The following is a 230,686-nucleotide window of genomic DNA, read 5'->3' as shown; positions in this document are numbered from 1 at the left end:
AAATCTGTTGTGGTTCTTTTAATATGTTTAGGATAAGAACCCATTAAAAAACAAATTTTATTTTCTGCCTCGGTAATCTGTTGTTGTATTTGGTATCTAGAACTTTGGTTTTTTAAAACCTCAGCTTCAAAACGCTTTACACCTAACTCTGTTGCCCTAGCAGCTTGTTTTTGCAGTTTAACAATTTCTAGCACATTTTTTTGAATAGCTATATTCTGGTCTATTATTTTAAGCTGATTATCTAGAGCTAAAAGCTCATAATAAGAAGATGCAATTTCTGAAACCAAATTGGTAACCATAAAGTTTTTACCTTCTTCACTTGCTAAATACTCTAACACAGCAGCTTTTTTAGAGTTCCTTAGTTTTTTCCAAACATCTAACTCCCATGACGCAACTGCTGCTACCTGATAATTAGGTAAAGGCTCTGGAAATTCTTCTCCTTCTTTAATATCTGTATTAGCATCATTAGCACCTTGACTGGTATAACGCCCAACTTTTTCTACCTCTGCTCCTGCCTGTATGTTTACAAATGGTAAATACTCACCTTTTCTAACCATAATTTCATTTTTAGCCACCTGTACTTCTTGTAGCATAATATTTAATTCTTGGTTATTAACTAAGGCCGTATCTATAATTGCTTTTAAATGAGGATCAGAAAAATACTGATCCCATTTCATAACAGCAGAATTTACAGTGTCTGTAGTTGCGTTATTATATACAGTTGGCACTGTTGTATTTTCATTTTTTATTTCTCTTGTAGGAACACAAGAATAAAAAGCAAACACACAAATAACACAAACTAGATAGGCTTTTTTATGCCTAAGCACAGTTTTATATTTATTTATTATCTTCATTTTTAGCTATTAATTTTTTCAAAAGTTGATTTATTTTCTCCATACGAGCCTTCATTCCGCTTTTACTTTCACTAGCTCGCATAAACTCTTCAGAAGCAGGCACTGTATCTTCATCCTTAATAAGACTACGCCCATCTGCCATTTTTGCAAAAATGTAATACAAACCAGGTATTATTAATACACCAAATAAAGTCCCTAAAAGCATTCCTCCTAAAGAAGAACCGCCTATAGTTTTATTTCCTATTGCTCCTGCTCCTGTAGCAATAATTAGTGGTATTAACCCTGCAATAAATGCAAAGGATGTCATTAAAATAGGTCTAAAACGTGCTTTTGCACCTTCTATAGCTGCTTCTAGTATTGTAGAACCTTGATTTCTTTTTTGAACCGCAAACTCCACAATTAACACTCCGTTTTTACCTAACAAACCAACCAACATAATCATACCAATTTGTGCATAAACATCATTAGAAAGTCCCATTATTTTTAATAAAAAGAACGAACCAAAAATACCTACAGGTAATGATAGTATTACGGCTAAAGGCAGTAAAAAGCTTTCATACTGTGCTGCCAACACTAAGTATACAAACACTAATACAATTGCAAAAATGTAGATAGACTCGTTACCTCTGCGTGCCTCATCATAAGACAATCCTTCCCACGCAACATCATAACCATGTGGTAAAGATTCTTTTGCTACTTCTTGTATTGCTTTTATAGCATCGCCACTAGTATAACCAGGAGCCGGCAGCCCCCTAATTGCAGCAGAATTGTATAAATTGTACCTAGTAATTTCATTAGGACCAAGTGCTTTTTCAATCTTCATAAAAGCAGAATACGGTACCATTTTACCTTCTTCACTCTTTACAAAAAGCTTTTCTAAATCAGAAGGCAAACCTCTGTACTCTGGTGCTGCTTGGGTATATACTTTAAAAAATCTTCCAAAACGTATAAATCCTTGCTCATAAGTACTACCAATTAAAATGTTTAAGTTTTCCATAGCCGCACCAATAGACACCCCTTTTTGCATAGCTGCTTTATTGTCTATTTTAAGTTTATATTGCGGATAATTAGCTGCATAAAAAGTAAACAAGCCACTTAACTCCTTACGCTTTCCTAAAGCTTCCATAAAGTTGTTGTTTATTTTCTCGAACTCATGATAGTCTGTACCATTAGTTTTATCTAACAAACGCATAGAAAAACCACCAGAAGAACCGAAACCAGGGACTGCAGGCGGCTCAAAATACTCTATAACTGCACCTAAATTTTTGGTTTCTTCCTCTAGTTCTTCCATTATTTCATGAACAGAATGGTGGCGCTCTGACCAAGGTTTTAAGTTTATTAAACACGTACCAGCATTAGAACCACGACCCTCTGTCATTATTTCATAACCTGCTAATGATGAAACAGATTGTACACCCTCTGTTTCTTCACATATGGCTTGTAGTTTTCTGGCAACTTCATTTGTGCGTTCTAATGTAGAGCCTGGAGGAGTTTGTATAATGGCATAAATCATCCCTTGATCTTCATTAGGTATAAAACCAGCAGGCAAAATTTTACTGGTATAAACGATACCTGCGCAAAATATTGCCAAGACGCCAAAAGTTAAAATTCTACGAGCTACAATTTTATTTAAAATTTTTACATAGCTACCTGTAAGTCGTTCAAAGCCTCTGTTAAACCAATCTATAAACTTATCTACTGCCGATTTTTTTCTTTTACCATCATTGTGCTTTAATAACATTGCACAAAGTACTGGCGTTAATGTTAAAGCAACTAATGCAGAAATAACTATTGAACCAGCCATTGTTATAGAAAACTGACGGTAAAACACACCAACCGGACCTGTCATAAAAGAAATAGGAACAAAAACCGAAACCATTACCAATGTAATTGCTATAATAGCACCACCAATTTCTCCAACAACACTTTTAACAGCCTTGTAAGGTGTTAAATGTTCTTCTTCCATTTTTGCGTGTACGGCTTCTACCACAACTATAGCATCATCTACCACAATACCAATTGCCAATACCAGTGCAAATAGGGTTATTAAGTTTATAGACAACCCAAATAGTTGCATAATAAAAAATGCACCAATAAGTGATACTGGCACGGCTATAATTGGAATTAAAGTTGACCTCCAATCTCCCAAAAACAAGAACACTACAATAGCTACAAGAATAAATGCATCTCTAAGCGTATGTAATACTTGTTCTATAGATGCATCTAAAAAATTAGAAACATCATAACTAATTTTATAGTCTATACCAGGAGGTAAATCTTCTTTAAGCTCTTTCAGTTTATCTTTAACTGCGTCTATTACATCACTCCCGTTACTACCAAAGGTTTGCTTTAATACAATAGATGCAGATGGCTTACCATCTAAATTAGAGTAGATATCAAAAAACTCACTTCCTAACTCTACATCAGCAATGTCTTTTAGCGTTAAAATTTCTCCTTCTTCATTAGCCTTAATAATGATGTCTTTGTATTGATCTGGCTCACTATACCTATTTTGGTATACCAATGTATATTCTAACGCTTGTGATTTTTTACCAGAACTTCTACCAATTCTACCTGGTCTGGCCAAAATACTTTGGTCTTCCATTGCTTTTAAAACCTCTTCTGCAGAAACATTGTATGCACGCATACGATCTGGTTTTAGCCAAACACGCATAGCGTACTTACGGCTACCTAAAATTTTAGCACTTGCAATACCATCTATACGTTGTATTTCTGGCACCATTTTGGTGTAAGCATAGTTGTAAAGAAACTTTTCGTCTGTATGTTTTTTATTACTGTACAAGTTAACGTACATAAGCATACTAGGTTGTACGGGAGTAATAATTACACCTTCACGCTGTACCAATTCTGGCAACAAAGGCATTACTTGATCTACACGTGTTTTTATTTTAACAACAGCCTCATTGGGGTCTGTACCAGGCTCAAAAATTACACGTAAAGTTCCTTCACCGGCACTTGTAGCATCAGAAGCTATATAACGCATACCTTGTACACCGTTTATAGAAGTCTCTAAAGGTATTAAGGTAGATTTTACCAACACATCTGCACTGGCACCAGGGTAAGCAATAAAAATATTTACAGTTGTAGGTGCTATTTGCGGAAACTGGGATATAGGCAATTGGTTTATTGCTAACAGTCCTGTAAAAATAATAATTACAGAAATTACAATAGCCAACACAGGCCTTTTTATAAATTTACTAAACATATTTTTATAGTTCTATTTTGTAATTATTCTGCATACAGGTCTAGTTCTTTTAGTACCGTATTTGGTTCTAAAAACTTGGTATGTATTTTTTCGTTATTTTTTACCATACGCAACCCTTCTAGCAGTATTTTATCTTTAGTAGAAAGGCCTTTGCTAACAATAAATAAGTTAGGTAAGGTAGCTTCAATTTCTATTTCTCTTTGCTTAACCTCACTATTAGCATCTATAACATACACGTAAGTTTTATCTAAAATTTCAAAAGTTGCTTTTTGTGGTATTAGTAAGGCGTCATCATATGGAACAGACATAAGTACACTACCAGTTTCACCGTGTCTTAATATTTTATCTGGATTAGGAAAGGTTGCTCTAAACGCAATGTTACCAGTTTGGTTATTAAACTCACCCTCTATAGTTTCTACTATACCTGTTTGGTTAAACATTTTATTGTTTGCCATAACCAACTCTACTTGTTTAGCTCTTGCTTTACCCGTATTTGTAATGTAGTCTAAATACTCTGCCTCTGGCACATTAAAGTATACCCACATTTTACTGTTATCTGACAGTGTGGTTAATTTTTCTCCTTCATCTAAAAGACTACCTTCTCTAGCTTCTAAATGATCTACAATACCATCAAAAGGAGCTCTAATATCTGTAAAACTTAAATGGGTTTGTGTTAAAAACACCTCTGCTTTAGCTTTATCATATTCTGCTTTAGACATTGCTAATTCATTTGCAGAAACCACATTACTATCTGCTAGTAGTTTTGTGTTTTTGTATTCTATTTCTGCTACTTCTGCTTCAGCTTTTGCTTTTTGCAAATCTGCCTGATACACGTTTGGCATTATATTAAAAAGCTTTTGACCTTTTTTTACAAACTGCCCCTCATCTATAGAAATATGTTTTAAATACCCTTTTTCTAAAGCACGTATTTCTATATGCCTAATAGAGTGTATTTGGCATACGTAGTCTTTTTTAATAATGGTGTCTTCTTTAACAGGATTGGTAACAAGAAATTTAGATTCCTCTTTTTTTTCTTCTTTTTTAGACTCACAGCTGGCAAAACAAAGCACAAGCAATAGGCCTATGAGTGTAGAAGTTCTCCTCATAATACGATTGATTTTTTAAAATAATTGATTGTTAATACGTGTGGCAAAAACGCACAGAAAACTATACGTATATTACCGCTATGTCCTTAGACAAAATAAATAATGGTGTGGTGTGTAAGCAGTATTAGTAAGTGGCTACTGCTTTATTGGTTTTCTATATAAGTAGTACTTGGTACTTTATATAAATTTTTAAAACACTCCCTAAATTGGTGTGTAATAAATAATGTGTTTTAGTAAGTAGTGTAGATGGTAAACCTAAAATTTGAGCAGAAAAAAAGGCAACTTTAAAATTGCCATTGTTATTACTTAATTTTTTAGGCGTAACATTTTCTGTTACTTCTTCTTCATTTGCCTCTGTTAGCTCTGTTGCAAAATGACTGTGTTTATTTAGTACAGACAAACCTACATTCTCTATTTGCTTAGTAACAGAATCTGTATTGGTTGTTTGCTGTAAAGTACCACTATTTTCTAATGAAACATTAGCGTATAAGCTACCCAACATTGTAAAACACAATGCTAATAAAAGAGCAGTCTTATTTTTTAGTGATACTGTCATACAGAATGCAAAATAATGCGACAGATATTTACTGGACAAAATTTTACTGTTAATAAACGTTAAAGGTTTATTTATTTTTAAATAGGCACATTACAACCAATTAAAAATTGATTGATTATTTTTATGATTATAAATGGATTTATTTAACACAGACATACAAAAAAATATACTTCCTTTTGATGGCGAAGTGTATTATTACGGAGCAATAATGCCAACCAGTAAAGCTCAAGAGTACTACAGTTATTTATTTAACAATATACAATGGGAGAATGATAAAGCTGTTATTTTTGGAAAAACCATAACTACTAAACGCAAAGTAGCTTGGTATGCAACCAACCCATTTAGTTACACCTACTCTAAAATTACCAAAACAGCCCTACCGTGGACAAAAGAGCTACTAGAACTAAAAAAAATAGTAGAGGAAAAAACCGGAGAAACATTTAACTCTTGCTTGTTAAACTTATACCACTCAGGAGAAGAAGGTATGGCTTGGCATAGTGACGGTGAAAAAGATTTAAAAGAAAACGGGGCAATAGGGTCTTTAAGTTTTGGGGCAGAACGTAAGTTTAGTTTTAAACATAAAGAGAACAAGCAAAAAATAGATATTAATTTAGACAGAGGAAGTTTATTGGTAATGACAGGTACTACTCAAAAAAACTGGTTACACAGACTACCACCAACAAAAAAAGTAAGTACACCCAGAATAAACTTAACGTTTAGAACAATAGAGAATTAACATAAAAAAAAGCCTTTCAGTTTCCTGAAAGGCTTTTTATTTGTACAGGCGGAGAGACTCGAACTCTCACACCTCGCGGCACTAGATCCTAAGTCTAGCGTGTCTACCAATTCCACCACGCCTGCATTTTCAAGTAGCAATTTTGCCAATTGGGTTGCAAATATAATGCAAAAAATCAATTTTGAAATACTTAATTATAAAAACTTCTTTTTTTTGTACATTTATACTTTATCAAAAACATATTATGCAAGACGTAAAAAGCTTTATAGATAGTAATAAAGACAGATTATTAAATGAACTTATAGAACTTCTAAAAATACCATCTGTTAGTGCAGACCCTGCTTATGCGCATGATGTACTTACAACTGCAGATGCTGTTAAAGATGCTTTAGTAAAAGCAGGTTGTGATACCGTAGAAATTTGTGAAACTCAAGGTTTCCCTATTGTTTACGGAGAAAAAATAATAAATAAAGATTTACCAACGGTATTAGTTTATGGTCATTATGACGTGCAACCAGCAGACCCAATTAACCTATGGGACTCACCACCATACGAGCCTGTAATTAAAAAAACAGACCTACACCCAGAAGGTGCAATTTTTGCTCGTGGTGCTTGTGATGACAAAGGGCAAATGTACATGCACGTAAAAGCCTTAGAATTTATGGTAAGTACCAACCAACTACCTTGTAACGTAAAGTTCATGATAGAAGGTGAAGAAGAAGTTGGTAGCGTTAGCCTATCTACATTTGTAAAAGAAAACAGAGAAAAACTTAAAAACGATGTTATTTTAATTAGTGACACTGGTATGATTGCCAAAGACGTACCATCTATAACAACAGGCTTAAGAGGTTTAAGCTATGTAGAAGTAGAAGTTACAGGCCCTAACAGAGATTTACACTCTGGTTTATACGGTGGCGCTGTTGCCAACCCAATAAATATACTAACAAAAATGATTTCGTCTTTACATGACGAGAACAACCATATTACCATTCCTGGTTTTTATGACAACGTAGAAGAATTATCTGCAGAAGAACGCGCAGAAATGGCAAAAGCTCCTTTTAGTTTAGAAAACTATAAAAAAGCATTAGATATAAATGCTGTTTACGGAGAAAAAGGATACACCACTAACGAGCGTAACTCTATACGCCCTACTCTAGACGTAAATGGTATTTGGGGTGGTTACACTGGCGAAGGTGCAAAAACCGTAATAGCAAGCAAAGCTTACGCAAAAATATCTATGCGTTTGGTACCAAACCAAGACTGGGAAAACATAACAGAATTGTTCTCTAAGCACTTTACAAGCATAGCACCACAAGGTGTAACAGTAAAAGTAAACCCACATCATGGCGGACAAGGTTACGTAACACCTATAGACAGTGTTGGTTATAAAGCAGCATCTAAGGCATACGAAACTACTTTTGGCAAAACACCAATACCACAACGTAGCGGTGGTAGTATACCAATTGTCTCATTATTTGAGCAAGAGCTACAAAGCAAAACCATATTAATGGGCTTTGGGTTAGATAGTGACGCAATACACTCACCTAATGAGCATTTTGGAATTTGGAACTACCTAAAAGGTATAGAAACTATTCCTTATTTCTACAAGAATTTTACAGATATGAGTTCTTAATATCACATACATAACACAATTTAAAAGTTCGTTTTTTAATTAAAACGGACTTTTTTTATGCAAGCAATTATATTAGGGCGTTCCTACGGGCAGGCTATACGCTACAAGTCCTCGCTACGCTGTGGGCTTTTCACTACTATCCTTAACGCAAAAAAATGTTAGCACCTTACAAATACACCATAATGCACTCATTTTAAAACATTCACAAAAAATAATTTGACTCTACACTTGTAGAATTCATTTTTTTGTTCTACGTTTGTAGAGAACATTCTAAATATGTAGAATTATGCAGTTGTCAAAATCAGAAGAAGAATTAATGAACCACCTCTGGAAATTAGAAAAAGCATTTTTAAAAGATTTGCTAGATCAGTATTCAGATCCTAAACCTGCAACCACTACTGTGGCTACAATGTTAAAACGTATGGCAGACAAAAATTTTGTAGCCTACAATCTATACGGTAAATCCAGAGAATATTATCCGCTCGTAAAAAAGAAAGCCTATTTCTCTAAACACGTAAACGGCTTAATAAAAAACTTTTTTAATGATAGTGCATCGCAATTTGCATCGTTCTTTACTAAAGAAACCAACATAACAAAAGAAGAGTTGGCACATTTAAGAGAGCTAATAGACCAAGAACTAAAAAATAAATAGTTATGCTTATGTACCTATTAAAATCTACAGCTTGTTTAGCAACTTTATTCCTTTTTTACAAACTATTTTTAGAAGGGCAAAATATGCACAAGTTTAAACGTTTTTACTTACTAGCTGCTTTAGTTTTAAGTTTTGGTATACCACTAATAACGTTTACAACATACATGCAAGTACCAATAGCAATTTATAAAACACCATTGGAGTATGGCAACATAAACACTACAGAAACTATTGTAGAACCTACCAATTACTGGTCCTACCTAATTTGGAGTATTTACGGCTTGGGTGTTTTAATTTTTAGCATAAAATTTATTAAAAATAGCACTAACCTATTTTTAAAAATAAAGCAAAATCCTAAGCAAAGACTAGAGAACCATACTAATGTACTGTTAACTGAGAAAACTACACCCCATACTTTTTTAAGTTATATATTTTTAAATAAAAAAGCTCATCAACAAAAACAAATACCAAAAGAAGTGTTGCTGCATGAAATTACACATGCAAAGCAAAAACACTCTATAGACGTATTACTTATAGAGGTTTTACAAGTTGTATTCTGGTTTAATCCGCTTATCTATTTTATAAAACACGCTATTAAATTAAATCACGAATTTTTAGCAGATCAAGCTGTCCTAAATCAGGGTGCGGACACTGTTAGCTACAGAAAAATTTTACTCGCATTTTCATCAAATGTAACAGAGCCATATATGGCAAATTCAATTAATTATTCATCAATCAAAAAACGATTTACAGTTATGAAAAAAAGAACCTCAAAACGGTCGGTTGTATTAAGAAGCTTGCTACTTATTCCTTTAGCAGCATTGCTTTTTTACAGTTTTAGCAACCAAAAAACAGAAGAAATTTTAGTAGACACTCAAGCCTCACACGCGAATAAAAATGCAGGTAAAGGTGCCTCAGAGAAAATGATGCAAGAATATCGTACATTTTTCAAAAAATACAACAATGCAAAGAAGAAAGTAATAGATATGACGTACTATCAGCGTATAATTGCCATTTATGATCTAATGACCAATGAACAACGTGCAACCGTTACAGACCATAAAACAATTCTAAAATTCCCTAGCGTAGATTTAAAAAATACTACAAAAAAAGCACCAACGCAATCGGAGTTTAATTCTTGGAAAAACAAAGAAAACTTTGCTATTTGGATAGATAATAAACACGTTCCTAATTCTGTATTAAACAAGTATTCGGCATCAGATATTGTACATTTTAACAATAGCTACGTATACAAAAATGCACGTAGCGCAAAGTTTCCGCAAGAACACCAAGTAAATTTATTTACCAAACAAGGCTTTACTAATACGTATGTTAAGGCAGATGTAAATACATATAATAGCATACTACAAAAGTATAATAGTGAGTTACATTCATTTAAAAAAAATAGCGAAATTTCTAACGATGATTTAGAAATAAAAAATGTTCAATTAAAAAAACTTTATGCTGAGTTTAGTAAAGAAGAAATAAAAAAATATAATATTGTTTTCCCTGAAAGTATCCCTGTTAAAAATTCTGAACACTTAGGTTTAGTTATAAAAGAAGAAAAACAAGATCCTTTAGAAACCTATAAAAAAGAGTACAACACATATGTAACCTTAACTAAACAAGAACCACATTATATACATAGATCAGAAGCTGAGAAAAAGAAAATTGATGATCTTTTTACGCTTTTAGGTAGCATCTACTTTAGCTTAAGCAAAGAAGATAGAGCTAAAGTAAAAAGAGTAAAAGCACCTATTTTACCATACGTTATACTAATTAGAAATGGCAAAACAGAATACAAAAAAAGAAGCGAGTTAACAGAAGATGATAAAAAATTATTACCACCTCCACCTCCACCACCATTACCTCCATCAAATAACAAACAAGACTCTAAAGAACTTGCAAAAGCCAGAGCTGCTTTTAAAAAAGATGCCTATGAATATGGTTCTGCTGTTGGTGAATACAGAAAAGAAGGTAAAGGAACCAGAGAAGAATTAAATAAGTTGTATAAGAAAACAATGAAAAGCTATGAGAAATGTAGCGCTTTAATTAAAAAAGAAAAAGGAGCAGCCCCATTACCACCACCGCCACCTCCTGCTCCACCAATAAAGGACTAATTATTCATAATAATGTCTTAAAAAGTAATAAAAAGCCTCATTTAGAGGCTTTTTTTGTAACAAATCATTGCAAAATGCGTTCTTATAGGTACATCAATCATCAAAAAAAAGAACACTTATGATTAAACGTTTTTTTATACTCTGCTCCGGAGCAGACACTGCTATACTAGAAACTTGCTCTAACGGTGAGCAAAACAAATACGCTGGTATTGGCGCAACTGTATTTTTTACTGCTGTTATGGCTTTTATAGCCAGTGCATATGCATTGTATACTGTTTTTGATAATGTTTACTACGCTGTTTTTTTTGGACTTGTTTGGGGCTTACTTATTTTTAATTTAGACCGCTTTATTGTTTCTACCATTAAAAAAAGAGACAATTTTAAAAGTGAATTGTTACAGGCCACACCCCGTATTGTTTTAGCTGTTATAATAGCCATTGTTATTTCAAAACCTTTAGAAATGAAGATTTTTGAAAAAGAAATCAATCAGGTTTTATTAGAACAAAAGAATGATTTAACGCTTGCAAACAAGGAACAAATTGCATTACAGTACAGTCCTAAAAAGGAAGTCATTCATCAATCTATAGAAAAATTAAAACAAGAAATTACAACTAAAGAAGCAGAAACAAATGCGCTTTACAACACTTATATTGCCGAGGCAGAAGGAAGGGAAGGTACTAAACTGCTAGGTAAAGGACCAGTTTATGAAGAAAAAAGACAAAAACATGATGCTGCCTTACAAGAATTACAAAAGCTAAAAGAAAACAATGCCGCAAAAATTACTACGCTAGAAGAGCAAGCAGTGGCATTAGATACAGCATATGCTGCCTCTGTTAAAGACTCACAACCCATTATTGATGGTTTTGATGGTTTAATGGCTCGTATAACGGCTTTAAACAAGCTACCTTGGCTACCATCATTCTTTATATTTTTATTGTTTTTAGCTATAGAAACATCTCCTATAATTGCAAAATTATTAGCTCCTAAAGGAATGTACGATTTTAAGTTAGAGGAAGAAGAAAGTATTGTTAAAACCTGGGTTACACAGAAAGTAGAACAGCGTAACACTTTAATGCAAACAGATGCGGCAATAAATAAAAAAGTATATGAAGATATTGAACAAGAAAACGAAATTTACAATTATAAAAAACAACAAGCAGAAAAGTTGTTAAAACAACAAACTGACGCTTTCCATAACATACAAGCTAAAAACTTGTAATAAAAAAAAGAGGCTAGTTTTACTAAACTAACCTCTTTATATTTTAAAGTACAATTACTTAATTAGCAAAGTACACGTATATTGCTACCACTATTAAACAAATAACAATACCTATTTGGTTTACGTATTTGTAAGGCTTAATTTCTACTTGCTCTGTATATTTTTGCTCAAAAGCAGTTTCTCTTGGTTTTATTTTACCAATAGCCAACATTATTAAAGAGTTTACTACACATAAAATAGCCATTACGTGTAAAAAGTGTGGGTATGCATCTGCTTCTACTACAGCTAATGCATCTGCACTAGTAACTCCTGCTGCTTCTGCTTTCTCTAAAGCAGAGCTCACAAAATATGGTTTCATTAAAAACTGACTTATAATATACAGTAAAGATCCAGATATAATACCAACCTTTGCTGCAATAGCTGGTACTCTTTTAGTTAAAAAGCCAATTATTATAACAGAAAAAATTGGAATACTATAAATACCGTTTACTTCTTGTAAATAACCAAATAAACTACCTGCATTTGCTATAAAAGGCGCAATAAACATTGCCGCTAAAGCCAATACAATACCAAATATTTTACCGTTTTTAACAACTTTAGTTTCACTAGCTTCTGGGTTTATATGTTGTTTGTAGATGTCTAAGCCAAATAAGGTTACAGAACTGTTTAAAACACTATTAAATGAACTTAAAATTGCACCAAACAATACTGCTGCAAAAAAGCCAACTAAATAATCTGGCAATACTTTACCAACTAGTAGAGGGTATGCGCTAGAAGAATCTATTTTACCTTCAAAAATATGAAACGCTATTATACCAGGTAAAACTAAAATTAACGGTCCTAATATTTTTATAAAAGAAGCTAGTAATAGCCCTTTTTGTCCTTCTGCTAAGTTTTTGGCTCCTAAGGCTCTTTGTATAATTTGTTGGTTTGTTCCCCAATAAAAAAGGTTAACCAACATCATCCCTGTAAAAATTGTAGAAAAAGGAACTGAGTCTGTTTTAGTACCCATAGAGTTAAATTTCTCTGGATTTTCTGTAGTTAAAATAGATAAGCCATCTATTATACTACCATCTCCTATATACATTAAACCAAAAACAGGAATTAAAATACCACCAATTAACAATCCTATTGCATTAATAGAATCTGATACCACAACGGCTTTTAAGCCTCCAAATACAGCGTAAATACCGCCAATAATACCAATACCCCAAACACATAACCATATAGATGCAGTGTGACTAATTCCTAGGTTTTCTGGCACATTAAACATTCCGCTTATGGCAACAGAACCAGAGTATAAAATTACGGGTAATAATACAACTACGTAACCTGTTAAAAACAAACCAGATGTTATTGTTTTTGTAGTAACATCAAAACGTTCTGCTAAAAACTGCGGTACGGTTGTTAAACCACCTTTTAAATACCTTGGTAATAAAAAAATAGCAGTAATAACTATTGCTATTGCTGCTAACGTTTCCCAAGCCATAACAGACAAACCATCTGTATAAGCATCAGAATTTAAACCTACTAGTTGCTCTGTAGAAAGGTTTGTTAGTAAAAGAGACCCAGCAATAACACCTGCAGTTAAACTCCTTCCTCCTAAAAAATATCCATCAGAAGAGTTTTCATTAGTTTTTCTTGTAGCCAAATAAGATATAACGGCCACCAAAACTGTAAAGCCCACAAAGGACAGTAATGTTAATAACATAGTGCTAAATAAGTTTGGTTTAAGCTTATAAATATATTGGAATAATTTGTGTATAAAAAATAACACAGACATCATTTATATATCTTTTGTTATAAATTTAACCGAAAACGATGTAGTTTAACTTAAACTTTAATGTAATTACCAAACTATTGCTATTTTAGAAATACTTTTTTTTAAAAGCACGTAACAATTAATAATAGTAAACGTTACTATAAAGTAATCTTAAGAAAATAAATGATGAAGAAAATTGCATTACTACTTATGTTATGTCTTGGTTTTACCGCCACAGCACAAAAAATGCAAGTAACCTATAAGTTTAGCGAAAAATATGCAGACAGATACAAATACTCTAATTTACTAACAATTGATAATGATGGTGCAGATGGTACCATACTTGTACGCTCTTACTACACTGGTTTAATATTAAAACCAAAAGGGTATTATATAGAACACTACAATAAGAATTTAGATTTGGTAAGCGAGTTTAATTACAAGCTTAAAGATAAAGACTTTGTAAACGGTTTTATAAGCAATGGGCAATTATATCTTATATTTTTAGAATATAACTCTGGTAAACAAACTTATGATTATATAGTACACCAAAGCCCTTTAGATAATTTTGCATTTACTCAAAAAACAATTTTATCTGTACCTTCTAAAGAAGTAGATAATCCGTTAGATAAAAACTATTATAACCGTAATTTTTCATCGGGTTTTACAACTTCTGTATTGTTTAATAAACGTAAAGATGCTTTTGTAGTTAGCGCTCACTTTAAAAAGGCAAAAGATAATCAGCATTTTATATATGTTTTTAATAACAATCTAGATTTACTAATTACACACGATTTTTCTGCAGAAGTAGAAACTAAAAACTATGCTTTTGAAAGCGTAGAAATAACAAAAAACAAAAAAGAGGTATTTTTAGTTGCCAAAGCTTATTTTAAAAAGAGGCGTTTTTCTGCCTTAGAGCGTAAATTTCAATACGAACTTTTAAAGGTTTCTGAAGAAGAAAGGGTTATGAAAACTTTTGATGAACCTGGTAAGTTTTTAGAAGCTTTAAAACCCATACTTACAGACGAAAAATTTGTATGTGTAGGCTTTTATGCCAATAGAAAAGATAACAGATACAACGGTTTAAGTTACTTTAGGTTAGATGAAGGTTCTTTAGATGTAAAAGACAAAAAATTTATTCCGTTTTCTGCACAATTTATGGCAGACAAATTTGGTAAAGAAGAAGATAATAAAGAGGTAAAAAACTTAGTATTTAAAAATGCAGAAATTGCTAGTGACGGCTCTATACTTTTTAACGCAGAAGAATATTTTGTAACATCGGGTTACCAAAGTAATCCTGGTGGTGGATCTAGAGTTAGAATTAGTAGATACCATTATAATGATATGGTTGGTGCTAAACTTAGTGATGATGGCGACCTTATTTGGGTACGTAACATTAATAAGTCTGAAGTAACTCAGGGTGATGGCGCATATGCATCATACAGTACATTTACAAAAGGAGACAATACTTACTTTTTTATAAGCACAGCGGCAGAAAATCCGCAATTAATAAATAATGAGCGTTTGGTATTTAGACAAGGTTTAAGCAGAAACAGAAACATATTTTTAATTAAGTTAGATGCTAAAGGCTTTATGACCTATGAAAAAATAATAGATAGTAAAACGGCAAGGTTACCTTTAATGGTTTCTAAACCATTAACCAATAAAAATAACATTTTGTTTTACGCTAAACGTGGCACAAAAAAGCAGTTGGTAGAAGTAGCTTTTTAGAAAAACAAAACTTATAAATTACAATCCTCTTGTTTTTAGCAAGGGGATTTTTTGTTTTCCAAATTCAATTAAAATAGGATTTTTTCCATATATTTGGAAAATATCCTATGAGTGAAAAAGAATATATAAAAGGTCGTGGTGCACAGCAAAATTCTCATAACAAGTTTCTAAAACATATTTATGAAACACGTGATGACTTTTTAGAGTTTTGTCGTTTAGAGGGTGAGGAAGCAGATAATAACCGCACCCAATATATTCCTATTTTTCCCAAAACAATAGTAAACAAAGTTACCAGTCCAGATATTAGTATGGCTTTTTCTATGAATCCGTACCAAGGTTGTGAGCACGGTTGTATTTATTGCTATGCAAGAAACTCTCACGAATATTGGGGCTACAGTGCTGGTTTAGATTTTGAACGTAAAATTTTAATTAAAAAAGATGCTCCAAAACTACTAGAACAAAAACTAAAAAGTAAAAACTGGGTAGCAAACACCATAATACTATCTGGCAATACAGATTGTTACCAACCTGCAGAAAAAGAGTTTAAAATTACACGTGCTTGTTTAGAGGTTTTTTATAAATACAGGCATCCCGTAGGTATAATTACCAAAAACGCATTAATACTTAGGGATTTAGATATTTTAAAAAAATTAGCTAAACATAATTTAGTTGGGGTAAATGTATCTGTAACCTCACTATCTGAAGAAACTAGAAGAATACTAGAACCAAGAACCGTAAGCATTAAAAAAAGACTAGAAACCATAAAAATATTATCAGAAAACAACATTCCTGTAAATGCAATGCTAGCTCCAATAATTCCAGGTATAAATAGTCATGAAATATTACAATTGGCCAAAGCTGTAGCAGATAACGGAGCACTATCTTTTACTTTTACAGTTGTACGTTTAAATGGAGCTATTGGTCAAATTTTTACAGATTGGATACACAAAACACTACCAGGCAAGGCAGAAAAAGTACTACACCAAATAGAAGCTTGCCACGGAGGTAACTTAAACGATAGTAGATTTGGAATACGTAGTAAAGGAAACGGAGTTGTTGCTGAACAAATACATAGTTTGGTAAAAATAGCCAAACACAAATATTTTAAAAACAAAACATTTCCTAAGCTGAACAACACATTATATGAACAACACAAAAACGGACAGTTTACCTTGTTTTAATTAGCCTCTAGGTTTAACTATTATTTTTTTTACCAATAAAAACCCAACAAAAACTGTAGTTAAAGCAACTATTAATTGCATACCATTAAAAACATAATAAGTGTCATAAAGATTAAAACTCATTGTATTATCCGCAAAAATATTAGCCAATATTAAAGCTAAAAAAACTACAAGGGTACTTTTAAATTTCATATTTAAATATTTTTTATTTAGGAAAAATACTACAAATATAAATGCAAAACAACAAATTGTTTAAATTGAACAAACCTTTATATTAAACAATACTATTTTAAAAATTCATTTTATTGAAAGTTTTATACCGTATTTTCGTCTAACAATACAATAATATTAAAAGATAAAATAGTTATGCAAATACATATATGGTCAGATATTAGATGCCCGTTTTGTTACATTGGCAAACGTAACTTTACAGCTGCATTAGATAAATTTCCGCACAAAGATAAAATTACTCTAGAGTGGAAAAGTTTTGAGTTAGATCCTAACTTAAAAACGCAAACAGATATTAATGCTATAGACCACTTTATGCAAAGCAAAGGTGTAGACGAGGTTAATGCTAAAGGTATGTTTAACAGAGTTACAGAAATGGCTAGTGGTGTTGGTCTTACCTTTAAAATTGAAGACATTGTTACCGCAAATTCTTTAAACGCACACCGTTTATTGCAATATGCAAAAACAGTAGGTTTTGCTGATAGTACTAAAGAGGCTTTGTTAAAAGCACATTTAGAAGATGGTAAAAATATAGATGATATAGCGTTTTTAGTAAATACAGCTATCTCTGTTGGTATGGACAAAGCTGCTGTTGAAGAAATCTACAAAACAGATGCTTTTACATACGAGGTTAGGCAAGACGAAATGGAGGCCAAAAACCTTGGTATTAGTGGCGTTCCTTTTTTTGTTTTAAATAACAAGTACGGAGTTTCTGGCGCACAACCAGTAGAAGCTTTTACTGAAGCTTTAGAACAAGCTTGGGAAAAACACCAAAAAGAGTCGCTTACTGTTTTACCAACAACAGGCGGAGAGTCTTGTGATGTAAATGGCAATTGTTGTTAATTTTTAATTACAAACAAATAAAAAGGCGCTATTAGCATTTACTAATAGCGCCTTTAATATTTTAAAACACTTTTATTTCAGTTCCCATCCTTTTCTGTAGTCACGAGAAACCCACTCGTTAGCCATATCAAAATTTGTAACCTTCATATTAGCAGCGTCCCATTTTATGGTACGTCTACCAGGGTAGTTATAAGGATCCCAATCTCCTACTTTTTTACCCGCTTTTAATGTTTTATACTGGTATGCTTTAATAGCTAAATTACCCATAAGAACACCCTCGGTTAATGGTCCGGCTTTAGTTACAAAATCTGATGATGCTACTGTACCATTTAAGCAACCCTCTACCCAGTTATTCTGGTGCCCTGCAGAACCACCCTTTATTCTTGGTAATGTTTCTTTTGGCTTGTTAAACATACTATTAACATCTGCTGGCAACAATCTAGGGTTAGCAGAATACACATCTGTTACAATAATGCCTTTTGTACCGTGAAAAACTACGCCACCATCTCCGTTTCCTAATTTTTCGCCATCTGCCAATTCACTAGGAATATCTGGCATAATTCCACCATCATACCAATTTAAGTCTATACTTCCTTGGTTGGGCGCATCTACTTTTAAACGGACTACAGATGAAGGCGGACAAGAGCTAGAGTAATCTGCCTCTACAAAATCTCCTACCCAAGTAGTTGTACAACTAGCTTCTGCTTCTGTTGGTGATCCTAAACCTAAAACACTATACGGAGTTTCCATAATATGGCAGCCCATATCACCTAAAGCTCCAGTTCCAAAATCCCACCAACCACGCCATTTAAATGGCAAATAAGCAGGGTTATAATCTCTCATTGCTGCTGGCCCTAACCACAAATCCCAATCTAACTCTTTAGGAATTGGGTGTCCGCCTGCTGGTGTTTTTACACCTTGTGGCCAAACAGGTCTGTTGGTCCAACAATCTACTTTAGTAACATCTCCAATTACCCCAGCATCTATCCACTCTTTAGCTGTTCTACTACCAGGGCTAGATGCTCCTTGGTTACCCATTTGGGTAATAATTCCGTTCTCTTTAGCTACTTTAGTCATTAACCTTACCTCTTCAATATTGTGCGCCAGAGGTTTTTCTACATACGCGTGTTTTTTTGCACGCATAAAAGGTAATGCTATGGTAGCGTGTGTATGGTCTGGTGTTGCCACCATAATAGCATCAATTTCATTTAAATGCTTATCATACACATCTCTAAAATCTTTATATCTTTTTGCTTTAGGATGTAATTTATGACTGGCAGCAACTCCTCTTTGGTCTACATCACAAAGGGTAACAAACTTAACTTTACCCGTATCTGTAAGTTCTTTAATAACAGATGATCCTCTTCCTCCTACTCCAAATGCTCCTATGTACAATGTATCACTAGGAGGCACGTGGTTTTTACCAAGTACAAAACTTGGAACAATAGAAAATGCAGCGGAAGATGCAGCCACATTTTTTATAAATTTTCTTCTTTCCATAAATTAAGGTTGCTTATAGTTTACTGGTTGAAGATACATAAAAAAAGCCAGCAACTGTTTTGCTAAAAATGTTAAAAGAAGGACTATAACGTTGTAGTAAAACTTATTATAGTTTACCGTTCCATTCGTTATAAAACTGCTCTAAAAATGCAATCATATACAAATGTCTTTGCTCTGCTAGCTTTGCACCACTTTTGGTATTCATTTTATCTTTTAAGAGCAATAATTTTTCATAAAAATGATTAATTGTTGGTGCTGTAGATTTTTTATATTCCTCTTTGGTCATATTTAAATTAGGAGCAATTTCAGGGTTATACATTTCCCTGTTTTTAAATCCGCCATAATTAAAAGCACGCGCAATACCAATTGCACCAATAGCATCTAACCTATCTGCATCTTGCACCACTTGTAGTTCTAAAGAGGTAAAAGGTTTTGCTGTAGTTGCATCATCAACCTTTAAACTACTCTTAAAAGAAATGTTTTCTATAATTTTTACAACGTGATCTATAATTTTTTCATCAACCTGTATAGATCTTAAAAAATCTGTTGCCATTTTAGGGCCAACAGTTTCATCGCCATTATAAAATTTAGCATCGGCTATATCATGTAGTAGTGCCCCAAGAGCAACTACCAATTGGTTTACAGCTTCATCTTTAGCCAAAAGCATTGTGTTGTTATACACACGTTCTATATGAAACCAATCATGGCCACCTTCTGCACCTTCTAAAGTTTTTTTTACAAAGACTTTAGTTTGTGCTATTATATCAGAATTTATCATTTAAAAGAAGTTACACCAGCGGTTACTGTTTGTTCTACTTGAGCAATTATATCATCTGCATTACCTTTTATTTCTACAGGTGCGTGTACGTCTATTGTAAAATGACTGCCTAAGCCATATGGATATTTCCCATATTTTAAAAGTTTCCAAGAATTGTTAATGCTTATAGGAACAATTAAGGCTGATGGTGCATTTTTCATAAGAATTTTAAGTCCCATTGGCTGAAACCGTTTAGGGTGCCCTGTTCTACTTCTGGTACCTTCTGGAAAAATTACTGCACTACGATTGTGTTTTTCTATGTATTTACCAAGTTTTGCAATTTCTGTAAGTGCTTGCCTAGCATCTTTGCGGTCTATTAAAACAGAACCTCCGTGCCTTAAATTATAAGATACACTTGGTATGCCTTTACCCAACTCTTTTTTGCTTACAAACTTTGGATGATTTTTTCTAAAGAACCAAATAAGTGGCGGAATATCGTTCATACTCTGGTGGTTTGCTACAAATATAATAGGCCTATCTGTAGGTATTTTGGTCTCTTTTTTAAACGAATAACGCGTACCTAAAAAGTGTGTACTACGCATTAAAAACCAGTTTAAAAGACTAACGCTTTTTTTATGAGCAGTGTAGCCAAATACATTGTAACAAACCCATTGTATAGGATGAAAAACGACTAATGAAAGTCCAAAAAATAAAAAATACAATGCCGTTAACGGATATGATATAAGTTTTTGCATGCTACAAAAATAAAAAAACCGCTCCTTGTTTAGAGCGGTTTTTTAAGATAATTTAAATTCTATTAATTAACAGAATTCGTTGTATGCTTCTTTTAAGTTTTCAGCAATCATTTCAGCTGGTCTACCTTCAATATGGTGGCGTTCTATCATATGCACTAATTCTCCGTTTTTAAATAATGCCATACTTGGAGAAGAAGGAGGAAAAGGAACCATTAGTCCTCTTGCTGCATTAACTGCTTCTGTGTCTACACCTGCAAAAACGGTAACCGTATTACTTGGTTTTTTATCGTTTAATAAGCTCATTTTTGCGCCTGGTCTTGCATTAGCAGCAGCACAACCACAAACAGAGTTAACCACTACCAAAGTAGTACCTTCTGCATTTATTGCTTTTTCTACAGCTTCTGCTGTGAATAATTCTTCAAAACCTACAGAGGTTAAATCCTCTCTCATTGGTTTTACTAATTCTGCTGGGTACATATATTTTTATTTTTTATGTTAATAAGCGTTCTACAAAAGTAACCAATTTGTCGCATTTTTCTACAAACCTTAACTTTTCATTTAATCTTAACGTTTATCTTTGAAAAAATTTTTAGAAAAAAGTATGTTAAAATGGTTATTTGCAATACTAGGCAGTGTATTTTATAAAATTCCTGGTGGTATTGCTGGTTTTTTTATTGGTAGCCTTTTAGACAATCTTGTGGGTAGCAAGGCCAATAAAAGTAGAGGTTCCGTATTTAATGATATGACTCGCCAAAGTGTGTCTCCTGCAGATTTTGAAATGCAATTAATATCTCTCTGCTCTATAGTTATTAAAGCAGATGGCAAAGTAAGTAAAACCGAGTTGGATTACGTACGCCAATATTTTGTACAGACCTACGGAAAAGAAAAAGCTAACGCTATTTTTAGAACCTTTAATGAGGTAAACAAAAAACACGAAATTTCTGCAAAACGTATTTGCTATTACCTAAATCAACGTGTACGTTATGAAGTTAGGTTGCAGTTAGTACATTTTTTATTTGGCATTGCACAGGCCGATGGTTCTGTAACCGCTGCAGAGGTAGAAGTTATTAGAGATATTGCAGCCTACTTTAAACTAGGCAAAAGAGATTATGAAAGCGTAAAAGCAATGTTTGTAGCATCTGCAGATACTGCCTATAAAATATTAGAGATTGACAAAAGCGCTACAGATGACGAGGTTAAAAAAGCCTATAGATCTATGGCTAAAAAATACCACCCAGATAAGGTTGTTACCCAAAACGAAGCAATAAAAAAAGGAGCAGAAGAAAAGTTTAAAGAGGTACAAAAAGCCTATGAAACTATACAGAAGGAACGCGGTATTAGCTAACAAATTTTAATTATTATTTATACATAATTTATGGAACAGTTTTTATTTTATATTGGTTTAGGGCTAGAGCACGTATTAGACCTTAGTGCTTATGATCATATTTTATTTTTAACCGCTTTGGCTATTCCTTTTTCATTTAAAGACTGGAAAAATGTATTGCTTTTAGCTACCGTATTTACAGTTGCACATTGTTTTTCTTTAGGCTTATCTAGCTACGGTTATGTAACACCAGACGTAAGTTTAATAGAGTTTTTAATTCCTGTAACTATATTTATTACTGCATTATTTAATATCTACGCTGCAAAAAACAAGCAAACCTTAGCCTCTGTAAAATTACACGTTATAGCTACGGCATTTTTTGGATTAGTGCACGGTTTTGGATTTTCTAATTATTTTAAAATGCTAATGGCAGAAGAAGATAATAAGTTTACACCACTACTTGGGTTTGCAACTGGTATAGAAATGTCTCAGATACTAATACTAATTTTAGCGCTAGCATTAACTTTTGTAGTTGTAAACTTATGTAAAGTAAAACAATGGTTATATGCTATAATTGCATCTGTAATTGTGTTAGCTATTACAATACCAATGCTATTAGATACGTTTCCTTACTAAAAGGTATTGTGTTAAAATTATCCTTTATTGATTGTGTGCGTTAGCTAAAGCCTGTATCTTGTGGCCATTACAATAAAAATGAAAGACAGTAAACAAAGAAAATACGATGAAGCTTACTTACGTATGGCTCAAGAATGGGGCAAATTATCATACTGTAAACGTAAGCAAGTTGGTGCCATAATTGTAAAAGATAGAATGATAATTTCTGACGGATACAATGGTACCCCAACTGGTTTTGAAAATATTTGTGAAGATGAAGAAGGCTACACAAAATGGTATGTTTTACATGCAGAAGCTAATGCAATATCTAAAGTAGCATCTTCTACACAATCTTGTACAGGGGCAACTTTATACATAACGTTGTCTCCGTGTAAAGAATGTAGCAAGCTAATACACCAGTCTGGCATAGTACGTGTGGTATACCAAAATGCATATAAAGATGATTCTGGTTTAAAATTTCTAGAAAAAGCTGGCATAAAACTAACCCATTTACCCCTGTAAAAGCTGCAATGAAAAATAAAATGTATTACATATGGCCCGTTTTAATTGCTGCAGCTTTAGCACTAGGCATTTTACTTGGTGGTAAGTTAAACTTTAACGACTCACCAGAGCGTCTTTTTACTACAAACTCTAAAAAAGACAAACTTAACAGGCTTATAGACTACATAGATTATGAGTATGTAGACGATGTTAATACAGATAGTATTGTAGATGTTACCGTAAATAATATTTTAGGCAAATTAGACCCACACTCTGTTTATATTCCTAAAAAAGAAATGGCAGAAGTCTCTGAAAGTATGAAAGGTGACTTTGTAGGTATTGGTATAAATTTTTATATGTACCAAGACACTATTTCTGTTATAAAAACAGTAGAAAATGGCCCTAGTTATAACAAAGGAATAGAAGGTGGAGATCGTATTTTAAGAGCTAACGGAGAAGAATTGTTTGGCAAAAAATTACCTAGTGGTAGTGTTGTAGAGCAATTAAAAGGCAAAAAAGGCTCTACCATAGATTTAGAAGTTTACCGTAAAAAAGAAAATCGCACATTTACAGTAACGGTTAAAAGAAATACCATACCATTAAAAAGTGTAGACAGTTATTATATGCTAACTAATGACATTGGTTACATAAAAGTAAATAGGTTTGCAGAGTCTACCTATAAAGAATTTAAAACAGCTTTAAAAGCGTTGCAAAAACAAGGAGCCACAAAACTCACCTTAGATTTAAGAGACAACCCTGGTGGTTACTTAGGTATTGCAGAACAAATGGCAGATGAGTTTTTAAAAGATGGTAAACTTATTTTATTTACTAAAAACAAAAAAGGTAAAATTGAAAATGCATACGCTACAGACAAAGGTAGTTTTGAAGACAAGCCTGTTTATGTACTAATTAATGAGCGCTCTGCTTCTGCTAGTGAAATTGTTGCTGGTGCATTGCAAGATAATGATGTAGGTACAATTGTAGGAAGACGTTCTTTTGGCAAAGGACTAGTACAAAGAGAAATGGATTTAGGAGATGGCTCTGCTGTACGCCTAACAATATCTAGATATTATACACCAACAGGAAGATCTATACAACGCGATTATAAAAAAGGTAATGTAGATTATTACCAAGAGCTAATGAAGCGTTATGCTAACGGAGAAATGCGTGAAGCAGATAGTATTAAAGTAGCAGATTCATTAAAATACACTACTCCAAAAGGTAAAACTGTTTATGGCGGTGGTGGCATTATACCAGATGAGTTTGTGCCAATAGGTGATAATGAGCAAGAGGCTATTATAGATTTAGATAGTTATGGATTTTTATCATACTTTACTTTTGAACATTTAGACAAAGACAGGTCTAAATATGATATGTTTACCCGTGATGAATTTATTAGAGATTTTAAGGTTGATGAAAACTTGTTTGTAGAGTTTATTACATATGCCAAAAAAAATAATATCTCTTTAGATTTTTACAAGTATGAAACTAGTTTAAAAAGATACTTAAAAGCCACTTTAGCAGACCAACTTTTTGATGCCAATGCTTATGCCAAAATCAAAAGTAAATCAGACCCAATGCTACTAAAAGTGTTAGAGCTTGCTAATGAAAATTTTAAAGACAAAGATTTAGAAACTACAAATACTCTAAACAACTAGTTTAGTTAAATTACAAAGCTCTTTTTTTGGTATCTTGCATACTATGATGGAGATACTACAAAAGCAACAAACGTTTTTTAAGTCGCAGCAAACTAAAAATATAACTTACCGTAAACAAGCTTTAATAAAACTTAAGCAAGAAATTACCAAAAGGGAAGCAGACATTTGTGATGCTATTTATGCAGATTTTAAAAAACCTAGGTTTGAGTCTATGGCTGCAGAAACTCAATTTGTACTAGCAGAACTTAACTACGTTATTAAGCATCTTAAAAAGTGGGCTAGACCAGAAAAAGTTTCTGGTGCATTATTAAATTTTCCTTCGTCAGATTGGTTGTATAAAGAGCCTTATGGCACTGTGCTTATTGTTGCTCCTTGGAACTACCCTTTTCAATTAGCAATTGCACCCTTAATTGGTGCTATTGCAGCTGGTAATACTGCTGTTATTAAACCATCAGAAATTACTCCAAATACATCAAAAATAATAGTAGAAATTATAACTGCTGTTTTTAGTGATGCCTATGTTGCTGTTGTAGAAGGTGGCGTAGAAGTCTCTAAAAACTTACTAGCCCAAAAATGGGATTATATTTTTTTTACGGGAAGTACCAAAGTAGGAAAAATATTTTACAAAAACGCAGCTGAACACTTAACACCTATTACCCTAGAACTTGGCGGAAAAAACCCAGCTATAGTAGATACTACCGCCAACATAAAACTAGCTGCTAAACGTATAGTTTGGGGTAAATTTTTAAATGCCGGACAAACCTGTATTGCTACAGACTACATTTTAGTACATAAAGATGTAAAAGATAAATTAATAATAGCTTTACAAAAAAGCATAGAAGACTCTTATGGTAAAAACATAGAAGACTCTAGTGATTATGCACGTACAGTAAGTAAAAACCACTTTAACAACTTAAATGATTTACTAGAGGGACAAGAAATTATTTTTGGTGGACAAACAAATGCCAAAGATAATTATATGGCCCCTACGCTTGTAAACGAACCTAGTTTAGATAGCAAATTAATGCAAGGTGAAATTTTTGGCCCTATTTTACCAATTATTGCATATACTACAGAAGAAGATATACAAAAATATGTTTTAAACTATGGTAAGCCCCTTGCTACGTATGTATTTTCTACAAACAGAAAATTTCAACAAAAAATAATAACCAAATACAGTTTTGGTGGTGGTGCAATTAACGACACTGTTATACATATAACCAATAAAAAACTACCGTTTGGTGGCGTAGGTTCTAGTGGTATTGGCGCCTATCATGGTAAAACTTCTTTTGATACTTTTACGCACCAAAAAGCCATTATAAAAAGAGCCAATTGGTTAGAGGCTCCTTTGAGGTATCCGCCGTATAATTTACCACTAAAATTAGTAGAAAAAGTAAAGCATTTATTCTAACTAAAAAAGGGGAGGCAAAATTTAATTGCCTCCCCTTTTTGTGTGTTATTATCAGTTTTTGTTAAAACTGGTATCTAATACCTAATGCTATATCTAAATCTAAATCATCAGAATAGTCATCATTAAATCCTAATTCTGGTCTCATATCTAGTGATAAAATTAAAGGAAAATCAAAATTATATTCAATACCTATATCACCAGCTACCAAAGCAAAAGTACCATCATTTTCACCAGCATCAAAAGATCCAATACCTGCACCAGCACCAACAAACCAGTTAAAATTACCATCTAAAGGCATAACCCATTGGTACAAACCAACTAGTTTAAAAGCATCTACATCATTAGAATCTCTCCATCCTAAATCAAATTCTAATCTATTATTTTCAGATAAATAGCGCTGGTAAGATATTTCTCCACCAAAACCATCATTATCACCAATACGTAATCCTATAGCGTTGTCTGCAATAGATTGCGCTTGTAAACTACATACAGTAAGAGCTAAAATTGAAAATAAACTTAATATCTTTTTCATTGTTTTATGTTTTAATTATTAAATATACGGTGTTACCACCAAAAAAAGACAACACTAACGTTGTCTTTTTGTACTAAAATTATGTTAATTTTAGTTATTCGTTATCGTCTACGGCATCATCTATCTCATCTCCAACTTCCTCTACTCCTTCTTCAATTCCGTCTCCAACTTCTTCTACTCCGTCTTCAATTTTTTCTCCTGTAGTTTTAGTGTCTCTACAACTAGTTAATACTGTACCTAGTGCAAATGCAAATACTGCAAAATATGCTATCTTTTTCATTGTTGTTGCTTTTTAAAAATTAATATTCTCGTTTATTTGTGTGAGTTTAGGTGTGCTAAACGTTTCTTTTTCTTCCAGTAATTAATGACACTACAAAAAGTATCAGAAATAAAAAGAATAAAATTTTAGCGATACTGGCAGCACCTGCTGCAATACCTCCAAATCCTAAAACTCCAGCTATTAAAGCTAGAACCACAAACGTAATTGTCCATCTCAACATAATATTTTTAATTTAAAGGTTAATACTATTTTTTGTGAATACTTAAATTCTATACAGCAAAGATGAAGCTTGTTTAGAGATCTTCTTAACACAATCAATGCAATTCTTAACTCATTTAAAAACAAGTAAATAAATGCAGTTATATATATAATAGGTATAATTTTTCACTATTTGCATTTGAGTCAATAATCTATTTAAAAGAGCAAAGCTAGCTTGGTTGTTATGGGTAGTTTTGTATAGAACAAATAAGCATAAAGAGTAGATATTCTATTCTTTAACAATTAATCTAAACCCCACAAACCTTATGAATTATTTAAACATTAGCGACAACAAATTAGTACCTGTAGTAGGTGAATTAAATATGCTATTAGCAGACTATAGTGTGTATTATCAAAAATTAAGAAGTTTTCACTGGAATGTTTTAGGTCAGAACTTTTTTGATTTACACGAGAAATTTGAAGAATTATACACAGATGCTAGAGTAAAAGTTGACGAAATAGCAGAAAGAGTCCTAACACTAAGGTACCACCCAGTGAGTAATTTTAGCAAGTACTTAAAAATATCTTCTATAAAAGAAGTTACCCCTTTAATTACTGATAAAGAAATGGTTGCTGAAATTTTAAGTGATCATCAAAAAATATTAAAACAAATGAAAATTACTATTGAAGCTGCAGAAGAAGCTGGTGATGAAGGTACAATAGATATTATGGGGTCTTACATTGCAGATTTAGAAAAATCTAGTTGGATGTTAGACGCTTGGCGCAAAAACACAGAAGACCAATTAAAAATTAGAGCCAAAGAGCTTACCTCATAAGGTAAATTGTTTAACCACAATTATTAACCTTATAAATCACACCACATGAACGACAAAATACAAGCTTCTTTTATAGACATATATGATAAAATTGAAGGCTGGGTAACTGCATTAATAGAAAACTTGCCTAACATAATAGTAGCCATTATTGTAATGGTAGTATCTTATTATGCTGCACGTTTTGTAAACAAATGGGTAGTTAAACTAGCTTCTAAACGCATACCACAAGATAGTATTTCTAACCTTATTGGGCGTATTAGCGCAACTGCCGTAGTATTGCTTGGTTTATTTTTAGCATTAGGTGCAATGGACCTAAGCAAAACTTTAAACACATTATTGGCTGGTGCTGGTATATCTGGTTTAGTTATTGGTTTGGCATTGCAAGGAACTTTATCTAACCTCTTATCTGGTGTGGTTTTATCGTTTAGAAAAAAAATAGAAATAGGAAACTGGATAGAAACAAATGGCTATTCTGGAGAGGTTATAGATATTAACTTAAACAGTTTAGTACTTAAAGAGTTTGATAATAATTTAGTGGTTATACCTAACAAAACCATTATTGAAAACCCCTTTAAAAATTATTCACTTACCACCCGTATGAGAATAGTTGTATCATGTGGTGTTGGGTATGAGTCTGATTTAGAATTGGTGAAAAAATTAACCAAAGAAGCAATTGGAGAGTTATATAAGGATGATGATGACTCCGAAATAGAATTTTACTATACAGAATTTGGAGACAGCTCTATTAATTTTATTTGCAGATTTTGGGTAGATGCACAAAACGCAAAAAACAAGTTAGATGCTAAAAGTGTAGCCATAAGAGCTATAAAAACCAAATTTAATGCCAATGACATTAATATACCGTTCCCTATTAGAACATTAGAGTTTAATAACAAATTAAATATAAACTCTCCTCAAAAATAGTTTGTTGGTTTATACACAAAATACAAACAAGCTTATTGTTGTTGAGTAGGTGATTATTCAACGTTTATTTGTTTGGTTTGTGGTGAAGAAAAAGGCTTCTTTTAATTAAGAGGTCTTTTTCTATTTTTTATAACCAATACAGATTTCATAATAAATTCATAAATACAAAAACGGTATGTATGTACTTATTATATTTGTGTTTAAGCTTATGATAAAGACAAGTAAACTACAATTTTCATATTCATCAGAAAACAGCTTTAGTTTTCCAGATATTTCTTTGCCAAAAGGAGAGCATTTGCTAATATTAGGCTCTTCTGGTGTAGGCAAAACTACTCTTTTGCATTTATTAGCTGGTTTACTACCTGCAAGCTCTGGTAGTATTACTGTGGGTAACACAGAACTCCAAAATTTATCTAGAAAAAAACTAGATGCTTTTAGAGGTAGAGAAATGGGAATTATTTTTCAGAACGATTATTTTATAAATGCACTTTCTGTTGGTGAAAATTTAGAATTACGCCTGTATTTTCCTGATAAAAAAAAGGATTCTGCTAGAGTAAAAGAATTAGCAGAAAGACTAGGAATAAGCAACTTGTTACATAAAAAAGTAACTGCATTAAGTGAAGGTCAACGCCAACGTTTGTCTATTGCTCTTGCATTAGTAAATAAGCCAAACATAATTTTTGCAGATGAACCTACTGCTAGTTTAGATGATGAAAACTGTGAAAAGGTTGTTACATTACTAAAGGAAGAAGCTAGTAATAGCAATGCAAATTTGCTTATAATTACCCATGACCAAAGAGTAAAAACAATGTTCAAAAACCATTTGTATTTATGAATCTTGTAAAGCTCAGTTTTAAAAATTTAATTTCTAAACCGCTTAATGCTTTATTAAGCTTACTGCTTTTAGTATTAAGTGTAGCCTTGGTTACCTTTATGCTTCAGCTAAGCGCACAAGTAAAAGGTAATTTAGATAAAAATATAAAACCTGTAGACCTAGTTGTTGGCGCCAAAGGTAGTCCACTACAATTGGTACTTTCATCTGTATTACATATAGATGCTCCTACAGGAAATATAAAATTAATAGAAGCAGAAAAACTCAAAAAAAGTAGACTTGTAAAAGCTGCTGTTCCTGTTTCTTATGGTGATAATTATAAAGGTGTACGTATTTTAGGTACAGAAACTAGTTACTTAAAATTATACAATGCAGAGTTAGCAACGGGTGAGTTGTTTAGTAAATCACAGCAAGTAGTTTTGGGTAGCGAAACAGCAAAAAAATTACAACTAAAATTAGGTGATACCTTTTTAAGTTCTCACGGTTTAGCAGACCAAAATTTAGAAGAGCACCACGGACACCCATTTAAAGTAGTTGGTATTTTAAAACCAAGTGGCAGTGTAGTAGACAATTTAATTATTACAAATTTAGAAAGTATTTGGGATGTACATAGCCACGCTGATGAGCATAGTGATGATGAGCACCACCATCATGAAGAAGACTTAGAGGTAACCTCACTACTAATACAATTTAGCAACCCAATGGCAATGATGCAGCTGCCAAGGTATATTAATGACAAAACCAATATGCAGGCTGCATTACCCTCTTTAGAAATTAACCGTTTGGTTAAGTTACTTGGTGTTGGCGTACAAACAATACAGCTTATTGCTATTGCCATTTTATTGGTTTCTGGCTTAAGCATCTTTATTAGTCTTTTAAAAGCCATTAGAGAACGCAGACAAGAATTGGCTGTATTGCGTACTTACGGTGCTACAAGCGCACAATTATTATGGCTGGTTCTTTTAGAGGGCTTATTTTTAGGCTTTATTGGCTATGTTATTGGTTGGGTAATTGGTAGAGTTGGCCTCTGGGTAATATCTAACTACGCACAAAGCAGTTATGGTTATACATTTAATTTAGCAACTCCTACCAAGTGGGAAGCTATATTATTAGCTGCAACTTTAGGCATTACAGTAATAGCATCTGTATTTGCATCACTATCTGTTTTTAAACTAAACGTTTCTAAAATTTTATCTTCAGAAAAATAAAATTGTATTTGGAACAATTATTGGATTACTATCTTTGATAAAAATTACAACTATGATAAAAAAGCTAAGCCTTATATTTCTTTTTATATTCTCTGCACAATTAGTTTCTGCGCAAGCATTATTAGATTGGGAAGATATGATACAAGGTGTAAATTATACCACACCAGAAGGCGGTGCAGAATTAGGTGAGTTTTTAAAACCTACTTACAGCAAACAAATGCTAGCTTTAGAAGGAAAAGAAATTTCTATTACAGGATATTTTTTAGTGTTAGAAGGACAAAAAGATTCTTTTATGCTATCTAACAATCCTATGGCATCATGCTTCTTTTGTGGCAATGGAGGGCCAGAAACTATTATAGAATTGTACTTTGACAAAAGACCTAACTTTTTTATGGACGATTTAATATCTGTAAAAGGAATATTAAAACTTAACAGAGACGATCCAGACCACACGTATTACACAATAGAACACGCAAATGGTTTCACCATAAAAATGTAACACATATTACATGTTAACACTACAAAGCTCTTTATATAATTAAAGGGCTTTTTTTTACTCTTTTTCTATATCAGTTAAAGATTTAATTGCTTGCGATACTCGTTTTTTAATTTTCTTAGGAAATTAGTCTTGGTGAAATTTACGCCAATACTACACAAACTATGACAAAAAAAAAGAGTAACATATTAAAAATTACCATAGCTACAATTGTATTGTGCTTAACTGCTCTTTTAGGTACTTATTTATATGCCAAGCATACAATAACACAACATTTACAGTACAATTTGCCTCCCCACATTAAAGTAAGTTACAATAGCATAAATATTAATATTTTATTAGGTAACATTACTTTAAATAACATTGTTTTTAAAGAGTTAACTAAAGATAGTAGCAAGATAAAAACACTATTAAAGGCACAAAAAATAGCGGTTAAAAACATTGGCTACACCAACCTATTAATACACAAAAAGCTTGGTGCAAATAAACTTACTATATACAACCCAAAATTAACCCACAACACCCAATTAAATACGGCAGAAAAATCTAACAAAACTAAAAAACACGGAATACTAGCCAAGCCTATTACTATTGCAGAATTTAAAACCACAAACGGCACAGTAAATTTTATGACCAATAAAATTGATACCACTGCTGCCGCAAAACGTATTTTTATTAGCTTAAAAGGTGTAACGATAAACACAAATAGCACTTCAAACAAATTACCAATAACGTATAAAAACAGTAGCATATCTGCCCAAAAATTGCGTGCTAATTTAGGCCAGTTTGAAGAGCTTTTAGTTGATGAATTAGATGTTAAAAACGAGTCATTTACCGTTAAAAATCTTCTGCTAAACACCAAATACACTAAAAAAGAATTATCCCAAAAAATAAAAACAGAACGTGACTATGTAAAGCTTAAAGTACCCAGCATACACATAAATAATTGCAACTATAGTTTTGCAGGTAATAAAGTACTCATTGGCATAGCTAACTTTACTATTCATAAACCAAACCTAGAGGTATATAGAGACAAATTAATTGCCGATGATTTTAGCTACAAGCCAATGTATAGTAAAATGCTAAGAGATTTACCCTTTAATTTAGCAATTACTAGGTTAATAATTAATCAGGGAAAAATTGCCTATCAAGAAAAATTAGAACAAAACATAACTCCAGAAAAATTAACTTTTACAAACTTAAATGCAACCATTTCTAATCTACAAAATCATAAAAACATTAAAACGGTTGTACACACAAACTCTTTACTAATGGGTAAAACACCTTTAGAGTTAAATTGGAGTTTTAATACCTTAAAAAAAACAGACTTTTTTAAGGCTTGGGGAAATTTTAAAAATTTAGATATCCCTAGCATAAATCCTTTTTTAAATACCAACCTACGCGTTAAAGCAGAAGGTGATATGCAACGCATGTACTTTACCGTTAGCGGCAACAAACAAACTGCTCTAGGAGATTTAAAAATAAACTACAACAACTTTAAGTTTAAGGTATTAAAAAAAGACAGACTAGGTGTAAATAAGCTATTAACAAAACTAGGAAACTTATTAATTAAAAAAGACTCTAGGCAAAACCCTACCAACTTTAGGTACGGAGAAATTGAAGTAGAACGCAATACAACAAAATCGTTTTTTAACTATTTATGGATTAATATTAATAACGGACTGCTAGACGCTTTAACCGGAAAAGGCACAAAAAAGGAGTAAAACACCACAAAAAATAAAGTTTAACACACAAAAACAAACAAAATGGGAGTAATTGCAACAGATAATAATAAAGTAACTTTAATATACAATTCAGAAAATAGCATAGGAAAACAAACTATTGGCTATGTAAAATCTGCAGAAAAAGAAGTACTTACCATAGACAATTCTAAAACAAAAATTACTGGCACACAATGGGCAGAAATTGCAGATAAACTAAACATTAATATATGCGATTTAATAGATCAAGACCATCCAAATTTTATAGAAATTTACGGTGAAGACAAAGTAGATATTACTACTGATGATTGTATTAAAGTGCTTCAAAATAGCCCAGAAACACTAGCCTACGCTATTTTAATTAATGCAGATAAGTTTTATGTAATTAAAACACCATCAGATGTAGAAAAGCACATCAAAATTAAATCTAACAACAATAACCAATAACATAGTGAGTAAGCGTAAAATATATAAAAAGAAAAGGTATGTAATACCACTAACAATACTAACTATTGTAATAGTGGCACGCCTACTTTTACCTACGCTTGTAAAAAATTATGTAAACAATGTTTTAGCAGAAATACCAGGGTATTATGGTCACGTAAAAGATATAGACATTTCTTTAATTCGCGGTGCATACGTAATTAATGGTTTGTATTTAAACAAAAAAGAAGCCAAATCACAAGTTCCTTTTATTGCTGTAGATAAAACAGATATATCTATACAATGGAGAGCTCTTTTAAACGGTGAAATTGTAAGTGAGTTGTATTTAACTAAGCCCAGTATAATTTATGTTTTTGAAGATCATAAAACTACAGACAGTACAGATATAGAAGATTGGTCTAAAGCATTAACAGACATAGTTCCTATAGATATTAACCACTTAACTATTACCAACGGAAAAGCTGCTTTTGTAGAAATTAATACTAGTCCTAGTATAGATTTACATTTAAGAGACATAAATTTACAAGCAAATAACCTTAGAAATGTTGTGCAAAAAAAGCGCAACCTACCTTCTACTATTAATGCCACGGCAGTATCTATAGGAAACGGTAAATTAAAACTAGACGGTAAAATGGATTTGGTAAAGCAGATTCCTAATATAGATGTTTCCTTAGCTTTAGAAAATGCAAATGCAACTGCCTTAAACAATTTTACAAATCACTATAGCGGCATAGATTTTAAAGAAGGTAACTTTAATTTGTATAGTGAAATTGCTATTGCAGATGGTTTTTTAACTGGGTATTTTAAACCTATTTTAAAAGACGCTAAACTTATTAGTAAGGAAGATGGATTTTTTGAAACCCTATGGGAAGGTTTTGTGGGCTTTTTTAAGTTTATATTAAAAAACCAGAAACAAAATACATTGGCAACTAAAGTTCCTGTAGAAGGAGATTTAACCAATGTAAAAACTAAAATACTACCAACAGTAACCAACATTTTTAAAAATGCATGGATCTCAGCTTTTAAAGGTAAGGTAGATGATAATGTTGCCTTTAAAGATGCAGAAAAAGGAGCCGATAAGAGTAACGAAAAAAAGAAAAAGAAGTAACTTTATACTAGCAATAATTTAATGCTTTGCAGCAAAGAAGAACTTTTATCTTGCTTAATTTTGAAAAGCAAAAAGTACTAATTTTTTAATTATCACAACTATGAGCAATACAATAACAACTATAAATCCGTTTAACGGAAAAGATATAAAAACATACAATTTACATACAAAACAAGAAATAGACTCTGTTTTACTAACAGGAGAGAAAACGTTTAAAAGTTGGAAAAAAACCAGCATTAAAGAACGTACTTCTTTATTAAAAAAATTAGCCAAACAATTAGAAAAAAAACGCGAAGATTTGTCTGCTTTGATGACCGCAGAAATGGGAAAACCAATAGCACAAAGTAGAGCGGAAATAGATAAATGCGTTTGGTTATGCGATTTTTATGCTAAAAACGCAGATAACTTTTTAAGTGACGCTATTATAGACACAGAAGCACAAGAAAGTTTTATTAGTTATGATCCTATTGGTGGTGTGCTAGCAGTAATGCCATGGAACTACCCTTTTTGGCAAGTTTTTAGATTTGCTGTTCCTACGCTAACTGCTGGTAATGTTGGTGTTTTAAAACACGCTGCAAATGTAACTGGTTGTGCATTAGCCATACAAGATTTATTTACAGATGCTGGGTATCCACAGGGTTGTTTTCAAACAATAATTGCAGACCATAAAGCAACAGAATCTGTTTTAGAAAGCAGTTTTATACAAGCTGTTAGTGTAACTGGCAGCGAAAAAGCTGGTAAATCTATAGCTAGTATTGCTGGTAAAAACCTAAAGAAATCTGTACTAGAATTGGGTGGTAACAACGCGTGTATTGTGTGGGATAATGCAGATTTAGATACCTATATACCAACTATGGTAAAAGCTAGGTTTCAAAACACAGGACAAAGCTGTATTGCTGCTAAGCGTTTTATTGTTGAAGAGGGAATATATGATGAGTTTTTAGATAGGTTTAAAAAAGAAGTTGAATCTTTAAAAGTTGGAAACCCTGAAGATGATGAAACTTTTATGGCTTCTATGGCTCGCAATGATTTGGCTGAAGAATTAAAAAAACAAGTTGATGAGTCGGTACAAAAAGGAGCAAAAGTAATTTTAGGCAATACGCTTAATGGTGCTAATTATGCACCAACCATACTCACAAATGTTACAGAGGATATGCCTGTTTTTAAGGAAGAAACATTTGGACCAGTAGCTGCAATTACAAAGGCAAATAATAAAGAACACAGTTTAGAGCTTGCAAGCAACTCCAGATTTGGATTAGGAGCTATGTTATTTACAGAGGATATAGATGCAGCCAGACAAGCAATAGACAAAATTGAAGATGGTGCGTTTTTTGTAAACGAAATGGTAAAATCTGACCCAAGATTGCCTTTTGGCGGCACAAAGGCCTCTGGTTACGGCAGAGAATTGTCTAAAGAAGGTATGTTAGAGTTTGTAAACAAAAAGACCGTTTACATTAAATAATATAACTTAAAAAATATAACAAGCTTCAAGCTAAAGGTTTTACCAATAGTTTGAAGCTTTTTTTTAGTAAAATATCAGTCTACAAGTTGCTTAATTTTAGCTGCTAATTTCTGTAGATTATCTTCATTATAGCCCATAGAAATATAAACAACCACTCCATTTTTATCTATTATATAGTTTAGCGGTATTCCTTGCTTTCTATAGCCACTGTAAAACTCATTTTTAGGATCTAAATATACGTTAAAGTCTACTCCTCTATCCTTAAGCTCGGTCATTTTTTTAACTACAGTAGAGCGGTTTTCTCCAACAGAGACTGGTATAAACACAAAGTTTTTACCAGTATTTGGTTCCAAAATAACTTCTGGTATTTCATAAAATTCTCGTAAACAAGGTACGCACCAAGTAGCCCAAAAATTTAACAATACTACTTTGCCCTTTAAGTCTTCCCTTTTTAAAACATCTCCATTTATATCTTCTAGGGCAAAAGCAGCAATAGTATCACCAACTTTAATTTTAGAAGCAGATACCGCTTCTTTTTTTGCAACTTTTACTTCTTTACGTTTAGACTTACTCTTAACTAGCTGTTTCTTTTTATTGGCTAATATTTCTTCATCAGAAAAGGTTTCTATTTTCATTACAAAGTTGTTATCCAATCGTTCTTTAAAACGTTTTACAATGGCTTTTTTCTCTTTTTTAGAAACACCATTATGCATTGCTTTTATCTTATTTTCTTTTTGCAAAACCAAAAGGTATTCTTCTGTTACTTCTTTGCCTTCAACAATAAAAATCATTTTTGGCTTGGCTATTTTTTTATCTTGTGCAATGGTATTAAATGTACTTCCAAGACATAAAAAAAGTACAGAAACACAAGTGTATTTCTGTACTATATTACATATTTTCTTCATTTTTTACTTTAAAGTTATTTCAATAACACCATCTCTACCTCTAGAACCGTATTTAGCTGTTGCACTTTCATTTTTCAAAACATTTATAGCCTCTATATCTTCAGGATCCATCATACCAACATCAAAAGGTTTAGGAACTTCTTGTCCGTTTACAACAAAAAGTATGTTAGAAAGCTGATTGTTATTTTTAGCCTTAAATCCAACCGATACAACACTTTTGTCTTTTTCCTTCACAGAAAAATAAAAATAGAAAGGCTCTATACCCCACTTTTTCTCTTTTTTGTATGTTTCTGTTGCGTTGTCTTTAGTTTTATATGTAGCAGATATGCTTGTTATCTCTCCCTCATCATTACGTTTAACATCACTAAAAGATAAAGTTACACCTTCCTTTTTTGCGTCTTTACTAAAACCTGCTAAATCATTAGCTGTAGTAGTAGGTAATATGTCTATGGTTAGCAATTTTATTTTTTCTTTACTTGTTGATCCTACAAAAGAAAAATTACTAGATTGTGCTTGTACATTTGACCCTAACATACAAATTAGTAATGCAATAGCTACTGCACTAATTTTTATTTTTACTGATTTCATTTTTTGTAACATAACTGTTCGTTTTTAATTGATTAAAGATTGATTTTTATTTTTTTGTTGTAATTTCTACCACACCATTTTCTCCTTTTTTACCAAACCTATCTATAGCAGATTGACTCTTAAAGATATTTATATGCTCAATATTTTCAGGAATTAACAGATTCATATCAAAAGAACTTGGCATTACCTCGCCATTTATAATTATTAAAGGTTTTTTACTTGTTAAATAAGAATTTTTAGGTGTTTTGACTTCACGTATTGGCGTAGTCATAGAAACAGGAGTAATAGTAGCTTGCGCATTATCTTCTATTTGAAAATTAAATGTGTTAGACACTTTTGCCTGCTTTTCTTTTGATTGCACATGAGCAGCTTTAGCTTGTTTTTTAGCTTTATTTTCTAAAGTTTTAACAGAGTCTTTTACTCTTATAGTTTTACTATTTTCAACAACTGTTATTTTAGGAGTCACACTAACTAAGTCATTAGAAACAGATTTAGATTGGGCAATAGTTTTTGTATTAAATGCAACAACAGCACAAAACAACATTGGTATTACCAACCCCATTTTTAGTATGCTTTCTTTTCTGGACTTGCTTTTGTTGAGCATTACAATACGTTTTTTAACTAGTGAATTAAAAAATGTATTGGTTACTGATAAAGATGCCATACTATGTACAGACTGTTGCAATAACAAATACTGGTATTCTTTTTTATTTTGATGAGATACAATTGCATCATCTACAAGGTACTCTAAGTTTACAGAAACCATTTTTTTGTACCACCAAGCAAACGGGTTTGCCCATTGCAATACACATAACAAATGTGTAAGTAACATATCTAGAGAGTGTTTTTGCTTAGCGTGTAACTCTTCGTGCTTAATAATTGTTTTAAGCTCATTTGCTGTGTGTAAACTTGGATTGTAAACTATGTAATTAAAAAATGAAAACGCACTGGTATCCGCAGTAACCTCAATCATTTTATATTTACCTACTCTTGTGCTTGTTCCTTTATTAATTAAACTAAATAAAGATGCTAGTTGCACTAAAAATCTACCTAAGAAAAATATACAACCCATAGCGTAAACAGTCAAAATTACCAACCACCAATTTATATTTTCTACTGATGACTGATTGACAACCGTATTGGTTAATTGATTAAAATCTACAACAGGAGTATTTACAAAAACTACCTTGGTTATAATTAAAAAAGGAAATGCCATTGCTACAAATATACCCGCTAGCAAAAACCATCTTTTAGCTTTAAAAAATGTTTCGTTACGTAAAAACACCTGAAAACAAATAAAAAATAAGGCTATAACCAAACTACTTTTAGCAATAAAAATTAAATACTCCATTATTTATTGTTTTCTATATGGTTAATAATCTCTTTTAGTTCATCTACGCTAATTTTATCTTCATTAACAAAATTAGACACCAAACTCTTGTATGAGTTGCTGTAAAAGTCTGTAATTGCCCTACTCATAAATCCTTTTCTGTACACTTCTTTCTCTACTATTGGGTAGTATTGATGAGTGTTGCCGTATGCAGTATGACTAACATATCCTTTTTCCTCCAAATTCCTAATCATAGTAGATAGCGTATTGTAATGTGGCTTATCTTCTTTAAATTCTGCCAAAACATCTTTAACAAAAGCTTTTTCTAGCTTCCACAAAATTTTAAGTACTTCTTCCTCTTTGTTTGTTAACTTTTTCATATTGTATGTATTACAACTCGAATTTATCAGAAACCAAACTTAAACCTATTTTTTTAGTTATGCAACTATTTTTATAGTTAATAAACTAAATAAGTAGTTTTAAATCAATAAAAACAAGTAAAGGCTACTCTTTTAGGAGTAGCCTTTACTTTATAAAATTATGTGATTGTTAGTTTAAAACTACCAAATACGTACTCTTTTTTCTGGAGCAACATACATAGGATCTCCTTCTTTAATATCAAATGCTTCATAAAAGGCATCAATATTTAATAAAGGTTGTACCGCTCTAATCATTCCTGGAGAATGCGGATCTGTTTTTACTTGGTTACGTAAAGCCTCATCTCTAGATTTAGTTCTCCAAACAGTAGCCCAAGACATAAAGAAACGTTGTTCTGCTGTAAAGCCATCTATATCTTCTGGTCTTCCGTTTTCTTCAAATAATAGTTGTAAACCATCATAAGCACCTAAAACACCACCTAAATCACCAATATTTTCACCTAAAGTAAATTTACCGTTTACATAAACGCTATCTAACACCTCTAAGTTACTGTACTGTGCAGCTAAAGCATCACCTCTTTCTGTAAAAGCAGCTAAATCTTCATCTGTCCACCAGTTTTTAAGGTTACCATCTGCATCAAAACGAGCACCACTATCATCAAAAGCATGAGATATTTCATGACCAATTACAGCACCAATACCACCATAGTTAACAGCATCATCTGCTGTATAGTTATAAAAAGGAGGTTGTAAAATTGCAGCAGGAAAAACAATCTCATTGTTCATTGGGTTAAAATATGCATTAACAGTTTGCGGAGACATTCCCCACTCACTCTTATCTACTGGCTCTCCAATTTCTGCAAAGTTTTTATCTCTACCCCATTTAGCCACAGCTGTCATATTCTCAAAATAAGATTTATCTGCAGCTACTTCCATAGCAGAATAATCTTCCCATTTGTCTGGGTATGCAATTTTTACAGTGAATTTGTCTAATTTTTCAATTGCTTTAACCTTAGTATCCTCGCTCATCCAATCTAATTTCTTAATTCGGTTTTTATAAGCGGTAATTACATTAGCAATCATTTTCTCTGCCTTAACTTTTGCTTCTGGCGGAAATTTAGCATCAACATATAATTTACCTAAAGCCTCACCCACTGTACCGTTTACAGTTGCTAAAGCACGCTCATCTGCTGGGCGTTGTTTTTTAGCGCCTCTTAAATACTTGCTGTAAAACTCCCAACTAGCAGTTTCTGTAGCTGTAGTTAACCTACCTGCAGCACCGTTAAAAGTGTCCCATTTTACAAGAGTTTTTAAATCTTCAATAGGTGTGTTTTTTAATAATTTATCTAATGCAGCTGTGTACTTTAGTTGTGTTACCAAAATAGTATCAAACTCTTTTGTCATTCCTAAATCTGCAATCATTTTTTTAACATCTAAAGAAGATAGCATTGCATCTGTTTCTGCAACAGTTTTAGGGTTGTTAAAGTTTCTTGCATCACGACTCTCTACTTTGTCTAAACGAGGTTCTGCCAATTTAGTTTCTAAAGCTAAAATAGTTACAGCCGCTTGGTCTGCATCTTCTTTAGAATCTCCTAACATTTGTAACATTTTAGAAACGTACTTTTTATACTGTTCTCTAATTTCTTTAGACTTACTATCTTGTTCTAAATAGTAGTCACGGTCTGGTAAACCAAGGCCAGCACCACCCATATAAACAGCATTCATTGCAGAGTTATTTAAATCTGCACGTACACTAAACCCAATAAACGGAGAAGAAACCGCTGGATTTTTTGCTAGAACTGTTTGTAAATCTGATAAGTTTTTAACTTCCTCTATTGCTTTTAAAGCAGGCTTTATTGGGTCTATACCAGCCTTGTTTCTTGCTGTAGTATCTAATTTTGTTTCAAAAATAGCTAAAGCTTTAGCTTGGTCTGTGTCTGCACCGTACTTGCCACTTTCTTTAGCATCTTTAATAATTTCTAAAACATCTGCATCTGTAGACTTACGAAGTACAGAAAAACCTCCCCAACTAGATCTATCGTCCGGAATTTCTGTATTCTTCATCCAACTACCATTAACATAGTTGTAAAAATCTTGCTTAGGATCCACATTGGTATCCATATTCTCCAGTACAATACCAGGAATTTTTACTACTTCTTTAGTTTCTGTTTCTGTTGCTGCTGTTTCTTTTTTACCATCTTTACAAGAGGTAACCGTCAAAGCACCAACCAAACCTACCATAAGTAGTGATTTGTTAGTAATTTTCATTGTTCTGTTTTTAAGAGTTAATTAGTCCTTAGATTCTAAACAAGTTAGCATCTACACAAAAATAACAAAAAGATAAAATAAAGCGCTATATAGTATGTTAATTACATTTTTAATACTTACTTATTGTATTTAAATAAAAGATTATCAATGATTTTTGCAACTACTCTATATTATACAAGCAACAATTATCATTAAAAAACAGTATTTTTACTTTTTACAAAACAAACAGTTTTTACATTAGATTTATGAAGAATGATAAAATAAAAAATGTGTTTAAAGAAGGTGCAATATCTAGCGCTTTTATTGGCGAAGCTATTGCCAAGCACCAAAGCAAAACACAAATTGGTGCGCACAATATATTTTTAGGTCAGGTTAGAGCAGATAAAATTGATAACAATACCGTAAAAGCTATAGAATACACTGCTTATGAAGAAATGGCTAATCTTAAATTTCATGAAATAAAAGAAAATACCTTTTCTAAATTTAACATTACTTGTATGCACATTTACCATAGTAAAGGCATTGTAAATGTTGGTGAAATATGTTTGTTTGTTTTTGTTTCTGCTCCACACAGGCAGGTTGTTTTTGATGCGCTTAATTATGTTGTAGAAGAAATTAAAGCAGAAGTGCCTGTATTTGGCAAAGAAATTTTTGAAGACAGTTCTTACCAATGGAAAGTAAATAAATAATAATGGTAGATATTACACACAAAGCTATTACGCTTAGAACAGCTGTTGCACAAGCTGTAGTTAAAGTAAGTTCACAAGCAACTATAGATGCTATTAATACTAAAACTGTACCTAAAGGAGATGTTTTTGCTATGAGCAAAGCTGCTGGCTTACTTGGTGTAAAAAAAACACCAGAATTATTGCCAGATTGCCACCCTTTACCAATTGAGTATACAGATATTAGCTACCAAATTAATGATCTAGAAATTACAGTGTTAATTACGGTAAAAACAAACTACAAAACTGGCGTAGAGGTAGAAGCCATGCACGGCGCAAGTGTTGTGGCGTTAAATATGTACGATATGCTAAAACCTATAGACAAAGGCATAGAAATACACCATATAAGGCTTTTAAAGAAAACTGGTGGTAAGTCTGACATTACCAACACGTAAAATAACACTTACTACAATTTACATGCAATTAACTTTATTGGTTTTGCATTTTTAAGATAATAAACTAATTTTAGTAACTCGCATACTGCGTGTATTACAATTCTCTAAATATATTAGTTATGAATAATCTTAAACGGGTAATTGTAGATTTTAAAAAGCTAACTCCCGAAGTCTTAAAATTATTGGTAGAGCGTTATCCGGCAGGATATGGCGATAATGATATTATTGTTTTTAAAAACGCCAAAAATGAAACCATAGAAGCTGTAGAAGTATTAACTAACAACACTAAATACCTTGTGAAAATTAGTGCCAAGCTAGAGCATACTATGGAAAATTATGACGAGGATGACTATGAGGACTTTAGTAATGATAACCCCACAGCCATCCCAGACATAAATTTAAACTCTAGTAATGATGAGTAATTTAGTTCGCTAAATTCTTTAACATTGTTTCTGTGGTTTTTTCTAAGTCAAATTCTGCTTTCCACCCCCAATCTTTTTCTGCTGTAGAAGCATCAATACTTTGCGGCCAAGAATCTGCTATTTCTTGTCTAAAATCTACATTATAATCAATTTTAAACTCTGGTATTTGTTTTTGTATGCTTGCAGCAATTTCTGTTGGCGTAAAACTCATTGCTGCTAAGTTGTATGATGAGCGTTCTTTTATGTTTTCTGCTTCAGTTTCCATAATAGAAACAGTAGCTCTAATAGCATCATCCATAAACATCATTGGCAGTTTTGTGTCTTCAGACAAAAAACAAGTATATGTCTTGTCCTCTAATGCTTTATGGTATATTTCTACTGCATAATCTGTAGTTCCGCCACCTGGCTGTGTTTTCCAACTAATTAACCCTGGGTAACGCAAACTACGTACATCTACACCATATTTACTATGGTAATAACTACACCAACGCTCACCAGATTGTTTACTAATACCATAAACTGTACTTGGTTCCATTATAGTATTTTGTGGTGTATTTTCTTTTGGCGTATTAGGTCCAAAAACTGCAATACTAGATGGCCAAAATATTTTATTAATTTTTTTGTCTTTTGCTAAGTTTAAAACATTAAAAAGAGATCCCATATTTAAATCCCATGCACGCATAGGAAACTTTTCTGCAGTAGCACTTAACATAGCAGCCATAAGGTATACCTCTTCTATTTCATAATGCATCACAACATTTTCTATAGCCTTATAATCGGTAGCATCTAAAAGCTCAAAAGGTCCGCTAGACATAAGATCCTCACCACCCTCTCTAATATCACTAGCAACTACATTATCGTTACCATGTTTTTCTCTTAAAGCTAAAGTAAGCTCTGTACCTATTTGCCCACAGGCACCTATAATTAAGATAGATTTTTGCACAATAATTGGTGTTCTAAAGTTAGGCTACAAAGATATATTTATTAAATTAACTTTAGTGGTAATTACATATTTACTACTTATTTAACTAAATTTATAAATGAATTGAAAGTGAACAAACTTCTTATCTTATTCTTTTTTTATACTTTCGTCTTATGAAGAGATTTTTCCTTTTTTTTATATTGATTTTTAGCGTTATTTCTTGCAAAAATACCAAGAAAGAAACCGTAAAAGAAGCGCAAGTTTTAGATGAAATTACTTTTAATGCTAAAAAGCTACCAAAAAAAATAAAGCTAGACCCCAAAGTAATTCCTGTTTTAGAAAATTGGCAAGAGTATAAAGATTTTAATACTGCCATAGATGGTATGTACAAGGCAGAAAATGATGAAGACTTACGTTTAACTTTAGACCAAATTATTGAAGCTCAAAAAAAGTTAGAAAAATCTGCTTATCCTGAAGAGTTTAACAAACCTCATATTAAAAGTAGGCAAACTGTTGTTAAAACCTACACCTTAAAAACTAAGGCAGCAATAGAGTATAGTTTAGATGTTTTAGAACCAGCCTCTGAGCTAATTGTTGCTTACAACAACTTTAGAAACCAGTTTAACATTATTGCTAACAATACTTTAGACACTAATTTAATTTTAGAAAATGAATAAAAAGCTATTATTACTTATTATGCTAGTTGCAAGTTTACAAGTAACTGCTCAAAAAACTGAAATTAATACGGTTGTAGATGCTTGGCATAAGGCTGCCGCCGATGCTAATTTTGATACTTACTTTGGCTTAATGACAAAAGATGGTGTTTTTATAGGTACAGATGCAACAGAAAACTGGCAAAATAAAGATTTTAGAGCTTTTGCTAAACCTTATTTTGACAAAGGAAAGGCGTGGAGTTTTACGGCTCTAGAACGCAATATATATCTAGATAAATCTAAAAAAATTGCTTGGTTTGATGAGTTGCTAGATACCCAAATGGAGATTTGCCGTGGTTCTGGTGTTCTTAAAAAAGTAAAAGGAAAATGGAAAATAGCTCACTATGTTTTATCTATTGCCATACCAAATGATAATGTTAGTAAGGTGGTTGAACTTAAAAAAGATAAAGACCTAGAGCTAAAAAAGCAATTAAAACAAAAATAAAAGCTAAAAAATATAAGACAATAAAAAAAGGAGTGCTAACAGCACTCCTTTTTTTATTCTATAATGGTACTATTATTTTTTAGGTGTCTCTACATCTGCCTTTCTTGCCTCAATAGCTTGCTTGCTTAAGCTAGCCAAGTTAAAGTTAGGCGCAATTGCTAATGCTTCATTAATTAATGCCAAAGCAACATCTGGTTTAGACTGGTCATTGTTATACTCAATTAATGCTTTTAAATGTAAAAAAGCTGCTTTAATAGGCACTTCATAAGGTTGTTGTCTTTCATAAAAAGCATATTTCATATCATCTTTAGCATTAGCCAAACCATACTCAATATTAACTAAAGCACCTGCCTTGTCTCCTGTTTGTATTTTTAAATCTGCCAACTCATACGCTAAAAAAGTATTAGGTGTTCTTTTGTTTAAAATTTCAAACTGGGCTATAGCTCTTTTTACATCTCCTAAAGCTTTTAAAGCTAAAGCTCTTACTTGTACAGCAAGGTTAGAGTCACTGTCTTTTGTATCTACACCAATTACACGCAATGCTTGCATATTTTGGTTACTGTTTACATATAAAAATGCCAAAGTATCTTTACGTGCCTCACTAGGTTCCAAAACATTTAGGTGTGTAATGGCATTAATAATACCTTGTGTATCTCCTTGAGACTTCATTTGCTTGTAAAACGCTTTATAATGCGTTAATAAGTCGCTCTTAGTTTGTGCACCCATACTTACCGTAAAAAGCAACACAACTGCAATAATTATCTGTTTCATTCTCATATTTTTAGTGAGTCAAAACTATAAAAATTATTCAAGTAAACACTAAAAAAACATACAAGGAAGGTTATAATACTAAAAAAGCCCTCTAAAGAGGGCTTATAGGTTAAATTTGATAATAAGATTTGGGATCTTTTTATATCATTTTTATGAAAAGGCCAGATTTGGGAAAAAAGGCGTTTTAATATCGTTTGTGCAATTTTAAAATTTAGATTTTTACAACCCTTATTTCTTAATTACAGTGTAAAGATATGGCGAACCTTAAAAGTCTGGCAAATTATGTTGTGAACATGCTCTATTCTGTTGTATAAAAAATAAGCGGTTCATTTTATCCGATAAAGTGCGCTTTTCTAGATAAATAGTAATTTATTTACGCTAACATTTAATATTCATCTAAATGCTCTGGGTATAAAAAGTTGTTGTAAGGAAAACGCGTTACGTGTATGTCTCTAACCTCATCATAAACCCTTTTTCTAAACGTATCTAAATTTTCATTATTTAATGCAGATATAAACAAAGCCCTATCGCCTACTTTCTGCATCCACGTTTTTTTCCACTCTTCTAATGTAAAATGTATTTTGGTTTTTTCGGTTACCAAATCATCATCATCTATAGTCTCATGTGTAAACTGATCTATTTTATTAAAAACAATAATAGTTTTTTTGTCATCAGCCTTAATTTCTTCTAAAATTTTATGTACAGATGCAATGTGGTCCTCAAAATTAGGGTGTGATATGTCTACAATATGCAATAACAAATCTGCCTCCCTAACCTCATCTAAAGTACTTTTAAAACTTTCTACAAGTTGTGTTGGTAATTTTCTAATAAAACCTACAGTATCACTTAATAAAAATGGCAAGTTCCCCAATACAACTTTACGTACAGTAGTATCTAATGTTGCAAATAGTTTATCTTCAGCAAAAACATCACTTTTACTTACCACATTCATTAATGTAGATTTACCTACGTTTGTGTAGCCAACCAAAGCAACTCTAACTAAAGCTCCACGGTTACCACGTTGGGTTTCCATTTGCCTATCAATTTTAGACAGTTTCTTTTTAAGTAACGTAATACGGTCACGTACAATACGCCTATCTGTTTCTATTTCTGTTTCACCAGGACCGCGCATACCAATACCACCTTTTTGACGCTCTAAGTGTGTCCATAAACCTGTTAATCTTGGTAAAAGGTATTCATACTGTGCCAGTTCTACCTGTGTTCTAGAATAGCTTGTTTGCGCACGTTGGGCAAAAATATCTAAGATAAGGGTTGTTCTATCTACTATTTTACATTTTAAATGGCGCTCTATATTACGCTGCTGGCCAGGTGTTAGCTCATCATCAAAAATAACAGAACCAATTTTATGTTCTTCTACATACTGTGCAACCTCATCCATTTTACCACTACCTATATATGTTTTAGGATTGGGCTTATCTATTTTTTGTACAAAACGCTTGTAAACTTCTCCTCCGGCAGTGTAGGTTAAAAACTCTAGTTCATCTAAATATTCTTTTACCTTTTGCTCTGTTTGTGTGCTACTTATAACTCCTATAAGTACCGCTCTTTCATATTCTACGACTTTCTTCTCTAGCATATGTTTAATTTATAATGCAAATCTAATCAATACTTGCTAAGCTATTTTTGTATTTTAGCATCTAATATTAAAAAGTAAACACTTTTTTTACTACTTTAAAATAAAAAAATAAGATTAATTTGGTAACAATTGCCTTTTACAATTTAGAAAATCTGTTTGATACTATTGATGACCCCACAACTTTAGATGATGATTTTACTCCTAAAGGTGAAAAAAGATGGACAAATAATAGGTACAAGAAAAAGGTTTTTAAACTCACAAAAACCATATCGGAAATAGGAACACATAACACAAAAGAACCTCCTGTACTTATTGGTATTGCAGAAGTGGAAAATGAAAATGTTGTTAAAGACCTTGTTACTAATAGTAATTTAGAACGTATAAATTATGATTACGTGCATTATGATTCTCCTGATGAGCGTGGCATAGATACCGGATTAATTTACAATAAAGATTATTTTACGGTTTTACATTCTGAGCCTATACACGTACATATTATAAACACTAATGGCGATGTAGATAATACAAGAGATATACTTTATGTACACGGTAAATTAAATGGTGAAGAAGTACACGTTTTTGTAAACCATTGGCCATCTAAAAGAGAAGGCAAAATTACTACAGATTATAAGAGAATTGAAGCTGCAAAAGTGCTTATTAACTTTATGGCTAAAATTGAAGAAAAAAATCCAAACCCTAATTACATAGTTATGGGTGATTTTAATGATAGTCCAAAATCTGATAGCATACAAACATTAATGGATACAAATAAGTTTTACAACCCCAGTGAGCATTTACTAACTTTTGAGAAAGGGAGTGCCAGCTACAAGAGAAAATGGAGCTTATTTGATCAAATAATTATATCTCATAGTTTTTTAAATTATGAAAAAGGAACGCATAGTTTTTTAGAAGCTAATATTTTTGATGAGCATTTTTTAACCGAGTTTGACGGCAAGTTTAAAGGCACACCATTTAGAACATATGTTGGCCGTAAATACGTTGGTGGTTACAGTGATCATTTTCCTGTTTTTATACAGCTTAAATACAATGAGTAACTAGTGGTTTACACTCGTTTAATTTCATCATCTACCAATAAGTCCTCATTGCGTAGCCTAAGAAAAACTTGGGCTATTGCAATAACATCCAATTCGCAATACTTTACAATACGGTCTATATTATTATCTATATAAAAAACATCCCTAACCATACTACCATCAATATCCTCTTTAGGTGATGGTACACCAAGCACATTGGTCATTAGCTTTAATGAAGTGTAATGCTTAAAGTCTCCAAATTTCCAAAGTTCCATAGTGTCTATATGCGGCACCTCCCAAGGTTTTTTACCAAATAAATTAAGTTTTGGTGGTAAATCTATACGGTTAATAACCATACGCCGCGCAATGTAAGGAAAATCAAACTCTTTACCATTGTGTGCGCACAAAACGTATTTAGGTGATGCAAAATGCGTGGTTAACAGGTTTTTAAATTCTTTTAGCAGAATATCTTCTTCTCCAAAAAAAGTAGTCACTCTAAAATTACGTACATCTCCTTTAGTGTTAAAATACCCTACAGATATACATACTATTTTACCAAATTCTGCCCAAATACCTGCCCTATCATAAAATTCTTCAGGCGTAAAGTCGTCTTGCCTTTTATAGGCTGTTTTTTGTGCCCATAGTTCTTTTTTTTCATCTGTCATTTGGTTATAATACTCATACTCAGGCACTGTTTCAATATCTAAAAAAAGCACATGTTCCAGATTAATTTTATGAAGCATAGTTATGGTTTAGTGTTAAAAGAAAACTGAATATAAGTATAAATAACCGTTTATCGAAATATACTATTCTTAGTCAATAAAATCTTACAAATACAGTTAATTAAAAAAACAACTTACATACTTATGAAATTAAAATTATTACCATTGGCCTTAATTGCTGCAACATTTTTTTCTTGTTCTAGTAGTGATGACACCAATAATGTAGATGATACAGAAAGTTCTGAAGAACAAAACACTAACTGTAGTGAAATTGAGAACTATGTTTTTATTGAAAAAGATGGTCTTATTAGCGTGGAGTTTGAAAACGCTGTGTTTACAGATAACTGGACTCAAAAAAATGACGGGAACAACGTATCTGGAAAAGGATATATGGTTTGGGAAGGAGATCAATACTTAGGAAAACCTGGAGAAGGTTTGGCTACGTATAGCATTAAAATTACCAATCCGGGTACATACCGTTTTATGTGGAAATCTGCCGTAAAAAAAGGAGATAGCGGATCTGACCATAATGATACTTGGTTACGTTTTGCAGATGCAGATGATTTTTTTGGCAAAAAAGAAGGTAGCACAGTATACCCAAATGACACAGGTAAAACTCCAAACCCTGAAGGATCTTCTAAAGACGGTTGGTTTAAAGTATACCGAAGTGGTAACGATTTAGATTTTAAATGGCAAGCAAGTACCTCTGACAATGATAGTCATCCTATTTTTGTAACCTTTAACAACGCTGGTACATACACTATGGAGGTATCTGCAAGATCTTCTGGGCACGCTATAGATAAATTTGTTTTATTTGAAGAGAGTATAAAACAATCTGACGCCACAGCAGATGATGTAAAATCTAGTGAAATTACGTGTAAAAACTAAATACTTATTATAGTAGGTAAAGGAGTCAATTTTTATAAGTTGACTCTTTTTTTATTTTAAAATAAAGAGGTTTGTGTAACAGGACTCTCATGCTCTAACAACCATTTTTTACGGTGTAAGCCGCCTGCGTAACCTGTTAAAGAACCATCACTACCAATTACTCTATGACAGGGAACCATAATCCACAAGGGATTTTTACCATTTGCAGCTGCAACAGCTCTTATAGCTTTTGGATCTCCCAAAATTTTAGATAATTCTAAATAAGAATATGTTTTACCGTACGGTATTTGTAAAAGCGCATCCCATACTTTTTTTTGAAAATCTGTACCAGCAGGATTTAAAGTTAAACTAAACGTAGTGCGTTCTCCTCTAAAATATTCTTGTAGTTGGTAAACAGCATCTTCAAGCACTTCTGGAATTACTTCCGTTATTTCGCCATCATCAAAAACAGAAATTACAGAAAGTCCGTCTTCATCGCCTTCTAATTTAGCAATACCTAACGGAGTCTTTATGTAAGCTGTTTCTATCATTTTGTATCTTCAGCAGCATCTGGTTTTGTTTCAGAAGTATCTGTTTTACCATCTTCTTCAACAATTAGCCCCATTTTTTTAGCTCTGTTCTCCCAATTTTTTCTGGCCAGAGATTGTAGATCCGCAATATGGTCGCTCTCATCCATAATCTCCATTCCTAACAAAGTTTCTATAACATCTTCCATAGTAACCAAACCACTTACGGAGCCATATTCATCTACAACCAAAGCAACGTGTTCTCTCTTCTTTATAAACGTTTCAAACAACTGCGGAATAGGTGTATTACGTTCCGTTGCTAAAATTTCTCTTTTTATACTAGACAAAGGAGAATTCCCGTTTTTATTAATAACCTCTTCTAATATATTATCTTTTAATACAAAACCAGTTATATTATCTAAAGAGCCACTGTATATTGGAATTCTAGAAAAACGCATTTTAGGATTAGCTTCATAAAACTCCCCTATTGTAGCTGTTTCTGCCGCAGATTTTAAAACCGTACGTGGCGTCATTATATGCTTGGCTAAAATTTCATCAAACTCTAATAAATTACGTATAATTTTAGATTCAGATTCCTGAAAAACACCTTCTTCATGTGCAATATCTGCCATAGTTGTAAAATCTTCTCTACTTAACACACTACCGTGGTGCTCTTTACTTCCAACTAATTTAGTAAACACTTGCAATAACCAAAGTAGGCCTGTATATTTTAAAATTAAGACCATTATTTTTAATGCCTTTGTTGTAAAATTTGCTAGTTGTTTCCAGTACGTTGCACCAATAGTTTTAGGTATAATTTCTGAGGCTACTAATATTAAAATTGTCATTAAAGTAGACACAATACCAACCATTAAATCTTCTGTAAAAGTAACGCCAAAAACACTAGTTGTTGCAGTACCATACATTTCTGCATAGGCAACTTTTGCTTGTACACCCACTAAAATTGCACCAACTGTATGTGCAATTGTATTTAATGTTAAAATAGCAATTAACGGTTTATCAACATCTTTTTTTAAAGCCTCTAATTCTGTTGCAAAGCTTTTACCCTCTTTCTTTTTAACGTTTATAAATGTAGTAGTAACACTTAATAAAACCGCCTCTAGTATAGAGCACAAGAATGAAAAGAATACCGAAATAAATGCGTAAAATATTAAAAGACCCATAGTATATGATTAGATTACGAAAATAGCAAAAAGTTAGCAGTTCTATGTAATTAAAAATTACTAGTAAAGTAATACTACTTTGTAAAATATCAAAAATAAAAAAAACAGGGTATAATAATTTACATTTTAAATTTTGGCTTAACAAAATAGCGTTGTTTCTTTTTTGTTCTGTAAATAGTTAAGGTAGCCATAATGCACCAAATTAAATTAGAAACAAATGATGGTATAGCATTATAATAATAGCAGTTTATGGCTATTAAAAGTGCTCCAAAAAGATTTAAGTACTTAGCATAGTTAACGTACTTATTGTTTTCTATAAGTGTAATCCCATAAGCAAGGATTAAAAAGCCAGAACCTGACCAACCTAATACATCAATTAACAATTTCATTTTTACTAATTTGTTTCATTTATTGGGGTTAAATTATGAAGCAAATTTGCGCTATCAGGAGTTATGTATTATGATACAAATACGGCTAAAAATGGTAATTTTACGCCAGTAGTATTTTTTTTCTAAATTCGGTTGGTGTAAAGCCTTGGTGTTTTTTAAAATATTTTACAAAATTTGTAGGCTCCTCAAAACCAATTCTGTAGCCAATTTCTTTTACGCTATCCTCTGTGTGCACTAGCAAACGCTTTGCCTCTAATATTACCCTGGCATCTATCATTTGTTTAGGCGTAATATCCATTACTTTTAATGTAGCTGCATTTAAACGTTTTTGAGTTACGTTTAGTTGGTCTGCATACTTGCTTACCGATTTTTGCTCAATAAAATTTTTATCTAACAAGTCTCTAAACTTAATTACGCAATCTATATCTGGCCCCTTATTTATTTTTTTACTATGCTGATTTTGCCTTTCTCTTTCTGATAAAAGTAAAATATTCTGAAGGTAATTTCTAAGTATATCAGATTGGTAATTATCTATACTCGCCCGTAGTTCTTCTTCTATAAATTGAAAAAGACCTGTATAAATAGATGTAAGTTTGTGCACTTGTATGGTAGAGATAGAATACAGATCGTTAAAAAGCATGTTACTTCTTAAAAACTTTGTGTCTTCATCGGTCTTACAAAAAAAGTTATCTGTAAACAGTAAAACTACACCCTCTACTGCCACATCCGCATCAAAACATTGTACACTATTTTTATCTACAAATAAAATTGAGTTTGGTTTAATGTCTATAGGGTTAAAATCTACCATATGTTTGGGATTTCCTTTTTTAAACCATATAATTTGATAAAAATCTGCTCTGTGAGGAACTATTAAATCATCAAAAAAATTGTTGTACAAGTCTGCAAGGTTTACCAACTCAAACTCTTGTGGCAAACCTTCTTTAAAACCATGTTTTTGAATTACTGATGGTGTAGACATCTATTTACAACTTAAAAACCAAAAGTATGGTATTTTATGTTAGTATTAAAACATTACTAACGTTGTAATATAATGTGGTTGCTTTTTACTTATACTTAAGTTGTAGCATTTTCTGAGCGTATCTTTTTCCTAATTCTCGTACTCCGGCAGAATTAAAATGCACGCTATCTTTACGTGCCTCGCATTCTTTAGAAGAAATAATATGTGCAGTTGGGACTACACTTGGCAATGTATTAACTATTGGATTCATACTTGCACATTTACCTCCTTGATCTTCGTGTACCATTTCACCAGCCAGCAAAGGTACTTCTGCTGCGTTTAATGATAAATCTGCTAACATATTGTTGTAGATAGTAGCTACGTAAGATGGCCATTTTTCATCACCTGTATTGCTTTCTCCTTGGTGTAAAAGAATACCTTTTATAACACCTCTCTTTTGCGCTTGCTTAGCCAATTGTATTAAATGGTTATATGGGTTACCGCCATATGCTTTAATTTTATCTGCAAACCAATCTTCTTTATAAGTATCATCATAATTGGCATAAATTTCTTTATCAAATAACCTAATATCAGATCCGCCAACAGCAACATTTACAAGACCTATACTAATACTATCTGCTAAATTGTTAACCATTGTTTTGCCAAAATAATCTGCAGGAGATAAACCTGTGTAACATTGAGTTAAAGGAGCTACAGCCGTATACCATTCCCCTTTTTTTCTTTTAAGATTATCACAATCTAAAGACTGTAATACTTTAAAACGGCTGTTCTCCAATAAATCTTTCTTTTGTATAGTTGCAGAACCTTCCATATTAGACTGCCCAAAACATAAATAAATATGAAAATTTGGATTAAAATCTAAACTACTATCCTTTGCAATAGTAGGTTCTGTATTTTTAGTGTTAAAAGTAGTTGTAGTTAATGTTGCTGGTAAAAATGCAGTGTAAGAAGTAAACAAAAATGCAGCTAAAGCAATGTATTTTATAAATGTAAATTTCATTGTTTCAATATATTAAGCACCAACAATCTTAATTATTAGTTAACAACGAATGTAAAAATTTTAACAATTAAAAAATTAGTAAATTATGCGATATATTGATACTTTCATGAAAAAAAAACAAAGCGTAATACTAGTTTTAAAACTCATACTACGCTTTTAAAAAAGATAATTTGTAGCTTAATCTAACAACCCTTTTGTTTTGTCCCAAAGACCTTCACCCTGTTTTAACAGCTCTTCTCCTGTTTTCTCTAAATTTTCAGAGCTTGTATACTTATTGTAATTTTTTATAAAGCTGTTAAAATTTTCTATAGCAGTAAACATTTCTTTAGTGTGTGGTACGTTTTGCTCTTCCATTAACTTTTGCCAATCTACCTCTGCTAAAAGAGACAGCATATATTTGGTTGCTATTTTGCTTAAAAAGTATTTATCATAAAAACCGTTTAATACTTTACCTGGCTCTCTATTTTTTACATATACTATAGACTCACCTAACCTTTCTTTTTCTTTAGCTGAAAGCAAATCACTTGTTTTTAATTTTTTTAAAGCAGCTATGGCTTTATCATTTTTTTCTTTTTTAAGATATAAGTAAGACTCTATAGACCAAATTACCTCATTATCTAATCCTATTTTTTTTGAGTCTTCTAAAAACATTTCAAAATCTTCTAATGCACGTTCTTCATCTATATCTCGTTCCATCATTAGCCTATCAAAACCTCTAAATAAATGATTTAAAGAGTGCAAACCAATATGGGTTTGCTCATTATTTAGATTTCCCCACTGGAACATAGCTCTTGTGTATGGCAAGTCTACACCCTCATTAGCATTTAACCAATCTATGTTTCTAGATATTTCATCTTCAGATAAGTAGTATAGTTTTTTCTCAAAAAATAAAAAGCCTCTAAAATATTGCAAAAGTGTTTTTATTTCAGAGTCTGGCAGCAATTCTGGTTTAGTTTTAGAACATTCATACAAAGAGACCTCTTTACCAATATCTCTACTTAAAATAACAATTGCACTTAAAACTGAATGCTCTATATTCTGCACATACTCTTTTTCTTTACCAGCTAAAATTTTTTTTCCTTGTGTATTAGATGCATTAAAAGCTTCTAACAATGTAGGAAACTCATCCTCATCAGTCTCCATAATAAAGTTTTCCATTTTTTTGTAATCTCTATAAATAGAAATGTAATCTAAAACAGATAAACTCTCTTGGTCATTAGAGTTGTACTTAGAAATTTTAGAGAAAACCCTATCTAAATCCGACTTAAACTCTGCAAATTCTGGAGAAACAGTGTCTTTTGCCACAGATGCTCTAATTAGTATTTTTCCAAATTTATAGGATAACACCTTGTCAGAGTCTATACTAGCTACAAGAGTTTTTTTGTCTTTAGCCAACAATTCTTCATCAGTTTTATCTCCGCCAAAACAGCTATTAAATAGTATTACAATTAATAATAGTAGTAGGTTTTTTTTCATAGATAATTTTTAAGATTGATGCAGTAAGGTGTAAAATTAAAAGAATAGTTTATACAATTATACCCTGTTAAAAGGGATTATTAAAGTTTACCTTCTCTTAGCTTATCAGACAGCTGACTTAAACCTATTACATTACTTATTTCTCCATTTTTAACCACAAATAGATCTTCACATAAAAGTTCACAATTCTGCTTGTTAGTTAATATCATATATGTATGAATGTCTATAAATTGATATATATGTTTGGTGTCTAGCAAATAAGAACAAACATAAATAAGCCCTTTTCTTGGAATAGAAACCAATAGCTCATTAGAGTTTAGCATTTTGTGAGCCTCTAACATATGTTTTCTACTCAATATTTTTTCACTTGAAAGCGGAGTAATTCTGGCTGATAAAATATCATACTCATTTTTTTCATCAGTGAAATCCCAATACATAAAAGGCAATTCTAAATTATCCAAATTGGTTATGCTATGTTTATCAAGCTTTTTAAAGTCTTTTTCAGTTTTATTACTTGTTTTTAAATGAAAAACATCTATTTCTCCGTTTGCATGCTCTTTGCTTTTATCCATCATTACAAAAGCCTGTACAGTAGGAGCATAAATATCTTCTGATTCATAAAAAACCGAAACTAAATCATCGGTCAAATCTATTTCTTTTGTTTTTTTAGAAACCAAATACGGATAAACCATTGTATAATCCATTTCCAAATTATCAGTAATAACTTCTTTTTCAAGAGTTCTTGCTTGTGTATTAGCTGTGGGCTTTTTACGCAAATTTGTGGGTTCTGCAGGGCCAAGTCCTAAAATATTTCTTAAAAACTGTATCATATATATTGTGTTAGCACATTAAATAAGGGTATTAAACAAGACTAAACTATATATTTTTATAGGACTGCTATAATACGCACCTATTTCCGAAAGGTTTTAACCTTTATTCGTAATAAAAAATTGCATATTATAATGTATTACAAAAAAAGGCTTGCTAAAAAGTGTGTTGTACTTTTTAGCAAGCCTTTATAATTTGTATTTAAAAAATTACCCTAAAATACGAATTGCATCTTTAGCAAAGTAGCTTGCAATAATATTTGCACCTGCTCTTTTTATTGCGGTAAGTTGCTCCATAACTACTGCATCATGGTTTAACCAACCTTTTTCTGCTGCTGCTTTAACCATTGCATACTCACCACTAACTTGGTAAACTGCCACTGGTACATCTACCTCATTTTTAATTTCACGTACAATATCTAAATAACAAAGTCCTGGTTTTACCATTACAATATCTGCACCTTCATCAATATCCATTTCTGTTTCTCTAATGGCTTCAAAACGGTTGGCATAATCCATTTGGTATGTTTTTTTATCCTTAGGTATATCTTTTTCATCTACTGGTGCAGAGTCTAAAGCATCTCTAAAAGGGCCGTAAAAAGCAGAGGCATACTTTGCACTGTAGCTCATAATACCAGTGTTGTAAAAACCATCATCTTCTAAAGCTTCACGTATGCTTAAAATACGTCCATCCATCATATCACTAGGTGCAACAAAATCTGCTCCTGCTTCTGCATGTGACACGCTCATTTCTGTAAGCACCTCAACAGATTCATCATTTAAAACCAACCCATTTTCTATAATACCATCATGGCCGTAAGAAGAATAAGGGTCTAAAGCAACATCTGTCATTACCAACATATCTGGACAAGCGTTTTTTACTGTTTTAACAGCACGTTGCATTAATCCGTCTGGGTTAACAGCTTCTGTACCTTTATTATCTTTTAAATTATCGGGCACTTTTGCAAAAAGTAAAACCGACTTTAAGCCCATTTTCCAAAGCTCCTTTACCTCATTTTCTAACAAATCTAAACTATACCTAAAATAATTTGGCATAGACGGTATTTCTTCTTTTATAGCTTTACCTTCTACCACAAAAAGTGGTACTAAAAAATCATCTGGAGATACTATGGTTTCACGAACCAAAGAACGGATTGCCTCGTTACTACGCAATCTTCTGTTTCTAATAATTGGATACATAATTATTGTTTACTTTAGTAGTGTCAAAGTTACTTAATATCAACCAAAAATACAGAAACCAAGAGCCTTCATTTGAGTACTATTAACAACATTTTAAAATTTAAGTTTACTTGGCGTACCTATCAGCAAAAATTCTTAGACAATTTTGATACGCATATTAACGACAAGCACCTACACGTTGTAGCGCCACCTGGATCTGGAAAAACAATTTTAGGCATAGAAATGCTTAAAAGAGTTAACCAAACTACCTTGGTATTATCACCTTCTTTAACCATTAGAAACCAATGGAGAGACAGAATGCTTACCTTTTTTTTAGAAGATAAAAGTTATACAAACTACTCTTTAAACATAAAAAAACCAAAGCAAATTACCTTTACTACCTACCAGGCTTTGCACGCTTTACATAAAGATTTTAACAAGCTAGACAACCCTAAAACTCTAGTTAACTTTATAAAGAAAAACAACATAAAAACTATTGTTTTAGATGAAGCACACCACCTAAAAAATGAGTGGTGGAAATGCTTATTTGAAATTAAAAAGGCAGATGACATAACGGTAATATCGCTAACCGCTACACCGCCTTACGATAGCGAAGCTAATGAGGTAAAAAAATATTTTGATTTATGCGGACCAATAGATGATGAAATTGTGGTTCCTGATTTAGTTAAAAACGGAGACTTATGTCCGCACCAAGATTATGTGTATTTTTCTAAGCCAGATAAAAAACAAATAGAAAGTATTGTTACCTACCGTGAAAACATTTTAAACTTTATAAATACACTTGTAGATGATACTGAGTTTACCAACATTTTACAAGAACATCCGTTTTACAAAAACACAGAAGAAGAGCTAGAAAGTATATACAACAAACCACTATTTTACTCTTCTTTAATTATATTTTTAAATGCAGCAAAAATAACTGTTCCAAAAGAAAAAATAGCAATTTTAGGTTTTAAGGATGATAAAATTGAGTTTCCAAACTTAAACTACAACTGGCTACAAGTTTTACTGCAAGAAATGCTGGTTGTACAACGAGATTTACTTTTACCTTTTGAACAGAAGCTACATACCATTGAAAGGGATTTACGAAAAATTGGTGCTTTTAGTAAAATGCGAGTAGATTTTGTTGGTGTTGAAGATTTGTACAGAACATTAGCCAATAGCCCTAGCAAATTAAAAAGTATAAATGCCATTATTACTGCCGAAAGTGATAATTTAAAAGACGATTTAAGAGCTGTTATTTTAACAGATTTTATACGAAAAGAATTTCTGTATTTTGATGGCTCTAAACTTGAAGAATTAAATAAATTAGGTGTTGTATCTATTTTTCAATACTTACGCACACAAGGCAAACATAAAGAACAACTAGGTATTTTAACTGGCTCTATTGTAATTTTGCATAAGAGTGCCCTCATCAATTTAAAAAAAATAGCAGCCCATGCTATATTTACTGTAAAACCTTTAGAGGCAGATGAAGATTTTGTTATTATAACTTCATTTACAAAAGGGAAAAACACAATAGTATCTGCAGTTACAGCGCTTTTTGAAAACGGAACCGTAAAAATACTAATTGGCACAAAAGCTTTACTTGGCGAGGGTTGGGATGCTCCTGCAATTAACACCTTGGTATTGGCGTCTTATGTTGGCTCGTTTGTATCATCTAACCAAATGCGTGGTAGAGCTATTAGAACTCAAGCTGGCAATAAAAACAAAACTGGTAATATTTGGCACTTGGCTTGTTTAGATCCTACAGATCCCGAAGGTGGTAAAGATTTAGAAAAACTAACCCGCAGATTTAATGCTTTTATGGGTGTTGCTCTAAAAGGAGAACCCTACATTGTTAATGGTTTAGATAGGTTAGGTTTACCTTTGCAATACTCACCAGAAATAAACATAGAACAATTAAATAAAGATACTTTTGCCATTGCAACCAAAAGAGATTTAATTGCCACCAGATGGAAAAAAGCAATTGGTAAAGGAGATGTTTTTATTAGAGAATTAAACATTTTATACCCTTACAAAGAACCTTATACCAAACAAAAAAAATTACGCAGTGTAAACGCTAGTAAATATCTTTTTTTAGAAGTGCTAGTTGGTACATTTGCTATAATACCAGAGTTTATTTTAAAAAATGTAGGCATACTATTAAGTAAGGGAGTAATGCAATTTATATCGCTATTTTTTGGCGCTATTTTTTTAGGTTTCATACCTAAAGCATACAAAGCACTAAAGCTTTACTTTTTATTTGGCAATATGGAGCGTAAAACACAAAAAATAGCACAAGCTGTATTACATTCCTTAGTGGCATTACAAAAAATAACAACACCAATAAACAAAATTAAACTAGAAACCGACCGGTATAGTAATGGTGTTTTTGCATTTTACATAACAGGCGTAACTACTAATGAGAGCTCTTTATTTATTACTGCTCTAGAAGAAATTATTGCTCCTGTAGACAATCCAAAGTATTTAATAGACAATAGCTCTTGGTTAAAAAGAAAATGGAATTTGCGAACCTATTACGTTGTACCTACCATTTTCTGTAAACGTAAAGCAGAAGCCAAAAGATTTCATTTTTATTGGGAAGAATTTGTTGGTAATTCCTCCTTAATATATACCAGAACAAAATACGGCAGACAACAACTAATTAAAGCAAGGCTAGCACATATTGTTTATCAATTTAAAGATGCTTCTAAAAAAGCCATTACTTGGAGATAATTGTTAAAACAGTAAGACATTTCTTAAATTACACACTTAATTATGTAACAATTTAACAACTAAGGTTACTAACCAATTAATATCAACAAAACTTAAAAATATTACATATGCTATCTATTAAAGACCTTAACAAAACGTATCCTAACGGAACAAAAGCATTAAACAATGTAAATTTAGAAATTAGCAAAGGTATGTTTGGTCTTTTAGGTCCAAATGGCGCTGGTAAATCTAGTTTAATGAGAACCATTGCCACATTACAGTTAGCAGATAGCGGTAGTATAGAGTTTAATGGCCTAGATGTTTTTAAAACTCCTGAAGAATTACGCAAAGTATTAGGTTATTTACCACAAGATTTTGGTGTTTACCCTAAAGTTTCTGCAGAAATGATGCTAAATCATATTGCAAAAATAAAAGGAATACAAAATAGTAGTGAGCGCAAAGCATACGTAGCAGATTTGCTAAACAAAGTAAACTTATACAAGTTTAGAAAAAGAAATTTAGGAGATTACTCTGGTGGTATGCGCCAACGTTTTGGTATAGCACAAGCATTAATTGGTAATCCTAAATTAATAATTGTAGATGAGCCAACTGCTGGTTTAGATCCCCTAGAGCGTAACCGTTTTCATAATTTATTAAGCGAGTTGGGAGAAGATGCTGTAGTAATTTTATCTACACATATTGTAGATGACGTTGTTAACCTATGCACAAATATGGCAGTTTTTAATGAGGGGCAAGTACTGGTACAAGGGCACCCAATGGAATTAACCAACTCTTTAAATGGTAAGGTATTTAGAAAAAGTATTCATAAAGAAGAAATTGCTGAGTATGAAGCCAATTACACCGTACTATCATCATACCTACGCAGTGGCAGCCTAAACATTAATGTTTTTGCTGAAAGCAACCCTGGTGAGGGTTTTGAAGTTATAAGCAACACCTTAGAAGATTTTTACTTTTACAGTATTAACCAAATGGCTAACCAAACTGTGTAATTATGAAAGAAATATTTTTATTTGAAATAAAGTACAGGTTACGCAGACCAGTAACCTACATCTACATTTTTTTAATGTTTATAATTCCGTGTTTACTAGCGTTATTTAGCTTAGATTCTGGCACAGCACAATTTGTAAACAGTCCTAGCTCTATTGCCAGTGTTTTGGGAGCATTAAGTATGCTTGGTTTGTTTTTTTACGCTGCAATTATGGGCGTACCAGTATTTAGAGATGAAGAACACAAAACCGCACAAACCTACTTTACATTTCCTGTAACAGAAAAAAACTATATTCTTGGTCGCTTTTTAGGTAGTTTTACTATTGTAACTATTATGAATATTGGTGCCGTATTAGGCACTATGATTGGTATTGGTATTGGAGCTTTATGGAACAGACCAGATTATGGCGTTTATACAGCTTTTGATATCACATCTTACATACTCCCTTTTGTATTTTTCTTAACGCTTAACTCATTATTTATTGGCGCATTATTCTTTAGTCTAATGACATTTTTTAAAAGAATGTCTATTTTGTATTTAGGCGGAATTTTAATTTTTATACTTAGTAATGTTGCTGGTACTTTATTAAGCAATTTAGATAGTCAATGGTTAAGTATTTATGTAGATCCTTTTGGCTCCGAAGCGTATAAATACATAAAAAAATACTGGTCTATTAACGAGGTTAACACCTTGTACTTACCAATGTATGGAGAGTTTTTAGTAAACCGCTTACTATGGTTAGCTATTAGTGTTGGTATATTTTTATTTACATTATTTAAATTCTCTTACCCAAGCTTTTTAATACCTAAAAAGGCTAAAAAATTAAAAGAAGATAATAGCACACCACAAACAACAATTGCTACAAATAGTATAAAACAAGTATTTAGCAACAAAGCTATTTGGGGTAATTTATGGTCTTTAAGTAAAATTGAATTTTTATCTATTGTAAAAGAAAATGCTTTTAGAATACTTATTCTGGTTGGTATTATTTTCTCTGTATTTATTGCAACACAAACTACGCAAACCTACGGCACACCATCTTTACCAATAACCCGTTTTATGGTACAAGAGTTAAGCTCTGGGCTGTTAGTTTTTTCCATTATTATACTGGTTATTTATGCTGGTGAAGCGGTACACAGAACAAGAAAAAGTAAAACATTTGAATTTTATGACGCACTACCAGTAACCAACGCAACATTATACATCTCTAAAATTATTGCACTTATAGGCGTAGCTGTTGTACTTACATTAATTACAATTCTAGTTGGTATGTTATATCAAACTTATAATGGCTATTTTAATTATGAGTTGGGTATGTATCTTACATTTAATTTTGCTTACATTTTTCCGGCTTACATTACAACAGTATTGCTGGCGTTTTTTATTCACATATTGGCAAACAATAAATTCTTAGGTCACTTTTTAGTTATTGTAATTTCTTTAGGCTTACCGCTACTAATTACCTTAGTTTTTAAAGTAAACAACCCATTATTTCTTTATGGCGGTGTACCTGGTAGCTTTTTAAGTGATTTAAATGGCTTTGGACATTATTTAACAGGTAGTTTTTGGCTAAATCTGTATTGGGTATTATTTAGCTGTATTTTAGCTGTAGTTGGCTATGTTTTTTGGAGCAGAGGATTTTACTCTTCTTTTAAAGAAAGGCTACGCCTTGCTGCTAGTCGTTTTAAAGGAAAAACAATAATTGCTTTTGTTGTATTTAGCATTGGCTTTGTTGCTGTTGGTGCATATAGCTACTATAATTTACAAGTTTTAAACAGTATAGGAAGCGCAGACTACAGCAATAAAATTGCAGCAGATGCAGAAAAAAAATATGCCAAATACATAAACAAGCCTCATATACAAATTATAGATTTAAAGGCTAAAGTAGATATTTACCCTGAGGAAAGAGACGTTTATGCAGAAGGTAATTTTACTGCAGTAAATAATTTTGATACTCCAATAGACACACTTTTAATGGAAGTTAAATTTGGTGTTGCAGATACTAAAATAACTAAGGTTGTATACAACGGTAAAGAACTACAACCATTTTTAAAAGATAGTATTTACAGGTTATTTATATATAAATTACCGCAACCTTTACAACCAAAGGATACTGCTTCTTTAGTTATAAATACTAGAGCTATTACCAAAGGTTTTTCTAACGGACTAGAAACAAATGTGTTAAATAACGGCTCTTTTTTTAGAGATGATATTTTCCCTTCTTTTCATTATGAAATTGCTTTAAACGACAACGGTACGCGTAAAAAATATGGGTTAGAAGAAATGGATTATCTGTTGTCTCCAAGAACAGATAGCATTGCCTTGCGTAAAAATTTATTTAATGAAGATGCAAATTATATGAATTTTGAAGCTACTGTAAGCACCGCTAAAGGGCAAACAGCTATTGCTCCTGGTAACCTTATTAAAAAATGGGATAAAGACAATAGAAGTTACTTTACTTATAAATTAAGTGAAAAAACAGATTATTTCTTCAACTTTGCATCTGCTGCTTATGATGTTAAAAAGGATAACTGGACAGCCCCAAGCGGAAAAAAAGTAACTATAGAAATTTACCATTCTCCTAAACACAAGAAAAATTTAGAACACTTTATTAATGGCATAAAAATATCTTTAGATTACAACTCTAAAAACTTTTATGAGTATCCGTACTCTATTATTAGAATTGTAGAATTCCCTGCATACTCAACTTTTGCACAGTCTTTTGCCACCACAATACCATATTCTGAAGATTTTGGTTTTGTAGCTAACTTTTCAGAAGCAGAAGATTTTAATTATGCGTTTAGAGTAACATCTCATGAGGTGGCACACCAATGGTGGGGACATATTGTAACTCCTAGTAAAACCTCTGGATCTAATATAATTTCTGAAACCTTAGCAGAATACGTGTCATTAATGACAATGAAAAAAGAGTATGGAGAAAACGGAATAAAATCGTTCTTAAAAAATTCTTTAGACTCTTATTTAAGTGCACGCCAGTTTAGTTTTAAGCCAGAACGGTCTTTACTAAATGTAGAAACTGGTCAGCATATTTGGTACCGTAAAGGTTCTATGGTTATGTATGAATTACAAGATGTTATTGGCGAAGACAAAATTAATAGTGCCCTAAAGCAATTTTTAAACGAGTATAAATACTTTAACAAAGGAGTGTATGCTACATCTGAAAATTTATATGATGCCATTTATGCTATAGCACCAGACTCTTTAAAATATAAGGTTACTGATGGTTTTAAAGAAATTGTTTTGTATGAAAATAAAGTTGTAAATGCTAAAACCAAAAAATTAGACAACGGAAAATGGGAAACTACTTTTACTGTAAATTCTTCTAAAATTTATTATGATGATAAAGGAAAAGAAAGAGAAACTGACACTAAAAAGAATTTAGTTGACATAGGACTTTTTGGACCTGATATTAAGAATGATGAGAATGTTACCATAAAAAATCCTTACTATTTTGAATTAAAATGGTTGGCACCAGGAGACAATACATTTACAATTGTAACAGATAAAAAGCCTGAAAAAGCTGGCATAGATCCTTACAACAAACTAATAGATCGTAAATCTGGCGACAATTTAAAAGACGTATTAGAATAACATAAAAACACTTTTTACTCTATAAAAAAACGCTCCATATGGGGCGTTTTTTATTTCTTATAAACTCCCACTATAACAAACTACATAGTTTCTTGTAGCTTAATATGTTTTTTAAATATGCCTTTAATACTGCTCTTTAACCTAAAAACAGAGAATATTACCACAATATAAGATTGTAGCAACTTATAGTATATACAATTATACCAGGTAGTTGGTTTTGTAATTTTCACCATAAACAATACAACAATATAAAAAAGAGACATTTTTGTAAAACCCTGTTTTACTTTTTACCGTAGGTAAGGTTGAAACAGAAATTTAAAACACTTATAAATGAAATTATCTAAAGTATTAAAATCGACATTATTAGCAGCAACACTTTTAATTGGAGCAAACACTTTTGCACAAGATAAAATGATGAAAGCTGAAACAAAAATGGTTGGTGGCGCAGAAATGTACCCAACAAAAGATATTATAACTAACGCTGTAAACTCTAAAGACCACACAACACTTGTTGCTGCCGTTAAAGCTGCAGACTTAGTAAAAACATTACAAGGAGAAGGTCCTTTTACTGTTTTTGCACCAACAAATATGGCTTTTGAAAAATTACCAAAAGGTACCGTAGAGACATTATTAATGACTGAAAACAAAGCAACATTACAAAAAGTACTTACCTACCATGTAGTTGCCGGTAAATACTCTGCTAAAGACATTATAAAAGCAATAAAAATAGGCAAAGGAAAAGCTGAATTTACCACTGTTGCTGATGAAAAACTAACTGCAATGGTTACAAACGGTAAAGTGCAGTTAAAAGATGTTGCAGGTAATATTTCTACAGTTACAATTGCAGATGTAAACCAATCTAACGGCGTTATACACGTAGTAGATACCGTTATTTTACCAATGAAATAGTTTTTTTATTAGTTTAATTGATTGTTCCCCAAATGTAAAAAGGTGTCTAAAATTACTTTAGACACCTTTTTTATTTCAATACTCTAATATAACTTTTTATACTACACCCATTCTTTAGGTGTTTTTAAAACCTGAAGCAATTTTTCTTCTTCACTACCTTCCTCTGGAGTATGATCATAAACCCATTGTACATGTGGCGGTAAACTCATTAAAATACTCTCTATACGCCCGTTTGTTTTTAGCCCAAACAACGTTCCTTTATCGTGCACCAAATTAAATTCTACATAACGGCCACGTCTAATCTCTTGCCAATCTCTTTCTTCTTTGGTATAAGGCAATTCTTTTCTTTTTTCTACAATAGGCACATAACAATCTAAAAAACTATTGCCTACCTCAGTAACAAAATTGTACCAATCTTGCATAGACATAGCGTCTGTTGCTTTACAATAATCAAAAAATAAACCACCAACACCACGCGCTTCATTTCTGTGTGCGTTCCAAAAATACTCATCACAACGTGCTTTGTATTTAGCGTAAAACTCTAGATTGTGCTTATCACAAGCAGTTTTACATACGTTATGAAAATGAGTAGCATCTTCATTAAACAAGTAATAAGGTGTTAAATCTTGCCCACCACCAAACCATTGGTCTACAATGTTACCGTCTGTATCATACATTTCAAAATAACGCCAATTTGCGTGTACTGTTGGTACCATTGGGTTTTTAGGGTGTAATACTAAGCTTAGTCCACAAGCAAAAAAGTTAGCATCTTCTACACCAAAATACTTTTGCATACTTTCTGGTAACTTTCCGTGAACTCCAGATATATTAACTCCACCTTTTTCAATAACAGCACCATTTTCTATAACTCTGGTTCTTCCTCCACCGCCTTCTGGACGCTCCCAAATGTCTTGCTTAAATTTAGCATCTCCATCTATAGCTTCTAACTTAGTGGTAATAGTATCCTGTAATTCTTGTATATAGTTATAAAACTTATCTTTCATTATATCATAAATTTTTAAATGTCTTTTATAAATCTTGTCTACTAGCTACTACTTTATTGCTATCATTAATTAAATATGCATCGGTTATTGCTAAAAATAAATAATAGAGAACCCCAAAAAATAGCGGAATTTGTGGTTGACTAACAAACAAACCAGTAATTGTAAGATCTTTATAAAAATTAGATTTTGCTAAAAAATCTTTAGTTAAACCTAGTTCTGGAATTACAGATTGTATTAGTAGTGTTCCCAATAATAAAAAAAAATAACCTATTACAGAAATAACAGACTTTAGTATTAATTCATTTTTCAACTCTTGTTTAACATTAGAAAAAGCATAGCGCATACGATTAAAAACTACAACACAATACAGTATTAAAATATCATTACCTTCTATAAAACTATTAAAAGCAAGAGCAAAAGCACCATATAAAGGTACTAAGAGAAATAATGATGTCCGCTTAGGTAAAAAAGCCATAAATAAACCAGAATGCACCATAGCAAATTCAAAAGCCATAAGGGTAACATATGATAATATTTTAGTAGCATCAGTAATGTTTGGCGTGTACCAAACTACAAATAACTTATAGGCAAAAATTACATTTAAAACTATAGCTCCGTACCGAAAAGGTTTATCGTATTTCTCAATAATACTCATTTATTATTTTATAAGTGCATTTATCTAAACAAAGCATATCTCTTAAAACCATACTATTTTAAATCATTGATTTATTGTAATAAGTTTCCTTTTCAAAATCTCTAATATTAATAGCTATAAAAGGGATTTCTGGGAATAACTGGCTTAATTTACGTGTTATTTCTTTTGATAAATTTGCTTTTTGCTCCTTAGTTCTACCCTCCATAATGTTAGCAAAAACGTGAATAAAAGGTTTTTGCTCACCTCCTACCAAATAGTGCTCTGCAAAAGGGTTTAAACGTACTTTTATATCTGCTTCATCAAATAAATTAGAAGCTACTGCTACAGCGTGTATTGATTGTAAAACCTCCGCTGGATTTTGCAGTTTTAAAATATCACTAGAACAATCTATAACAAAGTGTGGCATACTAATTATTTTTTAATAGTTAAAGTATCTTTCTTTAAAATTTCTACTGTTTTTAATGTTGCAGCAGTAACAGACAAAGGCAAAACAAGAATAATACCTACTAATGGTACAAACAAAAACAGCATAAAAACAATACCATTACCTATAGCTAAACCTCTATTTTTTTTAACAAAAGCAACACTCTCTTTGTAGTTAAAATGGCGTTCTAAAGTATAGTCCATATTACCAAAACCTGCGTAATATGCTTGCATTAAAAACAGTAACACTGTAGAGACTACCCCAATTACTGGTATAAAACCAAGTAATAGAATTGGTATTGTAAATAAAATTTCTTTAGCTAAGTTTCTTACATTTATGCGTATACCACGCCATAATTGCTCACTAAAAGTAGTGTTTGTATGGCTATGTGCCGGTATACCTGTTAAATGTGCCTCTATTTTTTCTGATACAGGACTCATAAAAGGTGCAGATAATGCCATTACAATGTGTTTGTATAACAATAAACCTATTACAACAATTACTGTTGCGCCTATAAAGTTAGAAACTGCAGTAAAGGCCTCTTTGCCCCAATCCCAAATCCAGATTTGTGCTATAAAACCACCAATACTACCAGACAACCAAATAGCTAACAAAACAATTATTGCTGCTGTTAATACGCTAATTAGTACAGGAACAAGAAAATATTTCCAAAGTTTTAGCTTAGAAATTAAAGCAAAAGTACCAGCATAGGCTTTTATTCCTTTTAAGATATTTTTGAGCATTTGTTATGTTTTAAAATTCTTAAAAACTAAGATACAATATATACCATATTTGCAGGATATAGTTTTATGTCTTTTGCATTTGCAATTTTTTCGGCTACCTTACTTTTTTCAAAAATAAAGTTTATTAATTCCGATTCCTTTTTGTCTGCATAATTAAAAAAATAAAGTCTACCAACAGCATTGTTCTGTAGGTCCATTAGTTCATCTAACTCATTATTATTAGTAACTTTTTCATACAAATCGGTTACTTTTTGAGCCCAAAACACACTTTTTTGCTTGCTTTTTGTGCGTTTTAGTGAGTAAGTACACAATAGAGCATTCCACACTGCGTGTCTAAACGCATTACCTTTATTACTTTTACCGTGCCCACCTGGATAGTAGGTATTGCAAAGAGCAAATGTTTGTTTTGTTGCTTTTATACTAGGAACCAATAATAACGGATGTCTTAAAAACAGCAAAGACAGTTTAAAAAACTGTCTTACACTTAAACTTTTTATTCTGGTCCAGACTTTCACTAATTAGCTTTATACTCTTTTACAGCGTCTATAAATGCTTTTGCATTTTCTAACGGTATGTTTGGCAAAATACCGTGACCAAGGTTTACTATATACTTATCCTTACCAAACTCATTTATCATTTGGTGCACCATTTTTTTAATATCTTCTGGTGGAGATAATAACCTAGACGGATCAAAATTACCTTGTAATGTAATATTACCTCCTGTTAAGTAACGTGCATTACGTGCAGAACAAGTCCAGTCTACACCTAATGCAGATGCACCAGATTTAGCCATATCACCCAATGCAAACCAACATCCTTTACCAAAAGCTATAACCGGAGCTTCATCTTTTAAGGCATCTATAATTTGCTGTATGTACTGCCAAGAAAACTCTTGATAATCTGTTGGTGATAACATACCTCCCCAAGAGTCAAACACCTGAACAGCGTTAACACCAGCCTTAACTTTTTCTTTAAGGTAAGCTATTGTAGTATCTGTAATTTTTTGCAATAATTGATGAGCTGCAACCGGGTTGGTAAAACAAAATTCCTTTGCCTTATCAAACGTTTTACTACCTTGCCCTTGTACGCAGTAACATAAAATTGTCCAAGGAGAACCTGCAAAACCAATTAAAGGAATATCATCATTTAACTTCTCTTTTGTCATTTTAATAGCATCCATAACATAACCAAGTGTGCTGTTTATGTCTGGTACAATAACAGATTCTAAATCTTTAGAAGTACGAATAGGGTTTGGCAAATAAGGCCCAAAATTAGGTTTCATTTCAACCTCTATATTCATTGCCTGTGGAATAACCAAAATATCAGAAAATAAAATAGCAGCATCCATACCATATCTACGTATAGGTTGCACTGTTATTTCTGATGCCAACTCTGGTGTTTGGCAACGCGTAAAGAAATCGTATTTTTTCTTTATTTCCATAAACTCTGGCAAGTATCTACCTGCCTGACGCATCATCCAAACTGGTGGTCTGTCTACGGTTTCACCTTTTAAGGCTCTTAAAAATAAATCGTTTTTTATCATATCCTCTCCCTAGCCCTCTCCGCAGGAGAAGGAATTTATTTAACTTAAACTATATTTTTTAATAAACAAAAGCTAAAAACTATTTATAATGCTCGTTTACTAAATCTATAACACTTTCTACAGTTGGTAGTTTTGCTACTCTAACATCTGCAAAATGTTTTTTTGCCTCTGCTGCTGTTGTATCTCCTATACAAAAAGCAATTGCATTGGCTTTATTTTCTTTTAAAAAGCTTTCTATACCAGACGGACTGTAAAACAATACAGCCTCTACAGTGCTTGGCACCTTTTTGGCATCAAACTTTGTTTGGTAAGCTTCTATTTCATTAACTTTAATATCATTTTTTTCTAAAATAGAAGGCATATCATCTAACCTTAAATTACCAGAAAAATAGGTTATTTCTTTTACCGCTAAATTAGCTACTAAATACTCTGCTAATTCTTTTGCTCTTTTTTCAAAATGTGCAACCGGACCAATATTGTTTTTTATAAAACGTCTGGTTTTACGACCTACACAGTAAATATTATTAAACTGAAGCTCTGACCCTGCGTAATTAGTTAGTACAGATTCTACTGCATTTTTACTAGTAAAAACTACATTTTCAATCTCTTTTTTAAATACTCTTGGTGGTATTCTGTTAGAACTAATTTTTATAAAATCACTACTTTCTGCAGCAATACCATTTGCTAACCTATCTTTTTGGTCATTAGTTAACAATTTGGTAGAAAAAACAGTGGTTTCTTTATTAGCACTGTGTAAACCTTCCATAATATACTTACCACCACGTTCTAAAACGTGTTCTGCAGCTTCTATTGCCAAGTTATTATGATCGCCTAATTTTACAAGTCTGTCTACCTCTATTTTCTTAGTTCCATCTGGACTTAGTAATACGGCTCTAAAAATTACTTGTTCGCTTTTTATGTATGCCAAAGCACCAATTGGAGCAGTACAACCACCCTCTAACCTATTTAAAAAAGTACGTTCTATTGTTGTACAAATTTCAGTTTCTCTATGGTTTATTTCTTCACAAATAGCTAAAATTTCTTCTTCGTCTTCTTTTGCTGTAACCATTATTGCACCTTGTCCTGGCGCAGGAATCATCCAATCTAAATTAACAGCTTCCTCTGGTCGTAAATTTAATCTACCAATACCAGCGGCAGCAAATATTGCTCCGTTCCATGTTTCAGAATCTTCTAATTTTTGCAAACGTGTATTTACATTACCACGTATATCTTCTACCTTATGAGTTGGGTAACGGTTTAGCCATTGTGCTTTACGGCGCAAACTACTGGTAGCAATAACACCATCACGGGCACCTAAAAACTCTTCGTTATTTTTATATACCAAAGTGTCTTTAACATTACCACGTTCTAAAACAGCTGCTTGTACAATACCTTTAGGCAAAACAGTTGGCACATCTTTTAAAGAGTGTACTGCAATATCTATTTCTCCTTTAAGCATTGCTATATCTAGGGTTCTAGTAAAAATACCCGTAATACCAAGCTCGTACAAAGGTTTATCTAACTCTAAATCTCCTGCAGATTTAACAGCTACTATTTTAGTTTTAAATCCTAGGGTTTCTAATTCTGACTTAACTCTGTTTGCCTGATACAATGCAAGTTCACTATCTCTGGTACCAATGCGTATTATTTTGCTCATTTTGTTGTATTCACTTCTAATTGAAAAACTTTCTGTATTAAGTCTAAACTATTGTTAGCGTCTGTATTTTCATCTTTTAAGTGATTGGCAAACTGCTTTGTAATTTTCTGTATAATACGGTCTGTTATAATATCTGCCTCTTCTAAGTTAAAGTTAGCAGCCTTTTTGCTATGAAAATCTAGCTCTTCTTCTTTAATAGTATTTAGCTTTTGCTTTAATGCCTTAATTACCGGAGCAAATTTGCGGGTCTCTAACCACTTTATAAACTCGGTTTTAATTTCATCATTAATGGCTTCTGCTTGTGGTATAAACTGCTTTCTTTTTTCTAAAGTTTCATCAGTCATTTGAGATAAATGATCTAAATGAATAAGCGACACATTATCTAACTCCTCTACATTATCTGCCACATTTTTAGGTATAGAAAGATCTAAAATTAATAGTGGTTTTTTTGTATAAATTAACTCTTTAGAAATGGTTGGTTGTGCAGCACCAGTGGCAACTATTAATACATCTGTATTTCTAATTTCTGCCTGTAAATCTCCATAATCTTTAACCACCAAATTAAACTTACCAGCAACTTTCTCTGCCTTGTCTTTAGTTCTATTAATTAAAGTAATGTGTGAGTTTTGTGTGTGTTTTATTAAGTTTTCACACGTATTACGCCCTATTTTACCTGTTCCAAAAAGTAAAATATTCTTTTCTGATATATTAGGTACGTTTTTAATAATGTATTGTACAGATGCAAAAGCTACAGATGTTGCTCCGCTAGATATTTCTGTTTCGTTTTTAATACGCTTACTTGCCTGTATAACCGCATTACATAAGCGCTCTATAAAAGGGTTTGCTAAATTGTGTTTTTTAGAACGAACAAAACTTTGCTTAAGCTGACTTATAATTTCAAAATCTCCTAGAATTTGACTGTCTAAACCTGTACCAACTTTAAATAAATGGCTAATAGCATCGTTATTTTTATATACATATGCTACTTCCTGAAACTCTTCTACAGTACCAGAAGCATTATCACACAACAATTTTATTAATTGAAATGGATGCTTTGCAAAACCATGCAATTCTGTTCTGTTACAAGTAGAGGTTACCAACAAACCATCTATACCTTCTTCTGCCGCCTCTACTAGCAATGTGTTCATTGCTTTTTCATCTAAACTAAATTTGCCTCTTACTACTGCATCTGCCTTTTCATAATTAAGACCTATGGTGTAAAAGGAACTATGTTTAGAAATATGATAATTCTTCATTGGGAATTTTTCAAATCGGTTACAAAAATAATTCTAGCATTAGAATAAAAATAACGCTAGAAGAACAATAAGTATCGATTACCGCTTTTTAATCTCTTATTTACACTAAAAAGAGGCTAAATGCTTATATTTGTTATGGTAACAATGAATAGCTCTTTTCTATTTAGAAAGTTTCTAAATAGAGTGAAACTGTAACAAAATTTAAAATGGAAGTAAAAAATACCGCTCAAGGTTCATTTGAAGAAGTACTAATTGAAGATGGTTTTTATGTACTTAAAATACAAAACGATAGTATTGAAAATCAAAAAGTTGAACGTGAAATAGACAGCTCTTTCATACAGTTTCATTACTGCTTAAAAGGCAACGGAAAGTTTATTTTTAATGACAGTAGCTATGCTTTAGAGGTTTCTGAAGAAAACTCTCTTTTACTTTACAATACACAAAAAGATTTGCCACTAAACCTAGAGTTAAGCCCTAACTCTTGGATGGTATCTGTGGTAATGACAATTCGTAAATTTCATTCATTATTTTCTAAAGAAGCAGATTACATTCCGTTTTTAAGTTCAGATTTTCAAGATAAAAAATACTACTCACAGGAAAATGTGAGTCCGGCTACAGCAATAGTTCTAAGTCAGATTATGAATTACAATCTGCACTCTTCTATAAAAAGCCTATACATAAAAGGCAAAGTTTATGAGCTTATTGCTTTGTATTTTAACAAAAGTGAAGATGCAGATATTGAGCAATGTCCTTTTTTGGTTGATGAAGATAATGTACAACGAATTAGAAAAGCCAAAGAAATTATTATTGCTAGAATGGCAGAACCACCAACATTAGCAGAATTGTCTGATGAAATTGGCTTGTCTTTAAAAAAGCTAAAAGAAGGTTTTAAACAAATTTATGGCGACTCTGTATATAGTTTTTTGTTTGAGCACAAAATGGATTACGCACGTAAAATGCTAGAAACCGGCCAACATAATGTTAACGAAGTTGGCTTAAAAGTAGGTTACAGTACTGCAAGCCATTTTATAGCTGCTTTTAAAAAGAAATATGGCACAACACCAAAAAAATATTTAATGTCTTTAACTAACGGCTAATTTAAATTGGTCTTGCAACCATAATACCAATGTTACTTTTTATGTTTTTAAGGTAATCTACTAATGGCATTTTTGTAATCTCTACTTCCATAGATCCTGTAGAGGCATGCAACATATGTATACGCCCATCTTCTGCACGTATAGCAATACCTGTATGCGTAACATCTAAACCATTAATAGAGGTTGCTAGCGCAATAATATCTCCAGATTGTATTAGGTGTTCGTTAGCTGCAATATCTTCTTGTGACAATACACAAAACTCTTTCTGTTTAAGTGCAACTTCTGTTTTTAATATGGTGTTATAATTTGCATCATCTTTTAAAAATGGATATAAATCTCTGTGTGTACCCATAAAGTTAATTTCCTTTTTAACAATTTTACCACCAATTTTATTGGTAATATTTTTTACCAATCCCTTAGTTTCATTGTTAGAAATCCACTCTGTAAAATAATGTAACCTAGACCCATAACCATCTAAATTACCATCTCTGTATCTAATTTTTTTTAAGGTCGAAGTAAATGAAGGAAAATACAAACTATCTGCTCTAGAGATTAACCCAAAAGCAAGTACATTCTCTACAAAAGTGGTACAGTCTAAACCCTGAAGATTAACCACTAAAGATTCTTTTTCTCCTATTTCTAATGTTTTTGCAACATATGGTATTTTTAAAAATGTTTTACCAATAGCAATTAAAGAGTCGCCAAAAGTAGTTGCCTTACTCACTAATTTTATTTCATTAATTTTATTAGCAAAAGCCACGCTATCTTTAGGAGAACACGTAATATGTTGTGCATTACAAAATACACAACCTGCAAGTATAAATATTAAAAAAAATTGTTTTTTCATAGCTAGTAAAAGTAACTAAAGTTTAGTAATTGTAATACCCAAATTGCGTATTGTATGCATTAGGCCTGTATACTGCTGCACGTTTTCTATCCTTTAAAATAAACTCTTCTGTAACCATATCTATAACCTCATCCTGACTATAAACATCTTCAAAATTTCTTCCTTTATTTTGATAAAAAGGTTGTACACCAATTTCATTGCTTTTTGGATAAACTATAAGGTATATTTTTTCAGTTTCATCATAACTAGTTTTTTGTGTAAACTTGTAATAATACCCAACATAATTAGTGCCCTTGTACATCAAATCTTTCTGATTAATAAAATCTACCGTATACTTATTTCTATTGTACTTGTTACGTAGGTAAATTAAACTCTCTCCCAAGCTTTCTTGTGTGTAATAATCTTTAGGAAATACTTGTAATTTTTTAGCAACTTTAAGCTTATCAAAAAGTAATTTTCTGCTTGCAGGTTTGGCTGCTAAAGAATCTAAAATACCATTTGGTATAGATGAATTAGACCTAGCTAACAAAGCTACATAGGTTGTTTTAACGGCAGCGTCATTACTTAACAATAGTTTTGTATAAAACCATTGCACTTCTTTTTCTTTACGAAAAGGAAAAAGTAGTATTGTATAATCTTCTAACGTGTTATAAGTAAAATTTCTTGAGCCAAATACACCACTAATACCATTTACCTTGTCCTTGCCTAAATGTCTTTTAAGCTGAATTTTAGCATCATTTAAAATTTGCTTTTTATATTTTTTATAGGCGCCAACTTTTATGTGAGAATGCAATTGCAAACGTGCTAAAATTGAAAATATAGGCGCCTTGTATTCTTCTATTGCACTATACTCTAAAATTTTAGGAAACAGTTGTTTTGCTAAAGGCAAACTATCTAAATACGGTTTAAATATGGTGTTAATTTCATAACTATTACCCACCAAAGGCAAATCTTTAGACATTAGGTCTAACAATGTTTTTACAGATGCCTCATTGGCTTTAGCCGCTACTGCTTGTAATATTTTAGTTTGGGCGCTAGAGTTGTTATAAGAGTCTTCGTAAAAAGTAGTAAAAAACGGCACAACCCTGTTACTTTTTAGTTTGCCCATTTGCTGTATTAAATGAGATTGTATTTTCTTTTGACTGTCATTAAAATCAAACTTAGTTACATAATGTACTAAAGAATCTAAGTGTTTAGGTTCAAAATTTATAAAACGATATCCATTAAGAGCAATACTATCATTTTCACGCAGAGCTTTAAAAAACAAAGGTGTTTTATCTTCTAAAAACGATTTACCAATAACAGTATCTACAGGGGTAAAATTATTAATAAATGTTGTCACATATTTGCTAGATTTTTGAGTGGTGTCTACAACTGCCTTAATCTCATACAACAAACCATCTTTAGATATGTTTCTAACAAAAATACCTCTTGTACTTGCGGTATCTGTTAAAATTAAATTTAACTGCTCATAGCCCTCTGGGGTTGTAGATTGTTGTTCTTTATGAATTAAAAAGCTCTTTTTCTTGTATATTTTTTTACGCAATGTCCAAAGAGAGTCTACACTTGGTAACATTAAAAAATCATGTGCCTTGTTTACAGAAACACTAACCATTTCTCCGTTATTATTTTGGTAGATATTGGTTTTGGTATACGGGTTGTATTCTTTGGGCTTTTTTCTACCATTATTAAAACTGTAGTTATTTACCGAAAAATTAGGTGGCTTAACCGTAGATTTTGTGGTAAAGTACAACGCAGTATCCTTTACAAAAGTAAACTCCTTTTTATAAGTTGGACTCTTTAACTCTAAAGAATTAAAATAGGTGTTTGCTACGGTAGAATCTGTGCTAACCGTGCCTAGCAAATAATAGTTTATGCCGTTTACAACAGATTTTAAAAATAATTTTTTACCAGAAACAGAATCTAAAACTGCGCTAGAAACAAGTGATTTATTTTTAGTGTCTTTATACTTAGGTTTAATTTTTAGTTGCTGGTAAAATCGTTTTTGAATTTGCTTAAGCTCAAACGTATCTTCTTCAATAAAACGTAGATCGTTTTGTACTACTCTTTTAAGAAAAAAGTAATCGTCTGTAGCCTCATCTACACCTTGCACCAAACGACTTCCCAACCTATATTTATTAGGAAAAATGTAATTAGATGGCATTTCCACAGAAAAATCTTTAAATCCGGATGTAACTTTTGCCTTTTTTAAAACATCTTTTTTTAACTTAATGGTATTAAAAATAGTATCTGAGTATTGTTGCACATAAGTACCTTCACCACCCATTTTAAAAATGATAATTTCTAAAGGTGTAATGTAAATTTGGTAGCGTTGGTGATCACCATTTTTAAGTAAGTTTTTAATTTCAAAAAACGGAACACCGTCTTTTTCTAGCATATTTTTCTCTAAAATTTTACCCGGAATATTCTCAAAAAGCAACTCGTCAATTTTTTTAAAATCAAAAGTTCTATCGTCTTTTAAATACGAGAAAGTAGGTATACGAGTTATCATTACATAACTACCGTTAGCAAGGTCTGGCACTATATAACTGGTTACATTACTATCTGTAACAGCATACATTTTATTAGGCAACATTAAAGAAAAAGCCTCATCATCTGGCGTTTGCTCCTTATAATTATTTTGCCTAAAAGTTTTAACTATTTTTTCTTTTAATTGTCTGCCTTTAAATCCAGACTTAGAGGTTAACGGCTTTACGGTATATCCTTTGCTACGCAACAAAGAAATTACACCATTATCTCCAGGTAAATGAGCCGCACCAATACCAGTAAAAACCTTATTAGTTTTTAATAATGTATCTAACTTATTAACCATATTCTGGTTGCGTATATACAGCATATTTTTTAAATAATGATTGGTATACATACCAGAGTCTAAGGAGTCTATTAAATTTATATTACGCTCTCTGTAAGCATCTTGCAATAAAAAATCCATTCCTTTTTGCTGCATTTTTTTTAGCAGCCAATCGTCTGGTTTGTCTTTCATTGCATTTAAATTTGCCCTACCCACTAAAATTGTAGATTCATTTAAATCTTCTAATGCAACTATTTTTTTGTTAAACTTTTGTCCTGCTTGGTATATAAACATATCTAAATATGTTTCCTCCTCAAAATCTTGAGCAAAAGAGCTGGTTCTGTACAACAATCCATTTAAAATACGATCTTCAAAAGCAAGGTAAGATCCCACCTGCTCTACTTCAGGATTCATCATCATAAATGAACTTGCGTAAAATCCCTTAGGAACGTAATTGTAACGTATGGCATTTTGAGAAATATCTTCTTCTAACCACGTAGCTGGGTCCGACTCTAATGCAACTACATCACTTTTTAATAACGATTCGTAAAAAACATCATCTAACCTAAACGCCACTTTTTTACTTACATGCATTGTTCCGTACAAATAAGAAGTTTGTTTTAATCCGTTACCAGAAATCTCCCAAAGCAAACTGTTTTTTTCTTGTGCATTACCAAAACAAAGAAATAACAGTAAAACAGAACAAATAAGAAAGCGCATAAATAGTATTTTTATAAAATAACAACGTATAATTTAGTTGTAAGTTGCATTAAATATAATTATCGCAAAAAAAATACACACTAATTAACGTTACATTATGAAGATAGTAAACTTTTAAAAATGATTATAACTATTAAAGAATAAGTATAAATTATAACCAAAAGTGTTAAAGTTGAGCAACAAGCCTTATTTTTGCATTTCTAAAAAGATACAGTTGTGAAAGGAGTTTTATTAGTAAATTTAGGATCACCAGATAGTCCAACACCTAAAGATGTTAAGCCATATTTAGATGAGTTTTTAATGGATGAAAGGGTTATAGATGTACCTAATTGGTTACGTAATATTATTGTACGTGGTATTATTTTACGTACCAGACCTAAAAAATCTGCTGAAGCATATAAAAAAATATGGTGGGAAGAAGGTTCGCCACTTGTTGTAATTTCAGAACGTTTTACAGACAAGGTAAAAGAACACACCAAAATGCCTGTTGCTTTGGGTATGCGTTACGGTAGTATGACTATTAAAAACGGATTGCAAGAGCTTAAAGATAAGGGCGTAGATGAAGTTTTATTAGTTCCTCTATATCCGCAGTACGCAATGTCTTCTTTTGAAACCGTTGTGGTTAAAACAATGGAAGAAAAAGAGCAGCATTTTCCTGAAATGAAAATAACTACGCTACAAGCTTTTTATAAGAATGAAGATTATTTAAAAGTACTATCTAACAGTATAGCAAAGAGCTTAGAAGGTTTTAATTATGATCATATATTGTTCTCTTACCACGGTATTCCAGAACGTCACATAAAAAAATCAGATCCAACTAAGTTTCATTGTAAAATAGATGGTTCTTGCTGCGCTACCAACTCTGTAGCTCACAATACATGTTACCGTCACCAATGTTATGAAACTACAAAAAGAGTTACAGCTCTTTTAGGCATACCAGAAGATAAAATAAGTGTATCATTTCAATCTCGTTTACCAAACGACCCTTGGTTAAAACCGTATACAGATTTTGAGTTTGAACGTTTTCCTAAAGAAGGTAAAAAGAATTTAGCTGTAATTACACCAGCATTTGTTGCAGACTGTTTAGAGACTTTAGAAGAAATTGCTATGGAAGGTAAAGAGCAATTTACAGAAGCTGGCGGTGTAGAGTACAAACATATACCTTGTTTAAACACAGATGAAAACTGGGTTGCTGTAATGGCAGACTGGGTAAATAACTGGGAAAAAGATGGTAGCTTACCAAGCTAAATAAACTAGTGCACTAATGGAAGAATATTACCTGTATATAAAATCGCTTCACTTAATTTTTGTAATTACGTGGTTTGCTGGTTTATTTTATATACCAAGGTTATTTATTTACCATATTGAAGCCAGTTTTAAACCTTCACCAGAAAAAGAAATATTAACAACACAGTTTAAATTAATGACCAAGCGTTTGTGGTACATTATTACTTGGCCATCTGCAATTTTGGCTGTGTTATTTGCCCTATTGCTACTTATAATTAACCCATCATTTTTACAACTGCCTTGGATGCACGTAAAACTTGGGTTTGTTTTTTTACTTATTTTATATCATTTAAAAAATCATCAAATAGTTAACCAATTACAAAAAAACCAAATAAAGTACAGCTCTAAATTTATGCGTATTTGGAATGAAGCTTCTACGCTTATTCTTTTTTCTGTGGTGTTTTTAGTTATTGTAAGAAATGCTATTAACTGGGTTTACGGTGTACTTGGCATTTTTACTTTGGCACTACTTTTAATGCTAGGTATTAAATTATACAAGCGCATTAGAAGTAAAAATCCTAATGCATAAATTGTACTACCAACACAAACCACTAGTGCATTAATTTCTTTGGTTATTAGTTTTTTTCGCTATTTTTAGAGAGACTAATTACAACCAAGAACATTATGAAACTCAATCACCTAAAAAACAGCACGTTTTTGTTGCTGCTTTTATGCATTTCTCAAATTTCTTTTGCTCAAAAAAGAAAACAAAAATCTACAACAGACCAATACCCAGAAGCTTTATATAGCAGTATGCAATACCGCTTAATTGGACCCTTTAGAGGTGGCAGATCTGCGGCAGTAACTGGCGTACCCAACAAACCTAACTTATTTTACTTTGGAGCTACTGGTGGTGGCGTTTGGAAAACCGAAGATGGCGGAAGAAGCTGGGGTAATATTTCTGATGGCTTTTTTGGCGGTAGTATTGGCGCTATAGAAGTTGCACAAAGCGATCCTAATATTATTTATGTTGGTGGTGGAGAAAAAACACTACGTGGTAATGTTTCATCTGGTTATGGAATATGGAAAACTGAAGATGGTGGTAAAACTTGGACCTCTGCTGGCTTAAGTAAAAGCAGACACATACCACGTATAAAAATTCACCCTAAAAACCCTAACATTATTTACGCTGCAGTTTTGGGTAACATATACAAGCCTACAGAAGAACGTGGTGTTTATAAAAGTACAGATGGCGGTAAAACGTGGCGTAAAACACTATTTGTTAATAGCAGTGCAGGCGCTGTAGATTTAACGTTAGACCCAAACAATCCTCGTGTTTTATATGCATCTACGTGGCGCGCAAAAAGAACACCTTATAGTTTAAGCAGTGGCGGAGACGGTTCTGCTTTATGGAAAAGTACAGATAGTGGAGAAACTTGGACAGAAATCTCTAAAAACGAAGGTTTTCCTAAAGATACATTGGGGATTATTGGCGTTACTGTTTCGCCTAAAAACTCAGAACGTGTATGGGCAATTGTAGAAAACAAAGAAAAAGGCGGCCTATACCGTAGTGATGATGGCGGTAAAAAATGGACGCAAGTAAACCAAGAACGTAAATTACGTCAACGTGCTTGGTACTATACACGTTTGTATGCAGACACAGAAGATGTTAATACTGTATACGTACTTAACGTGCAATACCACAAATCTACAGATGGCGGTAAAACGTTTAGCACATTTAATGCACCACACGGAGACCATCATGATTTATGGATAGCTCCAGAAAATCCAAAGAGAATGATTATTGGTGATGATGGTGGCGCGCAAATTACCTATGATGGTGGCGATACTTGGAGCACTTACAACAACCAACCTACAGCACAATTTTACAGAGTAACTACAGACAATGCATTTCCGTACAGAATTTATGCTGCACAGCAAGACAATTCTACCATACGTATAAACCACAGAAGTGATGGGCGTTCTATTAGTGATAATGACTGGGAGGAAACCGCAGGTGGCGAGTCGGCACATATTGCTGTAGACCCAACAAATAATGACATTGTATACGGTGGTAGTTATGGCGGATTTTTAACTAGAAAAAACCATAAAACAGGTACAACAAGAGCTATAAACGTATGGCCAGACAATCCTATGGGATATGGTGCAGATGGGATGAAATACCGTTTTCAATGGAACTTTCCTATACTATTTAGCAAACACAACCCTAAAAAACTATACACCTTCTCTAACCACGTACATGTTACAGAAAATGAAGGTCAGTCTTGGAAATTATTAAGTGATGATTTAACTCGTAATGACCCTAGCAAACTAGTTTCTAGTGGCGGACCAATTACACAAGACAATACAAGTGTAGAGTACTATTGCACCATTTTTGCAGCTAATGAGAGTCCGCTTAAAGAAGGTTTACTTTGGGTTGGTAGTGATGATGGCTTGGTGCACGTATCTAAAAACGGTGGCGAAACTTGGGAGAATGTTACACCTAAAAATATGCCCCAATGGTCTATGGTAAATAGCATAGAACCTTCTGCTTTTAATGAAGGTACGTGCTATGTAGCTGCTACAAAATACAAGTTGGGCGACTTTGCACCTTACTTATACAAGACTACAGATTACGGACAAACCTGGACAAAAATAACAAACGGTATAAACAATGAGCACTTTACACGTGTAGTGCGCGAGGATCCTAAACAAAAAGGATTGTTATACGCTGGTACGGAAACAGGAATGTATATTTCTTTTAACGATGGTGCTAGCTGGAAACCTTTTCAGTTAAACCTACCAATTGTACCAATAACAGATTTAACAATTAAAAACAACAATTTAATTGTTGCTACACAAGGTAGAAGTTTATGGATTTTAGATGATTTGTCTGTATTGCATCAATTAGATGAAAATACAAAAAATGCAACATCAATATTATACAAACCAAAAGATACTTATAGAACAAAAGGCGGTAGCAGTAGCAGACCATCTAAATTAGCCGGAAGCAACCACCCAAACGGTGTAATTACGCATTTTTATATTAACAAACTAGAAGAAAACGATAACGTTAAACTAATCTATTTTAATAAAAAAGGAGATACTTTAGCTACGTTTAGCAATAAGGCCAAAGAAAAAAACAAGAAATTAAAAGTTAAAAAAGGAGGCAACACCTTTGTGTGGGACACGCGCGGAAAGGGAGCCGAGAAACTTAAAGGTATGATTTTTTGGTGGGCTAGTTTTAACGGACCAAAAGCAGTACCTGGAGATTACAACGTACAATTGGTGGTTAATGGCGCTACACAAAGTAAAGACTTTACCATTGTGCCAGACCCAAGAGCAGAAGCTAGCATTGCAGATATGCAAAAGCAGTACAATTTTATAACAGAGGTAAATGAAACGGTAAACAAAGCACATACTTCTATTAAAAAAATGCGAAAAATTACAGCACAACTTTCTGCTTTTGAAAAACAATATAAAGATACTGAAGCAACAAAAGAACTGGTAGAAAAAGCCAAAACAATGCGAGAAAAGCTAGAGAATATAGAAAAAGAGCTGTATCAAACTAAAAACAGAAGTAATCAAGATCCGCTTAACTTTCCTATAAAATTAACCAACAAATTAGCGCATATAAACAGTTTAATTGGTTTGGATGATTTTCCGCCAACAGACCAAGATATTGCCGTTAAAAATGAACTAACAGCAAAAATTAACACACAACTAACTGCTTTTAATAAGGTGTTAGATGATGAAATAACCGCTTTTAATACTGCCTTTAACAACCTAAAGTTAAATTATTTATTTGTTGAAGAGTAGGCATATGTAACCCTAAATAATGTTCTAATGACACATCTATCAGAAGACGCGTACAACATAGGATCCTATAAAAGAAAATATGCGTTTGCAGAATACCCTTCTGTAAAAATTTACAAATCTTCTGATGGTAGGTCTTGGGGCAATCATCTTTTATTTGGTGATTATATAAAAATTTTAGATACCAAAATTGTAAATAATAGAGTATTTGCCAGAAGCAGAAATACCAATGGTTGGGTAAAAGTAGATGAACTTAGAAAAGAAAGGTTATTAGAGGTTAACTTTGTAGATATTGGCCAAGGAGACGGTTGCCATATTGTTACTCCAAATGATAAACACATACTTATAGATGCCGGAAAAACGGATAATATGAACCGGTATTTATCATGGCGTTTTAATTTGTATGACCGTAAATCTCCCTTATCTTTTCCGTTCACAACAATTATTAGTCATTCTGATGCTGACCACTACCAAGGTTTTGGGTATGTTTTTGACAATGATAAAATAAAAATAGACACTATTTACCATAATGGTTTAGTAGAACGCCCTGGTGCTAACAGATTAGGCACTAAAAAAGATGGATATTATACAAATGTAATAACAACTACAGCGCAAATGCTGCACTTAATTACAGACGCTAAAAACAGAAAAGGTGCAGGTTCTACCTATTGTAAAACACTGTACAAAGTATTAAAACATAACCCTAATGTTAGTTTTAAAGCGTTAGACATTAGCGCTAATTATTTGCCCAATTATAGTAAAGAAAGCACTGTAAATAATACTAAAAACTCAATAAAAATATTAGGGCCAATTACTAAAAAAATTGAGGGTAAAGATGCACTAAAAAGTATTAACAATTTAGGAAAAGATAAAAACGGACACTCTGTTATTTTAAAGTACGAGTTTGGTAAGTCTAAAATTCTTTTAGGAGGAGATGTTAACACAGAGTTTGGCCAAATACTACAAGATTATTACAAAAATAATGCTCAGTTACATGAATTACAAGTAGATGTAGCCAAGGCTTGCCACCATGGCAGCAATCATTTTCATTATGGCTTTATACAAGCAATAAATTCTAGTGCCACAGTAATATCTTCTGGTGATGATGAAAGTTATGCTCATCCAAGGCCAGATACTATTGGTGCGTTAGGCAAATGTGGTTATGGAGAAAAACCACTTATTTTCTCTACCGAATTGGCTAGGTCTACAAAAGAAATAACGTATATTAAACTACAAGGTATTTCTAAAATGTTTGAAGACTTAAAAATCATAAAAAAGAACTATAAAGAAGAAACCGAAGAAGCGCAAAAAAAGAAGTTTTTAAAAAGTATAAAAAAAATTAATAAAGAAATAAACTCGTTTTTAACCAAATACGGAATGATTAACCTTAGAACAGATGGTGAGCGTATGATAATTGCCCAAAAACTAGAGCGTAATGCAGGACATAGCAAATGGGACATACACAAACTAAAGTATTCTAAAACTACAAAAAGGTTTGAGCAAGAATAGTATTTTTACGTGTTAAACCTTATTTAAAAACAAGCCTTATTTAAACCAAAAAACAATGAACCTAAACCAGGTAACTGTACCCTCTTTAGATTTAACAAAGTCTATACCGTTTTATGAAAAATTAGGGCTAAAACTAATTGTAAAAGCATTACCGCATTACGCAAGGTTTGTGTGTCCAGATGGCAACTCAACTTTTTCTGTTCACCAGACAAAAGAATTGCCAAAAGGAGAAGGTATTTATGTTTATTTTGAGTGCAAAAACCTTGACGAGCAAGTGAATGCTATACAACAAAACGGAATTAATTTTGACCTACTACCAACAGACCAAAGTTGGATGTGGAGAGAAGCCAGGCTAAAAGATGTAGATGGAAACCAACTGATATTATTTTATGCTGGTGAAAACAGACTAAACCCACCTTGGAGAATAGAAAACTAAATTACAATTTATACAAGCCTCTTTTTAGAGGCTTTTTTATTACACTAGCACCAAAATATAAGTTTAGTAATACAACTATATATCACTTGGTTTGTACCACAAAAATAATTACTATATTGTAAGAAAAATAACTAAAACATACTGCCATATGTGCGTTTACATAACCCTATTGGCGAAATAAACGCAATAAATTGCGTTTATTAACTAGTTGTGCCCAATTAAAACCAAACTATGCCAAGACAATTTGAAAATGGAATAAAAGCTACCTACAAACATCAAGGAGTTAAATATTTTCCATTTAACTCTGAGCCTGGAACTTCTTATGTTTTAACTTCTGACCCTTGGGCATATTTAAGAGCTTGGATTGACCAACAAATAAATAGTACACAAGGAGACAAAAAGAAGAGATTAATTAAGGCAAAATACTTTTCAGAACAAGCCGAAAGTTTTCAAATTGCTGCGGAAAAGACAAGATTACCAACTAAGGCGACTCTTTGTTATTATTCCTTGCTGAATCTGACTAAAGCTTTTCTATCTGTAAAGGGTCTTGAATTAGAAAAGAAAGAAGAAAGTCACGGAATATCTTTAGGTCATAATCCTGACGAATTAACTGTTTTTGGTCCTCTTCAAAATTGCACTAATATATTTCTCGAATTTTCTAAGCATTTAGGAAAACCTATTACTGGAAAGCATAAGGTGAATATAAAAGACATTATTTGTGACATTCCAGAAATTCACGAACTAGGTTTTACTTTAGGGAAAATTTCACAAAGAAAATATCTGCCGGTAACCATTGACTTTTTGACCAATGAAGACAAAACAAAATTGTTTACGGAATTGAGCTTTAGAAAAGAAAATGATGCAAGATTACAAATTGATAAGTTTTACAAAAACAATAGAAAAAAGTACTTCAAGCTAAGAGAGACAGAAGACAACGGAGATTCCATTTACAGAAGTACTAAAAGAAAGAATTATACTCACGCGAATTTTCCTCGTATTTACAAAAACATCTGTAAAGAATACAAAGAACTTGACATATCAATACTACTTACAAGAGACGGTTATAAATACTATGTGAATTTAAAACCAAATGCATATCATCAACTTGCGAATTTATTAATGATGACGTTTTATATGGGAAGTTTAGCAAGGTATCGACCGACAAAAACCCAAGAAATTTTAAGTGGAGAAATGTATCCATTAATTACAGAAATAATAGACACTTGTCCGAGACAGTTTCTTTACAAAATTGTTAGCTTGATAACGGAAAGTGTTTGTGCTGTTCCGAAAGCAAAAATATAACTGGGCACAACAATGTATAAAAAAAATAGGGCAAAAAATGCTTAATCGAAAGGTCTGTGTGTATTTGCCAAGTTGCCAAATTTTTAAATTTGGTATATTTAAAACGAGAAAAGATAAATAACAAAATTTAAAAATTCGGCTTTAGCTCAATCAGAAAAGTAATGTATACAACTGCCCTACTTTTCTTATACTAGACCGTTGTACACCATTTGACAAAACCTATGCGAAAAATTATATTCCTGATTTTAATTTTACAATCTTCACTAACTTCTGCACAAATTCAGCAATACTTTTTTGTAGATGACGTGGAAGTTGTTGAATATCTCTATGTGAAAATTTGCATTGGAGAAAATGGAGAAACTATTTCTGTGACTGAAATTCCGGAAAGAACTACTTACAAAAACAAAGATATCATTCAACAGATTATAGAATATCGGAAAGAAATTGATTTTTTACCAGGAAGTAAATTTAGTAATCAGTGTTTCGACTATCCATTTACTATTGTGAATTCCAAATATGAATCGATAAAAGAACTGGACTCAAATTGTGTTGTGGATTTTGGAAAAGGAAAATATAGATATATAAACCCTGAATATAGAGACGTCAAAATAAAAAGACGGAAAAGAAAACAGATTGAGAAAACAAAAGATTCAAAATCCGTTTATAAAATCGAATGGATTTCACCTTGTAATTATGTTTTGACCTATTTAAAAGTTTCAAAACCTAAATACGAATATTTAATTGGACAAAAAATAGATGTCAAAATTATTGACGTTCTTGAAAATGGAAATTATGTCTATTTTTCAAATTTATCTGACCGAACTTATGGATTTGAAGAAATGGAAAAACTATAAAAAACGGTGTACAACAATGTATAACCGCAATTACGGCGGATTCGACTACGTCCGAATCCACTCGGAATTGCTAACGTCTGTGACAAACCGAAAATTAACGCATATTAACCCGTAACTGCCGGTTATACGAGACCGTTAGGTGTCATTGCGAAAAAATAAAAATATGAGCTTATTCAAAAAATTATTTGGAAAATCAAAAGAAATCGAAAGAGAAGAACCGACAGTTCATAACCCCACAGAGGAGGAACAGGTGGTTAATCGAAAAAAAGAAACCAAGGGCGAATCGGTTAGAATACTCCCAAGAATCAAAGTGGATTATTCACACGAAATTTATAATGACGATAAATCAAAACCATTTACAGGAAATCCTATGCCAAATGAAATGGAAATACCTGAAGACCAAAAACCAATTGTAAAATCCTTGTATGAAGATTTGATTCTTTGTTTTGCCGTTGACCAAGGGAACAGCTACAAAATCCTTCAAAACGAAGTCTTTAAAAAGAATCCGAATCTTAATGAAGATTTGCTTCAACAAATAAGTGTGAATGCCTTAATTGAAGAAATAGGTGAACAAATAAAAATGAATGGTGATCCTGAACATATAATTATGGTAACTGCTGGTGGAAATTTTGAAGCCGCAATAATCCTTTTAGATAATTTCTGGCAACAAATTCACCAACTAATTAATGGGAATGCTATAATATCTATCCCTGCAAGAGACTTGCTTTTTATTTGTAGAGAGGGAAATCAAGAAGCAATTCAAAAATTGAGAGAAATCACAAAAGGGTATTTTGACAATCCAGAAATTCAGGGACTTTTATCAAAAGCGTTGTATCTGAAAGAATCGGGAAAAAGAGAATTAAAAATCATAGAAAAAACATTTTAATAAAAAAGAATACGACACCTAACAATAAGTATGATCGCATATCTGCTCGTACCTCGCAGAGACGACGACATACTATCATCCGTTAGGCATAATTATAAAAAAATATGGAAATAAAAATAATACTTTACGGAATTTCAATTTTTACTATTATCACAGGTAGTTGGATACTTTATTATGCAATTAAAAAATGGAATCCAGATTTTAAACCTAAAAAGTTAACAGCAAAATTACTAAGGGAAATATTAGGTTCAAAAGGTTCTCAAATCTTTAGTGGCATAATGGGCGGTATTTTAATATTATTTGGTATTACTCTTACTTATTTAATGTTAACAAAAGATATGCGTAGTAAAAGTAATAAATACGCCAAATCTGAATGGATATTGATAACCAAATTTGATGGAAAAAATCGGTCTGTTCTTAATTCTAAAATAGAAATTGAAAATAAAAAAATTTCTAGAATGGGAAAGGAACATTTAAAAGGCTATCAGCAGATAAGTTTTAAAGATATGGGAATTGATAAAATTCCAGACTTTGTATGGGACATGACTAATCTAGAAACACTAGATTTAACAAATAACGAAATTTCTAAAATACCAAATGAAATAAGCAAACTTACAAAGCTAAGACGTCTAATTTTAACTGGAAATAATATAGAAAACAAACATCTTAAAGAACTAGAAGAATTAACAGGAGCAGAAATAACTAAGCCTAACAATACCTATAAGTAATGCGGAATTTGTTGTTTAATCTAAAGTAAGCGTATATTTACTATGTCCGCAAAATCTTTTGGATTTTGCTCTGGTGAAAAAATATAAATCAAAACAAAAAGCTTTTGCTAGGTGCGAAGACGGAAACAAAAAGGTTTCCTTGCCTCCGCACTACTCATAGCTGAAACGTTGTGTGTAAGTTGAGAAAACTCATCGTTTAGAACAAAATTCAGAAAATGAAATTAAAACTTTACCATAAAATAATTCCGATTTTGACAATTCCAGTTTTTGGGATTTTCGTTGTTTTTTATGGCTATCAATTCTTGTCTACTATGTCTGACAGTAATGGACTTTGGGGAAATATGTATAGTTATTATGATTTATCCAAAACACAATTTGCGATTTATAAATTAATTGTAACTCTGATTTTAATTGGACTGATTTTTTCTCAATCAATATTTCTGGTTATTAAGAATATAAAAAAACTGAATAAAACCTTTGTGATTATGGCTGTGTTAATCGGATTTTGGATTATTGCCGAAATTTATATGCAGACAAAATTTATTGGAAAAGGTTGATAACGGAATGAATAAAAAACGTTACACAACAATGCATAACCGCAATTACGGCGGATTCGACTACGTCCGAATCCACTCGGAATTGCTATAGTCAGTGCTAAATCGAAAATTTAAACATAAAAACCCGTAACTGACGGTTATACGAGACCGTTGGCATTCATTGACACGAAACGCAATATGAACCAATAAAATCGGAATAATAAATGAAAAAAATAAAATTACTTGGTTTCATAGGCTTAATTGGATTTTTGCCTTATTTTATTGATTGCCCATATTATTTAAAATATTTCAAACTTTTCTTTTTCTTCTTTTGGATAGAAGCAGTTTATGAATTCTTTACTAAAAAGAGAAAAACAGAATAAAATAATTGAACTCGGAATTAAACTAGTTTGCAGAATTGAAAACTGAATTGATAACCAAAACCCGAATTGAAAGCGGAATTTAGCAAATTGCGGAATTGCTCACTCAATCGGAATTGAAAAATTTACGGAATAAAATAATGACCGAATTCACTCAAACGCAGGAAAAACAAAAAGTTAGTTAAGTCGAATAAAAATAAGTCGGAATAAAAATAAGTCGGAATAAAAAACAACGAAATGCCAACAAAGTACTGTGGTAAAAAACAAGTTAAAACTCATTAATTATTAACTAAAATACTTCTATAAAAATCATCATATATTAGTCCTGATTTTGCAATAGCAAAGGCTTAGTGCTCGCCTACTTACGAATCCCGAAGCGTCGGGACTCGCGGATTTTCTATTCGGTTTTTATTTACTAAATTGGGGGCTTAAACACGCCACTAACTATATACATAAACGTTAGTAATTATAATAAATATTATGAATTATAAAAATTTACTAAAATATAGTTTAACCATCCTACTATTAATATCACTTATTGAAAAATTATATGTATGGATTTATATATATGTTTTAGAAGAATCAATATATTTTCATTTTATTATTTTAGAAATTTTGGCTATATTATTTTTGATTTTTCTAGCTATAAAAAATAAAAAATTGAAACCTCATTAAATATAAATTTTAATCACACATTAAAATATAGTCTTCTTTTTATTTTATTTACTTCATTTTTTGAGAAATTTTGCTATTTAATCCTTAACATTCAAACGCCTAAAAGCGTAGGTTTTTTTCAATTACTTTTTAACCCAATTAATACTGGAATTATTTTTTCATTTTGCTTAGTTTTTCTAATTCTAAAAATCAGAAAAACTAAAATTTCATTTAATGTCTTTTTAATTTATATACTAACTTTTATTATTACAAACTGTGTTTTAAAATATGGAAATGATTTAATTTTTCATTATTTAAATAAAATCATACATCCAGTAAGTCAAACCCAGAAAGCAGAAGTTGGATTAATGAACTTAGTAACGAATTTTAGTGGAGGTGAGACTTTTGAACGTCCTTCGTTTAATATTATAACTGAATTATTTATATATCCTTTTGACAATATAATATTTTCATTAAAGAGTTTTAATATCACAATGTTTTTAACTTCTATTTTATATTCTAAGCTCATCTTATCTACTTTTATTATATTCTATTACAGTTCATATGTTTTATTTGTAAATCATAATAAAAAAGGCTTATACGCTTTAATCCCAATTAAAAAAGATTTAATCTTTTTAGAAATTACCAAAAAGCCATTATGGTGGCTTATTTTATTATTAATCCCATTCATTAGAATAGTCCCCAAATATCTTATCAATGTAGAATTATCTAAACTATATCAAAAAAAGAATAGTTATTCTTATGGAATGACATTAATGCCCTGGTTATTTTATGGAATGGTAATATTGAATGATAAAACAAAATAAAAAATTCGGCTCGTGCTAAATCCGAAAAGTTAGCGTTTATTTATACGCTCCGTTTCATACACAAAACCGTTAGCAAAAATTATAAAAAATAAAATCTCTTGAGCTACATAGTTTCAATAACTAGAAAGGACATTCCAAAAATTGATAAAATTGCATGGGATCTGCTAGAAAAGCTTGACCTTAGAGAAAAGAATAAAAAGCCTAGACAGGATTTTGTGACTTTAATTCAAAAATTCACATCTAAATACCCTTGTATTTCTGAATTATCAGATGAAAATATTGATGATGGAATTTGGAGCGATGGTCCATTAATTGATAATGCTGGACACGACATTACCATTCTTGGATTGACCTATGAAAAGGTAGACGAGGTTCTTCCTTTTTTAATTAATACAGCAAATGAGAATGGATTTGTGGTTTTTGATAAACAAACTAATATTATTCATCGCAGTAATGATAATAAACAGAGATGGATTTGGGCTTTGGCTATGATTCTTTCAATAGTTGTTTTTCTATTATTTATACCTAATAGTATTTATAATCTTTCTCCACTAATATTTTCAGTACTTGGTACTGCATTAACAATGTTTTGTTTAATTCAAACTTTTTACAATTTTAGAAATATTCAAGATTATCACGACAGAGTTGAGCACGGAAATGATATGAAGTTTAAACTTTTAGCTATTTCATCTATTCCCCTGTGTTTTATACTTTATATGACTTTTATAATGAATTTTACTTTTAAAAAATCAAATGATATCTCCCAATATGGAATAAAAACTAATGGCACAATAATATCAACTAATATTACTAAGATAGTAAGAAAAACAGGGACTGGCAAAATTTATTATGCTAAAGTCAAGTTTATAACCGAAGACGGACAGACTATAATTGCCGAAGAACAAATTAATAAAGAAGAACATAAAAATCTTATTATTGGTCAACAAATAGAATTGAGTTATTCTGGCAAAGACCCAACAATAGTGGAACTCAAAATAGAATAAACTTGCAAATAACTATTGCTAACAATCCTTAAACGTAATACGGATTTTTGAGCTAAAACTAAACAATAAGCTTAACTCAACCATTATACACAAGCTAAAAAATTAATATGCTAGAAAGTTTATTATTCATATTTCTAATTTTTGTTGGAGGAATAACCTTAATAATTTCTCTAATTTTTATACTAATTGGGCTTAGCAAGAAATCTTCTAAAGTAAAAAAGATAGGTTACGGCATAGGAATTGTTTCAATTTTATGTTTTGGACTAATAGCTTTATACTACTTACTCATTTTACCATCGTTGCATAAAAATCAAATGGATGACTTAGCTGGGACTTACCAATTGTATGACTCTTCCAAACAAATAATTGCTAAAAAAGAGTTACATAGTCAATACCCAGAATTAATTTTATTAGCGGACGGAACTTATAAATTTGATGAAATCGAAGGTGTTGGACTTCAAAAAAATGGAACTTGGAAAACGGGTGGCATAGATGGAATGTTAGAGTTTGATGTTAAGCAAGGAAGAGAATGGGCAAGTCCTTCAGGAGACGAGAATGATGCAACTTTGACCTTTGAATATCAAAATAACCAAGATGATCGGGAGAACACCAAACTAATTGTATTTGTAAAAAAATAGGTGTAAAAAAAGCCTGTGTACAACACAACCTACAAACAATACTAACCTCAGACCTGCTCCCTCAGTCTCCTATCAGTTAATTTTTTAACACCGAATATAAATTGAAAAACCACGAATATATATTGGTGGTTACTTTAGTATAAAATAATCTTAATATTTAGACTGTTATAAATTTGAAAAGATTACAGTTATGATTAAGAGTACTCACATATTAAGCCTAGTGTTATTATTTGCTTCTTTTTCTTGTAAAAAAGTCATTACCCCACAAAAGAACCAAATTAGTAATGAAAAAAAAATATTAGCAAACGATGAAGCTTCTATAATTAGTGCGGCCAAAATAGCAACAAAAAACACAGTAGATTTAGACATAATATCTTCAAAAGGAGTATCTATTATGAGTAAGCATATAGTTACATTTGATTATGGTCATGATAATTTTTTAGATGCGCTAGTGTTTTGGGGGTTTAAAAACAACTCAGACAATTCATTTTATAAGTCAAAAATTTTATTCTTAAGAAATAATGGAAAAGAATTGATAGCTACAGATTCTTTAACTTATACAAGCAAATACATAATACCTTCCCAAAGCAAAACCTTTTACTCTAATAGAGGTGATGGTATTATAATTGAAAAATACTCTTCTGATGCTTACGGAAAACTATCGGATACTATTAGCAGCAGAGGAATAGTTATTTATCTTAGAAATTCATTATCCCTTGATCGTATATCAACCAACGATATCAAGTTCAACTTTACAAGAACAAACCATTGGAAATACGTATCAGCAAAAAAAGGTCTTTATTGCAGAGATCAGCCTGGAAAAAAAGGAAAAGTAATTCATACATTAAATTACGGAGAAGCTGTAAACGTTATCCGAAGAACAAATAAAAAATTAACAATTTATAATGAGGATATAAATGAATACATTACTGGAGACTGGGTGTGTATAAAATTAAATACAAACAGTACATATGCTACTGAAGGTTATGTTTTTAATGGTTATTTAACAGACGATAATCCTAATTAAAACACAGTAATTAATTAAAGTTATTGCTAATATATTAAGGCTTAAGTATAAAGATCAAAAACCAGTGAGTGATTTTGGGCCATTCTTTGATACACCTTCAAAAATTTTAAAATGGAATGGAGATGGAACATTTAGCGAATAACGTTTGCTAATAACGTGTGTAATTAATTGCTAGTTCTAACCCATATACAAATCCCAAAGCGTATGGGCTCGCCGACTTTCTGCATATTATTTATTTGTTAACTTTAGTGCTTAAACTACATAAACACATTAGCACACATAAATATGAGTGAAATTCTTAAAAAAATTAAACTAGAAATTGATAACTACGCAAAGGACTCTAATTTAACTGAATTACAAATAGTTGAAAAATTAGAAAAACACTACTTTAATAAAAAAGTAAACGATAATTTAAAACTGTACAAAAAAGGGAAGAAAAAGGTAAGTGACATTACAAAGGATCTGAAAATATCTCCACGAAAATTTTATGCAATTTTAGAAAAGAAGAAAATAGAACACAAAAAGTACAATAAAGGCTAAAAAACTGAGAAAATATAGGAACCTAAAAAATGTTGATTTAGTATACTTGCGTATTCTCAAAGTTTAGAATAACAATACATAATGCCAGAAAACAAAACTATTTTTTATCAATCTAAAAAAGAAAAAGTTATACGAATACTTGTGTTTACTATTCTTCTACTCTTTTTTATAGGATTATCAATACTCTCTTTAACAATGTTTATGAGTTTTTTTGATGGCAAAACTATAACTGATATAAAATCTATATTTTTCTTAATATTTATCTCTATTATATTGCTTTCTCCTGTAGTAATTTCAATTTATTTACTGCTATTAATATACAATCAGTTTAAACAAAGCAAAGTAATATGTGAAATTGATACTAACACTATTTACGTTTCTGACTATACTATCTGGATAAAAAAAACAAGAACCATCCTTAAAAAAACCACAATTCCGATTGCTGATATAAAAAGTGTAGAAACTAAAAAAGTACTTTTTGAAACAATTATAAAGTTAGATTTTACTCTAAATAAATATAACACGCTTAAAGGAGGTATAAACTCCACTTTAAATAGAATCTCTGCTAAAGACAAAGCATTTTTTAAAAACAAAATTGAAGCTACACATAATAACAAAAACATATGAATGCGCTAATATTAGACAAAACATTTACCAAAGAAAATTTTACTATAAATAGATTGCCAACCGCAGAGTATGACAATTGCATTTTTAAAGAGTGTATGTTTACCGAAGCTTTTTTGTCTGATGTTAATTTTGTAGAATGTACGTTTATTGGCTGTGATTTTACCAATGCAAAAACCAAGAACACCTCTTTTAACAACACAACTTTTAATAATTGTAAGCTCTTAGGAGTACTGTTTAACAGCTGTAATCCTTTTTTGCTATCATTTACCTTTACAGATTGTAATTTGCAGCTAGCATCGTTCTATACGCTTGCTATTAAAAAGACGATGTTTAAAAATTGTAACTTAGAACAGGTAGATTTTTCTATGGCTAACCTAACCCAGTCTAGTTTTGATCGCTGTAATTTAAAGAATGCTATTTTTGATGATTCTAACTTAGAAAAAGCCGATTTTAGAACCGCTTATAACTATACTATAGACCCCGATAATAACAACTTAAAAGGTGCTAAATTCTCTAAAAATGGCTTAGCTGGTTTGTTAACTAAATACAAGATTAGTATAAGCTAAATTTAACATAACAGTTTTATTTGTAACTTGTTAAACATAAAACCTTTTAAAAATTACATATAAATTTGGAGACTACTTGTTTAGAATGCGGAAAAAAACTGGTTGGTAGAGCAGATAAAAAGTTCTGTGAAGATTATTGCAGAAATGCCTACAACAATAAAATTAATAAAGACAGTAAAAACCTAATTAGAAACATAAACAATAGGCTGCGTAAAAACTATAGGGTTTTAGATAGTTTTACTTTAACCGAGGGAAAAACCAAAACTACACGTACTAGGCTTATAGACAAGGGGTTTGACTTTGAGTTTATAACAAACACCTACACCACCAAAAAAGGAACTACCTATTTTTTTGTATACGACCTTGGCTATTTACCCTTAGATAATGATTATTATATGATTGTGAAACGCGAGTAGCTCTACTCCTTAAACAAAAAATGGTTTCTGGGGACAGAAACCATTCATAAAAAAAGAGAAATCATAAGGTACGCTATTTATAATTTTGCCCATTTAACTTTAATGCTGCAATTACTACATCTTTTCTACTAATTTGTCCAACTAAAATATCATTTTTAAGTACAGGAAGTCTGCGCCTATTGTGCCTAACAAAAATACCAGCTGCATCAAAAATACTTATGTCTGGAGAAATAAACTCTACATCTCTAGTCATAAAATTTTCTACACTTTTGTTTAGTATTGGCTGGTTAAAGTAACGACTCTCCGAGATTTGTTTCATACAATCTGCCTCAGAAATAATACCTACTAAAAATCCATTATTATCCAAAACCGGTCCACCAGAAATATTGTGCTTGGTAAACAGCTCCATTACTTCTAAAATAGATTGGTCTGGTTTAAACGTTATTAACTTTTTAGTCATATAGTCTTCTACTAAAATTGGTGCTTCAAATTCCTTTTTAACGGTCTTCCGCACTCCTTGAAAGCTTTTTATTCCCATAATATTTGGTTTTAGGTTAATCTTAAACTTAGTGATTTTTAATGAATTATCTAAATAAATTGCGTTAAAAGCATCAAATTTGTATAATTTTAAGGTATCAATTTAGAAATACGTAACAAAATGAACAGAATATCAAGAATTTTAACCTTAATACTTTTACTATTAGCAACTTACCTAAGTTTTGTTACTATAATGCCAACATATAAACAAGATGGTAATGCTTCTACAACATTTTTCTCTACAGATAGAGCACTAAAACACGTTGCTGAAATTGGTAAAAAACCACACGCAATTGGCTTTAAAGCCCACGCAGAGGTAAAAAATTATATAGTAGAAGAACTACAAAAATTAGGGTTAAAAACCACTGTACAAGAAGGCTACACTGCTGGCGATTGGGGTAATTTATCTTATGCAAGTAACATTTTAGCCAAAATTAAAGGCAAAACAAGCGATAAGGCTTTGTTGTTACTGTCGCATTATGATAGCAATCCGCATTCTTCATTAGGCGCTAGTGATGCTGGTAGTGGCGTAGCTACTATTTTAGAAAGTGTACGCGCCTATTTACAGGAAAATAAAACACCCAAAAACGATATTATTATTTTATTTTCTGATGGAGAAGAACTTGGTTTAAATGGAGCTGAATTGTTTGTAAACAAACATCCGTGGGCAAAAGATGTTGGTTTGGTTTTAAATTTTGAAGCTCGTGGAAGCGGTGGACCTAGTTATATGCTTATTGAAACCAACCAAGGAAACAGCAGACTTATTGAAGAATTTACTGCTGCAAACCCAGAATATCCAGTTGCAAATTCTTTCGCTTATAGTATTTATAAAATGCTTCCTAATGATACAGATTTAACTGTTTTTAGAGAAGATGCAGATATACAAGGTTTTAATTTTGCTTTTATAGATGATCATTTTGACTACCATACCGAAAAAGATAATTATGAGCGCTTAGATAAAAAAACTTTGTCTCACCAAGGAAGCTATTTAATGCCGTTGTTACAGCATTTTGCAGATGCAGACTTATCAACCTTAAAAACCAATGAAGACGCTATTTACTTTACCGTTCCTGTGTTTAAAACAGTGTCCTATCCTTTTAGCTGGATTTGGCCAATGTTTGCCATTGCTGTTCTACTATTTATAATACTACTTATATTAGGTTTTAAAAATAAGAAACTAGATGCCAAGGAAATTATTATTGGCTTTGCTCCGCTACTTATATCCTTACTTATTACGGGCGTAGTTGGCTATTTTAGTTATACAGTTTTAAAAATTATTTATCCACAATACAATGATATTCTACACGGTTTTACATACAACGGTTACACCTATATAACTACTTTTACCCTAGTAGCACTTGCTGTATGCTTTTACGTTTACCATAAATTTAAAAAACTAAAAACACCAAATTTAGTAGTTGCGCCAATTTTTATATGGCTTGTAATTTCTGGTATGGCTGCAGTATTTTTAAAAGGCGCCAGTTACACAATAATACCTGTATTTGCTTTATTAGCTTCTTTTATGATTGTTAGCAACCAAAAAAAACCAAATCCTTTTTTACTATTCTTTTTAACCCTACCGCTATTAGCCATATTTGCACCTTTTGTAAAAATGTTTCCTGTTGGTCTTGGTTTAAAAATGTTGGTTGCAAGTACTGTTTTAACAACACTTTTATTTGTTGCTATTACGCCAATATTTGGCTTTTACAAACATAAAAACAGACTTGCTTTACTTTGTCTATTGTTAAGTTTAGGTGGTTTTGCAATGGCACATTTAAAGTCTAACTTTACAAAAGATAATGCCAAACCTAGTAGTTTACTTTATGTATTAGACGCCAACAGCAATACTGCTAAATGGGCTACTTATGACAGTTATTTAACAGAGTGGACGGCACAATATGTAAACAATACAAAAACAAAACCACAGCAATTGGCTAGCAATACAATTAGCAGTAAATACAACTCTAACTTTACATACGTTACTAATGCTCCAATAAAAAATATACTTGTACCTAAAATTGAAAAAACAGTTGATACACTTATAAATAACCAAAGACATTTAAAAATTTGTATTACACCACAGCGTAAAGTAAACCGTTTAGATATTTATAAAAATAATGTAGCTTTAGCAAAAGCCACAGCAAACGGAGTACCATTACCAAATTACTCTTTATTAGATACTACAAATAAGTTTATAACCCATTACATTAGCAATAACAATTACACAGAAATTAGTTTAATTTTGGAGCCCAATGCACCTTTAGAACTTACTTTTTACGAGGCCTCTAATGATTTGCTAACCAACCAACATTTTAGCATACCTGCAAGACCTGTAAATGAAATACCAATGCCTTTTGTTTTAAACGATGCAATACTAATTACAAAAACAGTAAAATTTTGAAAAACAAAATAGCCGTATTTGGCTGCGGATGGCTGGGTTTACCTTTAGCCACTACATTGCAAAAGCAAGGATATAAAATTAATGGCAGTACTACTACTAAAGATAAATTAACACTATTAGAGCAACAATCTATAAATTCTTTTTTAGTTGATTTAAATGATAATGACTTTACAACACAATTAGATGCTTTTTTGAGCAATGTAGATGTGCTTATTATTAATATTCCACCAAGAATGAAAACTGGTGACACAAGTAGTTACCTTACTAAAATGAAGCTAGTACATAAACATAGTAAACTAGCAAACGTTAAAAAAGTAATTTTTGTAAGTAGTACATCTGTATACGGAGATTTAAATGGTGAAATAACCGAAAAAACCACTCCTAAACCCCTAACAAGCGCTGCAAAGCAATTGGTTGCTATAGAACAGTTGTTTTTAAACGATACAGGCTTAAAAACAGCCATAATACGTTTTGGAGGCTTAATTGGTAATGGTAGACATCCTATTTTTCATTTGGCAAAAAAAGACGAAGTAAACAACGGCAATTACCCTATTAACTTGATAGATATTACAGACTGTATTTCAATTATAGGGCTAATAATAGAAAAAAACTATTGGAACGAGATTTTTAATGCAGTGTATCCTTACTACCCATCAAAAGAAGAATACTATACACAAATAGCTAATACTAAAGGACTTAAACCACCTGTATTTACACATAACAAAAGCAACTCCGGGAAGAAAGTTATTTCTTACAATTTGATTTCTGTTAAATTTTACAATTTTGTGACATCAGTTTAAGATACTTTCACAACACTTTTTTAATGTTTCACAACAAAGGCATAGACCAAGTGTTAATTATAAACGCTGATTAACAGGCTTTTGTAGATTATTTGGTAAATTAGAGGTATCAATTAATCAAAAAATATAATGAAAAATACAGATATTAAATCAAGGATAGAAAACAACATCTATAGTTTAATTTCTTCTACATGCTCACAAAGAATAGATGATAAATCTAGAGCTTTACATATAGCAATTATAAAAAAACATTACAACGCCACAGATGTAACTATAGACTACTTTAGAAAAAGGTTAGATATGGATTTGGTGATAGACGATACATTTTATGATCCTAATACCATAAATACTTACATACCTACTTTTAAAGCTAATTTTTATTATTTAGACTTACAAGATTTTTTAAAATCTTGTATTGAAAGAGATGACAGAAGTATTGCATTTTATGCTAGTTTATTACGCTCTCTAAATTTTTTGGACGAACATCATAAACTACTTAAAACCGCTTGACAATTTACTTATATATAGAAAAGAAAAAAGACCGCAATTGCGGTCTTTTTTTATATTTTATAGTGTAGTAACTACAGTGTATTAAAATGCATAGTTTAAACCTAACATCCAAAACGATTGTAACTTATTGTCTACATCATCAAAAGACGTTGCTGTAGCAGGAGTTTGAGCTAAAGAGTAGTTTAAAGCTTCTTGTTTATTGCTTCTTAAGCCAAAGTCAAAACCAACACCAATCATTTTCCAAAGTGTGTACCCAAAAGAGTTTGTCCATGTTACGTTAGACAAGTCCGAGCTTTTATAGCTTTGAAACATTGATAAGTTAGACTTAAAGTTTACTGCACCAATTTTTTTAGTGTAATCTGCAACTATTTTAGCACCTAAAGACGACTCAAAAACAGCGTCGTTATCTGCAAACACAAAGTTGTAGTTTAATGGGTGTATTACCACTACTAGATCTTGTATTGGAGTCCAAGTAGCACCAACACCTAAATCTAAGTAACCAGGGTTGTTAAAGTTATTTAAAATAGTAGTTCTGTATTCTGCTAAACCAGAAATTGCAAATTTCTCTGATAATTTACGACCGTATAACGATGTTAGCGTAAAAACATCTGTAGTACCTTCAAACTTATCACTGTCGTTAGGGTTGTCCTTATCATCTAACTTTACCCAAGCAAGGTTTACGTTAGCAGAGTTTCTCCAGAAAAATTTATCTTGTTTAAGGTTAGCATAAGCATTAACAGTAAAACCAATATTACCAGAGTTGTTGTTAGGAGAACCTTGAGCGTACCAGTTATCAAAACTAGAAATAGTACCACCAATAGTACCAAAAGCACCCATTTTCCAACCTGGCATAGCGTCTAACTTAGCCTGTATAGCACCTATTCTTGCTTGTATAGCGGCAACAGAATCTTTTTTAACCGCTTGTTCTGCTTTTAATTCTTCTTCCGTTTGCGCAAAAGATACAGTTGCAACAAATAATAGTGCAGCTGTTAAAACAATTTTCTTCATTTTATAGTTTTTTTAATGGTTTAATGAAGCGCAAATGTAAGCATAGTTCTTTAAAATAAAAACCAACTTCTATTTTCTCTTGTATAGAGGCACAGAAGAACAGGCCTCTCCATACATGATACTTTTAGCGTAAGACTGCATTTTTGCTGTAGCCCATAAGTATGCATTTGGCGGCACTGGCTTGTTGCTACACCCCTTAATAATAACTGGTTTATCTTTATAAACAGAAAAATCTAAGTTAGCTATAATAGTCTGGTAAACAGAAGAATACAACTCCTCTAGGTTTCCTTGTACTATATATTTTGCATGTGGTTGTAGCTGCGTAGTAATTAACATATATGCCCAACCAGGCACTATGGCATCTGTAGAGCAATACAATGCTACATAAGCATTATTATATTGCTCCCAATTGTGCTTTGCAATATGTTCTCTAAAATCTTTTTCTTTTAAAATAAAGCCTTCAAAAAGCCAATCTTTTATATCTAAAAGCACTTTTTCTTCCTTTGGAAAGTAATCTTCCAAATCAAAAGTAACAAGTTTAGAACTTGCCACCCTATTTATAATTTCATTAGACTGTGCCATATAGTAAGATTTAAAAACCAGAAAATTTAGCTACTAATTACAAAAGTCCAAGCTCTAATTTAGCTTCTTCACTCATTAATTCTTGTGTCCAAGGCGGATCAAAAGTAATTTCTACCTCAGCACCTTTTACAAGGTCTAAAGATTTAACTTTTTCTTCTATCTCTACAGGTAAAGATTCTGCAACTGGGCAGTTAGGAGATGTTAATGTCATAAGTATTTTAACATCATTATCTTCATTTACAAAAACATCGTAAATTAAACCTAGTTCATATATATCTACAGGAATTTCTGGATCGTAAATAGTTTTTAAAACCTTTACAATATCTTCTCCTAATTGGTGTGTATCTACTGCTTCACTCATAACTTATATAATTGTTACTTGTTGTTATTTTAATTGCGTTTGGTATGCAATGGCGTACATTTTTATTTGCTTAATCATACTTACCAAACCATTTGCTCTTGTAGGAGACAAATGTTCTTTTAATCCAATTTCATCAATAAAACTGGTATCTGCATCAATAATATCTTTAGGGTGCTGCCCACTAAAAGCACGTATTAAAATAGCTATAATACCTTTTGTAATAATGGCATCACTATCTGCGGTAAAAGAAAGTTTATCTTCTTCTAAATCTGCATGTACCCAAACTTTACTTTGGCAACCTTTTATAATATTGTCATCGGTTTTGTATTGCTCATCTATTAAAGGTAATGACTTGCCAAGATCTATCATATATTCATAGCGTTGCATCCAGTCATCAAACATAGAAAACTCGTCTACTATTTCTTCTTGTATTTCTTTAATTGTCATAGTTCCTTTTTAATTTTACAAAAAGCCGAAGCGTTTATATTTAAAACAAAAATACGATAACAAAAGTGCTTATCAAATTAGCGTGTAGTAATTAACTTTTTATTGTAGCATTGCTACTGCTCTTTTTACACCAGCAACTAAAGTATCTACTTCTTCTTTTGTATTATAAAAGCTAAAGCTAGCCCTTACAGTACCTGGTATTGCGTAAAAATCCATTATTGGTTGTGCACAATGGTGGCCTGTACGTACTGCAATACCAAGTTTATCTAAAATAGATCCAATATCATATGGGTGAATGCTACCTGCGTTAAAAGATATAACAGATGTTTTTTCTAATGCTGTACCGTAAATTTTAAGTCCGTCTACCGTTAATAATTGCGTTGTTGCATACACTAGCAACTCATGCTCATAATCTGCAATAGCACTAAAACCAATAGCATTCATATAATCTAAAGCAGCACCAAAAGCTATACCACCGCAAATGTTGGGTGTACCAGCCTCAAACTTATGTGGCAAATCTGCGTAGGTTGTTTTATCAAAAGTAACCTCAGCAATCATTTCGCCACCACCTTGGTAAGGAGGTAGTTTATTTAACCACTCTTCTTTACCGTATAACATACCAGCCCCTGTTGGTCCGCACATTTTATGTGCAGATACAACATAAAAATCTACACCTAAAGCTTGCACGTCTGCTTTTATATGTGGTGCAGCTTGTGCGCCATCTATTAAAACAGCTGCACCAACATTGTGTGCAGCGTTTATAATTTCTTTTATAGGATTAACTGTCCCTAAAGCATTAGAAACGTGGTTACAAAAAACAAGTTTTGTTTTATTAGATAGTAACTCGTAATACGCGTCTAGTTCCAATTCACCATTAAGGTTCATTGGTATTACTTTTAAAACCGCACCAGTACGCTCACATAGCATTTGCCAAGGAACTATATTAGAATGGTGTTCTAATGCAGATACAATAATTTCATCTCCCTTTTTTAATAGTGATGAAAAACCATTTGCAACAAGGTTAATACCGTGTGTTGTACCAGCAGTAAAAATTATTTCGTGCGCAAATTTAGCATTAAAATGATGTTGTATTGTTGCTCTAGCTTGCTCATACTTATCTGTAGCTTCTTGAGAAAGTGTGTGCACACCTCTATGTATATTTGCATTGTAACCACTGTAATAGTCCACAATAACATCTAACACCTGTTTTGGCGTTTGTGATGTTGCTGCATTATCTAAATACACTAAAGGTTGCCCATTTACAGTTCTACTTAAAATAGGAAAATCTTTGCGTATTGTTTGGATATCTAGGGTTGTTTTCTGCATAATTTTTTAAGCTATCAGATTGTATTTTTTACAAGTCAAAACCTAAATTAACACCTAATTTATTAGCTATTAATTTATTAATTCTAACTTTTAATTCTGGTATACGTACGCTTTCTAATACGTTATTTGCAAAGGCATACATTAGTAATGCTCTTGCTTCTTTTTTAGGTATACCTCTAGACTGTAAGTAAAACAAAGCTTCTTCATCTAACTGGCCAATAGTACAACCGTGAGAACATTTAACATCATCTGCAAAAATCTCTAATTGTGGCTTTGTGTTAATAGTAGCTTTATCACTTATTAATATGTTGTTATTTTGCTGAAAAGCATTTGTTTTCTGAGCAATTTTATCAACTATAATTTTACCGTTAAATACACCTGTAGCGCTGTCTGCATAAATACCTTTATAATCTTGGTGACTCTCACAATTTGGCTCTATATGGTGTACTAATGTATGGTGGTCTACGTGTTGCTTATCTCCAATAATTGTAATACCCTTCATTGTAGAATCTATACGTTCTCCGTTCTGATAAAAATTAAGGTTATTACGCATTAATTTACCTCCAAAAGAAAAAGTGTGCACTTTTACGTGGCTTCCATCTTTTTGATCTACGTAAGTGTTATCTATAAGAGATGCAGAATCTACATCGTTTTGCACCTTATAATAATCTACAATTGCATTTTTTGCAGCAAAAATTTCTGTAACACAGTTTGTTAACACCTCATTACTAGTTAAACTCTGGTGACGCTCTATAATTTGCATTTCAGAATTTTCTTCGGCAATAATTAAGTTACGTGGTTGCAACATTAAAGCAGCATCATTACCTGTAGAGAAATGTATAATCTCTATTGGTTTTTTTGGTACTTTATTTTTTGGGATGTAAATGTATGCACCCTCTCTACTAAATGCAGTGTTTAATGTAGTTAAAGAGTCGTCTTTAGAAGCTACTTTATTAAAGTAAACATCTATAACAGCCTTATACATTGGTTTAGTTAATGCTGCACTCATTAAACAAATATCTACACCATCATGTGTAGTTTCAGACAAGTTAGAGCTATACACACCATCTACAAATACTATTTTATAAGTATCTATTTGATGTATAAAGTATTTTTTAACATCCTTATACTCTAAAGAACTTTCTTTTTTAGGAAAGATGCTAAAATCTATTTTTTGTAAGCTGTTTAATGAGGTGTATTTCCAGGCTTCCTCTTTTTTAGAAGGAAAACCTTTAGTTTCAAAATTTTTAATAGCCTCTGTACGTACATCGTGCACAGGGTTGTGTACGTCTACGTTATTCTCGAACGCTAAAAATGAAGAAACTAATTTATCTTTTAAATCCATATTATTTAATATTGAGTAGTAAGTAGTAGCTAATGCACAAGTATTATGCATTAAAAGAATTAACTTATTACTTTTTTAAACTGCCGCTTCCTGCTTAATCCAATCGTATCCTTTTTCTTCTAACTCTAAAGCAAGTTCTTTAGTTCCAGATTTTACAATTTTACCATTGTAAAGTACGTGTACATAATCTGGCACTATATACTCTAACAAACGTTGGTAGTGTGTAATAACAACAATAGCGTTGTCTTTACTTTTTAGTTTGTTTACACCATTAGCTACAATACGTAAAGCATCAATATCTAAACCAGAATCTGTTTCATCTAAAATAGCAAGTTTAGGCTCTAACATTGCCATTTGAAAAATCTCATTACGTTTTTTTTCACCACCAGAAAAACCTTCGTTTAAAGAACGAGATAAGAATTTACGGTCTATCTCTAACAACTCAGACTTATCTCTAATAAGTTTAAGCATATCTTTAGCCGGCATATCTTCTAAACCTTTTGCCTTACGAGACTCATTAATAGCCGTTTTCATAAAGTTAGTTACAGAAACACCAGGAATTTCTACTGGGTATTGAAATGATAAGAAAACACCATTATGAGCTCTTTCTTCTGGAGAAAGATCTTCAATGTTTTCTTCATTTAAAAAGATATCTCCTGCTGTAACCTCGTAAGTTTCATTACCAGCTATAACAGAAGCCAATGTACTTTTACCAGAACCATTTGGTCCCATAATAGCATGTACCTCTCCAGAGCCAACCTCTAAATTAATTCCTTTTAGTATTTCTTTGCCATCAACATTGGCGTGTAAATCTTTAATTTTAAGCATTTTATCGCTACTTTAATGTTCTTTATTTTTCTTTTCTTTTTTAGGGTATTTTTTTATCAATTTAAAAACACCCAGCGTTTCTTTATTAGAGAAACATGTTTATCCTACAGAGCCTTCTAAACTAATTTCTAATAGTTTTTGTGCTTCTACAGCAAATTCCATTGGCAACTTATTTAGTACTTCTTTACTAAAACCGTTTACTATTAATGCAATTGCTTTTTCTGTATCTATACCACGTTGGTTACAATAAAAAATTTGGTCTTCACCAATTTTACTTGTTGTAGCCTCATGCTCTATCATAGCCGATTTGTTTTTAGTCTCTATGTATGGGAACGTATGTGCACCACACTCATTCCCCATTAAAAGAGAATCGCACTGAGAAAAGTTACGTGCATTTTCTGCACGACTACTTACTTGTACTAAACCACGGTAACTATTTTGAGATTTACCTGCAGATATACCTTTAGAAATAATTGTACTCTTGGTGTTTTTACCTAGGTGAACCATTTTTGTACCAGTATCTGCTTGCTGGTAATTGTTTGTTACTGCAATAGAATAAAACTCTCCAATAGAGTTATCTCCTTTTAAAATACAAGAAGGATATTTCCATGTTACTGCAGAACCTGTTTCTACTTGTGTCCATGATACTTTTGCGTTTTTCTCGCACAAAGCTCTTTTTGTTACAAAATTATAAACACCACCTTTACCCTCTTTATTACCAGGGAACCAGTTTTGTACTGTAGAGTATTTAATTTCTGCGTCATCCATTGCAATTAACTCTACAACGGCTGCGTGTAATTGGTTTTCGTCTCTAGATGGCGCAGTACAGCCCTCTAAATAACTTACATAACTCTCTTGGTCTGCCACAACCAAAGTACGCTCAAACTGACCCGTACCTGCTTGGTTAATTCTAAAGTAAGTAGAAAGCTCCATTGGGCAACGTACGCCTTTAGGAATGTAACAGAAAGACCCATCTGTAAATACAGCCGAATTTAATGCTGCATAAAAGTTATCTGTAGTTGGCACTACAGTACCTAAATACTTACGCACCAACTCTGGATGTTCTTGTATAGCTTCAGAAATTGGCATAAAAATAATACCTTTTTCTGCTAATGTTTTTTGAAAAGTAGTGGCAACAGAAACAGAATCTACAACAATATCTACTGCAACATTTTGCAATTTCTTTTGTTCGTCTATAGAAATACCTAGCTTTTTATACATTTCTAACAACTCCGGATCTACATCATCTAAAGTTTTATTAGGATCTGCTTTTTTAGGGGCAGAATAGTAACTTATTGCCTGAAAATCTGGTTTTTCATAATTAACATTTGCCCAATCTGGTTCTTCCATTTTTTCCCAAACACGGTATGCTTCTACACGCCAGTCTGTCATCCACTTAGGCTCATTTTTCTTTTTAGAAATAGCTACAACAATTTCTTCACTTAATCCTATAGGAAAAGTATCAGACTCTATATCGGTATAAAAACCATATTCATACTCTTTGGTTTCTAGCTCTTTCTTTAACTCTTCTTCTGTATATGCCATATCATCTTAATTTGCTAACAAAAACATTATTTTATTAGCTAATTTTTAAATCTTTGCTTTTATATTTTTAATCATTGTTTATAACGAAAAACTTTCGCCACAACCACATGTTCTTTGTGCATTTGGATTATTAAACACAAAACCTTTTCCGTTTAATCCTCCAGAATACTCTAAAGTAGTTCCTACTAGATATAAAAAACTTTTTTTATCTACCACAATTCGTACCGCATTATCTTCAAAAACCTTGTCTGTTTCTGTTGTAGTTTTATCAAAATCTAATTCGTAAGATAAACCACTACATCCGCCGCTTTTAACACCAACACGTACAAAATCTTTTTCAGCATTAAAACCACTTTCTGTCATTAAATCTATGACTCTCTTCTTTGCTGTTTCTGAGACTTTTATCATACTAATCTTAATTTAAATTAGACCTAAGCTCAAATTTCTTTTGGTTTAGTTCTAAACAATTCACAAATATAGTGTATAAGTAGGGTTTTACCATACATCCTAACATTATTATAACGAATGATAACATAAGATTTCTCTATTTACCAAAAAAGTTAATCTATATTAAGATTCTTTTATGTGTAAAAAACACATTTTGTATAATATCCTTATTATTTTTGCAGTATGTTAGACGATAAAAATCCAAAGAGAACATCTCTTGAACAATTAGGCGAATTTGGTTTAATTAACCACCTTACTAAAGATTTTACTTTACAGCACAAATCTAGTATTAAAGGTATTGGTGATGATGCTGCTGTTATAGATTTTAAAGATAAGAAGACTGTAATTTCTACAGATTTACTGATTGAAGGCGTACATTTTGATCTTAGCTACGTACCTCTTAAACATCTGGGTTACAAGGCTGTAATGGTAAACCTGTCTGACATTTATGCGATGAATGCTACCGCAACACAAATTACGGTTTCTATAGCGGTATCTAACAGGTTTCCGTTAGAGGCTTTAGAAGAATTGTATAGTGGTATTGCACTTGCTGCAAAAACATATAATGTAGATTTAGTTGGTGGTGATACTACCTCATCTACAAAAGGAATGCTTATTAGTATTACTGCTATAGGCCAAGCTAATGAAGAAGACTTGGTTTACAGAAATGGTGCTAAACCTAACGATTTGCTTGTTGTTACAGGAGATTTGGGTGCTGCTTATATGGGACTACAAGTTTTAGAGCGCGAAAAAGAGGTTTTTAAAGTAAACCCCAACAACAATCCAGACCTATCTATGTACACCTATATTGTAGAACGACAATTAAAACCAGAAGCTCGTAAAGATATTGTGCCTTTACTTAACGCTTTAGAGGTTAAGCCAACTTCTATGATTGATGTTAGTGATGGTTTATCTTCAGAAATTTTACATTTATGCGAGCAAAGTAATGTAGGTTGTAATTTGTATGAAGACAAAATACCGTTAGACCCAACTGTTATTAGCTCTTGTGAAGAGTTTAAAGTAAACAGCACAACTGTTGCCTTAGGCGGTGGTGAAGATTATGAATTGCTTTTTACTATAGACCAAAAAGAATTCCCAAAAATAAAAGGGAACCCTAACTTAACTGTCGTAGGGCATATGACAGATAAGAATGAAGGTGTTCACTTAATTTCCAGGAATAATACTAAAATTCCGATAACCGCGCAGGGCTGGAACTCTTTATCTGAAGAACAATAACACTAGGCCGCGTGTTGCGGTGCGTGTTGGTGTTTTTTCTTGTATACTTTTTGTAATGTGTTGTTAATGTCTTCTAACTCTGGTGTTAGTGCAGACAAATTACCTGTTACATCTGTAGTAACTTGTTTTTTACAGTGTATACACTCGTACTCATTTATATGCGAAGTTACTTTTTTTGTTACTGCATAATAATGACCAAAAATTCCGCAACATAACGCGTTAAAAACCGAACTAGAAGTGGCTAAAAATTTTTTCATAGCTTGTAGGATTTAAACAATGTTTGGTGGGGACCAGGCACTGATATTTATATTATTTTTTTATGATGATTGTTAACCGTTAATTACCATCATTTTTTAATTAACGCTCTGGTGTTAAAAATATTGAGTCTTTGTTAATTTTTTTTAACAAAAAACAATTTTTTCGATGAAATACATAAAATTTTATGAACAACTAGCCGTTTGTCGATAATTTAGAATACACTATCTTTCCCTTTTTAATACAATATGTACCCAATGAATAATACCAAAGAAACTCTAGTATCTGCTTTTGCATTGTTTTCGCTCTTTTTTGGTGCCGGAAACTTAATTCTTCCTCCCTTTATAGGGTTTAACTCTGGAGAATTATGGTGGGTAATGGCCATAGGTTTTTGCTTATCTGCAATACTAATACCAATACTAGGCATTTTTGCCCATGCAAAACTACAAGGCACTATTTTTGACTTTGGCAAAAAGGTTTCTAACACTTTTAGTTTGGTGTTTTCTATATTAATTTACTGTATTGCAGTAGCACTACCCTCTCCCAGAACAGCATCGGTAACGCATGAAATTGGTATTGCTCCTTTTTTTAACATACCATCTATATACACCAGTGTAGTTTATTTTGGTTTGGTTTTAGTATTTGCACTTAACAGATCTAAAATTTTAAATATACTAGGTAAGTTTTTAACTCCGGCAATACTCTTAATTTTACTTGCCATTATAGGCATTTGTGTATTTAGTTTTGATTTTACCTTTGGAGCATCAACCGTAAAAAGCCCATTTACAGATGGTATATTAGAAGGCTACCAAACTTTTGATGCTATTGCAGCTGTTGTTGTAGGTGGCGTATTAATTATCTCCATTAACCTAAAAAATAAAGATATATCTTATACAGACCGTAAAACACTAATAAGAAACGCTGGTATTTTTGCTGGTCTAGGTTTACTATTTGTTTACGGAGGTTTAATTTTAACTGGTGCATTAATGCATTCTAACTTTAACGCAGATATTAACCGTACAGATTTACTAAACGGAATTAGCAGAACTCTTTTAGGCAATGAAGGAAACAAATTTTTAAGTATTTTGGTAAGTTTAGCTTGTTTTACTACAGCTATTGGTATTGTTACTGGTACTGCAGATTTTATAAAAGGCAGGTTTAACAACTCTAACAAAGCGTACACAATTACAGCTATTATAAGCTGCGTACTGGGTATTGTTATGGGCCAATTTAATGTAGACTATATAATTGTTGTTGCCATACCCGCTTTAATGTTTATTTACCCAATTACTATAATTTTAATAGTGCTTAATGTTTTACCAGATAAATATACAGCACCAAAAGTATTTAAGGCAGTAGTATATACCACCATTTTATTTAGCGTTCCAGATTTTTTAAACAGTATTGGCATTACTAGCGTTGCAAAATTTACAGCAGCATATTTACCCTTAAGCACATATAGTTTAGCTTGGGTACTACCAGCGACTATTGCATTAGTTATAGGAAATTTAAGCTCTGAAAAAGCCACAACGGTATAATTTTTGACTATTATAAAAACTGATACACATTTGGTTACCATACCATTTGTTTTTTTAATAATTTTACAAGCGTATGAGCTGTATTTGTAACCACTTATTAAAAAAATGCTTATTGCTATCAATATTGATTGCAAGTTTTGGCTATGCCCAAGAAATAGAAAATAGTGCAGATGTTTTTTTAGAAGAATATTCTGATGATTTTCAGGAGGCTTTTTTTGAAGGGTTAAAACAAAAAGGAATAGAAAACTATGACCGTGCTGTAAACAGTTTTTTAGTATGCCAAAAAATAGAACCTAAAAATGCAGCAGTAGCTAATGAACTTGCTAAAGCATACCTAAAAAGCAAACAATATAGCTTAGCACAAGAACAGGCCGAAATTGCTTTAGATGAAGACCCAAATAATATGTGGTATTTAGAGAGCCTATATATTTCTTTAAAAAAACAGTATAAAAACGTTAGTAATTTAAAGGAAATTGTGCCTTATAGTAATTACCAATTAAAAGAAAACTTAGCCCACTTACTGTATTTAAAACAGAACTACAACGAGGCTAAAAATGTACTTGTAGAACTAAATGATGGCGCTTTTAAAGAAGATTTAAGTGCAAAGTTACAAGCTGCAATAGACCACAGAAAAGCAAATACCAATAGTTTTACGTTTACAAGCACTACAGTTACCAATACTCCAACAAAAAAAACCACAGCTAGGCAAACTACTAGCAACAGCAGTAATTCTGCCTTTAATTACAAAAGCAGACTAAAGTTTACCCTAAAGCAAAAGAACTATGTTTTTTTAGAAACCACAGCAAAAGAAGCGCTAGAAGCTTATCCTTCTCAGCCATATTTTTACTATGCCTTAGGAACTGCTTATAACGGCAGAAAAAAACACAGAGCAGCTATAGAAACTTTAAAAATGGGTTTAGATTATGTTTTAGATGATATACGCCTTGCAGATAATTTTTACAGGGAAATTGCCGCTGCATATACCGCAATGGGCAACCCAGCAAAAGCAAATATGTACTTGGCTAAAGTAAAATTTAAAAAATAAAAAATGATAAAAAAGCTTCAAACAACACCCAAAATACTTTTAACACTTATTGTTGTGTTGTTTTTTGTCTCTTGCAAGTCTAAAAAAGTTATTGCAGAAGGCACATCAACCTTAAAAAAACTAAACACAAAAACTGTGGTAAAGAACCACTATGCAAATACCTTAGATTTTAAAACGCTACGCGGTAGACTAAAAATAGACTATACAGATGGTACAGATACGCAAGGCTATACTGTTAGTTTTAGAATGGAAAAAGACAAAGCAATATGGATAAGCGCAACACTTGGTGTTGTTAAAGCCTACATTACACCAACAAGAGTTAGTTTTTACAACAGATTACAAAACGAGTATTTTGATGGAGATTTTACATACTTAAGCAATTTACTAGGCACAGAGTTGGATTATAACAAGGTTCAGAATTTATTATTAGGCCAAGCTTTATTTGATTTACGTAAAGAAAAATACAATACCGTAGAACTAAACAACCAATACCAATTGGCTCCTAAAAAAGCAAATAACCTTTTTAAAACATTACTACAAATAGAACCTAACAATTACAAGGTTGCAGGTATGCAACTGTCTCAGCCTTTAAAAAATAGAGTTTTAAACGTACAGTATAAAAACTACCAAGTAGTAGACAAAAAATTAGTGCCAAATATTATAGATATTTACGTAAAAGACCAAGATAAAACAGATACTATTGCACTTACTTTTAAAAACATAGAGCTTAATAAAAGTTTTAGCTTTCCTTATAAAATACCAAACGGTTTTAAAGAAATTGTTTTAGAATAACACTACTATTTATGCGCCACATTACGTTTTTTACATTATTTTTTTCTCTGCTATGCGGAAGTTTTTTGGCTGCACAAACCAACCAACAAATAGCATTAGAAAAAAAGCGCGCACAGTTACAAAAAGATATTAGAGCTATAAACCGACTTTTATATGCTGAAACTAAAGAAAAAGGTAATGTTTTAGAACAAGTAGAGAGTTTAGAGCAAAAAATAAATGCACAACAACAGCTTGTACGCATTACCAACCAACAAAGTAATTTACTTAACAGACAAATAAATGCTAATGTGCGCAACATTGGCACATTAAAAAAAGATTTGCTTACCTTAAAGGAAGATTATGCTGAAATGATACAAAAATCGTATCAGAACAAATCGCAACAAAGTAGGTTGCTATTTTTACTGTCTTCCGAAAATTTTTTACAAGCCTACAAGCGCTTACAATACATAAAACAATATACAAATTACAGACAAGAACAAGGAAAATCTATAATTGCTAAAACAGATACGCTAAAATTAAAAAACCAAGATTTAATAGATCAGCGTAAATTAAAAGAGCAATTGCTTAAAGAAAACCTAGCTACTAAAAAAGAATTAGAAAAGGAGAAAAAAGCTAAAGACGCACTTTTAAGAACAATTAAAAAAAATGAAAGCAAATACACCGCTAGTATTAATAAGAAAAAATCTGAAGCACGTAAAATAGATCAGCAAATAGAAAAACTTATACGCTCTGCCATTGTTGCTACAAATAAAAAAACAACTGGCAAAACCACTACAAAAACTAGCAGTACAAAATTTGTATTAACACCAGAAGCTAAAATTGTTGCCAACAATTTTACTGCAAATAAAGGCAAGCTTATTTGGCCCGTTGCAAAAGGCTTTAAAAGTAAAGGATTTGGCGTATACAAAGATGCCGTTTACCCAGGTATTAAACACCAAAATAATGGTGTAATTATAGCTACAGACAAGGGCTCTAAAGCACGCTCTATTTTTGAAGGTGAAGTTATTGCTGTACTTGCTGTACCAGGAGGCAATAAAGGTGTACAAATAAAACACGGTAATTATATAACTACCTATTACAACCTATCTACCACTTATGTAAAAAAAGGCGATAAGGTTACTGCAAAACAAGAGATAGGAGAGGTTGCTACAAATAAATTTAGCGGACAAACTTTACTTAAGTTTTACTTATATAAAAACGTTAGTAAGTTAAACCCAGAAGAATGGATATACCAGTTGTAATACCAGTTTAATAACTGCACACAAATTACTTTTCAATTTTAATACTCCAAGGACTGTATGTTAATTTATCCATATAATCTTGTTTTTGTATTATTAGCATTTTATCTATGCCCTTTTCCTTTATTGGCAAATATCCGTACTCATAACAAAAAAAATAAGTCCCTGTTTTAAACGGATATATGTGCGTAAACAAATCTACCCTATAACCAAGTTGCACTAAAACCTCCTTTTTAACTGTACCTTTTCCGCTTGGACAAAAATGCGCTAACAAGCTTCTGTTTTTTCTTAACGCACTATTTATCTTTTGTATACTTATTTCATATAACGGTCTGTTTGTATTGTGGTACGTACTTCTGCATTCTGTATCACAAAACTTTTTATCGGACCTACCCACAAGCTCTTTATTACAGGATAAACAAAATTTCATTTTCATAAAAGTATTATTAGACGTTTATACACGTATATAAACGCTTAAATATAAGATTTTTAACTCTATTTTATTCATTTTTACACAATGAAACCTAATACAATAGCTACACAATTACTAAAGACTGAAGAAACAAAACCAGATTATGCGCTGGCTATGTCGTTAATGCATCAGAAATTATTGTTAAAAAACTACAGCAAAAACACTACTAAAACTTATATGCATATGTTTAAGCAGTTTTTAACATATATGTATCCTATGCCTTTACACCAGGTTTCTACTGCTCATATTATGTATTATCACAAAGAATTAGTTACTAAGCAAAACGTATCTGCATCATACCAAAACCAAAGTATTAACGCTATTAAATTTTATATTGAAAAAGTATTAAACTTACCCAAAGTACAATATGATTTTTGTAGACCTAGAAAAGCTAAAAAACTACCTAAAGTACTGTCTTTACAAGAGGTAGCTGACATTATAACGGTCACAAATAACATAAAGCATAAAACCATTTTAAAGATGATATATGGTTGCGGATTAAGAATATCTGAATGCGTAAACCTTAAAGTAGAAGACATAGACTCTAACAATATGCGTGTATGGGTAAGAAACGCAAAAGGTAACAAGGACAGAATTACGTTATTATCACCTACTATGTTAGCGCAATTACGTGCATATTATATAGTATACAAACCTAAAAAGTGGTTGTTTGAGGGCGCAGATGGAAAGCAGTATAGTGCCTCTAGCATACGACAGGTATTTAACAGATCTAAAAAGAAGGCTAGAGTACATATGCCCGCAACAGTGCACACCTTAAGGCATTCTTTTGCTACACATTTATTAGACGCAGGCACCAATTTAAGGTACATACAAAAATTATTGGGGCACAACAGCTCTAAAACTACAGAAATTTACACCCATGTTAGTACTACTAATCTTATAAATATTACAAGCCCTTTAGATATGTTACCTAAATAATATATATTTGAAAGAGAAATAAACGCAATAAACTGCGTTTACTAACTAGTTGGCAATAATATAACTGAACACAACGAAAAACAGAATAAAATGAATAAAACTAAAATTCTTAAACATCTAATATAGACAGCATTCGGAATTATTTGCGGAATAAGTTATTATTCTAAATCAAAATTTTATATGCTTACAAACGGATAAAAAAATTGTCGGAAAATGAAAAAAATACATTTTGGGAATTTAGAAAAAAAAGGACGTTGGATAATAATAGTAATAAGCATTATTGGATTATTATTTATCATAAATGGAGCATTTGAATTTGTTGAATTTGAAAACCCAAAAACTAATAAATATTTGAACGTAATCGGATTTCTAATCGTTTTTGGTATAAGTAGCCAAATGTTCTGGTATCAAAATTATGTTCAATGGAATAAAAGAGGAATCTTAATCAGGATAAAATCCTTCTTTGGGAAAAACATAAAATTCAAAGAAATAAAATCATCTGAATTGAATGATAAAAAGTTGATTATAATAGAAACTTATGGAAATAAAATTGAGATTGATTTAAGTCACATAATAGAATCTGACATTGAAAAATTAATAGACATAATAAATAAAAATACTATTGCCAACACCGTGTATAATTAATTGCTTTGGTCGTTGCTTATTTGGAAAATTCTTTCGGAATTTTCTTGCGTTCGTTTTTGTTTACTAAATTAGTTGCCAAAACACGCAACTAACCATACACAATCACGTTGGCAATAATTAAAAAAACAAAACTATGGGAATAAAAATTGGAGACATTGACATTGCTCAACAAACGTTGGACAACGAATTTAGATTAGGTGTTCTGGAAAAACTATTAGAACATATAGTTAATAGAAATCCGAATATTAATAAACCTGACCAAAATCAACTGAATCAATACAGAAAAGAAGTAATTGAAAAATTACAACAAAAATATCCGAATAGCGGAATAGAATTTAAAAAACAATAATATGGCTGACCTGAACATCAATACTGCTGATGGTCTAATTGAGGCAACCATAAAAGCAAAACAAGAAACATACTACCTCGTTACTGAAGACAATTTGAATTCCTTAAAACATAAAAGTCTATTAAGCGACCTTTTTATTTTATTAGCATCACTTTCTTGGGGAGCATATTTTTCAGTTTTAATTACTATCAAATCGAATATTGCGAATTTGACACCTGAAAAACCTTCTAATGAATTTCTACAACCTTTGATAACACTTCAAAACGTGTTTTTATGCGCTGGAATTTTATTTACTGGATTGGCGATTTGGATGTTTATCACATCTTTCAATCAAATAAAGGATATGAAGAAAGGAAAACTGGAAGTAAAATAACTATTGCCAACACCGTATATAATTTATTGCTAGTTCTAGCCTACTTACGAAAATCCTCGCGGATTTTCTATTCGGTTTTTATTTGCTAAATTACGTGCTAAACCACGCAACAAACCATATACAAACACGTTATCTCTTATTTGAGAAAAAACTTTTCGCTCATTAAAAAAGACAGTTCACTCATTTTGATTTTTATGATTAATTGTCAAAGAATACATTTGACAGAAAATCATTAGAAATGAAAATAATTACAATCTTACTTACGATTTTACTATCGATTTCTGCAAATAGCCAAACCGAAAATTTGGAATTATATTTAACAGAAGATAGCGATACTCTATTTTGGAAAAGGTATCAAGACGATGATATTAAAGTCTTCAAATTACCTGAATTAAACACTAAATCGGAATTTGTTTTTAGAAGTTGGAATCCTGGAAGTTTACTCGAAATCACCAAAGACAATGATTCTATAAGTGGTAAGATAATATATTATGTTTTTGAGGTTTGGGAAGACGATTATAAAGCGGACACGTTTATAAAAACGTATTTACTGCCAAAATCAATCTCTGAAAATTTGTACGAATACATATCAAATAGCGGAATTCAAAAAATACCGAGTGATAAGTATATTAAAGATTGGCAACAAGGATTTGACGGAATAACACATATTTACGAACTGAAAGAGAATAATAACTACTCTTTTAAAAACTTTTGGACACCAACTTCACAAAAGGAAATTAAAGAAGCGGAATTTATAATTGAGTTTAATAAAAAAATTGGAGAAATTGGAGAACTCGAAAAATACGGAAAGGATTTTGTCGAAAAAATTCCGTTTATAAGCTATAAATATTCTGGTTCAGCTTATGCTATCACAAAACCGCCAACAAAAAAGGAATTACGGAAATATAAACGTGAACGAAAAAAGAAAAAGCGGAATAAAAACAAGAGATAACAATGCATATAATTTATTGCTAGTTCTAGCTTGCTTACGAAAATTCTCGCGAATTTTCTATTATGTTTTTATTTTTTAACTTGGTTGCTTAATCACGCAACAAACCATATACTAAATCGTTGTAGTGCATTAAAACGACACCACAACACTATATATAATTAATAAAAACACTAGTAATCACTTCCATAAAACAAAAGCATCATAGCTTGTTGCCTAATTCCAAATTCTCGTGTCAAATTATTATGTTTTGATAAGTCGTAGTTTTCACATCTATTTGCCATTTGCTCACTATCAAAAGTTCTAGTCCTTCCTTGTATTCGACCATCAATAGCAAAACTTCTTATCACATTAGCAAGGTCTTTTAAACTGCTGCTTTTGTTAACTGCTTCGTACTTTTCTAATTCTGTCATTTTAATTAAATTTATTGTTAATATTCCGTGTTTTTACTAATCATATATTTTAACGTTGTGTGTAATTTGAGCAATGAAGCAAACGATAACCAAAAGTGACAAAAATTTAAAGATTCTGAACAAGCTAATTGTGAACGGATTTTACAATGGATCTGTCGGAACTGAAAAGTTCGAATTAATGCGGAATCGTTTTCCTAACAATCATAGAATAATCGGAATTGTGAATGACAGAGGGAATTACGATTTGAAATTTGACTTTAAGTCACCAATGAATATTTTAGCTAAAGTTTTACTCGGACTTGGAATTCTGACTATAATAGCTTCTCTGATTAAAGGAAATTGGATTTTGCCAATCGCGTTGACCATTTTCGGACTGATATTCTTTGCGGATTTTAAACTAAAAGAGAAAAAAGAAATAAATCGTTTGACTGACAAAATATTGGAATTTCATAAATCGGAATATGAATAAAAACTACACACAACAATGTATAACCGCAATTACGGCGGATTCGACTACGTCCGAATCCACTCGGAATTGCTAACGCCTGTGCCAAACCGAAAATAAATGCTAATTTAACCCGTAACTGACGGTTATACGAAACCGTTAGGGCTAATTTCCAAAACAAAATACTTTATGAGTAATAAAACACATATTGAGAAAACAGGAGCCGAAACAAAATCAATTGGATTCGATTTTCAATACTACTTTTTCTTGTGGAAATTATTAACCCTAAATAAAGGAGAGTCTGTTGGTTTAGAAGTAAAAGATGATGTACACACTGAACTAAAAAATGATATTAATATTTTTTATCAAGTTAAACACTCTATTCAAAAGAACACAGCAGGTGATATCAAAAATATGACCGCTTCTGATATTGATTTATGGAAAACTCTATATAATTGGGCGAAAGTAATAAGTGATGAAAATGACAACAGAAAAGAAGTAAAATCACAATTAGAGTTTGTTCATAAATCACATTTTGTGATGTGGAGTAATAAAAATCATAGCTCTAAAAATCAAATTCTTGATAATATAGAAAAACTAAAAAACAAGATAATTTCTATTGATGATTTCATCAAAAACATCAAGGAATTTGAGAAAAAATCAGGAGATGACACAATAAAAAATTACATTAAAGAATTTTTACTTTTAAATAAAAATGTTCTTAATAATTATATATCAAAAATCACTTTTGAACTAGGTGAAGATGAAATACTTCAAAATTGTAAAGACGCAATAGAAACAAAGTTCATTCCAAAAAATAAAGTTGATGATGTTTTTGCAAAAATAGATTCAAGAATAAGAGAAGATAATTTTATAGAAATTAAAACTGGTCATAAAATTCAAATCAGTTTTGAAGATTTTCAGAAAAAATACAGAAAGTATTTTAATAATACCCGAACAGAAAAGCTACAAATTGTACCTCTAACAATCGATTTACCCGATAAATTAGAAAGTCAAATATTCATTAAACAATTATTAGAGATTAATGATATTGAAATTGATGAAATAGATTTGATGGCTAAATTCACACGTTTTAAACTTAATCTAGAAAACAATATTGCTCATTGGTATAAAGAGGGAGAAATAACTATTGAAGAGATTAACAGTTACCGAGATGAAGCCAAATTGAAGTGGTTTAATAAATTTAGAGCTCTAACTAAAAAATCAGATTTTAATGATGAATTTAGTTTGGATATTTTAAATCATCTAAGAGAAGTAAAACTTAAAATTGATGGTCAAGAATTAAGTACTGAATTGAGTAATGGTGAATTTTATTATTTATCTGATTTACCAGAAATTGGATGGAAAAAAGATTGGGAAAAACATAAAAAATGAATTTAGAAAACTATAACAATATTGGAATCACCTCTATAGCCATAAGCTCTGTTTTGTCTTTATCTAAAGAGCTCTCTATATCTAAAGCTTTACTTATTATGCCTTTATTTACAAGCAAAGCCTTAACAGCACATTTATCGAGAAAAACAACTGAAATAAAAAGTATTGAAAAATTAATATCTGAAAAAACTCCTTTATTTTCAAATTTTAATAAAAGGTATTATGATACATTAGCTAATTCACTAAATGCAATACAACTTTTAATTGAGACTAATAGCATTTTAATTAAAGATGGTAATTTAATTAATAATCAACAATTTAATTTTGAGAAAACTATGGGTAAAAGAGCTGATAAAATAAATTTAGCATCTAAAAATGTATCAAAATTACTGAATGAAAACACTGAAAAACTTTACTTAAATCTTAGAATAGAATTATGAAATATTATATTGAAAAAATAATTCTTTGGCTTAAAAATGGAAAAAAAAGAGAATTAGAGTTTAAGCCTAACAAGGTTAATGTAATTACGGGAGATAGTAATACAGGAAAAACAGCTATTTTAGAAATAATAGATTATTGTTTTTTTTCTAGTAAATCAACAATTTCAGAAAGTATTATTAATGAGAATGTTTCTTGGTATGGTTTAAAAATAAACATAAACGATAAAAAATATACCATTGGAAGAAAGGCTCTATTTGAAGGAAATGTTTCAAGTGAGTATTATTTTTCATCTATAGGTGAAATTCCTTTAAAGATTCCAGAATCAAATAATACTGAGGAAAATATAAAATCAATAATCGAAACTGAATTTAGCATAGATAAAACAGTTTCATTTCCTATTGGTTATGGAAGTAATAATATTAAAGTAGGTTCTAAGATTTCAATACGATATTTTTTGATGTTTAATACTATTTCTCAAGACCTCATTACAAACTCACAAGGAATATTTTTTGATAAACAAAATGAATCAAGATATAGAGATGCATTACCAAGAATTTTTGATATTGCTACTGGTATAGAAAAAATTGAAAACATACTCAAAAAAGAGAAAAAAGTAGAATTAGAAAAGAAACTAGCAAAACTAAAACGTAAAGAATCTGAAATATCTAAAAAAACAGAATATTTTCAACGAGAACAAAAAGCATTAATAAAAAAAGCTAAAGAATTTTCCTTAATAAACCCTGACACAGTTGAAAAAGAAGCCGTAGGTGAATTATATGAAGTTGTAAATGGTGCTATAATAGAAACTGGAACAGGTGTTGAAAGAGCAAAATTAGAAAAAGAAAGAAATATCATTAAACGAAAAATCAAGAATTTAAAAGATTTCACTAATGAATATTCTATTTTCAAAAAGAATCTAACGGATGTTGAAGACAGTTTAAAACCTATAACTTTTATTCAAAGAGAAACAGACAAAATAATTAAAACAGGTAATTTCGAAAGTCTTATTTCACAATTATCCACCGAGCTAAATGAAATAAAAGAAGCTAGAAAAACAAAAACTCCAATTGACAAACAGGTTTTAGACGAAATTTCTCAATTAACCACACAATTGTCTTCTTTAGAAGATAAATTAGAATCCTTACCTAAGGAGAATAAAGTTTTCGAAAATGAGAAGGAAAAATATATGTTTATAGGAGAAGTAAAAGCCAAAATAAACTTATACTCAAAATCAGACTCATCTCCATCAGTTTCTGTAAAAACAGAAATACAAAAAATAGAAGAAGAACTAGAATCAATAATAATTACTGACACAGAAACAAAAAGAGAATTAACAATAAAATTAATAGAAGAAATTATACGAGAGTATATGAATACTGTTGATAAGGCAATGGAAAACTACAAAGATTTTTTACCTGTATTTGACTACAAAACTAAATCTTTATTATTAAGAAAACCGAAAACAACTTTTCATGAAAATGTTGGAAGTAGTTCTAATCATATGTTTTTACATTTATTTTTCTCATTAGCAATGCACGAAATAATTTTTAAAAACGAATCTCCTTATGTAGCTCCATTTATAGTTATTGACCAACCGAGTAGACCTTATTATGGTGATGATGGAAAAACAAGATTGGATAAAGACCATAGTGATGATTACAAAATAACTCAGGCTTTTAAATTATTAGATAAATTCATTGAAGAAAGAAACGAAAATGGAGGTGAATTCCAAATGATTGTATTTGAACATATTTCAAAGAATTTATTTAAAAATTTGAAAAATGTTTACCTAGTCGATTCTGAATTTAAGAATGGAAATGCATTAATTCCCAAAAAAATGATATAAAAAACTAGCCCTAACAACGTATATAAAAAATAGCGGTATAGTCGCTTAATCGAAAGTAAATGAATAAATTAAAGGTCAGTTATAATACGAAAGGTTCGTGCTAAAAATCCGCTACTTTTCATATACAAGACCGTTGGCAACAAGCTGAAAAAAGATTCTGGAAAATTTTATAATGGACGAAAAAACAAGAGAAATATATGAAAAGTATGGAATAAATCCAGAAGAACGCGAAATCGAAAATCGAAAGATAATTGAGGAACGCTACAATAACATTGACTCTGAAAATAAAGCATTTTTGGATAGCCTTTTTAAAAAAGCATTAGAAGAAAACTTTGAACATTTTAAACATTATTTACGCAATCCAAGATTCTACTACTTTACGGATTTAAAATCAACAATCGGAGAAATTGTTAAATGCTTGATTACTGAATCGCATACAGCAGCAATAACGCTGACAAATCATTTTCTAGAAAGAATATTAAAATTAGCATTAATTCAAAAAGCTTCGGGGACACAACCTAAAAAAATTACGGATTGGAATAAGACTTATTCGGTATCTGATAAATACTCGAATTGGAAAATGGGAGCGACAATCAAAAAGTGCAAAGAACTAAAAATCATTTCTAAAACGCAGTTTAAAGAATTGACAGAATTTCAAGAAACTATAAGAAATGGATTTTCTCATTACGACCCTAAAAAGATTTTAAGAGATTCCGAAAACACTATTGACTTAATTGACAAATCAGATTCGGACAGTAAAAAAATTGTAGGACTGAATTATAAAGAAATCCCAACATTACAAAATTTCTTCGTTAGGGAATTTGCCCGAGATAATTCAGAAGAGTATTTTGATTATGTTTTCAATTTAATATTGAGTATTGAAAAACACTTTAAAATCGAATATTACAATAATGCAAAATAAAAGCCAGTTGCCAACAATGTATAACCGCAATTACGGCGGATTCGACTACGCCCGAATCCACTCGGAATTGCTAACGCCTGTGCCAAACCGAAAATAAATGCTAATTTAACCCGTAACTGACGGTTATACGAAACCGTTAGCTTTAATGCATTAGCAAGTTTGCGAAAACAGAATTCTGAAACAGAAAAAGGACTTTTTAATTAAGAAAAACAGACAACAAAAAATAAACAAATGGAAACAGTTAAAAGAAATTTCATAAAAAATCCAACAAGAAAGAATTTGATTTTATTTACACTATTGTGGTTTGTAGGAATATTTTTGTTGACATTAAGCATAACTGATATATTTTCTGAAAGTTTTTTTCAGAAAAAGCATATTATGATTTACTTTTTAATGATAGGCTCAACAATAGCAACAGCCAAAATTCAAATTAATTATTGGAAAAACAAAAATCTAAATTCACACTCAAACGTAGAATGAAAATCACAACGGAATTGAAATGCCAATTAAAATAAGCACTAAAAGCTAACAATATATAACCACAATTACGGCGGATTCGACTACGTCCGAATCCACTCACAATTGCTAATGTCTGTGACAAGCCGAAAAACGTTAACTTTAATCCCGTAACTTCGGTTATACCTAACGTTGTAAAACATTTGAATGAACCAACAGAAAATAAATAACGTTTTTGGACTTGACTCAAAAGAAAGATATGGATACCTATTGAGAAAAGTAGCTGACTTTGAAACCATATATCTTATTTCTGATGATGAAGATAAATATGTTATGATAGGCTCAAATGATTTGAGTGTTATTCCTGTTTGGCCTGAAAAAGAATTTGCGGAATTATTTCTAACTGACGATTGGAAAAACTATAAAGTTGTTGAATATGATATTCACGACTTTATGGAATGGCTAACTGATTTGGAAAAAGAAAACGTGGAATTAGCAGGATTTCCAAATTCGGATTTTAATACTATTCACGTTTCTGCTGTGGATATGAAAAATCATCTCTTATTTGAATTAAGCCAATATGAATAAGAATAATCCTGAACTGATTAAAGAGGCAAAAAATAATCCGAATGGTTGGGTTTATGTTTTGGACAAAGAATTTGAAGGAAAACAAGAAGTTCCACCCGAATTCATAAAAGGAGCCTGGAAAGTGGATGAAAAAGGAGAAATAGTTGGAGAATTTATGTCGAATCCCAGTTATCGAGGAAATGGAAAATAAAAAACGTTTTACAACAATGTATAACCGCAATTACGGCGGATTCGACTACGTCCGAATCCACTCGGAATTGCTAAAGTCTGTGATAAACCGAAAAACGTTAACTTTAATCCCGTAACTTCGGTTATACCTACCGTTGGCAATAATTAAAAAAACAAAACTATGGGAATAAAAATTGGAGACATTGACATTGCTCAACAAACGTTGGACAACGAATTTAGATTAGGTGTTCTGGAAAAACTATTAGAACATATAGTTAATAGAAATCCGAATATTAATAAACCTGACCAAAATCAACTGAATCAATACAGAAAAGAAGTAATTGAAAAATTACAACAAAAATATCCGAATAGCGGAATAGAATTTAAAAAACAATAATATGGCTGACCTGAACATCAATACTGCTGATGGTCTAATTGAGGCAACCATAAAAGCAAAACAAGAAACATACTACCTCGTTACTGAAGACAATTTGAATTCCTTAAAACATAAAAGTCTATTAAGCGACCTTTTTATTTTATTAGCATCACTTTCTTGGGGAGCATATTTTTCAGTTTTAATTACTATCAAATCGAATATTGCGAATTTGACACCTGAAAAACCTTCTAATGAATTTCTACAACCTTTGATAACACTTCAAAACGTGTTTTTATGCGCTGGAATTTTATTTACTGGATTGGCGATTTGGATGTTTATCACATCTTTCAATCAAATAAAGGATATGAAGAAAGGAAAACTGGAAGTAAAATAACTATTGCCAACACCGTATATAATTTATTGCTAGTTCTAGCCTACTTACGAAAATCCTCGCGGATTTTCTATTCGGTTTTTATTTGCTAAATTACGTGCTAAACCACGCAACAAACCATATACAAACACGTTGGCAACAAGTTAAAAAATGAGAACTCAATTGAAAATAATAATCCTAGTTTTGACAATCGGAATCTCGAATTTGACATTCGGACAGAAAACTCAAAAACTTCCGAATAATGAACTGCGTGAAATTATTGGATTAGCATTAAATCTTCCTGAATTACAACAATATTTCCATATTGACTCGCATCCAGAAAGGTTACCAATAAAAATTAAAGAATTCGGAGAAATAAACTCAACTAATTTAAGTGGAATTGAAAAATTCGGAACTGAAATTCTGATATTAAAAAATGAAGAAATAAGTCGAAAAGAAATACCTGATTATCTAAATATCGCCGACTGGACTCTTGTTGATAATCTTTTACGACTTCAGCTGAATTATCAGATTGAGGGAATTACCGTAAACTATATGTTTGAGCGAACTGACTCAAAATGGAAAATAAAATCTGCCGAATTATGGGAAGAATAAAAACCAGTTGCCAACACCGTGTATAATTAATTGCTTGGTCACTGCCGACTTACGAAAATTCCGCTGGAATTTTCTATCTGTGATTTGTTTGCTAACTTAGTTGCTTAACCACGCAACTAAACATACACAAACACGTTATCTCTTATTTGAGAAAAAACTTTTCGCTCATTAAAAAAGACAGTTCACTCATTTTGATTTTTATGATTAATTGTCAAAGAATACATTTGACAGAAAATCATTAGAAATGAAAATAATTACAATCTTACTTACGATTTTACTATCGATTTCTGCAAATAGCCAAACCGAAAATTTGGAATTATATTTAACAGAAGATAGCGATACTCTATTTTGGAAAAGGTATCAAGACGATGATATTAAAGTCTTCAAATTACCTGAATTAAACACTAAATCGGAATTTGTTTTTAGAAGTTGGAATCCTGGAAGTTTACTCGAAATCACCAAAGACAATGATTCTATAAGTGGTAAGATAATATATTATGTTTTTGAGGTTTGGGAAGACGATTATAAAGCGGACACGTTTATAAAAACGTATTTACTGCCAAAATCAATCTCTGAAAATTTGTACGAATACATATCAAATAGCGGAATTCAAAAATACCGAGTGATAAGTATATTAAAGATTGGCAACAAGGATTTGACGGAATAACACATATTTACGAACTGAAAGAGAATAATAACTACTCTTTTAAAAACTTTTGGACACCAACTTCACAAAAGGAAATTAAAGAAGCGGAATTTATAATTGAGTTTAATAAAAATTGGAGAAATTGGAGAACTCGAAAATACGGAAAGGATTTTGTCGAAAAAATTCCGTTTATAAGCTATAAATATTCTGGTTCAGCTTATGCTATCACAAAACCGCCAACAAAAAAGGAATTACGGAAATATAAACGTGAACGAAAAAAGAAAAAGCGGAATAAAAACAAGAGATAACAATGCATATAATTTATTGCTAGTTCTAGCTTGCTTACGAAAATTCTCGCGAATTTTCTATTATGTTTTTATTTTTTAACTTGGTTGCTTAATCACGCAACAAACCATATACTAAATCGTTGGCAATAATATAACTGAACACAACGAAAAACAGAATAAAATGAATAAAACTAAAATTCTTAAACATCTAATATAGACAGCATTCGGAATTATTTGCGGAATAAGTTGTTATTCTAAATCAAAATTTTATATGCTTACAAACGGATAAAAAATTGTCGGAAAATGAAAAATACATTTTGGGAATTTAGAAAAGGACGTTGGATAATAATAGTAATAAGCATTATTGGATTATTATTTATCATAAATGGAGCATTTGAATTTGTTGAATTTGAAAACCCAAAAACTAATAAATATTTGAACGTAATCGGATTTCTAATCGTTTTGGTATAAGTAGCCAAATGTTCTGGTATCAAAATTATGTTCAATGGAATAAAAGAGGAATCTTAATCAGGATAAAATCCTTCTTTGGGAAAAACATAAAATTCAAAGAAATAAAATCATCTGAATTGAATGATAAAAAGTTGATTATAATAGAAACTTATGGAAATAAAATTGAGATTGATTTAAGTCACATAATAGAATCTGACATTGAAAAATTAATAGACATAATAAATAAAAATACTATTGCCAACACCGTGTATAATTAATTGCTTTGGTCGTTGCTTATTTGGAAAATTCTTTCGGAATTTTCTTGCGTTCGTTTTTGTTTACTAAATTAGTTGCCAAAGCACGCAACTAACCATACACAATCACGTTCTAAAACATTAAAACAAATGAACAAAAATGAAAAATAAATTTATTCTAATATTGATTACATCAGTTACTTTTTTAAGTATGACATATAAGAATTTAGAACCTGTGAAGTGCTTAGTTGGAGGCAATAATAGTTTATTTGATGTACACCTCAAAATAAATGGAGTAAGTATTAAAAATGGATATGTGGGTAATCTTAAAATTATGAATGAAAATCACCCCTTAAAAGAAGGGTTAGACAATATGCCTTCTTTTATGAAAGATGAGCTTGCTTTTATCCTAAAAGAAGGTGAAAACAATATTGAATTAGAATTTAAAAGAAATGGAGGTAGCTATGAAAGCAATGGACAATTTACTTTTTCATTGACCCGTTCAAGTTTAAACATTCCTCTTTATTATTTTTCAAGTCGAAAAGATTCTGGAAAAGTAACTTCAAAGTTTTATATACAGGATAAGAAGCTAAAAGAAAATTATACCAGTCTAGGTAATACAGATGCTTCATTTATTGCTTCTGAAAAAATTAATTACTTCCAAGCTTTTTTAAATGATGAAAGTTTAATGTCTTTTGGGGGTACAAGTGGAATTACTGATTTAGATTTAATTGAAGATAATAACAAGTTAGAAATCAAATATAAAAGTGCATACGAAGGTGAATTCTCATATTATATTAAAACTCCTAACTTTACTAAAAAAGTAATAAAAAACATATCTAAAGACCAACTTAATAAAACAATAGTTGATGTCTACGAGTTTAAAAAGTGAAATTAAAAATAACGTTTTACAACGCTGTGTATAAAACATAGCTAGTAAGTGCTAATTCGATTGGTTTGGAATTATTTACTAAGACCGCCAAATAGAATATTATGCGATAGCGAAATGGTCTATTTTGGCTTTTAAAAGAGAAAATTTAAAACAAAATATAATCCCGAGGCTTCGGGACGGCTCTGTGTCTATCCGAAAAATTAGTGTCTTTTTGCACGCTACGTTTCATACACAAATACGTTGTAGCCAATTAGAAAAAAGAGACGAGTGAATAAAAAAACTTTAATATTGATTGTAAGTATATGGGTAGTTCTGACAATCGCAAACTACTACTTTGTTCCATACTTCATTGTTGCACTCGAATGGCTGGCTCTTTCTCTGATTCTTTTTATATGGACAATTGGGCAAATAGTCAAACTAATTAAGGAAAGAAAGAATTTAACCCGACAAAGAATTGCGTCAGTTTTTGTCATTTCGACTTTGTTCCTATTAACTTTCTTTCGACAACCTGTAAATCAAATTATTGAGAATGCAGATTGGTACATATTCTACAACAAACGGACAGAAGTAGTGGAACAAGTAAAGAACGGAGAATTAAAGCCAAATGTGAGTTGGAACGGATGGGTTTGTGAATTGCCTTACGAATTTCCTGTAATATCTAATGGCGGTAATGACATTGGAATTTCTATGAATGACAGTACGAATGAAGTGACCGTAACATTTTGGGTTTTCAGGAATTTCTTCAGTGCACCTTCAACTCATTTTGTATACACAAATCGACCAGAAGACATAAAATATTACAATGACCTTATTGAACGAAATCCTGATGACAATTGGAAAATTGAAGAAAATTGGTATCGGACATTTCACGAATGAAAAAATAAAAACTGGCTACAACAACACCTATACGCAATGCCCTTCGGGACACTGCGCATAGCCAAACCGTTGTACCACATATGACCAAAACATTGCGAATTACAAAAATCATATTGACTTTAATCGGAATCTTGACTTTAAATTCCTGTTGGAATAATCCAGGCGAATCTGAATTAATAATCGGAAATTACTTTGTGGAATGGAACGATTTAGTCGCTAATAGAGCATTAGTAGAAAAAACCGAAAAAGATTCGCCATATTCAAGTGGAATTATTTCTAATTATGTTTTCGCGGTTGGAAATAACTCTGATTTTATAATCGCTAAACAACATCCATATTTGAATGACTTAACCATCACTAAATATTTCATAATTGACTTAAAGAAAAGAGAAAAAACAAATGAAGATGGAATTTATGGACCAATGGACAAACAACAATTTGACAAAAAGTCAAAGGGCTTAAATATATCAGAATTGGATTTTGACCAAGTGTATAATGAAAACCCTAATTGAAAAAATACGTGGTACAACAATGTATAACCGCAATTACGGCGGATTCGACTACGTCCGAATCCACTCGGAATTGCTAAAGCCTGTGATAAGCCGAAAAACATTAACTTTAATCCCGTAACTTCGGTTATACCTACCGTTGTCATTAATTATGAAAAAAAATCTAGTGCTAATATTATTTTTGAGTTTATTCTATCTTTCTAGATTGAGTTCACAACAATTAATCGATTATGAAGATATATATCTTGAGAATAATTTAGCATATAAATATAATGATGAAAAATTATTCTCTGGAATTGCTCAAATTAAAAAGAAAAATGGTCAAATTTCATACGAATTAGAATATGATAAAGGTGTTATATTAAGTCAAAAAATATACGCGAGAAAAAAAGATAAAGGACTTCTGCGTGAAATAATATATGACCCACAAAAACCATATAAAGAATTAAAACAACTTCGTTACTTTTCTGATGTTGAAGAAACTAAATATTTTGATGATAAAGGGAAACGTAAATTAATTGAGCAAAGAAGAAATGGTTTATTATTTTACAGTTGTGAATATCTAAATGGAAAGAAAAATGGACGTCAAATATGTTTCAATGATGACGGAACTAAAACAATTGTTGAATTTAGTAATGGAAAAAAATTAACTAATGACAACAAGGGCTATAATTAATACGCAAGGCTTGGCCTTTTCGATAGAGGTTTTGTATTTGAATGTCGCAAAACCTTTTTTATTTCCTTGTATTACTTAAATTTACAAGCAAAACAAAAGGTTTCGCTTGTGAACAGCCCGACGTCTACGACTTCTTGCAGCGCACTAACCATAGCCGAAACGTTACCCATAAGCTGAACCAACCATTGAAAATACTGCTTCACATAATAATTATCACTTTTTTGACTGTTGTAACTCAAATAGGTGGAATAATATATTTGATTGCAATTTTGTTGATTAAGAAAAGTGCGGAAAAGAAACGATTGAAACGGATTGGAATTTTCGCAGTTCTATATTTACTCGCAACATTTTTAATCGTTCCAAATATCGCACCTATTTTCGGACGTGAAAAAATAAAAGAAACGGAATTTTTAAAAGCTCGTTCTTTCTTTTATAAACTTGCGAATAGAAACTATGTAAGACCTGAATTGAACAAATCAATTGGACAAATAGCAACCAAATTTGAGAGACTAAATGCAGGAATAAAAATGGTTTACCTTGATGCTAACTTCCCATTCATAAACAAATTTCCACTTCTGCCACATTTGAGCCATAACGACGGAAAGAAAATTGACGTTTCTCTGATTTACGAGAATGACAACGGACAATTGACTAATAAAAAACCATCAGTTAGTGGATATGGTGTTTATGAAATGCCAACCGAAAAAGAATATGACCAAAACGCTGTTTGTAAGAAAAATGGAAATTGGCAATATGATTTTCCAAAATATCTGACTTTAGGCACAATAAACAAAGACATTGAGTTTTCCGAAAAAGGAACTCGACAATTAGCAGAATTGATTTTAAAACAAAAAAATATTGGTAAATTGTTCATCGAGCCACATTTAAAAACTCGATTGAATTTGAACAATGGAAAAGTACGATTTCACGGATGTCAAGCAGTTAGACACGATGACCACATACATTTCCAACTGAAATAATTAAAAAATGCCTATGGGTAACAATGTATAACCGCAATTACGGCGGATTCGACTACGTCCGAATCCACTCACAATTGCTAAAGTCTGTGATAAGCCGAAAAACATTAACTTTAATCCCGTAACTTCGGTTATACCTACCGTTAGGCACAATCCTATGCTGAAAAATATACTTCTAGTCCTACTCTTAAATTTATGCTTCTTTTCCTTCGGACAAAAGGAACAAACGGACTTAAGTGATTTCTTTTCAAAATCTGAGATTAAGGACTTGAATCTAGTTACTGACTTTTTTCAAGCGGAACTTTGCGGAAATGCGGACTGGACAAAATTTGGGTCCTGTATTGCCGAATCTAAAGAGGACTTAGTGGACTGGAAACAAAATTACCTTGAAAAGAAAATTAGTTGGAGAAAACAGAAAAAACTATACTCAAAAATATCTGATTCAACCTTTAAGAAAATTTGGAGTCTTTGCAAGACTTGGAGAACAATTGAACCGAAATATGAATATAAAAGCATTTGTTTCAGTCAGAACAAAAAATTCATTGGATTTGTTAACTTTTTAGCGGAATCAAATCCTTCTTTGGAAGGGTATGGGGATAAATTAGAATTGGTTGGTCGCTTCACACCAACGGACGAAATATTGTACACTTTACATAATTTTCCGGACGGAACGGATTTGGACAACAGAGGGATTCAAATATTATTAGCCATTCACTTTCTGACAGAAAATGACCAAGCGAAAAGGGACAAGAAAGCAATCCGACTTAAAAAACGAGACACAAGAAAAATGGAACGAAAACAGAGACGGAAAAATAAATAAAAGACTGTGCCTAACACGGTGTATAATTAATTACGGGCGGAATTTCCACTTGGAAATTCCTGCAATCAATTATCTTTAGAGTCAGACGGACATTTTCCGTTGGAAAAGTCCGCAACTAATCATACACAAACCGTTAGCTACAATTACTTACTCATATTTAAAAATAAAACTGAACTGAATTTGAAACTGAAAAATCCAAATATTTTATTATTGATTAGTATATTAATTTTCATTATCGCTTGTAGCCAAAAAAATTATTGTACGAATGGTAATTGCGGAGAAAATTGGAGTGGATTGGCTGTTTTAATTTCTGGAATATTTGGAGTTTTTATTGGAGGAGCTTGTATATCTTGGCTCGCAAATCCATTAATCTTAATTTCGTGGTTGACATTTAAAAAAACTAAAATTTCTTTAGTAATGAGCATTATTGCTTTATCTTTTGGAATGAGTTTTTTATTTTTTGATGAAATAATAATAAATGAAGCAGGACACTATGGAGAAATAACAGGATATGAAATTGGATTTTACTTATGGAACTTAAGTTTTGTAATTATGATTATCCGAAATATAATTAGTTTGAAAAACAAAAAAACTGTAGCTAACAATGTATAACCGCAATTACGGCGGATTCGACTACGTCCGAATCCACTCGGAATTGCTAATGTCTGTGACAAGCCGAAAAACATTAACTTTAATCCCGTAACTTCGGTTATACCTACCGTTAGCTTTAATGCATTAGCAAGTTTGCGAAAACAGAATCCTGAAACAGAAAAGGACTTTTTAATTAAGAAAAACAGACGACAAAAAAATAAACAAATGGAAACAGTTAAAAGAAATTTTGTGAAAAATCCAACAAGAAAGAATTTAATTTTATTTACACTATTGTGGTTTGTAGGAATATTTTTGTTGACATTAAGCATAACTGATATATTTTCAGAAAGTTTTTTTCAGAAAAAGCATATTATGATTTACTTTTTAATGATAGGCTCAACAATAGCAACAGCCAAAATTCAAATTAATTATTGGAAAAACAAAAATCTAAATTCACACTCAAACGTAGAATGAAAATCACAACGGAATTGAAATACCAATTAAAAATAAGCACTAAAAGCTAACAATGTATAACCGCAATTACGGCGGATTCGACTACGTCCGAATCCACTCGGAATTGCTAACGCCAGTTCTTAACCGAAAATTATTAACTTTAAAACCGTAACTGACGGTTATACCTACCGTTGTGTGTAATTTGAGCAATGAAGCAAACGATAACCAAAAGTGACAAAAATTTAAAGATTCTGAACAAGCTAATTGTGAACGGATTTTACAATGGATCTGTCGGAACTGAAAAGTTCGAATTAATGCGGAATCGTTTTCCTAACAATCATAGAATAATCGGAATTGTGAATGACAGAGGGAATTACGATTTGAAATTTGACTTTAAGTCACCAATGAATATTTTAGCTAAAGTTTTACTCGGACTTGGAATTCTGACTATAATAGCTTCTCTGATTAAAGGAAATTGGATTTTGCCAATCGCGTTGACCATTTTCGGACTGATATTCTTTGCGGATTTTAAACTAAAAGAGAAAAAAGAAATAAATCGTTTGACTGACAAAATATTGGAATTTCATAAATCGGAATATGAATAAAAACTACACACAACAATGTATAACCGCAATTACGGCGGATTCGACTACGTCCGAATCCACCCACAATTGCTAAAGTCTGTGATAAGCCGAAAAACATTAACTTTAAACCCGTAACTTCGGTTATACCTACCGTTGTACACAATTCTATGCATATCAGAAAATTAATCGTTAGCCTAATATTAATTCTTGCCTTTTTAGGTTGTAAAACTTCGAATAAGCAAACCCAAGAATTAAACACAACTAAACTCTATGGCAAACAACCCATTTCATATGTCAACGATTATTCGGACTTATTAAACGAGCAGGAAATAGCTGAACTTGACACATTTCTGAGGGACTACGAGAAAAGAACTACTCGCGAATGCATATTAGTCGTGATGGAAAATATTGAGCCATATGAGGACATTTTGGAGTTTGGAAAAGATATCGGAAATCGGTTGGGAGTTGGGAAAAAAGAAAAGGATAATGGATTGATGATAATTTTGGACATGAGCAAAAGGAATGTAGGAATTTCGACTGGACTTGGAACAGAAAAAGTCTTGACAGACTCAATTTGCCAAACAGTGATTAATGAAGACATAATTCCGAAATTCAAAGACGGAAAATTTCATGACGGAATTCTAGCGGGATTCACTTCACTTATGAATAAATGGAAATAAGAACTGTGTACAACACTGGCTATAATTCATTGTGGTCGGATTTCCTAAACGGAAATCCTTACTTTTAAGCTAAGGTTGGATTTCGGGCGGAATGTTCACTACGTGAAATTCCACAACGAAATCATAGCCCAACCGTTAGCTTTAATGCATTAGCAAGTTTGCGAAAACAGAATCCTGAAACAGAAAAGGACTTTTTAATTAAGAAAAACAGACGACAAAAAAATAAACAAATGGAAACAGTTAAAAGAAATTTTGTGAAAAATCCAACAAGAAAGAATTTAATTTTATTTACACTATTGTGGTTTGTAGGAATATTTTTGTTGACATTAAGCATAACTGATATATTTTCAGAAAGTTTTTTTCAGAAAAAGCATATTATGATTTACTTTTTAATGATAGGCTCAACAATAGCAACAGCCAAAATTCAAATTAATTATTGGAAAAACAAAAATCTAAATTCACACTCAAACGTAGAATGAAAATCACAACGGAATTGAAATACCAATTAAAAATAAGCACTAAAAGCTAACAATGTATAACCGCAATTACGGCGGATTCGACTACGTCCGAATCCACTCGGAATTGCTAACGCCAGTTCTTAACCGAAAATTATTAACTTTAAAACCGTAACTGACGGTTATACCTACCGTTATGCCTTATTATAAAAAACCTTTGAACAACAATGAACCAAACCCATTTTTTAAATAGCATTTTTAAACAAGAAAACTTTAATTCGGAGGAATTAGAATTGATTTTAATGCAATTTGAAGAAGTTGAATTTAGCAAGAACGAATATCTAATCGAAAAAGGAAAAGTAGCTAGTTACTATTACTTCTTGGAGACAGGTTTTTTACGTTCATATAGCATTGACACGGAAGGAAATGATATTACTACTAAATTCTTTGCAGAAAATGATATTGTGATAGATTGGCATTCCTATTTTTTAAAAAAACCTTGTAAAGAATCTATTCAAGCATTAACAAAAGGAAAATGTTGGAAAATTAGTTTTGCCAACTTTATGAAATTATTTAACATTGAAGCTTTTAGAGAAGTAGGCAGAACACGGCTTGTAAATAACTACTTTGAATTAAAGAATCATTCAATATCTGTGATTGCCGACCAAGCGAAAGACCGATATTTAAACTTATTAAAAGAAAAACCTTCAATAATTCAAAATGTTCCTCTAAAACATATTGCTACATATTTGGGAATTACAGACACATCTTTAAGTAGAATTAGAAAAGAAATCACTTTATAATATCAACCTATGTTTTCAAATCAAATACCTGAAATATTTTCTATCCTTTTTCTATTAGCGTTTATGTTTCCTGTAGTAATGGTAGCCCGTTTGGCAAAAAAAGGAAAAATAAAAAACGGATTTTGGTTGGTTCTTGGTTTTTACATTCCCTACCTAATTATAGTTGCAATAGCAAGTTTGTATGGCTTTTTTGATGACGTAATGTTACCGCCCAAAATTGTTTTGACAACAACGCTTCCTTTGGCAATATTCGTTACCATAATATATAATACCGAAATCTGCAAAAAAGCAAATACCATCTTAAACCTTGAAGATTTAGTTAAGATTCATATATTCCGCCTGATTGGTAGCACTTTTATCATTCTGTTCCTTTATGATTTATTACCACCAGTTTTTGCCCTTTTCGCTGGTATTGGAGATTTACTAACTGCTATATCAAGCATTTTTGTGGCAAAAGCTATACGAAACAAAAAAAACTACGCTAGAAAACTAACTTACATTTGGAACACTTTTGGGCTTGTCGATATTTTAATCACTTCGGCAATGGCTATTATTTTTACCAAAATCAGTATCGACAATAGTATTCAAGGAGTAGAGTTTTTAGCGGAATTTCCATTTTGCTTTATTCCAGCTTTTGCACCACCAACAATTATTTTTCTTCATCTATTGGTTTTTCGCAAATTATCTTGGCTCAAAAAAGCCTAATTGTCATTTCTTGTCATAGGCAAAGATTTTTGTGTTTTCCCTCTTTTACTTTTGGTGTATCGTTTAACATTAAAAATTAAAAGAAATGAAAGCAGAACTAAAATTTATGATGATTTTCAGTTTTAGTCCTAATCCTGAATATCAACCGACAAAAAAAGAAATGGAACAAATGCAACAAGAATGGGGCAGTTTCATCGGCAACATCGCTATTAAAGAAAAGCTTGATAGCACTCATCAATTGGGTTTTGACGGAAAACAAATCGCTCCCGATTTATCAATCGCAGACGGAATATTAGTTTCTGAAAACAAAACAATTAGTGGAAATATGATTGTTAAAGCAAACTCTTTAAATGAAGCGGTTGAAATGGCCAAAGACAGTCCAATTCTAAAAATGGGTGGCTCGGTTGAAGTTCGGAATATTATACCAATGGAAAATTAATATAAACTTTGAAAAATGAAAAAAATGATACTAATAATAATCGCAGTAGCATTAATTCTGTTCTTAGGAATTGGGTTTTATAATGCAAGTAAATTACAACATATTCACATTCAAAAAACCGTGAATGTCCAATCAGAAATGCGGACCACTTTCGATAACGTGCTTTATCTGAAAAACTTTACGAAATGGTCACCATTCTATGAAGCCGACCCTAACCAAAAAACAAGTATTAAAGGAACGGATGGACAAGTTGGTGTCCAGTTTCATTGGGACGGTAACAACGGAAAGGATTTGGGCTATCAAGAAATTACGGAAATTCGACCTTTAGAGTATATAAAAATGGATTGTGATATTCAAAAACCATTTAAGGCAAGTCCTACTTTTGAGTACTCTTTTCAAAAAACAGGCAACTTGATTAAAGTAACACAAGATTTCAATTTAAAATCTGGATTGGTTGATTCCTTTTTTATGTGGCTTTTCGGTGCAAAAAAAGATATGGAAAAAATGAATGCTAGAGGAATGGAACTTTTAAAGATTGCGTGCGAAAAATAACAAGGCATAACAATGTATATAAAAAATAGGGCAAATAGTTCTTGACCAATGGCTTGGGCTTATTTGCGAGGTCGCCATATTTTTAATTTGTATTTTTGACAATAGAAAAGTTAAAAAGAAAATTAAAAATTCGGCTCGTGCTAAATCCGAAAAGTTAGCGTCTTTTTATACGCTACGTTTCATACACAAGACCGTTGTAAATAATACCCAAAAACATCACGAACGAATTGAAAAAACGATTTTTACTCTTATTTGGAATTTTGATTTTACTTGTTGTTGGGTTTTTCGCTTCTAAAAAAATCAATCTAAATCCGAATTATGAAGTCGGACAAAAAATTGACAGTCTGAACGGAGTTGCTGTTTATTATAATGGAGGAGTTGGAAATGTGGATGGACGAGCGTTAGCGAAAGATGGCTATAATCTTGGACTGAAATATCAATGCGTGGAATTTGTAAAGCGATATTATTACGAAGAACTGAATCATAAAATGCCTGACAGTTATGGACACGCAAAAGACTTTTTTAATTCACAAATCAAGGACGGAAAAATAAACAAACAGCGAAATTTAAAGCAGTATAAGAATCCAAGTAAATCCAAACCGAAAGTAAATGATTTAGTGATTTACTCTGCAACAACGCTAAATAAATATGGACACGTTTCAATTGTTTCCAAAGTAACCGAAAACGAAGTTGAGATTATTCAACAAAATCCTGGACCTTTTGGAAATTCAAGAGAAAAATATGATTTGATAAATGAAAACGGAAAATGGAAAATAAAAAACGATAGAATTTTAGGTTGGTTAAGAAAATAGCAGAAAAAGTACTATTTACAACACCGTGTATAATTCATTGCTAGTTATAGCCTACTTACGAAAGTCCTCGCGGACTTTCTATCTGTGATTTATTTGCTATATTTAGTGCTTAAACACGCAACGAAATCATACACATCAACGTTGGCAATAATTAAAGAATGACCCGAATTTACATTGATGATTCAACCCACGAAAGAGGGAAATTTATAATAAGTGGAGTAATTACGACTGAAAAAGATGTTGAAAAACAAATATCTGAAATACTCATCGAAAATGGTTTAGACAAAAAAAACGACGAATTTAAAAGTCGGTTATGTAGTCCGAATAATCCTTCAATGATTAAAGTACGTAGACAGTTGAATTACCTAATTCGTAAAAATTGTAAAATTGGACTTATTATCTTGCCAATAACTCACAGAGAAAAAATTGGAATAGAAACTTTAAAAGGATTGAAAAAAATTATAGATAGTAATGACTTTGGAGAAAAAATAGAAATAAACATTGACGAAAATTATTTTAAAAATTCTCGACAAGGAGAAATGTTGTGTTTTGAACTTGGTTTAAACAAATATAAACTGAATTTAGAAGTAGATTCTTCAAAAGTAAAAGGAATTCAACTCGCTGATTTAATAGCTCACACTTGTTCTACAATGCTACTTGAAGAATTAGGTTTAATAAGTAAGAAAGTTAAAGCAGGAAAAGGTTCAGGATATGACCCAGATTTAGACATAGAATTAGGTTTTGAATTGTGGGCGAGTATAAGATATAATTTTCTTGGAGAAATTGATATGGATAGATTTGAAAATGGAGATGGACAACCTCATACTTCAACAGAACCATTTGGACTATACATTTCCGAATATTGTAATAAACGACTAACGAAAAAAATAAGAAACACGTTTAGCGAAATATATTTAGGATGTATACATTAAAAACTATTGCCAACACCGTATATAATTTATTGCTAGTTCTAGCCTACTTACGAAAATCCTCGCGGATTTTCTATTCGGTTTTTATTTGCTAAATTAGGTGTCTAAACCACGCAACAAACCATATACAAACACGTTACCATACATTTGAGAAATGACGAACGCATTAAAATATTTAGGACTGATTTTAATATTATCTGTAATCGGATTTTTAATTCGAGATTACTTTCTTGACTTTTCTCTTTCCCAAATAGCCAATAAAAACAGTCAGATTACTAGCAGAACTATGAGCGGACAATTTTATTCGCATATTTTATTCGCTTTGTCAATAGGAATTATTCCTCTACTCTATCTGATTATAAAAAAAATGACTAAACTGAACTTTATGAATCAAGGTTTGGTTTCTTGCGGAATAATATTTGTTTGCGGAATTTTGCTATGGCAATTCAGAATATTTCAACTGAACAATAGATTGCAAAAACTATCTGAATTTAATATTGGAAACGGAATTCAAACAGAACTGAATTTTGACAATCTGAATTTTGGACGTTATTTATTCATTGGTTTTTTAATCGGAACAATATTGAGTATTTTGATTTTCAAGAATAAAAACAAAACATTAACGGAATAAAAAAACGTATGGTAACATTGTGTATAATTCATTGCTAGTAAAGGCTTACTTACGAAAATTCCGCTGGAATTTTCTATCTGTGATTATTTGCTAACTTTAATGCTTAAACACGCACCGAAATCATACACTAAACGTTAGCAACAAGCTTAAAAAAGTGAGTGACCACCATACATCCATTGTTTCAGAAAAAACTAATCCAGCGGATTCTAAAGAACTTGCGGAAAAAGTAATTAGCTTTTTGGCTGAAAAGAAAATTATTAAAAAAGAGCTCTCTGATTGTGTTCTTGGTTCGAATGGACACAAACCAGCCGAAAATTTTGCTTCAATACTTGAAAAACAAAATGAGGGGTTTTTGGACTTAACAACAAACGGAGTTGAAGTGGTGACCGAAAGAAAGGTTTTTGAAAATGGCGGAAATGGACTTGAGCAAGTTAACTGCCCAAAATGTGGACAAAATCAGATTGAAGAGGATTGGGGAAGTGCATTGGGAAACTGGTATGAGAAATCGGATTCAGATTTAATAAAATGCTCGAATTGCTTATCTGATAGTTCAATAACCGAATTCAATTTCGAACCAGATTGGGCATTTGGAGATTTTGGTCTAATCTTTTGGAATTGGGGAATATTCAAAAGTGAATTTTTTATCGAATTAGAAAAGGTAATCGGAACGGAATTGAAAATAATTTACGGCAAAGTATAACGCAAAAGCCAGTTGCTAACAAAGCCTAAACGTAATGCGGACTTTAGGGCAAAACCGAAAGGTCTGTGTATATTTATGAGGTCGCCAAAACTTTGGGATTTTGCTTTGAACAAAAAAATAAAAACTAAACAAAAAGATTTCGCTATGTGTGTGTGGTGGAAAGCAAACACTAGTTTGCTCCCGTACTGTTCATAGCTCAACCGTTGTGCGTAAGCTAAAAATTATACGATATTGAATGATATTTCACGGCATTAATAACCAAATTGTAGAATTAAAAATAACAAATTATCAGTTTCCTAAAATAACGGATTGCGAATATGATTCTAATTGGTTATTGATTTATCTAAATGTAAAAAGTGACTGTGGAAATTGGCAAACTGTTGACCCATCACTTTTGGTTGGAGATGTAATAGAAATAATAGAGTGGTTCGAAAAAATATCTCAAAACAAAACGCCAAAATATGAATGTTTGGATTTTATCGAGCCAAATTTGGCATTTGAGCTAATCAAAGCTGGAATGGACTTTAAAACTGTTCGCATAAAATTTGACTTAGAATCTAGACCTAAGAGTGCAGATGATAAAAAAGATTATTTTGTGGACTGTAAAATGGATAACTCACAATTGCAAAAAGTTATAGAAGGACTAAAAAAAGAATTGAAACCGTATCCAATAAGGGCGGTTAGATGAAAAAAGCCTACGCAAAACAATGCCTATAATTAATGCGGAGGTTTGGTATTTATTCAAAAAGCTTGTGTACTTTTATAAAGTCGATAAATTGAAAATTACGCGATAGCGAAATATTCAAAATTTAGCTTTAGACAAGAAAAAATAAAACTAAACAATAAGCTTTAGCTTAGTGCGCAGACGAAAACAAAAGGTTTCCTTACTCCCGCACAGCGCATAACCAACCCGTTAGCAACAAGCCAAAGAAACATTACATAAAATATAGATACTGAATATAATTAATGTGTGAATTAAATTTAAATTTTTATAACTTTATTATAATTGCATCTATATTTATAGGAACAACATTTGGACTGTTACTTATTTTTACTAAACGGGCTAATAGAAAAGCCAATATACTGCTTGGTATAGTTACTTTTATCATTGTTTTTTGGAGTGTTTGGATTTTGAGTTTGGATTTTCAAATAACTAATTACCTGACCTATTTCTATTTAATTCCATTAAATTACTCTCTGGCACTTGGTCCCTTACTATATTTATATGTTAAAAAAATAACCGATTTTAACTATCATATATCTAAAAAACATGGCGTTCATTTTTTACCGCTTATAATAGAACTTACCGTGCATATAATTATTTGCCGTGATGCGCTTATAAATAATATTACTGCTGTAGAAACTGATACATACCTTAAATTAATGCCCATCATTCAATTTTTAGCCATAATCTCAATCATTACTTATTCAATTTATTCACTTAAGGCAATCAAATTTTATCATTTCTGGTTAAAAAAAAATTATAGTACTAATGATGCATATAGTTTAAGGTGGTTGTATAGATTAATTACCATATTTGCAATAATTTGGTTTTTATGGACTCCTTATACCATTATTGATTATGTTGTCTTCGATTTTCAATTAGGAATAAGTGATTATTATCCTATTTATGTGTTACTTTCTATTACCACCATTTGGATTAGTGCTGAAGCTTTTTTAAGACCAGAAGTAATTTTACTTGAAACCAATAAACCAAAAAGTATAAAAAAAGAAAATCCATCTGAAGAAATTGCAAAAAAAGCATCTTGGTTAAAAGAACAAATGGAAACCAATCTTTTTTACCTTAATTCAGAATTAACATTGAAATCTTTAGCTGACAATCTTGACATCCATCCAAATGTTCTATCAAAATTAATAAATGATGGCTTAGGTAAAAACTTCTCAGACTTTATAAATGAATACCGGGTAAATGCCATTATTCAAAAATTACATAGCGGTAATTATGATCACATCACTTTATTGGGTATTTCTTTTGAATGTGGTTTTAATTCAAAAACAACTTTTAACAGAGTCTTTAAAAACATCAAGGGTATCACTCCTTTAAATTATAAAAAATCAATAAAAAAAAGCTTACACAACTTTAAATAAGCACCATTCTATAATTTGGGGCGTTTAAAATAGCATGTTACCATTATGTTTGTTCAAAAAATAAAACATGAAATTAAAATATTATTTAACTCTTACTATTTGTTTAATTATTTCTGGTAACGCTATAAGTTCTGCACAAACAAAAAAAATTGAAAACCTGTATTTTTCAAAAATTGACTTAAAAAAAGAGAAAATAAAATTAACAGACTACACGAATAGTTTTACATTAAATAAAGATAAATTTTTAACAGCTCACTTTACATTAGATAAACCTCTTATTGAAAGTCTTAAATTATTAGCTCCAAATTTAACGCAAGACCAATTGTTAAATAAAGGAAGTTTTCAGTTTTCATTTTTAGTAGATGGTAAAATAGTTTATACAGAAAACTTAAATAAAGGAGCAGGAAATATTAAATCTAAAACAACTCAACTAAAACATACAATCCCTTTAATTTATCCTAAGCAACTTGATTTTTGGGGTTGGTTTATGTGGTTAAAGTTTATGAAGTTAGGAGGAGGACAAGATGTTCTTGCTAAAGGAAATCATTCTTTAACTATTGAAGTAAGGCCATATATAAAAAGAAGTGATATAAAAGTTGGGGCAATTTTAGCTAAGGGAAATATTACTATAGAAGTAGCTAAAGCACTTGTAGATGAAAGTTTAATACCTGTTCAAAAAATACAGCCTAATAGCGGTTGGAAATTATCTAAAGATAATTTTAATACTAAAAAAATAGAAGCCTTAAATAGGAAAATAGCTGAAAAAAGATTTGAAAACATTAATGGTATTGTAGTAATAAAAGAGAACAAACTTTTAATAGAAGAATATTTTAACGGCGAAAACAGAAATAGTTTGCATGATTCAAGATCAGTAGGAAAATCATTCGCATCTACAATGTTGGGGGTGGCTATTGAAGAAAAATATATTGATAATGAAAACGTATTATTAAAAGATTTTTACAATTTAAAATCTTTTAATAATTATAGCGAAAAGAAAGATTCAATAACACTAAAATCTCTTTTAACAATGAGTTCTGGTTTTCTTGGTGATGATCGAGATTACGATAGTCCTGGAAATGAAGAAAATATGTACCCAACAGATAACTGGGTGAAATTTTCACTTGATTTACCTATGAAAAATGATAAAGTAATTGGTAAAGATTATATGTATTTTACAGCAGGCGTTGTTATTTTAGGAGATATAATTCATAAATCTGTTCCTGAAGGTTTGGTTTCTTATACAGATAAAAAGTTATTTAAACCTCTAAATATTACTAATTACAAATGGCAATACACACCACAAAAAGTTGGTAATACTGCGGGAGGAATACAGTTAAGAGCTATTGATTTTGCTAAGTATGGGCAATTATATAAAAACAAAGGAAAATGGAATGGGAAGCAAGTTCTGACTAAAAAATGGGTAGAAAAAAGTTTATCAAAACAAGTATCGCAAGCTTATGGTGGAATAGATGATGGTTATTATGGTTACCTTTTCTGGAATAAAACATATACTGTTAATGGTAAAAATTATGAAGTTTCCTTTTGTAGTGGTAGAGGAGGAAATAAGATTTTTATTTTTAAAGACATTCCTTTTGTGGTCGTTGTAACTTCTTCTGCATATGACAGCCTTTCAGCTCATACCAATACAGATAAAATAATGACTGACTATATATTACCTGCAATAATTGATAAAGAATAAAACCCGTTGCCAACAAAGTATTGTGGTAAAAAACAAGTAGAAAAGATAAAGGGGATTTTTTTAGAAGTTTAGTTTAAGAATACTGAAATAAAATATACAGACCAAAAGGTATAAAAACAAGTATTTTATCTGTAAAACCTGATACAAGAGCGGAAATGGAAATATAAAAACTATTGGCAACATTAGGCCTAATTAATTGGAGTTTTTATCTGTTTTAGATATGCTAAAAAATATTTTTAATTTAATGTTTCTGTCCAAAAAAGATAAAAGCAAAATATTATATTTGACTTTTATCAATACTAAACGCCTTACTAATAACCTGCCCTACGCTTCAATACAAGTAAATTGGCAAATATCCTCTAGTGCACAGAAAAATTTAATATATGAAAAAACTAATAATTCCTATTCTACTAATTTCATTTCTTTTTGTTGGATGTAAAGAAAACAATAAGCAGGAGAATACTTTACAAACTTATTTTAGTTATTCTAATTCTAGTGATATATTAATTAGTTCTCACCGTGGAGGAAAAGGGTATCCTGGCTACCCTGAAAATTGCTTAGAAACTATGCAGTATATTAAAAAACATATTCCTAACGCGTTATTTGAAATTGATGTAGCAAAAAGTAAAGATGGGGTATTATTACTTATGCATGATAATTCACTTGAGAGAACATCAACTGGTTTTGGGAGAGTTGACCAAAACAGCTGGAAAACAATGTCTCAACTAAAACTTAAAGATGATTTTGACTCTATAGTTGATTTTAAAATTCCGTTATTTAAAGACGTATTAGACTGGGCAAAAAAAGAAAACGCAATACTTACAGTTGATATTAAGCGAAGTGTTGACCCCGAAGATGTACTACATTTTATTGAAAAAAACGATGCCTTAAAGCAATCGGTTATTATTACTTACTCTATTAAAACAGCTCAAAAGTTATACAAGTTAAATCCAAAAGTAGTACTATCTGTTAGCATTAGAAATACCGAAGAGTTTAACAGAGCTGCCAACTCTGGCATACCTTGGGCAAATATGGTTGCATTTACAGGAACAATGGTGTCAGACTCATCATTGTATAACAAGCTACACAAAAAGGGGGTTATGTGTATGTTGGGGACTTTAGGTAACTTAGATAAGAGAGCCGCTGCAAAAGGCGAACATCTTTACAGAGAATGGGCCAAACTAGGAATTGACGTTTTTGCAACAGACAGGCCACTAGAAACACAAAAAGCTCTTATAACGCATCAATAAATAGCTTTTAAGTTAAACTGCTTATAAAAACTATGAATTCTAAAATGTTTACCAAGCACATTAATGTGCTATAACTGTGTTATATTTTGTTTGTTAAATTACGCTCCTTTTTTACACATTAAAAACTAATAACTCACGTATTACAAAACTAAAATTCATGAAAGAGCACTTTTCTACAGAAGAAAATATTCTATTTAATTTTTTAAGTCAAGTATACCCACTAACTCAAATAGATTTTATGCCTTTAGCTAAGGTTATAAAAAAGAAAAAAATTAAAAAAGGAGAGCTCTTGCTAAATATTGGACAGGTAGAAACCAAAACATGTTTGGTACTAAAAGGCTTTATACATCAATACACCATTATTGAAGATAATTTATTTACTATTGATTTTTCGCTCTCGGGTATGAGCTTTAACAACTTTACAAGCTATATGGAAGAGTCACCCTCTAACCAAATACAAGAAGCACTAATTGATACTGAAATTATTTATTTTGAAAAAATAGACATTGAAAAGCTACTACTAAATAGTCATCCTTTTTCTTTTATATATACCAAGTTATTTGAGCAAGTACATTTAGAGCGCGAAAAAAGATCTTTAATACTACAGCATAAAAATGCATACAAAAAATATGAACTTTTTTTAAATACAATTTCTAAATCTAAAAGGTTTTTAGAAGAAGTACCACAAAAGTTAATTGCCAATTATTTAGGTATGACTCCAGAAACATATAGCAGAGTTAAAAAAACATACTTAAATAAAGCTTAAAGGTTAATTTCTTGATTTAAAATAAGTTTTAAGTTTTAAAGATTTTAGATTTTTGAAAAATAAAGTCTAAGGTTATGAAACTTACAACACTTATTGTATTCTGCATTGTATTATTAAGTTGCTCTGCTACTGATGATGATTTTGACATTATTGGATCTAAAGAACAATTTACTATAAACTCATCTATAGTAAATGACAGTTATGCTATTTATGTATTTCTTCCCAAAAATTACAATAGCAGCTTAGCAAACCAATTAATTATTGCTTTAGACGGTGATACCAGGTTTACCTCTATTGCCAATATTGTATCAAACAAGGTTAAAAAAAACAGTATGCCAGCTTGTATTTTAGTTGCTATTGGTAATAACAAACAAAGAAATAGAGACTACACACCTACTATTTATGCGCATGGCTCTGGTGGCGCAGAAAATTTTTATCAGTTTATTAAAAATGAATTAATTCCTGAATTAGAATCTAGATATAGTATAGATTCATCTAACAACAAAACATTAATTGGGCATTCTTTTGGCGGGCTATTTACTCAATACGTTATGGCAAAAGAAAGAGCTTCTAACCCGTTTAATAAGTTCATCTCTGGAGGCACATCATACTGGTACGACTCTGGTGTTATATTTAATTTTGAAGAATACTACGCCAGCTATAACACCGATTTGGATGTGATATTCTACAACGGAATGGGCTCGTTAGAAGGTGGTGTTATGTTAGCATCATTTGAAGAAATGAACAATAGACTCCGTTCTAGAAACTTTCCAAATTTTAAGCATAAAAGTGAATTGATAAAAAAAAGTGGCCATAGCGGTTCTGCAACTAAAATAGTTAAAAAAGGTTTAGACTATGTATTTTATAAATAAAGTAATTTTAGCTCTGGTATTGTGTGTTTCTTCAACAACCTTATGGTGTCAAAAAACAAACAGCAACAATTTAGAAATAGGTGTGTTAGCTGCTGGCGATGAGGCTTTATATTATGGAGGATATAGCAAATACACTACTCCACTATCTCAAAACAAACATCATTTTACCTTAGCATTTTCAATAGTTGCATATTTTGACTTTAAGGGAGAGTCTGAGCCAAATGCAACATTAAAAAATGATATAGATATGCGTTTACTACCAACAATTAATTTTGGTTACTCCCTTAATTTTAATAGCGTACAAATAAATTTTGAAGTTCCTGTTGGCGCAAGCATAGCTATTACCAAAGGAACTTTAATTAATAAAAAAATAGGCTTTAAAAAAACCTATTCTAATACCGAAACCTTTTTTAACTACGGCTTGTCTTTTTCTCCAAAATACAAGCTTAATAGCTCCAATAGCATAGGTATTTACAGTTTTATACCTTTAGTTAGTGACAAAGCACAATCTGGATACCAAATAGGAATTGGATGGACTAAAAATATAAGTGTTAAAAACTAATAAATTTCAAATGTTATATTGTCTATGTCGCACTTATGAAAAATACTCCATATATAATTCTCAAACTTTGCTGGTAACATAACTTTTTTAAGCATTTTATTACTTGCAAAACTTCCCTTAGGTATTTCTGTTAAATGATCTGGTATAGTTAGTTCTTCAAAATTATTTTCTGCAAAGCAATCATTACTCATATTTTTTACTGTTTCTGGTAAATTTAAACTAGTTAAAGCATTACCTACAAAACAAAACATTGGTAAAAATTCAATACTGGACTCAATTACAAGTTTTTCAATATTGTTACGTCCAAAGGCACCACCACCTATTTTGTTTACTTTACTTGGTATTATTATCTCTTTAATTTTATTATCATAAAAAGCATCTTCACCAATATATTCTAATAAGCTAGGTAATGTAACCGCTTCAATTCCTTTTTCGCAAAAAGCCTCTTTGTAAATATAAAGTACAGGTTTATCATTAATGTAATCTGGTATACTTACGTTTTTAGTCTTGCCTATATAATCTAAAATAGCTATACCATTACTAAACTGCCTAAAAGAATAATCTTCATTAACTAAATCTACTACTGATTCTTCCATAATTATTATTTTATAATTTTTACTTTTAATTAAACACAGAGCTATTTAAAATACAGTAGCTCTATTAATAATTATTAAATATAATTGAAGCAATAGAAGACTTTTAAAAGCAATTTGTTTTCGTAGTTATTTTTTTTGTATTCGTTAGTTAAAGCAAAACATGTAATTTTACACCCAACAAAAACTACATCTTTACAAATTACAAACAAGCTATTATGACTAAAAAAAAGTATGCAACATTTATGGCAATAATGCTGCTTATAAGTGTTAGCTTAAAGGCACAAACATTAAAAGACAGCACTATTTTTAGTTTTAAAGATGTAAATAATGTTGTAACCCAAAAAACCAAACAATACGGAGTAGAAAATGTACTTGTTATTGTAGATATTGATAATACACTTTTAACCAGCAATGTAGATCTTGGCGGAGACATTTGGTACAATTGGCAAAGAGGTAAAATTAAAGATGCTATACCAACAAAAAAACAAAAAATTGAAAACTGTTTTTATGAAGATGTTATTGGTTTATTGTACGAGCTTGGCACAATGAAATTAACAGACTCTTTAATACCCAAATACCTAAACAACTGGCAAAATAATGGCACAACTGTATTTGCACTAACATCTAGAAGCCCTAGGTACAGAACCGCAACACAAAGAGAATTGTTAAAAAATGGTATAAACTTATCTAAATCTCCTATTACACAGATTGATGGTTCTAAAGCTGTTTACAATTACACCTTAGAAAGAGAAATGAGTTACAGAGATGGACTTATGATGACCACAGGTATGAATAAGGGAGATATGATTGCACATATATTAGGAAGAACAGGAAGAAGCTACAAAGCTATAATTTTTGTTGATGACTCTGATAAAAACGTAAAAGATGTTAAGCATAAGTTTAAAGATAATACTGCAATTGATTTTACTGTTTTTTATTTTGATAAAATAGTTAGAGACAGAAAAATAGCTAATGGTGGTATTTTAATAACCAAAAAGCAAGCAAAGAAAATGACAGCAGACTGGGAGAAATTATCAAAAACATTAAAAGATATTTTTCCTGGCAGAAATACCAAAAACAAATGTGTTAGTCCAAACTAACAGATTTAAAACAACTTAATCTGTTTTATAGCGTTAATTGTTTTTAACCAATTAAACTATAATTACAATATGAAAAAATTATTTTTCACGCTATTATTTACCACATTACTATTTTCTTGTTCTTCTGATGATGACAATTCTCAAAAAAGCTTAGAAGAAACTGTATTAGAAGGCTCTTGGCTTTTTCAAAGATTAGGAGAAACCTGTGATAATGATTATGATTTAGAAGCAGGAGACCCTTATGCTTTTAAATTTTTAGAAAACAACACTATAGAGTTTGAAGATCCAGGTTACCTATCTAGCTCTATGTACACTATAGATGGTAACAATTTAACCTTAGAGACTATTTACACTTTACCTTCTGGAAGCAAACGCAAATTTGTAGGCAATTATACTTTTTCTGAAGATACAGGTAACTTTACTGGTACAAATACGTTTACAGCTTATAATGATACAGAAACACAGTGGACCTGCCAAGGCACTACTAGTATCTCTAGATAACAACATAAAACATTTATAAATTAGCTATTCATATGCAAACTAAACCATATGAATAGCTAATTTTTTTTACAACAAAATTTTTAGAAAACAACCACCTATTTAAAATTCTTATATTTACTATAAGCAATAAACTACTAAAATATATGAGCTTTTTAAAATCACTATTTAAATCAAAAGAAGAGCCAATAAACTCTTACGAAGATTTTTGGAAATGGTTTTCTCAAAACCAACAAGCATTTTATAATGTAATTAAAGACAAAGGCAATGTTAACAAAGAATTTTTTGAAAAACTATCGCCAAAATTAGATCAACTTAAAGACGGAATTTGGTTTTTAGCAGGTATGTTTAATGATACTACTGCAGAACTTATTTTAACTCCAGACGGAGTAATAAAAAACATTGTATTTGTAGAAGAGTTGGTAGCTGCAGCACCTGAGATAAAAAATTGGAAGATAACAGCTCTTAAACAACCATCTGACCTAGGAAAATTTGGAATAGAAATGGATGGCTACATATTTAACGAAAGTAAAATGCAATTTTATGCTACAGAACATTCTTCTATGCCAGACGAAATTGATATTACCATAACCCATGAAGATTTTACCGAAGAAAATAAAGCTATTATGACAAATGGTGTTTACCTTGCTTTAGACCATTCTTTAGGCGAATTAAACTCTATAACCAAAATAGATAATGTAAATATTATTGCTCCCGAAAATGCCACATCAGAATTGGTACCTTTTAAAAAACTAAAAGACTTTTTAATATGGAGAGAAAAAGAGTTTGTAGAAAAATACAAAGGACTAAGGCACAATACCGAAAACGATAAATATTCTGGGTTAGAAGCAACTTTAAATAACGGATTACCATTAATTGCAGTTGTAAATACTGATTTACTTGCTTGGGATAGTAAAGCGTCTCACCCTTGGATTGCCGTAATGGAAATAAAATACGATGGTGATAATAACAATGGTATGCCAGATAGCGACACCTACCAATTGTTAAACCAAATTGAAGACAAAATAACAGCAGAACTCAAAGATTCTGATGGCTATTTAAACGTTGGTAGGCAAACAGCAGAATCTGTAAGAGAAGTATATTTTGCCTGTATGGATTTTAGAAAGCCTGCTAAAGTATTCCATAAAATAAAAAAAGAATACCATAATAAAATTGAAATAAATACAGACATTTATAAAGACAAATACTGGCAATCTTTTAATAGGTTTATGCCTAATTAAATATTGTCTAAATGAAGAAAATCAACTTTTCAGAAGAAGAAGTTAAATCACTTTTGTTTGTAATTGAAAAAAGAATAGATAGTATTAGAGATGTTGAAATATCACAACCAAAATTCATTAAAAACGAATTTTATTACCCCTTATTTACAACAAGAGGTAAATTAGAAAAAAGAGAGACTAAATTCCTAAAAAAAGAAATTGAAATTTTAAAAATATGTCTAAATAATTTCGGAATAAAAGAAGAAGTCATGGAAATTAATGGATTTAAAAAGAATAGATTAGTCAGACCTTTTTCTTCCGCTTATAAAAAATTATAATTATTCAAAGCGTTTATAATATCTAATAACCAAAATTAGTAAATGAATCTTAAAGACTTTACAATATTTTTTGCTTTATTAATTGGATTAAATATTGCTGGCTATTTATTAAACATAGGTATTAGCTTGGTGTGGAACAAAGTCTACAAACACCGATCTAAAATTACAAAAAAAGAAGTTTTATCATCTATCCTAACCCTATTTATAAATATTATAATAGCTATTCCAGGATACATTCTGTGGGTAAAAGGCTTTATTACATTTAATAATCAAGACCCTTGGCTTACTTTTATAATTCTGTTTCTATTTTTAGATATACTAATGTATGTTTTACATTGGGCATCACACAACATTGTTGTATTAAAAAAAATTCATTTACAGCATCATGAACATACAGAGCAGTTTAATGTTGTAAGCCTGTATTATATGTCGCCCTGGGAATCTATACTATTTGGTTTACTATTAACGGTAGTTGCGTTATTATTTTCTTTAAATGTTTATGGTTTTATAGCCTTTTTAATTTACAACTGGTTTTACGGTGTTGTAACACACTTAAACACAAAATTAAGTAAGCCTTACTTTTTAATATTTACCACCAATTACTTTCATAAAAATCATCATAAGCTATTTTCTAAAAACTATGGTTTTTATACTATTTTATGGGATAGGTTATTTAAAACGGAAAGTACAAATTTATAGTCGCCACATTATGAGAATAGCGTTAAAAGTATTGTTTTTACTTATAATTACTGTTAGTTGCAAAAACAATAGCACAAAAGAAGAAACTAACAACATTAACGAACAACACAAAATACTAAAAGGCAACAGTTATAAGAATACAGAAGCAAATGACCTTAATGAAAAAGGGGTTGACCTATCTATAACTGGTAATTATTACGAAGCTCAAATTGCATTTAAAAAATCATTAAAAATAGAACCAGACAACCCAACAACGTTAAGCAATTTAGGGTTAAATAACTTTATGCTTTACGAGTATGATAATGCAATTAAATATTACCAAGAGGCGTACAAAATATCAGACTCTACCTACCATATGGCAGCCATAAATTTAGGGTTAACCTATTATTACAAAAAAGACTTTAACAAAGGTATAGAGATTACAACCTACGTAATTAATAATACAACAGATACGTCTATACTATCTACAGCTTATACACACAGAGCACTAAATTTTATTGGTAACAATAATTGTGAAAAAGCAAAAACAGATTTAGAACATATAAAAAGTAATTACCGCGGAATGCAGAATGTTGCTTACAATATTATAGACTTAAACAATAAATTAAACGCCTGTATAGAACTAAACCCATAATTGTAATGGCACTATAAATACAATAAGCTATTCGTCTATCTTAAAAATGGCACAAAAAATATCAGAATTAAAAACCTATAAAACTGTAAACCGTAGAGACAGAAACGGAAATTACAAAGCAATGGAGTTTAAGTTTAAATACAACCCTAATGTAAAAAGCTTTAACTTTCGGTTATTGTCTAAATTACTAGACTTACTTTTGTATTACGGCATTGTATATGTACTAGCAAAATTCTTCACTTTTGCTTATCCACATATACTTATTGTAACATTAGGTCTTTTTACAATAAATCCAGTTTTAGAAACCATAACCGGTAAAACATTTGGTAAATTACTTATTGGTTTTGAAGTTGTAGATGATCACTGCAAAAAGCCATCGGTATTAAAATCATTTATAAAAAATATATTGCAGCTTTTAAATTTGGTAATCTATGTGTTTACTGAAGGTGTTATTTGGGAAGAAGACATTTATTTTCACAACACAATAACAAACACCTACACTATTAAAAGTAAAAACAAAAAAGAGATTATTGTTATGATGAATAAAGCATAGTACCTTTGACGCCCTAAACACAGTAAAATGGCTATAGAAAATATTCCTGAAATTTACTTTGATACACCATCAAAAAGCAAAGACATTTTTGTGTACGATTTTAAAATGACTAATGATGTTGTAAAAAGCAAGGTAAATTTAAGCATGAATATGTTTAGCTTTCTTCAAGTAGGAAAAAAGCAAGTGCATTTTGCAAACACCTCTAAAGCAGTTAATAGCGAACAGTCTTTACTTTTAAAAAAAGGAAACTGGCTTTGGACAGAGTTGTTAGATACTGAAGCAATTTACTATTGTAAACTCTTCTTTTTTTCTGAAAAAAAACTCACCGATTTTTTAAGCAAATACACCAAAGACGTTAAGCCGTACCAAGAGAAAGTGCCTTATTTTGTGATTGAAAACGATGATTATATTGCATCGTTTATAAGCTCACTATCGTCAAAAACATTTGAAAACAGTGCTTATTGTGATGCTATGCTATCGCTTAAATTTGAAGAAATATTACTGTATTTACTAGATAAATATGGTAGTGAATTTGAGCATTACTTACACGCATTAATATTTAAGGAAGTTTCTCCTTTTAAAAACATTGTAGAAGATCACATACATTCTAATTTAAAGTTAGAAGAAATTGCCTTTTTATGTAATATGAGTTTATCTACTTTTAAAAGGCATTTTACTGCCGAGTATAAAGAAGCTCCAGGAAAATGGTTAAAAGACAAACGACTGCAAAAGGCAAAAGAACTTTTACAAGGAGGCGATTTAAAACCGTCTGATATTTATTTAGATATAGGATATAACAACCTGTCTAACTTTAGTATAGCCTTCAAAAACAAGTTCGGAATTAGTCCAACAGAAATATAAATTATTTTTAACAACTTCATTATTAACTACTTAATCGCAAATTAATATTTGTTTAACATCAAAAAAACACAACTTGAACTGTTTTCATAAGTTATTGAACCATATCAATAAATAAGAAGCTTCTACTCCATTATACATTTGCATCATAATTACAACGCTTGTTTTTTTCAAGCAGATTTTTAAAAAAATTAAAACAAAGTAATATGGCAAATGTAACAAAACCCGAATTTAAAGAAAGATATGGAAACTTTATTGGAGGAAAATTTGTTGACCCAATTAAAGGTCAATATTTTGAAAACAGATCTCCAGTAGACGGAAAAGTATTTACACAAGCAGCAAGATCTACACAAGAAGATATAGACCTTGCATTAGATGCAGCACACGAGGCTTTCCCAGCGTGGAGCAACGCATCTGCAACAGAACGTAGTAATGCGTTATTAAAAATTGCTCAAGTTATGGAAGATAACTTAGAGTATTTAGCAACCTTAGAAACTATTGATAATGGTAAGCCAATTCGTGAAGCACGTGCAGCAGATATTCCTTACTGTATAGATCATTTCCGTTATTTTGCAGGAGTTATTCGTGCAGATGAAGGTAGTATTTCTGAACACGATAAAGATACTGTTAGTATTGTATTACACGAACCAGTTGGTGTTGTTGGTGAAATTATTCCTTGGAATTTTCCAATGTTAATGTTAGCCTGGAAAATTGCTCCGGCTTTAGCAGCAGGTTGTACAACGGTTGTAAAACCAGCAGAACAAACACCTACAAGTGTTATGGCTTTAATGGAACTAATTGGTGATATTTTACCTGCTGGTGTATTAAATATTGTTACTGGTTTTGGTAAAGAAGCTGGTGCTGCATTAGCAACATCTAAAAGAATAGCAAAATTATCATTTACTGGTTCCACAGAAACAGGACGTACTGTATTGCACAATGCAGCAGAAAACATTATTCCTGTAACTATGGAATTAGGTGGGAAATCTCCTAACATTTTCTTCCCATCTGTAGCAGATAAAGATGATGAATTCTTTAGTAAAGCTATAGAAGGTGCATTAATGTTTGCCTTAAATCAAGGTGAAATTTGCACATCTCCTTCTCGTATTTTAGTACACGAAGATATTGCAGATCGTTTTGTAGAAAAAATGCAAGAACGCTTAAAATTAGTGAAGCCAGGAAACCCATTAGATCCAGAAACAATGATTGGTTCTCAGGTATCTAAAGCACAATACGAAAAAATATTAAACTATATTAAAATTGGTATTGAAGAAGGTGCAGCGGTGTTAGCTGGTGGTGAAGCTGGTAATTATGAAGGTGAATTAGCCGACGGTTACTACGTGCAACCAACTGTTTTAAAAGGAGACAACAAAATGCGTGTATTCCAAGAAGAAATTTTTGGCCCTGTTGTAGCATTAACAACCTTTAAAACTACTGAAGAAGCTATTGCTATTGCAAACGATACACCTTACGGTTTAGGTGCTGGTGTTTGGTCTCGTGATGCACACGAATTATACCAAGTACCACGTGCTATACAAGCAGGTAGAGTTTGGGTAAACCAATACAATACCTATCCTGCGCATGCACCTTTTGGTGGAGTTAAAGAATCTGGATTTGGTCGTGAAAACCACAAAATGGCATTAGATCATTACCGTGTTGTAAAAAACATGTTAATCTCTTACGATAAAAAACCAATGGGCTTCTTTTAATTGAGTTAAACCTATAGATTTTTATACAAAACCTCAGATTTATCTGGGGTTTTGTTATTTTAAAAAACAAACTACAACATAGGTAATATTCTTTTTGCTATATTTAAACTAAATCAAAAAACACAATAATTATTATGGACTACCTATCTCCTACCTATTTTTTTGATTATGAAACAAAAGAAATTCAAAATCTTATAGCAGCATATAAAAAGCCGACGCTTACACCCAAAGAGCAATGCAAACTTGTATATTTAAAAATAAGAGATTCTTGGAGGTACAACCCTTACAACCTTAGTTTTTCTAAAGAAAACTATAAAGCAAGTACAATTGCTAAAAGAGATAGCGGACATTGCATAGACAAATCTATTTTATTAATTACCTGCTTAAGAGCGCTTAATATACCTGCTAGGCTACACTTAGCCAAAGTTAAAAACCACATAGGAGCAGAACGCCTTATTGAAAAATTTGGAAGCAATGAATTAACTAACCACGGTATGGTTAATGCTTATATAAATGGCAAATGGCTTAAAATGTCTCCTGCTTTTAACGCATCACTATGTAAAATGTTTAACGTTGCACCTTTAGAGTTTGATGGAGAAAATGATTCCGTTTTACAAGAATTTAATAGAGAAGGGAATACTTTTATGGAATATTTAGAAGATTACGGTCATTTTGATGATGTGCCAGTAGCATTTATGATTAAAAATGCTAAAGAACATTATCCGCATATTTTTGACACTCCAAAAAACCAAACAGAATTTAAATTATAGTTTACTCCATTAGTATGTATGAAAAATATACAAGAGTACACCTTTAAAAAGGAACAGGAAGATTTTGGGATAAACGTATGGGAGTTAGATTATTTTTTAGCCAATTATGACATACAAAACAGAAGCATTCCGCACAGATTAAAGTTCTACGCTATAGTTTTTATAACAGAAGGCACAGGTGAGCATCTTATAGATTTTAAAACATACAGCTATAAAAAAAATGACATGTTGTTTGTTGGTAAAAATCAGACTCACGCTTGGTTAAAGCAAAAAAATGTAAAAGGTTATATTGCTATTTTCACTCAAGATTTTTTAAATGAAAATCAGCAAACATTTAAAGACCTAAGTTATAGCTACCCATACAACAGCTTTTTACACAGTCCAAAATTAACTATTACTAACACAAATACACACTACACACTTGTTACTGTTTTTGCTCTTATTTATAAAGAGTTTTCATTATCAAAAACAACCGTTAGTAAGCAAATAATACAATCGTTGCTTAGAGTAGCGTTTTTAAAAATAAAAACACTCTCTAAACAGTTTAATTTAGAGCAAAACAAATCTGATATTAGCTTGTTTATTCAATTTCAAAACCAGTTAGACAAAAATATATCTATCACAAGAAATGTAAATGAGTATTGCAAAATTTTAAACACAACTTACCGTAAATTAAATGATACCTGTAAAGTATTTACCCATAAAACCGCAAAAAGCTTTATTGACGACGTAATTATTCTTAAAGCAAAACAATACTTATCAGACCAAGATAAAAACATAAGCATAACATCTTATTTGCTTGGTTTTGAAGAGGTTTCTAATTTTTCAAAATTCTTTAAAAAACACACCAGCTACACACCTAAACAATTTATAGCATCAATAAAACAAAATTAATTGTTGTAAAGATTAACAAATCTATGCAAACATTTACCTTTTTTACACTAACATAACTCACTTACTTTGTACTATACTTAAATTATAAAACAATAGTGTAATGAAGATAGCAGTAACCGCAGCAAATGGCAACTTAGGAGCTGCCATTGTAAAAGAATTAAAAACACAAATTGGAGCTGAAAATGTTATAGCTATTGCTAGAACTCCAAAAAAAGCAGAATTCCTTGGCGTAGAAGTAAGGAAAGGAGATTATGATAGTTATACAGATTTTGAATCTGCCTTAAAAGGTGTCGATAAAATACTAGTAGTTTCTGGTATGGACACTCCCAAAAAAAGGATACAGCAACACCGCAACATTATTAAAGCAGCAGAAGCTAACAGCCTAAACAAAATTGTATATACTAGTATTGTCGGCAACACAACAAATACTGCTTTTGACCCAATTATTAATAGCAACAGGCAAACAGAAAGAGATATTGAAGCCTCTAAACTAAACTGGGCAATTGGCAGAAACGGTTTGTACATAGAGCCAGACTTAGAGTATATAGAGCAGTACAAAACAAAAGGTTGTATTTGGAACAGCGCTGGCGATGGTAAATGTGCTTACACTAGTAGAGAAGAACTTGCTAATGCATATGTACAAATGTTATTAAATGACAGTATAAAGTATAACGTTTACAATTTGGCAGCAACTCCTATTACACAGCAAGAACTGGCTAATGAAATAAACAAAACCTACAGCACAAAACTTACTTACAAGCAGTTAAGTTCAGAAGAATATTTAGAGGAACGAAAAGCAGAATTAGGCAATTTTATTGGCACTGTAGTTTCTGGTATTTATGACGGAATAAATAACGGTAGTTTTAATGTAGCATCTGACTATGAAAAGGTAATGAACAGAAAACACAAGTTAGTTAGTGAATTAATTAAAGACTTTAAAAATAAATAAAGAGTATGGCTACTAAAAGAAATAATAAGTACACACTACACTTACAGGAAATAGAGAAAAAAGATGGCTCTGAAGCAAATGAATTTACTGAATTTGACATAGAAAACCACGATGATATTTTAAAACTATTAAATGCAGCCAAAGGAAAACTTGGGTTTAAAGGAGATAACGAAAGTGTAGAATTTATACTTGGAATTAAACTATTTGGAGAAGTAATGCTAAGAAATAGAAAAAATCCACTTTTTGAAGAATTTCAACCTGCTTTTGCAGCATTTATGAAAAACTTAAAAAGCAATATGAGTAATTAACAAACTTAACCTACAGCTTAAAAAGTATGTTATTACTTATTTAGGGGTAGAGCACTGGTTTAAATTGCCTTACCCCTATATTTATTTTAAGCTAGCTTATTACAAAACCACCAAGTAACCTCTAAACAAATTACAGTTTAAAAATAAAATTGTATTTTACTAGAATGTTACAAAGTCAAAGAATACAATTTACGCCCTTAAGTACCACGTACAGAAAACCACTGGAAGACCTGTTTTGCAAAAATCCGTTGGTTATGCAAAACACTTTAAAAGGTCGTGTTTTAACTGCTAATGAACTACAAAAAATAGTTGAAGATGATTTTATTACCACAACAGATGAAACTGTTGGTTTTTGGTGCTTAACAAGCAAAGAAGATAATGCTTTTATTGGTGTATCTGGCTTATTAAAGTGCAATTACCTTGGCAAAGAAAGTTATGAGTTTGGCTTTATATTAGATGATAATTTTTGGGGCAAAGGCATTGCTACAGAAATAGGTAAGTTCTGGATAGACTACGCTAAAAACGAACTTAATTTAACTGAAATTTTAGCTACCGCTAGCCCAGAAAACCACGCATCTAGGAGAGTTTTAGAAAAGTTAGATTTGCAAATGGTACGCCAATTTACATCTAAAGAACGTGGAGCAAGGTTGTTGTTTAGCAAAAAACTATAAACACCAAGCAGCTACTTATCTAACCAAATTTTAAAATTTTTAACCTCAAACTTACTTACTAAAATAGGTTTTGCACTTGCGTGTGCCACTTTTAGGTGTAATTCTATTTTTTGCGGATTATGTTTTACAATCTCTTTTATAGCATTTATGTGTATAATATAATTTCTGTTTACTTTAAAAAAGATCTCAGGGTTTAGTTTTTCTGATATATCTCGTAACGTGTCTTTATACAAGTAATTTTCAGATGTGGTTGTAAATAAAAAAAGATTTTTTCCTTCACTATAAAAAAAGGCAACCTCAGCACTTTCTATAGATTTTAGCTGATGACCAGACTGCACTAAAAAACGCTCTTGCTGTGTTTTTCCATCTAAAGCCTCTAAGGATTTTGCGGTATTGTAAAATGAAAAATTTTCTTTTATCTGCGTATACTTTTGTAATGCCTTATACACATCTTTAGCTTCAAAAGGCTTAAGCAAATAGTCTATTGTAAAGTGTTTAAATACACGTATGGCATAATCATCATAAGCTGTAGTGAAAACAATAGGAGCAGTAATATTTGTTTGTGTAAAGGCCTCTAAACTTTTACCATCACCTAAATGAATGTCCATAAAAATTAAATCTGGCTTGGCATCATTAAAAAAAGACACCATTTCTTGCACAGAACCCAAATGTATTATTTTAGTTACAGGCACAACACTTTGCGCTTTTAGCAAACCAATTAAATAATCTGCTGCCAAATCTTCATCTTCTACTACAACTACAAGCATATTATTTTTTGCATAAAAATAAAAAAACCCGATAAAATTATCGGGTTTAGTTGAACAATAATTGCTCGCTGACTAACTCGTAATATTATAATTCCGGGTTATTTAATCTTGCATCTGCTGGAAATGGCAAAGTATATCGTGGATCATTTTCACTTAACTGAAAGTCTACACCGCTTAAAGTATGTGTTATTACCTTTTGGTTACTTCTTCTTAAATCAAACCAACGGTGACCTTCTAGCGCCAATTCTCTCCAACGTTCTTCATATAACTCTTGCATAAACTCATTAGCAGACATTGGGTTAATAGCCGTTGCTAAATTAGCCATATATGCACTTTGGTAACGATTTTGCATAAATGCCAACAAGGTAGCTTTTGCATCCTCTAAAGCTCCTAGTTTTGCCTGTGCTTCGGCTTTTATTAAAACCAACTCAGACACTCTAAACGAACAATTAAACTCTTGCTCACCGCCTTTTGCTGCTTTGTAGTTACTACCATCTTCAGAAAAATACAATCCAAACCTTAAATCGTTTGCTGTATCATAAATAGCTAATAAATCATCAGAAATAAAAGAACTATTTCTAACACTAGGGTCAAACACATCTTCTAATGCCATGATAGACTCCACAGATGTGTATAAATTTGGCAATTGTGGCGTGTCATTTAAATTAACAAGCTCTTTATTTAAAGCTAAAGCAGCATTAGCAGCCGTTAAAGCGGCTTCACTATTATTCATATACGTATGCACACGAGCCTCTAAGGCTAAAATTGCTGTTTTAGTAAATCTGTAATTTAAACCAGCATCAAACTTAGTAACATTTAATAGCGACTTTGCCTTTTCTATATCTATTAGCACTTGGTTATACACTTCTTGCACAGATACAGGTACAAAAACCTGCTCTAGATCTATCCCCAAAGCCAAAGGAACTCCAGTATCTGTTGCTGCAGTTGTAGCATTATAAGGTACTCCATAAAGGTTTACCAAATCAAAATGTGCATAAGCACGTAGTGCATAAGCCTCTCCCAATAATTGATTTTTTTCTTGTGATTCTTCAATTTTTTCTGCACCATCTTCTATAACATGATTAGTGTAAAAAATAGAGTTATACACTTGTATATAAGGGTAAGGTGCCGTTTGCGGATCTGGATTGGCATCTTTCCAAGAATACACATCTTTGTACGATGTAAAATCAAAACTATTTTCATCTAAAATTAACTCATCTGCCCTGTAAGCAACCCTAGATTTTTGCTCCGGAAAAACATCATATCCTTTTGTTAGTACCGCTCTAAATTCTTCTAGAGATTCTGGTATAACTTTTCCTTCTGGTTCAATTTCTAAATAATCATCGCAGCTTACAGCAAAAAATGCTACTAATGCTACTAGGTATATATATTTTTGTTTCATTATTTACTATTTTAAAAAGTTACATTTAACCCTATTGCAATTGTTTTGGCTATAGGCTGCGCATATATGTTTCCGTAGGTTTCAGGATCAAAATAACCGTTATAATCAGACCCAAATACCAACAAGTTTTTACCCTCTAGACTTAAGCGGAAGCTATTAATATTTAGCTTGGTAGTTAAGCTTTTAGGAAAACTGTAGCCAACACGCATACTATTAATTCTTATATAACTCATTTCTTTAACCCAAGTATCTAACAAAGGCATTGTTTCTACTGGATTTAAGCCCCCAAACCACTTGTAGGCCATCCAAGAATCTCCTGTGCCAGATGTTTCACCTACAATAGCTGGCAAATTACTATCTGTATTTGTAGCAGACCAAGCATCTAAAACTCTAGCAGAATAGTTTTGCCCACGATCTAATTGTGTACCATTATAAGGTTGGCGCTCTACAACTGTCTGTTTTAAGTTAAAGTTAGCAGCAACAGTAAAATCTAAATTTTTAAATTTAAAAGTGTTTATAATACCGCCACTATATTTAGGATCCTGGTCTCCTACATATGTAAACAGGTTTCTAAATTCTTCATTAGTTAACTCTGACTCTGTTAAAAAGCCTGGGAAAAAATCTGCCCAAGGATCTTTTAACTTAAAAAAGTCTACAGCAGAAACAACCTCATCTCCACGTTTAAATAATGGGTAACCACTTTCATCTATACCAGCTGTTTTTAAAGCAAATACAGCATTTACTGGCAAACCTTCTCTAGATGGTAAAAAGCTATTATCTCTAACCTGTATTTTATCTACGTTACTTTTGTTGTGAGATATATTAATGTTTGTAGTCCAAGAAAAATCTTTAGTTACAATGTTTCTTGTAGACAAGCTAATCTCATACCCTTTATTAGTTACCTCTGCCCAGTTTAGGTTGGTAAACTCAAATCCATTTTCTAATGGCACAGAACGCAAACCAATTAAATCTGTACTGTTACGCTTATAAACATCTGCAGCAATATTAATTCTACCATTAAACAAACCTAAATCCATACCAACATTGGTATTAGTTGTTTTTTCCCAACGCAACTTAGCATTTGGCGGTGATGTAACTACAATTGTTTCTTCTGATGTACCAGGCAAAATGCTAGTAGTGTCATACTCACCAATTACAAACGGCGAAGTATTACGGTCTATATTACCTTGCAAACCATAAGATCCTCTAAAGCGTAAGTTAGATATAACATCACTTGTTTTTAAAAAGTCTTCTTCACTAGCCAACCAAGATCCAGAAACAGACCATAATGGCAAATATTTATATTTAGGATCTACTCCAAATAAGTTAGACCCATCATAACGTACGCTACCAAAAAATGTGTATTTACGGTCATAGGTATAAGAACCTGTAGCGTAAAAAGATGCGTATGCATTTTCTGCAGTAGTCTTATCATACGTTTGATAAGTACTTTCATTAGCTGTATCTTCATTAGGAAAAATTATAGGTGTAGTAGTTAACGTATTTTTATTATACCCAAAACCACGACTCATAATATTAGTATACTTAGAGCGTCTAAACTCAGATCCCAACAAACCTTCTACTTCATGTTTACCAAAGCTAGCATCATACGTTAGTAAAGATTTCCAGTTGTACTGAAAAAAATCTTCGTTCCAGTTTTGTATAATTCCGCCTTCTGGTAAAAAGTAATAATAATCACTTATACTAGAGTCGTAACGTCTACTTTTTTCACGCTCTTTTCTAGAAAAATACGTTTCTTCCCCAGCATACTTTTCAGTGCTAGTTTTATCAAATTGCAACCCTAGTTGTGTAGATAATGTAAGGTTGTTTGTAATTTTATAAGCACCATCAAAAATTGCCTTTACAGCTTGGTTTTTTAAATCGTATGCCGTGTTTTCTCTTTCTTCTAAAAAGTTAAATGGCACATATCTACCGTCTGTACCCTCTATATCTTGGTCGTAATTGTAAGACCCATCTTCTGCATAAGGCATAAAATAAGGGTTTACATTTCTGCTGTAATTTGCCGGGTTAGTAAATGCATCTGTACCCGTTAAGTACGACTCTTTTTTAGATTGAGAAAGAAAAATAGAAGCACCAGCACTTAGGCGATCACTAATATCAAAATTATTTTTTAGGGTGATGTTATAACGCTCTAATCCTGTACCAATAGTAGTACCTTCTTCATCATAATAACCTAAAGAAAAGTAATAGTCTGATGTATCTGTACCTCCAGAAATTCCTAAGCTATACTGTGTGTTTACACTAGTTTGGTATAGTAAATCTCCCCAATTAGCATTGTTATTTTTTAATGCATTTATCTGAGATTGAGTTGCAGAACTTAATGAAGAAAAACCACTAGTTTGATACGTTCCTAATTCGCCAGAATTATTTAAAATACGTGCAACCTCACCTTTATTAGTTCTAAAATCTAAATCTGTACGTGCTGCTAAACCAAGTTCAAAATCTACTTTTTGTTCAGAGTTCATTAGGTTTAACTCATCAAAATTAGGCTTTGTAGAAAAAAACGTGTTTGCAGAAAAGTTAACTCTCATTTTACCGCTTTTTCCTCTTTTAGTAGTAACTACAATTACACCATTAGCCGCTCTTGCACCATAAATAGCAGTGGCAGCAGCATCTTTTAAAATGGTAATATCTTCTATATCACTAGGGTTTAAACCAGCAATAGCGTAGTTACGTAATTGATCTATATTGTCTTTATCACTAAAATCTGGCACATCATTACCCTCTAAAGGCAACCCATCTACAACCCATAACGGATCTTGTGGGCCAGATAAAGAAGCTGTTCCTCTAATTCTAATTTTAGCAGGTGCTCCTGGTGCTCCTGTTTGTGTGGTAGCAACTACACCGGCAACCTGGCCTTGCAATAATTGATCTACACTAGCAACACCAATTTGCTCAATATCATCCATTTTAACCTTAGCTACGGATGATGTTAACTTTCTCTTCTCTACCTTTTGGTATCCTGTTAAAATAACCTCATCTAAACTATCTACATTTTCTTTTAAAGAAATAGTATAGTTATTAGCAGCAGTTAAGTTTATGGTTTTAGTTTGATAACCTAAATAAGAAACTGTAATTTGTGTTATTGCAGCTGGTATTTTTAAAGAAAACTTACCGTTAAAGTCTACAACAACACCAATAGATGTATTTTCTATTACACCAGCAACGCCGGTTTCATTGGCAATCATATTTTTAGAGACGTAAACCGATGCTCCTGGCAAAGGCATACCGTCTTCTGCTCCTATTACCTCTCCGGTAATTGTTCTCGTATCCTGTGCCCACGCTGCGGTAACAGCCACAAAGAATAACGTAAAAAGGAATTTATTCATAAAAAAATTGGTATTTAGGGGTTAAAATTAGAATTTTAATGTGTTTTTAATACGATAAATCAAATCATTATAATGCGCTTGCGTATTTGCATCTCCTTTACGCTTCTTTTTTAACAACAATTGCAATACATTTTGCAACTCTTGGCGCTTGTATGACGCTATTTCTGATGTACGCGTCATAGAACTATAATTAATATTACGTGCTTGCTTTTCTTCAGCCAAAGCAACAGCACAAAAGCTAGTTGTAGTAAAAAAGTTTGCTGTATTAAGTTTTTTAACTGTGGTTTTTTCTAAAATTTTTTGTGTGTCAATTAGCAAAACATCTACATAGTTTTTCTGTGTCATACGCTCTACTAAGGTTAAAGACGCACCTTTTTTAGTGCTTTTAAAAATGTGCGAACGCAAATCTGTAAACAAATCTTGTACTGTGTAGCGCGCCTGATGCTCTGGGTTGTACAAATTGGTTTCTACCATACGCAGTAAGCGCTCATTAGAAAGTAACTTATACAACGTATTGTATTGTAAAGACCTAGACAAGGTATAAGGTGCCTGCTCAAAAGGTCCTAAAGGAGAGTCTTTAATTGCATATGTATGTTTTAAAACCGGATTAAAAAACAACCACTCTGGTATTGTAAATACATTTTTGTTTAAGTAAGCAACAGCATCTTTCTGCAATTGGTAAGGCACTGGTTGGTAACTTTGTTTACCGTCTTTATGTAGTGTATTATTTAAGTAAATACCACCAACATTATTAGTAACATGGTCATTATACATGTTCCACTGTCCAATAATACCCATATACAATTTACCCGTATTGTAATAATCATCTCCTTCTTGGTATGTCCACTCCTCTAAATTGTCTGCAACACGCTGTAAATTTTTAAGTCCATATGTGCTTGCTGTCATTGAATTATCTCCTAAATCTTCAGATTGAGACCTAGGATCTATAGTGTTTAAATATGGCTGCTGCTCTCCATAAAAGTAAAGTGGGTTGTTAGCATGGCTATTCACCAATGCTTTTAATTGTTTTTTTTCTTCTAGTGGCGACTTAAACCATTGGTATCCCCACTGTATTGCGTACGTATCATAAACACCTATTTTAGGAGTTATAGCTGTTACATTATCTTCTGGTTGTGCAACATAATTGTAACGAGCATAATCCATAATTGATGGTGCTGTACCACCCATTTTATCTGTAAATGTTTTAGATCGAAGAGAATCTACCGGAAAACTATGTGAAGCTCCCATATTATGCTTTAATCCAAAAGTATGGCCTACTTCATGAGAAGACACAAACCTAATTGCTTCTCCCATATGCGCATCATTAAAAACATTACCTCTAGACTTACTATCTATTGGTCCTGTTTGTATACGCATCCAACTTTGTAAAGATGTCATTACGTTATGCCACCAAATAATATCTGCCTCTATAATTTCTCCGCTTCGTGGATCTACAACAGATGGCCCCATAGCATTTGCTTGTGGAGATGCTGCATAAGTAATTACAGAATAACGCACATCATCTATATCAAAATCTTTATCATTAGCATCTGGTTCTTTTGCTATAATTGCATTTTTAAAACCTGCTTTTTCAAAAGCTACCTGCCAATCTTTTACACCTTGTATTATATAACTTCTCCACTGTTTAGGTGTTGCAGGATCTATATAATAAACAATTGGTTTTTTTGGCTCTACCAATTTACCACTTAAGTACCTATCTACATCTTCTGGTTTAGGCTCTAAACGCCACCTAGTAATAAACTCTTGCTTTTTCATAGCCTGTTGTTTATCATTAAAATACCAGTGTTTTTCTGTAAAGTAACCTACACGCTTATCTAATTCTCTTGCTTGCATTGGTGTTTTTGGCAACAATACTATGTTGCTAGTTACCCCTAATGTAACGTACATAGCTGGCCCACCTTCATTAACCGTTGTGGTTAACTGAGACTTAACTACAACATTTTCTGGAAACGACTTTATTTTTTGAATATATGACAAATCGCTTTTAACGCTACCGCCTAAACCAACATTATTTAGCACATCATTAAAACTTTTTTCTTTTCCATTAAAAACCTTATTAACCTTTATTAATGGTGCATTTGTTTTAGGATTGTAACTTTCAATATCAAATTTTTCTATAATAGACTCTGCAAAATTGTCTTTTACAGATAAGGTTATAGCATCATTTTTAGGAGAAGAAACCATTGGGTTACTTGTTTTAACCCAAATTGTTTTAGACAAACTATCTTTATGAAACGTAATTAATTTATTTTCATAATTCATTCCTTTATTTAAACCGTGCTCATTTATTGCTAAAGGAACCTGAGATATTTTATTTACTATTAAAAACTCTCTAGTAAAAAGACTATCTGGAATTTCAAAGTAATAATCGGTATCAGTTTTAATTACACTAAACAAGCCTTTAGTTACTGTTGCATCTTTTAAAAGTTTAGCATAATCCTTATACCCTTTATTTAGGCTATCTTTAGATTGTTCTTTATCTTTTTTATTCTCTTTTTGAGCAGAAACACCAATTGTACTTCCTATAAAAAGAATAAATAGCACTATTTTAACTATAAATGCAGACTGATTTTTACGCATAATGAGGTTATAATTTTGCCTAAAAATCTGTGTTTTACTAAATACTCACAAAAAAAGGAGAGTGAGTGGATATTATTAAGGAGTGAATGGATTATTTAATAATTATGTAAGGTAAATGACAAATGTATTGTGAATTTTTCTGATAATTTGTGAAATTATTTACATTGTAATAAGCGTAAATGTTTTTTAGATAGTCTATTCCAAAGTGATTACTTTTTTGTGGTGTAGCTATAGGTTGGTAATTATTTACAACCTTTATACCATCTTCAGCTAAATGTACCGTTATTAAAAGTGGCTTAACTTTAGTTGCCGCATTGTGCTTAATAGCATTTTCTACAAGGGTTTGTAATGCTAAAAACGGAATATACTTGTGTTCTACTACATTTACATTACCCAAAATAGTTACTTCTAAACTTTTACCAAAACGTGTTTGTTGTAAATAAATATATTCATTAAGCAGTTCTAACTCATTTTTTACAAGGGTAATATTGTTTGCTGGCGGTGTAATAAAATAACGGTAGAGCTTAGAGAGCTTTAATGCAAAGGTTTTAGATTTTTCTTTATTTACATCTATTAACATATACAAAGAGTTAAGAGCGTTAAATAAAAAATGTGGATTTATCTGCTCTTTTAATTGCTGCAATTGCAAAAAAGAACTCTCTTTTTCTGCAATTTGGTTCTGTACAATTAAATTATTTTTCTCCTTTAGTAAACGCTCCTTTTCTTTGTACTGTTTTTTAACTCTTTCATTAAAAAAGTAAAATACAAATAGTAATAATATGGTAGATATACCATAGATTAGAAAAGTGTATTGCCTAATTTTAGTAACATTTTCTTCACTAATATTTTTAGGAGAACTTACTGCAATATACCAAGAGGTTTCTTTTAATTGCAAGGGCTGTAAGTAACGTATAACATCTAATTGTAAATACTCAGACTTTACAATGCTTGGCACCTGATTATTAACTGTTAACTCTATGGTATCCTTAGGAGATATAGAACTAAATGTAAACACACTTTTACCTAATAAATTTTCATCTGGATGTAATAAAACCAAACCATCTTTATTAAAAACATAAGCGTAATTAATAGATTTAGAGTCTACGTTTGCAAAATAACGTTGCAAATCTTTTAATGCTATATCATACCCTAAAAATAGAGAGTCTTTTGTAGCAGTAACTACAGCAAGCTTGTTACGCCAAACATACCCAGTAGAAGTAGGCACAATTACACTTTGCTTTTTTACTACAGCTAACGATTTATTTTTGTTTTTAGAAGATAAAACAGTGTCTTGCAAGGTTTCTATAGATGCTTGCGAATCTGTATACTGTGTAAACGAAACTTTTTGCCAAGAGATTAAGGAATCTAATTGTTTTGGCTGAAAAGAAATCCAAGTATTAAAATTTTGTTGCAAATCATTAACCGAATTAGACCTATTTACAATAGTTTCAATTCTAGTTAAAAAATTTTCTAAACGTGTTAATTCTTGGTAAACATCATCATATTTTTCCATAAAATTACGCTTAGCAATATCTTCACTAACAATAGTAATTTCATCTGTAATTAAATAACTTAATGCTAGAGTACTAAACACTGTAACTATAACCATTACTAATACCAGAGTGGTGTATTTAATTTTAGAAAAAAAGCGAATAATACTCATACAGGAAAGAAGGTTATAATGGCTACAAATGTAAATAAACAAAATTGAGTTTTTGAAATTAAAGTACAATCCATAAATTATAATATGCAACTACCTAATTCATAACAACTATAAAAATCTTAACAAAAAACCAACATTATTACTTACCTCAAAAACTTAATTGTTCTATACTTTTGTTAAACTCTTAAATAAAATAATACGCTTTACGTATTTAAAATAACACATAAGAATAATGGAAAATATAAAAGGACAAAAAGCTCTTATTACTGGTGGCAGTAGAGGTCTTGGTAAAGCAACAGCTTTGGCTCTTGCTAATGAGGGGGTAGCGGTAGCAATTACAGGAAGAAATAAAGAAACTCTAGAAAAAACAGTTGCAGAAATTAAGGCTCTGGGTGTAGAGGCAACATATGCCGCTTTTGATGTTGGCAACCCAGAAGAGGTAAAAAAAGGAATTGCATCTATATTTAATGATTTTAAAAGCATAGACATTTTAATTAATAACGCTGGTATTGCTGCATTTGGCTCATTTAATGATATGGAAGCTGACCAGTGGACACAAATTTTACAAACCAATGTACTAGGTGTTTATTACGTAACAAAAGAAGTATTACCACATTTAATTGAAAAAAATTCTGGAGATATTATTAACATATCTTCTACTGCCGGTTTAAATGGTAATGCAAACACATCTGCTTATTCTGCTTCTAAATTTGCTGTTATTGGCATGTCAGAGTCATTGATGAAAGAAGTACGCAAAAATAACATTAGAGTAAACACCCTTACACCAAGTACAATTGCATCAGATATGTCTATAGATTTAGGCATTGCAGATAAAGACTCTAAAGATAGTGTACTGCAGCCTGAAGACTTTGCAGAGCTAATTGTTGCTGGTTTAAAACTACCAAGAAGAGCTATGCTTAAAAACGCTTCATTATGGTCTACAAATCCTTAAAATAATTAGTATTGCGCTAATGTATATTAGCGCAATACATCATCAAGTTTATACTTAAAAACATCTAATGTCTACACCTATGTCTTTAGAGAAAAAACCAAATAAACTTGAGTCTAAAAAAAGCTTTTATAAAACTATAGAAAACTACTACAACCCTATAGTTAAAGACAAAATACCAAATGGTTTATTGTTAAATTTATATTCTTATTTAGCAAAGTCTCAGCATAAAATATACAAAGCTCTCAGAAAAAAGCACCCCAAATCTAAAGCACGTTATTCTTCTTTTAAAACAAAAGACCTACACTACCCTTTTACGCAATATGGTATTACAAATTTTTTAAAAGAAAAAGATGCTGTAAATTACACAACCTATTGCAAAATACTTTTTAAAATGAATGACGAAGAACTTGCAAAGTATTTAAAAGAAAAACACACATACGAAACAAAATAAGAAAATGAATACTATTAAAAATGCTACACTTTTAGTTTTTAATTATGATGATGCAATAGCATTTTACACTAAAAAACTAAATTTTATTTTGACTGAAGATGTACCTCTTGATAACGGAAAAAGATGGATTACAATACAAGCAAAAGACCAACCTAATTTTGCATTGGTAGTAACACTTGCAAATACAGACTTGCAAAAAGCAACTGTAGGTAAGCAAGCTGGTGATGGTGTTGCTTTTTTTATGCAAACCAATACGGTAGAAAAAGACTTTAGTACTTTTAGTAAAAACGGAGTTGAATTTTTACAAAAACCCACAAAACAACCCTATGGTACAGTTGCAATTTTTAAAGATTTGTACGGTAATAAGTGGGACTTAATAGAGCCTGTTAAATAACAATTAGGCTTTCTTTTCTTTATAAAAAAGATAAATCCAAATAATTCTAGAGTATCTGTAGTTAAAAGTGCTTAAAATAAGAGCAAAAAACAGTACACCAAAAAAAGTATACAGAATTGGCATTTTCAAAATAAAATAAAAAAGAATAGAAAATGCTATAAATTCTGCCACAGCCAACGCATAACTAACAAACATTGCCCCAAAGAAAAAGCCAGGTTCTTTCTCAAACTTAAAATTGCAGTTTTTACACACAGCATCCATCTCCGGAATAGACAGTAGAAACAATCCTTGAGCAGCATTAAAAATACTTCTTTTTTTACACTGCGGACATTTTCCCTTTAAAAGCGATGATACTAAACTTGCCATAACTTATTTTTTTAAGCAAAGGTAAAGTGCTTATCCCATAAAAAAGCTATACATATTTCTCCATTTTTTGTACATTTAAGACATTTATAAAGTTGTATGAAGATTATTCCTGTATTAAATATTAAACAATTTGAACATAGAGTTCCCTTAACAGACTTTTATAGTAATGATTTAAGCACACATTTACATAAAAACGCAGCCGTTGTAAATAAGCCACATAGCCATAACTTTTACCTATGTGTAATATTCACAAAAGGCAAAGGAACTCATGAAATAGATTTTAATAGTTATGAGGTTAATACTGGTAGTGTTTTCTTTTTAAAACCAGGGCAAACTCATTATTGGAAATTTACAAATACACCAGAGGGTTACATTTTTTTTCATACGCAAGATTTTTATGAGCTGCATTTTTCAACCAGTAAATTAGAACAATTTCCTTTTTACTATTCACACAAAAACACTCCTCATATAACGGTAAACAAAAATGTACTTACACAACTAATTACCAATTACAGAAGTATTAACCAAGAGTATTACGCCAATTTACCCTATAAAAAACAAAAAATAGCCAGTTTACTACACACTGTGTATATAGATTTGGCTAGGCAATATAACAAAGAGGCTCCTACTACAGAAACAAACTCTGTTGCATATATAGAAACCTTACGTGCTTTGGAACAAGAAATTGAAATACATTTTAAAACTGAAAAATCTGCCCAGTTTTACGCAGACAAATTACACATTACCGCAAAGCACTTAAATAGAGTTTGCAAAACAACATTAAATAAAACTACAACAGAACTAATTACAGAACGCGTAATATTAGAGTCTAAAAGATTGTTAGTACACTCTAAAAACACTATGTCATCAATTTCTGAAAACTTGGGTTTTAAAGACTATGCTTACTTTTCAAAAGTATTTAAATCTAAAACTAAACTAACACCACTAGAGTTTAAAAAAAGTTATAAGTAATTTTGTAGTTATTAGCTGCTAAATTTTCATCTATGAAAAACAAATTACATATATTTAAAAGCGTTGCACAACACGCTAGTTTTACCAAAGCAGCAGAGCAGCTATTTATATCTCAGCCTGCTGTATCAAAAGCAATAAGAAATTTAGAAGACGATTATAAGTGTGCTTTTTTTATTAGAAAAAGAAACTCTATAGAACTAACCACTAATGGCAAAGCGTTTTTGGTGTATGTAAACAGAATTTTAGACATCTATGCAGAAATTGATCAGCAATTTTTATACAAAGAAAAAACATACCCAGATGAAATTAGCTTTGGTGCAAGTACTACAATTGCCAATTATATTTTGCCAAAAGTAATAGCTAAGTTTAAAACTCAGTTTCCTAATACCAATATTAAAATTGATAGTGAAAACTCTGATGAAATTGAAGAATTAATTTTAAATCAACAAATAGATTTTGGAATTACAGAAGGCAAAAACACAAATCCAAAGTTGCATTTTACTAAGTTTATTAAAGATGAAATTGTACTGGTAACCAACAGTAAAAATAGCAACCACAAAAAAGGAATAATTAACTTAGATGAGTTAAAAAACTTACCTATAATAGAACGTGAAATAGGTTCTGGAACAAAAAAAATTATTCAACAATTTTTACAACAAAACAATATTAAAAAACTAAATACAGTAGTTACCCTAAACAGTACAGAAGCCATAAAAAATTACCTGTATTACGCTAACAGTTATGCTCTATTGTCTATAAATGCAGTTACAGAAGATCTGCTGCACAACAAGCTAAAAGTTATTGACATTAAAAACTTTAGCATAGAGCGTTGGTTCTACTTTGTTTCTAGAACAGGTTACCAAAATACTACTATGACTAATTTTGAAAAATACATACGCAACAACCATAACTTTTAGTTATACTACATAGCATTAATGTTTGCATAACAGTTATATGTTAACTGTACTTTTGTATCAGATTAAAATAGTTTGATATGAATACCACAATTACAAAACTCGTATATTTTAGCATAGTTATAGCTGCAATAACAGGATACTTAAATAGTGCTACAGCACTAACTTTAGGTTTTGTTTTTACGTTAATATTTAAAAACCCTTTTAAAGTACATAGTCATATGGCCATACACTACTTTTTAAAAATATCTGTAGTTGGTTTAGGGTTTGGTATGTTTATAAAAGAGACATTGCAAACAGGTAAAGAAGGTTTAAGTCTTACCTTTTTATCTATTGTACTTACAGTAAGCTTAGGTATAATTTTAGCAAAATTTTTAAAAATAGATCTAAAGCTTGGGCATTTAATCACCTCAGGCACATCTATATGCGGTGGTAGTGCTATTGCTGCTATTGCACCCGTTATAAAAGCCAATGGTAAAACAATAAGCATTGCCCTTGGTGTTGTATTTTTATTAAACTCTATTGCCTTATTTGTGTTCCCTGCTGTTGGGCATTGGTTAGGACTAAATCAGTCTCAATTTGGACTATGGTGTGCTATTGCCATACACGATACAAGCTCTGTTGTTGGCGCAGCATTAGATTACGGAGACCAAGCACTTAAAATAGCCACAACCGTAAAACTATCAAGAACTTTATGGATTATACCTCTTTCTATAGTATCAATGTTTATTTTTAAAACTAAAGGAGAAAAAATAAGAATACCTTATTTTATTTTACTCTTTATAGGCGCTATACTTATAAATAGCTACCATATTTTACCAGCTTTTGTTACAACAAACATTGTTTTATACTCAAAACGCTTGTTAGTACTAACTCTTTTTATTGTAGGCACAACCATATCTGTAAAAGACCTTAAATCTACAGGCTCTAAGCCAATTGTTTTAGCCGTTTGCTTATGGCTTTTTATCTCGGTTTTTTCTTTAACTTACATTCTAAACATAAAATAACAATTGGTATATATTGCCAAATAATACTATTAGAGTATAAAAAATATTTTTTGTGTAGATATAACGGATAATTTACAACATTTGCACTAACAATGTAAACTATAGATTTATGAAAGTATATGTAACCGCAATAATTAAAAGTAAGCCAGAATTTACAACAGAAGTTAAAGCTGCTTTACAAAATATGGTAGTTGAAACTTTAAAAGAGGAAGCTTGCATACAATATGACTTACAGCAGGGGCTAACAGATGACAACACTTTTATTTTTCATGAAATATGGGAGAATGAAGCCGGATTAGATTTACACGGGCAGCAACCTCACATTACTAGTTTTAAGGTCTTAGCAGCTACAAAGCTTGAAGAAAAACCAATTGTTGTTAGAACAAAACTGATCTAATTTTAATAGCTTATACTAATTTTAACAAAAATTAAATAAAAATAATTGGAATACTCATTCCAATTATTTTACCTTTGCTGTATGAATAAAAAAGAAACCATATTAAAAGCAGCCTTAGAGCTATTAGTAGAAAATGGCATACACGCTACACCTGTTTCTGCAATAGCAAAAAAAGCTAATACAGGTATGGGAACTATTTACAATTATTTTGAAAGTAAAGAAGCACTAATTAATGCTATCTACGTAGCTATTAAAGAAGAAGAAAAAAAAGTTTTAGACACTGTGTTTAATAATGATTTACCAGTTAAAATTCAGTTTGAAAAATACTATACTATTGTAATAGAATTTTTCACTAAAAACAAGTTGTATTTTGGTTTTATGGACCAATTACAAGCTTCTCCTATAATAACTAATGAAAGTAAATCTGTAGGTTATAATGCCATAGAGGGAGCAATATCTTTACTAATAAAAGGTAAAAATGAACATATTATTAAAAACATAGATAATGATGAACTACTACAGTTTATTGGTGGCTCTATATTATCTTATTTAAGGTGGATTAACTTGCCTGATCACAACAATAAATCCCTTAAAAACCAAATTACTTTGGTTTGGGATGCAATAAAAGAGTAAAAAAATTTAAACAACAATTGGAATGAATATTCAATCCAAAAAAATAAACAAAATGAAAAAAAACGTATTAATCACAGGAACATCAACAGGAGTAGGATTAGAAACAGCAATACTATTTGCTAAAAATGGTTACAAAGTTTACGCTACCATGCGTAATCTTTCTAAAAGCGAAGCTCTAAAACATAAAATTGAGAAAGAAAAATTAGATATTGAAATACTTGAGTTAGATGTTACTAAACAAGAAACTATTACCAAAACTGTAGAATACATTATTTCTAAAGATAAAAAAATAGATATACTAATAAATAACGCTGGCGCAGGATTTGCTAAAACAACAGAACAGGCCACTGTAAAAGAAATTGAGTGGGTTACTAACGTAAACTATTTAGGTGTTGTATTTACTACCAAAACAGTACTACCTTATATGAGAAAACAAAAAGCAGGTCATATAATAACATTATCATCAGTAGGCGGATTAATTGGTCAGCCGTTTAATGAGTTATATTGTGCAGCAAAATTTGCAGTAGAAGGCTTTATTGAAGGTTTGGCTACTTATGTAGGCCCTTCGTTTAATATAAAATTCTCTGTGATAGAACCAGGTGGTATTGCTACAGAGTTTATGAAATCTGCAATAAGTAATACAGCAGTAGACGGACAATTTGCTACGGGTGAATATGAGCCTATTTTTGCAAAATATTTAGAAGGAAATCAGCGCAGAGCAAATGAGGAGGCCGAAAACACCTACCAAACACCTTTAGAAGTTGCCACGGTTATTGCCAACGTAGCAGAGGATGAAAACCCGCCTCTACGCATAAGAACATCAGCGTGGGCAGAGGATTTTACCAAATTAAAAACAATTGGAGATCCTGACGGAAAAAAGGTTATTGAACAAATTTCAAGCACATTTCTATAATAAACCTAAGAGCAGCTTTACACAAACGTTGCTCTTTTTTTTCTAAAAACAGACAGACTTGTCTATTTGTAAAATTTTATGCTATATTTGCAGAGTGAAACATTCTAAGGTAAAACAAAATATAATAGAAACAGCATCTGCTCTTTTCTACAGAAATGGTTATAACGCTACAGGTATAAATGAAATTATAGCTGAATCTGGCATTGCTAAAGCAACATTATACAATCATTTTAAATCTAAAGAGGACATTTGTTTAGCTTACCTAAAACATATGAATGCTACTTTTATAAAAGATATTAAAAGCTTTTGCGAAAGTAGTCCAAAAGGGGAGCAACGTGTTCTTGCTTTATTTGACTTTTTAGACAATTTCTTCCTTCAAAAAGATTTTAATGGCTGTTGGTGCATAAAAACAGTATCAGAAATCCCTAAAGATAATGTACGTGTTAGGGCAGAAATACAAAATCAAAAAACCAATTTCATAGCTTTAATTTCTAACTTAATTGCTGATAATTTAGAAATTAAAAACCATAAAAATCTGAATAGTTATGCTAGACAAATTTATTTACTGTATGAAAGTGCTGTCGCAGAAAGTCACTTACACCAAGACAGTTGGCCAATAAAGGAGACAAAAAATATATGTTCGCAAATCATAGCTTAAAAAAATTTGCATAAACAAAGACAGACTTGTCTGTTCATATTAAAAATTAAAAAGAAAAAAATGGAAGATTTAAAAGACAAAGTTGCCATAGTAGTTGGTGGTACAAGCGGAATTGGTAGAGCTACCACAGAACAGTTGTTAGCTAATGGAGCAAGCGTAATAGTTGTTGGTAGGAATATTGATAAGATAGACGACACTAAAAACTTATCTAAAGTAAAAGCAGACATCACTAACAGTGAAGATTTAAAACAATTGGTTGACAAAATTAATCAATTAGAAGATGTAGATTATCTAGTTAATGCTTCTGGCATATTTAATCCAAAACCTTTTTTAGATCACAATGAGGACGACTACAACGCTTATTTAGACCTAAATAGAGGCTTTTTCTTTTTAACACAAGCTGTAGCTAAAAAAATGAAAGCAACCCAAGGTGGTTCTATTGTAAATGTTGGATCTATGTGGGCAAAACAAGCTGTAAAAATGACACCTTCTTCTGCTTACTCTATGCAAAAAGCAGGTTTACACTCCTTAACGCAGCATTTAGCTATGGAATTAGCAGATGATAACATAAGAGTAAACGCTGTATCGCCAGCCGTAGTAAATACTCCGGTTTATCATAGCGTTTTTGGTAGTAAAGATGAAGCAGAAAAAGCATTAGAAGGTTTAAATGGGTTTCACCCAATTGGCCGTAATGGTACACCACAAGATGTAGCTAATAGCATTGTATTTTTACTATCTAATAAAGCATCATGGGTAACTGGTGCCATATGGGATACAGATGGTGGCGTAATAGCAGGAAGAAATTAAAAACACCTAAACTAAAACGGCTAGGATTAATTTCCTAGCCGTTTCTTAGTTTATACCAAATGGTACATTTCACTTAAGTAACACATTTTAAACTTGTTACCTCTAAATATACCAATTGTTATTTATCTATAAATATTGCTTTTAACTCAGTTGCATCTTTAGGTTTAAGCTTGCCAGCTAGTACCAAACTAAGCTGTTTTCTACGTAGAGCAGCTTCAAAACGCTCAACCTCTAAATCAGTTTCAGGAATTAATGCAGGCACTTCAGTAGGTTTTCCGGTATCATCTACAGCAACAAAAGTATAAATAGCTTCGTTTGCTTTTGTTTTTTCACCGCTAAACCTATCCTCTATCCAAACATCAATAAAAATCTCCATAGAAGTTTTAAATGCTCTAGAAACAGCTGCTTCTACAGTAACAACACTTCCTACAGGAACAGATCTATTAAAAGCTACGTGGTTTACAGACGCAGTTACAACTATACGTCTACTGTGTCTACGCGCAGCAATACTAGCAGCCCTGTCCATACGCGCTAACAGTTCGCCACCAAACAAATTGTTTAGCGGATTGGTCTCACTAGGGAGTACCAAATCTGTCATAACTGTTCTACTATCTTTAGGTGTGTGCATTTTCTATTTTTTAAATTTTGCGCAAAGATACTACGCTTTTAATTTAAAAAAGAAAATATTTTACTTTACTGAAAGCAACCAAGCATCTGAAGATACGCCCGATTTAATTTTTTGCAAAAACTTTAAACCCTCGTTAGCATCACTAAAACTTGCATAAGCTACTTGGTGTAAACCATATTTATTTACGCCAACATACAGTGCATTATAGCCTTGTTTTTTAAGTTCTTTTATTTTACGGTTTGCATTTTTTTGCACTCTAAATGCACCAGCAATTACATAATGCTCTTGCGTAGCAGGCTTTGCAATAATATCTAAAGACAAAGATGGCAGCTCTAATGGTGTAGTATCAAAAAAAGTAGCCTCTTGTATAGTTCTAGATATTTGCTCTTGTGCATCTTGCTGTGCAATTTCTTGTATTGCAACTGTAGTATTGTAGTAACGTAAACCTGTTAAACCAGTAGAAATTGCCAATAAAGCAATTGCTGCATACTTTAAATACGGTCTAAACGTAGTTGTTTTTCTTTTTTCTGGTGTAATAATAAATGGTACTTCTTCTTCTAAAGCTACCACTTCTTCTTTTAACACTTCTCTAGTAACTGGTGATGCCACTACAGTAGATAAACCAAAAGATGTTGTTAAATAATTTACTTGGTTAGCTGGTATAAATTGTATTTTTTGGTCCTCATTTAAAAACAACTCACCTACTGAAGCAAACTTAATTCTTTGCCCCAATTTTAACATTCTCTTCCAATGCTCAACTTCTTTTGTCAACGCCTCCAAAACCTCTTCAAAAGTAGATTTTTCTGCCGTTGCAATATATGTTATTAACAAGCCATCATTAGAATTTACTTGTTGGTTAAACGAAACTATCTTTGTAGGTGGCGTAAAGGTATTAGTAGCCTCATCTAGTTCAGCAGATTTTTTTTGCGTTAAAAAAGCTCCAAACTCAGGTATTACAACACAGTTGTACCTATATAATAATTCTTCAATATATTGTTCTGTTCGCATTGTGGCAAATATTGTAAAAAATCATCTTTCTTTTAACATTTGGCCTAACTTTTTATTAACATTTTAATTGTTGTATTTTGTAGCCAATTACAGAAAGCCTCTAAATGACTACAACAGAATTAATTGCAACTTTAAGATTACAAAGCATTCCTAATATTGGAAGTGTTACAGCTAAAAAATTAATTGCCCATTGTGGCAGTGCCTCTCAAATTTTTAGTAGTAGAAAAACAGATCTTTTAAAAATTGATGGCATTGGAACGCTAAAGTTGAAAAATATTTTTGACACATCACATTTAGATGCTGCAGAAGAAGAGCTTCAATTTATTAAAAAAAATAATATTGAAACACTTTATTTTAAAGATGAAAATTATCCAGATTATTTAAAACACGCTATAGATGCTCCTATTTTATTATTTAAAAGAGGGAATATCAATTTAAAAAATAGAAAAATTATTAGTGTTGTTGGCACACGTAAAATTACTAGTTATGGCACTGCCTTTTGCGAAAAATTTATTGCTGACATTGCTCCTTTAAATCCAATTATTGTAAGTGGCTTTGCATATGGCGTAGATATTTGCATACAAAAAGAAGCTATAAAACACGGTTTACAAACCATTGGTTGCTTGGCACATGGTTTAAATCAAGTTTACCCAAAAGTGCATAGTAAGTATACAACAGATATTGAGAAAAATGGCGGATTTTTAACTGAGTTTTGGAGCACAAGCACACCAGAGCGTGAAAATTTTTTAAAACGAAACAGAATTATTGCTGGCTTAAGTGAAGCCACTGTGGTAGTAGAATCTGCTGAAAAAGGAGGTAGCTTAGTTACTGCAGATATAGCGCACGGATACAATAGAGAGGTTTTTGCGGTTCCTGGGAGAACTCAAGACAAATACAGTTTAGGTTGCAATAATTTAATTAAACAACAAAAAGCACAAATGATTACTTCTGCTGCAGATGTTGTATATTTATTAGGCTGGGAACCTAAACAAAAGCCAAAAATTACGCAACAACAATTGTTTGTAGAACTTACCGAGGTAGAGCAACAAATACACTCTTTTTTACAAACTGAAGGCAAACAGCTACTAGATACTATTGCTTTGGCGTGTAACATTCCTGTTTTCAAAACCTCATCTACATTACTAAATATGGAAATGAAAGGAGCCATTAGACCACTACCCGGAAAATTGTTTGAAGCTATATAAAACCACCCTAAAATAAAGCATTAATACCCCACTAACATACCTAAATAAACAAACTAGTTAGTTTGCTAGGCTAGTAAACAATGGCTTACTATACATAAATAAAGTTGCTTGTCTTTTAAATACATCTAATAATCCTAAAATGTATAATGGTTACTGTTGCAAAATTTTACACAACATACCGTATAGTTTGTTTCATCTTTTAATTAAATAGAAATAAACACAAGGAGAAATACTACAGATTTTGGTTACTTTTGATAGAAAATTTAGAAAACAAAAATGAAAAAACTATTAATTGTAGCATTAACCCTTGTAATAGGTAACGCTAGTTATGCTCAAAAAAAGAAAGATTTAATAAAGGAAGTAGCCGCTTTAAAATCTGAAGCTTCTACCCTAAAAAAAGAGTTAAATCAACTTAAAAAAGCCAAAGAAGTAAACCTAAACGACAGTATACACAAATTTAGTTACGCATTTGGTGTTGAAATAGGAACCAGCTTAAAATCCGTGGGTGTAAAGTCTATTAACTATGATGTGTTTGCAGTTGCATTAGAAGAAACTTTAAATGGTAACGAAAAAATTTCTAGACAAGACGCTAGTTCATATATCCAGAAAAGCGTGATGGAAATTAAAGAAAGAGAATCCAAAAGGTTAAAGTTAGACAGCGAGAATTTTTTAGCCGAAAATGCTAAAAGAGAAGGTATTAAAACTACAGAAAGTGGATTACAGTACGAGATTTTAACTCCTGCTGATGGTCAAAAACCAACTGCGGATGATAAAGTTGAAGTACATTATGAGGGGAAACTTATAGACGGAACCATTTTTGATAGCTCTATAGAGCGTGGAGAATCTATAGTATTTGGAGTATCGCAAGTTATAAAAGGGTGGACAGAAGCATTACAATTAATGTCTGTTGGCTCTAAATACAGAATTTATATTCCTCAAGAATTGGCTTATGGAGAAAACGGAGCAGGAGGCCAAATACCTCCTTACGCCGCTTTAATTTTTGATGTAGAATTAATTTCTATTAAATAAAAAAACCAGTATAATAAGGGCAAAAGTTAATAACCTACTTTTGCTCTTACTCTACTTAGCACCTCAGTTGCAACCGCAGTTGCCTTTGCTGCTCCTTTAGCAAGTGCTGCATCTATCTCATCTAAATTATTCATGTAATAATTATACTTTTCACGTGCATCTGCAAACTTATCAATAATAAGCTCAAATAACTCTTGTTTTGCGTGTCCGTATCCGTAATTACCACCTTTATATTTAGCACGCATTTCATCAACCTGCTCTGTTGTTGCTAATATTTTATATAACTCAAACACATTATCACCTTCTGGGTCTTTAGGGTCTTCCATTGGTGTGCTATCTGTTTGTATACCCATAATTTGTTTGCGCAACTTCTTATCGGTCTGAAACAAATTAATTAAGTTGCCTTTACTCTTACTCATTTTAGTACCATCTGTACCCGGAATAAACTTAGATTCCTCTTGCACCTTACCTTGTGGCAAAACAAATGTTTCTCCTAATTGCGCATGAAATCTAGACGCTACATCTCTAGTAATTTCTAAATGCTGCATTTGGTCTTTACCTACAGGCACAATCTCCGCATCATACAACAATATATCTGCTGCCATAAGCATTGGGTAAGTAAATAAACCAGCATTAACATCTTCTAACCTATCTGCCTTATCTTTAAAGGAATGTGCTAGAGTTAGTCTTTGGTACGGAAAAAAACAGCTTAAATACCATGATAATTCTGTGGTTTGCGGAACATCACTCTGTCTGTAAAAAACAGTTTTTTCAATATCTAAACCAAAAGCAAGCCAAGTAGCAGCTACAGCATAGGTGTTGTTACGTAATTCTTCTCCGTTTTTTATTTGCGTTAGCGAATGCATATCTGCTATAAAAAGAAAAGATTCGTTTTTAGGGTCGTTTGCCATTTCTATTGCTGGCATAATTGCACCTAAAATATTACCTAAATGTGGCACTCCTGTGCTCTGTACTCCTGTTAAAACTCTTGCCATTTTATTTAAAATAATTGTAAAAATCAAAGGTAATGCAAATAGAAGAATAGACCAACATTTTGGTTTTTGCTTTTTTTAGTTTGATGCGATTAAAAAGTAAACTTTTTTAACCATAGTTTTAATTAATTGCTATTTTTGAAGTTATGTTCACTTTTTTAAAAAACATAGGTCACTTACTTTACCGCATTTGGTTTTATATACTTGTGGCACTGCCTATACTCTTATTTTTTCCATTATTATTTGTGTTTTGTATTAAAGAAAAATGGTACCCTTACTTTTTTTGGTTGGCGCGTAACTGCTGGGCCAGACCAATTTTATTAGGTATGGGCTGTCCGCAACAAATAAAAAGAGAACAAAAAATTGAAAAAGGAAAAAGCTATATGCTAGTTGCTAACCACACTAGTATGCTAGATATTATGCTTATGTTGCGCGCTAGTAGAAACCCTTTTGTATTTGTAGGCAAAAAAGAATTGGTTAAAATTCCGCTTTTTGGTTTCTTTTACAAACGCGTTTGTATTATGGTAGACCGTAGCAATACCAAAAGTAGAACTGCTGTGTATATGCGTGCACAAAGAAGATTAAAACAAGGACTAAGTATTTGTATTTTTCCTGAAGGTGGCGTGCCAGAGGAAGACGTTATTTTAGACGAGTTTAAAGATGGTGCTTTTAAAATGGCCATTGCTCATAAAATACCAATTGTACCTATGACTTTTTTAGACTGTAAAAAACGTTTTTCTTTTACCTTTTTTAGTGGAAGCCCAGGTTTATTGCGTGTAAAAATTCATTCCTTTTTTGAAACCAAGGAGTTAGATGAAGAACACAAAGCAACATTAAGAGAAGATGTGCGAAACGTTATACTTAAAGAGTTGCAAAGTAAAAAACCAACTGGTATTTCATTTTAAAACTTAAAACTAAGACCACTATAAACGCCCATAGAAAAAGGCTGAAAATCTCCAGAGCTATTAGAAAATGTATTTAATTGGTATTTAAACATTGGCTCTACACTTAACTGCATTTTAGGCGTAAACATATAATTAAGTCCAAAACCAATATTAGTACTAAAATTAAGGCTATTTATGTTATTAGATTCTCCTATTTTAGTTCTTAAATCATCAGACTCTAAGGAGATAGAATCATCTACTAGAAACAAAGAACTTACACCGCCTATCAGGTTTACACCAAATTTACCCTCTGTAAGCGCATAATTAAGCTCTAAAGGAACCTCTAAATACCCAAATTGCTGTACCATTTTACCCTCTCTACTAGTACTTTTATTTGCATAACTAAATTCCTCTGATTTTGGACTGCTCGGTACTAAAAGTGCATCTGAATCTGTTTGTATAACAATACTTTCTGCATTTGCACTATAATCTATTGTGCTAACCATATTGTTACTTTTAGGATCAAAAGCAGATTTAAAAAATACATTATTAGTATTGTAACCATAGTCTACCTTATGCACTCCAGATCGTATGCTTAATTTTTTATTTACTGCATAAGCAACAGTTACTCCATAACTCATATTTACATTACCAGACTTTGAGTTAGATACAAAACTAGGGTCTACTGGAGAACCGTCTTTTAAAGAATTAAAATATACTGGCGCCACATTAGCACCTACAGACCACTTGTCTTTTTTTACAGACGCAACAGCTTTTTCTTCAGCCTCTTTTATGGCATCATAAATAGATTTTTTACCAACTGTATCTGTACTTACAACTGCTTCTTCTATTTCTTTAGAAAAAAGTTGTTCTTTTTCTTCTTTTAAGTTTGGTGTTGATTTTGTTTCAACACTATCTACATTACCTACTTCTTTGTTGTGCTTTGTCGCATTTTTAACTAAAGCAGCTGCAATAGCACTATTCTCTCTGTTTTTAACAGTAAATAAGGTTGTAGCTTCTTCTCTGGTTACTTTATGTTTTTGTGTAGCTGTAAAAGTATGAGTATTAGCTTTATTCTTATTGACTACAGATGCATTATTACCGTGTTCTTCATTTGTAGTAGTTACAACAGAGCCTTCATTAATAGGTAAATTAATATTGTTTTTATCAGTAGTGTCCTCTCCATTTATTTTTGCATTCTTATCTACAATTTTTGTATCTGTATTAGGCAGTACCTTTTCTGTATCTGTAATTGCAGGCACTATTGCATCATCAGCCATAAAAAAAGGTTTTACCGCAAAAAACAACAAAGCAAAAACAGCAGCTATTCCGCCAAGTTTCCACCAAATAGGAATTACAAACCTATCTTTTTTCTTATCGTCTAAAGACGCATTAAGCCGCTGCCAAACTTTATCATCTGGCACTTGTCCAAAGTCTTTAAACTTATCCTGGAACAGCTTGTCTAAATTTTCTTTACTCATTTTAATTATTATATACTGACTACAATTAAAATTGCAACCAACAAAATAGCACTATGGAAACTACTATTTTTAGCTTTGTTTTTTCTATTTTATCCTTTAAAATTTGTCGCGCTCTAGCTAAGTTAGATTTAGATGTACCTGCCGTTGTACCCAACAAATCTCCTATTTCTTTGTGCGTATAGCCATCTAACACATATAAATTAAACGTTGTTCTGTATTTGTACGGCAACTCTTGTATGTAACTTAAAAGCATTGATAATGAGGGAGAGTCTTCTGTAACTTCTACTTCAACTGGCTCTTCAATCTTTTCTTCTTCTTTTATAGCTACGTAAGTTTCTTTTCTGTATTTCTGCAGAACAGTATTAACGGTAATTCGTTTTATCCAACCATCAAAAGAACCATTAAATTTAAACTGACCAATTTTATTAAAAATGGTCATAAAGCTATCATGCAAATTGTCTTCTGCCTCTTCTTTATTTTTAGAATACTTTAAACAAACACCATAAAGCATAGGAGCGTAATGGCGGTAAAGCAGCTCTTGTGCTGCTCTATTGCCTTTTACACAATTATGTATAGTTTCATTTAAGTCCAAAAAACGTAAAATGGTTGGTTATAAAATATTTTATTGGTTTACTGGTACTGTAATTTCTATGTACTGGTCTTCACCACCTGCATTTTGCCCTGTCCAAAATTTAAATAAGTAATCTTCATTATAAATTACCTCAAAATCAAAAGACACTTCTACCTCTTCTGTACTTTCTTGGCAGTTATCATTACCTATTAACTCTGTTCCAATAGGGTAAACCTCACGCTCTGTTAACTGATGCTTGTGAATGTCAAACCCTTCAAAATAGGTACACGTATTAGGATTAGCGTATGTAACAAATATGGTATACCTTTCTCCGTACTCAAAGGCCTCTGGCACTTCTGCACTTAACACCTTTAAATTTACGTATTTAAAATTAGTATTATCATCATCATCTAAAGAGCAAGCGTTAAAAGATAAACTTACTATCACAAGCATTAAAATACTTAAACTTTTTTTCATGTTGTAATTATTATATTGTTGCTTTATAGATGATTATTAAATGGTAAGGTTGCGTTAAAAACGACAAAATCCCGAAAAAATCGGGATTTTGAATGTTTTAGGCCCATTTTTGGGTAAAACTGTTTATTTTATAAATAAAAATTAAGCTGTAACTGCTTTTATAGCATCTTTAATTTTTACTTCTAATTCCTCTAGCAATTCTGGGTTATCTGCTAAAATACTTTTAACAGCATCTCTACCCTGACCAAGTTTTGTATCGCCATAACTAAACCAAGATCCACTTTTCTTAATTATTTCGTATTGCACACCTAAATCTAAAATCTCTCCTACTTTAGATACACCTTGACCATACATAATATCAAACTCAGTAGTTCTAAACGGTGGTGCAACTTTATTTTTAACAACTTTTACTCTTGTTTTATTACCCTGCACATCACCATCTGTATTTTTAATTTGTGTAGATCTTCTAATATCTAAACGTACAGAAGCATAAAATTTTAATGCATTACCACCAGTAGTAGTTTCTGGATTACCAAACATAACCCCAATTTTTTCTCTTAACTGGTTAATAAAGATAACAGTACAATTTGTTTTACTAATAGAGCTTGTTAGTTTACGTAGTGCTTGCGACATAAGTCTGGCGTGTAATCCCATTTTAGAGTCACCCATTTCACCTTCAATTTCACTTTTAGGCGTTAAAGCGGCAACAGAATCCACAATAACAATATCAATAGCACCAGATCTAATTAAATTATCTGCAATTTCTAAAGCCTGCTCTCCATGATCTGGCTGAGAAATAATTAAATTATCTATATCTACTCCTAATTTTTCTGCATAAAAACGATCAAAAGCGTGCTCTGCATCTATAAAAGCAGCAATACCACCAGCTTTTTGAGCCTCTGCTATAGCATGCAACGTTAATGTTGTTTTACCAGAAGATTCTGGTCCGTATATTTCTACAACTCGACCACGTGGATAACCACCTACGCCTAAGGCAATGTCTAAACCTAAAGATCCAGAAGATATAACAGCTACATCTTCTACAACCTTATCTCCCATCTTCATTACAGATCCTTTACCGTAAGTCTTATCCAGCTTGTCTAAAGTTAATTTTAACGCTTTTAATTTTGCTTCTTTTTCGTTGCTCATTTCTAATAGTGTTTGTACCGCTAAATTACCATTTCTTTTGTCATAATACAATGCCAACGCAACCTTTTTACCAAAGCTGCATCTACAAGGTGTGTTCACCTTCAATCTTAAAACGAAGGTGCCTTAAGATTCTACATTTTTAAGGCAGATTTATTTTTCCGCTTTGTTGGTTAAGTCGGAAAAAGCATCTAAAAAGGGTTTAACTATATGTTATAACCCTTTTTTGTTGCCCAAAACCTCAATATTTTATAGCTTTGCCGCTATTCTTTAACTTAATAAAATTAGTATAGCATGCAACTGTACAATACATTAAGCGCCAAGGAAAGAGCAGCCCTTATTGAAGAGGCTGGTAAGGAACGCCTAACCATTTCTTTCTACAAATATGCGCACATAGGCAACACATCTTTATTTAGAGATCACTTATTTATTACCTGGGACCAATTAGAGGTTCTTGGACGTATTTATGTAGCAACAGAGGGTATAAACGCTCAATTATCTGTTCCTGCAGAAAATTTTAATGCCTTTAAAGCACATTTAGATAGTATTACATTTTTAGAAAATGTACGACTAAATATTGCCATTGAACAAGACAATATGTCCTTTTTAAAATTAAAGGTAAAAGTGCGTAATAAAATTGTTGCTGATGGTTTAAACGACAATGCTTTTGATGTTACAAACAAGGGGGTACACGTTAATGCTGAAAAATTTAACGAGCTTATTGAAGACCCAAATACGGTGTTGGTAGATATGCGCAACCATTATGAAAGTGAAATTGGTCACTTTAAAAATGCTATTACTCCAGATGTAGATACTTTTAGAGACTCTTTAGATATTATAGAGAACGATTTAAAAGACCACAAAGAAGATAAAAAACTAGTAATGTATTGTACTGGTGGTATACGTTGTGAAAAAGCTAGTGCTTATTACAAACACAAAGGCTTTAAAAACGTTTACCAACTAGAAGGTGGTATAATAGAGTATACCAGACAGGTAACTGATAAAAACCTAGAAAATAAGTTTATTGGTAAAAACTTTGTTTTTGACCACAGAAGAGGTGAGCGCATAACTGATGATGTTATTGCCAACTGTCACCAATGTGGAGATCCTTGTGACACACACGTAAACTGCGCTAACGAGGCTTGCCATTTATTATTTATACAGTGTAAAAAATGTGCCGAAGAAATGGACAATTGTTGTTCTTCAGAGTGCAAAGAAATACACGCACTGCCTTACGAAAAACAAAAAGAGCTTAGACGTGGTAAAACGGTAAGCAACAAAATATTTAAAAAAGGAAGATCTGAGGTTTTAAAATACAAAAAATAGATTTTAACTCTAAACTTCCCCACACAAATAAAGGCTGCTAAAACACTTGTTTTTAGTAGCTTTTTTACATTAAAACAGCAGACAATAAAAAGCTATTTTATTCAGTTTAAATAATTAACATTTTACAATAAAGTACTGTCTTATTTATTTCAACTTAAAAATAGTATCTTTACGGTTAAGTAAATTAATATGAACCTTTTTTGGCACAAAGCAGCTTTGTTTTTAGTGTCAAATCAATATATATAATATGGGTTGTAGCAGTTGTTCAACTGGTAAAGACGGCCAACCAAAAGGATGTAAGAACAATGGTACTTGCGGAACAGATGGCTGTAATAAATTAACGGTTTTTGATTGGCTCTCTAATATGTCGTTGCCAAACGGCGCAGAGCCTTTTAATTGCGTAGAGGTACGCTTTAAAAATAGTAGAAAAGAGTTTTTTAAAAACACAGATAAATTATCTCTAGCAATAGGAGACTTAGTAGTAACCGAAGCAAAATCTGGTTATGATGTTGGTATGGTAACACTTACAGGTGAGCTTGTAAGGGTGCAAATGAAAAAGAAAAAAGTTGCTTTAGATAGTGAAGATATTCTAAAACTATACAGAAAAGCTAGTCAAAAAGATGTAGATACTTGGCAAAATTGCAGAGATAGAGAAGAGGCTATTAAAAAGAGAGCCAGAGAAATTGCAATTGCACTTAATTTAGAGATGAAAATATCTGATGTTGAGTTTCAAGGAGATGGCTCTAAAGCTACATTTTACTACACAGCAGAAGACAGGGTAGATTTTAGACAGTTGATAAAAGATATGGCAAAGGCATTTTCTATTCGTATAGAAATGCGCCAAATTGGTTACAGACAAGAAGCACAACGTTTAGGCGGAATTGGATCTTGTGGTAGAGAACTTTGCTGCTCTACTTGGTTAACAGACTTTAGATCTGTAAGTACTGCTGCTGCCCGCTACCAACAACTTTCTTTAAATCCACAAAAGCTAGCTGGCCAATGCGGTAAACTAAAGTGTTGCTTAAACTATGAGTTAGATGTGTATTTAGATGCCTTGAAGGATTTTCCTAGTCAAGACACTAAAATATTTACAGAAAAAGGAGTTGCATACTGCCAAAAAACTGACATTTTCAAAGAAATGTTATGGTTTTCTTACAGAGATGATGCCGCAAACTGGCATATGCTAACCAAAGATCAAGTAAATGAACTTGTTGCCTTAAACAAGCAAAAAGAAAAAATTGTTAGCTTAGAAGATTATGCGGTAGAAAACATAGTTGAAGAAAAAGCAATGGTGTTTGAAAATGTTGTTGGCCAAGACAGTTTAACTCGTTTTGACAAACCAAAAAAGTCTAACAAAAAGAGACGCAACAATAATAAAAAGCGCAACAACAACAACAACAACAACAACAACAACAACAACAACAACAACAACAACAACAACCCTAATAATAAGAGGTCAAAACCAAAGTCAAACCCTAATAGCAAGAGTAACAAGGCTAAAAGTCCGGCTAAAAAAAGACCTGTTGCAAACAAAAAAAACAACAACCCAAATAGTAACAGCAACACTAACAAAAAAAGACCCACAAAAAATGCTAAGAAATAGTTTTATCATTTTTTTACTTGTACTCTTAGGTGCCTGCAACTCTAACATTATAGAAACCAAATACAAGGCAACTAAAAATGGCGTTTGGAATAAAGATGAAATAATGAGTTTTTCATTTAATGCACCAGACACAATTAGCAGGTATAATGTATTTATCAACCTAAGAAATGACAATACATTTCCTTACAGTAACTTATTTTTAATATCAGAGTTAAGTTTTCCTAACGGAACTGTTATTAAAGACACCTTAGAATACCAAATGGCAGAGCCTAATGGTGAGTGGCTAGGTAAAGGAAACGGAAGTATTAAAGAAAATAAGCTTTGGCTTAAAGAAAACATCGTTTTTCCAGAAAATGGCGTATATACATTACAAATTTCACAAGCTATGCGCAAAAATGGCAATGTAAACGGCATAGTAAATTTAGAAGGCATCACTGATGTTGGGTATCAAATAGAAAAAATTAAAGAATAGCAATGGCAAAGGCTGTAAAGAAAAAAGAAAGTAAACCATTTTTTAAGTTTATTAAATGGTTTTGGATATTATTTGTTGTAGGTATTATATCTGTGGTACTTATATTTTTATTAGCATCTATGAATGCTTTTGGCGAGTTACCAGATTTTGAACGCTTAGAGAATCCTCAAACAAATTTAGCCAGTCAAATTATCTCCTCAGATGGTGAGTTATTAGGCAAGTACTATTTTGAAGACAACAGAACAGATGTAGCTTACGAGCAATTGCCTAAACATTTAGTAGATGCTTTGGTTGCAACAGAAGATGCTCGTTATTTTGAGCACTCTGGAATAGATGCCCGTGGTACACTAAGAGCATTTTTCTACCTAGGAAAAAAAGGGGGGGCAAGTACAATTTCTCAGCAGCTAGCAAAGCAATTATTTACAGGCCAAGCTGCAAGAGGATGGCAACGTTATACTCAAAAAATTAAAGAATGGGTTATTGCAACTCGTTTAGAGCGCCAGTATACCAAAGAAGAAATTATAGCAATGTACTTTAACATTTATGATTTTGGTAATAATGCAGATGGTATACGTTCTGCTTCTCGTATTTACTTTGGCAAAGAACCTAAAGATTTAGATGTTAAGGAATCTGCGATGCTGGTAGGTATGTTTAAAAATTCATCTTTATACAACCCTACCCCAAAAAGAAACCCAGAAGGAACTTTAAATCGTAGAAATGTAGTGTTAGCGCAAATGGCAAAATATGGCTACATTACTCAAAAAGAAAAAGACTCATTACAAAAAACACCGTTAAGCTTAAACTTTTCTCCAGAAAACCATAAAGAAGGTCTTGCAACGTATTTTAGAATGTATTTACAAGGTTTTATGAGCGATTGGGCAAAAAAGAACCCTAAGCCTGCATTAAAAGGAGAGCGCGACAAATGGAACTTATTTTTAGACGGATTAAAAATCTACACCACTATTGACTCTAGAATGCAGAAAAACGCAGAAGTAGCAGTAGAAAGACATATGACGAAGTTACAAGCTGAGTTTTTTGTTCAAAATACACCAGAACGTAATAAAACCGCTCCATTTTTAGACCTAAACAAGGACGAGGTAAATAGAATACTGGAAAGAGGTATGAAAACTTCAGACCGATGGAGATCTATGAAAAGAAACGGAAAATCTGAAAAGGAAATTAGAGCAGCATTTAAAAAGCCAATTCCAATGAAGGTTTTTAGCTGGACAACCAAAACTAAAAACAAAGACACTGTAATGTCTCCTTTAGACTCTATTAGATATCACAAATCTTTTTTAAGAACAGCTATGATGTCTATGGAACCACAAACAGGACACGTTAAAGCCTGGGTTGGTGGTATAAACTATAAGTATTTTCAGTATGACAATGTATACAGCGGGTCTAGACAAGCAGGTTCTACATTTAAACCGTTTGTGTATGCTGCCGCTATAGACCAATTGCGTTTATCTCCTTGTGATTCTATTATGGACACACAACATTGTATTGCAGCTGGCAAACACGGTAACACAGACGCTTGGTGTCCTAAAAACTCAGACGGTAAGTATTCTGGAGAAATGATGACACTTAAAAAAGCTCTAGCAAAATCCGTAAACTCTGTTACAGCAAAATTAATAGACGAAGTTGGCCCTGCACCAGTAGTACAAATGGCAAAAAAATTAGGCATTACTAAAGAATTGCCAGAAGTACCATCTATTGCACTAGGTACAGCAGATATGAGTGTTTATGAAATGGTTGGTGCATATGGTGCGTTTGCAAACCAAGGTGTGTATGTAAAACCCGTAATGGTTACCAGAATAGAGGATAAAAACGGCACAGTACTTTATGAGTATACTCCAGAAACAAGAGATGTTATGAGTAAAGATGTTGCTTATGCCGTTGTAAACCTAATGGAAGGTGTCACCAACGAAGGCTCTGGTGCCAGACTTAGATCAGGTAGTTCAAATGCAAAATTTTACAAAGAAGTTATGACTGGTCACCCTTACGAACTTAGCAACCCAATTGCTGGTAAAACAGGAACTACACAAAACCAAAGTGATGGTTGGTTTATGGGTATGGTGCCAAACCTAGTTACTGGCGTTTGGGTTGGTGGCGAAGATAGAGCGACCCACTTTAGAAGTATTAGATACGGCCAAGGAGCAACAATGGCTTTACCAATATGGGGTATGTACATGAAAGCAAATTATGCAGATAAAGATTTAGGCATATCAGACAAAGCCTTTACCAAACCTAAAAACCTATCTATTAATGTAGATTGCGCCAAGGTTAGAAAAGAGATGCAACAAGATCAGCGTGTTGATGACGACATAGAAGATCTTGATTTTTAATTAATTCTTATTTAAAATGATTAGAAAAACAGTAGCAAACGTTAAAGAAGCCCTTAAAGGCGTAAAAGACAATATGACTTTTATGGTTGGCGGCTTTGGATTATGCGGCATTCCAGAAAACGCAATAGAAGAGCTTGTTAACCTAAACGTTAAAAATATTACGTGCATATCTAACAATGCAGGTGTAGATGATTTTGGACTTGGCTTATTACTACAAAAACGTCAAGTTAAAAAAATGGTATCTTCATATGTTGGTGAAAATGATGAATTTGAAAGACAAATGCTAAGTGGTGAGCTAGAAGTAGAATTAACACCACAAGGCACTTTAGCTGAAAAATGTAGAGCTGCACAATCTGGCTTTCCGGCTTTTTACACTCCTGCCGGCTACGGTACAGAGGTAGCAGAAGGGAAAGAAACAAGAGAGTTTAATGGCAAAATGTATGTTTTAGAGGAAGCTGCTAAAGCCGATTTCGCTTTTGTAAAAGCCTGGAAAGGTGACGAAGCAGGGAACCTTATTTTTAAAGGTACAGCCCGTAACTTTAATGCCGTTATGTGTGGTGCTGCCAAAATAACTGTTGCCGAAGTTGAAGAACTTTTACCAGCAGGAAGTTTAGACCCAAATGAAATTCATATTCCAGGAATATTTGTGCAACGAATTTTTCAAGGAAAAGATTATCAAAAAAGAATAGAACAACGTACTGTTAGAGCTAAAGAGTAATACAGAAAGTGCCTTATGAAATTAGCATATAGATGTCCTTCTTGCAAAGCAACAAATTATTACACACCAGTAATTGCAACCAGAGGAGATTTACATATGAAAATTGGCGATAGTTTTAACGCTAATTGCACAAGTTGCAACTCTATAGAAAAAGTACATATTAATAAAATTACAGCAGTACAAGACAAGAGATTAATAGTAATAGGCGCTATAATTGGCCTTGTATCTGCAATAATATTATGGTCTATTTTTGGCGCTATTGGAACAGTTGCAGTTGGTATTCCAATACTTTTTATGTCCGTAGAAAGTAGCGCAACCAATACCTTTAATAAATATATGATAAGACGCAGGTAACTTATCTAATTAAAAAAATATTCAATTTTATAGTAACTATTATGCTAGATAAAAACGGAATAGCTAAACGCATTGCAAAAGAAGTACAAGACGGGTTTTACGTGAATTTAGGTATTGGCATACCTACTTTAGTAGCTAATTTTGTAAACAATGATATAAGTGTTGAGTTTCAGAGTGAAAATGGCGTATTGGGCATGGGCCCTTTCCCTTTTGAAGGAGAAGAAGATGCTGATATCATTAATGCTGGTAAACAAACCATAACAACTTTACCAGGAGCTTCTTTTTTTGACTCTGCAACAAGTTTTGGTATGATTAGAGGGCAACACGTAGACCTTACTATTTTAGGCGCTATGGAAGTTTCTGAAAACGGAGATATTGCCAACTGGAAAATACCTGGAAAAATGGTAAAAGGTATGGGTGGGGCTATGGACTTAGTTGCATCTGCAGAAAATATTATTGTTGCTATGATGCACACCAACAGAGCAGGAGAGTCTAAATTATTAGACAAATGTACCTTACCTTTAACTGGTGTTGGTTGTGTAAAAAAAATAGTAACAAACCTAGCTGTTTTAGAGGTTACTAAAGAAGGGTTTTTACTTTTAGAGCGCGCTCCAGGTGTAACTGTAGATGAAATAAAGAAAGCCACAAAGGGTACTTTAATTGTAGATGGAGACGTTCCTGAAATGGATATTTAAACAAAAAATGTAGGTATACAACATAAAAGTAGCGTTTTACAACAATTGTTTTACAATTTTAAAGGATGCACCTATATTTACATTGTATTATAAGTTTAACCCCAAATTAAAACTTTTAACAACCTAAATTATGAATGCCCAAATTTACCCAACATCAGAGAAAGTAATTTACAAGAAAAGTTTCTTTTCTGGAGTTATTAGCCTAACGAAAAAACTATTTATGCTTTCATAAATGAGTTTAAACTAAAGACATTAAAAGGAGCTACATTTAGTAAAATGTAGCTCCTTTTTATTTTCTCAAAAAATCAATTAAAATAAGCCACTTAAGGCAATTAATACAAAACATATATAAGATACTATTAATTTATACTAAAATAGCCTTAAAGCGTTTGATTAGCTCATTAAAGCCATGTAACTTAGTGCTAAATCTAATTAAAATGAAAAAAGCAAAACACACCACTCAACTTCTAGCGTTATTTTTGTTTACCGTTGTAGCTTCTGCACAGGTACCTAAAGACCACAACAACAGAGAACGCTTACTAGGTAAAATTAGCAAGTCTGACCTAACAAAAAATTCATTTGAAAATTGGTTTACACCCAACTACAACGATTATAAGGTAGACACAGAAACAATAAACACAATAAAAGACAAACTAAAAGCGTACAAAATAGTTGCCTTTATGGGTACCTGGTGCGGTGATAGCAAAAGAGAAACACCACCGTTCTACAAAGTATTAGAAGCAGCAAACTACCCAATGGAAAATTTTAGTTTAGTAGCAGTAGATAATGCAAAAAATAACTATAAAAAAAGCCCAGGAGGAGAAGAAAAAGGGTTAAACATTACACACGTACCTACTTTTATTTTTTTTAAAAACGGTAAAGAAATTAACCGTATTGTAGAATCTCCTATAATAAGCTTAGAAAAAGACATAAAAGCTATTATAACTGGCAGCACATACATTCCTAATTACGCAGAATAGCAAATACAATTTATAAAAAATCCCAAGCTGTATACACAACTTGGGATTTTTAATTTTATACAAAATAGTTACACTGTAACTTATTTTAGCTTATCCTTTAATGTTTGCAGATAAAAACTCACGATTCATACGTGCAATGTTTTCTAAAGAAATTCCTTTAGGACACTCTACTTCACATGCTCCAGTATTTGTACAGTTACCAAAACCTTCTAAATCCATTTGAGCAACCATATTTTTAACACGGTCTACAGCTTCAACTTGCCCTTGTGGTAATAAAGCATACTGAGATACTTTAGCACCAACAAATAACATAGCAGAAGAGTTTTTACAACTTGCTACACAAGCACCACAACCAATACAAGTTGCAGCATCCATAGCCTCATCTGCAGCGTGCTTAGAAATAGGAATAGCATTAGCATCTTGCGTATTACCAGAAGTATTTACAGATATGTAACCACCTGCGTGCTGTATACGATCAAAAGCACCTCTATCTACAACTAAATCTTTTAAAACAGGAAAAGCTTTTGCTCTAAAAGGTTCTATTGTAATGGTATCACCGTCTTTAAACATACGCATATGCAATTGACAAGTAGTTACACCCCTATCCGGACCGTGTGCTTCACCATTAATATACATAGAACACATACCACAAATACCCTCACGGCAGTCATGATCAAAAGCTACTGGCTCTTCACCAGAGTTAATTAATTGTTCGTTTAAAACATCCATCATTTCTAAGAAAGACATATGTTCTGAGATCTCAGTCACTTTATAATCGACCATTTTACCTTTCGACTGAGCATCTTTTTGACGCCAAATTTTAAGTGTTAAATTCATAATGTCTATCTTATTTGTATGAACGTTGTTTTAATTCTATTTCATTGAACTCTAGCTCCTCTTTATGCAATACAGCATCACCAGGTTCTCCTTTATATTCCCAAGCAGAAACAAAAGCAAACTCTTCATCGTTACGCTTAGCTTCTCCTTTTTGTTCGCCGTCTAATTCTACAGATTCTTCTCTAAAGTGCCCACCACAAGATTCCTCTCTAACAAGTGCATCTTTAGCAAACAACTCACCTAATTCTAAGAAATCTGCCACACGGCCTGCTTTCTCTAATTCGCTATTTAACTCATTAGCATTACCAGGTACACTTACATTTTTATAGAAATCTTCACGTAGTGCTTTAATTTCCACCATTGCCTCTTTTAACCCTTCAGCATTACGAGACATACCACATTTCTCCCACATAATATTACCTAATTTCTTATGGTAATAATCTACAGAGTGTTTACCGTTATTGTTTACAAAGAAGTCAATTTTATCTTTAACCTCTTTTTCAGCAGCATCAAACTCTGGAGTGTCAGTAGGTATTTTACCCGTTCTAATCTCATGCGATAAATAATCTCCAATTGTGTAAGGCAACACAAAATAACCATCTGCTAAACCTTGCATTAAAGCAGAAGCTCCTAGTCTGTTTGCACCGTGATCAGAGAAGTTAGCCTCACCAATACAGTATAAACCGTCTACAGTAGTCATTAAGTTATAATCTACCCAAACACCACCCATTGTGTAATGTACCGCTGGGTAAATCATCATTGGTGTTTTGTATGGATCTTGATCTACAATTTTCTCATACATCTGGAACAAGTTACCGTATTTAGCCTCAACAATAGCCTTACCTAAATCGTATATCTTTTCTTTAGATGCATTTGTAATATTGTGAATTTTAGCCTGTTCTTTACCGTAACGCTCAATTGCAGAAGCAAAATCTAAATAAACTGCCTCACCAGTTGCGTTAACACCGTAACCAGCATCACAACGTTCTTTTGCTGCTCTAGACGCAACATCACGCGGTACTAAGTTACCAAATGCAGGATATCTTCTTTCTAAGTAATAATCTCTTTCATCTTCAGACAAATCGGTTGGCTTTTTCTTGCCTTCACGAATTGCTTTAACGTCTTCAATATGCTTTGGAACCCAAATACGACCATCATTACGTAAAGACTCAGACATCAATGTTAATTTAGATTGATAGTCTCCTGAACGAGGTATACAAGTTGGGTGAATTTGCGTGTAGCAAGGGTTTGCGAAAAACGCTCCCTTTTTGTGTATTTTCCAAGCAGCTGTTGCGTTAGAACCCATTGCATTGGTAGATAAGAAATATACATTACCATAACCACCAGAGGCAATTACTACTGCATGAGCAGAATGACGTTCTATTTCACCAGTAACTAAGTTACGAGCAATAATACCACGAGCTTTACCATCTACCTTAACAACGTCTAGCATTTCATGACGATTGAATGGAGTAATTTTACCACGCGCAATTTGTCTGTTCATTGCAGAATATGCTCCTAACAACAATTGCTGACCTGTTTGTCCTTTAGCATAAAAAGTTCTAGAAACTAATACACCACCAAAAGAACGGTTGTCTAACAATCCGCCATAATCACGTGCAAAAGGAACCCCTTGAGCAACACACTGGTCTATTATATTTGCTGATACCTCAGCCAAACGATAAACGTTTGCTTCACGAGAACGATAATCACCACCTTTAACCGTGTCATAAAACAAACGGTAGGTAGAGTCTCCATCTCCTTGGTAATTTTTTGCTGCATTTATACCACCTTGTGCCGCAATAGAGTGTGCTCTACGCGGAGAATCTTGGTAGCAAAATGTTTTTACATTGTAGCCCAACTCTGCTAAAGTAGCAGCAGCAGAACCACCAGCTAAACCTGTACCAACAACAATAACATCTATGTTACGCTTGTTAGCTGGGTTAACTAAATCTATATGGTTTTTATAATCGGTCCACTTAGTTTTAAGAGGGCCTTTAGGTACTTTAGAATCTAATACAGACATATGATACTATATTATTAATGATTAAAATGATGAAAAAGGGCTATAAAAATAAATCCTAAAGGAATTATTATAGCATAAGCCTTACCAAAAGCCTGAAGCTTTTGTTTTCTCATAGAGCTAACTCCAGAAGATTGAAACGCAGAACTAAATCCGTGCATAAGGTGTAAAGATAAAAACACAAATGCCAAAACATAAGCGCCAACTCTTAATGGGTTAACAAATTTGTGTGTAAGCTCTTCGTAATAACGAAAGCCTTCACCATCTGCTAATAATCCAGACATATCGCCTTGGATGTATTTAGTGTTAATTTCTGGCAACCAGAAATCTATAAAATGTAGTACTAAGAAACCTAATATAGCCAAACCGCTATAAATCATATTTCTACTCATCCAGCTAGAATTAGCTGCTCCATTGTTTTTTGCATACTTTACCACTCTTGCTTGTCTATTTTTAAATTCAAGAATAAAGCCCATTATAAAATGGTACATTACTCCAAAAATTAAAATCGGTTGTAATAAATACTGCACAGCCCAAAAAGTACCCATAAAATGAGAAGCCTCATTAAATGCGTTTGGACTAAACACCGATAAAATATTAATAGCAAAATGCTGAAGTAGAAAAAACATTAAAAATAAAGCAGAAAGCGCCATCGCATACTTTCTACCAATTGAAGATTTAAAAAATCCGCTCATTTGTTGTTAGTTTTGTTTTACAAATTTACGACTCAATTAAGTTATCAACAAACTTTGCTTAAAATATGTAACGTATTTAGAATTATTTTAAAGAAACTTTGATTAACAATTCTGTTAATTACTATTTTTGACCGATATTCATAGAAAATTTAAGAGTAAAAAATGGACATTGGCTTACTTTCTGTTAGTATGGGCGTGTACTCTACACGAAGAATTGCACAAGAAGCAGAAAAGCGCGGGCATTATATAGAGCTCGTAGACCACACCAAATGCTCTGTAAAATTAGGAGCAACTACTCCTAAAATTTATTTAAACGAAGAAGATATCACCAATGAGTTTGATGCCATTATTCCTAGAATAGGAAATAAAGTAACTAGGCACGGTGCGGCTGTGGTTAGGGAGTTTGAGTTAAATGGCGTTTTTACCACAGTAAAATCTTTAAGCATAATAAAGGCACGAAACAAAGTAAAAACATTGCAAATAATGACCAGGTGTGGCGTACCTGTCCCAGAAACATTATTTTCTATTAATCCTAATAACATTGAGTCTCAAATAGCACTGCTTGGTGGCACACCTGTAATTATTAAGTTGCAAGAAGGCACACAGGGACTTGGTGTAATTTTAGCAGAAACCAAAAAATCTGCAAAATCTATTATAGATACTTTTTACAAAATGGATACAAGTATCTTAATTCAGAAATTTATTAAAGAATCTAACGGAGAAGACATAAGAATTTTTATAGTTGGCAATAAAATTGTAGCTAGTATGAAAAGAACCAGTGAAGCGGGCGAATTTAGGTCTAATGTTCACAGAGGTGCCACTGTACAAGCAATAGAACCAACCGCATATGAATGTAAAATAGCACTTAGAGCAGTAAAACAACTAGACCTTGGTGTTGCTGGTGTAGATTTAATACGATCTAAAAACGGCCCATTACTTATTGAGGTTAATGCATCTCCAGGGTTAGAAGGCATAGAAAGTGCAACAGGTGTTAATGTTGCCAAAAAAATTATTGAATACGTAGAAAAAAATGCTTTTAAAAGACGAAAATAAAACCATAACCATTGGTACTGAAAGTGTAAAACCAGGACAAGAAAAACTGGTAAACATAAAAATAGACAGGTTACCAACAGGTACTATTATAGATATTCCTATTTATGTATTTAACGCCAAAAACCCTGGCCCTACCTTATTAGTGCAAGCAGGGCTACATGGCGATGAAATAAATGGCATAGAAATAGTGCGCAGAATGTTAGATAAAAAATATTTTAATGTTAATAAAGGATGCATAATAGCAGTTCCTATTTTAAATATTTTTGGATTTATTCATTTTTCTAGAGAATTACCAGATGGTAAAGATGTTAATAGAAGTTTTCCTGGATCAAAATCTGGCTCATTAGCAAGTAGAATAGCATATCACTTTACAAAAGAAATATTTCCTCAAATAGATTTTGGAGTTGATTTACACACTGGTGGCGGCAGCAGATCTAATTATCCTCAAACACGTTATACGGCAGCAGACAAAAATAGTGAAGAGCTTGCGGCTATTTTTAATGCTCCATTTACTTTTTCATCAGACCTTATACCTAAATCTTTTAGAAAAACAGCTTTTACAAAAGGAATACCCACTATTGTTTATGAAGCTGGCGAAAGTATGCGTTTTGATGAATATTCTATTGAACAAGGTGTACAAGGCATTTTAAACATTCTACATCATTTTAAAATGATTAATAAAACTGAAGCCTTACTTCCTGAAAAAGAAGAAACAGTATATTTAACCAACAGAAAATGGTTACGCGCTCCTACTGCTGGTATGTTTTTACCTAAAATTAAAAATGGAAGCGATATTAAAAAAGGCGCTGTTATTGGTATTGTAACTGATGCCTTTTCTAAACGAAATAAAGAAATTAAAGCTCCTTTTAATGGCTGTGTTTTTTGTATCAATCATCAGGCTGTAGTTAATCAGGGAGAAGCACTTTTTCACATTGGAGAATTGGCCAAATAAGAGTTAATTTTTCAAATTAAAATACAAAACACTAAAAATTTAAACTTCAATTTACAAACTAACCAGTTTGTAGGTGCTCATTATTCTTTGCTACAAATAAACAAGTATGCATTTTATCGGTAATTATTAGTGTACACCTTAGTTTAAGCTAAACATACACTTTTTTTTAACAACTAAAACAAACCGCTTAGTATGTTATTTGCATTTGCTATTAAGAACAATTACAATTAATAACCTTAAATTAAACTAGTAACATAAACACAAAGCTTACTTAATACAAACACCATAATGAGTTAACAATATTGGCGATGTTGAAAATTATTTTTGCTGTGCGAGAAATAATAACCAACAACACTAAAAAATGAATAAAAAATTATTAGCCAAGGCTTTAGTATTCTCCTTATTAGGAGCAAGTATTATAGGTTGTAATCCTGAAGACGGAATGGATGGCACAGACGGAAAAGACGGTATTGACGGAATTAATGGTCAAGACGGAGAAGACGGTGAAGACTACACACCACCAGCTTCTATTTTTGAAAATAAATCTAATATGAAACCTTTAGTTGCTATAGATGGGCAGTTTAACTTTGTAGAGGCTTACTCTTTAGTTAGCTCTAGCGATGTACTAAACTTTGGCGGTAGCGACTTTAGAATTGGTGGTGGTGCAGATGGTGCCGGACTAATTAAAAACGGAGAAGGTTATGAATATGTAGTAAATTTTGAAGATCATTTTGCTGTAGCAAGGTTATCATTAGACAATGAATTTAATATAACAGATGCAACATATTTATTAAACTCTAGTGTTGCAGACTATGCACGCCAATGTTCTGGAACTATGTGGGAAAAGGAAATTCACGGTGGTGATAAAGATTTATTTTTATCTGCATCTGAAGCATTTAATTTTGATGTAAAAGGAATAGATCCCTTAGTAGAAACACCAACACCAACGGCAGATTTTGGTTTAGATGCATTGGGTGAGTTTGCTTGGGAAAACGCTACTCCGTTACCACAAGGAACTTATGCAGGACAAACAGTAATACTTGGTGGTGATGATGATTCTTCTGGTTCTGAAGGACAAGTTATTATGTACCACTCTACAGCTGGCGATGCTGATTTAACTGGCGGAAAAATTTACGTATTACGCCTAAAGCAAGTATCTGACGGTGCTGGTGCAGTAATGGCAGTAGCTGCAGACACACAATACAACGAAGGAAACTTAGATTTTCAGACAACTTACGATGTAGAATTTGTTGAAATTGTAAATGGATCTAGCTTAACCGTAGATGAAATGGAAACAGCTTGTAATGACGTTTTTGCATCTCAATTTATGAGAGTAGAAGACGTAGATTACCAAAAAGGTGGAGATGCAAACGCTAGAAATGTTTACTTTGCAGTTACAGGTCGTGGCCCAGGAAGAGGTACTTATAACGACTGGGGAACAGTTTATAAGTTAGAACTAGACGCTACAAACCCTTTAGAAGGAAAGCTAACACAGGTTATTAGTGGAAATACAGATACAAATAATATGGATGGTAACCTTGCAATGTTACAGAGTCCAGATAACATTTGTGTAACCGAAAACTACATATACACGCAAGAAGATCCTAACTCTTTTAATAGAGGTCATGCAGCATACATTTATCAGTCTGACCTAGAAGGTAACAACTCTAGAAAAGTTTTAGAACTTGTTGTTAGAAACGATTTAGCCTTAGACAAAACTACTGGCTTAAGCGGAGAGTTTGGTTCATTAATAGATATATCTGACAAAATTGGAGAGCCAGATACTTTTATGTTGGCTTTACAACCACACTACTGGAAAAGTAATGAGTTTGCCGGTGTAGATGGTGGTACACAATCTTTACAGCACCCTTGGTTAGGAGACTCTCCTTACTTAGAAGGATCTCAAATTGTAATAATCAAAGGTTTACCTAGATAAAAACAACACATATTTTATTAAAAAGATCCCTGTATCATATGGTGCAGGGACTTTTTACTATATAAAAACTACAACAAATGCTTAAACACAGTTTTAAAATTTTATTTTTTTTGGTATTACTTGCTTCTGCCTGCAAAGAAAAACAAGACTATACCAAAACCACTACTTCACAAGAGGTCAACTGGAAAGCTGCTCAAGATTATTACGCAAAACACATAACGCAAGCAGCAGAATTAATAGACACGCTAAACACAGTTAAGTATAATGACAGTTTAGCTAAAACTCTTTTTTTTAAATTACGTATTGCTTTTAAAAAAGCAGAACCTTTTGCAGGCGCTTTAAACCCTTCTGTAACCCATAAAGCAAACGGGCCCGCTTTACCCACATATAATGATGATAGCGGCAGAATAGTTTCGCCTGTTGGCTTACAAAAAATAGAAGAAACATTATTTACTGAAGACGGAAACCAAAAAGACTTTTTAAGAGAACTTTACTACCAAAAAGGATTTGTAAACAACTTAAAAGAAAATATAAAAAAAAGAGAATTAACACCTAAACGCTTTTTTATTGGTACACACCAACAATTAATACGTATTGCAAGTTTAGCAATGGCTGGTTTTGACACTCCTGTAACAGGCAGAAGTATAGAAGAAACAGCGATATCATTAATCAGTTTACACCAAGTTTATAAATTAACCTTACAACCATTAATTGTAGAAAAAAACAAGAAGCTAGACGCTGATTTTAGTAAAAATATAAGTGAAGCAATTAGCTACATTAAAAAGAATACCGACTTTATTTTATTTGATAGATATACTTTTATAAGAGATTACCTAAACCCAATTACAAAAAACTGGGTAGAAATAAGACAAACATCTCAACTTTGGGATGGAAAAACCAATGCATATCCTTTTAATTTTAATGCTCCTACTTTTTTTGAAGAAGATAGTTTTAATGCAAATTACTTTTTAGATGTAAACGATAGAAACCCTTCTGAAGAGAAAATTGCTTTAGGGAAAAAGTTATTTTTTGATAAAAAACTATCTAGTGATGGCGCAATGTCATGTGCTACCTGCCATTTACCAAATAAAGGATATACAGATGGACTAAGACTTGGCAAAAACAATAACAAAGCTCTACTACAAAGAAACACACCCACACTACTAAATAGCATTTACCAAAAAGCATTTTTTTGGGACGGAAGAGCAAATACTATAGACGACCAAATAAGTGCTGTTTTTAAAAACGATAAAGAGTTTAATACAGATGTACATCGTTTTTCAGGAAATATTTTAAAAGACACCACCTATATAACATTATTTAAAAATGCTTTTGGCGTTGTACCTAATAGCAATAGAGAAACCGTTAGAGCTATATCTGTTTATGTATCTACATTAATTGGATTTAATTCTAAATTTGATAAGGACTTGCGAGGTGAAACTAGCAGTTTTACCGCTGAAGAAAAAAACGGTTTTAATTTATTTATGGGTAAAGCACTTTGTGCAACCTGCCATTTTATACCCTTAACAAACGGCACAGTACCGCCTTTTTATAAAGAAACAGAGAAAGAGGTTATTGGCGTACCAAAAACAAGTAAAAACAAAGTTTTAGACAACGACAGAGGTTTTTATTGGGTTTTTGAAGAAGATATACATGATAAAATGTTTAAAACACCCACAGTTAGAAATAGCACACTAACAGCTCCTTATATGCACAATGGTATTTACAACACTTTAGAAGAAGTTGTTAATTTTTACAACCTAGGAGGTGGAGCTGGTTTAGGCTTTAATTTAGACCACCAAACACTACCTTTTGATGAGCTTAAGCTAACAGATAAAGAACAAAAAAACCTAGTAGCTTTTATGCATACCCTTACAGATAATACTGTTGCTGGTGAAAAATAAGCAATAAAGCCAAAAACTATCTTTTGTTTTTGGCTTTATGTTTTTTATTAAGGTTTATGTAGCCCCCAAAGACTACATTCCATTGAGAGAACAGAAAATCTTGTTTTCCTCTATCTGTATCTACAGGTGTTGTAATAATACTTGGCAAATTTATATAACCACTTTTCAATTCGGTCTGAATAAAAAAGACCTTAAATAGCGTTAAGTTTAAGCCTCCTGTAGCGCCTACACCATAACCTGCTAAATGAAACTCATCATTTTTACCTTTATTAAGTAAATCTGAGTTTGTTTTAGGAATTAACACGCCTGCATTTACACCAACCAACAAATTAAGGTCTGCAAAACTAGTTAAGCTAGCTAGTTTATCATTTCTTCTAAGACCTACATTTACATAGTTTAATCCATCTGTATGTTCAAACTCTAAAAAGCTTTCTTGATCAATTACAATATCATCATTATCATAAACACCATCATAAACAGTACCTGTACCCTCTATATAACCAGAAATTTTTACCGTTTGCAAATCATTTACTACATATTTCATATGGTCTGTACCAATAGAAATATCCCAGTGATCATTTAAAAAATAACCCACTCTAAAATTAAATTGAGGTATAGTTAAACGGCCAGGATTTAAATGCTCACTAACCTTCCATCTTAAATCATGGTCATGAGATTTTACATTCTTTAATACAAAATTATGGTCCTCCCCTTTAAATTCAATATCAGATGAAGAGTACTGAGCGGTATTCCAACCCCAATAAAAGTATAATTTGCCTTTTTTAGAATCTGTACTTAAAGTTAAATTCTCTTGCCCGTAAGCAGATGCTGCTGCGCTTAAAAAAAAGAGCAGTATATAAAATATACGCATTTAGTATTATAAAAAATTAATAAAAATAAAGAGAATGCAAAACTAAGGCTTTAAAAAATTAGACTTTAGTATTTATAGGTTTTTTAACATAAAAAAAGCCAAGAAACTAATCTTGGCTTTTAAAAATATAACAATAGGTATATTTATTTTATTTCAAATTTTGTAACTGTTTTAGCCCCATTACCAGACAATTCTATTTTATACACTCCCTTAGGCAAATATGTTTTGCCATCTTTAGCTTGCTGTAACTTTACTTTATTCTTTTTTAGAAAGTTAGATTTTCCTGTTTTAGAAAAAGCAACATCATAAGACAACACATTAAACCCTTTTTCACCATCTACAACAACAGAGCTAACCTCTGTATTATTCATAGTTAAAATACGAGCAGTAAAACTCCCTTTTTTATCTGCATAAAAATTGATATCTACTCCTGGTGTGTTTGGCCTAAACCTTGTTGATTGAGCATTACCCCACCTGCTAGAATGTTTAATGTTTTCTGGTTTAAACAAGTGTAATTTTTTAGCCAACATTTTAGGTGTCATTTCCTGAAGCTTGGCAATATTAGTTTTATAAATGCTTCTACCATGCGTACCAACCAATAAATCTTTTGCCGTAGGTTGTATTACCAAGTCATGAACAGCTACAGCAGGTATACCGTTAGTAAATAAATTCCAGGTATTTCCCATATTAAAAGACACATACAAACCATTATCTGTACCAATAAATAATAAATTTTCATTTTCAGGATCTTCAATAATAACATTTACTGGAGAAGCAGGTATGTTACCACCAATATTTTTCCAGCTTTTACCGTAATCATCACTTACATATACGTATGGCGTATAATCATCCCATCTGTAACCATTTAAAGTTACATAAACACGTTCTTTTTTATGCGCAGACGCAACAACTCTAGACACCCAAAGCTCATCGTTTTTAAGGTTATCACTTATTTTTTCCCATGAAGCACCGCCATTTTTAGTAAGTTGTATGGCTCCGTCATCACTACCTGTGTACAGCAATCCAAATGCAAAAGGAGATTCTGATATTGTAGTTAATGTACCGTAAGCCACATTTCCTTTTTTACCTCCATTTGTTAAATCGCCAGAAATAGTTTCCCAATTATCTCCTTTATTAAAAGAACGGTGCAATTTATTACCTCCTAAGTATAAAATATCTTGGTTATGAGGAGACAATAAAATTGGTGTTTGCCAATTAAAGCGATAAGGACTCTCCCCTAAATTATGTTTAGGCTGAATGTATTTTTGAGAATCGTTTTCCCTGTCTATTCTAAAATAGTTTCCAAACTGAAAACCTGTATAAACAATGTTAGCATTTCTACTATCTATCTGCACTTGCATACCATCACCACCCATTAAGCTTTCCCAAGGATACTGTCCTGTTTGGTGCCACCTTACACTTTCTCTAGCATTATTGGCACCAACCCAAACTCCGTTATCTTGCAAACCACCATACACATTATATGGTTTTTCATCATCCACATTAATAGCATAAAACTGACCAACAGCTGGTGAATTATTTTTTATCCAATTTTTACCATCATCGTATGATATATTAATTCCGCCATCATTACCATTAATTAAATGTCCTTTTAAATCCGGATTAATCCATAGTGCGTGATGGTCTGAGTGTACATTTGGACCATCTATATTATCAAAAGTTTTACCGCCATCATTAGATTTTATTAGCGGCACACCAGCTAAGTAAATTTCATCTTTATTTTTAGGGTGTACTCTTATTTGCGCAAAGTAATAGCCATAACTATAAAACAAATTATCTATATGTTCTTGGTTTGTTTTTTTCCAAGTCTTCCCTGCATCATCACTCCTATATACTTCTGCTCCAACAACAGGCGTTTCAAACAACATAGAGTTGGCATCTTCTAAATACTTAGCAATATCTATTGGTTTAACAGTACCAACACGTACCATTTGCTTAACATTTGGCGCTCTATGCTTTTCATGAAAACCGTTTGTTTTTAAAAAATTATTAAGCTTAGAGTCAGACAAAGCCAAAAACTCTTTATTAGACATTGTTTTAAAATCATCTTTAACCAAATCATTAGATGCTTTTTTCTTTTTAGCTTCTGCAGGTCTTCTAAACTGACTATCATGAACAGCGTAAACAGTGTTTTCATCAAAAACGGCTAAACCAATTCTACCAACACCTTCTCCAGTAGGAAAACCACTTTCCTTAGTTGTAATTTTTGTCCAGTTACTACCACCATCAATACTTTTATATATAGCAGAGTTAGATCCGTTACCAGAAAAATTCCAAGCTTTACGGTCTTTTTCCCAAGCAGCTGCATATTGTACATTAAAGTTAGTTGGCACCATAGCAACGTCTATAATACCAGTAACATCATTTACAAAAAGTGTTTTTTTCCAAGTTTTACCACCATCTGTAGTTTTATAAATACCACGCTCCTCATTAGCAGAGTATAAATGCCCTGTTGCACCTACAACAACCTCATTAGTATTTTCTGGATTAATTAAAATACGGCCAATATGGTGCGCATCTACCAAACCCATATTCTGCCAGGTTTCTCCTTTATCTGTAGATTTTAATAATCCCACACCAGCATAAGAAGATCTAGACGAATTATTTTCTCCTGTACCAACCCATATAGTTCCAGATTGCCAGTCTACAGCAATATCTCCTATATTTTGCGTGCTTGCATTGTCCATCACCGGAGTAAAAGTTGTGCCATTATTATTTGTATACCACAATCCTCCAGATGCATAAGCAGCATAAAACTCCGTAGGTTGCTTAGGGTTAACAGCAACATCTACAATACGGCCACTCATTACTGTTGGCCCAATATTAGTGAATACTATATTTTTTACAACAGAAGATTCTTCCATTTGTTTTTTTTGTACAAGTGCATTTTGCACAACGTTTTTGGGGGTTGCTGCTGGCTGAGCAAAGCTTAATGTACCAGAAAACATAAGGCACATGAATAAAAATTTTTTCATTTTTTAGGTTTTAGTTCGTTAGGTTTTGTTCTCTTAATTAGTCTGTTAATTTAACTTACGGAAGTTATAAATAAAGGGTGTTATGCCAAAATAATTTTTTACCACATGTATAAACACATTTATTTGTTTGTTATTTGATGCCCCAAATACGTTAAAAAGAGACTAAAAGATATGTTTTCTTATGCATCAAAATAGATATTCATTACTTTTGGTTACATCTTGAAATTTTATGCGATTTTGCCTCTGAAATTTCATTATAACAACTGAAAAATTAAGAAATGAAGTACAATCAAATCGATTCTAAATTATTCGTAAAAAACCGCAAAAAGTTTATGGCTCAAATGAAGCCTAAGAGTGTTGCTGTTTTTAATTCTAATGACATATACCCTATTGGCGCAGATAGCACAATGCCTTTTGAGCAAAATAGAAATATTTTTTACCTATCGGGTGCAGACCAAGAAGAAACTATTTTGATTCTTTTTCCTGATGCACTAGATCCTAAACACAAAGAAATTTTATTTGTACGCGAAACCAATGAACATATTGCTGTTTGGGAAGGGGAAAAACTTACCAAAGAGCGCGCCACAGAAGTTTCTGGAATAGAAACTGTATATTGGTTGTCTGATTTTGACAAAGTTTTCTTTGATGTAATGACCGAGGCAGAAACTGTTTACTTTGACACTAACGAGCACTATAGACAAGCTGTAGAAACAGAAACAAGGGAAGACCGATTTATAAAAAAATGCAAAGCAGATTACCCTGCACACCAATGGGCAAAAAGCTTTACCATAATGCAAAATATTAGAGGCGTAAAAGAGCCTGAAGAATTGGCATTGATGCAAGAAGCTTGTAATATCACAGAAAAAGGCTTTAGACGTTTATTAAGCTTTGTTAAACCTGGTGTTTGGGAGTATGAAATTGAAGCAGAATTACTGCACGAGTTTATACGTAACCGCTCTAAAGGTTTTGCTTATACACCAATTATTGCTTCTGGCGCCAATGCAAACGTATTACACTACATAGAAAACAACCAACAATGTAAAGATGGTGATGTTATACTTATGGATGTTGCTGCAGAATACGCAAACTACTCTAGTGACTTAAGTAGAAGTATACCTGTAAGCGGTAAGTTTACAAAAAGACAAAAAGAGGTTTATAACGCGGTTTTACGTGTTAAAAATGATGCTACAAAAATGCTTGTTCCTGGAACACTTTGGGCAGAATACCATAAGGAAGTTGGTAAATTAATGACCAGTGAGTTATTAGGCCTTGGTTTATTAGACAAAGCAGATGTACAAAATGAAGATAAAAACTGGCCTGCATACAAAAAATACTTTATGCACGGTACTAGCCACCACATTGGTTTAAATACACATGATTACGGAGAATTAAAAACTCCAATGAAAGCAAATATGGTATTTACAGTAGAGCCTGGTATTTACATACCTAATGAAAACTTAGGTATTAGGTTAGAGGATGATGTTGTAATACAAGAAAATGGAGAGCCGTTTAACTTAATGGCCAACATTCCTATAGAAGCAGATGAAATTGAAGAATTAATGCAAGCAAAATAGCATTACAATTTGTTTTAATAGTAAAAACCTCTTCTTGTTAAGAAGAGGTTTTTTTATAGTATAATTAGCATTTTTTACTCTTTATCTTCTTCAAAACCATTGTTTGCGTAAGTATTGTACTTACTTTCTGAAACCACAAACTCAACCCTTCTGTTTTTTAATCTTCCTGTTTCACTGTTATTAGTTGCCAAAGGAATTTCATCTCCATATCCTTGCCATTTAATACGGTCAAAAGTTAAACCATTATCCAATAAAAATTCACCTACAGATTTTGCTCTGTTTAAAGACAATAGTTTGTTGTATTTAGCATCTCCTTCGTTGTCAGAATGCCCATAAATGGTAACATTAAGTCTTGGATTTCTTTTTAAATGCCTTACCAACTCCCTTAATTGCCCTTTAGCTTCTTTATTAATCACATAACTATCAGATGTAAATAGCAAGTCTTTAATAACATATATTTCATCTAAATTAATACCCTCATCTTCTACAACAGATACCTGATCTATGTAGTAGTATGATGCTTTACGAAGCCTGTCATTAGTAACCTTAGTTCTGGTTCTTTTATCTCTTTTAAAATTACCAAGTGTAACAAAAGTTTCTGTACCGTTGGCTACAAAAGTTGTAGAGACGTTTGTCCAAGTTCTTTTGTTAGAAAAACCAGCAGCAGACCTAACTTTTAACAACCTAATTTCTTCTGAGTTATTTACATAGTCTATAGCAATACTTTTTTTAGTACTCCATTTAGGAGATTTTTCGGTAAATAAAATTTGAAATTCATCTACAGCTAAACCAGCTTTATCTGCCAAGCTTACCATAAAAGACACTTTATATCTTTTGCCTTTTACAAGTGTTTGCGTTAAAACACCAGTAATGTACTCTCTGTAATTATCTGGGCCTAGCATATAAAAACCAGCAAAAGCCTTACCATGATAAACTTGCTGTCTGCCTATAAAGTTATGATTTGTGCTCATTTCTGGGCTACAGTCACTATAATAGTCTGTACTACCATCAGATGGTGTACGCCATTCCAAGACATCTTTTTCAAAGTTTCCTGGTTTTTTACTACACTTTTTAGAAGACTCAAAACTTGGGTTTTTAACTAAGTTTTGCGCATTTAATTGTAATAATGAAAAACATAAAATTAAGTAAATAATATGTTTGTAAGTAGGTTTTATTTGGGGGTTAGTGTGCATAATTAAACATTTATGATTTGATGTTCATATGCAAATTAACACATAAATAGCTGGTATGTAACAATTTGAAAGCTGTATTGTTGTGAAAAACAGGAGTTTTGTAGGTGAATTATAACATTTTAGAGGTGTAAAAAACATAAAAAAACCCCATAAAAGGTAATTTTACGGGGTTAAAATGCAGTTTTATAATTGTTTTTATTCTAAAACCGAGTAATCTCCAATGCTAATTGTCTCATAATTGCCATTGTATTTTACGTGGTTACCAACCATTGCATTATCTAAATTTGCATTTTCAATTTTGCTATTGGTTTGTATTAAGCTATTTTTTATTGTTGAGTTTTCTATAGCTGTATTATCCCCTACAGATACATAAGGACCAACAGTGGTGTTTTTAAGCACTACGTTTTCTCCTATGTAGCAAGGCTCTATAATATTAGCATTTTCTAATGTAACAGATTTAGAAACTAATGCTTCACCATCTTTTTCTAAAAAGCCAAGCATACGCATATTGGTTTCTACGGTAACATTTTTATTTCCACAGTCCATCCATTCATCAACCTTACCAGAAACAAACTTTTTACCCTTTTGCATCATCTGCTTAATACCATCATTAATTTGGTATTCTCCACCATTAATAATGTTATTGTCTAAAACGTGCTGCAATTCATCTTTTAGAACGGCAACATCCTTAAAGTAATAAATACCAATTACAGCTAGGTCAGACACAAATTGCTCTGGTTTTTCAACTAGCTCTGTAATTTCGTTTTTATCATTTAGTTTAACAACACCAAAAGCTTCAGGCTTTTCTACCTGTTTTACCCAAATAACACTATCAGCAGTTTTATCTAAATCAAAATCTGCTCTAATTAATGTATCTGCATAAGCAATTACAGCTGGCCCACTTAAAGAGTCTTTAGCACACATTATAGCGTGCCCTGTACCTAAAGGTTGGTCTTGCCTGTAAATAGATGCTTTTGCTCCTAAACTCTCTGCTAATTCTTTTAAACTAGCAATAACATCATCACCAAAAAAAGCCGGGTCTCCTAAAATGAAGGCTACCTCTTCAATTGGTTCATCTAAAACTTTAGCAATATCACTAACCAGGCGATGCACAATTGGTTTACCTGCTATTGGTATTAATGGCTTAGGAACTGTTAATGTATGTGGTCTAAGACGAGAACCTCTGCCCGCCATTGGAACTATAATTTTCATTTTTTTCTTTTTTTAAATCTAAGCACAAATTAATGTGCTCATATTAATAATGGTTTATGTTTATATTATTTTTTACTTAGTGCCGGTACTACCAAAGCCGCCTTCGCCTCTTTCTGTTTCAGACAACTCATTTACCTCTATCCACTCTGCTCTCTCATGCTTTGCAATAACTAATTGCGCAATACGTTCACCGTTTTCAACTTTAAAATCTTCATTAGACAGGTTTACTAAAATTACACCTATTTCTCCTCTGTAATCTGCGTCTATTGTACCTGGCGCATTTAAAACAGTAACACCTTTTTTAGCTGCCAGACCACTTCTTGGGCGAACTTGAGCCTCATAACCAACAGGCAACTCTATAAAAAGTCCGGTTTTTATAATAGCTCTTTCTAGAGGTTTTAACGTAATAGACTCTAAAATATTGGCTCTTAAGTCCATTCCTGCTGAAGCCAAAGTTTCATAACTAGGAGTTTCGTGTGCCGATTTATTAATTATTTTAATTGTCATTTTTTCTTTATTATTTTTCTTAATACTTCATTTTCCATTTTATACACTAAGCCTACAAATAAGAGTAGTAATGCACAACCCACCCATAGGTTTCTGTCAAAAACGTAAAAAGACAAAATTGACAATACCACAGATAAGCTAAAGTAAAAAACTATTTTACGCATATTGTAGGGTATAGGATAATTTTTTTTACCATACCAATAAGAAAGCCCCATCATAGTACCATAAGCTAAAACTGTTGCAATAGCAGAAGCCATGTAACTTAATGTAGGTATAAGTGCTACATTAACAACTATAGTTACAACGGCTCCAATTACAGATATAAAAGCACCGTAACGTGTTTTATCTGTAACCTTATACCAAACAGATAGATTATGGTAAATTCCTAAAAAGAAGTTTGCTAATACAATTAAGGGCACTATTTTCATAGCCTCCCAATACTCGGAGTTATCTACAAATAATAATTTTAGCACATCAGCAAAAACTACTACACCCAATAAAATTACACTACCTAATATTACAAAGTAATTGGTAATTTGGGCATATGCTTTTTGAGGGTTTTTAGCATTAGAGTGACTAAAAAAGAAGGGTTCTATTCCCATTCTAAATGCTGTAGCAAAGAGAGTCATAAACAAAGCCAATTTGTAACAAGCAGCATATTTACCAACCTCAGATTCGGCTATGTTTGCTGGCAAAAGCCATTCTAATAAAATCTTATCAAAAACCTCATTAATTGTAAACGCTATACCAGCTAATAAAACAGGTCCAGCATATTTCATCATAGAGCGCCACAGTACTTTATCAAAAACATATTTGCTTTTAAGATATAAACCCAACATTAAAACTAATGTGACTCCGCTAGCAATTAAGTTTGATATAAATATATATGAAATTTGAAAGTCTTCTTTATAGATTGATGCAAAAACAGAATCTGCATTACCAACAACTAGCTTTGGTAACAACAATAAGAAAAAGAGATTTAAACCAAGATTGATACAAATATTTACAATTTTAATAACTGCATATTTCATTGGCTTTTCTGTGGCTCTAAGCCATGCAAAAGGAATAATTACTAAAGCATCTAAAACTAGTATAAAAATTGCATAAGAAATAAACTCTTCCCGTATACCTGCAAAACTAGCTAAAGGATTTTTTAATATTAATGCAACTACAAAAAAAGTTAAGGTAGAAACAGCTATGGAAATAAGTGATGTCGAAATTACCTTTTCTTTATCCTCAGATTTATGGTAGAACCTAAAAAAGGCTGTCTCCATACCATAAGCCAAAAACACGTTAAAAATTGCAAACCAAGCAAAAATAACAGAAACCTGACCATAAAGATCTGGATCCATTACGTCTGTATACACACGCACCAAAAGAAAAGACAGCATTCTTGGCAACACCGTTGCCAAGCCATACACAAAGGTTTGCTTAAAAAGTTTTTTAAAAGGATTCAATAGCGTTTAATTAGAGTTTAAAAGTAGTTATTTATACCCTAGTAAACAAAGTCTTACTCTTTAGACCTAGAAGGATAAATTATAGCCTGCTTATGCTTTATACCAGTTATTTTAACATAGTTTATTACATCGCCTCTATAATAGCTTAAAACAGCTTCGTCATAAGCCAACTCAAACGGAAAGTCTTTTTGCAATTGTTTTGTTACTGGTTTATTACCTACTTCCTTTTTTGGGTCTGCATGCACAACCATATCTTTAGGCGGCATAGCTTTTTTAGCTACCATTGTTGCTACAACAAATTTTTGCCCATCTTCATCTTTTATTTTCACATAAGATTGTTGTTCTCTAAAATATATAGAGTTAACTCTGTAACCATCTAAGTTAGCTACAGGAATTTTTAATTCTACACCAGCACCAGATTGTTCTTTACCGCCATACCAATCTTGGCAATATGCGGTTCCTATTTCAAAAGGAGCAGAATCAACTAAATTCTTTTGAGAAGAACAGCTCGTTAACATTCCTAAAACTACAAGTATACTAAAGATTGAATTTTTCATAATGGGGGTGTTTTGATATTTATAAAGATACAATGACAAATTTAATGCCAAGTATTTCTTTTAAAAGATTTCAAAAAAACAAAAACCTCACCAGAAGTGAGGTTTTAATTTATATTATTCGTCTAGTTACGTAATAAATCAGACTTACATCATAAATTTATTTAATATATAGACTACAGTAAACTAATTTTTAGTTATTTAACGCTTCTGCACCACCAACAATTTCTAATATTTCATTAGTAATAGCTGCTTGTCTTGCTTTGTTATACGTTAATTTTAACTGATCTCTAAGCTCTGTTGCATTATCTGTTGCTTTGTGCATAGCCGTCATACGTGCACCGTGCTCACTAGCAAAAGAATCTCTAACACCTTTGTATAATTGTGTTTTTAAAGACTTAGGAATTAGTTGCTCAACAATTTCTTTTTCAGAAGGATCATAAATATAATCTGTATTGTTGTTGTTACTAGTTTCGTTTTCTGATACAGCTGCTACAATTGGTAAAAACTGCTCTGTCATTACAATTTGCGTTGCTGCATTTTTAAACTTGTTGTAAACAACATCAATCTTATCATAAGTACCGTTAACAAATAACTCCATTAAATCTTCTGCAATTGCAGCTATATTATCAAAAGTTAAATCGTCATAAACCGCACTATGGTTAGCAATTACATTATAGTTTTTAGAAAGAAAATCGTTAGATTTTTTCCCTATTGCAAGAAATTCTACTTCTTTACCTGCATATGTGTTTTCTGCTAAAGAAACACTTTGCTTAAGAATGTTAGAGTTAAAAGCACCACATAAACCACGATTAGAAGTTATGGAAACTATTAAAACTTTATTAATTTCTCTTTCTTCAGAAAACTTACTACCAGAATCCGCATCTAAATTAGCACTTAAACTTTGTAAAAGCTCAGTTAATTTATCAGAATAAGGCCTCATTGCAGTAATTGCATCTTGTGCCTTCTTTAACTTTGCTGCAGATACCATTTTCATTGCGCTGGTAATCTGCATAGTTGAAGATACTGATGCTATTCTATTACGTATTTCTTTTAAGTTTGCCATTTTTTCCTCTCCTAACCTCTCCAAAAGGAGAGGGATTGATTAGTCTAATTAAAATTCCCTTTTTTTTATTGTCTCTTGACAAGAAATTAAGAAGGGGATTATGCTTTATATTTTGCCGAAAGGTCTTTACATACAGCTACTAAAGTATCTGTAACCTCGTCAGTTAATTTACCTGCTTTTAAGGTATCTAAAACGTCTCTGTGTTTAGCATTTAAAAACTCTACATATTCCGCTTCAAATTCTTTAACCTTTTCTACTGGTACGTTTTTTAATAAGTTTTTAGAACCTGCATAAATAACAGCTACTTGATCTTCTACAGTGTAAGGATCGTTTTGAGCTTGCTTTAAGATCTCAACGTTACGCTTACCTTTTTCAATAACGTTTAATGTAGATGCATCTAAATCTGAACCAAACTTAGCAAACGCTTCTAACTCACGATACTGAGCCTGATCTAGTTTTAAAGTACCAGATACTTTTTTCATAGATTTAATTTGTGCAGAACCACCAACACGAGATACAGAGATACCTACGTTAATTGCCGGACGTACACCAGAGTTAAATAAATCTCCATCTAAGAAAATTTGTCCGTCTGTAATAGAAATTACGTTTGTTGGGATATATGCAGAAACGTCACCAGCCTGAGTTTCAATAATTGGTAATGCAGTTAAAGAACCACCACCTTTTACCATTGGCTTTAAAGACTCTGGTAAATCATTCATATCCTTAGCAATGCTATCATCATTAATAACTCTTGCAGAACGCTCTAACAATCTAGAGTGTAGGTAGAATACATCACCAGGGTACGCCTCACGTCCTGGAGGACGACGTAATAATAAAGACACCTCACGGTAAGCAACTGCTTGTTTAGATAAATCATCAAAAACAATTAAAGCTGGTCTACCAGTATCTCTAAAGTACTCACCAATAGAAGCACCTGTAAAAGGAGCATAAACTTGCATTGCAGCAGGATCTGATGCATTTGCAGCTACTATTGTTGTGTAAGCTAAAGCACCTTTTTCTTCTAATGTTTTAGCAATTAAAGCTACTGTAGAAGCCTTTTGACCTACAGCAACATATATACAATATACAGGATTACCTGCATCGTAAAATTCTTTTTGATTTAATATAGCATCAATACAAACAGTAGTTTTACCAGTTTGTCTATCTCCAATTACCAACTCACGCTGACCTCTACCAACTGGAATCATAGCATCAATTGCTTTAATACCTGTTTGTAATGGCTCTGTAACTGGCTCACGATATACAACACCTGGAGCTTTACGCTCTAATGGCATTTCATAAGTTTCTCCAGCAATTGGTCCTTTACCATCTATTGGGTTACCTAAAGTATCTACAACACGACCAACAATACCTTCACCTACTTTTACAGATGCAATACGGTTTGTACGTTTTACAGTAGAGCCTTCTTTAACTCCTTTAGAACCACCTAATAATACAATACCAACGTTATCTTCTTCTAAGTTAAGTACTATACCTTCTAAACCACCTTCAAATTCTACTAACTCTCCGTATTGAGCGTTAGCTAATCCGTAAGCGCGTACAATACCATCACCTACTTGTAATACTGACCCTACTTCATCTAAAGATGCGCTAGCGTCAAATCCTGATAACTGTTGCTTTAAAATTGCTGATACTTCAGCGGCTTTTACTCCTGCCATGTTGTTTTAATTAATATTTACAAAGTCCGTAGTGTAAACCAAAGACTATAGACTGTTTGAAAATTCTCTTTTTAAACTATTTAATTTATTAGCTACACTTGCATTGTATTGCAAATCGCCAATTCTTAATACAAAACCACCAATAATGCTTTCATCTATAACATTTGTTATTGACACTTTTTTACCGGTTAATTTTGTTAACTGTTCTAAAACTTTTGCTTCTAAATCTTTAGTTAAGGCAACTGCAGTTGTTACTACCGCTGTTTCTTCTCCTTTAAGCTTTTCGTTTAAAACAATATAGTGCTGAGCAACATCTTTTAAAAGTGATACTCTTTTATTATCTACAAGCAAAGAAATAAGTCCTTCTGAAATACTATGACTTCCTGTAAAAACAGCTAGCAAAGCATTCTTTTTTACATCTCCTTTAATTATTGGACTAGCCAATACGTCTTGAAGTTCCTTGCTGTCAGAAATTGTTTGTACAACAGAATGCATATCTTTTTCAACTGCATCTGTAGCCTTACTTTCAACCGCTTGGTTTAAAATGGCTTTTGCGTATCTAATAGCTGCTCTAGACTCGTTCATTTTCTCTTATTAGTTTAGCTTAATATCGCCTACCATATCTTCAACCAATTTAAGTTGCTTGTCATTGTTAGACAATTGCTCCTTAATAACTTTCTCTGCTATTTGCACAGATAAGTTAGCTACTTGGTTTTTAATATCTGCTACTGCTGCGTTCTTTTCACTTTCTATAGTAGCTTGTGCCTGTGCAATTATTTTATCGCCTTCTATAATAGACTGCTCTTTTGCATCTGCAACAATTTTTTCTTTTATTTCGCGAGCTTCTTTTAACATAGCATCACGTTCTGCACGTGCTTCTTGCAATAACCTTTCGTTATCTGCTTGCAAATTTTGCATTTCTTTACGTGCATTTTCTGCCTCTTCTAAAGCGCTTTTAATACCGTCTTCTCTTTCATTTAAAGCGTTCATTATTGGTTTCCATGCAAACTTAACCATTAAGAAGATAAGTACTAATAAAATTATTAGTAACATGAAAAACAACCCAGGCGAAAAATCGTTTAATAACTGATCCATTATAAAATATAAATTATATTCTTTTTGTTTTTTGTTTAATTACAAACACATCCTGTAACCAACCGTTACAGGAATGCGATTGTTGTTTTTGTCCTTAAGCTTTTCCTAAGATCAAAGCACCGAAAGCTAAACCTTCTAATAATGCTCCGATAATAATCATTGCTGTTTGGATTTTTCCAGCTGCCTCAGGTTGACGAGCAATACCTTCCATTGCTTTACCACCGATTTGACCTAAACCGATACCACCTCCGATAACGATTAATCCTGCTCCAATTAAATTGTACATAGTAATTGATTTATATTAAATTAAACAAACTCTTATTTCAAACTAAAATTAATGGTGATCATGCTCTTCTACAGCCATACCAATAAACAATGAAGACAACATTGTAAAAATAAAGGCCTGTAAAAACGCTACTAAAATTTCTATTAAAGAAATGAATAACGTTAAAAAGAATGATACACCTAAACTACCACCAACACCTAAAGCTTCTCTTGCTGTAAATGTTACAGCTACTAAGCCCATAACTACGGCGTGACCAGCAGTAATGTTAGCAAATAAACGAATTAATAAAGAAAATGGCTTTGTTAACATACCCAACACCTCTATTGGAATTAAAGCTATTTTCATTAAAACTGGAACACCAGGCATCCAGAAAATATGTTTCCAGTAATCTTTATTACCGTTAAATTGTACAATAAAAAATGTAAATAAAGCCAAACAAACTGTTACCGCTATTTGTCCTGTAACATTAAAACCTATTGGAGTTAAACCTAACAAGTTTAATATCCAGATAAAAAAGAATACCGTTAATAAAAAGCCCATAAACTTACGGTAGTGCTTTTCACCAATATTTGGTCTTGCAATTTCATCTCTTACATATAATACTAGTGGCTCTAAAACACGACCAAAACCTGTTGGAATTGGGCTCTTTTTATACCCTCTAGCTAATGAGCTAAAGCCCCAAAGCATTAATAAACCTGCCAACAAAATACCCACAACTGTTTTGGTAATTGAAAAATCCCAAACTTTATGTGCATTTGTAGCATGGTGCTCCTCGTCAAAAGAAACTGCTGTAGCACCTTCTTCTAACTCATATATTTTACTGTGAATTTTGGTTAACTTAACACCATCCTTATCAACAACAACATGACCATCATCATTATGGTGAAATTCTGAAGACATAAACGTCTTAAGACCTTGACTTGTCCAAACAATAACTGGCAACGGAAAACCAACATGTTTACGCTCTCCCGCATCGTTTGTATACGAATACAAAGTGAAGTCGTGTGAATCTGCTAAGTGATGGCTAATGTAAGCCTGAATCTCTTCGCTACTATTTACTTGTGAATCATTTTCTTGTGGCTCATTGTTGTCGTTCGCAAAAGAACCCAAACTAAACACAAGTGCCGTGACTAAAATAATTTTACTAAAAAATGTATTTCGCATATTGCTCAAAAAATATCGGTCTCTAAAAATCGGTGCAAATGTACGCTTTTCTGTCAAAAAGAAAAAAACCTTTTTTTGATTATTTTAACACCAACCAAAAACCGCATCATTTTAAAACGTTAATCTAAGTTTTTGAGCACTTTAGCAATAAAAAACGTCTCTATCAGCAAACATATACTGTACGGGACAAAAAATGAAGCAAATTCTGTTAAGTTAATATTGTCATCTGCATTAAAAGATGGGTAAAAAAGCATAAAAAAGAAAAGAAATTTTATAGCACTACCTACTATAAAAAATATACCTAATTGTGTTTTAAACTGATTTCTTAACAGGTAAATAATTGTGAATATAGCAGTTACCAGCACAAAATTAATAACATAAGAAAGCACAATTTTATTATCAAATAAAGGTTTTTGCATATCATCTAGTACCAACAGATGAACACCAAAAGCTACCGCTAAAGAAATAAGAATTGTGATAAAAAAATAGATAAGCAACTTATGGTTTGCCATTAGAATTTAATTTTTTTTAATTGTGTAACTACCGCAAAAATAGAAATTGCTACACCAGAAAGTGTAGCAATTATAGTAAAAATTTCGTTTTTGATGTTATAATAGCCATCCAACCACATACCTCCTTTATGAGCTAAGTATATTATAGCTCCCATTTGAAAAGCAATACCAGATAGCATTGCGGCATTTTTTAAGTGGTTTGGCTTATTGTTATTAGGAAGCTTTGGAAGTTCCACCAGCTGAAGCTTGTTTAGCGCCAGATAAGGCTCCATTTTTACCTCCCATAACACATGATGCATTAAAAGTAGCACCTGGCTCTACAGCAAGCTTAGAAACAGAAACTGTACCTTCTATTACTGCTGAAGATTTTAATGATAACAAATCAGATACTAATAACTCACCGTTAAAACCGCCTTCTATGTCTGCATTTACACACTCTACCTTTCCGTGAATGTAGCCATCTTTGCCAATAACTACCTTACCAGATGTTTTTACGTTACCATCTAACTTACCGTCAATTCTAAAATCGGCTTCTGAAACTATATCACCTTTAATTTTGGTGTTTTTTCCAATTCTGTTAGGCTGGCCGCCCATATCTACAACATCTCTAGGTTTATTCTTGTCTGAAAACATACTCTTATTACGGTTTTGGGATTAATAGTGTTTTTTTATACTCGTTTAATTTTTTGTGTACTTGCACAACTTTGTAGTTGTTGGATAAAATTACAAAATTCTGATGACCAACCTTGTAATCTTTATTATTTTTTAATAATTCTGCATATCCTAAAGCAAATTCTTCTGATGCAAACCCGTGTACCACTACAAATTGCTGCTCTAAATTGTATATATCTTTAGATACTTTATTTTTATATTTTAAATCTTCCACAGATTTATTTAGTAGTTTATACAACTCATTTGCCGCTGTATCATTGTTTCTACTAAAAGGGAAAACCACTTTCCAAGTACCTTTTGCATTAGTTGACTGATCTACAAAATCTGATTTCTCTAATTGTGGAATCTGATATTTAATCATTTCCTGAGCTCTTTTACCCTCTGGGTTGTTTGGGTAATTTAACGCTACATAATTTAAGGCTTCTTTAAAAGCTTCAAAACCTTCTATTCTTCCGGTTGCCATTGCCTTTAACATCTCAAACTTTGGCGCAATTTCGTCTCCTGTATATCTGTTAATATTTTCTTCTGCACCAGTAATAACCTCTAAATATTGCTGATTTTGAAACATTTTATACAACTTTGTATATCTGGCGTTTGGCGTATCTGCACCACCTTCCAAAATTGCCTGAGGGTTTAACAACACCTCTGCGTACCTAGAACCTTGGTGGTTTGCAATAATATCTTGTTTCATTGCAGCTGCTAAATTACTACCAGACTCTTCATATATCTTATATAAATTATACTTAGATGGTAATATTAAACGCTCCTCTGGGTTAGACTTTAAAACCGATTCTAATTTGCCGGCTGCCAAAAGGTTTTCTTTAAATTTTTCTTTATAAATTAACCCTAATTGATAATTGGCAAAATTGCGCTCTTTTTTTAAACTATCTATTACAGCAATATTTGTTGGCAACTTATCCATATAATAACTTACCTTATACTCTTGCCCCTCTTCGGTAATAGTATTAGTTGCTGCACCAGCAATACCACTATCTGTATCACTTGTTTGTAACACTACATTTTTATTAGACCAACGCCAGTTGTCCTCTAACTTACGAGTTCCCCAAGCAGTTTTAAAATCGGTTTTACCGTAACCTAGACTTGTAATGTTATAAAAATAGAATTTACCTTTATTTTGCTTTCCTGCTTTGGTATTCGCAAAAGCTGCTATACCTGCGTTTTGACGCTCTTTTTCTTTTTTGGCTGCAGCTTCTTCTTTTGCTTTCTTTTCTTCAATAAATTTTTCAAAATAAGCCACTTGCTTTTCTTTTGGTAAATTGTAAAGCGTTACAACGCTATCTGTATATTGTACAATATCTTCATACTTTACAACATCTTCTAAATTGTCTAATTTCTTTTTTATTAAACGGTGTTTTTTACTTGTTTCTACCAAATTTGTAAGTGTACTATCAAAATAGGCACCTGCTTGCTTGTACTTGTTTTTATCAAAATAATACTCACCTAAATTCTCATAATTAAGTGCGTTTAATTTATTATCGTTTGTGGTAGCACGTAGAGACTTATCAAAATAAACTAAGGCCAAACTATCTTGTTCTTGATTTAAAAAAAACTGTGCTTTTTGTCTGTATATTTTATCTAAAAACGGCCTGTTTTCTCTATTTTCTTCTAAGTCTGTTAAATACTCAAACATTTCTTCTTTGTTGTCTGCAGTAACAGTTGTGTTCATTATTTTTTGCAGGTGTGCATTAATAAAATAAACACGAGGAGATTTTCTGTTTAAATCTATAATTTTATCAAAGGCATAATTGGCACTATCTTTTTTGTTAAGCTGATTGTACAACTGCCCAATTATAAAATAATACCTTCCTTTTTCTTCTTGTTTTTTTGTGTAGACTGATGCTCTTTTTAATTGCTGAATTGCAGTATCTGGAGCATTTAAATTAATATATGCTTGTGCCATTACCGCTCTTGCATCTGCGTATTCCTGGTCAGACAAATCGTCGTACTTAAAAAGTTTTTTTAAGTTTTTAATGGCAAGTTCTTCATTTTCTAAACGCACATTGGTTTTTTCTCTCCAAATACGCGCCTCGTTAAACTTATCACTCTGTATGTAATTTTTAAGCACATAGTTAAAAGCCTCTTGAGCAGGAATAAAACGCTGATCAAAATAACGCGCTTTTCCTAAAAGTAAAAAAGCCTCGTCTGTTTGCGGGTTACGCTCCCTATCTTTAATAACCATACTGTGTTTTTGTATGGCTTTAGTCGCTTTTTCCTCTGCAATAATAAAGTTTGGGTTGTTATTTTCTGAATCTAATTTTACTTCATCTGTAACTTCTAAACGCTCTATTGGTAATAAATCCCAATAATTATCTTTGTAGTTGGCATTTAATTCTTCTCTGCCTTTTTCAAAAGCAATATTACCGTTGTAGAGTACATTAAATTTAGTATTTAATGCGTGCCACTCTCTGTTAACAAAGGCGTTCTTTTTAGTAGAACAGGCATTAAAGACTAATGCTGCTAGTACTACTGTTCCTATAATTTTAGTTTGAAGCTTCAAAATTGTATCTATTCTTACCTAAACAAAACAGAAAAACCGCGGTATTATTATGTTTAGGGTGCATAAATTTACTATTTATTTTTATTTATTTGGTTTGATAAGCTAGTGAACCAAAAAGACCCATCAATTTTTATACAAATTTATGGGTCTTTTATTTTTATGAAGCCGCCTTTTAATTACGGCAACTATTTATTCTTCGTCTTCAAAAACAGCAACTGCAGCATCTGGCGCCTCTGCTCCAGAAAAGAAAGCCTCTAATTCTTTTAATGTAGCTGCAGATGTTTTAATATCTTTTATAAGCTCACCTTTATCTAACACAACTATACGCTCACAAACTTCTGTAACGTGACTTAGATCATGACTAGAAACCAGCACCGTTGTATTTTGGTTTGCAGCTAAATTTTTAATTATACCTTTTAGTCTTATTTGTGTTGTTGGGTCTAAATTTGCAAAAGGTTCATCTAAAATTACCAACTCTGGACTACCAATAAAAGAGGCTACAATACCTGCTTTTTTCTGGTTTCCTTTAGATAAATCTCTTAAATATTTTTTTTGATTTAGTATTTCTCCATGGAAAAAGTCTTCAAAACTGTTTACTAGTTTATCTACATCTGCTTTATTTTGTCCGCGTAACTCACCAATAAAATAAAAATATTCTTCTGGTGTTAGGTAGCCAATTAAAAAAGATTCATCTATAAATGCAGAAGTAAAAGGTTTCCAATCTTCACTAGTATTTACTTGTACATTGTTATTTATTATTTGCCCTGTAGATGGCTGAATAAGGTCTAACAACAAACTAAAAAAAGTTGTTTTACCTGCTCCGTTATTACCTACAAGACCAAAACATTGTCCTTTAGGAATTTCTAAATTTTCTATATTTAAAACCGTAGCTGTGCCGTATGTTTTTGTTAGGTTCTGTGCTTTTATCATGGTTTTTTATTTTTTATGGTTATACTCTTAACAGAGCTACTTATTTATGCTTTTTGTTTGTATGCGTGTATAGTTTTGTACTTCTCTTTTTTGTAGATTTTCTCAATCTTATCAAAAACTATATTCCTAAATGCCATTCCTAAAACACCTGCTGCTGCAACAAGTATGTAACCTGTTGCTGCATTTACAAAGTAATATCCGGCAGCAAAAATTACCATTGGCAATATTAATTTAGGAAGCGACAATAACATTGTTTTCATATTAAAAGCCTGCTTGTCTCCAAATGCTTTTTTATTAGACGTTAAGTCTATTGGCATTTTTATAAAAGCACCGCCTAAGAGCACTAAGTGCGAGTTTACACCAATATTGTAAATAGCACCTACCAATACCGCTAAGTATGCATTAACACCAAAAAACAAGTAAAATGATGCCAATACAGCACTAATTACTGTGGCAATTACTATTAAATACCATTTAGAGGTTATGTAGTCTCTGTACTTTATATTCTGACTCATCATTAACTGATAGTACGCACTATCCCAACTTGGCACAAACTGTCCAAATGTGAATAAAAATCCGCCTGAAACAAATATTCCACCAAATATTTGCCAAACTGGTCCGTCATAAACTTCTACTGCACCAGAACCAAATAATAGTCCGTAAAACAAGAACAAAAAGCTCATTAAGCCAGCTGTTTTAGGTCGTTTATTTCTTTTTATTAACTTAATATCATTCTTTAAAAATGTTCCCGTATTTCCAAATCTGTTTAAGAAAGATAAATCTTCAGTTTTAGCAACAGTTTGTTTGCCTTTTAAGCCGGCATCTAAATACATATTCTTTTTAAAATAGCTAAATGCTGCAAAGTATAAACCTATTAAGGCTAACCAAGGCAAAATAGCCATCCAAGGCGCATTATATAGCCCGTTAAAAAATGTTGCTGTGTAGTTAGTAATATCAAAAACACCAAAGTATTGACAAGCTCCTAGAGCTATAAAAACAGCTATTACAGGGTAAAAAACACTGTCTTTATTATTAACTAAAATATTAATAAAGTTACTACAATAAATAAGTGCAAAAATACCAAAGTGCCAAGCTACAACGCCAAGCGGATTATAGCCCTCTATTAGCAATACAATAGAAAATGGCAAAAAGAAAAATGCATAACCCCAATTAAAAAAGGAAGCAATTGTTTTACCTAAAGAGTAATTTACAACTTGTGCTTTTTTTAAAGGTAAATACAATAAAGGCTTAATGTTGGTAACAGGCATTTTCTGTATCATATACCTTATTAGTAAATCTAATACAAAAAGGTATATTATGTATTTATTTACCACCTCTAAAGGATCACCTATTTCTGCTTTTTCAATAAGATAATAAGAGCCAACGCCCATAAATAGAAATGCAACTATAAAATAAAGTGCAAAAAAGCCCATAAATATTTTAAGTGCCAAGTTGGTTTTAAAAGAGGCTGACCTAAAAAAGGACTTCCATTGAAGGCTTAAAAAGTGTTTTAACATAATTTATGGTTGATTAATTATATTTTGTTAGTGGCAACAAATGCTAATTTGTTACACTATTTTAAATTAAATTGTATTCAGGGTACGTTTCTTCTAACAATTCTTGTGCTTTGCTAGGCATTACATAAGCCGTAATGTAGAAAGTTAAACATAGTAATGTAGCAGCAATGGCAATAAGTGCTAACCAATAACTATGCAACTCACTAAAGTTAAAGCGCATAGCATTTACAATATTAAAAACATTGGTAAATGTTAACACAGAAAAACCATTTCTGGTATCCCCAATCATAGCTTCTAACATAAACACCTTTTCTTTTTTCTGCTTTTGTGTTTTCTCTTTTTTTCTTCTTTTAAATTGATGGTAAAGATCTACCGCTATCAAAATTAATATTGACCCCATTAATACATATGATGCTTGCTTTAAATGAAGCACTAAAAAAAACATTATAAAAATTGCAATAGTGGTTAACAGCTTTGGCAACTGAAACCACTCTTTAACAAACCTAAAAAGTATTTTTCTGTAACGTTTGTTCATGGCTTTTTGGCGTTTCTCTACAACACCCATAAAGCCAAAAACACCAAACTTTTTAAATTCAACTTGTAAAGCATCGTCAAAAGATAACTTTGGGTTTTGTTGCCATTGCTCTTCTATACCATTACTTAAATGGTCTACAAGTTCTGTTTGCAAATCATAATGTTCCACATAATGCTTACGGGTAAAGGTATAAAGCTCATCTATCTGTTCTTTACTTAGTTTCATGCTAATTTTTTATGAATTGAATTATATTTTTTAAGTTGATTAACAAACAATTGAATAGCTGTGTAGAAAAAAGGAAACAACAATGCAAAAACTATAAAAATATAAGTAAATGACAATTGCTCACCTTCATCTAAAAATATTTTAGGACCTAATAACAAAGCATTTATAAAACTTACACCAGAAATACTAGATAATAAAGAAGTATTAATAGTTAATGACTTCAGCGTATTTTTAAGATTAAATAATGCAATTAAACACGGGGTTAATGACATAACCATTAATAACAACAACACAGTTTTATGCATAGCCTTAGCACTAAAAAACTCTTTGGTATATAAAAATGTAATAAGCACGCAAGCGTATAGCATTAGTGACTTGGCTCTAGTAAAAAACAGCTTTAACGCTTTTCGTTGAAGTTTCGCAAAGCCCTTAGTTAACCCTTGTTTTTTTTCTTCAATTAACTTCTTATACCCGGACGAATCTGCGTACAAACTAGGAAAAGTATCCCAACCGGTATTTTCTTTGTTTAGTCTTTTTATAGTTAAGTCATTACCAAATTTAATGTGAACTACTTGCATTGCATTGGTAAAACTAGATCCTACTTTCATTAGAGCTTCTACCTCATTACTAATATGGTCTATAAGTTCCATACGAACATCCCAATATTTCACCTTATTTTTAATAAGATAATCATCTATAAATTCTATTTGTTATTTACTTAATTTCATTTTTAAACAATTTGATAATTAGTAGTTTTCTTGTGATCAAAAAAAGTTTTAATCATAAAGAAATTCATAATAATTATTGCACTTGGCCAAAAGAGATCGAGAAAGCTACTATTAACGACATCAAATTTAACAGACCATTCCCAAAAAGGATTAAAAAGAAATAATGCAATCCAGTGTGTTCTTCCGTTTACTTTTAAAAAATACTGACAGGTACTTTTTGTTTGAAATTTTGTAGCTAAATATAAAAAATATAGTGCCACCAAAGTAGACACGGTATACACAAAACCAGCAATAAAATTAACACCATCAGTATTTAATCCGGTTGGTATTAATTTAAAAAAACAAAGCAAACCAAATGCAATTAGCATCCCTCCAATAATTGACTTTAAATACATTTGCTTTATCAAGTTTACACATCTTTTTATCACTATTTTTGGACCAACTTGTGCATAACCAAAAAGAAAATGAGAATAAGGCTTAAACTCCTGTTCCCAATTTTTTAGTTCTTTAGAAGAAGCTTCTTCAAATGAAAGATCTTCATTTACCATTAACGCTTCAATACCATTAGCCATATGGTCCAAAATTTCATATTTTAAATCAATGTAGTCTAATCCGCGCTCTGTTAGAATCTCATCTATATGCTGTATTTCCTTTGCTGCAAGTTTCATATTAAACAATAGTATAATGGTTGGTATATTTTTTATAAAGCTCTAGAATCACCGCAATAAAAGCAGTAGATAGCCCCAGCAATAAAACAAAAACTAAGGTAAAATAGTAATCGTTTGTAATTACAGAATTTTCATTAAAAAAAGGATTTTGAAAAGCGTTATATAACTGAAAACTTAAAGTGAGTATAAGTCCAGCCCTCTCTATGCCAGAGAAACGTTGCTTGCGCTTTTTAAGCGCTACAATGTGATATATTAGTATAGCAATTATTAAAAAACCAAATGGTACAAATTTTATAAACTTCTTATCTCCTAAAGGAAAAAACTGTATTAAAAGGAAAAAGCTGGACACCATAACAC

General features: G+C 31.9%; 238 protein-coding genes and 1 tRNA gene (2 of these 239 running past the window's edge). 145 read left to right on the top strand and 94 right to left on the bottom strand.

Annotated elements, in window-relative coordinates:
- The 4 genes from CELLY_RS08130 to CELLY_RS08115 form a co-directional block, all read right to left on the bottom strand.
- Positions 1–854, bottom strand: the 5' portion of a protein-coding gene (locus CELLY_RS08130) for a TolC family protein (protein ID WP_013621186.1). The gene continues 604 nt to the left of window position 1, outside the view; only the first 854 of its 1,458 coding nucleotides appear in the window; the start codon lies at positions 852–854; its stop codon lies beyond the left edge, outside the window.
- Positions 838–4,080: an efflux RND transporter permease subunit gene (locus CELLY_RS08125; RefSeq protein WP_013621185.1), complete on the bottom strand. Its 3,243-nt coding sequence runs from the start codon at positions 4,078–4,080 to the stop codon at positions 838–840. The genes CELLY_RS08130 and CELLY_RS08125 overlap by 17 nt, the downstream gene beginning before the upstream one ends.
- A 23-nt stretch (positions 4,081–4,103) precedes the next feature.
- The gene (locus CELLY_RS08120; protein ID WP_013621184.1) at positions 4,104–5,186 is read right to left on the bottom strand and encodes an efflux RND transporter periplasmic adaptor subunit; all 1,083 of its coding nucleotides are present in this window, start codon (positions 5,184–5,186) and stop codon (positions 4,104–4,106) included.
- 154 nt (positions 5,187–5,340) lie between these two features.
- Positions 5,341–5,742 carry a hypothetical protein gene (locus CELLY_RS08115; RefSeq protein WP_013621183.1) on the bottom strand — a complete coding sequence of 134 codons (402 nt, stop codon included), beginning with the start codon at positions 5,740–5,742 and terminating at the stop codon, positions 5,341–5,343.
- Positions 5,743–5,875: 133 nt separating this feature from the next.
- On the opposite strand from CELLY_RS08115, the gene CELLY_RS08110 reads away from it, so the two are divergent.
- Positions 5,876–6,478, top strand: coding sequence for an alpha-ketoglutarate-dependent dioxygenase AlkB family protein (locus CELLY_RS08110; RefSeq protein WP_013621182.1), 603 nt, complete (start codon positions 5,876–5,878; stop codon positions 6,476–6,478).
- A gap of 43 nt (positions 6,479–6,521) precedes the next feature.
- Here CELLY_RS08110 and CELLY_RS08105 read toward each other — a convergent pair.
- Positions 6,522–6,603 (bottom strand) — tRNA-Leu (locus tag CELLY_RS08105).
- Positions 6,604–6,722: 119 nt separating this feature from the next.
- On the opposite strand from CELLY_RS08105, the gene CELLY_RS08100 reads away from it, so the two are divergent.
- From CELLY_RS08100 to CELLY_RS08085, 4 genes are all read left to right on the top strand, one after another.
- Entirely contained in the window at positions 6,723–8,111 is a 1,389-nt protein-coding gene (locus tag CELLY_RS08100) for a dipeptidase (protein ID WP_013621181.1), read from the top strand.
- A 286-nt stretch (positions 8,112–8,397) separates the two neighbouring features.
- Positions 8,398–8,763, top strand: coding sequence for a BlaI/MecI/CopY family transcriptional regulator (locus CELLY_RS08095; RefSeq protein WP_013621180.1), 366 nt, complete (start codon positions 8,398–8,400; stop codon positions 8,761–8,763).
- Positions 8,764–8,765: 2 nt separating this feature from the next.
- Positions 8,766–10,883, top strand: coding sequence for a M56 family metallopeptidase (locus CELLY_RS16690; protein WP_051983462.1), 2,118 nt, complete (start codon positions 8,766–8,768; stop codon positions 10,881–10,883).
- A 118-nt stretch (positions 10,884–11,001) separates the two neighbouring features.
- Complete coding sequence (locus CELLY_RS08085) at positions 11,002–12,102, top strand: DUF4407 domain-containing protein (protein ID WP_013621178.1); 1,101 nt, start codon at positions 11,002–11,004, stop codon at positions 12,100–12,102.
- 58 nt (positions 12,103–12,160) lie between these two features.
- Here CELLY_RS08085 and CELLY_RS08080 read toward each other — a convergent pair whose 3' ends face one another.
- Positions 12,161–13,813 (bottom strand): solute:sodium symporter family transporter, encoded by a 1,653-nt coding sequence (locus CELLY_RS08080; protein ID WP_034644866.1) that lies wholly within the window; start codon positions 13,811–13,813, stop codon positions 12,161–12,163.
- Positions 13,814–14,047: 234 nt separating this feature from the next.
- On the opposite strand from CELLY_RS08080, the gene CELLY_RS08075 reads away from it, so the two are divergent.
- On the top strand, positions 14,048–15,595 hold the full coding sequence (locus CELLY_RS08075) for a hypothetical protein (RefSeq protein ID WP_316931703.1): 1,548 nt from the start codon (positions 14,048–14,050) through the stop codon (positions 15,593–15,595).
- A 107-nt stretch (positions 15,596–15,702) separates the two neighbouring features.
- A complete protein-coding gene (locus CELLY_RS08070; protein WP_013621175.1) occupies positions 15,703–16,776 on the top strand; it encodes a PA0069 family radical SAM protein in 1,074 nt (357 codons plus the stop codon).
- Here CELLY_RS08070 and CELLY_RS08065 read toward each other — a convergent pair whose 3' ends face one another.
- Positions 16,777–16,968, bottom strand: coding sequence for a hypothetical protein (locus CELLY_RS08065; protein ID WP_013621174.1), 192 nt, complete (start codon positions 16,966–16,968; stop codon positions 16,777–16,779).
- Positions 16,969–17,142: 174 nt separating this feature from the next.
- Here CELLY_RS08065 and CELLY_RS08060 point away from each other — a divergent pair, with 174 nt between their 5' ends.
- Entirely contained in the window at positions 17,143–17,847 is a 705-nt protein-coding gene (locus CELLY_RS08060; protein WP_013621173.1) for a DsbA family oxidoreductase, read from the top strand.
- A 72-nt stretch (positions 17,848–17,919) separates the two neighbouring features.
- Here CELLY_RS08060 and CELLY_RS08055 read toward each other — a convergent pair whose 3' ends face one another.
- The 4 genes from CELLY_RS08055 to CELLY_RS08040 all read right to left on the bottom strand — a co-directional run bounded on the left by CELLY_RS08055 (position 17,920) and on the right by CELLY_RS08040 (position 21,336).
- Positions 17,920–19,347 (bottom strand): Gfo/Idh/MocA family protein, encoded by a 1,428-nt coding sequence (locus CELLY_RS08055; RefSeq protein WP_013621172.1) that lies wholly within the window; start codon positions 19,345–19,347, stop codon positions 17,920–17,922.
- A 106-nt stretch (positions 19,348–19,453) separates the two neighbouring features.
- Positions 19,454–20,125, bottom strand: a complete 672-nt coding sequence (locus CELLY_RS08050; RefSeq protein ID WP_013621171.1) for an HD domain-containing protein — start codon at positions 20,123–20,125, stop codon at positions 19,454–19,456.
- A complete protein-coding gene (locus tag CELLY_RS08045) occupies positions 20,122–20,859 on the bottom strand; it encodes a lysophospholipid acyltransferase family protein (protein ID WP_013621170.1) in 738 nt (245 codons plus the stop codon). Before CELLY_RS08045 ends, CELLY_RS08050 begins: the two co-directional genes overlap by 4 nt.
- A 66-nt stretch (positions 20,860–20,925) precedes the next feature.
- A complete protein-coding gene (locus CELLY_RS08040) occupies positions 20,926–21,336 on the bottom strand; it encodes a BrxA/BrxB family bacilliredoxin (RefSeq protein ID WP_013621169.1) in 411 nt (136 codons plus the stop codon).
- 124 nt (positions 21,337–21,460) lie between these two features.
- Here CELLY_RS08040 and CELLY_RS08035 point away from each other — a divergent pair, with 124 nt between their 5' ends.
- From CELLY_RS08035 to CELLY_RS08015, 5 genes are all read left to right on the top strand, one after another.
- A complete protein-coding gene (locus tag CELLY_RS08035) occupies positions 21,461–22,204 on the top strand; it encodes a tellurite resistance TerB family protein (protein WP_013621168.1) in 744 nt (247 codons plus the stop codon).
- Between the two features lie 30 nt (positions 22,205–22,234).
- Positions 22,235–22,819, top strand: coding sequence for a HupE/UreJ family protein (locus CELLY_RS08030; protein ID WP_013621167.1), 585 nt, complete (start codon positions 22,235–22,237; stop codon positions 22,817–22,819).
- Positions 22,820–22,897: 78 nt separating this feature from the next.
- A complete protein-coding gene (locus CELLY_RS08025; RefSeq protein WP_034646463.1) occupies positions 22,898–23,320 on the top strand; it encodes a deoxycytidylate deaminase in 423 nt (140 codons plus the stop codon).
- 8 nt (positions 23,321–23,328) lie between these two features.
- Positions 23,329–24,957, top strand: coding sequence for a S41 family peptidase (locus CELLY_RS08020; RefSeq protein WP_013621165.1), 1,629 nt, complete (start codon positions 23,329–23,331; stop codon positions 24,955–24,957).
- A 43-nt stretch (positions 24,958–25,000) separates the two neighbouring features.
- Positions 25,001–26,368: an aldehyde dehydrogenase gene (locus CELLY_RS08015; protein ID WP_013621164.1), complete on the top strand. Its 1,368-nt coding sequence runs from the start codon at positions 25,001–25,003 to the stop codon at positions 26,366–26,368.
- Positions 26,369–26,429: 61 nt separating this feature from the next.
- On the opposite strand, the gene CELLY_RS08010 is transcribed toward CELLY_RS08015, so the two are convergent.
- The 3 genes from CELLY_RS08010 to CELLY_RS16900 all read right to left on the bottom strand — a co-directional run bounded on the left by CELLY_RS08010 (position 26,430) and on the right by CELLY_RS16900 (position 27,400).
- Positions 26,430–26,900 carry a hypothetical protein gene (locus CELLY_RS08010; RefSeq protein WP_013621163.1) on the bottom strand — a complete coding sequence of 157 codons (471 nt, stop codon included), beginning with the start codon at positions 26,898–26,900 and terminating at the stop codon, positions 26,430–26,432.
- A 94-nt stretch (positions 26,901–26,994) separates the two neighbouring features.
- A complete protein-coding gene (locus tag CELLY_RS08005) occupies positions 26,995–27,180 on the bottom strand; it encodes a hypothetical protein (protein ID WP_013621162.1) in 186 nt (61 codons plus the stop codon).
- 55 nt (positions 27,181–27,235) lie between these two features.
- On the bottom strand, positions 27,236–27,400 hold the full coding sequence (locus tag CELLY_RS16900; protein ID WP_013621161.1) for a DUF1328 family protein: 165 nt from the start codon (positions 27,398–27,400) through the stop codon (positions 27,236–27,238).
- 304 nt (positions 27,401–27,704) lie between these two features.
- On the opposite strand from CELLY_RS16900, the gene CELLY_RS07995 reads away from it, so the two are divergent.
- From CELLY_RS07995 to CELLY_RS07955, 9 genes are all read left to right on the top strand, one after another.
- Complete coding sequence (locus CELLY_RS07995; protein ID WP_013621160.1) at positions 27,705–28,214, top strand: Dps family protein; 510 nt, start codon at positions 27,705–27,707, stop codon at positions 28,212–28,214.
- 45 nt (positions 28,215–28,259) lie between these two features.
- Positions 28,260–29,138 carry a mechanosensitive ion channel family protein gene (locus CELLY_RS07990; protein ID WP_013621159.1) on the top strand — a complete coding sequence of 293 codons (879 nt, stop codon included), beginning with the start codon at positions 28,260–28,262 and terminating at the stop codon, positions 29,136–29,138.
- Between the two features lie 208 nt (positions 29,139–29,346).
- Positions 29,347–29,973, top strand: coding sequence for an ABC transporter ATP-binding protein (locus CELLY_RS07985; RefSeq protein ID WP_042256817.1), 627 nt, complete (start codon positions 29,347–29,349; stop codon positions 29,971–29,973).
- Entirely contained in the window at positions 29,970–31,178 is a 1,209-nt protein-coding gene (locus CELLY_RS07980; RefSeq protein ID WP_013621157.1) for an ABC transporter permease, read from the top strand. Before CELLY_RS07985 ends, CELLY_RS07980 begins: the two co-directional genes overlap by 4 nt.
- 52 nt (positions 31,179–31,230) lie before the next feature.
- Positions 31,231–31,677 (top strand): hypothetical protein, encoded by a 447-nt coding sequence (locus CELLY_RS07975; RefSeq protein WP_013621156.1) that lies wholly within the window; start codon positions 31,231–31,233, stop codon positions 31,675–31,677.
- Positions 31,678–31,838: 161 nt separating this feature from the next.
- Positions 31,839–33,398 (top strand): DUF748 domain-containing protein, encoded by a 1,560-nt coding sequence (locus CELLY_RS07970; RefSeq protein WP_013621155.1) that lies wholly within the window; start codon positions 31,839–31,841, stop codon positions 33,396–33,398.
- A gap of 42 nt (positions 33,399–33,440) precedes the next feature.
- Entirely contained in the window at positions 33,441–33,842 is a 402-nt protein-coding gene (locus CELLY_RS07965) for a hypothetical protein (protein WP_013621154.1), read from the top strand.
- 4 nt (positions 33,843–33,846) lie between these two features.
- Positions 33,847–34,947: an AsmA family protein gene (locus CELLY_RS07960; protein WP_013621153.1), complete on the top strand. Its 1,101-nt coding sequence runs from the start codon at positions 33,847–33,849 to the stop codon at positions 34,945–34,947.
- Between the two features lie 100 nt (positions 34,948–35,047).
- Positions 35,048–36,409, top strand: a complete 1,362-nt coding sequence (locus CELLY_RS07955; protein WP_013621152.1) for an NAD-dependent succinate-semialdehyde dehydrogenase — start codon at positions 35,048–35,050, stop codon at positions 36,407–36,409.
- A 74-nt stretch (positions 36,410–36,483) separates the two neighbouring features.
- On the opposite strand, the gene CELLY_RS07950 is transcribed toward CELLY_RS07955, so the two are convergent.
- The 5 genes from CELLY_RS07950 to CELLY_RS07930 form a co-directional block, all read right to left on the bottom strand.
- Entirely contained in the window at positions 36,484–37,314 is an 831-nt protein-coding gene (locus CELLY_RS07950) for a TlpA family protein disulfide reductase (protein WP_013621151.1), read from the bottom strand.
- Positions 37,315–37,317: 3 nt separating this feature from the next.
- A complete protein-coding gene (locus CELLY_RS07945) occupies positions 37,318–37,902 on the bottom strand; it encodes a TonB-dependent receptor plug domain-containing protein (protein ID WP_042256814.1) in 585 nt (194 codons plus the stop codon).
- Positions 37,903–37,948: 46 nt separating this feature from the next.
- Positions 37,949–39,253 carry a M56 family metallopeptidase gene (locus CELLY_RS07940; RefSeq protein WP_013621149.1) on the bottom strand — a complete coding sequence of 435 codons (1,305 nt, stop codon included), beginning with the start codon at positions 39,251–39,253 and terminating at the stop codon, positions 37,949–37,951.
- On the bottom strand, positions 39,253–39,612 hold the full coding sequence (locus CELLY_RS07935) for a BlaI/MecI/CopY family transcriptional regulator (RefSeq protein WP_013621148.1): 360 nt from the start codon (positions 39,610–39,612) through the stop codon (positions 39,253–39,255). The genes CELLY_RS07940 and CELLY_RS07935 overlap by 1 nt, the downstream gene beginning before the upstream one ends.
- Positions 39,613–39,792: 180 nt before the next feature.
- Positions 39,793–41,877 (bottom strand): M13 family metallopeptidase, encoded by a 2,085-nt coding sequence (locus CELLY_RS07930; RefSeq protein WP_013621147.1) that lies wholly within the window; start codon positions 41,875–41,877, stop codon positions 39,793–39,795.
- 245 nt (positions 41,878–42,122) lie between these two features.
- On the opposite strand from CELLY_RS07930, the gene CELLY_RS07925 reads away from it, so the two are divergent.
- From CELLY_RS07925 to CELLY_RS07915, 3 genes are all read left to right on the top strand, one after another.
- Positions 42,123–42,566, top strand: coding sequence for a molybdenum cofactor biosynthesis protein MoaE (locus CELLY_RS07925; protein WP_013621146.1), 444 nt, complete (start codon positions 42,123–42,125; stop codon positions 42,564–42,566).
- Positions 42,567–42,568: 2 nt separating this feature from the next.
- Entirely contained in the window at positions 42,569–42,997 is a 429-nt protein-coding gene (gene moaC, locus CELLY_RS07920) for a cyclic pyranopterin monophosphate synthase MoaC (protein ID WP_013621145.1), read from the top strand.
- 119 nt (positions 42,998–43,116) lie between these two features.
- Positions 43,117–43,419 carry a hypothetical protein gene (locus tag CELLY_RS07915; RefSeq protein WP_013621144.1) on the top strand — a complete coding sequence of 101 codons (303 nt, stop codon included), beginning with the start codon at positions 43,117–43,119 and terminating at the stop codon, positions 43,417–43,419.
- 1 nt (position 43,420) lies between these two features.
- Here CELLY_RS07915 and CELLY_RS07910 read toward each other — a convergent pair whose 3' ends face one another.
- Positions 43,421–44,362: an NAD-dependent epimerase/dehydratase family protein gene (locus tag CELLY_RS07910; RefSeq protein ID WP_013621143.1), complete on the bottom strand. Its 942-nt coding sequence runs from the start codon at positions 44,360–44,362 to the stop codon at positions 43,421–43,423.
- 152 nt (positions 44,363–44,514) lie between these two features.
- On the opposite strand from CELLY_RS07910, the gene CELLY_RS07905 reads away from it, so the two are divergent.
- Both CELLY_RS07905 and CELLY_RS07900 read left to right on the top strand, forming a co-directional pair.
- Positions 44,515–45,018: a hypothetical protein gene (locus tag CELLY_RS07905; protein WP_013621142.1), complete on the top strand. Its 504-nt coding sequence runs from the start codon at positions 44,515–44,517 to the stop codon at positions 45,016–45,018.
- Positions 45,011–45,499, top strand: a complete 489-nt coding sequence (locus tag CELLY_RS07900) for a nuclear transport factor 2 family protein (RefSeq protein WP_013621141.1) — start codon at positions 45,011–45,013, stop codon at positions 45,497–45,499. Before CELLY_RS07905 ends, CELLY_RS07900 begins: the two co-directional genes overlap by 8 nt.
- Positions 45,500–45,571: 72 nt before the next feature.
- Here CELLY_RS07900 and CELLY_RS07895 read toward each other — a convergent pair whose 3' ends face one another.
- Both CELLY_RS07895 and hflX read right to left on the bottom strand, forming a co-directional pair.
- Positions 45,572–46,270 carry a hypothetical protein gene (locus CELLY_RS07895; protein ID WP_013621140.1) on the bottom strand — a complete coding sequence of 233 codons (699 nt, stop codon included), beginning with the start codon at positions 46,268–46,270 and terminating at the stop codon, positions 45,572–45,574.
- A gap of 385 nt (positions 46,271–46,655) precedes the next feature.
- A complete protein-coding gene (gene hflX / locus CELLY_RS07890) occupies positions 46,656–47,867 on the bottom strand; it encodes a GTPase HflX (protein ID WP_013621139.1) in 1,212 nt (403 codons plus the stop codon).
- 119 nt (positions 47,868–47,986) lie between these two features.
- Here hflX and CELLY_RS07885 point away from each other — a divergent pair, with 119 nt between their 5' ends.
- Positions 47,987–48,922: an endonuclease/exonuclease/phosphatase family protein gene (locus tag CELLY_RS07885; RefSeq protein WP_013621138.1), complete on the top strand. Its 936-nt coding sequence runs from the start codon at positions 47,987–47,989 to the stop codon at positions 48,920–48,922.
- A gap of 8 nt (positions 48,923–48,930) precedes the next feature.
- Here CELLY_RS07885 and CELLY_RS07880 read toward each other — a convergent pair whose 3' ends face one another.
- Positions 48,931–49,644 carry a 3'-5' exonuclease gene (locus CELLY_RS07880; RefSeq protein ID WP_013621137.1) on the bottom strand — a complete coding sequence of 238 codons (714 nt, stop codon included), beginning with the start codon at positions 49,642–49,644 and terminating at the stop codon, positions 48,931–48,933.
- 123 nt (positions 49,645–49,767) lie between these two features.
- On the opposite strand from CELLY_RS07880, the gene CELLY_RS07875 reads away from it, so the two are divergent.
- A complete protein-coding gene (locus CELLY_RS07875; RefSeq protein WP_013621136.1) occupies positions 49,768–50,511 on the top strand; it encodes a hypothetical protein in 744 nt (247 codons plus the stop codon).
- 56 nt (positions 50,512–50,567) lie between these two features.
- Here the strand turns inward: CELLY_RS07875 and CELLY_RS07870 are convergent, their stop codons facing one another.
- The 8 genes from CELLY_RS07870 to hemB all read right to left on the bottom strand — a co-directional run bounded on the left by CELLY_RS07870 (position 50,568) and on the right by hemB (position 58,072).
- Positions 50,568–51,038 carry a methylated-DNA--[protein]-cysteine S-methyltransferase gene (locus CELLY_RS07870; protein ID WP_038507360.1) on the bottom strand — a complete coding sequence of 157 codons (471 nt, stop codon included), beginning with the start codon at positions 51,036–51,038 and terminating at the stop codon, positions 50,568–50,570.
- Complete coding sequence (locus CELLY_RS07865) at positions 51,038–52,201, bottom strand: CNNM domain-containing protein (RefSeq protein ID WP_013621134.1); 1,164 nt, start codon at positions 52,199–52,201, stop codon at positions 51,038–51,040. Before CELLY_RS07865 ends, CELLY_RS07870 begins: the two co-directional genes overlap by 1 nt.
- 119 nt (positions 52,202–52,320) lie before the next feature.
- Positions 52,321–52,590 (bottom strand): CBU_0592 family membrane protein, encoded by a 270-nt coding sequence (locus CELLY_RS07860; protein WP_013621133.1) that lies wholly within the window; start codon positions 52,588–52,590, stop codon positions 52,321–52,323.
- Positions 52,591–52,690: 100 nt separating this feature from the next.
- Positions 52,691–53,569, bottom strand: coding sequence for an AraC family transcriptional regulator (locus CELLY_RS07855; protein WP_013621132.1), 879 nt, complete (start codon positions 53,567–53,569; stop codon positions 52,691–52,693).
- A gap of 85 nt (positions 53,570–53,654) precedes the next feature.
- A complete protein-coding gene (locus CELLY_RS07850) occupies positions 53,655–54,569 on the bottom strand; it encodes a sialate O-acetylesterase (RefSeq protein ID WP_013621131.1) in 915 nt (304 codons plus the stop codon).
- 177 nt (positions 54,570–54,746) lie between these two features.
- On the bottom strand, positions 54,747–56,045 hold the full coding sequence (locus CELLY_RS07845) for a hypothetical protein (protein WP_013621130.1): 1,299 nt from the start codon (positions 56,043–56,045) through the stop codon (positions 54,747–54,749).
- Between the two features lie 80 nt (positions 56,046–56,125).
- Positions 56,126–56,875: a hypothetical protein gene (locus CELLY_RS07840; protein ID WP_013621129.1), complete on the bottom strand. Its 750-nt coding sequence runs from the start codon at positions 56,873–56,875 to the stop codon at positions 56,126–56,128.
- Between the two features lie 207 nt (positions 56,876–57,082).
- Complete coding sequence (gene hemB, locus CELLY_RS07835; protein WP_013621128.1) at positions 57,083–58,072, bottom strand: porphobilinogen synthase; 990 nt, start codon at positions 58,070–58,072, stop codon at positions 57,083–57,085.
- Positions 58,073–58,144: 72 nt separating this feature from the next.
- Between hemB and CELLY_RS07830 the strand changes: the two genes are divergently transcribed.
- From CELLY_RS07830 to CELLY_RS07810, 4 genes are all read left to right on the top strand, one after another.
- On the top strand, positions 58,145–60,790 hold the full coding sequence (locus tag CELLY_RS07830; protein WP_013621127.1) for a DEAD/DEAH box helicase family protein: 2,646 nt from the start codon (positions 58,145–58,147) through the stop codon (positions 60,788–60,790).
- Between the two features lie 107 nt (positions 60,791–60,897).
- Positions 60,898–61,779 (top strand): ABC transporter ATP-binding protein, encoded by an 882-nt coding sequence (locus CELLY_RS07825; RefSeq protein WP_013621126.1) that lies wholly within the window; start codon positions 60,898–60,900, stop codon positions 61,777–61,779.
- 2 nt (positions 61,780–61,781) lie between these two features.
- Positions 61,782–65,390 carry a M1 family aminopeptidase gene (locus CELLY_RS07820; protein ID WP_013621125.1) on the top strand — a complete coding sequence of 1,203 codons (3,609 nt, stop codon included), beginning with the start codon at positions 61,782–61,784 and terminating at the stop codon, positions 65,388–65,390.
- A gap of 330 nt (positions 65,391–65,720) precedes the next feature.
- Positions 65,721–66,299 carry a fasciclin domain-containing protein gene (locus CELLY_RS07810; RefSeq protein WP_013621124.1) on the top strand — a complete coding sequence of 193 codons (579 nt, stop codon included), beginning with the start codon at positions 65,721–65,723 and terminating at the stop codon, positions 66,297–66,299.
- A 101-nt stretch (positions 66,300–66,400) separates the two neighbouring features.
- Here CELLY_RS07810 and hemF read toward each other — a convergent pair whose 3' ends face one another.
- The 8 genes from hemF to hemA form a co-directional block, all read right to left on the bottom strand.
- A complete protein-coding gene (gene hemF / locus CELLY_RS07805) occupies positions 66,401–67,303 on the bottom strand; it encodes an oxygen-dependent coproporphyrinogen oxidase (RefSeq protein WP_013621123.1) in 903 nt (300 codons plus the stop codon).
- Positions 67,304–67,328: 25 nt separating this feature from the next.
- Positions 67,329–67,958 (bottom strand): hypothetical protein, encoded by a 630-nt coding sequence (locus CELLY_RS07800; protein ID WP_013621122.1) that lies wholly within the window; start codon positions 67,956–67,958, stop codon positions 67,329–67,331.
- A 58-nt stretch (positions 67,959–68,016) separates the two neighbouring features.
- A complete protein-coding gene (locus tag CELLY_RS07795; RefSeq protein ID WP_013621121.1) occupies positions 68,017–68,364 on the bottom strand; it encodes a 5-carboxymethyl-2-hydroxymuconate Delta-isomerase in 348 nt (115 codons plus the stop codon).
- 5 nt (positions 68,365–68,369) lie between these two features.
- Positions 68,370–69,125: an EI24 domain-containing protein gene (locus tag CELLY_RS07790; RefSeq protein WP_013621120.1), complete on the bottom strand. Its 756-nt coding sequence runs from the start codon at positions 69,123–69,125 to the stop codon at positions 68,370–68,372.
- A gap of 26 nt (positions 69,126–69,151) precedes the next feature.
- Entirely contained in the window at positions 69,152–69,583 is a 432-nt protein-coding gene (locus tag CELLY_RS16685; RefSeq protein ID WP_144709160.1) for a DUF6973 domain-containing protein, read from the bottom strand.
- 56 nt (positions 69,584–69,639) lie between these two features.
- Positions 69,640–70,668, bottom strand: a complete 1,029-nt coding sequence (gene hemE / locus CELLY_RS07780) for a uroporphyrinogen decarboxylase (RefSeq protein WP_013621118.1) — start codon at positions 70,666–70,668, stop codon at positions 69,640–69,642.
- Positions 70,669–70,747: 79 nt separating this feature from the next.
- On the bottom strand, positions 70,748–72,325 hold the full coding sequence (hemC, locus tag CELLY_RS07775) for a hydroxymethylbilane synthase (protein ID WP_013621117.1): 1,578 nt from the start codon (positions 72,323–72,325) through the stop codon (positions 70,748–70,750).
- A complete protein-coding gene (gene hemA / locus CELLY_RS07770; protein WP_013621116.1) occupies positions 72,322–73,581 on the bottom strand; it encodes a glutamyl-tRNA reductase in 1,260 nt (419 codons plus the stop codon). Before hemA ends, hemC begins: the two co-directional genes overlap by 4 nt.
- Before the next feature lie 206 nt (positions 73,582–73,787).
- On the opposite strand from hemA, the gene CELLY_RS07765 reads away from it, so the two are divergent.
- Positions 73,788–74,678 (top strand): helix-turn-helix domain-containing protein, encoded by an 891-nt coding sequence (locus CELLY_RS07765; RefSeq protein ID WP_013621115.1) that lies wholly within the window; start codon positions 73,788–73,790, stop codon positions 74,676–74,678.
- A gap of 1 nt (position 74,679) precedes the next feature.
- On the opposite strand, the gene CELLY_RS07760 is transcribed toward CELLY_RS07765, so the two are convergent.
- Both CELLY_RS07760 and CELLY_RS07755 read right to left on the bottom strand, forming a co-directional pair.
- Positions 74,680–75,525: an N-acetylmuramoyl-L-alanine amidase-like domain-containing protein gene (locus tag CELLY_RS07760; protein ID WP_013621114.1), complete on the bottom strand. Its 846-nt coding sequence runs from the start codon at positions 75,523–75,525 to the stop codon at positions 74,680–74,682.
- 22 nt (positions 75,526–75,547) lie between these two features.
- On the bottom strand, positions 75,548–79,057 hold the full coding sequence (locus tag CELLY_RS07755) for a TraB/GumN family protein (RefSeq protein WP_013621113.1): 3,510 nt from the start codon (positions 79,055–79,057) through the stop codon (positions 75,548–75,550).
- Positions 79,058–79,273: 216 nt separating this feature from the next.
- Here CELLY_RS07755 and hemH point away from each other — a divergent pair, with 216 nt between their 5' ends.
- The 19 genes from hemH (at position 79,274) to CELLY_RS07665 (ending at position 97,030) form a co-directional block, all read left to right on the top strand.
- Positions 79,274–80,305, top strand: a complete 1,032-nt coding sequence (gene hemH / locus CELLY_RS07750; protein WP_013621112.1) for a ferrochelatase — start codon at positions 79,274–79,276, stop codon at positions 80,303–80,305.
- Between the two features lie 16 nt (positions 80,306–80,321).
- On the top strand, positions 80,322–80,873 hold the full coding sequence (locus CELLY_RS07745) for a CopD family protein (RefSeq protein WP_013621111.1): 552 nt from the start codon (positions 80,322–80,324) through the stop codon (positions 80,871–80,873).
- A gap of 95 nt (positions 80,874–80,968) precedes the next feature.
- Positions 80,969–84,103, top strand: a complete 3,135-nt coding sequence (locus CELLY_RS07740; protein ID WP_042256804.1) for a VPS10 domain-containing protein — start codon at positions 80,969–80,971, stop codon at positions 84,101–84,103.
- A gap of 27 nt (positions 84,104–84,130) precedes the next feature.
- Positions 84,131–85,609 (top strand): ComEC/Rec2 family competence protein, encoded by a 1,479-nt coding sequence (locus CELLY_RS07735; RefSeq protein WP_013621109.1) that lies wholly within the window; start codon positions 84,131–84,133, stop codon positions 85,607–85,609.
- Between the two features lie 55 nt (positions 85,610–85,664).
- Positions 85,665–86,045, top strand: a complete 381-nt coding sequence (locus tag CELLY_RS07730; protein ID WP_013621108.1) for a VOC family protein — start codon at positions 85,665–85,667, stop codon at positions 86,043–86,045.
- A 231-nt stretch (positions 86,046–86,276) separates the two neighbouring features.
- A complete protein-coding gene (locus tag CELLY_RS16680; RefSeq protein ID WP_013621107.1) occupies positions 86,277–87,347 on the top strand; it encodes a YaaC family protein in 1,071 nt (356 codons plus the stop codon).
- A gap of 221 nt (positions 87,348–87,568) precedes the next feature.
- Positions 87,569–88,201 carry a hypothetical protein gene (locus CELLY_RS07720; protein WP_013621106.1) on the top strand — a complete coding sequence of 211 codons (633 nt, stop codon included), beginning with the start codon at positions 87,569–87,571 and terminating at the stop codon, positions 88,199–88,201.
- 163 nt (positions 88,202–88,364) lie between these two features.
- Positions 88,365–89,087, top strand: a complete 723-nt coding sequence (locus tag CELLY_RS07715; protein ID WP_013621105.1) for a DUF1444 family protein — start codon at positions 88,365–88,367, stop codon at positions 89,085–89,087.
- A 104-nt stretch (positions 89,088–89,191) separates the two neighbouring features.
- Positions 89,192–89,815, top strand: a complete 624-nt coding sequence (locus tag CELLY_RS07710) for a leucine-rich repeat domain-containing protein (protein ID WP_013621104.1) — start codon at positions 89,192–89,194, stop codon at positions 89,813–89,815.
- Between the two features lie 215 nt (positions 89,816–90,030).
- Complete coding sequence (locus CELLY_RS07705) at positions 90,031–90,372, top strand: hypothetical protein (protein WP_013621103.1); 342 nt, start codon at positions 90,031–90,033, stop codon at positions 90,370–90,372.
- Between the two features lie 203 nt (positions 90,373–90,575).
- Entirely contained in the window at positions 90,576–90,734 is a 159-nt protein-coding gene (locus CELLY_RS17055; protein WP_169309921.1) for a hypothetical protein, read from the top strand.
- A 1,019-nt stretch (positions 90,735–91,753) separates the two neighbouring features.
- The gene (locus tag CELLY_RS07700; RefSeq protein WP_013621101.1) at positions 91,754–92,212 is read left to right on the top strand and encodes a DUF5684 domain-containing protein; all 459 of its coding nucleotides are present in this window, start codon (positions 91,754–91,756) and stop codon (positions 92,210–92,212) included.
- Positions 92,213–92,310: 98 nt separating this feature from the next.
- Positions 92,311–93,216, top strand: a complete 906-nt coding sequence (locus CELLY_RS07695) for a DUF3592 domain-containing protein (protein WP_013621100.1) — start codon at positions 92,311–92,313, stop codon at positions 93,214–93,216.
- A gap of 107 nt (positions 93,217–93,323) precedes the next feature.
- Entirely contained in the window at positions 93,324–93,854 is a 531-nt protein-coding gene (locus CELLY_RS07690; RefSeq protein ID WP_013621099.1) for a hypothetical protein, read from the top strand.
- Positions 93,855–94,044: 190 nt separating this feature from the next.
- On the top strand, positions 94,045–94,881 hold the full coding sequence (locus CELLY_RS07685; protein WP_013621098.1) for an SH3 domain-containing protein: 837 nt from the start codon (positions 94,045–94,047) through the stop codon (positions 94,879–94,881).
- Positions 94,882–95,166: 285 nt separating this feature from the next.
- The gene (locus CELLY_RS07680; protein WP_013621097.1) at positions 95,167–95,421 is read left to right on the top strand and encodes a hypothetical protein; all 255 of its coding nucleotides are present in this window, start codon (positions 95,167–95,169) and stop codon (positions 95,419–95,421) included.
- Between the two features lie 81 nt (positions 95,422–95,502).
- Complete coding sequence (locus CELLY_RS07675) at positions 95,503–96,048, top strand: hypothetical protein (protein WP_013621096.1); 546 nt, start codon at positions 95,503–95,505, stop codon at positions 96,046–96,048.
- Positions 96,045–96,614 (top strand): pentapeptide repeat-containing protein, encoded by a 570-nt coding sequence (locus CELLY_RS07670; protein ID WP_013621095.1) that lies wholly within the window; start codon positions 96,045–96,047, stop codon positions 96,612–96,614. The genes CELLY_RS07675 and CELLY_RS07670 overlap by 4 nt, the downstream gene beginning before the upstream one ends.
- A gap of 65 nt (positions 96,615–96,679) precedes the next feature.
- Entirely contained in the window at positions 96,680–97,030 is a 351-nt protein-coding gene (locus tag CELLY_RS07665; protein ID WP_013621094.1) for a hypothetical protein, read from the top strand.
- 73 nt (positions 97,031–97,103) lie between these two features.
- Here the strand turns inward: CELLY_RS07665 and CELLY_RS07660 are convergent, their stop codons facing one another.
- A complete protein-coding gene (locus tag CELLY_RS07660; RefSeq protein WP_013621093.1) occupies positions 97,104–97,568 on the bottom strand; it encodes a CBS domain-containing protein in 465 nt (154 codons plus the stop codon).
- 120 nt (positions 97,569–97,688) lie between these two features.
- Between CELLY_RS07660 and CELLY_RS07655 the strand changes: the two genes are divergently transcribed.
- From CELLY_RS07655 to CELLY_RS07645, 3 genes are all read left to right on the top strand, one after another.
- Positions 97,689–99,968: a M28 family peptidase gene (locus tag CELLY_RS07655; protein ID WP_013621092.1), complete on the top strand. Its 2,280-nt coding sequence runs from the start codon at positions 97,689–97,691 to the stop codon at positions 99,966–99,968.
- Positions 99,965–100,768 (top strand): NAD(P)H-binding protein, encoded by an 804-nt coding sequence (locus CELLY_RS07650; protein ID WP_013621091.1) that lies wholly within the window; start codon positions 99,965–99,967, stop codon positions 100,766–100,768. The genes CELLY_RS07655 and CELLY_RS07650 overlap by 4 nt, the downstream gene beginning before the upstream one ends.
- Before the next feature lie 129 nt (positions 100,769–100,897).
- Positions 100,898–101,278 (top strand): hypothetical protein, encoded by a 381-nt coding sequence (locus CELLY_RS07645; RefSeq protein WP_013621090.1) that lies wholly within the window; start codon positions 100,898–100,900, stop codon positions 101,276–101,278.
- Positions 101,279–101,359: 81 nt separating this feature from the next.
- Here the strand turns inward: CELLY_RS07645 and CELLY_RS07640 are convergent, their stop codons facing one another.
- The 9 genes from CELLY_RS07640 to CELLY_RS07600 all read right to left on the bottom strand — a co-directional run bounded on the left by CELLY_RS07640 (position 101,360) and on the right by CELLY_RS07600 (position 109,128).
- Entirely contained in the window at positions 101,360–102,286 is a 927-nt protein-coding gene (locus CELLY_RS07640) for a DUF3078 domain-containing protein (protein WP_013621089.1), read from the bottom strand.
- A gap of 69 nt (positions 102,287–102,355) precedes the next feature.
- Positions 102,356–102,868 carry a DUF2480 family protein gene (locus tag CELLY_RS07635; RefSeq protein ID WP_013621088.1) on the bottom strand — a complete coding sequence of 171 codons (513 nt, stop codon included), beginning with the start codon at positions 102,866–102,868 and terminating at the stop codon, positions 102,356–102,358.
- 37 nt (positions 102,869–102,905) lie between these two features.
- Positions 102,906–103,229 carry a DUF59 domain-containing protein gene (locus CELLY_RS07630; RefSeq protein ID WP_013621087.1) on the bottom strand — a complete coding sequence of 108 codons (324 nt, stop codon included), beginning with the start codon at positions 103,227–103,229 and terminating at the stop codon, positions 102,906–102,908.
- Positions 103,230–103,253: 24 nt separating this feature from the next.
- Positions 103,254–103,676: a SufE family protein gene (locus CELLY_RS07625; protein WP_013621086.1), complete on the bottom strand. Its 423-nt coding sequence runs from the start codon at positions 103,674–103,676 to the stop codon at positions 103,254–103,256.
- A 99-nt stretch (positions 103,677–103,775) separates the two neighbouring features.
- Complete coding sequence (locus CELLY_RS07620; protein ID WP_013621085.1) at positions 103,776–105,002, bottom strand: aminotransferase class V-fold PLP-dependent enzyme; 1,227 nt, start codon at positions 105,000–105,002, stop codon at positions 103,776–103,778.
- Between the two features lie 28 nt (positions 105,003–105,030).
- A complete protein-coding gene (gene sufD / locus CELLY_RS07615; protein WP_034647069.1) occupies positions 105,031–106,347 on the bottom strand; it encodes a Fe-S cluster assembly protein SufD in 1,317 nt (438 codons plus the stop codon).
- Between the two features lie 75 nt (positions 106,348–106,422).
- A complete protein-coding gene (gene sufC / locus CELLY_RS07610; RefSeq protein WP_013621083.1) occupies positions 106,423–107,175 on the bottom strand; it encodes a Fe-S cluster assembly ATPase SufC in 753 nt (250 codons plus the stop codon).
- 99 nt (positions 107,176–107,274) lie between these two features.
- Positions 107,275–108,720, bottom strand: coding sequence for a Fe-S cluster assembly protein SufB (sufB, locus tag CELLY_RS07605; RefSeq protein ID WP_013621082.1), 1,446 nt, complete (start codon positions 108,718–108,720; stop codon positions 107,275–107,277).
- A 78-nt stretch (positions 108,721–108,798) separates the two neighbouring features.
- Complete coding sequence (locus CELLY_RS07600) at positions 108,799–109,128, bottom strand: HesB/IscA family protein (protein WP_013621081.1); 330 nt, start codon at positions 109,126–109,128, stop codon at positions 108,799–108,801.
- 222 nt (positions 109,129–109,350) lie between these two features.
- Here CELLY_RS07600 and thiL point away from each other — a divergent pair, with 222 nt between their 5' ends.
- Positions 109,351–110,403: a thiamine-phosphate kinase gene (gene thiL, locus CELLY_RS07595; protein ID WP_013621080.1), complete on the top strand. Its 1,053-nt coding sequence runs from the start codon at positions 109,351–109,353 to the stop codon at positions 110,401–110,403.
- A gap of 2 nt (positions 110,404–110,405) precedes the next feature.
- On the opposite strand, the gene CELLY_RS07590 is transcribed toward thiL, so the two are convergent.
- Entirely contained in the window at positions 110,406–110,660 is a 255-nt protein-coding gene (locus tag CELLY_RS07590) for a hypothetical protein (protein WP_013621079.1), read from the bottom strand.
- Positions 110,661–110,915: 255 nt separating this feature from the next.
- Here CELLY_RS07590 and brnQ point away from each other — a divergent pair, with 255 nt between their 5' ends.
- The 4 genes from brnQ (at position 110,916) to CELLY_RS07570 (ending at position 115,274) form a co-directional block, all read left to right on the top strand.
- The gene (gene brnQ, locus CELLY_RS07585; protein WP_042257347.1) at positions 110,916–112,196 is read left to right on the top strand and encodes a branched-chain amino acid transport system II carrier protein; all 1,281 of its coding nucleotides are present in this window, start codon (positions 110,916–110,918) and stop codon (positions 112,194–112,196) included.
- Positions 112,197–112,308: 112 nt separating this feature from the next.
- Positions 112,309–113,241 carry a tetratricopeptide repeat protein gene (locus CELLY_RS07580; RefSeq protein ID WP_148228893.1) on the top strand — a complete coding sequence of 311 codons (933 nt, stop codon included), beginning with the start codon at positions 112,309–112,311 and terminating at the stop codon, positions 113,239–113,241.
- Between the two features lie 3 nt (positions 113,242–113,244).
- The gene (gene lolB1 / locus CELLY_RS07575) at positions 113,245–114,033 is read left to right on the top strand and encodes a lipoprotein insertase outer membrane protein LolB1 (RefSeq protein ID WP_013621076.1); all 789 of its coding nucleotides are present in this window, start codon (positions 113,245–113,247) and stop codon (positions 114,031–114,033) included.
- 11 nt (positions 114,034–114,044) lie between these two features.
- Positions 114,045–115,274: a murein hydrolase activator EnvC family protein gene (locus tag CELLY_RS07570; protein WP_013621075.1), complete on the top strand. Its 1,230-nt coding sequence runs from the start codon at positions 114,045–114,047 to the stop codon at positions 115,272–115,274.
- A gap of 25 nt (positions 115,275–115,299) precedes the next feature.
- On the opposite strand, the gene CELLY_RS07565 is transcribed toward CELLY_RS07570, so the two are convergent.
- Complete coding sequence (locus CELLY_RS07565) at positions 115,300–115,707, bottom strand: hypothetical protein (protein ID WP_013621074.1); 408 nt, start codon at positions 115,705–115,707, stop codon at positions 115,300–115,302.
- A gap of 81 nt (positions 115,708–115,788) precedes the next feature.
- Here CELLY_RS07565 and CELLY_RS07560 point away from each other — a divergent pair, with 81 nt between their 5' ends.
- The 5 genes from CELLY_RS07560 (at position 115,789) to CELLY_RS07540 (ending at position 119,001) form a co-directional block, all read left to right on the top strand.
- Positions 115,789–116,682 (top strand): tyrosine-type recombinase/integrase, encoded by an 894-nt coding sequence (locus CELLY_RS07560; protein ID WP_013621073.1) that lies wholly within the window; start codon positions 115,789–115,791, stop codon positions 116,680–116,682.
- 213 nt (positions 116,683–116,895) lie between these two features.
- Complete coding sequence (locus tag CELLY_RS07555) at positions 116,896–117,327, top strand: hypothetical protein (protein ID WP_013621072.1); 432 nt, start codon at positions 116,896–116,898, stop codon at positions 117,325–117,327.
- 133 nt (positions 117,328–117,460) lie between these two features.
- On the top strand, positions 117,461–117,676 hold the full coding sequence (locus CELLY_RS07550) for a hypothetical protein (protein ID WP_013621062.1): 216 nt from the start codon (positions 117,461–117,463) through the stop codon (positions 117,674–117,676).
- A gap of 1 nt (position 117,677) precedes the next feature.
- Complete coding sequence (locus CELLY_RS07545) at positions 117,678–118,049, top strand: hypothetical protein (RefSeq protein WP_013621061.1); 372 nt, start codon at positions 117,678–117,680, stop codon at positions 118,047–118,049.
- A gap of 238 nt (positions 118,050–118,287) precedes the next feature.
- Positions 118,288–119,001: a hypothetical protein gene (locus CELLY_RS07540; RefSeq protein WP_013621071.1), complete on the top strand. Its 714-nt coding sequence runs from the start codon at positions 118,288–118,290 to the stop codon at positions 118,999–119,001.
- A 170-nt stretch (positions 119,002–119,171) separates the two neighbouring features.
- Here CELLY_RS07540 and CELLY_RS07535 read toward each other — a convergent pair whose 3' ends face one another.
- Complete coding sequence (locus CELLY_RS07535) at positions 119,172–119,411, bottom strand: hypothetical protein (RefSeq protein WP_013621070.1); 240 nt, start codon at positions 119,409–119,411, stop codon at positions 119,172–119,174.
- Positions 119,412–119,541: 130 nt separating this feature from the next.
- Between CELLY_RS07535 and CELLY_RS07530 the strand changes: the two genes are divergently transcribed.
- From CELLY_RS07530 to CELLY_RS07335, 38 genes are all read left to right on the top strand, one after another.
- On the top strand, positions 119,542–119,880 hold the full coding sequence (locus CELLY_RS07530) for a hypothetical protein (protein WP_013621048.1): 339 nt from the start codon (positions 119,542–119,544) through the stop codon (positions 119,878–119,880).
- Between the two features lie 165 nt (positions 119,881–120,045).
- Positions 120,046–121,251 (top strand): hypothetical protein, encoded by a 1,206-nt coding sequence (locus CELLY_RS07525; RefSeq protein WP_013621068.1) that lies wholly within the window; start codon positions 120,046–120,048, stop codon positions 121,249–121,251.
- Positions 121,248–121,691 (top strand): three component ABC system middle component, encoded by a 444-nt coding sequence (locus CELLY_RS07520; protein WP_013621067.1) that lies wholly within the window; start codon positions 121,248–121,250, stop codon positions 121,689–121,691. Before CELLY_RS07525 ends, CELLY_RS07520 begins: the two co-directional genes overlap by 4 nt.
- Positions 121,688–123,538 (top strand): DUF3732 domain-containing protein, encoded by a 1,851-nt coding sequence (locus CELLY_RS07515; RefSeq protein WP_013621066.1) that lies wholly within the window; start codon positions 121,688–121,690, stop codon positions 123,536–123,538. The genes CELLY_RS07520 and CELLY_RS07515 overlap by 4 nt, the downstream gene beginning before the upstream one ends.
- Positions 123,539–123,710: 172 nt before the next feature.
- Positions 123,711–124,460 (top strand): hypothetical protein, encoded by a 750-nt coding sequence (locus CELLY_RS07510; protein WP_013621065.1) that lies wholly within the window; start codon positions 123,711–123,713, stop codon positions 124,458–124,460.
- 231 nt (positions 124,461–124,691) lie between these two features.
- The gene (locus CELLY_RS17165; protein ID WP_013621064.1) at positions 124,692–124,940 is read left to right on the top strand and encodes a hypothetical protein; all 249 of its coding nucleotides are present in this window, start codon (positions 124,692–124,694) and stop codon (positions 124,938–124,940) included.
- A 183-nt stretch (positions 124,941–125,123) separates the two neighbouring features.
- Positions 125,124–125,504, top strand: a complete 381-nt coding sequence (locus CELLY_RS07500; RefSeq protein ID WP_013621063.1) for a DUF2750 domain-containing protein — start codon at positions 125,124–125,126, stop codon at positions 125,502–125,504.
- Positions 125,497–125,694, top strand: a complete 198-nt coding sequence (locus CELLY_RS07495; protein WP_034647366.1) for a hypothetical protein — start codon at positions 125,497–125,499, stop codon at positions 125,692–125,694. The genes CELLY_RS07500 and CELLY_RS07495 overlap by 8 nt, the downstream gene beginning before the upstream one ends.
- A gap of 159 nt (positions 125,695–125,853) precedes the next feature.
- Positions 125,854–126,069, top strand: a complete 216-nt coding sequence (locus CELLY_RS07490) for a hypothetical protein (RefSeq protein ID WP_013621062.1) — start codon at positions 125,854–125,856, stop codon at positions 126,067–126,069.
- Position 126,070: 1 nt separating this feature from the next.
- On the top strand, positions 126,071–126,442 hold the full coding sequence (locus tag CELLY_RS07485) for a hypothetical protein (RefSeq protein ID WP_013621061.1): 372 nt from the start codon (positions 126,071–126,073) through the stop codon (positions 126,440–126,442).
- Positions 126,443–126,589: 147 nt separating this feature from the next.
- Positions 126,590–127,033: a hypothetical protein gene (locus CELLY_RS07480; protein ID WP_042256792.1), complete on the top strand. Its 444-nt coding sequence runs from the start codon at positions 126,590–126,592 to the stop codon at positions 127,031–127,033.
- Between the two features lie 244 nt (positions 127,034–127,277).
- Positions 127,278–127,700: a hypothetical protein gene (locus CELLY_RS07475; RefSeq protein WP_013621059.1), complete on the top strand. Its 423-nt coding sequence runs from the start codon at positions 127,278–127,280 to the stop codon at positions 127,698–127,700.
- Positions 127,701–128,830: 1,130 nt separating this feature from the next.
- Positions 128,831–129,562: a hypothetical protein gene (locus CELLY_RS07465; RefSeq protein ID WP_013621056.1), complete on the top strand. Its 732-nt coding sequence runs from the start codon at positions 128,831–128,833 to the stop codon at positions 129,560–129,562.
- A 267-nt stretch (positions 129,563–129,829) separates the two neighbouring features.
- Positions 129,830–130,438, top strand: coding sequence for a hypothetical protein (locus CELLY_RS16675; RefSeq protein ID WP_013621055.1), 609 nt, complete (start codon positions 129,830–129,832; stop codon positions 130,436–130,438).
- 80 nt (positions 130,439–130,518) lie between these two features.
- Positions 130,519–130,950, top strand: coding sequence for a DUF3997 domain-containing protein (locus CELLY_RS07455; RefSeq protein WP_013871512.1), 432 nt, complete (start codon positions 130,519–130,521; stop codon positions 130,948–130,950).
- Positions 130,951–131,098: 148 nt separating this feature from the next.
- On the top strand, positions 131,099–131,623 hold the full coding sequence (locus tag CELLY_RS07450; RefSeq protein WP_013621053.1) for a hypothetical protein: 525 nt from the start codon (positions 131,099–131,101) through the stop codon (positions 131,621–131,623).
- Between the two features lie 185 nt (positions 131,624–131,808).
- Positions 131,809–132,603 carry a hypothetical protein gene (locus tag CELLY_RS07445; RefSeq protein ID WP_038505575.1) on the top strand — a complete coding sequence of 265 codons (795 nt, stop codon included), beginning with the start codon at positions 131,809–131,811 and terminating at the stop codon, positions 132,601–132,603.
- 154 nt (positions 132,604–132,757) lie between these two features.
- Positions 132,758–133,420, top strand: coding sequence for a hypothetical protein (locus CELLY_RS07440; RefSeq protein ID WP_013621051.1), 663 nt, complete (start codon positions 132,758–132,760; stop codon positions 133,418–133,420).
- Positions 133,421–133,600: 180 nt separating this feature from the next.
- Complete coding sequence (locus CELLY_RS07435; protein ID WP_013621050.1) at positions 133,601–134,032, top strand: hypothetical protein; 432 nt, start codon at positions 133,601–133,603, stop codon at positions 134,030–134,032.
- 204 nt (positions 134,033–134,236) lie between these two features.
- Complete coding sequence (locus tag CELLY_RS07430; protein WP_013621046.1) at positions 134,237–134,485, top strand: hypothetical protein; 249 nt, start codon at positions 134,237–134,239, stop codon at positions 134,483–134,485.
- 245 nt (positions 134,486–134,730) lie between these two features.
- Positions 134,731–135,069 (top strand): hypothetical protein, encoded by a 339-nt coding sequence (locus CELLY_RS07425; RefSeq protein ID WP_013621048.1) that lies wholly within the window; start codon positions 134,731–134,733, stop codon positions 135,067–135,069.
- 146 nt (positions 135,070–135,215) lie between these two features.
- Positions 135,216–135,728 carry a TPM domain-containing protein gene (locus tag CELLY_RS07420; protein WP_013621047.1) on the top strand — a complete coding sequence of 171 codons (513 nt, stop codon included), beginning with the start codon at positions 135,216–135,218 and terminating at the stop codon, positions 135,726–135,728.
- A gap of 230 nt (positions 135,729–135,958) precedes the next feature.
- The gene (locus tag CELLY_RS07415) at positions 135,959–136,207 is read left to right on the top strand and encodes a hypothetical protein (RefSeq protein ID WP_013621046.1); all 249 of its coding nucleotides are present in this window, start codon (positions 135,959–135,961) and stop codon (positions 136,205–136,207) included.
- A 203-nt stretch (positions 136,208–136,410) separates the two neighbouring features.
- Positions 136,411–136,986: a Crp/Fnr family transcriptional regulator gene (locus CELLY_RS07410; RefSeq protein ID WP_013621045.1), complete on the top strand. Its 576-nt coding sequence runs from the start codon at positions 136,411–136,413 to the stop codon at positions 136,984–136,986.
- 9 nt (positions 136,987–136,995) lie between these two features.
- The gene (locus tag CELLY_RS07405) at positions 136,996–137,691 is read left to right on the top strand and encodes a hypothetical protein (protein WP_013621044.1); all 696 of its coding nucleotides are present in this window, start codon (positions 136,996–136,998) and stop codon (positions 137,689–137,691) included.
- Between the two features lie 85 nt (positions 137,692–137,776).
- The gene (locus CELLY_RS07400) at positions 137,777–138,130 is read left to right on the top strand and encodes a YciI family protein (RefSeq protein WP_013621043.1); all 354 of its coding nucleotides are present in this window, start codon (positions 137,777–137,779) and stop codon (positions 138,128–138,130) included.
- 15 nt (positions 138,131–138,145) lie between these two features.
- Complete coding sequence (locus tag CELLY_RS07395; RefSeq protein ID WP_244847097.1) at positions 138,146–138,682, top strand: SRPBCC family protein; 537 nt, start codon at positions 138,146–138,148, stop codon at positions 138,680–138,682.
- Between the two features lie 227 nt (positions 138,683–138,909).
- Entirely contained in the window at positions 138,910–139,494 is a 585-nt protein-coding gene (locus tag CELLY_RS07390) for a CHAP domain-containing protein (RefSeq protein ID WP_013621041.1), read from the top strand.
- A 158-nt stretch (positions 139,495–139,652) separates the two neighbouring features.
- Positions 139,653–140,426 carry a DUF3800 domain-containing protein gene (locus CELLY_RS07385; RefSeq protein ID WP_013621040.1) on the top strand — a complete coding sequence of 258 codons (774 nt, stop codon included), beginning with the start codon at positions 139,653–139,655 and terminating at the stop codon, positions 140,424–140,426.
- Positions 140,427–140,577: 151 nt separating this feature from the next.
- Positions 140,578–141,054: a hypothetical protein gene (locus CELLY_RS07380; protein WP_013621039.1), complete on the top strand. Its 477-nt coding sequence runs from the start codon at positions 140,578–140,580 to the stop codon at positions 141,052–141,054.
- Positions 141,055–141,208: 154 nt separating this feature from the next.
- Positions 141,209–141,754, top strand: coding sequence for a hypothetical protein (locus CELLY_RS07375; protein WP_013621038.1), 546 nt, complete (start codon positions 141,209–141,211; stop codon positions 141,752–141,754).
- Between the two features lie 235 nt (positions 141,755–141,989).
- A complete protein-coding gene (locus CELLY_RS07365; protein WP_013621037.1) occupies positions 141,990–142,442 on the top strand; it encodes a WapI family immunity protein in 453 nt (150 codons plus the stop codon).
- 278 nt (positions 142,443–142,720) lie between these two features.
- A complete protein-coding gene (locus tag CELLY_RS07360; protein ID WP_013621036.1) occupies positions 142,721–143,863 on the top strand; it encodes a helix-turn-helix domain-containing protein in 1,143 nt (380 codons plus the stop codon).
- A 67-nt stretch (positions 143,864–143,930) separates the two neighbouring features.
- The gene (locus CELLY_RS07355) at positions 143,931–145,562 is read left to right on the top strand and encodes a serine hydrolase domain-containing protein (RefSeq protein WP_013621035.1); all 1,632 of its coding nucleotides are present in this window, start codon (positions 143,931–143,933) and stop codon (positions 145,560–145,562) included.
- A 383-nt stretch (positions 145,563–145,945) separates the two neighbouring features.
- Positions 145,946–146,812, top strand: a complete 867-nt coding sequence (locus CELLY_RS07350) for a glycerophosphodiester phosphodiesterase family protein (RefSeq protein ID WP_013621034.1) — start codon at positions 145,946–145,948, stop codon at positions 146,810–146,812.
- Positions 146,813–146,969: 157 nt separating this feature from the next.
- Positions 146,970–147,578 carry a Crp/Fnr family transcriptional regulator gene (locus tag CELLY_RS07345; RefSeq protein ID WP_013621033.1) on the top strand — a complete coding sequence of 203 codons (609 nt, stop codon included), beginning with the start codon at positions 146,970–146,972 and terminating at the stop codon, positions 147,576–147,578.
- 74 nt (positions 147,579–147,652) lie between these two features.
- Positions 147,653–148,450 carry an alpha/beta hydrolase gene (locus CELLY_RS07340; protein ID WP_013621032.1) on the top strand — a complete coding sequence of 266 codons (798 nt, stop codon included), beginning with the start codon at positions 147,653–147,655 and terminating at the stop codon, positions 148,448–148,450.
- The gene (locus tag CELLY_RS07335; protein ID WP_013621031.1) at positions 148,434–149,012 is read left to right on the top strand and encodes a hypothetical protein; all 579 of its coding nucleotides are present in this window, start codon (positions 148,434–148,436) and stop codon (positions 149,010–149,012) included. The genes CELLY_RS07340 and CELLY_RS07335 overlap by 17 nt, the downstream gene beginning before the upstream one ends.
- Here CELLY_RS07335 and CELLY_RS07330 read toward each other — a convergent pair.
- Complete coding sequence (locus CELLY_RS07330) at positions 149,009–149,608, bottom strand: leucine-rich repeat domain-containing protein (protein ID WP_013621030.1); 600 nt, start codon at positions 149,606–149,608, stop codon at positions 149,009–149,011. The two genes, CELLY_RS07335 and CELLY_RS07330, sit on opposite strands and share 4 nt — an antisense overlap.
- Before the next feature lie 215 nt (positions 149,609–149,823).
- Between CELLY_RS07330 and CELLY_RS07325 the strand changes: the two genes are divergently transcribed.
- The 14 genes from CELLY_RS07325 to CELLY_RS07260 all read left to right on the top strand — a co-directional run bounded on the left by CELLY_RS07325 (position 149,824) and on the right by CELLY_RS07260 (position 160,809).
- The gene (locus CELLY_RS07325; RefSeq protein WP_013621029.1) at positions 149,824–150,708 is read left to right on the top strand and encodes a DUF2608 domain-containing protein; all 885 of its coding nucleotides are present in this window, start codon (positions 149,824–149,826) and stop codon (positions 150,706–150,708) included.
- 69 nt (positions 150,709–150,777) lie between these two features.
- Entirely contained in the window at positions 150,778–151,209 is a 432-nt protein-coding gene (locus CELLY_RS07320; RefSeq protein ID WP_013621028.1) for a hypothetical protein, read from the top strand.
- A gap of 143 nt (positions 151,210–151,352) precedes the next feature.
- Positions 151,353–152,447 carry a DUF695 domain-containing protein gene (locus CELLY_RS07315; protein WP_013621027.1) on the top strand — a complete coding sequence of 365 codons (1,095 nt, stop codon included), beginning with the start codon at positions 151,353–151,355 and terminating at the stop codon, positions 152,445–152,447.
- An 11-nt stretch (positions 152,448–152,458) separates the two neighbouring features.
- A complete protein-coding gene (locus CELLY_RS07310; protein WP_013621026.1) occupies positions 152,459–152,764 on the top strand; it encodes a hypothetical protein in 306 nt (101 codons plus the stop codon).
- Positions 152,765–152,806: 42 nt separating this feature from the next.
- On the top strand, positions 152,807–153,463 hold the full coding sequence (locus tag CELLY_RS07305; protein ID WP_013621025.1) for a sterol desaturase family protein: 657 nt from the start codon (positions 152,807–152,809) through the stop codon (positions 153,461–153,463).
- Positions 153,464–153,473: 10 nt separating this feature from the next.
- A complete protein-coding gene (locus tag CELLY_RS07300; RefSeq protein ID WP_013621024.1) occupies positions 153,474–154,097 on the top strand; it encodes a tetratricopeptide repeat protein in 624 nt (207 codons plus the stop codon).
- 46 nt (positions 154,098–154,143) lie between these two features.
- Positions 154,144–154,650, top strand: a complete 507-nt coding sequence (locus CELLY_RS07295; RefSeq protein ID WP_013621023.1) for an RDD family protein — start codon at positions 154,144–154,146, stop codon at positions 154,648–154,650.
- Positions 154,651–154,677: 27 nt separating this feature from the next.
- The gene (locus CELLY_RS07290) at positions 154,678–155,511 is read left to right on the top strand and encodes a helix-turn-helix domain-containing protein (protein ID WP_013621022.1); all 834 of its coding nucleotides are present in this window, start codon (positions 154,678–154,680) and stop codon (positions 155,509–155,511) included.
- 203 nt (positions 155,512–155,714) lie between these two features.
- The gene (locus CELLY_RS07285) at positions 155,715–157,217 is read left to right on the top strand and encodes an aldehyde dehydrogenase family protein (RefSeq protein WP_013621021.1); all 1,503 of its coding nucleotides are present in this window, start codon (positions 155,715–155,717) and stop codon (positions 157,215–157,217) included.
- Positions 157,218–157,351: 134 nt separating this feature from the next.
- Positions 157,352–157,987 carry a transglutaminase-like domain-containing protein gene (locus CELLY_RS07280; protein WP_013621020.1) on the top strand — a complete coding sequence of 212 codons (636 nt, stop codon included), beginning with the start codon at positions 157,352–157,354 and terminating at the stop codon, positions 157,985–157,987.
- Positions 157,988–158,005: 18 nt separating this feature from the next.
- Positions 158,006–158,881 (top strand): helix-turn-helix domain-containing protein, encoded by an 876-nt coding sequence (locus tag CELLY_RS07275; protein ID WP_013621019.1) that lies wholly within the window; start codon positions 158,006–158,008, stop codon positions 158,879–158,881.
- Positions 158,882–158,981: 100 nt separating this feature from the next.
- Positions 158,982–159,830: an NAD(P)H-binding protein gene (locus CELLY_RS07270; RefSeq protein WP_013621018.1), complete on the top strand. Its 849-nt coding sequence runs from the start codon at positions 158,982–158,984 to the stop codon at positions 159,828–159,830.
- A gap of 5 nt (positions 159,831–159,835) precedes the next feature.
- Entirely contained in the window at positions 159,836–160,138 is a 303-nt protein-coding gene (locus CELLY_RS07265) for a DUF3861 domain-containing protein (protein WP_013621017.1), read from the top strand.
- Positions 160,139–160,302: 164 nt separating this feature from the next.
- Positions 160,303–160,809, top strand: a complete 507-nt coding sequence (locus tag CELLY_RS07260; RefSeq protein ID WP_013621016.1) for a GNAT family N-acetyltransferase — start codon at positions 160,303–160,305, stop codon at positions 160,807–160,809.
- 11 nt (positions 160,810–160,820) lie between these two features.
- Here CELLY_RS07260 and CELLY_RS07255 read toward each other — a convergent pair whose 3' ends face one another.
- From CELLY_RS07255 to CELLY_RS07235, 5 genes are all read right to left on the bottom strand, one after another.
- Positions 160,821–161,576 carry a LytR/AlgR family response regulator transcription factor gene (locus tag CELLY_RS07255; protein ID WP_013621015.1) on the bottom strand — a complete coding sequence of 252 codons (756 nt, stop codon included), beginning with the start codon at positions 161,574–161,576 and terminating at the stop codon, positions 160,821–160,823.
- Between the two features lie 85 nt (positions 161,577–161,661).
- Positions 161,662–162,978: a RagB/SusD family nutrient uptake outer membrane protein gene (locus CELLY_RS07250; protein WP_013621014.1), complete on the bottom strand. Its 1,317-nt coding sequence runs from the start codon at positions 162,976–162,978 to the stop codon at positions 161,662–161,664.
- 11 nt (positions 162,979–162,989) lie between these two features.
- The gene (locus CELLY_RS07245) at positions 162,990–166,328 is read right to left on the bottom strand and encodes a SusC/RagA family TonB-linked outer membrane protein (protein ID WP_013621013.1); all 3,339 of its coding nucleotides are present in this window, start codon (positions 166,326–166,328) and stop codon (positions 162,990–162,992) included.
- 27 nt (positions 166,329–166,355) lie between these two features.
- Positions 166,356–168,929 carry a zinc-dependent metalloprotease gene (locus CELLY_RS07240; protein WP_013621012.1) on the bottom strand — a complete coding sequence of 858 codons (2,574 nt, stop codon included), beginning with the start codon at positions 168,927–168,929 and terminating at the stop codon, positions 166,356–166,358.
- A gap of 91 nt (positions 168,930–169,020) precedes the next feature.
- Positions 169,021–170,592, bottom strand: coding sequence for a histidine kinase (locus CELLY_RS07235; RefSeq protein ID WP_042256776.1), 1,572 nt, complete (start codon positions 170,590–170,592; stop codon positions 169,021–169,023).
- A 232-nt stretch (positions 170,593–170,824) separates the two neighbouring features.
- On the opposite strand from CELLY_RS07235, the gene CELLY_RS07230 reads away from it, so the two are divergent.
- The 3 genes from CELLY_RS07230 to CELLY_RS07220 all read left to right on the top strand — a co-directional run bounded on the left by CELLY_RS07230 (position 170,825) and on the right by CELLY_RS07220 (position 172,389).
- Positions 170,825–171,544: a 3-ketoacyl-ACP reductase gene (locus CELLY_RS07230; protein ID WP_013621010.1), complete on the top strand. Its 720-nt coding sequence runs from the start codon at positions 170,825–170,827 to the stop codon at positions 171,542–171,544.
- 67 nt (positions 171,545–171,611) lie between these two features.
- Positions 171,612–171,995, top strand: coding sequence for a hypothetical protein (locus CELLY_RS07225; RefSeq protein ID WP_013621009.1), 384 nt, complete (start codon positions 171,612–171,614; stop codon positions 171,993–171,995).
- 4 nt (positions 171,996–171,999) lie between these two features.
- Positions 172,000–172,389 (top strand): VOC family protein, encoded by a 390-nt coding sequence (locus CELLY_RS07220; RefSeq protein WP_013621008.1) that lies wholly within the window; start codon positions 172,000–172,002, stop codon positions 172,387–172,389.
- Positions 172,390–172,392: 3 nt separating this feature from the next.
- Here CELLY_RS07220 and CELLY_RS07215 read toward each other — a convergent pair whose 3' ends face one another.
- Complete coding sequence (locus CELLY_RS07215; RefSeq protein WP_013621007.1) at positions 172,393–172,755, bottom strand: DUF983 domain-containing protein; 363 nt, start codon at positions 172,753–172,755, stop codon at positions 172,393–172,395.
- A gap of 96 nt (positions 172,756–172,851) precedes the next feature.
- On the opposite strand from CELLY_RS07215, the gene CELLY_RS07210 reads away from it, so the two are divergent.
- The 8 genes from CELLY_RS07210 to CELLY_RS07175 all read left to right on the top strand — a co-directional run bounded on the left by CELLY_RS07210 (position 172,852) and on the right by CELLY_RS07175 (position 179,056).
- Positions 172,852–173,727 carry an AraC family transcriptional regulator gene (locus tag CELLY_RS07210; protein ID WP_013621006.1) on the top strand — a complete coding sequence of 292 codons (876 nt, stop codon included), beginning with the start codon at positions 172,852–172,854 and terminating at the stop codon, positions 173,725–173,727.
- A gap of 32 nt (positions 173,728–173,759) precedes the next feature.
- Positions 173,760–174,644 (top strand): LysR family transcriptional regulator, encoded by an 885-nt coding sequence (locus CELLY_RS07205; protein WP_013621005.1) that lies wholly within the window; start codon positions 173,760–173,762, stop codon positions 174,642–174,644.
- A gap of 77 nt (positions 174,645–174,721) precedes the next feature.
- Positions 174,722–175,648 (top strand): YeiH family protein, encoded by a 927-nt coding sequence (locus CELLY_RS07200; protein ID WP_013621004.1) that lies wholly within the window; start codon positions 174,722–174,724, stop codon positions 175,646–175,648.
- Positions 175,649–175,757: 109 nt separating this feature from the next.
- Entirely contained in the window at positions 175,758–176,045 is a 288-nt protein-coding gene (locus CELLY_RS07195; protein WP_013621003.1) for a putative quinol monooxygenase, read from the top strand.
- Positions 176,046–176,126: 81 nt separating this feature from the next.
- A complete protein-coding gene (locus CELLY_RS07190; RefSeq protein WP_013621002.1) occupies positions 176,127–176,678 on the top strand; it encodes a TetR/AcrR family transcriptional regulator in 552 nt (183 codons plus the stop codon).
- A 52-nt stretch (positions 176,679–176,730) separates the two neighbouring features.
- Positions 176,731–177,591: an SDR family oxidoreductase gene (locus CELLY_RS07185; protein ID WP_042257338.1), complete on the top strand. Its 861-nt coding sequence runs from the start codon at positions 176,731–176,733 to the stop codon at positions 177,589–177,591.
- A 94-nt stretch (positions 177,592–177,685) separates the two neighbouring features.
- Positions 177,686–178,249, top strand: coding sequence for a TetR/AcrR family transcriptional regulator (locus tag CELLY_RS07180; protein ID WP_013621000.1), 564 nt, complete (start codon positions 177,686–177,688; stop codon positions 178,247–178,249).
- 60 nt (positions 178,250–178,309) lie between these two features.
- Positions 178,310–179,056 (top strand): SDR family NAD(P)-dependent oxidoreductase, encoded by a 747-nt coding sequence (locus CELLY_RS07175; RefSeq protein ID WP_013620999.1) that lies wholly within the window; start codon positions 178,310–178,312, stop codon positions 179,054–179,056.
- A 118-nt stretch (positions 179,057–179,174) separates the two neighbouring features.
- Here CELLY_RS07175 and CELLY_RS07170 read toward each other — a convergent pair whose 3' ends face one another.
- Positions 179,175–179,684: an acyl-CoA thioesterase gene (locus tag CELLY_RS07170; protein ID WP_013620998.1), complete on the bottom strand. Its 510-nt coding sequence runs from the start codon at positions 179,682–179,684 to the stop codon at positions 179,175–179,177.
- A 60-nt stretch (positions 179,685–179,744) separates the two neighbouring features.
- Positions 179,745–180,692, bottom strand: coding sequence for an HU domain-containing protein (locus CELLY_RS07165; RefSeq protein ID WP_013620997.1), 948 nt, complete (start codon positions 180,690–180,692; stop codon positions 179,745–179,747).
- A 104-nt stretch (positions 180,693–180,796) separates the two neighbouring features.
- On the opposite strand from CELLY_RS07165, the gene dprA reads away from it, so the two are divergent.
- The gene (gene dprA, locus CELLY_RS07160) at positions 180,797–181,897 is read left to right on the top strand and encodes a DNA-processing protein DprA (RefSeq protein WP_013620996.1); all 1,101 of its coding nucleotides are present in this window, start codon (positions 180,797–180,799) and stop codon (positions 181,895–181,897) included.
- Positions 181,898–182,173: 276 nt separating this feature from the next.
- Positions 182,174–182,926: a BamJ family beta-barrel-assembly machinery protein gene (gene bamJ / locus CELLY_RS07155; RefSeq protein ID WP_013620995.1), complete on the top strand. Its 753-nt coding sequence runs from the start codon at positions 182,174–182,176 to the stop codon at positions 182,924–182,926.
- A gap of 26 nt (positions 182,927–182,952) precedes the next feature.
- Here the strand turns inward: bamJ and trpS are convergent, their stop codons facing one another.
- Entirely contained in the window at positions 182,953–183,921 is a 969-nt protein-coding gene (gene trpS / locus CELLY_RS07150) for a tryptophan--tRNA ligase (RefSeq protein ID WP_013620994.1), read from the bottom strand.
- A gap of 143 nt (positions 183,922–184,064) precedes the next feature.
- Between trpS and CELLY_RS07145 the strand changes: the two genes are divergently transcribed.
- Entirely contained in the window at positions 184,065–184,823 is a 759-nt protein-coding gene (locus tag CELLY_RS07145) for a lysophospholipid acyltransferase family protein (RefSeq protein WP_013620993.1), read from the top strand.
- On the opposite strand, the gene CELLY_RS07140 is transcribed toward CELLY_RS07145, so the two are convergent.
- The 4 genes from CELLY_RS07140 to recA all read right to left on the bottom strand — a co-directional run bounded on the left by CELLY_RS07140 (position 184,820) and on the right by recA (position 188,480).
- Positions 184,820–186,283, bottom strand: a complete 1,464-nt coding sequence (locus CELLY_RS07140) for an outer membrane beta-barrel protein (RefSeq protein WP_013620992.1) — start codon at positions 186,281–186,283, stop codon at positions 184,820–184,822. The genes CELLY_RS07145 and CELLY_RS07140 overlap by 4 nt on opposite strands.
- 25 nt (positions 186,284–186,308) lie before the next feature.
- A complete protein-coding gene (locus tag CELLY_RS07135; protein ID WP_013620991.1) occupies positions 186,309–186,875 on the bottom strand; it encodes an RNA polymerase sigma factor in 567 nt (188 codons plus the stop codon).
- Positions 186,876–186,905: 30 nt separating this feature from the next.
- Entirely contained in the window at positions 186,906–187,331 is a 426-nt protein-coding gene (locus CELLY_RS07130) for a hypothetical protein (RefSeq protein WP_013620990.1), read from the bottom strand.
- Between the two features lie 141 nt (positions 187,332–187,472).
- Positions 187,473–188,480, bottom strand: coding sequence for a recombinase RecA (gene recA, locus CELLY_RS07125; protein WP_034644323.1), 1,008 nt, complete (start codon positions 188,478–188,480; stop codon positions 187,473–187,475).
- 291 nt (positions 188,481–188,771) lie between these two features.
- Here recA and trhO point away from each other — a divergent pair, with 291 nt between their 5' ends.
- From trhO to CELLY_RS07085, 8 genes are all read left to right on the top strand, one after another.
- The gene (trhO, locus tag CELLY_RS07120; RefSeq protein WP_013620988.1) at positions 188,772–189,803 is read left to right on the top strand and encodes an oxygen-dependent tRNA uridine(34) hydroxylase TrhO; all 1,032 of its coding nucleotides are present in this window, start codon (positions 188,772–188,774) and stop codon (positions 189,801–189,803) included.
- 247 nt (positions 189,804–190,050) lie between these two features.
- Positions 190,051–191,406 (top strand): PSP1 domain-containing protein, encoded by a 1,356-nt coding sequence (locus CELLY_RS07115; protein ID WP_013620987.1) that lies wholly within the window; start codon positions 190,051–190,053, stop codon positions 191,404–191,406.
- Complete coding sequence (locus CELLY_RS07110; RefSeq protein WP_013620986.1) at positions 191,393–191,878, top strand: gliding motility lipoprotein GldH; 486 nt, start codon at positions 191,393–191,395, stop codon at positions 191,876–191,878. The genes CELLY_RS07115 and CELLY_RS07110 overlap by 14 nt, the downstream gene beginning before the upstream one ends.
- Positions 191,879–191,880: 2 nt before the next feature.
- The gene (locus CELLY_RS07105; RefSeq protein WP_013620985.1) at positions 191,881–194,223 is read left to right on the top strand and encodes a penicillin-binding protein 1A; all 2,343 of its coding nucleotides are present in this window, start codon (positions 191,881–191,883) and stop codon (positions 194,221–194,223) included.
- 16 nt (positions 194,224–194,239) lie between these two features.
- The gene (locus CELLY_RS07100) at positions 194,240–194,941 is read left to right on the top strand and encodes a CoA transferase subunit A (RefSeq protein WP_013620984.1); all 702 of its coding nucleotides are present in this window, start codon (positions 194,240–194,242) and stop codon (positions 194,939–194,941) included.
- A gap of 15 nt (positions 194,942–194,956) precedes the next feature.
- Positions 194,957–195,295 (top strand): hypothetical protein, encoded by a 339-nt coding sequence (locus tag CELLY_RS07095; RefSeq protein WP_013620983.1) that lies wholly within the window; start codon positions 194,957–194,959, stop codon positions 195,293–195,295.
- A gap of 41 nt (positions 195,296–195,336) precedes the next feature.
- On the top strand, positions 195,337–195,990 hold the full coding sequence (locus tag CELLY_RS07090; RefSeq protein ID WP_013620982.1) for a 3-oxoacid CoA-transferase subunit B: 654 nt from the start codon (positions 195,337–195,339) through the stop codon (positions 195,988–195,990).
- Between the two features lie 437 nt (positions 195,991–196,427).
- Positions 196,428–196,970 carry a thioredoxin family protein gene (locus CELLY_RS07085; protein WP_013620981.1) on the top strand — a complete coding sequence of 181 codons (543 nt, stop codon included), beginning with the start codon at positions 196,428–196,430 and terminating at the stop codon, positions 196,968–196,970.
- A gap of 90 nt (positions 196,971–197,060) precedes the next feature.
- Here CELLY_RS07085 and CELLY_RS07080 read toward each other — a convergent pair whose 3' ends face one another.
- Genes CELLY_RS07080 through CELLY_RS07070 form a run of 3 tightly spaced genes read right to left on the bottom strand, consistent with a single transcriptional unit; the run spans position 197,061 to position 200,525 of the window.
- On the bottom strand, positions 197,061–197,807 hold the full coding sequence (locus CELLY_RS07080; RefSeq protein ID WP_013620980.1) for a succinate dehydrogenase/fumarate reductase iron-sulfur subunit: 747 nt from the start codon (positions 197,805–197,807) through the stop codon (positions 197,061–197,063).
- Positions 197,808–197,817: 10 nt separating this feature from the next.
- Complete coding sequence (locus tag CELLY_RS07075) at positions 197,818–199,833, bottom strand: fumarate reductase/succinate dehydrogenase flavoprotein subunit (protein ID WP_013620979.1); 2,016 nt, start codon at positions 199,831–199,833, stop codon at positions 197,818–197,820.
- A gap of 14 nt (positions 199,834–199,847) precedes the next feature.
- Positions 199,848–200,525, bottom strand: coding sequence for a succinate dehydrogenase cytochrome b subunit (locus tag CELLY_RS07070; RefSeq protein ID WP_013620978.1), 678 nt, complete (start codon positions 200,523–200,525; stop codon positions 199,848–199,850).
- Between the two features lie 162 nt (positions 200,526–200,687).
- Between CELLY_RS07070 and CELLY_RS07065 the strand changes: the two genes are divergently transcribed.
- The 4 genes from CELLY_RS07065 (at position 200,688) to CELLY_RS07050 (ending at position 206,370) form a co-directional block, all read left to right on the top strand.
- Positions 200,688–201,578 carry a RimK family alpha-L-glutamate ligase gene (locus tag CELLY_RS07065; RefSeq protein WP_013620977.1) on the top strand — a complete coding sequence of 297 codons (891 nt, stop codon included), beginning with the start codon at positions 200,688–200,690 and terminating at the stop codon, positions 201,576–201,578.
- Positions 201,556–202,530: a succinylglutamate desuccinylase/aspartoacylase family protein gene (locus CELLY_RS07060; protein WP_013620976.1), complete on the top strand. Its 975-nt coding sequence runs from the start codon at positions 201,556–201,558 to the stop codon at positions 202,528–202,530. Before CELLY_RS07065 ends, CELLY_RS07060 begins: the two co-directional genes overlap by 23 nt.
- Before the next feature lie 361 nt (positions 202,531–202,891).
- A complete protein-coding gene (locus CELLY_RS07055; protein WP_013620975.1) occupies positions 202,892–204,466 on the top strand; it encodes a hypothetical protein in 1,575 nt (524 codons plus the stop codon).
- Between the two features lie 77 nt (positions 204,467–204,543).
- The gene (locus CELLY_RS07050) at positions 204,544–206,370 is read left to right on the top strand and encodes a cytochrome c peroxidase (protein ID WP_013620974.1); all 1,827 of its coding nucleotides are present in this window, start codon (positions 204,544–204,546) and stop codon (positions 206,368–206,370) included.
- 16 nt (positions 206,371–206,386) lie between these two features.
- On the opposite strand, the gene CELLY_RS07045 is transcribed toward CELLY_RS07050, so the two are convergent.
- Positions 206,387–207,241 (bottom strand): hypothetical protein, encoded by an 855-nt coding sequence (locus CELLY_RS07045; RefSeq protein WP_013620973.1) that lies wholly within the window; start codon positions 207,239–207,241, stop codon positions 206,387–206,389.
- A gap of 143 nt (positions 207,242–207,384) precedes the next feature.
- Positions 207,385–210,237, bottom strand: coding sequence for a sialidase family protein (locus CELLY_RS07040; protein ID WP_042256772.1), 2,853 nt, complete (start codon positions 210,235–210,237; stop codon positions 207,385–207,387).
- Positions 210,238–210,515: 278 nt separating this feature from the next.
- Between CELLY_RS07040 and CELLY_RS07035 the strand changes: the two genes are divergently transcribed.
- Positions 210,516–211,811, top strand: coding sequence for an aminopeptidase P family protein (locus CELLY_RS07035; RefSeq protein ID WP_013620971.1), 1,296 nt, complete (start codon positions 210,516–210,518; stop codon positions 211,809–211,811).
- A 74-nt stretch (positions 211,812–211,885) separates the two neighbouring features.
- Here CELLY_RS07035 and CELLY_RS16670 read toward each other — a convergent pair whose 3' ends face one another.
- From CELLY_RS16670 to CELLY_RS06930, 21 genes are all read right to left on the bottom strand, one after another.
- Positions 211,886–213,004: an OmpA family protein gene (locus tag CELLY_RS16670; protein ID WP_013620970.1), complete on the bottom strand. Its 1,119-nt coding sequence runs from the start codon at positions 213,002–213,004 to the stop codon at positions 211,886–211,888.
- A gap of 195 nt (positions 213,005–213,199) precedes the next feature.
- Positions 213,200–214,216: a sugar phosphate nucleotidyltransferase gene (locus tag CELLY_RS07025; protein ID WP_013620969.1), complete on the bottom strand. Its 1,017-nt coding sequence runs from the start codon at positions 214,214–214,216 to the stop codon at positions 213,200–213,202.
- A gap of 72 nt (positions 214,217–214,288) precedes the next feature.
- A complete protein-coding gene (gene dut, locus CELLY_RS07020) occupies positions 214,289–214,723 on the bottom strand; it encodes a dUTP diphosphatase (RefSeq protein ID WP_013620968.1) in 435 nt (144 codons plus the stop codon).
- Positions 214,720–216,180, bottom strand: coding sequence for an oligosaccharide flippase family protein (locus CELLY_RS07015; RefSeq protein WP_013620967.1), 1,461 nt, complete (start codon positions 216,178–216,180; stop codon positions 214,720–214,722). Before CELLY_RS07015 ends, dut begins: the two co-directional genes overlap by 4 nt.
- A gap of 53 nt (positions 216,181–216,233) precedes the next feature.
- A complete protein-coding gene (locus tag CELLY_RS16665) occupies positions 216,234–216,737 on the bottom strand; it encodes a hypothetical protein (RefSeq protein WP_013620966.1) in 504 nt (167 codons plus the stop codon).
- A gap of 190 nt (positions 216,738–216,927) precedes the next feature.
- Positions 216,928–217,800 (bottom strand): ATP synthase F1 subunit gamma, encoded by an 873-nt coding sequence (atpG, locus tag CELLY_RS07005; protein ID WP_034644331.1) that lies wholly within the window; start codon positions 217,798–217,800, stop codon positions 216,928–216,930.
- Between the two features lie 98 nt (positions 217,801–217,898).
- Positions 217,899–219,479, bottom strand: a complete 1,581-nt coding sequence (atpA, locus tag CELLY_RS07000; RefSeq protein ID WP_013620964.1) for a F0F1 ATP synthase subunit alpha — start codon at positions 219,477–219,479, stop codon at positions 217,899–217,901.
- Positions 219,480–219,524: 45 nt separating this feature from the next.
- The gene (atpH, locus tag CELLY_RS06995) at positions 219,525–220,064 is read right to left on the bottom strand and encodes an ATP synthase F1 subunit delta (protein WP_013620963.1); all 540 of its coding nucleotides are present in this window, start codon (positions 220,062–220,064) and stop codon (positions 219,525–219,527) included.
- 9 nt (positions 220,065–220,073) lie between these two features.
- On the bottom strand, positions 220,074–220,574 hold the full coding sequence (locus CELLY_RS06990; RefSeq protein ID WP_013620962.1) for a F0F1 ATP synthase subunit B: 501 nt from the start codon (positions 220,572–220,574) through the stop codon (positions 220,074–220,076).
- Positions 220,575–220,668: 94 nt separating this feature from the next.
- Entirely contained in the window at positions 220,669–220,860 is a 192-nt protein-coding gene (atpE, locus tag CELLY_RS06985; protein WP_013620961.1) for an ATP synthase F0 subunit C, read from the bottom strand.
- Positions 220,861–220,908: 48 nt separating this feature from the next.
- On the bottom strand, positions 220,909–222,024 hold the full coding sequence (gene atpB, locus CELLY_RS06980; RefSeq protein ID WP_013620960.1) for a F0F1 ATP synthase subunit A: 1,116 nt from the start codon (positions 222,022–222,024) through the stop codon (positions 220,909–220,911).
- Positions 222,025–222,143: 119 nt separating this feature from the next.
- Positions 222,144–222,536, bottom strand: a complete 393-nt coding sequence (locus tag CELLY_RS06975) for a DUF6168 family protein (RefSeq protein ID WP_013620959.1) — start codon at positions 222,534–222,536, stop codon at positions 222,144–222,146.
- On the bottom strand, positions 222,536–222,772 hold the full coding sequence (locus tag CELLY_RS06970; protein ID WP_244847094.1) for an AtpZ/AtpI family protein: 237 nt from the start codon (positions 222,770–222,772) through the stop codon (positions 222,536–222,538). Before CELLY_RS06970 ends, CELLY_RS06975 begins: the two co-directional genes overlap by 1 nt.
- Positions 222,750–223,169: a bactofilin family protein gene (locus CELLY_RS06965; protein ID WP_013620957.1), complete on the bottom strand. Its 420-nt coding sequence runs from the start codon at positions 223,167–223,169 to the stop codon at positions 222,750–222,752. The genes CELLY_RS06970 and CELLY_RS06965 overlap by 23 nt, the downstream gene beginning before the upstream one ends.
- Positions 223,170–223,176: 7 nt before the next feature.
- Positions 223,177–225,726 carry a type IX secretion system periplasmic lipoprotein PorW/SprE gene (gene porW / locus CELLY_RS06960; protein WP_013620956.1) on the bottom strand — a complete coding sequence of 850 codons (2,550 nt, stop codon included), beginning with the start codon at positions 225,724–225,726 and terminating at the stop codon, positions 223,177–223,179.
- Positions 225,727–225,915: 189 nt separating this feature from the next.
- The gene (locus CELLY_RS06955) at positions 225,916–226,656 is read right to left on the bottom strand and encodes an ABC transporter ATP-binding protein (protein WP_013620955.1); all 741 of its coding nucleotides are present in this window, start codon (positions 226,654–226,656) and stop codon (positions 225,916–225,918) included.
- Positions 226,657–226,700: 44 nt separating this feature from the next.
- Entirely contained in the window at positions 226,701–228,173 is a 1,473-nt protein-coding gene (locus tag CELLY_RS06950) for a DUF5687 family protein (protein ID WP_013620954.1), read from the bottom strand.
- 61 nt (positions 228,174–228,234) lie between these two features.
- Positions 228,235–228,933: a hypothetical protein gene (locus CELLY_RS06945; RefSeq protein WP_013620953.1), complete on the bottom strand. Its 699-nt coding sequence runs from the start codon at positions 228,931–228,933 to the stop codon at positions 228,235–228,237.
- The gene (locus CELLY_RS06940; protein WP_013620952.1) at positions 228,930–229,604 is read right to left on the bottom strand and encodes a hypothetical protein; all 675 of its coding nucleotides are present in this window, start codon (positions 229,602–229,604) and stop codon (positions 228,930–228,932) included. The genes CELLY_RS06945 and CELLY_RS06940 overlap by 4 nt, the downstream gene beginning before the upstream one ends.
- Before the next feature lie 59 nt (positions 229,605–229,663).
- Positions 229,664–230,329 (bottom strand): hypothetical protein, encoded by a 666-nt coding sequence (locus tag CELLY_RS06935; RefSeq protein ID WP_013620951.1) that lies wholly within the window; start codon positions 230,327–230,329, stop codon positions 229,664–229,666.
- Between the two features lies 1 nt (position 230,330).
- Positions 230,331–230,686: the 3' portion of a hypothetical protein gene (locus CELLY_RS06930; protein ID WP_013620950.1), read on the bottom strand. 277 nt of this gene lie beyond the right edge of the window; the window shows 356 of its 633 coding nt (coding positions 278–633); its start codon lies beyond the right edge, outside the window — the gene reads right to left on this strand; it ends in the stop codon at positions 230,331–230,333.

Origin of the sequence: Cellulophaga lytica DSM 7489 (assembly GCF_000190595.1) — a bacterium.
Lineage (GTDB): Bacteria > Bacteroidota > Bacteroidia > Flavobacteriales > Flavobacteriaceae > Cellulophaga > Cellulophaga lytica.
Note: the sequence above shows the minus strand (reverse complement) of the source record. Positions and strands in the feature narration are given on the sequence as shown.

Excerpts from the sequence above, each read along its gene's own strand:
- CELLY_RS07975 (WP_013621156.1), top strand. The coding sequence starts at position 31,231 with ATGATAAAAAAGCTAAGCCTTATATTTCTTTTTATATTCTCTGCACAA.
- CELLY_RS07685 (WP_013621098.1), top strand. The coding sequence starts at position 94,045 with ATGATTAAGAGTACTCACATATTAAGCCTAGTGTTATTATTTGCTTCT.
- CELLY_RS07290 (WP_013621022.1), top strand. The coding sequence starts at position 154,678 with ATGGCTATAGAAAATATTCCTGAAATTTACTTTGATACACCATCAAAA.
- CELLY_RS07550 (WP_013621062.1), top strand. The coding sequence starts at position 117,461 with ATGGGAATAAAAATTGGAGACATTGACATTGCTCAACAAACGTTGGAC.
- hemA (WP_013621116.1), bottom strand. The coding sequence starts at position 73,581 with ATGAAGAATTATCATATTTCTAAACATAGTTCCTTTTACACCATAGGT.
- brnQ (WP_042257347.1), top strand. The coding sequence starts at position 110,916 with ATGAATAATACCAAAGAAACTCTAGTATCTGCTTTTGCATTGTTTTCG.
- CELLY_RS08070 (WP_013621175.1), top strand. The coding sequence starts at position 15,703 with ATGAGTGAAAAAGAATATATAAAAGGTCGTGGTGCACAGCAAAATTCT.
- CELLY_RS07085 (WP_013620981.1), top strand. The coding sequence starts at position 196,428 with ATGAAAAAAGCAAAACACACCACTCAACTTCTAGCGTTATTTTTGTTT.
- atpA (WP_013620964.1), bottom strand. The coding sequence starts at position 219,479 with ATGGCAGGAGTAAAAGCCGCTGAAGTATCAGCAATTTTAAAGCAACAG.
- CELLY_RS07385 (WP_013621040.1), top strand. The coding sequence starts at position 139,653 with ATGACCCGAATTTACATTGATGATTCAACCCACGAAAGAGGGAAATTT.
- CELLY_RS07560 (WP_013621073.1), top strand. The coding sequence starts at position 115,789 with ATGAAACCTAATACAATAGCTACACAATTACTAAAGACTGAAGAAACA.
- CELLY_RS07715 (WP_013621105.1), top strand. The coding sequence starts at position 88,365 with ATGAGCTTATTCAAAAAATTATTTGGAAAATCAAAAGAAATCGAAAGA.
- CELLY_RS08110 (WP_013621182.1), top strand. The coding sequence starts at position 5,876 with ATGGATTTATTTAACACAGACATACAAAAAAATATACTTCCTTTTGAT.
- CELLY_RS07450 (WP_013621053.1), top strand. The coding sequence starts at position 131,099 with ATGAAAAAAAATCTAGTGCTAATATTATTTTTGAGTTTATTCTATCTT.
- CELLY_RS07935 (WP_013621148.1), bottom strand. The coding sequence starts at position 39,612 with ATGAAAAAGTTAACAAACAAAGAGGAAGAAGTACTTAAAATTTTGTGG.
- CELLY_RS08015 (WP_013621164.1), top strand. The coding sequence starts at position 25,001 with ATGATGGAGATACTACAAAAGCAACAAACGTTTTTTAAGTCGCAGCAA.
- CELLY_RS07070 (WP_013620978.1), bottom strand. The coding sequence starts at position 200,525 with ATGAGCGGATTTTTTAAATCTTCAATTGGTAGAAAGTATGCGATGGCG.
- CELLY_RS07755 (WP_013621113.1), bottom strand. The coding sequence starts at position 79,057 with ATGCGCTTTCTTATTTGTTCTGTTTTACTGTTATTTCTTTGTTTTGGT.
- CELLY_RS07590 (WP_013621079.1), bottom strand. The coding sequence starts at position 110,660 with ATGAAAAAATTTTTAGCCACTTCTAGTTCGGTTTTTAACGCGTTATGT.
- CELLY_RS07400 (WP_013621043.1), top strand. The coding sequence starts at position 137,777 with ATGAAAGCAGAACTAAAATTTATGATGATTTTCAGTTTTAGTCCTAAT.
- CELLY_RS06935 (WP_013620951.1), bottom strand. The coding sequence starts at position 230,329 with ATGAAACTTGCAGCAAAGGAAATACAGCATATAGATGAGATTCTAACA.
- CELLY_RS07190 (WP_013621002.1), top strand. The coding sequence starts at position 176,127 with ATGAATAAAAAAGAAACCATATTAAAAGCAGCCTTAGAGCTATTAGTA.
- CELLY_RS07855 (WP_013621132.1), bottom strand. The coding sequence starts at position 53,569 with ATGTCTACACCATCAGTAATTCAAAAACATGGTTTTAAAGAAGGTTTG.
- CELLY_RS07880 (WP_013621137.1), bottom strand. The coding sequence starts at position 49,644 with ATGCTTCATAAAATTAATCTGGAACATGTGCTTTTTTTAGATATTGAA.
- CELLY_RS07710 (WP_013621104.1), top strand. The coding sequence starts at position 89,192 with ATGGAAATAAAAATAATACTTTACGGAATTTCAATTTTTACTATTATC.
- CELLY_RS07765 (WP_013621115.1), top strand. The coding sequence starts at position 73,788 with ATGGAAGTAAAAAATACCGCTCAAGGTTCATTTGAAGAAGTACTAATT.
- CELLY_RS07690 (WP_013621099.1), top strand. The coding sequence starts at position 93,324 with ATGCTAGAAAGTTTATTATTCATATTTCTAATTTTTGTTGGAGGAATA.
- CELLY_RS07875 (WP_013621136.1), top strand. The coding sequence starts at position 49,768 with ATGAAATTAAAATTATTACCATTGGCCTTAATTGCTGCAACATTTTTT.
- CELLY_RS07670 (WP_013621095.1), top strand. The coding sequence starts at position 96,045 with ATGAATGCGCTAATATTAGACAAAACATTTACCAAAGAAAATTTTACT.
- moaC (WP_013621145.1), top strand. The coding sequence starts at position 42,569 with ATGGTAGATATTACACACAAAGCTATTACGCTTAGAACAGCTGTTGCA.
- CELLY_RS07845 (WP_013621130.1), bottom strand. The coding sequence starts at position 56,045 with ATGAAAAAAAACCTACTACTATTATTAATTGTAATACTATTTAATAGC.
- CELLY_RS08115 (WP_013621183.1), bottom strand. The coding sequence starts at position 5,742 with ATGACAGTATCACTAAAAAATAAGACTGCTCTTTTATTAGCATTGTGT.
- thiL (WP_013621080.1), top strand. The coding sequence starts at position 109,351 with ATGTTAGACGATAAAAATCCAAAGAGAACATCTCTTGAACAATTAGGC.
- CELLY_RS17165 (WP_013621064.1), top strand. The coding sequence starts at position 124,692 with ATGGAAACAGTTAAAAGAAATTTCATAAAAAATCCAACAAGAAAGAAT.
- CELLY_RS07310 (WP_013621026.1), top strand. The coding sequence starts at position 152,459 with ATGAAGAAAATCAACTTTTCAGAAGAAGAAGTTAAATCACTTTTGTTT.
- CELLY_RS08020 (WP_013621165.1), top strand. The coding sequence starts at position 23,329 with ATGAAAAATAAAATGTATTACATATGGCCCGTTTTAATTGCTGCAGCT.
- CELLY_RS07795 (WP_013621121.1), bottom strand. The coding sequence starts at position 68,364 with ATGCCACACTTTGTTATAGATTGTTCTAGTGATATTTTAAAACTGCAA.
- CELLY_RS07165 (WP_013620997.1), bottom strand. The coding sequence starts at position 180,692 with ATGCGAACAGAACAATATATTGAAGAATTATTATATAGGTACAACTGT.
- CELLY_RS08010 (WP_013621163.1), bottom strand. The coding sequence starts at position 26,900 with ATGAAAAAGATATTAAGTTTATTTTCAATTTTAGCTCTTACTGTATGT.
- recA (WP_034644323.1), bottom strand. The coding sequence starts at position 188,480 with ATGAGCAACGAAAAAGAAGCAAAATTAAAAGCGTTAAAATTAACTTTA.
- CELLY_RS07510 (WP_013621065.1), top strand. The coding sequence starts at position 123,711 with ATGGACGAAAAAACAAGAGAAATATATGAAAAGTATGGAATAAATCCA.
- CELLY_RS07050 (WP_013620974.1), top strand. The coding sequence starts at position 204,544 with ATGCTTAAACACAGTTTTAAAATTTTATTTTTTTTGGTATTACTTGCT.
- CELLY_RS07480 (WP_042256792.1), top strand. The coding sequence starts at position 126,590 with ATGAGAACTCAATTGAAAATAATAATCCTAGTTTTGACAATCGGAATC.
- CELLY_RS08005 (WP_013621162.1), bottom strand. The coding sequence starts at position 27,180 with ATGAAAAAGATAGCATATTTTGCAGTATTTGCATTTGCACTAGGTACA.
- CELLY_RS07240 (WP_013621012.1), bottom strand. The coding sequence starts at position 168,929 with ATGCGTAAAAATCAGTCTGCATTTATAGTTAAAATAGTGCTATTTATT.
- CELLY_RS07940 (WP_013621149.1), bottom strand. The coding sequence starts at position 39,253 with ATGGAGTATTTAATTTTTATTGCTAAAAGTAGTTTGGTTATAGCCTTA.
- hflX (WP_013621139.1), bottom strand. The coding sequence starts at position 47,867 with ATGCTAGAGAAGAAAGTCGTAGAATATGAAAGAGCGGTACTTATAGGA.
- CELLY_RS07430 (WP_013621046.1), top strand. The coding sequence starts at position 134,237 with ATGGAAACAGTTAAAAGAAATTTTGTGAAAAATCCAACAAGAAAGAAT.
- CELLY_RS07455 (WP_013871512.1), top strand. The coding sequence starts at position 130,519 with ATGACCAAAACATTGCGAATTACAAAAATCATATTGACTTTAATCGGA.
- CELLY_RS07735 (WP_013621109.1), top strand. The coding sequence starts at position 84,131 with ATGACACATCTATCAGAAGACGCGTACAACATAGGATCCTATAAAAGA.
- CELLY_RS07080 (WP_013620980.1), bottom strand. The coding sequence starts at position 197,807 with ATGAATTTAACACTTAAAATTTGGCGTCAAAAAGATGCTCAGTCGAAA.
- sufC (WP_013621083.1), bottom strand. The coding sequence starts at position 107,175 with ATGCTTAAAATTAAAGATTTACACGCCAATGTTGATGGCAAAGAAATA.
- CELLY_RS07440 (WP_013621051.1), top strand. The coding sequence starts at position 132,758 with ATGCTGAAAAATATACTTCTAGTCCTACTCTTAAATTTATGCTTCTTT.
- CELLY_RS07570 (WP_013621075.1), top strand. The coding sequence starts at position 114,045 with ATGCGCCACATTACGTTTTTTACATTATTTTTTTCTCTGCTATGCGGA.
- CELLY_RS07295 (WP_013621023.1), top strand. The coding sequence starts at position 154,144 with ATGGCACAAAAAATATCAGAATTAAAAACCTATAAAACTGTAAACCGT.
- CELLY_RS06990 (WP_013620962.1), bottom strand. The coding sequence starts at position 220,574 with ATGGATCAGTTATTAAACGATTTTTCGCCTGGGTTGTTTTTCATGTTA.
- CELLY_RS07790 (WP_013621120.1), bottom strand. The coding sequence starts at position 69,125 with ATGCTCAAAAATATCTTAAAAGGAATAAAAGCCTATGCTGGTACTTTT.
- CELLY_RS08060 (WP_013621173.1), top strand. The coding sequence starts at position 17,143 with ATGCAAATACATATATGGTCAGATATTAGATGCCCGTTTTGTTACATT.
- CELLY_RS07320 (WP_013621028.1), top strand. The coding sequence starts at position 150,778 with ATGAAAAAATTATTTTTCACGCTATTATTTACCACATTACTATTTTCT.
- CELLY_RS07335 (WP_013621031.1), top strand. The coding sequence starts at position 148,434 with ATGTATTTTATAAATAAAGTAATTTTAGCTCTGGTATTGTGTGTTTCT.
- CELLY_RS08120 (WP_013621184.1), bottom strand. The coding sequence starts at position 5,186 with ATGAGGAGAACTTCTACACTCATAGGCCTATTGCTTGTGCTTTGTTTT.
- CELLY_RS07760 (WP_013621114.1), bottom strand. The coding sequence starts at position 75,525 with ATGAAAAAACAATTTTTTTTAATATTTATACTTGCAGGTTGTGTATTT.
- hemF (WP_013621123.1), bottom strand. The coding sequence starts at position 67,303 with ATGAAAGATAAGTTTTATAACTATATACAAGAATTACAGGATACTATT.
- CELLY_RS07315 (WP_013621027.1), top strand. The coding sequence starts at position 151,353 with ATGAGCTTTTTAAAATCACTATTTAAATCAAAAGAAGAGCCAATAAAC.
- CELLY_RS07055 (WP_013620975.1), top strand. The coding sequence starts at position 202,892 with ATGAATAAAAAATTATTAGCCAAGGCTTTAGTATTCTCCTTATTAGGA.
- CELLY_RS07825 (WP_013621126.1), top strand. The coding sequence starts at position 60,898 with ATGCTATCTATTAAAGACCTTAACAAAACGTATCCTAACGGAACAAAA.
- CELLY_RS07230 (WP_013621010.1), top strand. The coding sequence starts at position 170,825 with ATGGAAAATATAAAAGGACAAAAAGCTCTTATTACTGGTGGCAGTAGA.
- CELLY_RS07035 (WP_013620971.1), top strand. The coding sequence starts at position 210,516 with ATGAAGTACAATCAAATCGATTCTAAATTATTCGTAAAAAACCGCAAA.
- atpG (WP_034644331.1), bottom strand. The coding sequence starts at position 217,800 with ATGGCAAACTTAAAAGAAATACGTAATAGAATAGCATCAGTATCTTCA.
- atpE (WP_013620961.1), bottom strand. The coding sequence starts at position 220,860 with ATGTACAATTTAATTGGAGCAGGATTAATCGTTATCGGAGGTGGTATC.
- dut (WP_013620968.1), bottom strand. The coding sequence starts at position 214,723 with ATGACAATTAAAATAATTAATAAATCGGCACACGAAACTCCTAGTTAT.
- CELLY_RS06950 (WP_013620954.1), bottom strand. The coding sequence starts at position 228,173 with ATGTTAAAACACTTTTTAAGCCTTCAATGGAAGTCCTTTTTTAGGTCA.
- CELLY_RS07110 (WP_013620986.1), top strand. The coding sequence starts at position 191,393 with ATGCTAAGAAATAGTTTTATCATTTTTTTACTTGTACTCTTAGGTGCC.
- CELLY_RS07200 (WP_013621004.1), top strand. The coding sequence starts at position 174,722 with ATGAATACCACAATTACAAAACTCGTATATTTTAGCATAGTTATAGCT.
- CELLY_RS07555 (WP_013621072.1), top strand. The coding sequence starts at position 116,896 with ATGAAAAAAATACATTTTGGGAATTTAGAAAAAAAAGGACGTTGGATA.
- CELLY_RS07210 (WP_013621006.1), top strand. The coding sequence starts at position 172,852 with ATGAAGATTATTCCTGTATTAAATATTAAACAATTTGAACATAGAGTT.
- CELLY_RS07730 (WP_013621108.1), top strand. The coding sequence starts at position 85,665 with ATGAACCTAAACCAGGTAACTGTACCCTCTTTAGATTTAACAAAGTCT.
- CELLY_RS07415 (WP_013621046.1), top strand. The coding sequence starts at position 135,959 with ATGGAAACAGTTAAAAGAAATTTTGTGAAAAATCCAACAAGAAAGAAT.
- CELLY_RS07545 (WP_013621061.1), top strand. The coding sequence starts at position 117,678 with ATGGCTGACCTGAACATCAATACTGCTGATGGTCTAATTGAGGCAACC.
- CELLY_RS07325 (WP_013621029.1), top strand. The coding sequence starts at position 149,824 with ATGACTAAAAAAAAGTATGCAACATTTATGGCAATAATGCTGCTTATA.
- CELLY_RS16900 (WP_013621161.1), bottom strand. The coding sequence starts at position 27,400 with ATGTTGAGATGGACAATTACGTTTGTGGTTCTAGCTTTAATAGCTGGA.
- CELLY_RS07485 (WP_013621061.1), top strand. The coding sequence starts at position 126,071 with ATGGCTGACCTGAACATCAATACTGCTGATGGTCTAATTGAGGCAACC.
- CELLY_RS07075 (WP_013620979.1), bottom strand. The coding sequence starts at position 199,833 with ATGTCTGTATTAGATTCTAAAGTACCTAAAGGCCCTCTTAAAACTAAG.
- CELLY_RS07700 (WP_013621101.1), top strand. The coding sequence starts at position 91,754 with ATGAACTTAGTAACGAATTTTAGTGGAGGTGAGACTTTTGAACGTCCT.
- CELLY_RS07540 (WP_013621071.1), top strand. The coding sequence starts at position 118,288 with ATGAAAATAATTACAATCTTACTTACGATTTTACTATCGATTTCTGCA.
- CELLY_RS07655 (WP_013621092.1), top strand. The coding sequence starts at position 97,689 with ATGAACAGAATATCAAGAATTTTAACCTTAATACTTTTACTATTAGCA.
- CELLY_RS07490 (WP_013621062.1), top strand. The coding sequence starts at position 125,854 with ATGGGAATAAAAATTGGAGACATTGACATTGCTCAACAAACGTTGGAC.
- CELLY_RS07145 (WP_013620993.1), top strand. The coding sequence starts at position 184,065 with ATGTTCACTTTTTTAAAAAACATAGGTCACTTACTTTACCGCATTTGG.
- CELLY_RS07270 (WP_013621018.1), top strand. The coding sequence starts at position 158,982 with ATGAAGATAGCAGTAACCGCAGCAAATGGCAACTTAGGAGCTGCCATT.
- atpB (WP_013620960.1), bottom strand. The coding sequence starts at position 222,024 with ATGCGAAATACATTTTTTAGTAAAATTATTTTAGTCACGGCACTTGTG.
- CELLY_RS07745 (WP_013621111.1), top strand. The coding sequence starts at position 80,322 with ATGGAAGAATATTACCTGTATATAAAATCGCTTCACTTAATTTTTGTA.
- CELLY_RS08125 (WP_013621185.1), bottom strand. The coding sequence starts at position 4,080 with ATGTTTAGTAAATTTATAAAAAGGCCTGTGTTGGCTATTGTAATTTCT.
- CELLY_RS16690 (WP_051983462.1), top strand. The coding sequence starts at position 8,766 with ATGCTTATGTACCTATTAAAATCTACAGCTTGTTTAGCAACTTTATTC.
- CELLY_RS06955 (WP_013620955.1), bottom strand. The coding sequence starts at position 226,656 with ATGATAAAAGCACAGAACCTAACAAAAACATACGGCACAGCTACGGTT.
- CELLY_RS07680 (WP_013621097.1), top strand. The coding sequence starts at position 95,167 with ATGAGTGAAATTCTTAAAAAAATTAAACTAGAAATTGATAACTACGCA.
- CELLY_RS07970 (WP_013621155.1), top strand. The coding sequence starts at position 31,839 with ATGACAAAAAAAAAGAGTAACATATTAAAAATTACCATAGCTACAATT.
- hemB (WP_013621128.1), bottom strand. The coding sequence starts at position 58,072 with ATGTATCCAATTATTAGAAACAGAAGATTGCGTAGTAACGAGGCAATC.
- CELLY_RS07740 (WP_042256804.1), top strand. The coding sequence starts at position 80,969 with ATGAAACTCAATCACCTAAAAAACAGCACGTTTTTGTTGCTGCTTTTA.
- CELLY_RS07040 (WP_042256772.1), bottom strand. The coding sequence starts at position 210,237 with ATGAAAAAATTTTTATTCATGTGCCTTATGTTTTCTGGTACATTAAGC.
- CELLY_RS07495 (WP_034647366.1), top strand. The coding sequence starts at position 125,497 with ATGAATAAGAATAATCCTGAACTGATTAAAGAGGCAAAAAATAATCCG.
- CELLY_RS07500 (WP_013621063.1), top strand. The coding sequence starts at position 125,124 with ATGAACCAACAGAAAATAAATAACGTTTTTGGACTTGACTCAAAAGAA.
- CELLY_RS07800 (WP_013621122.1), bottom strand. The coding sequence starts at position 67,958 with ATGAGTATTATTGAGAAATACGATAAACCTTTTCGGTACGGAGCTATA.
- CELLY_RS07300 (WP_013621024.1), top strand. The coding sequence starts at position 153,474 with ATGAGAATAGCGTTAAAAGTATTGTTTTTACTTATAATTACTGTTAGT.
- CELLY_RS07380 (WP_013621039.1), top strand. The coding sequence starts at position 140,578 with ATGACGAACGCATTAAAATATTTAGGACTGATTTTAATATTATCTGTA.
- CELLY_RS07090 (WP_013620982.1), top strand. The coding sequence starts at position 195,337 with ATGCTAGATAAAAACGGAATAGCTAAACGCATTGCAAAAGAAGTACAA.
- CELLY_RS07100 (WP_013620984.1), top strand. The coding sequence starts at position 194,240 with ATGATTAGAAAAACAGTAGCAAACGTTAAAGAAGCCCTTAAAGGCGTA.
- CELLY_RS06975 (WP_013620959.1), bottom strand. The coding sequence starts at position 222,536 with ATGGCAAACCATAAGTTGCTTATCTATTTTTTTATCACAATTCTTATT.
- sufD (WP_034647069.1), bottom strand. The coding sequence starts at position 106,347 with ATGGATTTAAAAGATAAATTAGTTTCTTCATTTTTAGCGTTCGAGAAT.
- CELLY_RS07720 (WP_013621106.1), top strand. The coding sequence starts at position 87,569 with ATGCGAAAAATTATATTCCTGATTTTAATTTTACAATCTTCACTAACT.
- CELLY_RS07140 (WP_013620992.1), bottom strand. The coding sequence starts at position 186,283 with ATGAGTAAAGAAAATTTAGACAAGCTGTTCCAGGATAAGTTTAAAGAC.
- CELLY_RS08075 (WP_316931703.1), top strand. The coding sequence starts at position 14,048 with ATGATGAAGAAAATTGCATTACTACTTATGTTATGTCTTGGTTTTACC.
- CELLY_RS07515 (WP_013621066.1), top strand. The coding sequence starts at position 121,688 with ATGAAATATTATATTGAAAAAATAATTCTTTGGCTTAAAAATGGAAAA.
- CELLY_RS07420 (WP_013621047.1), top strand. The coding sequence starts at position 135,216 with ATGCATATCAGAAAATTAATCGTTAGCCTAATATTAATTCTTGCCTTT.
- CELLY_RS08055 (WP_013621172.1), bottom strand. The coding sequence starts at position 19,347 with ATGGAAAGAAGAAAATTTATAAAAAATGTGGCTGCATCTTCCGCTGCA.
- CELLY_RS07115 (WP_013620987.1), top strand. The coding sequence starts at position 190,051 with ATGGGTTGTAGCAGTTGTTCAACTGGTAAAGACGGCCAACCAAAAGGA.
- CELLY_RS07045 (WP_013620973.1), bottom strand. The coding sequence starts at position 207,241 with ATGCGTATATTTTATATACTGCTCTTTTTTTTAAGCGCAGCAGCATCT.
- CELLY_RS07865 (WP_013621134.1), bottom strand. The coding sequence starts at position 52,201 with ATGGGTCTTTTAATATTTTACGCATTTATTTCGGTATTCTTTTCATTC.
- CELLY_RS07525 (WP_013621068.1), top strand. The coding sequence starts at position 120,046 with ATGAGTAATAAAACACATATTGAGAAAACAGGAGCCGAAACAAAATCA.
- CELLY_RS07345 (WP_013621033.1), top strand. The coding sequence starts at position 146,970 with ATGAAAGAGCACTTTTCTACAGAAGAAAATATTCTATTTAATTTTTTA.
- CELLY_RS07105 (WP_013620985.1), top strand. The coding sequence starts at position 191,881 with ATGGCAAAGGCTGTAAAGAAAAAAGAAAGTAAACCATTTTTTAAGTTT.
- trpS (WP_013620994.1), bottom strand. The coding sequence starts at position 183,921 with ATGGCAAGAGTTTTAACAGGAGTACAGAGCACAGGAGTGCCACATTTA.
- CELLY_RS07900 (WP_013621141.1), top strand. The coding sequence starts at position 45,011 with ATGAATAAAAAGCTATTATTACTTATTATGCTAGTTGCAAGTTTACAA.
- atpH (WP_013620963.1), bottom strand. The coding sequence starts at position 220,064 with ATGAACGAGTCTAGAGCAGCTATTAGATACGCAAAAGCCATTTTAAAC.
- CELLY_RS07630 (WP_013621087.1), bottom strand. The coding sequence starts at position 103,229 with ATGAGTGAAGCAGTAGATACACACCAATTAGGAGAAGATATTGTAAAG.
- CELLY_RS07535 (WP_013621070.1), bottom strand. The coding sequence starts at position 119,411 with ATGACAGAATTAGAAAAGTACGAAGCAGTTAACAAAAGCAGCAGTTTA.
- CELLY_RS08025 (WP_034646463.1), top strand. The coding sequence starts at position 22,898 with ATGAAAGACAGTAAACAAAGAAAATACGATGAAGCTTACTTACGTATG.
- CELLY_RS07355 (WP_013621035.1), top strand. The coding sequence starts at position 143,931 with ATGAAATTAAAATATTATTTAACTCTTACTATTTGTTTAATTATTTCT.
- CELLY_RS08065 (WP_013621174.1), bottom strand. The coding sequence starts at position 16,968 with ATGAAATTTAAAAGTACCCTTGTAGTTTTTTTAGCTTTAATATTGGCT.
- lolB1 (WP_013621076.1), top strand. The coding sequence starts at position 113,245 with ATGATAAAAAAGCTTCAAACAACACCCAAAATACTTTTAACACTTATT.
- hemC (WP_013621117.1), bottom strand. The coding sequence starts at position 72,325 with ATGAGCAAAATAATACGCATTGGTACCAGAGATAGTGAACTTGCATTG.
- CELLY_RS07965 (WP_013621154.1), top strand. The coding sequence starts at position 33,441 with ATGGGAGTAATTGCAACAGATAATAATAAAGTAACTTTAATATACAAT.
- CELLY_RS07955 (WP_013621152.1), top strand. The coding sequence starts at position 35,048 with ATGAGCAATACAATAACAACTATAAATCCGTTTAACGGAAAAGATATA.
- hemE (WP_013621118.1), bottom strand. The coding sequence starts at position 70,668 with ATGATAAAAAACGATTTATTTTTAAGAGCCTTAAAAGGTGAAACCGTA.
- CELLY_RS07025 (WP_013620969.1), bottom strand. The coding sequence starts at position 214,216 with ATGAAAATTATAGTTCCAATGGCGGGCAGAGGTTCTCGTCTTAGACCA.
- CELLY_RS07405 (WP_013621044.1), top strand. The coding sequence starts at position 136,996 with ATGTTTTCAAATCAAATACCTGAAATATTTTCTATCCTTTTTCTATTA.
- CELLY_RS07255 (WP_013621015.1), bottom strand. The coding sequence starts at position 161,576 with ATGCTTGTAGTTGTAGTAGAAGATGAAGATTTGGCAGCAGATTATTTA.
- CELLY_RS07850 (WP_013621131.1), bottom strand. The coding sequence starts at position 54,569 with ATGAAATTTACATTTATAAAATACATTGCTTTAGCTGCATTTTTGTTT.
- CELLY_RS06945 (WP_013620953.1), bottom strand. The coding sequence starts at position 228,933 with ATGAAACTAAGTAAAGAACAGATAGATGAGCTTTATACCTTTACCCGT.
- CELLY_RS07065 (WP_013620977.1), top strand. The coding sequence starts at position 200,688 with ATGGACATTGGCTTACTTTCTGTTAGTATGGGCGTGTACTCTACACGA.
- CELLY_RS07860 (WP_013621133.1), bottom strand. The coding sequence starts at position 52,590 with ATGAAATTGTTAATTGATGTATTAGGTTGGTCAGGTTCTGGCTTTTTA.
- CELLY_RS07095 (WP_013620983.1), top strand. The coding sequence starts at position 194,957 with ATGAAATTAGCATATAGATGTCCTTCTTGCAAAGCAACAAATTATTAC.
- CELLY_RS08080 (WP_034644866.1), bottom strand. The coding sequence starts at position 13,813 with ATGTTATTAACATTACTGTCCTTTGTGGGCTTTACAGTTTTGGTGGCC.
- CELLY_RS08040 (WP_013621169.1), bottom strand. The coding sequence starts at position 21,336 with ATGTACCCAGCAGAATTAGTAAAACCAATGAGAGAGGATTTAACCTCT.
- CELLY_RS07925 (WP_013621146.1), top strand. The coding sequence starts at position 42,123 with ATGAAGAATGATAAAATAAAAAATGTGTTTAAAGAAGGTGCAATATCT.
- CELLY_RS07915 (WP_013621144.1), top strand. The coding sequence starts at position 43,117 with ATGAATAATCTTAAACGGGTAATTGTAGATTTTAAAAAGCTAACTCCC.
- CELLY_RS07170 (WP_013620998.1), bottom strand. The coding sequence starts at position 179,684 with ATGCACACACCTAAAGATAGTAGAACAGTTATGACAGATTTGGTACTC.
- CELLY_RS07360 (WP_013621036.1), top strand. The coding sequence starts at position 142,721 with ATGTGTGAATTAAATTTAAATTTTTATAACTTTATTATAATTGCATCT.
- CELLY_RS08095 (WP_013621180.1), top strand. The coding sequence starts at position 8,398 with ATGCAGTTGTCAAAATCAGAAGAAGAATTAATGAACCACCTCTGGAAA.
- CELLY_RS07215 (WP_013621007.1), bottom strand. The coding sequence starts at position 172,755 with ATGGCAAGTTTAGTATCATCGCTTTTAAAGGGAAAATGTCCGCAGTGT.
- CELLY_RS07635 (WP_013621088.1), bottom strand. The coding sequence starts at position 102,868 with ATGGCACAGTCTAATGAAATTATAAATAGGGTGGCAAGTTCTAAACTT.
- CELLY_RS07410 (WP_013621045.1), top strand. The coding sequence starts at position 136,411 with ATGAACCAAACCCATTTTTTAAATAGCATTTTTAAACAAGAAAACTTT.
- CELLY_RS07950 (WP_013621151.1), bottom strand. The coding sequence starts at position 37,314 with ATGAAGAAAATATGTAATATAGTACAGAAATACACTTGTGTTTCTGTA.
- dprA (WP_013620996.1), top strand. The coding sequence starts at position 180,797 with ATGACTACAACAGAATTAATTGCAACTTTAAGATTACAAAGCATTCCT.
- CELLY_RS07130 (WP_013620990.1), bottom strand. The coding sequence starts at position 187,331 with ATGAAAAAAAGTTTAAGTATTTTAATGCTTGTGATAGTAAGTTTATCT.
- CELLY_RS07225 (WP_013621009.1), top strand. The coding sequence starts at position 171,612 with ATGTCTACACCTATGTCTTTAGAGAAAAAACCAAATAAACTTGAGTCT.
- CELLY_RS06965 (WP_013620957.1), bottom strand. The coding sequence starts at position 223,169 with ATGTTTTCAGACAAGAATAAACCTAGAGATGTTGTAGATATGGGCGGC.
- CELLY_RS07620 (WP_013621085.1), bottom strand. The coding sequence starts at position 105,002 with ATGCAGAAAACAACCCTAGATATCCAAACAATACGCAAAGATTTTCCT.
- CELLY_RS07185 (WP_042257338.1), top strand. The coding sequence starts at position 176,731 with ATGAAAAAAAACGTATTAATCACAGGAACATCAACAGGAGTAGGATTA.
- CELLY_RS08100 (WP_013621181.1), top strand. The coding sequence starts at position 6,723 with ATGCAAGACGTAAAAAGCTTTATAGATAGTAATAAAGACAGATTATTA.
- CELLY_RS08050 (WP_013621171.1), bottom strand. The coding sequence starts at position 20,125 with ATGATAAATTCTGATATAATAGCACAAACTAAAGTCTTTGTAAAAAAA.
- CELLY_RS07245 (WP_013621013.1), bottom strand. The coding sequence starts at position 166,328 with ATGAATAAATTCCTTTTTACGTTATTCTTTGTGGCTGTTACCGCAGCG.
- trhO (WP_013620988.1), top strand. The coding sequence starts at position 188,772 with ATGCAACTGTACAATACATTAAGCGCCAAGGAAAGAGCAGCCCTTATT.
- CELLY_RS07705 (WP_013621103.1), top strand. The coding sequence starts at position 90,031 with ATGAAATTAAAACTTTACCATAAAATAATTCCGATTTTGACAATTCCA.
- CELLY_RS07220 (WP_013621008.1), top strand. The coding sequence starts at position 172,000 with ATGAATACTATTAAAAATGCTACACTTTTAGTTTTTAATTATGATGAT.
- CELLY_RS07350 (WP_013621034.1), top strand. The coding sequence starts at position 145,946 with ATGAAAAAACTAATAATTCCTATTCTACTAATTTCATTTCTTTTTGTT.
- sufB (WP_013621082.1), bottom strand. The coding sequence starts at position 108,720 with ATGGCATATACAGAAGAAGAGTTAAAGAAAGAGCTAGAAACCAAAGAG.
- CELLY_RS16665 (WP_013620966.1), bottom strand. The coding sequence starts at position 216,737 with ATGAAAAATTCAATCTTTAGTATACTTGTAGTTTTAGGAATGTTAACG.
- CELLY_RS17055 (WP_169309921.1), top strand. The coding sequence starts at position 90,576 with ATGAAAAAAATAAAATTACTTGGTTTCATAGGCTTAATTGGATTTTTG.
- CELLY_RS07205 (WP_013621005.1), top strand. The coding sequence starts at position 173,760 with ATGAAAAACAAATTACATATATTTAAAAGCGTTGCACAACACGCTAGT.
- CELLY_RS07980 (WP_013621157.1), top strand. The coding sequence starts at position 29,970 with ATGAATCTTGTAAAGCTCAGTTTTAAAAATTTAATTTCTAAACCGCTT.
- CELLY_RS07600 (WP_013621081.1), bottom strand. The coding sequence starts at position 109,128 with ATGATAAAAGTCTCAGAAACAGCAAAGAAGAGAGTCATAGATTTAATG.
- CELLY_RS07465 (WP_013621056.1), top strand. The coding sequence starts at position 128,831 with ATGAAAAATAAATTTATTCTAATATTGATTACATCAGTTACTTTTTTA.
- CELLY_RS08085 (WP_013621178.1), top strand. The coding sequence starts at position 11,002 with ATGATTAAACGTTTTTTTATACTCTGCTCCGGAGCAGACACTGCTATA.
- CELLY_RS07305 (WP_013621025.1), top strand. The coding sequence starts at position 152,807 with ATGAATCTTAAAGACTTTACAATATTTTTTGCTTTATTAATTGGATTA.
- CELLY_RS07820 (WP_013621125.1), top strand. The coding sequence starts at position 61,782 with ATGAAAGAAATATTTTTATTTGAAATAAAGTACAGGTTACGCAGACCA.
- CELLY_RS07985 (WP_042256817.1), top strand. The coding sequence starts at position 29,347 with ATGATAAAGACAAGTAAACTACAATTTTCATATTCATCAGAAAACAGC.
- CELLY_RS07660 (WP_013621093.1), bottom strand. The coding sequence starts at position 97,568 with ATGGGAATAAAAAGCTTTCAAGGAGTGCGGAAGACCGTTAAAAAGGAA.
- CELLY_RS08045 (WP_013621170.1), bottom strand. The coding sequence starts at position 20,859 with ATGCAAAAACTTATATCATATCCGTTAACGGCATTGTATTTTTTATTT.
- CELLY_RS07195 (WP_013621003.1), top strand. The coding sequence starts at position 175,758 with ATGAAAGTATATGTAACCGCAATAATTAAAAGTAAGCCAGAATTTACA.
- CELLY_RS08035 (WP_013621168.1), top strand. The coding sequence starts at position 21,461 with ATGTTAAAATGGTTATTTGCAATACTAGGCAGTGTATTTTATAAAATT.
- CELLY_RS07175 (WP_013620999.1), top strand. The coding sequence starts at position 178,310 with ATGGAAGATTTAAAAGACAAAGTTGCCATAGTAGTTGGTGGTACAAGC.
- CELLY_RS07275 (WP_013621019.1), top strand. The coding sequence starts at position 158,006 with ATGAAAAATATACAAGAGTACACCTTTAAAAAGGAACAGGAAGATTTT.
- CELLY_RS07285 (WP_013621021.1), top strand. The coding sequence starts at position 155,715 with ATGGCAAATGTAACAAAACCCGAATTTAAAGAAAGATATGGAAACTTT.
- CELLY_RS07330 (WP_013621030.1), bottom strand. The coding sequence starts at position 149,608 with ATGGAAGAATCAGTAGTAGATTTAGTTAATGAAGATTATTCTTTTAGG.
- CELLY_RS07905 (WP_013621142.1), top strand. The coding sequence starts at position 44,515 with ATGAAGAGATTTTTCCTTTTTTTTATATTGATTTTTAGCGTTATTTCT.
- CELLY_RS07250 (WP_013621014.1), bottom strand. The coding sequence starts at position 162,978 with ATGAAACAAAAATATATATACCTAGTAGCATTAGTAGCATTTTTTGCT.
- CELLY_RS07645 (WP_013621090.1), top strand. The coding sequence starts at position 100,898 with ATGAAAAATACAGATATTAAATCAAGGATAGAAAACAACATCTATAGT.
- CELLY_RS07235 (WP_042256776.1), bottom strand. The coding sequence starts at position 170,592 with ATGAGTATTATTCGCTTTTTTTCTAAAATTAAATACACCACTCTGGTA.
- bamJ (WP_013620995.1), top strand. The coding sequence starts at position 182,174 with ATGAAAAAACTATTAATTGTAGCATTAACCCTTGTAATAGGTAACGCT.
- CELLY_RS07260 (WP_013621016.1), top strand. The coding sequence starts at position 160,303 with ATGTTACAAAGTCAAAGAATACAATTTACGCCCTTAAGTACCACGTAC.
- CELLY_RS16680 (WP_013621107.1), top strand. The coding sequence starts at position 86,277 with ATGCCAAGACAATTTGAAAATGGAATAAAAGCTACCTACAAACATCAA.
- CELLY_RS16670 (WP_013620970.1), bottom strand. The coding sequence starts at position 213,004 with ATGCACACTAACCCCCAAATAAAACCTACTTACAAACATATTATTTAC.
- CELLY_RS07060 (WP_013620976.1), top strand. The coding sequence starts at position 201,556 with ATGCTTTTAAAAGACGAAAATAAAACCATAACCATTGGTACTGAAAGT.
- CELLY_RS07265 (WP_013621017.1), top strand. The coding sequence starts at position 159,836 with ATGGCTACTAAAAGAAATAATAAGTACACACTACACTTACAGGAAATA.
- CELLY_RS07475 (WP_013621059.1), top strand. The coding sequence starts at position 127,278 with ATGAAAATAATTACAATCTTACTTACGATTTTACTATCGATTTCTGCA.
- CELLY_RS07810 (WP_013621124.1), top strand. The coding sequence starts at position 65,721 with ATGAAATTATCTAAAGTATTAAAATCGACATTATTAGCAGCAACACTT.
- CELLY_RS07990 (WP_013621159.1), top strand. The coding sequence starts at position 28,260 with ATGAACGACAAAATACAAGCTTCTTTTATAGACATATATGATAAAATT.
- CELLY_RS07930 (WP_013621147.1), bottom strand. The coding sequence starts at position 41,877 with ATGAAAATTACTAACAAATCACTACTTATGGTAGGTTTGGTTGGTGCT.
- CELLY_RS07520 (WP_013621067.1), top strand. The coding sequence starts at position 121,248 with ATGAATTTAGAAAACTATAACAATATTGGAATCACCTCTATAGCCATA.
- CELLY_RS07365 (WP_013621037.1), top strand. The coding sequence starts at position 141,990 with ATGATATTTCACGGCATTAATAACCAAATTGTAGAATTAAAAATAACA.
- CELLY_RS07565 (WP_013621074.1), bottom strand. The coding sequence starts at position 115,707 with ATGAAAATGAAATTTTGTTTATCCTGTAATAAAGAGCTTGTGGGTAGG.
- CELLY_RS07895 (WP_013621140.1), bottom strand. The coding sequence starts at position 46,270 with ATGAAACAGATAATTATTGCAGTTGTGTTGCTTTTTACGGTAAGTATG.
- CELLY_RS07640 (WP_013621089.1), bottom strand. The coding sequence starts at position 102,286 with ATGAAGAAAATTGTTTTAACAGCTGCACTATTATTTGTTGCAACTGTA.
- CELLY_RS07840 (WP_013621129.1), bottom strand. The coding sequence starts at position 56,875 with ATGATACAGTTTTTAAGAAATATTTTAGGACTTGGCCCTGCAGAACCC.
- CELLY_RS07340 (WP_013621032.1), top strand. The coding sequence starts at position 147,653 with ATGAAACTTACAACACTTATTGTATTCTGCATTGTATTATTAAGTTGC.
- CELLY_RS07395 (WP_244847097.1), top strand. The coding sequence starts at position 138,146 with ATGAAAAAAATGATACTAATAATAATCGCAGTAGCATTAATTCTGTTC.
- CELLY_RS07625 (WP_013621086.1), bottom strand. The coding sequence starts at position 103,676 with ATGACAATTAAAGAAATACAAGAAGAAATAGTAGACGAGTTTTCTATG.
- CELLY_RS07945 (WP_042256814.1), bottom strand. The coding sequence starts at position 37,902 with ATGAAATCAGTAAAAATAAAAATTAGTGCAGTAGCTATTGCATTACTA.
- CELLY_RS07995 (WP_013621160.1), top strand. The coding sequence starts at position 27,705 with ATGAATTATTTAAACATTAGCGACAACAAATTAGTACCTGTAGTAGGT.
- CELLY_RS07675 (WP_013621096.1), top strand. The coding sequence starts at position 95,503 with ATGCCAGAAAACAAAACTATTTTTTATCAATCTAAAAAAGAAAAAGTT.
- CELLY_RS07280 (WP_013621020.1), top strand. The coding sequence starts at position 157,352 with ATGGACTACCTATCTCCTACCTATTTTTTTGATTATGAAACAAAAGAA.
- CELLY_RS08030 (WP_013621167.1), top strand. The coding sequence starts at position 22,235 with ATGGAACAGTTTTTATTTTATATTGGTTTAGGGCTAGAGCACGTATTA.